196 protein-coding genes, 5 pseudogenes and 2 riboswitches (2 of these 203 running past the window's edge) are annotated in these 230,153 nt (G+C 71.8%); of the genes and pseudogenes, 89 read left to right on the top strand and 112 right to left on the bottom strand.

Translation table 11 applies throughout. The annotated features are described in order from the left end of the window. From KV381_RS04450 to KV381_RS04425, 6 genes are all read left to right on the top strand, one after another. Positions 1–510, top strand: partial view of a DUF881 domain-containing protein gene (locus KV381_RS04450; RefSeq protein WP_218784663.1) — the 3' portion only. The gene continues 303 nt to the left of window position 1, outside the view; the window shows 510 of its 813 coding nt (coding positions 304–813); its start codon lies beyond the left edge, outside the window; it ends in the stop codon at positions 508–510. A 190-nt stretch (positions 511–700) separates the two neighbouring features. Next, positions 701–1,480 (top strand): FHA domain-containing protein, encoded by a 780-nt coding sequence (locus KV381_RS04445; RefSeq protein ID WP_078611144.1) that lies wholly within the window; start codon positions 701–703, stop codon positions 1,478–1,480. A gap of 41 nt (positions 1,481–1,521) precedes the next feature. Further along, a complete protein-coding gene (locus KV381_RS04440) occupies positions 1,522–2,265 on the top strand; it encodes a MerR family transcriptional regulator (protein WP_030081118.1) in 744 nt (247 codons plus the stop codon). Positions 2,266–2,318: 53 nt separating this feature from the next. Next, positions 2,319–2,792 carry a bifunctional nuclease family protein gene (locus tag KV381_RS04435; RefSeq protein ID WP_006123076.1) on the top strand — a complete coding sequence of 158 codons (474 nt, stop codon included), beginning with the start codon at positions 2,319–2,321 and terminating at the stop codon, positions 2,790–2,792. Between the two features lie 168 nt (positions 2,793–2,960). Beyond that, positions 2,961–3,587, top strand: a complete 627-nt coding sequence (locus tag KV381_RS04430; protein ID WP_030081121.1) for a MerR family transcriptional regulator — start codon at positions 2,961–2,963, stop codon at positions 3,585–3,587. A 107-nt stretch (positions 3,588–3,694) separates the two neighbouring features. Further along, positions 3,695–5,161: a DNA polymerase IV gene (locus KV381_RS04425; protein WP_030081122.1), complete on the top strand. Its 1,467-nt coding sequence runs from the start codon at positions 3,695–3,697 to the stop codon at positions 5,159–5,161. On the opposite strand, the gene KV381_RS04420 is transcribed toward KV381_RS04425, so the two are convergent. After that, entirely contained in the window at positions 5,074–5,454 is a 381-nt protein-coding gene (locus tag KV381_RS04420) for a PRC-barrel domain-containing protein (RefSeq protein ID WP_086778760.1), read from the bottom strand. The genes KV381_RS04425 and KV381_RS04420 overlap by 88 nt on opposite strands. A gap of 132 nt (positions 5,455–5,586) precedes the next feature. Then, positions 5,587–5,684, top strand: a riboswitch (glycine riboswitch). 193 nt (positions 5,685–5,877) lie between these two features. Between KV381_RS04420 and gcvP the strand changes: the two genes are divergently transcribed. Next, positions 5,878–8,763 carry an aminomethyl-transferring glycine dehydrogenase gene (gcvP, locus tag KV381_RS04415; protein ID WP_086778756.1) on the top strand — a complete coding sequence of 962 codons (2,886 nt, stop codon included), beginning with the start codon at positions 5,878–5,880 and terminating at the stop codon, positions 8,761–8,763. A 118-nt stretch (positions 8,764–8,881) separates the two neighbouring features. On the opposite strand, the gene KV381_RS04410 is transcribed toward gcvP, so the two are convergent. Both KV381_RS04410 and KV381_RS04405 read right to left on the bottom strand, forming a co-directional pair. Further along, positions 8,882–9,088, bottom strand: a complete 207-nt coding sequence (locus KV381_RS04410) for a DUF5999 family protein (protein ID WP_007452228.1) — start codon at positions 9,086–9,088, stop codon at positions 8,882–8,884. Positions 9,089–9,407: 319 nt separating this feature from the next. Further along, complete coding sequence (locus KV381_RS04405) at positions 9,408–9,992, bottom strand: hypothetical protein (protein ID WP_030081127.1); 585 nt, start codon at positions 9,990–9,992, stop codon at positions 9,408–9,410. Positions 9,993–10,484: 492 nt separating this feature from the next. Between KV381_RS04405 and KV381_RS04400 the strand changes: the two genes are divergently transcribed. Continuing rightward, the gene (locus KV381_RS04400) at positions 10,485–11,990 is read left to right on the top strand and encodes a glutamate--cysteine ligase (RefSeq protein ID WP_030081129.1); all 1,506 of its coding nucleotides are present in this window, start codon (positions 10,485–10,487) and stop codon (positions 11,988–11,990) included. Positions 11,991–12,034: 44 nt separating this feature from the next. Here KV381_RS04400 and KV381_RS04395 read toward each other — a convergent pair whose 3' ends face one another. After that, positions 12,035–13,825, bottom strand: coding sequence for a substrate-binding and VWA domain-containing protein (locus tag KV381_RS04395; RefSeq protein ID WP_218784661.1), 1,791 nt, complete (start codon positions 13,823–13,825; stop codon positions 12,035–12,037). Positions 13,826–14,009: 184 nt separating this feature from the next. On the opposite strand from KV381_RS04395, the gene KV381_RS04390 reads away from it, so the two are divergent. Further along, the gene (locus KV381_RS04390; protein ID WP_030081133.1) at positions 14,010–14,789 is read left to right on the top strand and encodes a CPBP family intramembrane glutamic endopeptidase; all 780 of its coding nucleotides are present in this window, start codon (positions 14,010–14,012) and stop codon (positions 14,787–14,789) included. Positions 14,790–14,855: 66 nt separating this feature from the next. Here KV381_RS04390 and KV381_RS04385 read toward each other — a convergent pair whose 3' ends face one another. From KV381_RS04385 to KV381_RS04375, 3 genes and pseudogenes are all read right to left on the bottom strand, one after another. Further along, the gene (locus KV381_RS04385) at positions 14,856–15,677 is read right to left on the bottom strand and encodes a PhzF family phenazine biosynthesis protein (protein ID WP_030081135.1); all 822 of its coding nucleotides are present in this window, start codon (positions 15,675–15,677) and stop codon (positions 14,856–14,858) included. Positions 15,678–15,775: 98 nt separating this feature from the next. Next, positions 15,776–17,062, bottom strand: coding sequence for an MFS transporter (locus tag KV381_RS04380; protein ID WP_218784659.1), 1,287 nt, complete (start codon positions 17,060–17,062; stop codon positions 15,776–15,778). Positions 17,063–17,272: 210 nt separating this feature from the next. Further along, a pseudogene (locus KV381_RS04375) lies at positions 17,273–17,972 on the bottom strand (IS5 family transposase). Positions 17,973–18,009: 37 nt separating this feature from the next. Between KV381_RS04375 and KV381_RS04370 the strand changes: the two are divergent. Beyond that, positions 18,010–18,639 carry a class I SAM-dependent methyltransferase gene (locus tag KV381_RS04370; RefSeq protein WP_218784657.1) on the top strand — a complete coding sequence of 210 codons (630 nt, stop codon included), beginning with the start codon at positions 18,010–18,012 and terminating at the stop codon, positions 18,637–18,639. 36 nt (positions 18,640–18,675) lie between these two features. Here the strand turns inward: KV381_RS04370 and KV381_RS04365 are convergent, their stop codons facing one another. Further along, positions 18,676–19,071, bottom strand: coding sequence for a RidA family protein (locus KV381_RS04365; protein WP_030623788.1), 396 nt, complete (start codon positions 19,069–19,071; stop codon positions 18,676–18,678). A 143-nt stretch (positions 19,072–19,214) separates the two neighbouring features. On the opposite strand from KV381_RS04365, the gene KV381_RS04360 reads away from it, so the two are divergent. Continuing rightward, positions 19,215–20,213: a YafY family protein gene (locus tag KV381_RS04360; protein WP_030623790.1), complete on the top strand. Its 999-nt coding sequence runs from the start codon at positions 19,215–19,217 to the stop codon at positions 20,211–20,213. Positions 20,214–20,291: 78 nt separating this feature from the next. Here the strand turns inward: KV381_RS04360 and KV381_RS04355 are convergent, their stop codons facing one another. Next, positions 20,292–20,957, bottom strand: a complete 666-nt coding sequence (locus KV381_RS04355; protein ID WP_030623792.1) for a hypothetical protein — start codon at positions 20,955–20,957, stop codon at positions 20,292–20,294. Between the two features lie 207 nt (positions 20,958–21,164). Here KV381_RS04355 and KV381_RS04350 point away from each other — a divergent pair, with 207 nt between their 5' ends. Next, the gene (locus KV381_RS04350; RefSeq protein ID WP_078845890.1) at positions 21,165–21,773 is read left to right on the top strand and encodes a PadR family transcriptional regulator; all 609 of its coding nucleotides are present in this window, start codon (positions 21,165–21,167) and stop codon (positions 21,771–21,773) included. A 109-nt stretch (positions 21,774–21,882) separates the two neighbouring features. Here KV381_RS04350 and KV381_RS04345 read toward each other — a convergent pair whose 3' ends face one another. Continuing rightward, on the bottom strand, positions 21,883–22,314 hold the full coding sequence (locus KV381_RS04345; RefSeq protein ID WP_098025372.1) for an SRPBCC family protein: 432 nt from the start codon (positions 22,312–22,314) through the stop codon (positions 21,883–21,885). Between the two features lie 79 nt (positions 22,315–22,393). After that, positions 22,394–22,588, bottom strand: coding sequence for a hypothetical protein (locus KV381_RS04340; RefSeq protein ID WP_030081153.1), 195 nt, complete (start codon positions 22,586–22,588; stop codon positions 22,394–22,396). 256 nt (positions 22,589–22,844) lie between these two features. On the opposite strand from KV381_RS04340, the gene KV381_RS04335 reads away from it, so the two are divergent. The 3 genes from KV381_RS04335 (at position 22,845) to KV381_RS04325 (ending at position 25,681) form a co-directional block, all read left to right on the top strand. After that, positions 22,845–23,387, top strand: coding sequence for a peptidase (locus tag KV381_RS04335; protein ID WP_193464156.1), 543 nt, complete (start codon positions 22,845–22,847; stop codon positions 23,385–23,387). 139 nt (positions 23,388–23,526) lie between these two features. Then, a complete protein-coding gene (locus KV381_RS04330) occupies positions 23,527–24,558 on the top strand; it encodes a DMT family transporter (protein WP_030081156.1) in 1,032 nt (343 codons plus the stop codon). A 157-nt stretch (positions 24,559–24,715) separates the two neighbouring features. Then, the gene (locus tag KV381_RS04325) at positions 24,716–25,681 is read left to right on the top strand and encodes a DMT family transporter (RefSeq protein ID WP_218784655.1); all 966 of its coding nucleotides are present in this window, start codon (positions 24,716–24,718) and stop codon (positions 25,679–25,681) included. A gap of 49 nt (positions 25,682–25,730) precedes the next feature. Here the strand turns inward: KV381_RS04325 and KV381_RS04320 are convergent, their stop codons facing one another. Beyond that, positions 25,731–26,426, bottom strand: a complete 696-nt coding sequence (locus tag KV381_RS04320; protein WP_193464154.1) for a pyridoxamine 5'-phosphate oxidase family protein — start codon at positions 26,424–26,426, stop codon at positions 25,731–25,733. A 35-nt stretch (positions 26,427–26,461) separates the two neighbouring features. Here KV381_RS04320 and KV381_RS04315 point away from each other — a divergent pair, with 35 nt between their 5' ends. Beyond that, positions 26,462–27,793: an aminotransferase class I/II-fold pyridoxal phosphate-dependent enzyme gene (locus KV381_RS04315; protein ID WP_218784652.1), complete on the top strand. Its 1,332-nt coding sequence runs from the start codon at positions 26,462–26,464 to the stop codon at positions 27,791–27,793. Here KV381_RS04315 and KV381_RS04310 read toward each other — a convergent pair. After that, on the bottom strand, positions 27,780–28,808 hold the full coding sequence (locus KV381_RS04310) for a DMT family transporter (RefSeq protein WP_218784650.1): 1,029 nt from the start codon (positions 28,806–28,808) through the stop codon (positions 27,780–27,782). The two genes, KV381_RS04315 and KV381_RS04310, sit on opposite strands and share 14 nt — an antisense overlap. Before the next feature lie 74 nt (positions 28,809–28,882). On the opposite strand from KV381_RS04310, the gene KV381_RS04305 reads away from it, so the two are divergent. Beyond that, positions 28,883–29,800 carry a LysR family transcriptional regulator gene (locus tag KV381_RS04305; protein WP_218784648.1) on the top strand — a complete coding sequence of 306 codons (918 nt, stop codon included), beginning with the start codon at positions 28,883–28,885 and terminating at the stop codon, positions 29,798–29,800. Here KV381_RS04305 and KV381_RS04300 read toward each other — a convergent pair. Beyond that, a complete protein-coding gene (locus KV381_RS04300) occupies positions 29,793–30,263 on the bottom strand; it encodes a pyridoxamine 5'-phosphate oxidase family protein (protein WP_218784647.1) in 471 nt (156 codons plus the stop codon). The genes KV381_RS04305 and KV381_RS04300 overlap by 8 nt on opposite strands. Before the next feature lie 142 nt (positions 30,264–30,405). On the opposite strand from KV381_RS04300, the gene KV381_RS04295 reads away from it, so the two are divergent. Beyond that, a complete protein-coding gene (locus tag KV381_RS04295) occupies positions 30,406–31,071 on the top strand; it encodes a cysteine hydrolase (protein WP_030081170.1) in 666 nt (221 codons plus the stop codon). Positions 31,072–31,080: 9 nt separating this feature from the next. Here KV381_RS04295 and KV381_RS04290 read toward each other — a convergent pair whose 3' ends face one another. The 3 genes from KV381_RS04290 to KV381_RS04280 all read right to left on the bottom strand — a co-directional run bounded on the left by KV381_RS04290 (position 31,081) and on the right by KV381_RS04280 (position 33,533). Next, the gene (locus KV381_RS04290) at positions 31,081–31,533 is read right to left on the bottom strand and encodes a Rieske (2Fe-2S) protein (protein ID WP_086778759.1); all 453 of its coding nucleotides are present in this window, start codon (positions 31,531–31,533) and stop codon (positions 31,081–31,083) included. A gap of 123 nt (positions 31,534–31,656) precedes the next feature. Continuing rightward, entirely contained in the window at positions 31,657–32,370 is a 714-nt protein-coding gene (locus KV381_RS04285) for a C39 family peptidase (protein ID WP_030623825.1), read from the bottom strand. Between the two features lie 140 nt (positions 32,371–32,510). Then, positions 32,511–33,533, bottom strand: coding sequence for a winged helix-turn-helix domain-containing protein (locus KV381_RS04280; RefSeq protein WP_030081177.1), 1,023 nt, complete (start codon positions 33,531–33,533; stop codon positions 32,511–32,513). Positions 33,534–33,711: 178 nt separating this feature from the next. Between KV381_RS04280 and KV381_RS04275 the strand changes: the two genes are divergently transcribed. From KV381_RS04275 to KV381_RS04245, 7 genes are all read left to right on the top strand, one after another. Next, a complete protein-coding gene (locus KV381_RS04275; protein WP_030081179.1) occupies positions 33,712–34,590 on the top strand; it encodes a HipA family kinase in 879 nt (292 codons plus the stop codon). Continuing rightward, positions 34,587–34,970, top strand: coding sequence for a DUF3037 domain-containing protein (locus tag KV381_RS04270; RefSeq protein WP_030081181.1), 384 nt, complete (start codon positions 34,587–34,589; stop codon positions 34,968–34,970). The genes KV381_RS04275 and KV381_RS04270 overlap by 4 nt, the downstream gene beginning before the upstream one ends. A gap of 219 nt (positions 34,971–35,189) precedes the next feature. Further along, on the top strand, positions 35,190–35,951 hold the full coding sequence (fabG, locus tag KV381_RS04265) for a 3-oxoacyl-ACP reductase FabG (protein ID WP_006122981.1): 762 nt from the start codon (positions 35,190–35,192) through the stop codon (positions 35,949–35,951). Positions 35,952–35,971: 20 nt separating this feature from the next. Then, positions 35,972–36,727: an SDR family oxidoreductase gene (locus tag KV381_RS04260; protein WP_030081184.1), complete on the top strand. Its 756-nt coding sequence runs from the start codon at positions 35,972–35,974 to the stop codon at positions 36,725–36,727. 118 nt (positions 36,728–36,845) lie between these two features. Beyond that, positions 36,846–38,426: an ABC transporter substrate-binding protein gene (locus tag KV381_RS04255; RefSeq protein WP_030081186.1), complete on the top strand. Its 1,581-nt coding sequence runs from the start codon at positions 36,846–36,848 to the stop codon at positions 38,424–38,426. Positions 38,427–38,511: 85 nt separating this feature from the next. Continuing rightward, positions 38,512–39,201 (top strand): uracil-DNA glycosylase, encoded by a 690-nt coding sequence (locus KV381_RS04250; protein ID WP_030081188.1) that lies wholly within the window; start codon positions 38,512–38,514, stop codon positions 39,199–39,201. Between the two features lie 100 nt (positions 39,202–39,301). Next, positions 39,302–39,859 carry a hypothetical protein gene (locus KV381_RS04245; protein WP_218784645.1) on the top strand — a complete coding sequence of 186 codons (558 nt, stop codon included), beginning with the start codon at positions 39,302–39,304 and terminating at the stop codon, positions 39,857–39,859. Positions 39,860–39,917: 58 nt separating this feature from the next. On the opposite strand, the gene KV381_RS04240 is transcribed toward KV381_RS04245, so the two are convergent. Continuing rightward, a complete protein-coding gene (locus tag KV381_RS04240) occupies positions 39,918–40,379 on the bottom strand; it encodes a hypothetical protein (protein ID WP_218784644.1) in 462 nt (153 codons plus the stop codon). 358 nt (positions 40,380–40,737) lie between these two features. On the opposite strand from KV381_RS04240, the gene KV381_RS04235 reads away from it, so the two are divergent. Next, positions 40,738–41,643 carry a Gfo/Idh/MocA family protein gene (locus KV381_RS04235; RefSeq protein WP_030081194.1) on the top strand — a complete coding sequence of 302 codons (906 nt, stop codon included), beginning with the start codon at positions 40,738–40,740 and terminating at the stop codon, positions 41,641–41,643. Here the strand turns inward: KV381_RS04235 and lnt are convergent. The 4 genes from lnt to KV381_RS04215 form a co-directional block, all read right to left on the bottom strand. After that, complete coding sequence (gene lnt / locus KV381_RS04230) at positions 41,567–43,339, bottom strand: apolipoprotein N-acyltransferase (protein ID WP_218784642.1); 1,773 nt, start codon at positions 43,337–43,339, stop codon at positions 41,567–41,569. The two genes, KV381_RS04235 and lnt, sit on opposite strands and share 77 nt — an antisense overlap. A 241-nt stretch (positions 43,340–43,580) precedes the next feature. Then, on the bottom strand, positions 43,581–44,093 hold the full coding sequence (locus KV381_RS04225; RefSeq protein ID WP_086780003.1) for a nuclear transport factor 2 family protein: 513 nt from the start codon (positions 44,091–44,093) through the stop codon (positions 43,581–43,583). 95 nt (positions 44,094–44,188) lie between these two features. Further along, positions 44,189–45,058, bottom strand: coding sequence for a universal stress protein (locus tag KV381_RS04220; protein ID WP_030623840.1), 870 nt, complete (start codon positions 45,056–45,058; stop codon positions 44,189–44,191). 125 nt (positions 45,059–45,183) lie between these two features. Continuing rightward, entirely contained in the window at positions 45,184–46,206 is a 1,023-nt protein-coding gene (locus KV381_RS04215) for a ferric reductase-like transmembrane domain-containing protein (RefSeq protein ID WP_030081202.1), read from the bottom strand. Between the two features lie 247 nt (positions 46,207–46,453). On the opposite strand from KV381_RS04215, the gene KV381_RS04210 reads away from it, so the two are divergent. Then, positions 46,454–47,128: a hypothetical protein gene (locus KV381_RS04210; RefSeq protein ID WP_218784638.1), complete on the top strand. Its 675-nt coding sequence runs from the start codon at positions 46,454–46,456 to the stop codon at positions 47,126–47,128. A 403-nt stretch (positions 47,129–47,531) separates the two neighbouring features. After that, positions 47,532–48,143 carry a sigma-70 family RNA polymerase sigma factor gene (locus KV381_RS04205; protein ID WP_218784636.1) on the top strand — a complete coding sequence of 204 codons (612 nt, stop codon included), beginning with the start codon at positions 47,532–47,534 and terminating at the stop codon, positions 48,141–48,143. On the opposite strand, the gene KV381_RS04200 is transcribed toward KV381_RS04205, so the two are convergent. Genes KV381_RS04200 through KV381_RS04185 form a run of 4 tightly spaced genes read right to left on the bottom strand, consistent with a single transcriptional unit; the run spans position 48,140 to position 52,551 of the window. Then, on the bottom strand, positions 48,140–49,414 hold the full coding sequence (locus tag KV381_RS04200; RefSeq protein ID WP_218784634.1) for an MFS transporter: 1,275 nt from the start codon (positions 49,412–49,414) through the stop codon (positions 48,140–48,142). The genes KV381_RS04205 and KV381_RS04200 overlap by 4 nt on opposite strands. Before the next feature lie 10 nt (positions 49,415–49,424). Next, complete coding sequence (locus KV381_RS04195) at positions 49,425–50,648, bottom strand: ATP-grasp domain-containing protein (RefSeq protein ID WP_218784633.1); 1,224 nt, start codon at positions 50,646–50,648, stop codon at positions 49,425–49,427. Beyond that, a complete protein-coding gene (locus KV381_RS04190; RefSeq protein WP_218784631.1) occupies positions 50,645–51,814 on the bottom strand; it encodes a pyridoxal-phosphate dependent enzyme in 1,170 nt (389 codons plus the stop codon). Before KV381_RS04190 ends, KV381_RS04195 begins: the two co-directional genes overlap by 4 nt. After that, positions 51,811–52,551: a class I SAM-dependent methyltransferase gene (locus tag KV381_RS04185; protein WP_218784629.1), complete on the bottom strand. Its 741-nt coding sequence runs from the start codon at positions 52,549–52,551 to the stop codon at positions 51,811–51,813. Before KV381_RS04185 ends, KV381_RS04190 begins: the two co-directional genes overlap by 4 nt. 432 nt (positions 52,552–52,983) lie before the next feature. On the opposite strand from KV381_RS04185, the gene KV381_RS04180 reads away from it, so the two are divergent. Both KV381_RS04180 and KV381_RS04175 read left to right on the top strand, forming a co-directional pair. After that, positions 52,984–57,348, top strand: a complete 4,365-nt coding sequence (locus KV381_RS04180; RefSeq protein ID WP_218784627.1) for a bifunctional nitrate reductase/sulfite reductase flavoprotein subunit alpha — start codon at positions 52,984–52,986, stop codon at positions 57,346–57,348. A gap of 24 nt (positions 57,349–57,372) precedes the next feature. Continuing rightward, positions 57,373–57,939: an AAA family ATPase gene (locus KV381_RS04175; RefSeq protein WP_218784625.1), complete on the top strand. Its 567-nt coding sequence runs from the start codon at positions 57,373–57,375 to the stop codon at positions 57,937–57,939. Positions 57,940–58,057: 118 nt separating this feature from the next. On the opposite strand, the gene KV381_RS04170 is transcribed toward KV381_RS04175, so the two are convergent. Together KV381_RS04170 and KV381_RS04165 are read right to left on the bottom strand one after the other, a co-directional pair. Further along, positions 58,058–58,930: an undecaprenyl-diphosphate phosphatase gene (locus KV381_RS04170; RefSeq protein WP_098025387.1), complete on the bottom strand. Its 873-nt coding sequence runs from the start codon at positions 58,928–58,930 to the stop codon at positions 58,058–58,060. A gap of 170 nt (positions 58,931–59,100) precedes the next feature. Next, positions 59,101–59,820 (bottom strand): TVP38/TMEM64 family protein, encoded by a 720-nt coding sequence (locus KV381_RS04165; protein ID WP_030081220.1) that lies wholly within the window; start codon positions 59,818–59,820, stop codon positions 59,101–59,103. 49 nt (positions 59,821–59,869) lie between these two features. Here KV381_RS04165 and KV381_RS04160 point away from each other — a divergent pair, with 49 nt between their 5' ends. The 3 genes from KV381_RS04160 (at position 59,870) to KV381_RS04150 (ending at position 62,979) form a co-directional block, all read left to right on the top strand. After that, on the top strand, positions 59,870–60,583 hold the full coding sequence (locus KV381_RS04160) for a DNA alkylation repair protein (RefSeq protein WP_218784623.1): 714 nt from the start codon (positions 59,870–59,872) through the stop codon (positions 60,581–60,583). Between the two features lie 304 nt (positions 60,584–60,887). Then, complete coding sequence (gene tuf / locus KV381_RS04155; protein WP_086779256.1) at positions 60,888–62,063, top strand: elongation factor Tu; 1,176 nt, start codon at positions 60,888–60,890, stop codon at positions 62,061–62,063. 70 nt (positions 62,064–62,133) lie between these two features. Next, positions 62,134–62,979 (top strand): spermidine synthase, encoded by an 846-nt coding sequence (locus KV381_RS04150; RefSeq protein ID WP_218784621.1) that lies wholly within the window; start codon positions 62,134–62,136, stop codon positions 62,977–62,979. Positions 62,980–63,034: 55 nt separating this feature from the next. On the opposite strand, the gene KV381_RS04145 is transcribed toward KV381_RS04150, so the two are convergent. After that, positions 63,035–64,132 carry a hypothetical protein gene (locus KV381_RS04145; protein WP_086779258.1) on the bottom strand — a complete coding sequence of 366 codons (1,098 nt, stop codon included), beginning with the start codon at positions 64,130–64,132 and terminating at the stop codon, positions 63,035–63,037. Positions 64,133–64,253: 121 nt separating this feature from the next. Between KV381_RS04145 and KV381_RS04140 the strand changes: the two genes are divergently transcribed. Continuing rightward, positions 64,254–64,691, top strand: coding sequence for a DUF4442 domain-containing protein (locus KV381_RS04140; RefSeq protein ID WP_030081225.1), 438 nt, complete (start codon positions 64,254–64,256; stop codon positions 64,689–64,691). 128 nt (positions 64,692–64,819) lie between these two features. Here KV381_RS04140 and KV381_RS04135 read toward each other — a convergent pair whose 3' ends face one another. Beyond that, positions 64,820–65,350 (bottom strand): gamma carbonic anhydrase family protein, encoded by a 531-nt coding sequence (locus KV381_RS04135; RefSeq protein ID WP_007453770.1) that lies wholly within the window; start codon positions 65,348–65,350, stop codon positions 64,820–64,822. 133 nt (positions 65,351–65,483) lie between these two features. On the opposite strand from KV381_RS04135, the gene KV381_RS04130 reads away from it, so the two are divergent. The 3 genes from KV381_RS04130 (at position 65,484) to KV381_RS04120 (ending at position 67,615) form a co-directional block, all read left to right on the top strand. Beyond that, positions 65,484–66,233 carry an acyltransferase gene (locus KV381_RS04130; protein ID WP_030081229.1) on the top strand — a complete coding sequence of 250 codons (750 nt, stop codon included), beginning with the start codon at positions 65,484–65,486 and terminating at the stop codon, positions 66,231–66,233. Between the two features lie 210 nt (positions 66,234–66,443). Further along, positions 66,444–67,016 carry a helix-turn-helix domain-containing protein gene (locus KV381_RS04125; RefSeq protein ID WP_218784619.1) on the top strand — a complete coding sequence of 191 codons (573 nt, stop codon included), beginning with the start codon at positions 66,444–66,446 and terminating at the stop codon, positions 67,014–67,016. Positions 67,017–67,060: 44 nt separating this feature from the next. Further along, positions 67,061–67,615, top strand: a complete 555-nt coding sequence (locus KV381_RS04120; RefSeq protein WP_030623876.1) for a YbaK/EbsC family protein — start codon at positions 67,061–67,063, stop codon at positions 67,613–67,615. Positions 67,616–67,636: 21 nt separating this feature from the next. On the opposite strand, the gene KV381_RS04115 is transcribed toward KV381_RS04120, so the two are convergent. Together KV381_RS04115 and KV381_RS04110 are read right to left on the bottom strand one after the other, a co-directional pair. Beyond that, positions 67,637–68,500 carry an aminoglycoside N(3)-acetyltransferase gene (locus KV381_RS04115; protein ID WP_218784617.1) on the bottom strand — a complete coding sequence of 288 codons (864 nt, stop codon included), beginning with the start codon at positions 68,498–68,500 and terminating at the stop codon, positions 67,637–67,639. Between the two features lie 93 nt (positions 68,501–68,593). Further along, a complete protein-coding gene (locus KV381_RS04110; protein ID WP_218784615.1) occupies positions 68,594–69,046 on the bottom strand; it encodes a CoA-binding protein in 453 nt (150 codons plus the stop codon). Between the two features lie 91 nt (positions 69,047–69,137). Here KV381_RS04110 and KV381_RS04105 point away from each other — a divergent pair, with 91 nt between their 5' ends. The 3 genes from KV381_RS04105 to KV381_RS04095 all read left to right on the top strand — a co-directional run bounded on the left by KV381_RS04105 (position 69,138) and on the right by KV381_RS04095 (position 74,185). Next, positions 69,138–69,770, top strand: a complete 633-nt coding sequence (locus KV381_RS04105) for a YigZ family protein (protein ID WP_103538325.1) — start codon at positions 69,138–69,140, stop codon at positions 69,768–69,770. A 192-nt stretch (positions 69,771–69,962) separates the two neighbouring features. Continuing rightward, positions 69,963–71,132 carry an exonuclease SbcCD subunit D gene (locus tag KV381_RS04100; RefSeq protein ID WP_030623884.1) on the top strand — a complete coding sequence of 390 codons (1,170 nt, stop codon included), beginning with the start codon at positions 69,963–69,965 and terminating at the stop codon, positions 71,130–71,132. Further along, on the top strand, positions 71,129–74,185 hold the full coding sequence (locus tag KV381_RS04095) for an AAA family ATPase (RefSeq protein WP_218784613.1): 3,057 nt from the start codon (positions 71,129–71,131) through the stop codon (positions 74,183–74,185). Before KV381_RS04100 ends, KV381_RS04095 begins: the two co-directional genes overlap by 4 nt. Before the next feature lie 23 nt (positions 74,186–74,208). Here KV381_RS04095 and KV381_RS04090 read toward each other — a convergent pair whose 3' ends face one another. Continuing rightward, positions 74,209–74,655: an Lrp/AsnC family transcriptional regulator gene (locus KV381_RS04090; protein ID WP_103536383.1), complete on the bottom strand. Its 447-nt coding sequence runs from the start codon at positions 74,653–74,655 to the stop codon at positions 74,209–74,211. Positions 74,656–74,742: 87 nt separating this feature from the next. On the opposite strand from KV381_RS04090, the gene KV381_RS04085 reads away from it, so the two are divergent. Continuing rightward, complete coding sequence (locus KV381_RS04085; RefSeq protein WP_030081246.1) at positions 74,743–75,237, top strand: rhodanese-like domain-containing protein; 495 nt, start codon at positions 74,743–74,745, stop codon at positions 75,235–75,237. A gap of 20 nt (positions 75,238–75,257) precedes the next feature. Here the strand turns inward: KV381_RS04085 and KV381_RS04080 are convergent, their stop codons facing one another. The 3 genes from KV381_RS04080 to KV381_RS04070 form a co-directional block, all read right to left on the bottom strand. After that, complete coding sequence (locus tag KV381_RS04080; protein ID WP_218784612.1) at positions 75,258–76,139, bottom strand: ATP-grasp domain-containing protein; 882 nt, start codon at positions 76,137–76,139, stop codon at positions 75,258–75,260. Between the two features lie 71 nt (positions 76,140–76,210). Next, positions 76,211–77,899 carry a DUF885 domain-containing protein gene (locus KV381_RS04075; protein ID WP_218784609.1) on the bottom strand — a complete coding sequence of 563 codons (1,689 nt, stop codon included), beginning with the start codon at positions 77,897–77,899 and terminating at the stop codon, positions 76,211–76,213. Positions 77,900–77,968: 69 nt separating this feature from the next. Further along, a complete protein-coding gene (locus tag KV381_RS04070; RefSeq protein WP_030081252.1) occupies positions 77,969–78,448 on the bottom strand; it encodes an Lrp/AsnC family transcriptional regulator in 480 nt (159 codons plus the stop codon). A gap of 59 nt (positions 78,449–78,507) precedes the next feature. On the opposite strand from KV381_RS04070, the gene KV381_RS04065 reads away from it, so the two are divergent. Next, complete coding sequence (locus tag KV381_RS04065) at positions 78,508–79,722, top strand: PLP-dependent aspartate aminotransferase family protein (protein WP_103536384.1); 1,215 nt, start codon at positions 78,508–78,510, stop codon at positions 79,720–79,722. On the opposite strand, the gene KV381_RS04060 is transcribed toward KV381_RS04065, so the two are convergent. The 5 genes from KV381_RS04060 to KV381_RS04040 form a co-directional block, all read right to left on the bottom strand. Continuing rightward, the gene (locus KV381_RS04060) at positions 79,655–81,061 is read right to left on the bottom strand and encodes a GNAT family N-acetyltransferase (RefSeq protein ID WP_218787174.1); all 1,407 of its coding nucleotides are present in this window, start codon (positions 81,059–81,061) and stop codon (positions 79,655–79,657) included. The two genes, KV381_RS04065 and KV381_RS04060, sit on opposite strands and share 68 nt — an antisense overlap. 101 nt (positions 81,062–81,162) lie before the next feature. Then, on the bottom strand, positions 81,163–84,063 hold the full coding sequence (locus tag KV381_RS04055) for a DUF6493 family protein (protein WP_256995015.1): 2,901 nt from the start codon (positions 84,061–84,063) through the stop codon (positions 81,163–81,165). After that, entirely contained in the window at positions 84,060–85,442 is a 1,383-nt protein-coding gene (locus KV381_RS04050) for an SWIM zinc finger family protein (RefSeq protein ID WP_030081259.1), read from the bottom strand. Before KV381_RS04050 ends, KV381_RS04055 begins: the two co-directional genes overlap by 4 nt. 70 nt (positions 85,443–85,512) lie before the next feature. Next, positions 85,513–87,111 carry an alkaline phosphatase gene (locus KV381_RS04045; RefSeq protein ID WP_193464132.1) on the bottom strand — a complete coding sequence of 533 codons (1,599 nt, stop codon included), beginning with the start codon at positions 87,109–87,111 and terminating at the stop codon, positions 85,513–85,515. Positions 87,112–87,275: 164 nt separating this feature from the next. Beyond that, positions 87,276–88,772 (bottom strand): PLP-dependent aminotransferase family protein, encoded by a 1,497-nt coding sequence (locus KV381_RS04040; RefSeq protein ID WP_373460979.1) that lies wholly within the window; start codon positions 88,770–88,772, stop codon positions 87,276–87,278. A 47-nt stretch (positions 88,773–88,819) separates the two neighbouring features. On the opposite strand from KV381_RS04040, the pseudogene KV381_RS04035 reads away from it, so the two are divergent. Further along, positions 88,820–89,662: pseudogene (locus KV381_RS04035) on the top strand (DMT family transporter); the annotation flags it as partial. A gap of 93 nt (positions 89,663–89,755) precedes the next feature. Here KV381_RS04035 and KV381_RS04030 read toward each other — a convergent pair. After that, positions 89,756–90,586, bottom strand: coding sequence for an alpha/beta fold hydrolase (locus KV381_RS04030; RefSeq protein ID WP_103537263.1), 831 nt, complete (start codon positions 90,584–90,586; stop codon positions 89,756–89,758). 119 nt (positions 90,587–90,705) lie between these two features. On the opposite strand from KV381_RS04030, the gene sigJ reads away from it, so the two are divergent. Continuing rightward, entirely contained in the window at positions 90,706–91,590 is an 885-nt protein-coding gene (gene sigJ / locus KV381_RS04025; protein ID WP_030623907.1) for an RNA polymerase sigma factor SigJ, read from the top strand. A 277-nt stretch (positions 91,591–91,867) separates the two neighbouring features. Then, positions 91,868–92,638 carry a GntR family transcriptional regulator gene (locus tag KV381_RS04020; RefSeq protein WP_030623909.1) on the top strand — a complete coding sequence of 257 codons (771 nt, stop codon included), beginning with the start codon at positions 91,868–91,870 and terminating at the stop codon, positions 92,636–92,638. Between the two features lie 109 nt (positions 92,639–92,747). On the opposite strand, the gene KV381_RS04015 is transcribed toward KV381_RS04020, so the two are convergent. From KV381_RS04015 to KV381_RS04005, 3 genes are all read right to left on the bottom strand, one after another. After that, positions 92,748–93,905: an ROK family transcriptional regulator gene (locus KV381_RS04015; RefSeq protein ID WP_030081270.1), complete on the bottom strand. Its 1,158-nt coding sequence runs from the start codon at positions 93,903–93,905 to the stop codon at positions 92,748–92,750. Positions 93,906–94,005: 100 nt separating this feature from the next. Then, positions 94,006–94,656 (bottom strand): response regulator transcription factor, encoded by a 651-nt coding sequence (locus tag KV381_RS04010; protein ID WP_030623912.1) that lies wholly within the window; start codon positions 94,654–94,656, stop codon positions 94,006–94,008. Continuing rightward, positions 94,628–95,821: a sensor histidine kinase gene (locus tag KV381_RS04005; RefSeq protein WP_218784606.1), complete on the bottom strand. Its 1,194-nt coding sequence runs from the start codon at positions 95,819–95,821 to the stop codon at positions 94,628–94,630. Before KV381_RS04005 ends, KV381_RS04010 begins: the two co-directional genes overlap by 29 nt. Positions 95,822–95,929: 108 nt before the next feature. On the opposite strand from KV381_RS04005, the gene KV381_RS04000 reads away from it, so the two are divergent. Both KV381_RS04000 and KV381_RS03995 read left to right on the top strand, forming a co-directional pair. Then, positions 95,930–96,862: an ABC transporter ATP-binding protein gene (locus KV381_RS04000; protein WP_218784598.1), complete on the top strand. Its 933-nt coding sequence runs from the start codon at positions 95,930–95,932 to the stop codon at positions 96,860–96,862. A 2-nt stretch (positions 96,863–96,864) separates the two neighbouring features. Then, positions 96,865–97,602 (top strand): ABC transporter permease, encoded by a 738-nt coding sequence (locus KV381_RS03995; RefSeq protein ID WP_218784596.1) that lies wholly within the window; start codon positions 96,865–96,867, stop codon positions 97,600–97,602. A gap of 35 nt (positions 97,603–97,637) precedes the next feature. Here KV381_RS03995 and mug read toward each other — a convergent pair whose 3' ends face one another. From mug to KV381_RS03965, 6 genes are all read right to left on the bottom strand, one after another. Further along, positions 97,638–98,225: a G/U mismatch-specific DNA glycosylase gene (mug, locus tag KV381_RS03990; RefSeq protein WP_218784594.1), complete on the bottom strand. Its 588-nt coding sequence runs from the start codon at positions 98,223–98,225 to the stop codon at positions 97,638–97,640. A 19-nt stretch (positions 98,226–98,244) separates the two neighbouring features. Next, on the bottom strand, positions 98,245–99,687 hold the full coding sequence (gene purB / locus KV381_RS03985) for an adenylosuccinate lyase (RefSeq protein ID WP_218784592.1): 1,443 nt from the start codon (positions 99,685–99,687) through the stop codon (positions 98,245–98,247). Between the two features lie 179 nt (positions 99,688–99,866). Next, entirely contained in the window at positions 99,867–100,736 is an 870-nt protein-coding gene (locus KV381_RS03980; RefSeq protein WP_218784584.1) for an SGNH/GDSL hydrolase family protein, read from the bottom strand. An 87-nt stretch (positions 100,737–100,823) separates the two neighbouring features. Further along, on the bottom strand, positions 100,824–101,843 hold the full coding sequence (locus KV381_RS03975; RefSeq protein WP_030081288.1) for a hemolysin family protein: 1,020 nt from the start codon (positions 101,841–101,843) through the stop codon (positions 100,824–100,826). Further along, positions 101,840–103,180: a hemolysin family protein gene (locus KV381_RS03970; RefSeq protein ID WP_218784582.1), complete on the bottom strand. Its 1,341-nt coding sequence runs from the start codon at positions 103,178–103,180 to the stop codon at positions 101,840–101,842. The genes KV381_RS03975 and KV381_RS03970 overlap by 4 nt, the downstream gene beginning before the upstream one ends. 140 nt (positions 103,181–103,320) lie before the next feature. Beyond that, on the bottom strand, positions 103,321–103,755 hold the full coding sequence (locus KV381_RS03965; protein ID WP_030623931.1) for a GNAT family N-acetyltransferase: 435 nt from the start codon (positions 103,753–103,755) through the stop codon (positions 103,321–103,323). A 94-nt stretch (positions 103,756–103,849) separates the two neighbouring features. On the opposite strand from KV381_RS03965, the gene KV381_RS03960 reads away from it, so the two are divergent. Both KV381_RS03960 and KV381_RS03955 read left to right on the top strand, forming a co-directional pair. After that, a complete protein-coding gene (locus KV381_RS03960) occupies positions 103,850–104,077 on the top strand; it encodes a hypothetical protein (protein WP_030081293.1) in 228 nt (75 codons plus the stop codon). Continuing rightward, entirely contained in the window at positions 104,074–104,445 is a 372-nt protein-coding gene (locus KV381_RS03955; protein WP_018957883.1) for a hypothetical protein, read from the top strand. Before KV381_RS03960 ends, KV381_RS03955 begins: the two co-directional genes overlap by 4 nt. A gap of 25 nt (positions 104,446–104,470) precedes the next feature. Here KV381_RS03955 and KV381_RS03950 read toward each other — a convergent pair whose 3' ends face one another. From KV381_RS03950 to bioB, 4 genes are all read right to left on the bottom strand, one after another. After that, positions 104,471–105,148, bottom strand: a complete 678-nt coding sequence (locus KV381_RS03950) for a class I SAM-dependent methyltransferase (RefSeq protein WP_218784580.1) — start codon at positions 105,146–105,148, stop codon at positions 104,471–104,473. Positions 105,149–105,272: 124 nt separating this feature from the next. Then, the gene (bioD, locus tag KV381_RS03945; RefSeq protein ID WP_218784579.1) at positions 105,273–105,965 is read right to left on the bottom strand and encodes a dethiobiotin synthase; all 693 of its coding nucleotides are present in this window, start codon (positions 105,963–105,965) and stop codon (positions 105,273–105,275) included. Between the two features lie 6 nt (positions 105,966–105,971). Beyond that, positions 105,972–107,318, bottom strand: a complete 1,347-nt coding sequence (locus tag KV381_RS03940; protein WP_218784577.1) for an adenosylmethionine--8-amino-7-oxononanoate transaminase — start codon at positions 107,316–107,318, stop codon at positions 105,972–105,974. Beyond that, the gene (bioB, locus tag KV381_RS03935) at positions 107,311–108,609 is read right to left on the bottom strand and encodes a biotin synthase BioB (protein WP_218784575.1); all 1,299 of its coding nucleotides are present in this window, start codon (positions 108,607–108,609) and stop codon (positions 107,311–107,313) included. Before bioB ends, KV381_RS03940 begins: the two co-directional genes overlap by 8 nt. 148 nt (positions 108,610–108,757) lie before the next feature. Between bioB and KV381_RS03930 the strand changes: the two genes are divergently transcribed. Beyond that, positions 108,758–109,918, top strand: coding sequence for an 8-amino-7-oxononanoate synthase (locus KV381_RS03930; protein WP_218784573.1), 1,161 nt, complete (start codon positions 108,758–108,760; stop codon positions 109,916–109,918). Here the strand turns inward: KV381_RS03930 and KV381_RS03925 are convergent. Both KV381_RS03925 and KV381_RS03920 read right to left on the bottom strand, forming a co-directional pair. Next, positions 109,911–110,183, bottom strand: a complete 273-nt coding sequence (locus KV381_RS03925) for a DUF397 domain-containing protein (RefSeq protein WP_030623939.1) — start codon at positions 110,181–110,183, stop codon at positions 109,911–109,913. The genes KV381_RS03930 and KV381_RS03925 overlap by 8 nt on opposite strands. 13 nt (positions 110,184–110,196) lie before the next feature. Further along, entirely contained in the window at positions 110,197–111,063 is an 867-nt protein-coding gene (locus KV381_RS03920) for a helix-turn-helix transcriptional regulator (RefSeq protein ID WP_218784571.1), read from the bottom strand. Between the two features lie 236 nt (positions 111,064–111,299). Between KV381_RS03920 and KV381_RS03915 the strand changes: the two genes are divergently transcribed. After that, positions 111,300–111,731, top strand: coding sequence for an ATP-binding protein (locus KV381_RS03915; RefSeq protein ID WP_030081304.1), 432 nt, complete (start codon positions 111,300–111,302; stop codon positions 111,729–111,731). 59 nt (positions 111,732–111,790) lie between these two features. Here the strand turns inward: KV381_RS03915 and KV381_RS03910 are convergent, their stop codons facing one another. Continuing rightward, positions 111,791–112,732, bottom strand: coding sequence for a LysR family transcriptional regulator (locus KV381_RS03910; protein ID WP_030623946.1), 942 nt, complete (start codon positions 112,730–112,732; stop codon positions 111,791–111,793). Between the two features lie 74 nt (positions 112,733–112,806). On the opposite strand from KV381_RS03910, the gene KV381_RS03905 reads away from it, so the two are divergent. Then, on the top strand, positions 112,807–113,454 hold the full coding sequence (locus tag KV381_RS03905; protein ID WP_218784569.1) for a LysE family translocator: 648 nt from the start codon (positions 112,807–112,809) through the stop codon (positions 113,452–113,454). 60 nt (positions 113,455–113,514) lie between these two features. Here KV381_RS03905 and KV381_RS03900 read toward each other — a convergent pair whose 3' ends face one another. The 3 genes from KV381_RS03900 to KV381_RS03890 form a co-directional block, all read right to left on the bottom strand. Beyond that, complete coding sequence (locus KV381_RS03900; RefSeq protein ID WP_030081314.1) at positions 113,515–113,985, bottom strand: C40 family peptidase; 471 nt, start codon at positions 113,983–113,985, stop codon at positions 113,515–113,517. 3 nt (positions 113,986–113,988) lie between these two features. Further along, positions 113,989–114,175: riboswitch (cyclic di-AMP (ydaO/yuaA leader) on the bottom strand. A gap of 368 nt (positions 114,176–114,543) precedes the next feature. After that, positions 114,544–114,849, bottom strand: coding sequence for a hypothetical protein (locus KV381_RS03895; RefSeq protein ID WP_030081316.1), 306 nt, complete (start codon positions 114,847–114,849; stop codon positions 114,544–114,546). 37 nt (positions 114,850–114,886) lie between these two features. Then, complete coding sequence (locus KV381_RS03890) at positions 114,887–115,492, bottom strand: ATP-dependent Clp protease proteolytic subunit (RefSeq protein WP_030623952.1); 606 nt, start codon at positions 115,490–115,492, stop codon at positions 114,887–114,889. A gap of 104 nt (positions 115,493–115,596) precedes the next feature. Here KV381_RS03890 and KV381_RS03885 point away from each other — a divergent pair, with 104 nt between their 5' ends. Then, positions 115,597–115,881, top strand: coding sequence for a type II toxin-antitoxin system Phd/YefM family antitoxin (locus tag KV381_RS03885; protein ID WP_218784567.1), 285 nt, complete (start codon positions 115,597–115,599; stop codon positions 115,879–115,881). 87 nt (positions 115,882–115,968) lie between these two features. Here the strand turns inward: KV381_RS03885 and KV381_RS03880 are convergent, their stop codons facing one another. After that, complete coding sequence (locus KV381_RS03880; protein ID WP_218784565.1) at positions 115,969–116,958, bottom strand: ABC transporter permease; 990 nt, start codon at positions 116,956–116,958, stop codon at positions 115,969–115,971. A gap of 128 nt (positions 116,959–117,086) precedes the next feature. Between KV381_RS03880 and KV381_RS03875 the strand changes: the two genes are divergently transcribed. The 8 genes from KV381_RS03875 (at position 117,087) to KV381_RS03840 (ending at position 124,105) form a co-directional block, all read left to right on the top strand. Beyond that, on the top strand, positions 117,087–117,707 hold the full coding sequence (locus KV381_RS03875; RefSeq protein ID WP_193464128.1) for a TetR/AcrR family transcriptional regulator: 621 nt from the start codon (positions 117,087–117,089) through the stop codon (positions 117,705–117,707). Between the two features lie 137 nt (positions 117,708–117,844). Further along, positions 117,845–118,147: an urease subunit gamma gene (locus tag KV381_RS03870; protein ID WP_030081323.1), complete on the top strand. Its 303-nt coding sequence runs from the start codon at positions 117,845–117,847 to the stop codon at positions 118,145–118,147. A 13-nt stretch (positions 118,148–118,160) separates the two neighbouring features. Next, complete coding sequence (locus KV381_RS03865; RefSeq protein ID WP_030081324.1) at positions 118,161–118,472, top strand: urease subunit beta; 312 nt, start codon at positions 118,161–118,163, stop codon at positions 118,470–118,472. Next, complete coding sequence (locus KV381_RS03860) at positions 118,465–120,186, top strand: urease subunit alpha (RefSeq protein WP_218784563.1); 1,722 nt, start codon at positions 118,465–118,467, stop codon at positions 120,184–120,186. Before KV381_RS03865 ends, KV381_RS03860 begins: the two co-directional genes overlap by 8 nt. Before the next feature lie 15 nt (positions 120,187–120,201). Further along, positions 120,202–120,864: an urease accessory protein UreF gene (locus KV381_RS03855; protein WP_218784561.1), complete on the top strand. Its 663-nt coding sequence runs from the start codon at positions 120,202–120,204 to the stop codon at positions 120,862–120,864. A 32-nt stretch (positions 120,865–120,896) separates the two neighbouring features. After that, a complete protein-coding gene (ureG, locus tag KV381_RS03850) occupies positions 120,897–121,574 on the top strand; it encodes an urease accessory protein UreG (protein ID WP_218784552.1) in 678 nt (225 codons plus the stop codon). Further along, positions 121,571–122,368 carry an urease accessory protein UreD gene (locus KV381_RS03845; RefSeq protein WP_218784549.1) on the top strand — a complete coding sequence of 266 codons (798 nt, stop codon included), beginning with the start codon at positions 121,571–121,573 and terminating at the stop codon, positions 122,366–122,368. The genes ureG and KV381_RS03845 overlap by 4 nt, the downstream gene beginning before the upstream one ends. 135 nt (positions 122,369–122,503) lie before the next feature. Continuing rightward, positions 122,504–124,105 (top strand): alpha/beta hydrolase, encoded by a 1,602-nt coding sequence (locus KV381_RS03840; RefSeq protein ID WP_218784546.1) that lies wholly within the window; start codon positions 122,504–122,506, stop codon positions 124,103–124,105. Between the two features lie 31 nt (positions 124,106–124,136). On the opposite strand, the gene KV381_RS03835 is transcribed toward KV381_RS03840, so the two are convergent. The 7 genes from KV381_RS03835 to KV381_RS03805 form a co-directional block, all read right to left on the bottom strand. Then, positions 124,137–125,168 carry an NAD(P)-dependent oxidoreductase gene (locus KV381_RS03835; RefSeq protein ID WP_218787172.1) on the bottom strand — a complete coding sequence of 344 codons (1,032 nt, stop codon included), beginning with the start codon at positions 125,166–125,168 and terminating at the stop codon, positions 124,137–124,139. Between the two features lie 85 nt (positions 125,169–125,253). After that, on the bottom strand, positions 125,254–125,970 hold the full coding sequence (locus KV381_RS03830) for a 1-acyl-sn-glycerol-3-phosphate acyltransferase (RefSeq protein ID WP_030081338.1): 717 nt from the start codon (positions 125,968–125,970) through the stop codon (positions 125,254–125,256). A gap of 174 nt (positions 125,971–126,144) precedes the next feature. Next, positions 126,145–126,303: a hypothetical protein gene (locus tag KV381_RS03825; protein WP_032785887.1), complete on the bottom strand. Its 159-nt coding sequence runs from the start codon at positions 126,301–126,303 to the stop codon at positions 126,145–126,147. A gap of 66 nt (positions 126,304–126,369) precedes the next feature. Beyond that, positions 126,370–127,320 (bottom strand): cytochrome c oxidase assembly protein, encoded by a 951-nt coding sequence (locus KV381_RS03820; RefSeq protein ID WP_030081340.1) that lies wholly within the window; start codon positions 127,318–127,320, stop codon positions 126,370–126,372. A gap of 111 nt (positions 127,321–127,431) precedes the next feature. Continuing rightward, on the bottom strand, positions 127,432–128,457 hold the full coding sequence (locus tag KV381_RS03815; RefSeq protein WP_030081342.1) for a 6-phosphofructokinase: 1,026 nt from the start codon (positions 128,455–128,457) through the stop codon (positions 127,432–127,434). A gap of 174 nt (positions 128,458–128,631) precedes the next feature. Continuing rightward, positions 128,632–129,360, bottom strand: coding sequence for a type 1 glutamine amidotransferase (locus tag KV381_RS03810; RefSeq protein WP_030081344.1), 729 nt, complete (start codon positions 129,358–129,360; stop codon positions 128,632–128,634). 34 nt (positions 129,361–129,394) lie between these two features. Continuing rightward, the gene (locus KV381_RS03805) at positions 129,395–130,633 is read right to left on the bottom strand and encodes a MurT ligase domain-containing protein (protein WP_030081346.1); all 1,239 of its coding nucleotides are present in this window, start codon (positions 130,631–130,633) and stop codon (positions 129,395–129,397) included. Between the two features lie 114 nt (positions 130,634–130,747). Here KV381_RS03805 and def point away from each other — a divergent pair, with 114 nt between their 5' ends. Then, on the top strand, positions 130,748–131,293 hold the full coding sequence (def, locus tag KV381_RS03800) for a peptide deformylase (protein WP_030081347.1): 546 nt from the start codon (positions 130,748–130,750) through the stop codon (positions 131,291–131,293). Positions 131,294–131,353: 60 nt separating this feature from the next. Here the strand turns inward: def and KV381_RS03795 are convergent, their stop codons facing one another. Next, positions 131,354–132,010: a TetR family transcriptional regulator gene (locus tag KV381_RS03795; protein ID WP_218784544.1), complete on the bottom strand. Its 657-nt coding sequence runs from the start codon at positions 132,008–132,010 to the stop codon at positions 131,354–131,356. 185 nt (positions 132,011–132,195) lie between these two features. On the opposite strand from KV381_RS03795, the gene KV381_RS03790 reads away from it, so the two are divergent. Beyond that, entirely contained in the window at positions 132,196–133,422 is a 1,227-nt protein-coding gene (locus KV381_RS03790) for an acyl-CoA dehydrogenase family protein (protein ID WP_030081349.1), read from the top strand. A 57-nt stretch (positions 133,423–133,479) separates the two neighbouring features. Here KV381_RS03790 and KV381_RS03785 read toward each other — a convergent pair whose 3' ends face one another. The 3 genes from KV381_RS03785 to KV381_RS03775 all read right to left on the bottom strand — a co-directional run bounded on the left by KV381_RS03785 (position 133,480) and on the right by KV381_RS03775 (position 136,695). After that, on the bottom strand, positions 133,480–134,781 hold the full coding sequence (locus KV381_RS03785; RefSeq protein WP_218784541.1) for an extracellular solute-binding protein: 1,302 nt from the start codon (positions 134,779–134,781) through the stop codon (positions 133,480–133,482). Between the two features lie 61 nt (positions 134,782–134,842). Then, positions 134,843–135,769 (bottom strand): carbohydrate ABC transporter permease, encoded by a 927-nt coding sequence (locus KV381_RS03780; protein ID WP_030081355.1) that lies wholly within the window; start codon positions 135,767–135,769, stop codon positions 134,843–134,845. Then, entirely contained in the window at positions 135,769–136,695 is a 927-nt protein-coding gene (locus tag KV381_RS03775) for a carbohydrate ABC transporter permease (protein WP_030081357.1), read from the bottom strand. Before KV381_RS03775 ends, KV381_RS03780 begins: the two co-directional genes overlap by 1 nt. Before the next feature lie 344 nt (positions 136,696–137,039). On the opposite strand from KV381_RS03775, the gene KV381_RS03770 reads away from it, so the two are divergent. Continuing rightward, positions 137,040–139,337 (top strand): FAD-dependent oxidoreductase, encoded by a 2,298-nt coding sequence (locus KV381_RS03770; RefSeq protein WP_218784538.1) that lies wholly within the window; start codon positions 137,040–137,042, stop codon positions 139,335–139,337. 73 nt (positions 139,338–139,410) lie between these two features. Here KV381_RS03770 and KV381_RS03765 read toward each other — a convergent pair whose 3' ends face one another. The 8 genes from KV381_RS03765 to KV381_RS03730 form a co-directional block, all read right to left on the bottom strand. After that, entirely contained in the window at positions 139,411–140,199 is a 789-nt protein-coding gene (locus tag KV381_RS03765; protein ID WP_030623984.1) for an IclR family transcriptional regulator, read from the bottom strand. 60 nt (positions 140,200–140,259) lie between these two features. Continuing rightward, on the bottom strand, positions 140,260–141,294 hold the full coding sequence (locus tag KV381_RS03760) for an acetylxylan esterase (RefSeq protein ID WP_218784535.1): 1,035 nt from the start codon (positions 141,292–141,294) through the stop codon (positions 140,260–140,262). A 50-nt stretch (positions 141,295–141,344) separates the two neighbouring features. Then, positions 141,345–142,643: a BNR-4 repeat-containing protein gene (locus tag KV381_RS03755; RefSeq protein ID WP_167396282.1), complete on the bottom strand. Its 1,299-nt coding sequence runs from the start codon at positions 142,641–142,643 to the stop codon at positions 141,345–141,347. A gap of 204 nt (positions 142,644–142,847) precedes the next feature. Next, positions 142,848–143,336, bottom strand: coding sequence for a glutathione peroxidase (locus tag KV381_RS03750; protein WP_030081367.1), 489 nt, complete (start codon positions 143,334–143,336; stop codon positions 142,848–142,850). A gap of 50 nt (positions 143,337–143,386) precedes the next feature. Then, the gene (locus KV381_RS03745; RefSeq protein ID WP_030081369.1) at positions 143,387–143,911 is read right to left on the bottom strand and encodes a GNAT family N-acetyltransferase; all 525 of its coding nucleotides are present in this window, start codon (positions 143,909–143,911) and stop codon (positions 143,387–143,389) included. 60 nt (positions 143,912–143,971) lie between these two features. Further along, positions 143,972–145,309: a chloride channel protein gene (locus KV381_RS03740; RefSeq protein WP_030081378.1), complete on the bottom strand. Its 1,338-nt coding sequence runs from the start codon at positions 145,307–145,309 to the stop codon at positions 143,972–143,974. A 127-nt stretch (positions 145,310–145,436) separates the two neighbouring features. Next, the gene (locus tag KV381_RS03735; protein WP_218784532.1) at positions 145,437–146,906 is read right to left on the bottom strand and encodes a DUF2252 domain-containing protein; all 1,470 of its coding nucleotides are present in this window, start codon (positions 146,904–146,906) and stop codon (positions 145,437–145,439) included. Positions 146,907–146,950: 44 nt separating this feature from the next. After that, positions 146,951–147,916 (bottom strand): DUF389 domain-containing protein, encoded by a 966-nt coding sequence (locus tag KV381_RS03730; RefSeq protein WP_030081382.1) that lies wholly within the window; start codon positions 147,914–147,916, stop codon positions 146,951–146,953. Positions 147,917–148,090: 174 nt separating this feature from the next. Between KV381_RS03730 and KV381_RS03725 the strand changes: the two genes are divergently transcribed. Then, on the top strand, positions 148,091–148,339 hold the full coding sequence (locus KV381_RS03725) for a DUF6011 domain-containing protein (protein ID WP_030081384.1): 249 nt from the start codon (positions 148,091–148,093) through the stop codon (positions 148,337–148,339). A gap of 12 nt (positions 148,340–148,351) precedes the next feature. Here the strand turns inward: KV381_RS03725 and KV381_RS03720 are convergent, their stop codons facing one another. Together KV381_RS03720 and KV381_RS03715 are read right to left on the bottom strand one after the other, a co-directional pair. Further along, the gene (locus KV381_RS03720; protein ID WP_218784529.1) at positions 148,352–149,173 is read right to left on the bottom strand and encodes an acyl-CoA thioesterase II; all 822 of its coding nucleotides are present in this window, start codon (positions 149,171–149,173) and stop codon (positions 148,352–148,354) included. Positions 149,174–149,207: 34 nt separating this feature from the next. After that, entirely contained in the window at positions 149,208–151,721 is a 2,514-nt protein-coding gene (locus tag KV381_RS03715; protein WP_030081386.1) for an RNA helicase, read from the bottom strand. Positions 151,722–151,858: 137 nt separating this feature from the next. On the opposite strand from KV381_RS03715, the gene KV381_RS03710 reads away from it, so the two are divergent. Then, on the top strand, positions 151,859–152,650 hold the full coding sequence (locus tag KV381_RS03710; RefSeq protein ID WP_030081387.1) for a metal-dependent hydrolase: 792 nt from the start codon (positions 151,859–151,861) through the stop codon (positions 152,648–152,650). A gap of 116 nt (positions 152,651–152,766) precedes the next feature. Beyond that, positions 152,767–154,302, top strand: coding sequence for an ATP-dependent DNA ligase (locus KV381_RS03705; protein ID WP_218784527.1), 1,536 nt, complete (start codon positions 152,767–152,769; stop codon positions 154,300–154,302). Between the two features lie 48 nt (positions 154,303–154,350). Here KV381_RS03705 and KV381_RS03700 read toward each other — a convergent pair whose 3' ends face one another. Together KV381_RS03700 and KV381_RS03695 are read right to left on the bottom strand one after the other, a co-directional pair. Further along, positions 154,351–155,712: an NAD(P)/FAD-dependent oxidoreductase gene (locus KV381_RS03700; protein ID WP_218784525.1), complete on the bottom strand. Its 1,362-nt coding sequence runs from the start codon at positions 155,710–155,712 to the stop codon at positions 154,351–154,353. A 125-nt stretch (positions 155,713–155,837) separates the two neighbouring features. Then, positions 155,838–156,890, bottom strand: coding sequence for a phosphotransferase (locus KV381_RS03695; RefSeq protein ID WP_218784523.1), 1,053 nt, complete (start codon positions 156,888–156,890; stop codon positions 155,838–155,840). 127 nt (positions 156,891–157,017) lie between these two features. On the opposite strand from KV381_RS03695, the gene KV381_RS03690 reads away from it, so the two are divergent. Then, positions 157,018–158,583 carry a fused MFS/spermidine synthase gene (locus KV381_RS03690; RefSeq protein WP_218784520.1) on the top strand — a complete coding sequence of 522 codons (1,566 nt, stop codon included), beginning with the start codon at positions 157,018–157,020 and terminating at the stop codon, positions 158,581–158,583. Between the two features lie 57 nt (positions 158,584–158,640). Here the strand turns inward: KV381_RS03690 and KV381_RS03685 are convergent, their stop codons facing one another. The 5 genes and pseudogenes from KV381_RS03685 to KV381_RS03665 form a co-directional block, all read right to left on the bottom strand. Next, positions 158,641–160,422, bottom strand: coding sequence for an ABC transporter ATP-binding protein (locus KV381_RS03685; protein ID WP_098026238.1), 1,782 nt, complete (start codon positions 160,420–160,422; stop codon positions 158,641–158,643). Then, positions 160,419–162,176 (bottom strand): annotated as a pseudogene (locus KV381_RS03680) (ABC transporter transmembrane domain-containing protein). Before KV381_RS03680 ends, KV381_RS03685 begins: the two are co-directional and overlap by 4 nt. A 157-nt stretch (positions 162,177–162,333) precedes the next feature. Further along, positions 162,334–163,809 carry a Gfo/Idh/MocA family protein gene (locus KV381_RS03675; protein ID WP_218784518.1) on the bottom strand — a complete coding sequence of 492 codons (1,476 nt, stop codon included), beginning with the start codon at positions 163,807–163,809 and terminating at the stop codon, positions 162,334–162,336. Between the two features lie 262 nt (positions 163,810–164,071). Next, entirely contained in the window at positions 164,072–167,023 is a 2,952-nt protein-coding gene (locus KV381_RS03670) for an FAD-binding and (Fe-S)-binding domain-containing protein (RefSeq protein ID WP_218784514.1), read from the bottom strand. Between the two features lie 33 nt (positions 167,024–167,056). After that, positions 167,057–167,560 carry a MarR family winged helix-turn-helix transcriptional regulator gene (locus KV381_RS03665; protein WP_179889539.1) on the bottom strand — a complete coding sequence of 168 codons (504 nt, stop codon included), beginning with the start codon at positions 167,558–167,560 and terminating at the stop codon, positions 167,057–167,059. Positions 167,561–167,673: 113 nt separating this feature from the next. Between KV381_RS03665 and KV381_RS03660 the strand changes: the two genes are divergently transcribed. The 3 genes from KV381_RS03660 to mltG all read left to right on the top strand — a co-directional run bounded on the left by KV381_RS03660 (position 167,674) and on the right by mltG (position 171,507). Beyond that, on the top strand, positions 167,674–169,491 hold the full coding sequence (locus KV381_RS03660; protein WP_218784511.1) for an ABC transporter ATP-binding protein: 1,818 nt from the start codon (positions 167,674–167,676) through the stop codon (positions 169,489–169,491). A gap of 129 nt (positions 169,492–169,620) precedes the next feature. After that, positions 169,621–170,232 carry a hypothetical protein gene (locus tag KV381_RS03655; protein ID WP_030624020.1) on the top strand — a complete coding sequence of 204 codons (612 nt, stop codon included), beginning with the start codon at positions 169,621–169,623 and terminating at the stop codon, positions 170,230–170,232. A gap of 411 nt (positions 170,233–170,643) precedes the next feature. Then, on the top strand, positions 170,644–171,507 hold the full coding sequence (mltG, locus tag KV381_RS03650) for an endolytic transglycosylase MltG (protein WP_218784508.1): 864 nt from the start codon (positions 170,644–170,646) through the stop codon (positions 171,505–171,507). 85 nt (positions 171,508–171,592) lie between these two features. Here mltG and KV381_RS03645 read toward each other — a convergent pair whose 3' ends face one another. The 6 genes from KV381_RS03645 to KV381_RS37020 form a co-directional block, all read right to left on the bottom strand. Next, positions 171,593–172,723 carry an NAD(P)-binding domain-containing protein gene (locus KV381_RS03645; RefSeq protein WP_032790368.1) on the bottom strand — a complete coding sequence of 377 codons (1,131 nt, stop codon included), beginning with the start codon at positions 172,721–172,723 and terminating at the stop codon, positions 171,593–171,595. A 107-nt stretch (positions 172,724–172,830) separates the two neighbouring features. Next, positions 172,831–174,039, bottom strand: coding sequence for an LLM class flavin-dependent oxidoreductase (locus tag KV381_RS03640; protein ID WP_030081413.1), 1,209 nt, complete (start codon positions 174,037–174,039; stop codon positions 172,831–172,833). Continuing rightward, positions 174,036–175,064: an ABC transporter substrate-binding protein gene (locus tag KV381_RS03635; RefSeq protein WP_086777366.1), complete on the bottom strand. Its 1,029-nt coding sequence runs from the start codon at positions 175,062–175,064 to the stop codon at positions 174,036–174,038. The genes KV381_RS03640 and KV381_RS03635 overlap by 4 nt, the downstream gene beginning before the upstream one ends. After that, positions 175,061–176,071, bottom strand: a complete 1,011-nt coding sequence (locus tag KV381_RS03630; RefSeq protein ID WP_086777367.1) for an ABC transporter ATP-binding protein — start codon at positions 176,069–176,071, stop codon at positions 175,061–175,063. Before KV381_RS03630 ends, KV381_RS03635 begins: the two co-directional genes overlap by 4 nt. Then, on the bottom strand, positions 176,044–176,934 hold the full coding sequence (locus KV381_RS03625; protein WP_208635384.1) for an ABC transporter permease: 891 nt from the start codon (positions 176,932–176,934) through the stop codon (positions 176,044–176,046). Before KV381_RS03625 ends, KV381_RS03630 begins: the two co-directional genes overlap by 28 nt. A 266-nt stretch (positions 176,935–177,200) precedes the next feature. Then, a complete protein-coding gene (locus KV381_RS37020) occupies positions 177,201–177,284 on the bottom strand; it encodes a putative leader peptide (RefSeq protein ID WP_311307964.1) in 84 nt (27 codons plus the stop codon). A gap of 92 nt (positions 177,285–177,376) precedes the next feature. Between KV381_RS37020 and KV381_RS03620 the strand changes: the two genes are divergently transcribed. The 4 genes and pseudogenes from KV381_RS03620 to KV381_RS37015 all read left to right on the top strand — a co-directional run. Further along, positions 177,377–177,799, top strand: coding sequence for a secondary thiamine-phosphate synthase enzyme YjbQ (locus KV381_RS03620; protein WP_218784506.1), 423 nt, complete (start codon positions 177,377–177,379; stop codon positions 177,797–177,799). A 1,047-nt stretch (positions 177,800–178,846) separates the two neighbouring features. Next, positions 178,847–182,098 (top strand): GH92 family glycosyl hydrolase, encoded by a 3,252-nt coding sequence (locus KV381_RS03615; RefSeq protein WP_256995013.1) that lies wholly within the window; start codon positions 178,847–178,849, stop codon positions 182,096–182,098. Positions 182,099–182,874: 776 nt separating this feature from the next. Beyond that, positions 182,875–184,560: a cellulase family glycosylhydrolase gene (locus tag KV381_RS03610; RefSeq protein ID WP_030624337.1), complete on the top strand. Its 1,686-nt coding sequence runs from the start codon at positions 182,875–182,877 to the stop codon at positions 184,558–184,560. A gap of 334 nt (positions 184,561–184,894) precedes the next feature. After that, positions 184,895–185,068 (top strand): annotated as a pseudogene (locus tag KV381_RS37015) (IS481 family transposase); the annotation flags it as partial. Between the two features lie 213 nt (positions 185,069–185,281). On the opposite strand, the gene KV381_RS03600 reads toward KV381_RS37015, so the two are convergent. Further along, a complete protein-coding gene (locus tag KV381_RS03600) occupies positions 185,282–185,905 on the bottom strand; it encodes a DUF1349 domain-containing protein (protein WP_218784488.1) in 624 nt (207 codons plus the stop codon). Between the two features lie 486 nt (positions 185,906–186,391). Beyond that, positions 186,392–188,347: a family 43 glycosylhydrolase gene (locus tag KV381_RS03595; protein ID WP_107057962.1), complete on the bottom strand. Its 1,956-nt coding sequence runs from the start codon at positions 188,345–188,347 to the stop codon at positions 186,392–186,394. Between the two features lie 578 nt (positions 188,348–188,925). On the opposite strand from KV381_RS03595, the gene KV381_RS03590 reads away from it, so the two are divergent. Continuing rightward, positions 188,926–189,933, top strand: coding sequence for a LacI family DNA-binding transcriptional regulator (locus tag KV381_RS03590; protein WP_030624352.1), 1,008 nt, complete (start codon positions 188,926–188,928; stop codon positions 189,931–189,933). A gap of 36 nt (positions 189,934–189,969) precedes the next feature. Here the strand turns inward: KV381_RS03590 and KV381_RS03585 are convergent, their stop codons facing one another. The 6 genes from KV381_RS03585 to KV381_RS03560 all read right to left on the bottom strand — a co-directional run bounded on the left by KV381_RS03585 (position 189,970) and on the right by KV381_RS03560 (position 200,124). Beyond that, positions 189,970–192,189, bottom strand: a complete 2,220-nt coding sequence (locus KV381_RS03585) for a glycoside hydrolase N-terminal domain-containing protein (protein WP_030624355.1) — start codon at positions 192,187–192,189, stop codon at positions 189,970–189,972. Further along, entirely contained in the window at positions 192,186–194,162 is a 1,977-nt protein-coding gene (locus KV381_RS03580) for a beta-galactosidase (RefSeq protein WP_030624357.1), read from the bottom strand. The genes KV381_RS03585 and KV381_RS03580 overlap by 4 nt, the downstream gene beginning before the upstream one ends. 28 nt (positions 194,163–194,190) lie before the next feature. Continuing rightward, the gene (locus KV381_RS03575) at positions 194,191–196,428 is read right to left on the bottom strand and encodes a sialidase family protein (RefSeq protein ID WP_030624361.1); all 2,238 of its coding nucleotides are present in this window, start codon (positions 196,426–196,428) and stop codon (positions 194,191–194,193) included. 54 nt (positions 196,429–196,482) lie between these two features. Then, the gene (locus KV381_RS03570) at positions 196,483–197,406 is read right to left on the bottom strand and encodes a carbohydrate ABC transporter permease (RefSeq protein WP_030624363.1); all 924 of its coding nucleotides are present in this window, start codon (positions 197,404–197,406) and stop codon (positions 196,483–196,485) included. A gap of 17 nt (positions 197,407–197,423) precedes the next feature. Then, on the bottom strand, positions 197,424–198,302 hold the full coding sequence (locus KV381_RS03565) for an ABC transporter permease (RefSeq protein ID WP_373461197.1): 879 nt from the start codon (positions 198,300–198,302) through the stop codon (positions 197,424–197,426). Between the two features lie 148 nt (positions 198,303–198,450). Next, positions 198,451–200,124 carry an extracellular solute-binding protein gene (locus tag KV381_RS03560; protein WP_030624369.1) on the bottom strand — a complete coding sequence of 558 codons (1,674 nt, stop codon included), beginning with the start codon at positions 200,122–200,124 and terminating at the stop codon, positions 198,451–198,453. Between the two features lie 411 nt (positions 200,125–200,535). On the opposite strand from KV381_RS03560, the gene KV381_RS03555 reads away from it, so the two are divergent. From KV381_RS03555 to KV381_RS36325, 3 genes and pseudogenes are all read left to right on the top strand, one after another. After that, entirely contained in the window at positions 200,536–203,469 is a 2,934-nt protein-coding gene (locus KV381_RS03555; RefSeq protein ID WP_030624371.1) for a glycoside hydrolase family 3 C-terminal domain-containing protein, read from the top strand. Next, positions 203,466–205,733 carry an alpha-xylosidase gene (yicI, locus tag KV381_RS03550; protein WP_030624373.1) on the top strand — a complete coding sequence of 756 codons (2,268 nt, stop codon included), beginning with the start codon at positions 203,466–203,468 and terminating at the stop codon, positions 205,731–205,733. The genes KV381_RS03555 and yicI overlap by 4 nt, the downstream gene beginning before the upstream one ends. Before the next feature lie 1,873 nt (positions 205,734–207,606). Beyond that, a pseudogene (locus KV381_RS36325) lies at positions 207,607–207,881 on the top strand (ISAzo13 family transposase); the annotation flags it as partial. A gap of 324 nt (positions 207,882–208,205) precedes the next feature. Here the strand turns inward: KV381_RS36325 and KV381_RS03540 are convergent. Continuing rightward, positions 208,206–209,768: a type I restriction-modification system subunit M gene (locus tag KV381_RS03540; RefSeq protein ID WP_256995012.1), complete on the bottom strand. Its 1,563-nt coding sequence runs from the start codon at positions 209,766–209,768 to the stop codon at positions 208,206–208,208. 165 nt (positions 209,769–209,933) lie between these two features. On the opposite strand from KV381_RS03540, the gene KV381_RS03535 reads away from it, so the two are divergent. From KV381_RS03535 to KV381_RS03520, 4 genes are read left to right on the top strand one after another with little or no spacing between them, the layout of a single operon-like run. Beyond that, the gene (locus KV381_RS03535) at positions 209,934–210,245 is read left to right on the top strand and encodes a trypco2 family protein (protein ID WP_098024169.1); all 312 of its coding nucleotides are present in this window, start codon (positions 209,934–209,936) and stop codon (positions 210,243–210,245) included. Position 210,246: 1 nt separating this feature from the next. Further along, the gene (locus KV381_RS03530; protein WP_218784484.1) at positions 210,247–212,409 is read left to right on the top strand and encodes a serine protease; all 2,163 of its coding nucleotides are present in this window, start codon (positions 210,247–210,249) and stop codon (positions 212,407–212,409) included. Further along, a complete protein-coding gene (locus tag KV381_RS03525) occupies positions 212,406–213,410 on the top strand; it encodes a MoxR family ATPase (protein WP_218784481.1) in 1,005 nt (334 codons plus the stop codon). The genes KV381_RS03530 and KV381_RS03525 overlap by 4 nt, the downstream gene beginning before the upstream one ends. A 4-nt stretch (positions 213,411–213,414) precedes the next feature. After that, entirely contained in the window at positions 213,415–216,831 is a 3,417-nt protein-coding gene (locus KV381_RS03520; protein ID WP_218784479.1) for a protein kinase family protein, read from the top strand. Positions 216,832–218,091: 1,260 nt separating this feature from the next. On the opposite strand, the gene KV381_RS03515 is transcribed toward KV381_RS03520, so the two are convergent. From KV381_RS03515 to KV381_RS03485, 7 genes are all read right to left on the bottom strand, one after another. Beyond that, positions 218,092–219,219: an IS630 family transposase gene (locus KV381_RS03515; RefSeq protein WP_256995011.1), complete on the bottom strand. Its 1,128-nt coding sequence runs from the start codon at positions 219,217–219,219 to the stop codon at positions 218,092–218,094. Between the two features lie 86 nt (positions 219,220–219,305). After that, a complete protein-coding gene (locus KV381_RS03510) occupies positions 219,306–219,947 on the bottom strand; it encodes a gamma carbonic anhydrase family protein (RefSeq protein ID WP_218784477.1) in 642 nt (213 codons plus the stop codon). A 595-nt stretch (positions 219,948–220,542) separates the two neighbouring features. Beyond that, the gene (locus tag KV381_RS03505) at positions 220,543–221,454 is read right to left on the bottom strand and encodes a transposase (RefSeq protein ID WP_256995010.1); all 912 of its coding nucleotides are present in this window, start codon (positions 221,452–221,454) and stop codon (positions 220,543–220,545) included. A 149-nt stretch (positions 221,455–221,603) separates the two neighbouring features. Further along, positions 221,604–222,371 (bottom strand): transposase, encoded by a 768-nt coding sequence (locus tag KV381_RS03500; RefSeq protein ID WP_218784470.1) that lies wholly within the window; start codon positions 222,369–222,371, stop codon positions 221,604–221,606. A gap of 33 nt (positions 222,372–222,404) precedes the next feature. Next, entirely contained in the window at positions 222,405–222,824 is a 420-nt protein-coding gene (locus tag KV381_RS03495) for a DUF5959 family protein (RefSeq protein ID WP_249627515.1), read from the bottom strand. A gap of 535 nt (positions 222,825–223,359) precedes the next feature. Beyond that, a complete protein-coding gene (locus tag KV381_RS03490; RefSeq protein ID WP_030624374.1) occupies positions 223,360–223,947 on the bottom strand; it encodes a sigma-70 family RNA polymerase sigma factor in 588 nt (195 codons plus the stop codon). 141 nt (positions 223,948–224,088) lie between these two features. Next, positions 224,089–224,832, bottom strand: coding sequence for a hypothetical protein (locus KV381_RS03485; RefSeq protein WP_306438142.1), 744 nt, complete (start codon positions 224,830–224,832; stop codon positions 224,089–224,091). Positions 224,833–225,179: 347 nt separating this feature from the next. On the opposite strand from KV381_RS03485, the gene KV381_RS03480 reads away from it, so the two are divergent. The 6 genes from KV381_RS03480 to KV381_RS03455 all read left to right on the top strand — a co-directional run. Beyond that, positions 225,180–225,389, top strand: a complete 210-nt coding sequence (locus KV381_RS03480) for a hypothetical protein (RefSeq protein WP_030081427.1) — start codon at positions 225,180–225,182, stop codon at positions 225,387–225,389. Between the two features lie 268 nt (positions 225,390–225,657). Next, positions 225,658–225,882, top strand: coding sequence for a hypothetical protein (locus KV381_RS03475; RefSeq protein WP_218784463.1), 225 nt, complete (start codon positions 225,658–225,660; stop codon positions 225,880–225,882). Then, complete coding sequence (locus KV381_RS03470; protein ID WP_218784460.1) at positions 225,882–228,170, top strand: cation-translocating P-type ATPase; 2,289 nt, start codon at positions 225,882–225,884, stop codon at positions 228,168–228,170. The genes KV381_RS03475 and KV381_RS03470 overlap by 1 nt, the downstream gene beginning before the upstream one ends. Before the next feature lie 70 nt (positions 228,171–228,240). Beyond that, positions 228,241–228,759, top strand: coding sequence for a copper chaperone PCu(A)C (locus KV381_RS03465; RefSeq protein WP_098024184.1), 519 nt, complete (start codon positions 228,241–228,243; stop codon positions 228,757–228,759). Positions 228,760–228,914: 155 nt separating this feature from the next. Then, a complete protein-coding gene (locus KV381_RS03460; protein ID WP_218784457.1) occupies positions 228,915–229,664 on the top strand; it encodes an aspartyl/asparaginyl beta-hydroxylase domain-containing protein in 750 nt (249 codons plus the stop codon). 220 nt (positions 229,665–229,884) lie between these two features. Continuing rightward, positions 229,885–230,153: the beginning of an MFS transporter gene (locus tag KV381_RS03455; protein ID WP_032790370.1), read on the top strand. Its footprint extends 1,135 nt past the window's final position; 269 of the gene's 1,404 nt are visible here — the first part of the coding sequence; its start codon is at positions 229,885–229,887; its stop codon lies beyond the right edge, outside the window.

The following is a 230,153-nucleotide window of genomic DNA, read 5'->3' as shown; positions in this document are numbered from 1 at the left end:
GACGAGAAGCAGCGCCTGGACGATCAGCGCGCGGAACTGGAGAACAGTTCCGACCAGGCGGAGGAGGCCCGGAAGCAGACGCTGGAGAAGGAACGGCAGCTCGGCATTCTCGCGGGCACCGTGGCGGCCAAGGGCCCCGGCATCACGTTGACGATCACCGATCCCTCCGGGGCGGTCGCCCCCGACATGCTGCTCGACGCCATTCAGGAACTGCGGGCGGCGGGCGCCGAGGCGATCGAGGTCAACGGGGTGCGGGTGGTGGCCGGCACCTACTTCTCCGGTGAGGCGGGTGATGTCCGGGTGGACGGGAAGAAGATCGAAGCACCGTACGAGTTCACGGTGATCGGCAAGCCGCAGGATCTGGAGCCCGCCCTCAACATCCCCGGCGGTGTGGTCCAGACGCTGGAGAAGGAGCAGGCCACGGTGCTGGTGGAGCGGTCCGACGACATCGTCGTCGATGCCTTGCGACCGGCGCAGCGGCCTGACTACGCTCGGTCGTCGTCCCCGTGAGCCGGGCGAGCGTGAGGGCCGGTGGAGCGGGTCGGACGGTTGCGGGGGGTCGGCGCACCGGATTGGTGGTGCGTGGTGGAAACTGTCGGGTGGATACGGACGTTGTGAAGATGTCCGGGTCGGCAGGTGTGTTCATTCAGGGTTCGTCCTGCCCCACGGGCGGGTCTATGTCGGTCAAGGGGAATCGCCCGTGAAGTTGTTTGCGAAGTTGTTCGGGAAGAGTGCACGCGAGGACAGCAACAGTGCTGCCCGCCACCGCGCGCCGCGCCACGGTCAGGGCGAGGAGCAGGAGGCGGAGCGTCCGCTCTTCCGCGACGAGGTGTCCGGCGCCCCGGGTGGTGACGGCGTGTCGTCTGTTGACCCTGCCGGTGCCGGACGCATAGGTTTCGGCGAACCATCAGCCTCGAGTGCGGGTGGAGGGTTCACCCCGGAGGGCTCGTCGATGCCGGTCTGTACGAGGTGCGGTCACCGCAACGCGGAGGCCAGCAGGTTCTGTTCCAACTGCGGCGCGCCGCTGCGGGGCGGCGTTCCCGAGCGCCCCTCGGAGACGACGTCCACGATCTCCATCTCCGGTCTCGAGGCGTACGAGGCGGAGGCCACGGGCCAGACGGCTCTGCCCTCGCTCTCGCCGGAGGCCCAGGCCGCAGTCGACGCGCTGCCCGGAGGTTCGGCCCTGCTGGTCGTGCGGCGCGGCCCGAATTCCGGCAGCCGCTTCCTGCTCGACAGCGACCTGACCACGGCCGGCCGTCACCCGCAGAGCGACATCTTTCTCGATGACGTGACCGTGTCGCGGCGTCATGTGGAGTTCCGCAGGAGCCCGGACGGTAGCTTCACCGTGGGCGATGTCGGCAGCCTCAACGGCACCTACGTCAACCGTGAGCGCATCGATTCGGTCCAGCTGTCCAACGGCGACGAAGTCCAGATCGGAAAGTACCGCCTGGTCTTCTATGCGAGCCCGCGGGGCGTGTGACCAGCCCCGGAATCCGTCCGGGGGGACCCCCAGGAAGGCCCATGCTGCGAACACCGACAGGCGGTGCCGGCCACGGCACCGCCACCGCGGAAGCGCGCCCGATGAGCATCGGAACGGTGCTCATCCAGCTGCGCGACGAGTTTCCCGAAGTCACCATCTCCAAGATCCGGTTCCTGGAGGCCGAGGGGCTCATCGAGCCGCAGCGCACGCCTTCCGGATACCGGAAGTTCGCTCCGCGTGATGTGGAGCGGCTGGCGCAGGTGCTCCGCATGCAGCGGGACCACTACCTGCCGCTGAAGGTCATCCGCGAGCACCTGGACGCACTGGCCCGGGGCGAGCAGCCCGTCCTGCCCACGCCCGGCGACCGGCGGGATCTCGCCGACGGGGTGTGGGAGGGCGGTCCCGGCGCGGCGACCGCCGCCCGGATCGGGCGGGCCGAGCTGCTGGCCGCGGCCGAGGTCGACGAGGACCGGCTGGCCGAATGGGAGTCCTACGGGCTCATCGTCCCGGCTCCCGAGGGCGGCTACGACGCCGAGATGGTGACCGTCGCCAAGCTGGTGGCGGATCTGGGGCGTTTCGGTCTGGAACCGCGGCATCTTCGCGCCATGCGGGCCTCCGCAGACCGGGAGGCGGGGCTGGTGGAGCAGCTGGTCGCACCCCTGCGCCGGCACCGTAATCCGCAGACCAGAGCCCATGCCGAGGCCACCGCGAACGAGCTCGCCGAGCTGTCCGTACGGCTGCACGCGGCACTCGTGCAGAGCGCTCTGCGCAGCCGTCTGCACTGAGCTCGGCGGAGCCCGACTACCCAAACATGGCGAGCACGTCCTAGGGTTGCTGTGTGAACGAGCTCGACGTTGTCGGTGTCCGGGTGGAAATGCCCTCCAACCAACCGATCGTTCTCCTGCGTGAAGTGGGAGGCGACCGGTACCTCCCCATTTGGATCGGTCCTGGGGAGGCGACCGCGATCGCCTTCGCCCAGCAGGGCATGGCTCCGGCCAGGCCGCTGACCCATGACCTGTTCAAGGATGTGCTCGAGGCCGTGGGCCAGGAGCTCACCGAGGTCCGGATCACGGACCTCCGCGAAGGGGTCTTCTACGCGGAGCTCGTCTTCGCCAGCGGAGTCGAGGTGAGCGCCCGGCCCTCCGACGCCATAGCGCTCGCCCTGCGGACCGGCACGCCGATCTACGGCAGTGACGGCGTGCTGGACGATGCGGGCATCGCGATCCCCGACGAGCAGGAGGACGAGGTGGAGAAGTTCCGCGAATTCCTCGACCAGATCTCTCCGGAGGACTTCGGTACGAACAGTCAGTGACCGTCCCGCGGGGGTGCCGTCAGCGCATCCGACAAGCCTTTCCCGGAAACGAGACACGGGAAACCACCCTCAGGGTGATTATCACTCGGCGTGCCGAGTGTGGCGATCGTTGACGCACCCCGAGTGACTGCCTACCTTCGAGTGGGCAGGTCAAGGACGGAGGTCGGCGTGAGAAGCAGCGGCGACGGTACGGCGGCGGGTGGGCCGTATCCGCAGCACGGCAGTGGAGCCGACCACGCCATCAGGCAGCCGGTTCAACCGGCAGCGGTGGCAGCGGGCGGCGTGGCAGCGGCGAGCGATGCCGACGACATCGGCTATCGCGGACCTACGGCGTGCGCGGCGGCGGGGATCACCTACCGCCAGCTGGACTACTGGGCGCGTACGGGGCTGGTCGAGCCCAGTGTGCGCCCGGCCTACGGGTCGGGGACCCAGCGTCTCTACAGTTTCCGGGACGTGGTCCTCCTCAAGATCGTCAAGCGGTTCCTGGACACCGGGGTCGCTCTGCAGAACATCCGCACCACGGTCCAGCATCTACGGGCCCGTGGTTTCCAGGACCTCGAACGCATGACGCTGATGAGCGACGGGGCCACGGTCTACGAGTGCTCCTCGCCCGACGAGGTCGTCAGCCTGCTCCAGGGCGGGCAGGGGGTCTTCGGGATCGCGGTCGGCGTCGTCTGGCGGGATGTGGAGGCGGCGCTCTCGCAGCTGCACGGCGAGCGGGTCGACACCGGCGAGACGCTCGTCGGCCACAACCCCGCGGACGAGCTGGCGCGGCGGCGCAACCGCGCCGGCTGAGCACCGGTCGACGATCGGGACGACGAACAGCACGCAACGGGACGGTCCGGCGCTCGCAGGAGCGGCGGACCGTCCCGTTGTCAGTGCCGTAGGGCAGCATCGACAGTGTGAGACCCGCGCCCACCATCCTCCACCTGGACATGGACGCCTTCTACGCGTCGGCGGAGCAGGCGGCCAAGCCGAGCCTGCGCGGCAAGGCGGTCGTGGTGGGCGGCCTCGGCCCGCGCGGGGTGGTCGCCACCGCTTCGTACGAGGCGCGGCGCCTGGGCGTGCACTCGGCGATGCCCACCGCGCAGGCCCGGCGGCTGGCACCGAACGCGGCCTACCTGGTGCCCCGCTTCTCGCTGTACCGGAGCGTGAGCGACCAGGTGATGGAGCTGCTGGGGCGGCTGTCGCCCCTGGTGGAGCCGCTCAGCCTGGACGAGGCCTTCGTGGACCTGGAGGCCGGTGGCACGGCTGACGACACGGCGTCGGCCCGGGCGACGGGCGAGGGGCTGCGGGCGGCCATCCGGGCGGTGACCGGGCTCAGCGGATCGGTCGGACTGGCCGGTTCCAAGATGCTCGCCAAGATCGCCTCCGAGGAGGCCAAGCCCGACGGACTGCTCGTCATCGAACCGGGCACCGAACGCGAGCTGCTCGCCCCGATGTCCGTCCGCATCCTGCCGGGGGTCGGCCCGGCCACCGGGGACCATCTCAGACGCGCGGGCATGACCACCGTCCACGACCTGGCCGAGGCGGGCGAGGCGGAGCTCGTACGGCTGGTCGGCAAGGCTCATGGCCACGGGCTCCACCGGATGGCGCTGGGGCTCGACGACCGGCCGGTGGTCGCCGAGCGGGACGCCAAGTCCGTATCGGTGGAGGACACCTTCGACGTGGACCTGCACGACCGGGTGAGGGTGCGCGCCGAGGTGGAGCGGCTGGCCGTCCGGTGCGTGGAAAGGCTCCGCGCCGCCGACCGCTCGGGCCGCACGGTGGTGCTGAAGGTCCGCCGCTACGACTTCTCCACGCTGACCCGCTCCGAGACCCTCAGAGGCCCCACGGACGACCCCACGGTGGTCCGTGAGGCGGCGGGGCGGCTGCTGGAGTCGGTCGACACCACGGGAGGCGTACGGCTGCTCGGGGTCGGCGTCACGGGGCTCGCCGACTACACCCAGGAGGACCTGTTCGCCCAGGCCGCCGACGCCCGGGAGCTGGCGCAGCGGGCCGAGGAGCACGGGGCTGCGGCCGGGGAGGGCGGCGAGGAGGAAGCCGCCCCGGAGCCCGGGGCGGACAGCGCCGAACAGCTCGCCGCGCGGCGCTGGCCCGCCGGACACGATGTGCGCCACGAGGAGCACGGGCACGGCTGGGTGCAGGGCAGCGGGATCGGCCGGGTCACCGTCCGGTTCGAGGAACCATGGAGCGCCCCCGGCCGGGTCCTCACGTTCCGCGTCGACGATCCGCGGCTGCGGCCCGCCGACCCGCTGCCGCTCGTCCGCGAGCCGGCCGACTACTCCTCCTGGCCGGCCAGCCTGCCGAAGTCCCGGTCGGACGCCGGATCCGCCGCGTCCTCCGGGGGCGGGGAGTCCAGCCCGTAATGCCGGTAGAGCTGCAGTTCCTGCTCGGGCGAGAGGTGCCGTCCGACGCCGAAGTCCGGCGCGCCCTTGATCAACGCGCGGTCGAACGGGACGCGCAGCGCGTCGTCGACGAACTCGCTCGGTTCCAGCGGGACGAAGGCGTCCCTGCTGAACAGGCCGGTACGGACGGCCGCCCACTCGGGCACGCCCGTCGCGTCGTCGAGATAGACCTCATCCACCGTTCCGATCTTGGCGCCCTTGCGATCGAATGCCTTGCGGCCGATCAGGCGGCGCGGATCGATATCGGTCTCCACGGTGCCTCCCACTGGTCGCAACTGCTCAGGGTGGACCCTGTCGCTCCACCAGGACCACACAAGTGCAGATCCGTGGTGTCGGCCACTCGAGAGCTCCGGCGCGGAGCCCGCTGGTAGGCTGGCAGTGGCTGCTGACCCCGTGCGGGAGAGTCCTCCGGTGCAGAATCCGGAGGCGCCGAAGGAGCAAATCCTCCCCGGAATCTCTCAGGCCCCCGTACCGCACGGTTGAGGTCACTCTGGAAAGCAGGGCGGTTCCGTGCGGGCGCAGGCCCGGGTGGATTCGACCCTCACCGACGGTGAAAGCCGGCGCGCCTGCGGGCGGGCCGGTGAAGCTCTCAGGTTGAGATGACAGAGGGGGAGGCCGTTCGGGCACCCACGCCGTGGTGCCCCTCGCAGGTCGTGACAGACCAGGAGGCCTCCACCATGACCCCCCGTCGCACTCCACTCTCCCAGCTGGAGCAGGGTATTCCGTTCGAGCAGCGCCACATAGGGCCCGACGCCGGGGCCCAGGCGAAGATGCTCGCCCAGGTCGGCTACGGCTCCCTCGACGAGCTCACCGCCGCCGCGGTGCCCGACGTGATCAAGAGCGCGGAGGCCCTGAACCTTCCGTCGGCGCGCACCGAGGCGGAGGTGCTGGCCGAGCTGCGCTCGCTGGCCGACCGCAACCAGGTGCTGGCCCCGATGATCGGCCTCGGCTACTACGGCACCTTCACGCCGCCCGTCATCCTGCGCAACGTCATGGAGAACCCCGCGTGGTACACGGCCTACACGCCGTACCAGCCGGAGATCTCCCAGGGCCGGCTCGAAGCCCTCCTGAACTTCCAGACGATGGTCGCCGAGCTGACCGGGCTGCCCACCTCCGGCGCCTCCCTGCTCGACGAGGGCACCGCGGCCGCCGAGGCCATGGCCCTGTCCCGGCGCGTCGGCAAGGTCAAGAAGGGCGTCTTCCTGGTCGACGCCGACACCCTGCCCCAGACCGTCGCGGTCATCGAGACCCGCGCCGAGCCCACCGGCGTCGAGGTCGTCGTCGCCGACCTGAGCGACGGCATCCCCGCCGAGATCGCCGAGCGCGGCGTCTTCGGCGTCCTGCTCCAGTACCCGGGCGCCTCCGGGGCCGTGCGCGCCATCGAGCCCGTCATCGAGCAGGCCCACGAGCTCGGCGCGATCGTCACCGTCGCCGCCGACCTGCTGGCCCTCACGCTGCTCACCTCGCCCGGCGCGCTCGGCGCCGACATCGCGGTCGGCACCACCCAGCGCTTCGGCGTGCCCATGGGCTTCGGCGGCCCGCACGCCGGCTTCATGGCGGTCCGTGAGAAGTTCGCCCGCTCCCTGCCGGGCCGCCTCGTCGGCGTCTCCGTCGACGCCGACGGCAACAAGGCCTACCGTCTGGCCCTCCAGACCCGCGAGCAGCACATCCGCCGCGAGAAGGCCACCAGCAACATCTGCACCGCGCAGGTACTGCTCGCCGTCATGGCCGGGATGTACGCGGTCTACCACGGCCCCGAGGGGCTGCGGACGATCGCCCGGCGCACCCACCGCCTCGCCGCGATCCTGGCCGACGGTCTGCGCACCGCCGGCGCCGAGGTCGTGCACGGCGCGTTCTTCGACACCCTGACCGTGCGCGTCCCCGGCAAGGCCGCCGGCATCGTCGCGGACGCCCGGGAGCGCGGGGTCAACCTCCGCCTCGTCGACGCCGACCACGTCTCCGTCGCCTGCGACGAGACCACCACCCGTGCGCAGATCTCCGCCGTCTGGGCCGCCTTCGGCGCCGAGGGCGACATCGAGGCGCTGGACGCCACGGTCGCCGACGCGCTGCCGGAGGCGCTGCTGCGCTCCGACGACATCCTGACCCACCCGGTCTTCCACCAGCACCGCTCCGAGACCGCGATGCTGCGCTACCTGCGCAAGCTCGCCGACCGCGACTACGCGCTGGACCGCGGCATGATCCCGCTCGGCTCCTGCACCATGAAGCTGAACGCGACCGCCGAGATGGAGTCGATCACCTGGCCCGAGTTCGGCGCGCTGCACCCCTTCGCCCCGGCCGAGCAGGCGCAGGGCTTCCTCACCCTCATCCGTGAGCTGGAGGAGCGCCTGGCCGAGGTCACCGGGTACGACGCGGTCTCCATCCAGCCCAACGCCGGTTCCCAGGGCGAGTTCGCGGGTCTGCTGGCCGTCCGCGCGTACCACCGGGCCAACGGCGACGAGCAGCGCACCGTCTGTCTCATCCCGTCCTCCGCGCACGGCACCAACGCCGCGAGCGCCGTCATGGCGGGCATGAAGGTCGTCGTGGTGAAGACCGCCGACGACGGCGAGGTCGACATCGCGGACCTGCGCGCCAAGATCGAGCAGCACCGCGACGAGCTGGCCGTGCTCATGATCACCTACCCGTCCACGCACGGGGTGTTCGAGGAGCACGTCGCCGACATCTGCGGCGAGGTGCACGACGCGGGCGGCCAGGTCTACGTCGACGGCGCCAACCTCAACGCGCTGGTCGGGCTCGCCAAGCCCGGCAAGTTCGGCGGCGACGTCTCGCACCTGAACCTGCACAAGACCTTCTGCATCCCGCACGGCGGCGGCGGCCCGGGCGTCGGCCCGGTCGGCGTCCGCGCGCACCTCGCCCCGTACCTGCCCAACCACCCCCTCCAGCCCGCCGCGGGCCCGGAGACCGGTGTGGGCCCGATCTCGGCCGCCCCGTGGGGCTCGGCGGGCATTCTGCCGATCTCCTGGGCGTACGTCCGTCTGATGGGCGGCGAGGGCCTCAAGCGGGCCACGCAGGTCGCCGTGCTGGCCGCGAACTACATCGCCAAGCGGCTGGAGCCGCACTTCCCGATCCTGTACAACGGCCCGGCCGGACTGGTCGCGCACGAGTGCATCGTGGACCTGCGCCCGATCTCCAAGGCGACCGGCGTCTCCATCGACGATGTGGCCAAGCGCCTGATCGACTACGGCTTCCACTCGCCGACGATGTCGTTCCCGGTGGCCGGCACGCTGATGATCGAGCCGACGGAGAGCGAGGACCTCGCGGAGCTCGACCGGTTCTGCGACACCATGATCGCGATCCGCGCCGAGATCGAGAAGGTCGCCTCGGGGGAGTGGAGCAAGGACGACAACCCGCTGGCCAACGCCCCGCACACGGCGGCCGCGCTCGGCGGCGACTGGGAGCACGGTTACAGCCGCGAGGAGGCCGTCTTCCCGGCCGGCGTGTCCGCCGCCGACAAGTACTGGCCGCCGGTGCGCCGGATCGACGGTGCCTTCGGCGACCGGAACCTGGTCTGCTCCTGCCCGCCGCTGGACGAGTACGACAACTGAATCAGCCTGTCGTAGGGCGTGCGCCGGGAGCGGCGCGCGCCGGACATGCGTCGGGGCCGGTGCGGAGATCTCTCCGGGCCGGCCCCTTTTTTCGTACGAGCGTTCCGTACGGCCGTTCTCAGGCGGCCTTCACCACGCGGCCGGCTGCCAGCGGCCGGTGCGGGGCGATGATCTGCCCGTCGGGCAGCAGTTCGCCGGTGTCCTCGAAGAGCAGGACGCCGTTGCACAGGAGGCTCCACCCCTGTTCGGGATGGTGGGCCGTCAGGCGGGCGGCCTCCCGGTCGGGTGAATCGGCGGTGGGGCAGGGTGGCTGGTGCTGGCACATGGATGGGTTCTTTCGCTGCGTCGAGTCGAGTGTCCTGCGGCTGGATGAGTCGTTCATGGCCGCCCCCGTATCAGTCGGTCCGGTCCCAGTGTTGCCCTACGGGGAAGAATCCGCAGGGATTTCGCTGCAGCACCCGTACTCCTCCCATGACGCATCACCCGCGCGGACGGTTCACCGCAACTGCACTGTCCCTTTGGGTGGTTCGGGGTGGTCGGATGGGGCTAGTCCGAGTGGGCAGCACACCGCCCCCGCAGTGATCCCCCCCGCCGGTGTGCGGGCGGGGGATCGCTGCGGGGGCGGTGTACCGGGACGACGTCGGTCAGGCCGTGCTGAGGAGCGGCCCGGGGGCCACGCGCAGCGAGATGACGGGCAGCAGATCGGCGACCCGGTGCGGCCGGTGGGCGGCGATGCCCGGCGGGGCCGGCGCCAGGGGCACCAGGACGTCCGTCGGCGCGAGCTCCCCGCCGGCGGGATCGGCCTCGGTGTCGCCGTGCAGCCAGAGGGTGAGCATGTACAGCTCCGGGATGGACAGCAGCCGCGCCTGGCAGGCGGGGGCCGACGCCTCGGCCTGCCGGACGGCCAGCTCGGTCGAGGCGAGGTAGGGCCCCTCGAAGAAGTGCGAGAACGTCCAGCCGTCGGGGGTGAGCACCGTGTCCGCCGCGGCGACCGCGCGGCCCTCGCTCCGGATCAGGAAACGCCAGGCCGCGAGGCGTGTCAGCGGTGCCGTCCTGGCGGGAGTGATCCGGTCCAGCACATGGACGGGAAGCGGTAGTTCGGGGCTCAGCGGTCCCTGGACGGACCGCAGGGCGGACGTTTTGGCCTCGCGGACCGCGGTGGGAGAACCGAGGGCCGCGAGAACGCTGCGCAGGGCGGGCGCGGGAGCCGAGGGAACATGCAGCGGCATAGTGGGTCGCCTCTCACTTCGGAGACACGGTGGAGCTTGGGCGGGTGCAGACGGCGCTGTCGGCATGCGGGAACGCGGGCCGGAGACGGCCGGTGACGGGCGAGTCGTATCGATTCTCTGCCTCGTTGAGCGGAGTTTATATGACGCATGTTCACACAGTGTTTCCGCTAGCAGCCGCTGATATGTCGCACAAGGCGTCATCCGGCCTTCGAATCACGGTATTCCTGGTGATTTGAGCCCGTGGTGTCGACGCCCACCTGGCGTCCTTCCGGCGGTGCGGTCGGCCGAAACTCGTCGGTGTTTCCGCCACGCATGCTCCGGCCGAAAATGCCGGGAGTCGTATGCCGCGGGAATGTGCCCCCGGTCTCCTTCCACCAGACTATCGGGTATCGGAGGCCCGTGGGGGCGTTACGGATCACTCCCGCTGGGCATTATCGATCGTGATGCGAGCGGCCTGGGCCGCGGGCCGCCCACTGGAGGAGGGACCCCTAGATGGGGGAGAAGGTCGTGGCGGAAGCCGTTGACCTGTCCGATCGACAGGCCTACCGCACCAAGCTCAACCAGTGCCTGGAGGCTCTGGGCAGACTCCTGGCGGAGCGGCGGTTCGACCGTCCGCGGAACCTGATGGGGCTGGAGATAGAGCTGAATCTCGCGGGATCCGACGGGTTGCCCCGGATGATGAATCAGCAAGTGCTCCAGCGCATCGCGAGCCGGGATTTCCAGACCGAACTGGGGATGTTCAATCTCGAAGTGAATATCGTCCCGCACCGCCTCGGCGGCCGGGTATTCGATCAGCTCTCGGAGGAGTTGCGGACCGGTCTCGCCTATGCCCACCGCAAGGCGGGGGAGGTGGACGCGGGGATCGTGATGATCGGAATCCTGCCCACCCTGGGCGAGCACGACGTGGTGTCCGCGAATCTCTCGGACGTGGACCGCTACACCCTGCTCAACGATCAAATGGCGGCCGCCCGGGGGGAGGATTTCGCCCTGGATATCGAAGGCGTCGAGCGATTGGTCTGCACCTCGCCCTCGATCGCCCCGGAATCGGCCTGCACCTCGGTCCAGCTGCACCTCCAGGTGACGCCCGCCCGGTTCGCCGACGTGTGGAACGCGGCCCAGGCGATCACCGGCGTCCAGATCGCGCTGGGCGCCAACGCCCCCTTCCTCTTCGGCAAGGAGCTGTGGCGGGAGTCCCGGCCGCCGCTGTTCCAGCAGGCCACCGACGTACGGCCGCCGGAGCTGGCGAACCAGGGCGTGCGCCCCAGGACCTGGTTCGGCGAGCAGTGGATCGGCTCCGCCCACGAGCTCTTCGAGGAGAACCTGCGCTACTTCCCGCCGTTGCTGCCGATCTGCGACGACGAGGACCCGCTGAAGGTGCTGGACGAGGGCGGGGTGCCCGAGCTGGCCGAGCTGGTGCTGCACAACGGCACCGTCTACCGCTGGAACCGCCCGGTGTACGGGATCGCCGACGGCGTCCCGCATCTGCGGGTGGAGAACCGGGTGCTGCCCGCCGGGCCGACGGTCACCGATGTGATCGCCAACGCCGCGTTCTACTACGGGCTCGTACGGGCGCTCGCCGAGGAGTCCCGGCCGGTGTGGAGCAGGCTGCCGTTCGAGGCCGCCGAGGAGAACTTCACCGAGGCCTGCCGGCACGGCATCGAGGCCGAGCTGCTCTGGCCCCGGCCGGGCCGCTCCGGCGGGCTGGCCAGGATCCCCGCCGTACAGCTGGTGCTGGAGGAGCTGCTGCCGCTGGCCGCCGCGGGGCTGGACGCCTGGCACATCGAGCCCGCGGACCGGGACCGCTATCTCGGGGTGATCGAGGAGCGCTGCAAACGGCGCGTCAACGGGGCCTCCTGGCAGGTGGCCACATACCGCCGGGCCCTGGACGCCGGGCTCGGACGGGACGCGGCGCTCGCGGCGACCACCCGCCGCTATGCGGAGCTGATGCACGCGGGGGAGCCGGTGCACACCTGGCCGGTGGGCTTCCCGGCGCCCTGACGCGGGGCGCGCCGGACGCGCCGCGCGGGGGCCTGCCGGGTCGGTCACTCCTGCGTGGCGCGTCCGTTCTGCCCCGCCGCCATGATGGCCTGGAGGATCACCGCCTGGATCTCCGCCGGGTCGCTCACCTCGTAGCCGTCGCCGCCGGTGACCCGCGCGATCTCGGCGACCTCGTCGCGGTCGGCGTCCGGGCCCACCGCGATGGCGATGACCGGGACGGGCCGCTCCGGATCGACCAGTTCCTTCAGCTCGGCGATGAGCCCGGTCCGCGAGATGCCGTTCTCGTCCTGGTTGGAGCCGTCGGTGAGGATCACCAGGGCGTTGAACTTGCCCTTCCGATACGTCGACCGGGCCTCCTTGTACGAGGCCAGCGTCGTGTCGTACAGCCCGGTCGCACCGCCCGGCACCGGCTGCAGGGCCGCGAAGGCGGCCGTGAGCTTCTCCCGGTGGGTCCCGCCGCCCTTCACCGGGTCGCCGAGCCGCTTCGTGGGCATGAGCCGCCGGTAGTCCTTGTCGCCGTCCAGCGTGGTGGCGAACTCCCACAGCCCGATCTCGTCGTTCGGCGTGAACTGGCCCAGCGCCTGGATCAGCGACTGCTTCGTGACGTCCATCCTGGACTGGCCCCGGCCCGGTACGAGCGTCGCCATGGAGCCGGAGGCGTCGACCACCGTGGTCAGCCGGGCGCTCTGCACGGTGATGGTCCACATCCCCAGCGTCTCCTGGAGCACCTTCGCCGAAGGCGCCTCGGCGGCCTGTTCGGCGTACGGCTGGGGCTTCCGGCCGCCCGCCGCGACGACGAGGGAGTCCTTCGCGGTCCCGTCGCCGGCCCGGAACCCGTGCTCGGCGAACGTGGCCCGCGCCTCCCGGTCGCCCAGCAGATTCATGAAGCGCAGGGCCGCGCGCGACTCGGCGGTGCTCAGCCGTACCTCGTTCACCAGCGTGTACGGGTAGTCCAGCAGCGGCGTGCCGTCCTCGGGGTAGAAGAGGTCCAGCTTGCCCCCGCCGGTCGCCTCCGCGTTGTGCGTGAAGGCCGACTGCTCGGAGATCAGGACCGCCTGGTTGCGCTTCGGGTTGCCCTCCTCGGCCCCTGACGTGCTGCGCGCCAGGGTCTCCAGCACCTGCGTGTCGCCGTCCGACATCCGCTCGGCGAGCACCTTCGCGGTCTGGGCGACCCGGGTGTCGCTGTCCCCGCCCTGCCGCGCGGACGAGGCGCCGATGCTGGTGAGCGCCAGCAGCCCGGTGGCGCTGCGCGCCGGGTCCGCCGCGCCGAGGCGCACCCGGTCGGAACCGAGTGCCGCCGCGACCAACTCGGCCCAGGAGTACGTCTTTTCGGGCCAGCCCAGCGTCCGTGAGGCGGACGGCACCATGGCCAGGGCCACCGGCGACGAGGCCACCGAATCGGACGGGGAGACGGGAATGCCCTCGCCCAGCCCCTTGGCCCGCTCCAGCCACAGGTCGGAGTCGGGCAGCCAGACCTGGAAGTCGGGTTCCACGCCCCCGGCGAGCGCCTCGGCGACCTTGTGCGAATCGCGGGCCAGCACTTCCACCGCGAGGCAGTGGCCGTCGGCCCTGACCTCGTCCGCGCGGACCTGCTGGGCCACGGAGCGCACGGCGGGGGCGATGTCGGGGGAGGCGACCACGGACAGCCGGACGGTGGAGTCCTCGCAGGACCCGGAGAACGACAACAGGCCGCCCTTGACCGCCACCGCCCCTCCCGCCGCCACGGCGAGCACGAGCACAGTGGCGATCGCGACCGTGCGACGCCGGCGCCGGGGGCTCTGGTGGTCCCGGCGTCCTTCCGCCGCGCGGTCGTCGGGCAAGCTATGACGTCCCATGTCGGTGGTGCCCCTCCTTGAGGATGAAACAAGGAAAGGGGGACCGCGCCATCAGCGATGGCGGTCGTCCCCCGGCCTGTCGCGCATGATCTTCGTACGTGCATTCGAGACACTAGCGGGACGGTTGGCGGGATGAGACGCGATTGCAGAACAAAAGGCAGGTGTGCAGGTGGAGGCCGGGCGCGTGGCTGATTCTTTTCCTCAAGAGGCCGTGTCACGAAGGATCTTGCGGTCCGAGGTGGTGCTGGTCCTGGCGCTCTCGCTGGGCGCCAGCGCACTCTCCTCCCTCATCAGTTTCGTCGGATCCCTGACGAAACCGGGAGGACTGAAGGACCAGGCGGCGAAGCTCAACGGCTCGTACGCTCCGGACCGCCCATGGCTTGATCTGTCCTGGCAAATGTTCGGCATCGCAACGGCTCTGGTGCCGGTCGCGCTGGTCGCGCATCTGCTGATCCGGGAGGGAACGGGTCTGCGGGCCATCGGATTCGACCGGGCCAGGCCCTGGTTCGACCTTGGGCGCGGAACCCTGGTCGCGGCCGGCATCGGCAGCGCCGGACTGGCCTTCTACCTCGCGGCCCACGCCACCGGATTCAGCCTGACGGTCGTCCCCGAGTCCCTGCCCGAGGTCTGGTGGAAGTACCCCGTACTGATCCTCTCGGCGATCCAGAACTCCGTCGTGGAGGAGGTCATCGTCGTCGGATATCTGCTGCGCAGACTCGGGCAGTTGGGCTGGACCCCGATGGCGGCCCTGGTGGCCAGCTCCGTGCTGCGCGGTTCGTACCACCTGTACCAGGGGATCGGCGGTTTCATCGGCAACGTGGTGATGGGCGTCGTCTTCGTCCTGCTCTACCGGCGCTGGGGCCGGGTGGGCCCGCTGGTCGTCGCGCACGCGCTCCTGGACATCGGGGCGTTCGTCGGATACGCGCTGCTCGCGGGCCGGGTCGGCTGGCTGCCCACGCTCTGAGCGCGGTGCGGTGCGGTGTGGTGAGGGGGTGCGCCGGAGCCCGGCGCACCCCGGTGGGGCCGTCGCTCAGAGCGCGGTGAGCAGTTCGCCGTCGATCACCGTGACCGCGCTGCCGGTCAGCAGGGTGCGCTCGCCGCGCAGCGCGGTGCGGACCAGGCCCGAGCGGGCGGAGGCCTGGAGTCCGGTGAGCTCGTCGCGGCCGAGGCGGGCCGACCAGAAGGGGGCCAGCGCGGTGTGGGCGCTGCCGGTGACCGGGTCCTCGTCGATGCCGACGCCCGGGAAGAAGCCGCGCGAGACGTAGTCGTAGCCCCGGGCGGGGTCCTCGGCCTCGGCGGTGGCGATGACGCCGCGCCGGGAGTGGGCCACCAGCGCGGCGAAGTCCGGGGCGAGCGCCCGTACGGTCGCCTCGTCGCGGAGCTCCACGAGCAGGTCGCCGACGTACTCGCCGGTGTCGTGCACCGAGACGGGGTCGGCCCCGAGGGCGTCGGCGAGACCGTACGGCACCGGCTCCTCGGCCAGCGGGGAGGTGGGGAAGTCGAGGGTCAGGGAGCCGTCCGGGTGGGCGGTCGCGGTCAGGATCCCGCAGCGCGCGGCGAACCGTACCGGGCCCGTGGCCCGGCCCGTGGTGTGCAGGACATGGGCGGTGGCGAGCGTCGCGTGCCCGCACATGTCCACCTCGGCGGCCGGGGTGAACCAGCGCAGCGCCCAGTCGGCCGTGCCGCCCGGCGGCAGCGGGTGGGCGAAGGCCGTCTCGGAGAGGTTGACCTCGGCGGCGATCTCCTGGAGGCGTTCGGCGGCCGGGAACGCGCCGCTCTCCAGCAGCAGCACGCCGGCGGGGTTTCCGGAGAAGGGGCGGTCGGTGAACGCGTCGACGATGCGAATCCTCATGAGACGACCGTAGGGCGGCGGCGTGGAGCCCGGCCAAGGCCAATTCGGGGTGTCTGGCCCCTGCCCGCCCCGGTCGGCGCGCGGCCTGGTGGCGCAGGTCATGGCGTGAGCCTCCGTCCCAGGCGTACGAGCGGAGAGGCGGCCATGACGGCCGGGGACAGCATCATGCCCGCGGCCGCCATCAGGAGACCGGCGCGCAGCCCCCACTCCTGCGCGAGGAAGCCGCCGAGCAGAGAGCCGAGCGGGGTGAGGCCCATGCCGACGAAGGTGATCGTCGCGGCCGCGCGCCCCTGCATCCCGTCCGGCGTGACGGCCTGCCGTACCGACATGACCGTGACGTTCACCAACTGGCTGAAGGCCCCGAACACGACGTTGACCGCAAGGAGCGCGAGGACCGTCGCGGTCGAGGAGCCGTGCAGGGCCGGTACGCACAGCAGCGCGCCGTTGCCGAGCACCGCCGCCGACACGAGCACCGCACCGTGGCCGAACCGCCCCGGCAGCCGTGCGGCCAGGACCGAGCCCAGGAGCGCACCCGGCCCGGTCGCCGCGAGGGCCAGGCCGACGGTGGCGCCCGGCAGATGCAGTGCGCGCGGGAGGAAGAGGAGATAGACGGTCATCGTGGCCGCGAGGGAGAACTGGAAGGCGGCCGAGGCGAGGCACACGGCCCGCAGCCAGGGGTTCGCGGCGACGAAGCGGAGGCCCTCGTGGATCCGGTGGCGGACCCGAGGGGCGCGCTCCGTCTGCTCTCCGCACACCGGAGGCACTGATTCGGGCCGGCGGATCTGCCGCAGGGACAGGAACGACACCGCGAAGAACAGCGCGCCGGAGGCGGCGGCGAACGGTGCCGACAGCAGGGACACCAGCGCACCACCGAGTGCGGGACCACCGATCTGCGCGGCGGACCTGCTGCCTTCCAGCGCGCTGTTGCCCCGCACGAGCTGATCGCGCCGCACCATCCGTACGAGGGAGGCCTGGTAGGCCACGTCGAAGAGCACGGACAGGGCCCCGACGGCGAACGCCACCACGAACAGCGTGGGCAGGCCGAGCAGTCCCAGGAGCCCGGCCGCGGCTGCCGCGCCCAGCGCCACGGCACGGCCGGCGTCGGTGAGCACCATCACGGTGCGGGCCCGCCACCGGTCCACCCACGCACCCGCGAGGAGCGAGAGCAGCAGGACCGGCGCCTGCCCCACGGCGCGGAGCACGCCCAGCCGGCCCGCGCCGGCGTCGAGCGTCAGGACGGCGAAGAGCGGCAGCACGACGAGTGTGGTGTGTTCGCCGAGCTGGGAGGCCGTCTGGCCCACCCAGAGCCTGCGGAAGTCGGCGTCCCGCCACAGCGAAGGGGTGGGTGAGGGGGAAGGGGAAGGAGAGGAAGCAGGGGACTGCACGGAAGCCTCTGGGGTCGCCGGAAACGAGAACCACCGCCCGGCGCGCGAAGCACGCCGGGCATCGGGCGGAAAAGGGCTCGCTGTGCCGCGACTTCAGAGGCAGCACGCGATGACGGGCCGGACTCGGCCTACGACGTCAACGCGCGCTCGGACGACCGGGCAATGTCTCTCCGCCTTCCCCGCTCCGTGGCTCACTCGTCGCCCCGAACGCTAGCGCCTGTCTGACAAATGATCACCCGTGGACTCGCGGAGCCGGAGGATCAAGGAAGCCAGGGCAACTCCGGCACGGTAGCGGTCGCCGAGCTTGTCGAACCGGGTCGCGATCGCGCGGAACTGCTTGAGGCGGGCGAAGCATCGTTCGACGACGTTGCCGGTCGCGGTAGGTGACCTTGTCGAAGGCCGGCGGCCGGCCGCCGAGGGCTCCGCGTCGGCGGCGGTTCGCCGCCTGGTCGCGGCGCTCGGGGATTGTGGCAGCGATGCCCCGGCGCCTCAGCAGATGACGGATGGCCCTGCTGGAATACGCCTTGTCACCCAGCACACGATCCGGTGTCGTGCGCGGGCGGCCCGTGCCGAGGCGCGGGGTGCGGATGCCGTCGAGGACCTGGCCGAACGCCGTAGCGTCGTTGACGGGCGTGAGCACAATCGACAGGGGCAGGCCCCCGGCCATCGACGGCGAGATGGACTTTGGTGGTCAGTCCGCCTCCCAGCGGGCGAACCGCTCGTAGATGGTCTGCCACGGCCCGAACCGGTCGGGAAGATCCCGTCAAGGAGCCCCGGTCCGCAGCCGCCACAGCCCCCCGTTGACCACCTGCCGGTGATCACGCCACGGACAGCCCCGTCCGTCCACCTGAGGCAAAAGGGGCTCTATCCGCCTCCATGCCGTATCCGTCAACTCACCTCGACCTGCCACAAGATCAATTATCAGACCGGCCTATAGAGTCCTGCCCGTGGCGAATCATCAGGACGAGACCAGGACGGCCTACGACGGTGTCGTCGAGCTGTACGCATCGCTGTTCGCGAACCGGCTGGAGACACAGCCTTTCTCCCGGGCCATGATCGGTACCTTCGCCGAACTGGTGCGCGCGACGGGCAACCCGCGGGCAGCGGACGTCGGGTGCGGGCCCGGACATCTGACAGCCATGCTGCACGAACTCGGCCTGGACGCCTTCGGACTCGACCTCGCCCCCGGCATGGTCGACCACGCCCGACAGGCGCATCCGGCGCTGCGCTTCCAAGAGGCGCGGATGGAATCCCTGCCGGTCGAGGACGCCGCGCTCGGCGGCGTACTGGCCCACTACTCAATGATCCACACCCCTCCGGGAGAACTACCGGAGCTGCTCGCCGAGCAGGCACGCGTCCTGGCGCCGGATGGCCTGCTCCTGGTCTCCTTCTTCGGGACCGACGGACAGGAACCGGTCCGTTTCGACCACAAGGTGGCGCCCGCCTACAGCTGGCCGGTGGATCGCCTCGCCGGACTGCTGGGCGATGCTGGGCTCGACCCCTTCGCCCGGCTACTCCACGATCCGGCCTCTGATCGGGGCTTCCTCGACGCCCATCTACTGGCCCGCCGTTCGTAGCACTGCCCAGTCCCCAGCCGATCGGCGCAGGTCGCGTCACGCGACGGCGGTGCCCTCCAGCTCCACCAGCCGGCCGGGGACCGCGAGTCGCGTCACCCCGAGCAGCGTGCTGGCCGGCGCCACCCCGGCCGCGGCCAACCGCCCCGCCAGCACGCCGTAGTGCTGGAACAGCACATCGACGTCGGTCGTGTAGACGTTGAGCCGCACGAGGTTCGCGAGCGACATGCCGGCCTCGCCGAGCACGGCCTCCAGATTGTCGATGCTCAGCGCCAACTGCGCCGCCATGTCGCCGTCGTGCAGGGGCTTGCCGTCGTCGCTCATCGCGGTCTGCCCCGAGACGTACAGGGTCCGGGTCTGCCCGGAGACGACCTCGCCCTGGTTGAATCCCAGGTCCACCGACCAGGTCACCGGGTTGACGGCTGTTCGTTCCACGGCCACTTCAGCTCCATTCGGTTCATTCGATGCGGGGCGTACGGACGTTCACCGGCCCGGCGGTCGCGGGCTTCGACGTCGTGCTGGGGAGCCTGCCAACCAATGACGACACCCTTGGTCAGGTATTTCGTTACGGTTCCCGCATGCGCGCCGACCGATTGGTCTCCCTGGTACTGCTGTTGCGTCAGCGCGGCCGGCTGACCGCGGACACGCTGGCCCGCGAGCTGGAGGTGTCCACCCGTACCGTGCTGCGCGACATCGAGGCGCTGTCGGCGGCAGGCGTTCCGGTCTACGCCCAACGCGGCCGGCACGGCGGGTTCGCGTTGCTGCCCGGTTTCCGGACCGAGCTGACCGGGCTGAACCACGACGAGGCCCTCGCCCTGCTGGCCGCCGGACCGGGGCGCGGGGAGCAGGTGTTCGGCCTCGGGGCGGCACTGGCCTCGGCGATGCGGAAGGTCGTCGACGCGCTGCCCGAAAGCCATCAGGCCACCGCGAGCGACGGGGCCCGGCGGTTTCTCGTCGACCCGGAGACCGATCTGCTCTCGCGCCGGACCGTCGCCGACGAGGTGCCCGGCGCCACCATGGTCGAGGTCCGCCGGGCCGTGCTCGCCGGACACAAGCTGCGCATCCGTTACGCGGCCACGGGGCAGCTGCCGCAGTGGCGCACGGTGGACCCGATCGGCCTCGTCACCGTACGGGACCGGGGCTATCTGCTGGCCACGAGATCCGGCGAGGACCGCACCTACCGGCTGTCGCGGGTACTGGCCGCCGAGGAGCTGCCCGAACCGGCACAGCGGCCGGACCGGGTGGATCTGGACCGGATCTGGCGGGAACGTGCCGCGCGGTTCCTCTCCGACGACCACATCGCCGTGCTGGTACGGGTGAACCCGGTGCGGCGGGAGGAACTGCTCGGCATCGTGCTGGCCGTCCGCGCGGAAGCCCCCGACGCGGACGGCCGGCCGAGGCTGGAGGTCACCTTCCAGGACGCACGGCACGCCGAATGGGCCCTGTGGCAGCTCGGCACGGACGCGGAAGCCCTGGCCCCGCAGTCATTGCGCAACGCCCTGCGGGACCGGGCCGCCACGGTCGCCGCCCGCTACGGACAGGCGTCCCGGGAGCCCTTCCGGCCGGGCGGACCCTGATGCTCCGCCGGGTCGGTCCTGCCCGCCGGTCCGTGGCTGCGGACCTGGACCGGTGGCCGATGGACGGTGTCCTGCGTCCTACGCCCGTTCCGTGGTGGGCGGCGCCTGCGGCAGGCCGGGCGGAGGCACGTCGAGAACACGGGCGAGGGCGGCCAGCAGAGGAGCGGAGTGGCCGGGCAGGTGCTCGGAGACCCAGTCGGCCGCCACCGCGAGGAACCCGGTCAGGTCGCGCTCGGCCTCGGCGAGCAGACGGCGGAGCTCGGTGACCGGCAGGTCGATCACCGGACTGTCGGTCCGGTCGGTGTCGACGGTCAGGCGGACGGTGTCGCCGAGGCGTTCGGCCAGCGACGACAGAGGCTCGTGGCCGTACCCGATTCCGCCCCCGCAGTCGGCGAGCACGTACCAGGCGCGCCAGTCCTCCAGTCCGTCGCAGCAGCCGGGCGAGAAGACGACGTCCGTGGCGGTGTCCGTGACCTGAAGACCGCCCGCGGCGTAGAGGTGGTCGAGGGTCAGCAGTCCGTGCAGGAAGCCGCTGACAGGTTCGGTCGGCCGGGGCGGCCGTTCGTCGTCATCCGTCGGGTCGACGTCATTGCACGCGGCGATGCGCATGAGGGCTGTCCCCACCTCGGCGGGCGAGAGGCCGCCGCCGAGCGGCAGGAAGCCGAACCGTTCGGTCTCCACGACGGGCCAGAGGTCGAAGCCGTCAGGGGTGTTCATCTCCAGAACGGGCCGCATCACGATCATCCGGCGAAGTATTCCCACCCCCGGAAGCGAAGGGAAGCGAAGGGAGCCGAGGGCTACCGCCGCCTGCCCACGTAACGCCTCCGCCGCCGGTCACGGCCCGGAGTTCCGGCGCACGTCATCCACCGAGACGCGGGGGTCTTGTCATCCGATAGTTTCCGATATATCGTTGACGCATCGCGACAGATCAACGATGGAAGGAGCGTAGCGATGCGTTCACACGGACATGGTTATGAGCACGGGCCGGGGCACTACGGGCCCGGTCATCACGGTCGAGGCGAGGGTGACGGCCGTCGGGCCGCTTTCGGGCCGTTCGGGCCGCCGTTCGGTGGCGGGCCCTTCGGTGGCGGACGCGGCCGGGGTGGCGGTGGCCGGGGGCGGGCGCGGCGCGGTGACGTGCGGGCGTCGATCCTGGCTCTGCTGAAGGACCGCCCGATGCACGGTTACGAGATGATCCAGGAGATCGGCGAGCGCAGCGGCGGGGCCTGGCGGCCCAGTCCCGGCTCCGTCTATCCGACGCTCCAGCTGCTGGAGGACGAGGGTCTGATCGTCAGTGCCAGCGAGGGCGGCAAGAAGCTGTTCACGCTCACCGACTCCGGACGGAGCGAGGCCGAGACCGGCCCCGAGGCTCCGTGGGAGGAGGCCGGGCGCGGCGTCGACTGGGAAGGCGTCAACGAGATCCGGCAGGCCGGATTCGGTCTGATGGAGGCGTTCGGGCAGGTCTGGAAGACCGGCTCGGCCGATCAGCGGCAGAAGGCGCTGACGGTCATCAACGACGCGCGCAAGAAGCTCTATCTGATTCTCGCCGACGAGCACTGAGCCGTACCGGAAGCCGGCTGCGCGCCCGAGGCGGGCGGGTGGAAGGTGTGCGAGGCCCCGCGGGACGGATTCCGCGGGGCCTTTCGCGTACCCGTGCGGCCGGGCGTGGTCAGGGTGCGACCAGCCCGCCGAGCTTGCGCAGCGACTCCTGGAGCGCCGCCGTCGCGGAGTCCTTGAGCTTGCCGCCCATCAGGGAGACCGCCGCTCCGGTGAACTCCCCGTCGATGCGCATCGTCGTGGCGTCGCCCTCGGGTGTCAGGGAGTACCGCATGGCCAGGTTGACCCCCATCGGGCCCTTGCCCCGGGTCGCCAGCAGGCGGCCCTGCTCCAGTTCGTCGACCGTCCAGGTCACCTCGGCCGGGAAGCCCATGAGCTTCATGTTCTCCTCGTAGGTGGCCGCGAGCTCCAGTTCGGCCGGGCCGCCCCCGGGGAAGCTGGTGTGGGTGGCGTTCCACTCCCCGTACGACGAGAAGTCCGTCAGGCGGTCCCAGACCTTCTCGGCGGGCGCCTCGATGCGTGCCTCGGCGCTGACTTCAGCCATGCGACCACCCCTGGTTCGTCCGGTTTCGGTGTCGCGGAACGTAGTGGCAGTCGCGCCAACATTCAATACTGATGAACCGTCAGATCTGCTGCGGCTGCCGGTTCCGCCAGATCTCCGCGGCGTCGAAGCGGTCCGACGCGCGGGGGTGGGGGCCTTCGTCGTGGCAGTGGAAGGCAGTCCAGAAGAGATCGGCGGGCAGGGCGTCGTCGGGTGCGTACACGCGGTAGACGTACTGCAGCCCGTCCTGGGCGAGCAGGGCGACCATCCAGAACACCCGTTCCTCCCCTCCCGTCCCCGTTCTCCGCGCCGCGTGCGCTGTCGCGTGAGGGACGTGTGCGCGGGGGGCGGCGGTTGCCACGGGGGGCGTGCCGTGCAAGGCGGCGCGCGCCCCCGGGCCGACATGGTTGTGCCTCTCGGCACGATCTCATCCGCAAGGATGACGGACCGTTCCGGTGTCCCCAACTTCGGTGGGATGTCCAATGGGTCGCTCCGGGGATGTCTTCCGGCCGTGGGACTGATGGGGTAGAGGTGTGCAAAACCGGACGCCGCGGATGCCTGAACAGCCCGCACCGAACCACGCCGAACTCGATGCCCGCTTCACCGTGGAACTGGCATCGGTGCTGACGGGTGCGCGCAGGCGTGCGCTGCGCGACGGGGACCGGCAGATTGACACCGCCCACCTGCTCCACTCGCTGATCGAGACGGACCCCGAGGTGCGCGAGGCCTTCGACGGCGGTCCGCAGTTGGCCAGGGTGCTCGGCTATCTCGTCCAGCGCAGCATCGGTTACGGGCTCCGCTGGCAGGGCTCCGTCGAGGACTCCGGCGCCGTTCCACTGGTGCGCGACCCGGCCGCCGACGGCTGGTCGCCCTCGGCCCTCGCCGCGATGGAGGGCGCGCTGGACCGTGCGGCGACACGCGGGGAAGCGCGCGCCGCCGGCCTCGATCTGCTCGCCGCGCTGACGGCCGACGCCGAGTGCCGGGCGGTGGAGGTGCTCGCCCGCGGGGGCGTGGACGCGCGGTGGCTGGCGGACCGGGTGGCCGCGCTGTCGGCGGAGGCGTCGCGCCAGGGGTGAGCCGTCGGCGCGTGGTGCGACGGTGCGTTCCCTCCCGTGGGAGCCGTGTGCGAGGTCCTTTCCGCGGTCGCGGAACGGATGCCGTCTCGACAGGTGTCACGGGGATGACGGTGCTGTCGACTGCTGCCATGATGTGCCGATGCACGCGTCTTCGGGGTTTCAGGGCAGAAGCGCCGGGCTGGGCCTCGCCCTGCTCTCGGCCTTTGCGTTCGGTGGTTCGGGAGTGGCGGCCAAGCCGCTGATCGAGGCGGGTCTCGACCCGTTGCACGTGGTCTGGCTGCGGGTCGCGGGCGCCGCCGTCATCATGCTCCCGGTCGCCTGGCGCCACCGGAACCTCGTACGGGAACGCCCCGCGCTGCTCGCCGGGTTCGGCCTGTTCGCGGTGGCCGGTGTCCAGGCCTTCTACTTCGCCTCGATCTCCCGTATCCCGGTCGGTGTGGCGCTCCTGGTGGAGTATCTGGCACCCGCGCTGGTCCTCGGCTGGGTCCGCTTCGTGCAGCGCAGGCCCGTCACCCGGGCCGCCGCGGTCGGGGTGGTGCTGGCGGTCGGCGGCCTCGCGTGCGTCGTCGAGGTCTGGGCCGGGCTCAGCTTCGACCTCCTCGGGCTGCTGCTGGCCCTCGGTGCGGCCTGCTGCCAGGTCGGCTACTTCGTCCTCTCCGACCACGGCGGGCAGGGCGGCCGCGACGGCGAGGGCGAGCGGGCCGAGCCTCCGCATCCCGTCGGCGTCATCGCGTACGGACTGATTGTCGGCGCGGCCGTCCTGACCGTCGTCGCCCGCCCCTGGGGCATGGACTGGTCGCTGCTCGGCGGCAGCGCGGGCATGAACGGCGACGAGGTCCCCGCCTGGCTGCTGCTCGGCTGGATCGTGCTGCTCGCCACCGTGCTCGCGTACATCACCGGGGTCGTCTCGGTCCGGCTGCTCTCGCCCCAGGTGGCCGGGGTCGTCGCCTGCCTCGAAGCGGTCATCGCGACCGGTCTGGCCTGGGTGCTCCTGGGCGAACACCTCTCCGCGCCGCAGCTCATCGGCGGGTTCGTCGTCCTGACCGGGGCGTTCATCGCCCAGTCCGCCGCGCCGAAGCCCCCGTCGGGCCCGGTCGCCGCAGGGGCCGGCACCGGCGTGGCGGCCGGGGACGTCGAGGGCGAGTTGTCCAGCGGCCGGGCCCGGCATTAGTGTGCCCACCATGCATCTGACTGTGCTGCCGCCGCCTGCCGCCTAGCGCGCGGCCACTTCTGACGAAGACCGAGCCCGGGCAGTCCCCGGGCGGTTCGTCGCTGCCCGCGTGCGGAGCCGAGCGACCCACCACCCTGTCCTCCTCGGGAGAAGTCATATGCACACCCCTGTTGCTTCCGCGCTGCCCGTCGGGCGCGGCCTGCTCTATCTCGTCGTCGCCGGAGTCGCCTGGGGCACCGCCGGCGCGGCCGCCTCGCTGATCTTCCGGGTCAGCGATCTCGGCCCGCTCGCCCTGTCCTTCTGGCGCTGCGCGGGCGGCCTCCTGCTGCTCGCCGGGGCGCTCGCGCTGCGTCCCCGCCGCGCACCCCGGAAGCCCGAGCCCCGGCGTCGGCGGCTGCTCCGCATCCTCGGTACCGGCATCGGTCTCACCGTCTTCCAGAGCGCGTACTTCGCGGCGGTCGAGGCCACCGGTCTCGCCGTCGGCACCGTCGTCACGCTCGGCGCCGGGCCCGTACTGATCGCCGTCGGGGCACGTCTGCTGCTGGGCGAACGCCTCGGCGGCGGCGGACTGGCCGCCGTGACCGGCGCGCTGACCGGGCTCGTCGTGCTGGTCCTGGGCGGCGAGGGCGGCGACGTCGTGCCGGCCGGGGTGCTGCTGGCGCTGCTGTCCGCCGCCGGATACGCGGCGATCACGCTGCTCACCCGGTGGCTCGGGCGGGACGGCGACGGCGGCGACGCGCTGACCACCAGCGCCTGGGCGTTCGGCACCGGAGCGGTGGGCCTGCTGCCCATGGCGCTGGCCGAAGGGCTGGTGCCGCACACCGCGGAGACCGGGCAGGTGCTGTGGCTGCTGGTCTACGTGGCGGCGGTCCCCACGGCGCTCGCCTACGCGCTGTACTTCGCCGGGGCGGCCGCCGTCCGGTCGGCCACCGTCTCCGTGATCATGCTCCTGGAGCCGGTGAGCGCGGCGGTCATCGCGGTGACCGTCCTGCGGGAGCGGCTGACGACGGCCACGGTTCTCGGCACGCTGCTGCTGCTGACCGCCGTGGCCGGACTGGCCCTCGCGGAGGCGCGCGGTGCGGCGGCCGCCCGCCGGAAGGAGGCCGTGGGCGTCGCGGTGTGACGGCGCCCGGCCCGTCGGGTCGCGGCAGCCACGGCTGCCGCGACCCCGGTCAGAGCGCGGCCAGATAGTCCGGTACGCCGATGGCCGGATCCAGGTCGTCCGCGGGGACCGGCGCCGCGTACCCCCGGGTGAGCGGCACGATGCCGGTCCAGTGGGGCAGGGCGCTGTCCTCGGGCTCGTCGTTGGGCCCGCCGGTGCGGACCTTGGCGGACACCTCGTTCAGGTCCAGCCGGATCACCGCCGTCGCGGCCAGCTCCTTGGCGTCGGCCGGCCGGGAGTCGCGGGAGCGGCCGGGCACGACCTGGTCCACGATCGCGTCCAGGGCGCGCCTGCGCTCCTCGGGGTCGGTCACCGTCACGGCCGTGCCGTGCACCACCACCGAGCGGTAGTTCATCGAGTGGTGGAAGGCGGACCTGGCCAGCACGAGGGCGTCGACATGGGTGACCGTCAGGCAGACCGGCAGCCCGGGGTCCGCGCTCCTGGCCGAGCGCAGGGGGCGCGAGCCCGTCGAGCCGTGGACGTACAGCCGCTCTCCTATCCGGCCGAAGAGGGTCGGCAGGACGACCGGGGCGCCGTCGCGCACGAAGCCCAGGTGGCAGAGGTAGGCCTCGTCGAGGATCGAGTGGACCAGCTCGCGGTCGTAGGAGGCGCGTTCCCTGGACCGGGTGGGCACGGTGCGGTCGGTGGGAAGGTAGGGGGCGGCGACGCCGGAGCCCGTGGCGTCGGGCGTTGCGGTGTGCTGCATTGCGTACTCCATTGCACTAGTGCATAATGTTGTTTGTGCTAGGAGAGTATCGGATCAGTGGGCGGCGCGCATCGGAGATTGCCGCCAGCGTCGAGCGCGGGGTCGGCTCCGGAGACCTTCCGCCGGGCCATGTGCTGCCCCCCATGCGGGAGTTGGCGGCGCGCCTGGAGGTCAATCCCAATACGGTGGCGGCCGCCTACCGGACGCTGCGCGAGCGCGGGGTGATCGAGACGGCGGGCCGCCGGGGGAGCCGGGTGCGTCCTGCCCCGGCCAGCACGTCGCGCGGATCGCTGCGGATCGAGGCGCCTCCGGGCGTCCGGGACCTCGGCGAGGGCAACCCCGATCCGGAGCTGCTGCCCGGCCTGGGCCCGGCGCTCGCCGCGGCCGCCGCCGCCGACGCGGAGAGCCACGGTCTGTACGGGCAGGCCCCGGTGGTCGCGGAGTTCGCCGCGTACGCCCGCGCCGCGATGGACGCCGACGGGGTTCCCGCCGGGCCCCTCGCCGTGACCTCCGGCGCCCTGGACGCGATCGAGCGGGTCCTCGCGGCGCACCTCAGGCCGGGCGACGCGGTGGCGGTGGAGGACCCCGGCTGGGGCAGCGTGCTCGACCTCGTACCGGCGCTCGGGCTGCGCGCCGTACCGGTCGGCGTGGACGACTCAGGTCCGCTGCCCGCCGATGTGGAGCGGGCGCTGCGGGCCGGGGCGCGGGCCCTCGTCGTCACCGACCGGGCGCAGAACCCGACCGGCGCGTCGCTGGACGCGCCGCGCGCCCGGGAACTGCGCGCGGTCCTCGCCCGCCACCCGGACGTGCTGCTGATCGAGGACGACCACGGGCACGCCATCGTCGACCTGCCGCTGCACCCGCTGGCCGGGGCGACCGCCCACTGGGCGTTCATCCGCTCGGCGGCCAAGGCGTACGGCCCGGACCTGCGGGTCGCCACGCTCACGGGGGACGCCGTCACGGTGGACCGGGTGGCGGGGCGGCAGCGGCTCGGGCCCGGCTGGGTCAGCCGGCTGCTCCAGCGCGCCGTGCTCCATCTGTGGACCTCGGGCGCCGTCGACACCCGTACGGTCGCGCGGTCCTACGGCGCCCGCCGGGACGCGCTCATCCAGGCGCTGGCCGAGCGCGGCGTGCCGGCCCGGGGGCGTAGCGGGATGAACGTGTGGGTGCCCGTGAGCGATGAGACGGGGGCGGTCGCCCGGCTGCTCCACGCGGGCTGGGCGGCGGCCCCGGGCGCGCGCTTCCGGCTGGACACGCCCCCCGGGGTGCGGCTCACCGTCTCCCCGCTGGCCGCGGCGGACATCGGCCCCCTGGCGGACGCGGTGGCCGCCGCCGCGGGGCCGGCGCGACCGGTCAACTACGGCTGAGACGTGGGGCGTCCGCGCCCGGCGGACCCACGGGCTCCTTCGGTACGGCGGTGGTGGCCGGGCGGGCGCGGCTCTGGGTGAGGGCCGCCCCGACCAGGACGATCAGCGCCCCGACCGGGGTGTTCCAGCTCAGCCGTTCGCCCAGCAGCGCGACGCCCGCCGCCGTCGCGATCACCGGAATGAAGTACGTGACCATCTGGGCCGTCGTCGGACCGACCTCCTGGACCAGGCCGTACTGGAGCAGCACCGCCAGGCCCGTGCCCAGAGCGCCCAGAGCGAGGACGCTGAGCGTCGGGAGTAGCGGGAAGGAGGTGGACGCCGAGGTGAACAGCGGTGTCACCACGGCCAGTTGCACCGTACCGAGGAAGAGCTGGCTGCCCGTCAGCGCCAGCGTCGACGAGCCGGTGCCGGCCAGCGTGCGGCGGACGTAGATCCAGCCGACCGGGTAGCAGAACGAGGCCAGCAGCGCCATGCCCGTGCCCGGCAGGTCCAGGCCGGAGAAGCCCTGCCAGGCGCCCAGCACCGTGAGGACGCCGAGGAAGCCGAGACCGAGACCGGCCACCCGGCGGCGGGTCGGGCGGTCCTCCGACAGCGCGACCACCGAGAGCGCCATGCCCCACAGCGGTGAGGTCGCGTTGCAGATGCCGGCCAGCGTCGAGGGGATCGTCAGCTCGGCGTAGGAGAAGAGCGAGAACGGCAGCGCGTTCAGAAGGAACGCCGCGACGGTGAGGTGCCCCCAGGTCCGGGCCGAACGCGGCAGCCGTTCCCGGCGCATCGCCATGGCCGCGACCAGCACCGCCGTACCGGCGAGCAGCCGGCCGAAGGTGACCTGGAACGGGGCGTAGCCCTCGGTCCCGACCTTGATCAGCAGAAAGCTGAACCCCCAGATGAGCGAGAGCGCCGCGAACCGGATCCGCCAGTCGAGAGCGGGGCGCCGGGCCGGTGGTGCGGACGGAACGGGCGGAGGAAGTGCTGACGCCGGGGCCGTGGCCCTCGGCTCGCAGGGAGCGCTCATGGTGTTCAGCCTGACGAAGATGACCTCGTAGGACAAGCGAGAGTTTCTGTGTGTGTTCGCGTAGCATCGCTTAGATGTTGAACCTGGAGCGGCTGCGCACGCTGGACGCCCTCGCCCGGCACGGCTCGGTGAGCGGGGCGGCCGACGGACTGCACGTCACGACGTCGGCGGTCTCGCAGCAGATGGCCAAGCTGGAGCGCGAGGTCGGGCAGCGGCTGCTCGCCAGGAACGGCCGGGGCGTCCGCCTCACCGACGCGGGCCGGCTGCTCGCGGACCATGCCGCACGGATCCTGTCGCAGGTGGAGCTGGCCCAGTCCGACATCGAGGCGCAGCGCGGCGAGGTCGTCGGTGAGGTACGGATCTGCGCCTTCCCGACCGCGGCGCGCGGGCTGTTCCCCGCGACGCTCACCTCCCTGCGCGCCGACCACCCCGACCTCACCGTCCGTACGCGGGAGTTGGAGCCCGAGCAGGGGCTGCGCGCGGTGCTGCGCGGGGACGTCGACCTGGCCGTCGTGCTCGACTGGAGCAACAAGCGGCTGCCCGTGCCCGGCGGCCTGTCCAAGGCCGAACTCCTCGACGACGCACCGGACATCGCCATGCCGGCCGGGCATCCGCTGGCCGACCGCGACGAGGTGGAACTGGAGGACTTCGCGGCCGACCCGTGGGTGTCCTGGCCCGAGGGCGAATTCTGTTACGAGTGGCTGATGTTCACCCTGCGCTCGCGGGGCATCGAGCCGCGCATCGCCCATCTGGCCGGTGAGCACCATACGCAACTCGCGCTGATCGCTGCCGGGTTCGGCGTCTGTGTGGCGCCCCGGCTGGGGCGCGGCCCGGTTCCCGACGGGGTGCGCCTGGTGCCGGTGCGGCAGACCGTGCGACGGCACGTCCATGTGGTCTGGCGCACCGACGCGGACCGCCGCCCGTCGGTCCGCGCGGCGGTGGACGCGCTGCGGGCGGCGGGCGCGGGCGTGGCGGCCGCCGGGGTCAGGTGAGACCGGCGAGCTTGCGGAAGTCCCAGGAGGTGATCGTCTCCGGGGTGAGCCGCAGCCAGGCATGCCGTCCGTCGTGGGGCATCTCCGTGATGCCGAAGTACTTCACCGGGAACAGCCGCTCCGGCTCCACGAGTTCGGGGCAGGGCTCGCCCGTGCGAGGAGCCTCGCCGATGAACTCCGCCCGGCCGGTGAGCTCCACGCCGCGCAGCTCCTCGTACCCCTCGCCGTCGTCCACGACCACGGCGATCCTGGTGTCCTTGCGGAGCTGGGACCAGCGACGGCTGCGGGTGATGGAGTACAGCCAGAGCGAGCCGCCGTCCCAGACGAACCACAGCGCGCCGATGTGCGGAGCGCCGTCGGAGCCGAGCGTGGCCACCCGGCAGGTGCGCTGTTCGTCGAGGTAGGCGTCGCGCTCCTCGGGTGTCATCATGATCCGGCGGCCTCGTCGCTGGGTGTCGGTCATGTGCCGCCCTCTCCTGGAATCCCGCCCGAATCTGACTAGGTGTCAGAAATCATGGACGCTCTTCCTTCATGACGCAATGGCCGCTACTCTCGCGCGCCCGGTCCCGTCCACGGAACCCGCCCCGGGAAAGGGAGGAGCCCCCGTGCCGTCGAGGGAATCACAGGAGCGGCTCACCGCGCTGCTCGACCCCGCCACCACCGTCCTGTTGACCGTCGAGTGCCAGCAGGGGGTGGTGGGGCCGGACAGCGCCCTGCCCGAACTCGCCGCCGCCGCACGCTCGTCGGGCGCCCTGGCCCAGGTCGCCCGGCTCGTCGCCGCCGCCCACGAGAGCGGCGTCCAGGTGATGCACGCGATCGCCGAGAGCCGTCCCGACGGGCGCGGCGGCAACCGCAACGCCCGGCTCTTCCGTGCCGCCGCCCGGCTGCCCGTCCAGCAGCACTCCGGCACCACCGCCGTCCGGGTCGCACCGCCCATCGAGGTGGCCGACGAGGATCTCGTCGTCCGCCGGCTGCACGGCCTCTCGCCCCTGGCCGGCACCGACGTCGACCCGCTGCTGCGCAACCTCGGCTGCCGCACCCTCGTCATCACCGGCGTATCGGCCAACATCGCCATCCCCAACGCCGTCTTCGACGCGGTCAACCTCGGCTACACGGCCGTCGTCCCGGCCGACGCCATCGCGGGGGTGCCCGCCGAGTACACCCCCGCCATGGTCCGTAACACCCTCGCCCTGGTCGCCACCGTCACCGCCACCGACGCCGTCCTCGGCAGCTGGAAGCGACCGCGCGGGCAGAGGAGGGCGGCGGTCTGAGAACCGGTCCTACGCCAGCCTGATCGCGTCGCCCTCGACGGTGATCTCGCGGGCGGGCAACGGCTGGGTGGCGGGCCCGCCGGTCGGGCTGCCCGTGGCGGCGTCGAAGGTGGAGTTGTGGCAGGGGCAGGTGATCGTGCCGGCCGAGACGTCCTTGACCGCGCAGCCCTGATGGGTGCACGTGGACGAGAACGCCTTGAACTCGCCCGGCCGCGGCTGGGTGACCACGACCTTCTGCGCGGCGAAGACCACCCCGCCGCCCTCCGGAATGTCGGAGGCCGCGGCGAGCACCTCGCCGCCTTTGCCCTCGCCGCCGCTCCCGGGCTGCTCGACCGCGTCCGAGCCTCCCGGATCGTCCGATCCGCCGCACGCGGTGAGGGCGGCCGCCGCTCCGGCCGCCCCCACGGCCACCACCACCGTGCGGCGTCCGAGGAGGCTCCGGCGCTCCTGCGTTGCGCTCATCGCGGTATTCCCTTCGTCGGTGTCCGGGTGGGCCCGGGGGGTGTCCCGGGCCTCGTCCTCGATGACTTCGATCAGGGGTACGTGTCGCGCCGCGCATCTGTTCACGCAGGAGGTGACAGCCGGTCAGGCGGAGTAGCCCTTCGGCGGTACGAGAGAGGCGAGTTGGTCGAAGGAGATCCAGTAGATCTGGTTGCCTCCGAAGGACGCCGGGTCCGCGATGAGAACGGTGCGGTCGACCGCGTCGTAGCCGAAGACGGTGAAGTAGTGGTAGATCGTCTGGTCCGGCGGGTAGCCGGGCGGCTGGTTGCCCGGCGGGGCGACGATGTTGGCGACCAGCGGGTAGTCGCGGTCGATGTCGAACACGATGTCGTGCCACAGGAGGTCCCGCTGCGCCTGGGTGGGCGGGTCGTCCGGCATCTCCTTGGTCTCGTACCAGCCGCCGCCGAGACGCGCGTTGAGCACGCCAGTGACCTGGCCGATGTGATCGGTGCCCGCCTCGGTCGTACCGAGCTGCGCGGCCAGTTCGCCCTGGCTCGGCGCGGCGGTCCGGGCGGAGAGCGCGATGCGCGTCGCGGCGGGACCGCACCAGTAGCCGGTCTCCTGGACCTGGTAGTCGATCTCCAGCCAGCGTGCGTCGCTCGTGCGCCCGGCGGCGACCCGGAGCCGGGCCCCCGGCTCGTCGTAGCCGGAGACGAGGGCCGTGCCGGCCGTCGAGTCATGGGTCCGTACGTCCACGACCGGGACGGCGGGGGCGGGCGACGCCTGGGCGGTGCCGGGGAGAAGAAGTGCTCCGAGGAAGAGCGTTGCGACCGTGCCGGTGACAAGTCTCGCGCGCATGAGGGCTCCTGTGGGGAGGGTGCCGTACGGAAACGCCGGCGCGGGAACGGCGGTGGGGGCCGCCCGGCCGGGTGCGGTGCGATGGAAGCAGCCAGCGTGGCGGCCCGCCCGGGACGGGCACAAGCGGTGTAAGCCCAGGCTTACGGGCGCGGTTGGCCGCCCGGCCCGCGCCCGGCGCGCCGGTCCTCCGCGGCCAGCAGCGCACGCCCCTCGGCGGTGGCGACGTGAAAGGCGCGGCCGGCCGTGCGAACGGTGGTGGTCAGCCCCGCCGCGCGCAGCACGTTCATGTGCTGGCTGACGGCCGGGTGGGTCACCTGGAGCAGCCGGGCCGCCTCCACGGTGGAGCAGCCGGTACGGGTGGCCCGGAGCAGGTCCGCACGGGTCTGCCCGAGGAGACGGCCGAGCGGACCGCGCTCCGTCGCCGGACCCGTCGCCCCGGGGCCCCCGGCCCAGTCGGCCGTGTGGTGGATCGGATGGACCAGGACGGGCGGCAGTTCACCGTCCGCGAGGGTGGTCGGGGTGGGCCAGCAGAAGAACGACGCCTGGAGCACGAGTCCACGGCCGTCCAGCCACAGGTCCTGCTCGACCGGGTAGGCGACCTCCAGTACGGGCGGCTGCCAGCGGACACCGGGCCCGAGTCCGGTCAGCAGGGCCTCGGTGCCCCCGTCCATCAGGTGCCGCATCCGCAGCGCCCGGTCGGCCTCCAGGTCCGCGCGGACCTGCCGCCAGTGCGGCAGGAGCGCCTGCGCCTGATAGGCGTGGAGCGCGTCGCCCAGCCGTGCGAGCGCGTCCGTGTCGCCCTCGGCCAGGGCGGCGGCCCAGCCGGGCAGCGGCGTCGATCCGGCCAGCCGGGTCAGCTCCGCGCGCAGCCTCGGCCGCGGCGTTCCGAGCAGGGTGTCGACGGCGGCCCGGAGCGTGGTGCGCTCCCCGGAGGTGGGGGTGAGGAAGTCGGGGGAGTAGCCGTACGGCGGCAGCAGCGGGGAGAGCAGCCGGCGGCTCTCCGGGAGCCGGGGCCGCACCCAGCGCCGCCAGTCGCCGAAGACCCGTGCCCCGTCGGTCCGTTGCAGGGTCTGCACGCTGTTGCTGATCTCCCACAGGAGATCCGGCCCCGGGGCCACCTTGACCCGCGTCAAGTCCTCGGGGGTGAAGTGGATCCGCAGCATGGACGCTCCATCGGACGGCGAACAGGCCAATACCCGCGGCCGCGACGGGATATTCCGGTCCCATGGGTGCTGGTCGTCTCCTGCGGACCGCCGCCCGCCCGTGGTCACTGTCGGTTACTATGCTCACTTCATGCCGGAAGCAAGGCTGAAGAGCTGCAGAGATGGGTGGCCCGGTAACGTGCTGAAAGAGGTCACTGCGACCCGCTATGTCACGCCTCTGCGTGAGGGCGGCTCGCTCCCCGGCATCGTCGAGGCGGACGATCTGGGCACGTACGTCATGAAGTTCACCGGGGCGGGGCAGGGCCGCAAGACGCTCGTCGCCGAGATCATCTGCGGGGAACTCGGCCGCCGACTGGGACTGCGGGTGCCCGAGCTGGTGACCATCGAGCTCGACCCCGTCATCGGTCTGGCCGAGCCCGACGAGGAGGTGCAGGAGCTGCTCCGCGCGAGCGGCGGACTCAACCTCGGGATGGACTACCTGCCGGGCTCGCTCGGGTTCGACCCGCTGGCCTACGAGGTCGGGGCGGCCGAGGCCGGGCGGATCGTCTGGTTCGACGCGCTGATCAACAACGTGGACCGCTCCTGGCGCAACCCCAACCTGCTCGTCTGGCACGGCGACCTCTGGCTCATCGACCACGGCGCGACCATGATCTGGCACCACAACTGGCCGGGCGCCGAGGCCTCCGCCGCCAAGCCGTACAACGCCTCGGACCATGTGCTGGCCTCCTTCGGGCCGGACATCGCCTCCGCCGCCGCCGAGCTCGCCCCGCTGGTCACCGAGGAACTGCTCACCGAGGTGACCGCCGACGTGCCGGACGTCTGGCTGGCCGATGAGCCCGGCTTCGCCTCCGCCGACGAGGTGCGCCGCGCCTACATCGCCCCGCTGCTCGCGCGGGCCGCCGGCATCCACGAGCGGATCACGCTGGACGCGCCGACCGCGACCCGGCCCTCCCAGGCCCCCGGCTGGCTCACCGAGCGGCTGCCGCCCCGGCCGAAACCGGTCGACGGCGACCGCGCGGCGGCGGCCGCCCGTACCGGCGAGGAGGGCGGCCGATGACGCGGCGCGACGTCTTCGAGTACGCGCTCCTGCGCGTCGTGCCCCGGGTCGAGCGGGGCGAGTGCTTCAACGCGGGGGTGCTGGTCTACTGCCGGGCGCACTCGTTCGTCGCCGCCCGTACGCACCTCGACGAGGCGAAGCTGAAGGCACTGGACCCGGACGCCGACGTCGTCGGGGTGCGGGCCGCCCTGCGCGCCGTCGAAGGGGTCTGCGGCGGCGGCCGGGGCGCCGGTCAGGCGGCGGACGACGACGCCGGGCGGCGGTTCCGCTGGCTGATCGCCCCGCGCTCCACGGTCGTCCAGCCCGGCGCCGTGCACAGCGGGCTGACCACCGACCCGGCCGGCGAGGTGGAACGGCTGCTCGACCTGCTCGTGCGCTGAGACACGCCCCGGCGGGACCGGCACGGCACCACGGCGGATGCTCCCGCCCGGTGTGACGTGCGGCCCGCCGGGGCGTGCGCCGTTGACACCGGGTGCCAGGGCTTCTAGCGTCTCGTCTGCTGAAGGTACTAAGCGGTTGCTCAGCGATCGGGGGCCTTGCTGTCAGGGAAACGCCCCGACGCACGCTGAGCCGCTATCCAAGGGCGAGGAGAACCAAGCATGTCCACCACCGAGCAGCGCGTCGCCATCGTGACGGGAGCGGCACGGGGCATCGGCGCCGCCACCGCCGTACGCCTCGCGGCCGAGGGCCGCGCCGTCGCCGTACTCGATCTCGACGAGGCGGCCTGCAAGGACACGGTCGAGAAGATCACCGCCGCCGGGGGCACCGCGCTCGCCGTCGGCTGCGACGTGTCGGACGCCGGCCAGGTGGAAGCCGCCGTCGCGCGGGTCGCCGCCGAGCTGGGTGCGCCGACGATCCTGGTGAACAACGCGGGCGTGCTCCGCGACAACCTGCTGTTCAAGATGAGCGAGTCCGACTGGGACATCGTGATGAACGTGCACCTCAAGGGCGCGTTCCTGATGGCGAAGGCCGTCCAGGCCCACATGGTCGAGGCCAAGTTCGGCCGGATCGTCTCGCTCTCCTCCTCCTCGGCCCTCGGCAACCGGGGCCAGGCCAACTACTCCGCGGTCAAGGCGGGCCTCCAGGGCCTCACCAAGACGCTCGCCAAGGAGCTCGGCAAGTTCGGCGTCACGGCCAACGCCGTCGCGCCCGGCTTCATCGTCACCGAGATGACCGCGCAGACCGCCGAGCGCGTCGGCATGGGCTTCGAGGAGTTCCAGGCGGCGGCCGCCACCCAGATCCCCGTCCAGCGCGTCGGCCGTCCCGAGGACGTCGCGAACGCCATCGCCTTCTTCGCGGGCGACGACGCGGGCTTCGTCTCCGGCCAGGTCATGTACGTGGCCGGCGGACCCCTCAACTGATCCGAAGGGCAGCGGACATCATGACGGTGCAGGACAGCGGAAAGGTCGCCCTCGTCACGGGCGCCAGCCGGGGCATCGGCTACGGGATCGCCGAGGCGCTCATCGCCCGCGGCGACCGGGTGGCCATCACCGGGCGGGGCGAGGACGCCCTGAAGGAGGCCGTGGAGCGGCTCGGCGCCGACCGGGTCATCGCGATCCCCGGCAAGGCGCACGACGAGGCCCACCAGGCCGCGGCGGTCGAGCGCACGATGGAGGCGTTCGGCCGGGTCGACTACCTGGTCAACAACGCCGGGACGAATCCGGTCTTCGGCCCGATGGCCGAGCTCGACCTCAATGTGGCCCGCAAGGTCTACGAGACCAATGTGATCTCGGCGCTCGGCTTCGCCCAGCAGACCTGGAAGGCCTGGCAGAAGGAGAACGGCGGGGCGATCGTCAACATCGCCTCCGTCGCCGGCGTCGCCCCCTCGCCGTTCATCGGCGCGTACGGGATGTCCAAGGCGGCCATGATCAACCTGACCGCCCAGCTGGCGCACGAGTTCGCCCCGGTCGTCCGGGTCAACGCGATCGCCCCGGCCGTGGTCAAGACGAGGTTCGCCGAGGCGCTCTACGAGGGCCGCGAAGCGGAGGCGGCCGCCGCCTACCCGCTGGGCCGGCTCGGAGTGCCCGAGGACATCGGAGGCGCGGCGGCCTTCCTGACCTCCGCGCAGTCCGACTGGATCACCGGGCAGACCCTCGTGGTCGACGGAGGAATCTTCCTCAACGCGGGTGTGGGCTGAGAGCGGCCTGAGCCGGTTTGGCCCTGATTGAGTCAAGTGCCCCGTCGGGTCAGCGGATTGACCTGGCGGGGCGCTGCGGTATGGTCTGCCGACCCATGGCTGATCGAGGAGCGTGCACGTGTTCTACCGGGCCAGTCTGCAGGCTGCTGCAGCCCTAGCTTCCCTTTCTCTGCTGGCCGGCTGCGGTCTCCTTTCCGACAGCGGATCGGAAATCGACCAGAAGATAACCGTCGGGACGACCAGCTCCCCGTCCACGCTCGATCCGGCGGCGGCCTGGGACGGTTCCTGGGAATTGATGCGGAACGTTTACCAGACCCTGGTGAGCTTCCCCACCGGCAGCACGAGCCCGGAGCCGGACGCGGCGGAGGAATGCAAGTTCACCGACGCCACGAGCATGGCGTACCGGTGCACGCTCAAGAAGAACCTCAAGTTCTCCAACGGCGAGAAGATCGACGCCGAGGCCGTGAAGTACTCCATCGACCGCATCGTGGACATTCACTTCAAGGGCGGCCCGGCCGGCATGCTCGGCTCGCTGGACCGGATCGAGACCAAGGGCGACGACACGGTCGTCTTCCACCTGAACAAGTCCGACGCCACGTTCCCGTTCATCCTGGCCACGCCCGCCATGTCGCTCGTCGCCCCCGGCGACTACCGCCAGGACAAGATCCGCGACGACGGCAAGGTCACCGGCTCCGGACCGTACCTCCTGGAGTCCTACGAGGGCGGGAAGACCGCCGAGCTGAAGAAGAACCCGGACTACAAGGGGTTCGCCAACCGGAGGAACGACGCGGTCACCATCCGCTACTTCGAGAAGTCCGCCGACATGGTGAGCGCGCTCAAGGCGAAGGACATCGACGCCACCTACCGGGGTCTGACCGCCGAGGAGGTCGTCAGCCTGGAGGACAACAAGGACGACAACGAGGGCCTCCAGATCGTCGAGAGCACGGGCGCGGACATCCGCTTCCTGGTCTTCAACCCCAAGGACCCGGCCGCCGCGAACCCCGCCGTCCGCAAGGCCATCGCCCATGTCGTGGACCGCGACGCACTGGTCGAGAAGGTCTACCGGGGCACCGCCGAGCCCCTCTACTCCATGATCCCCAAGGGTATCGCCGGACACACCACGAGCTTCTTCGACACCTTCGGCGACCCGGACGTGAAGAAGGCGAAGGAGATCCTCACCGGGGCCGGCATCACCGAGCCCGTGAAGATGAACTTCTGGTTCACCACGGACCGCTACGGCTCCGCCACCGAGCCCGAGTTCGAGGAGCTCAAGCGGCAGCTGGAGGCCTCCGGACTCTTCAAGATCAAGCTTGAGGGCAAGCCCTGGAAGGACTTCCAGGAAGACTTCAACAAGGGCGAGTACCCGGTCTTCGGCCGCGGCTGGTTCCCGGACTTCCCGGACCCCGACAACTTCATCGCTCCGTTCGTGGGCAAGGAGCCGGTCACCGGCACCCCCTACATCAACAAGGAGATCACCCAGCAGCTGATCCCCGCCTCGCGACAGGAGAGCGACCGGGGCGCGGTCAGCAAGCAGTTCGAGCGGGCCCAGGAGATCCTCGTCGAAGACGTCCGGCTGCTGCCGCTGTGGCAGGGCAAGCTGTACGTCGCCGCGGGCGAGGACATCGGCGGCGGCGAGCGTGCGCTCGACCCGCAGACCGTCATGCAGTTGTGGGAGCTGTACCGCAAGGCCAGCTGGTAGGAGCCGTACGGAAGGGCTGCCGGGGCCCGTTGTCAGTGGCGCCCGGTAGGTTCTGGGATCAAGAACCTGTTGCTCACCGGAGGTTGTGGACGTGACCGATATCGACCTGCTGCCCGAGTCCTGGCGCGGCGTCCTCGGCGAAGAACTGCAGAAGCCGTACGTCAAGGAGCTCGCGGACTTCGTCGAGGAGGAGCGGGCCAAGGGCCCGGTCCATCCGCCGCGCGAGCAGGTCTTCGCCGCCCTGGACGCTACGCCGTACGACAAGGTGAAGGTCCTGATCCTCGGCCAGGACCCGTATCACGGCGAGGGGCAGGGGCACGGGCTCTGCTTCTCCGTGCGGCCCGGCGTCAGGACACCGCCGTCGCTGCGCAACATCTACAAGGAGATGCAGCAGGAGCTCGGCCTGCCGATCCCGGACAACGGCTATCTGATGCCCTGGGCCGAGCAGGGCGTCCTCCTGCTCAACGCCGTGCTCACCGTGCGCGGCGGCGAGGCCAACTCCCACAAGAACAAGGGCTGGGAGAAGATCACCGACGCCGTGATCCGCGCCGTCGCCGACCGGCCCGACCCGGCGGTCTTCGTACTCTGGGGCAACTACGCGCAGAAGAAGCTGCCCCTGATCGACGAGGAGCGCCATGTGGTGGTGAAGGGCGCGCACCCCTCGCCGCTGTCGGCCAAGAAGTTCTTCGGCTCCCGCCCGTTCACGCAGATCAACGAGGCCGTGGCCGCCCAGGGGCACCAGCCGATCGACTGGCGGATTCCCGACCTCGGCTGACGGACAGCCCGGGGGGCCCGTGTCTGACCGGTTATGCGGAAGCCCGGCGTTAGCGTCGGACGGAGGGCCATCGGGCTGGACGGGCGACGAGGAGACCGCAGTGGTGGAGCAGCAGGAGGCGTCGGGCGACGCCGTCATGACCAGGATCGGCCAGGCGATCATGCTGCTCCACGGAGGTGACCGGGAGGAGGCCCGCAACCGCTTCGGCGCGCTCTGGTCGGAGCTCGGAGCGGACGGCGACGCCCTGCACCGCTGCACCCTGGCGCACTACATGGCCGACACCCAGGACGACCCCGGCGACGAGCTGGCCTGGGACCTGCGGGCGCTGACGGCCGCCGAGGGGCTGAGAGCCGCCGAGGCCGGAGGTGCGGGTACGGGCACGGCCGAGGGGGCGGGGGCCTCCGATGTTCCCGGCGGTGCTGAAGGGGCGGACGGCGGGCCGGTGGCAGAACACCCGGACATCCCGGCCGTCCGGGCGTTCTACCCCTCGCTGCACCTCAACCTCGCGGCGGACTACCTCAAGCTCCAGCGCCCCGAATCGGCCCGCATCCATCTCCAGCGGGCCCGCGCCGCGGCCGAGTCGCTCGCGGACGACGGATACGGCGGCGGGGTCCGCGCCGCCATCGACCGCCTGGAGCTCCGCATGCGGGAGCAGTGACCTCACGGGCCGGTGGGGGGCCGGGCCCGTGAGGTCGGAGCCCGTGGAGTCAGGAGCGTCAGCGGCCGTACGTCTCCGAGCAGATGCGGGCCTCCGGACTGCCCGCGGGCCAGCCGCCGTAACCCCGGCCGAGCGCGCAGACGTCCCCGCCGGCGCCGGGGACGCGTGGCAGGGCGGGCACGGTGACGGACGGGACGCCCGGGGGCCGGTGAGGTGTCCGGGCCGGCGGCGGGTCCGCGCGTTTTCGTGGCGGGGCGGTTCCCGCGGGCCCGGTGCGCCGGGGTGCGGCGGCCGGGGGCGCGGGGGAGGGCGGCCGGGCGGTCGGCGGGCCCGGATCCGGTACGACCTCCAGCGCCTCGCGGGCGGGCGGCTGCACGATCTGCGGGGCCACGTCCTGGACCGGTGCGGCGACCTCCGGATACGGGGGAGGAGCGGGCCCCGGCTCCACCGAGACGCAGCCGGAGACGGTCGTGACCGCTAACCCGACCAGGAGTTTCGCGGTGATTCTGGTTCTCTGCACCCGGCCAACTCTGCGGTGCGGCCCGGCGTCCGGCGGCCCGGTGGGCGCGGAATGGCCCGCACGAGTGACCCGGTCAGCGGCGCGCACCGCACCGGGCACCCGACCGCGCTGAATCAGGTACCGGTGCCGGGTGTCGGTGCTGTTACTTGCCGGTGGCCCCGTCGACGCTCTCGCGGGCCGCCGCGATCTCCGCCCGCCAGACGGCCGAAGAAGGCATGGCGGCCAACCTCGCCCGTGGATCATGTCCCTGGCCAGGTGTTTTACCGGTGGAACCGCGGATCGGGCCGACGGCGACGGGCGACGTATGCTGCCGAGGTGCGAACAGCCGCGCACCGCGGCACGGCGACAGGGAGACCTCGTGAAGATCGGTTGCATCGGGCTCGGCGACATCGCGCAGAAGGCGTACCTGCCGGTGCTCACCGCCGTACCGGGGGTCGAACCGCATCTGCAGACCCGCACCCCCGCCACGCTCCACACGGTCGGCGACGCCCATCGCATCCCGGACGGGAACCGTCACACGACCCTCGACTCCCTCATCGCCGAAGGGCTGGACGCGGCCTTCGTGCACGCTCCGACCGCCGTGCACCCGCAGATCGTGGAGCGCCTCCTCGAAGCAGGCGTCGCCACTTATGTCGACAAGCCGATCGCCTACGAGTACGCCGAGTCCGAACGGCTGGTGAGCCTCGCCGAGGAGCGCGGCGTCAGCCTCGCCGTCGGCTTCAACCGCCGCTTCGCCCCGGGCTACTCGCAGTGCGCGGAGCACCCGCGCGAGCTGATCCTCATGCAGAAGAACCGGGTCGGCCTGCCCGAGGACCCCCGTTCCATGATCCTCGACGACTTCATCCACGTCGTCGACACCCTGCGCTTCCTGGCCCCGGGCACCGTCGACCGCACCACCGTGCGGGCCCGGATCGTGGACGGCCTGATGCACCACGTGGTCCTCCAGCTGTCCGGCGACGGATTCACCGCGATCGGCATGATGAACCGGCTGAACGGGTCGACCGAGGAGATCCTCGAAGTCTCCGGCCAGGACTCCAAGCGCCAGGTCCTCAACCTCGCGGACGTCATCGACCACAAGGGCCAGCCCAGCGTGCGGCGGCGCGGAGACTGGGTCCCGGTGGCGCGGCAGCGTGGCATCGAGGGCTGTGTGCACGCCTTCCTCGACGCCGTACGCCGGGGCGAGACGCTCAGTGCCCGGGACGCCCTGGCGACCCATGAGCTGTGCGAGCGGGTGGTCCGGGAGGCTCTGGAGCAGGCCTCCTGAGCGCCCGCAGCCCCTCCACGGCGCACAGCGCGGCCAGCGCCGCGAGGGCCCCGTACACCGGCCAGTCGCCGAGCCGGCCGTAGAGCGTCTCGCCGCGTGCCAGCGGCAGGTCGAACACCTCGGCCGCGCTCGCGTCCGTGCCGAGCGGGCGGCCCACCCGCTCGCCCCGGGGCCCGTACGCGGCACTGATCCCGGTGAGCGTCGCGTGGACCATCGGACGGCCGTTCTCGGCGGCCCGCAGCGCGCCCAGCGACGCGTGCTGGGCCGGGGCCCAGCTGTCCTGGAACGTCGAGGTGGCGGACTGGGCGACGAGCACCTGAGCACCGTCGCGCACCAGCCTGCGGCTCATGTCGGGGAACGCCGACTCGAAGCAGACCAACGGACCCACCCGCAGCCCCCGGTCCCCGTCCGGCAGGGTCATCACCACCTGGCGGTCGCCGCGCAGCCGGTCCTCGCCCGCGGCCTTGCCCACGGAGGTCGCCCAGCCCAGCAGGGAGCGGGCCGGGACGTACTCGCCGAACGGGACCAGGCGCATCTTGTCGTAGCGGTCCCCGGTCGGCCCGTCAGGACCCACCAGCACCGCCGACTTGAAGATCCCCGACCGCCCCGAGCCGTCCGTCTGCCGGGCGTCCACATTGACCAGCAGATCCGCGCCGACCCGGCGGGACAGCTCCGCCAGCCGCCGCGCGGTCTCCGGGCTCTGCCACGCACCCGCCCCGATGCTGCTCTCGCCCCACACCACCAGGTCCACGCCCCGCCCCTCCAGCGAACGGGTCAGCTCCTCGCCCCGGTCGAGCCGGCGCGCGACGCTCCCCGGCCCCTCCACGACGCCCGGCTGCACGACGGCGATCCTGACCGTGCCGTCGCCCGTGGGCCGGGGCGCCCAGGCCCACATCACCGTGACGGACAGGGCGCACACCACCAGCAGCACCCCGGCGGTCGTACGGGCGGCGGGAGCGGTGATCAGCAGGGCCACGCCGGTGTTCACCGCCAGCAGCAGCAGACTCACCAGCCACACCCCGCCCACCGAGGCGACCCGCAGGGCGGGCGCGACCTCCCACTGACTCGCGCCGAGCAGCCCCCAGGGCCCGCCGAGCCCCTCCCAGGACCGCACCAGCTCGATCATCAGCCACCCGGAGGGCACGACGACCACGGCGGCCACGGCGCGCGGAGCGGAAGGCGAACCGCCGAGCAGCCGGGACACCAGCAGCCCCCAGGGCGCCCAGAGCAGCCCGAGCAGGGCGGCCAGCAGCACGATGAACACGTGGAGGCTCGGCATCAGCCAGTGGTGCACGGCGATGACGAACCCGATGCCGCCGATCCACCCGTCCAGCGCCGCCCGGCGGGGCGAGCGCGCCGTACGGATCAGCAACAGCCAGGGGACCAGCGCCCCGTAGGCGAACCACCAGAGGCCGGGCGCGGGAAAGACGAGCGCGGGCAGCGCCCCGGCGAGCAGCGCCACCGCTGCTCGCGCCCAAGGGGACGCGAGCGGTCCTGGACCGGCGGGGCCCCGGCCACCGGCGGCCGGCCCGTCACCGGAGGCGCTGTCGCCGGTGAGGCTGTCGCCCGTGGTGCTGTCGCCCGTGGTGCTGCCCTCGGATGGCCCCTGCCCGGGGGTGTTGTGCCCGGGTGCGCCGCGGCCGGATGCGTCGGCCGCGTTCCTGCCGACCGGGAGACGCCCGCCCCGGATGCGCATGCCGTGCCCTCCTCGGTCGTGCGTGGGCGGGCGGCAGCCGTCACCGCGTCACCCCTGGATACCGGCCCGGACACCCGATCCGGACATCCGATCCGGACACCCGTCTGGATACCCAGTGTGGCGGAGGTGATCCCCGCCGGACACAGGACGCGGCCGAGCGGGCGCACGGCCGCGCCGCCCGGCCGCCCGCCGGGCGGCGACGGGCGGGGGCGGCCGAGGGGCGGCCGGGGGACGGCAGGCCTTACGCGCCCGGTGCCCGGCGCCACTTCTCGTGGACGGTGACCGTACGGATCAGCCAGCCCGGTTCGGCGCGGTGCAGCTCGAAGGTGTAGCGGCCGCCGGTCACGAAATCGGGCGTGGCGCTCCCGGGCCGCCCGGAGTCCGCCCCGCCCGGCGGGTCCGCGTCCGGGCCGCTCGCCGCCTTCCGGTCCAGGCACATCGGATTGAGGTAGTCGGCCCGCACCTCGGCCCGGTCGCCCGTGTAGCCGCCCAGATCCTCCAGCTCGATCCGGCGGTTGACGATCAGGTGCTGGCGTACGGGGAAGAGCCGCATCGTCTCCGCCAGCCACCGGGCGATCTCGTCGGCCGGGCCCTCCACGCCGCCCGCGCCCCGGTAGTCCGCGCGGCCGTCCGGGGTGAACAGGGCGCCGTAGTCCGACCAGGCCCCGTCGTCGACGGCCACCGCGTACCCGGTGATCACCGCATCGATGGCAAGCCGGTCCAGCACGGTCGCGAGCGCCACACGCTGAGTCATTGGTCAAGTCTCGGTCAAGCCGCCCGCCAGGCCAAGAGGCCTGCGCCGACGGGGCGCGGGCGCGGTTCGGCGCGGCAGGGCGCGGGTGGAAGGGCTCAGCAGGGCACGACGGCGACCGGTCCCAGCGCGTGTGTGACCGTCGTCTGCGCCACCGGGGACAGCCCGAGCCCGAGCGACTCGCCGCCCTTGCGACGCCCGATCACCGTCAGGGCCGCCGTCGCCGACGCGGTCACCAGGGTGCGCGAGGCGGAACCGTTGACCGGCTCGCGGACGATCTCGACCTGCGGGTACTTCTCGTGCCAGCCCGAGGTCAGCTCGGCCAGGGTCCGGGCCGCCGAGCCCGCCGCCTCCGCCCGGTCCAGGACGGGTCCGCCCGCGAGCATGGAGGAGAACATCGTCCAGCCGTGCACGATCCGCAGCCGGGCGCCGGGCCGGGAGGCCGCGGTGGCGAAGGCGAACTCCAGGACCGCCTCGCTGCTCTCGTCGGCGGCCACCCCCGCCACGATGTCGGTGAACGCCCCCGCGTCCCCGGCCCGGTCCTCGTCACCCTCCGGGCGGTCCTCCTGCACGACGACGACGGGACAGCTTGCCATCGACGCGGTGGCGAGGCTGTTGGAACCGATCATCAGCGAGCGGAAGCCGCCGAGCCCGCGCGATCCGACCACGATCATCGACGCGTCCCGGGACAGCGAGACCAGGGCCGCCGACGGGAAGTCCAGCGGGGCAAGCGTCGAGGGCCGCAGCTCCGGAGCGATGAGCGCACTCCGGCGTACGCAGTCGGCGAGGAGCGTCTCCGCCTCGCGCCGCCCGGTCTCCTCGTCGACCTGCCGGGTGAGCGGGCGGACGTGGACGATCAGGAGAGGAAGCCCGCGCCGTACGGCTTCGCGGGTGGCCCAGTCGAGCGCCTGCCGGCTGTGCGTGGATCCGTCGACGGCGGCGATCACGGGAAGATCGTTGGTGGTCATGTCTCCGAGCGTACGTCGCCGGGCGGACGGCCTCGCGGCGTGGTGGTCCGCCGCCGCCTCCCGGCCGTGCCGGTCGCGTTGTCCGCCGTGTCAGCCCTGTCAGCGGTGCTGGTCGTGTCGTCGTATCAGTCGTGGTTGTGGGTGGAGGAGGTGTCCTCCGGGGGCGCGCTGCGTCCGCCGTCGCTGCCGCTCGCCACGACGGCGACCAGGGCGGCCAGGACCGCCACCACCGCGAGCCTGCCGCCCAGCCGCAGGGCCCAGCCGGTGCGGGCCCCGGCGGTCGCTCCGGGCCGGGTGGACAGCTTCTCGGAACGGCGGGCGGGCCGCATCAGCCGCAGGAGCAGCAGCGCGGCGATCGGGAGCTGGAGCAGCCAGACGCTGGTGCGGAACCAGCCGTCGTACCAGACATTGGTCCCGTACAGCAGGGTGTGCCAGACGCTGAGGACGTAGACGACGATCACGCAGCGGTGCAGGACCCGCCAGGTCTTGGGGCCGATGCGATGGCGTACGTAGAAGAGCAGGCCGAGCGGGATCGCGAGATACAGGGCCGCCTGGCCGATGGGCATGGCGATCCGACCGGTGCCCGAGTCGTAGCCGCCGGGGACGAAGGCCTCCACGAAGGCGGTGGCCACCGCGGAGTTCCAGGACGCCGTGTCGTGCCGGACCAGTTCGGCCCCGAACAGCAGGGCGTGGGCCACGATCAGGGAGATGGTGTTGAGGCTGGTGGTGCGGTGCAGCCGTTCCAGCCGGGGGCCCGACAGCGGCAGCCGGCCCGGCCGGGGCCCGGACAGCAGCAGCCCGAGGATGACGGTCCCCCACGCCCAGAGCAGGGCGGACCAGCCGAACGCCTGGCTGAGGAAGTACATCCAGAAGCCGCCCGCGTCGGCCATGAACGGCATCACGGTGACGGTGGAGGAGGTCTTGTTGCGGATGCGTAGGTAGAGCAGGACGAAGATCGCCGCGGTGATGAGGAGCGCCACCAGACCGTCGGGCCACGAGGCCCGCAGGTCGGAGCGGAGCGTCGGGCGTTTCGGCTCGCCCGCCGAGCGGGGTGCGGGCACCCGGCCGTCGTCGTCGGGTGCGGCCGCGCCGACGGTGGGAGCCTCGGTGGCCGCTTCCGGATCGGGGGTGGGGGGCTGGTTCGTCATGCGGCCTCTTCGGTGCGGGCATCGGGCGGGGGCATCGGCTGGCGGGGGCGGATGCGGCGGCCCCGGGCCACGAGGCGTACGCAGACGCGTTGTTGGAGCAGTCGGGCGTGAGGGCGGGAAAGTTCCCGACCCTTTGGTGTGACATGGATCACACCAAGGGGTCGGTGGGCAAACGAGGCGAACTCCCGTTGTTTCGGCATCTGGTGCTCTTCTCTCCGGGGCGGGTGCGGCTGGCACGATGGCTGCCATGGGAGCCGGAACCGCACTCCGACTCGGACGCACCGCGCTGTTCGCGCTGGTGTGTGTCGCCGTGTCCGGACTCGGTCACGCGCTGATGTCCGGCGCGCCCCTGCCCCTGTTCGTCCAGGCCGTCGCCCTGCTGCCGGTGTGCGCGGCGGGCTGGTGGCTCGCCGCGCGGGAGCGGAGCGCTCCGGTGACCGTCGCGGCCCATGTCCTGGGCCAGTTGGGGTTGCACGCCTTCTTCGCCGACGCGGGATCCTGGCTGCCGTCCGGCCCCGGCGCGCACCATGCGGGCGCGGGGCATCACGCGTCCGGCGCGATGAACCACTCCGCACACGAGGTCCCGATCGGCGGTGCGTCGGACCTGATGGGGCTTCTGGCGGCCTTCGACGGCACGGTGTTCACCCTCGGCATGGCAGCGGCCCACGCGATGGCCGGGATGGTCTGCGGCTGGTGGCTCTGGCGCGGCGAGGTCGCCCTCGCCCGGCTGGGCCGCTGCCTGGCGCTGTTCGTCCGGGCCCCGCTGCGGACGGCCTGGCGCCTGTGGTCCGCGGCGCCGCCCGCCCCGACGCCGCCCGCCGGACGACGCCCCCGCCGCCGGCCCGGCCGCCGCCCCCAGGGCCTGCCGGCCCCGCACGCCCTCTCCCGGCGCGGGCCACCGCTCTCCCTCCGCCTCCGCTGACCTCCATCCGTCCTCCGGCCTCTGTGCGCCGGAGGCGGTACGGGTGTGCGCCCGCGCACACCCGTGACAGGCATGCCGGTTCTCCGGGCCACCCCCAGTGGCGCCCGGGACCGGTCACCGGAGTCGGGCGACCGCTGCCGCGGCTCCGCAAGGACGCGAAGGACTGCTTGTGACACTTCCTGCCCCCACACTGCCGGTCACCGCGCCACCGGTACCGGCGCCACCGGCATCCGCTCGACCGGCCGCGCTACGTGCACCCGCACGCCCCGCCGCGCCTCCGGCCACCCCGGCGCCGGCCACTGTCGCCGTACGCCCGCCCACCGCCTCCGCACCACCGGCCGCCGCACCATTGGCCTCCGCGCCGTCCGTCCGGGCGCCCGTCACCAGGCCGCCGGTCCTGCGCGTGTCCGTCACCCGCCCGCCCGGCCCCCGGGTCCCGGCCGCCCGGCAGAACGACGGCCAGATCACCGACTGGGCGCTGGCCGCGGGCGGCGGGGACCGGGAGGCCGCCGACCGCTTCGTCCGGGCGACCTACGAGGACGTCCGCAGGTTCGTCGCCTACCTCAGCTCCGACGCCCCGGGCGCCGACGACCTGGCTCAGGAGACCTATCTCCGGGCGATGAGCGGGCTGGCCCGGTTCGCGGGCCGCTCCTGTGCCCGGACCTGGCTGATGTCGATCGCGCGGCGCGTCGTCATCGACCGGCACCGCGCGGCCGCCGTACGCCCCCGGACCGCCGACACCGCGGACTGGCAGACCGCCGCGGAACGCGCCCAGCCCCGCCATCTGCCCGGATTCGAGGAGTCCGCCGCGGTGCTGGACGCCCTGCGGCGGCTGGACCCGGCGCGCCGCCAGGCCTTCGTCCTCACCCAACTGCTGGGCGCGTCCTACGAGGAGGCGGCGGCCGCCGCCGGCTGCCCGATCGGCACGGTGCGCTCCCGGGTGGCGCGCGCACGCCGCGATCTCGCCGGGCAGTGGCGCGCGGAACCCGCCGAACCCGCTTCCGACGCCGTCTAGTCGGCCCCCGCCCGGGATCCTTCGGGGTCCCGGGCGGTACGGCGTCGGCCCTCCGCCCCCGGCCAGCGGCGGAGCAGGAACACGGGCCGATGGCGGAGCAGGAGCACCGGCAGCAGCAGGCACTGGAGGCAGACCGCCGCCCAGAACCCCCGCGCCGAGCCCGCTGCCTCCGCCGCCCCGTACAGCTGACCGCCCACCACCCCGCTGGCGAACGCGCCGATGCCCGCCGCCAGCCGCTGCCGCCCGAACACGCTCGCCGGGGCGGCGGCCGAACGGGCCAGCGCCTCCAGGTCGTTCTTGAGGAAGAGCACGATCTCGCCGAGACACAGCAGCGCCCCGCCCACCGCGATGCCCACGTGCCCTCCGGCGCCGATCGCCGCCATGCCCACCGCCATCGCACCGAAGCCCCACCGCAGCGCGGCCGGGTAGCCCATCGCGGCGACCCGTTCCGCCAGCAACGGCTGGGCGACGACGAGGAGGGCCGCGTACCCCGTCAGGACGGCCCCGTAGAAGGCCGCGGACGTCCGGGGGACCGCGTACAGCGCCAGGTAGTGCTGGAAGAACATGAACGCGTACACGCTCAGCACGGTCACCACGAACGGCGAAGGCCCCGGGCGCGGTGCGTCGGGAACCCGGTCCGGGGCGGCGGCCCGCGTTTCCCCGCCCCGGTCCGCCGCCGCGCGCGGCAGCAGCGCGTGCCCGGCCCCGACGAGCGCGAACAGCACGGTGACGCAGGAGAACAGCACCCCGGGGGAGCCCATGACGAGCGGCGCGGCGGCGGGCGGGCCCAGCGCCATTCCCGCGTTGAACGCCGAACCGCTCGCCGACAGCAGCCGGGGCCGGGCGGCCTCGGACGCCCCGTCCACCAGGTACGCCTTGTTCGCCGGGAGATACAGCGCCGCGCCCGCCGACACCAGCAGCAGCGCCCCGACGGCCAGGACCGGACTGGTCAGCCCGGGGACGAACGCGGCGAAGCCCGCCGTACGCAGCGCCAACGCCAGCAGCATCGCGCGCCGCAGCCCGATCCGCCCGGTCACCGGCCCGGCGACCACACCTCCGGCGAACTGGATCAGCGAGGCGACGGCCAGCACGAATCCGACCGTGCCGAGCCCGAGGCCGAGCCGCTGGTGCAGCAGCACCGACATGTAGGGCAGCACGGCGAAGCTGCCCAGCGTGATCAGGAACGAGCCCGCCAGCAGGAACCGCTGGGGACCGGAGAACGGCTGCCGTACACGGGCCCCGGGGGACGTCCTCGCGTGCGGCGGCCTCACCGCCCCGGGCTCACGGCGCCGCGGCCACGACCGGGCGGACCCGGACGGCCGCGCTCCACGCCCGGTGCTGGGCCAGCTCCGCCGTCGGCGCCTCGGCCAGCACCATGCCCGTACAGCCCCGCTGGTCGCCGACGTGGACCACGCTCTCGCCGGGTTCGCGGACCGGGAACCACTCCACCGCCCCGGGGAACGCCCCGAGTTCGTCGAGGCCGTGCCAGCCCTTCAGCACCCCGGGCCGTTCCGCGTACACCAGGACGAAGCCGTACGCGGGTCCTCCGGCGTCGAGCGGTGCGTCCAGCAGGACCGGGCGGCGGCCGAGCGCCTCGTCCGTCATGGCCGTGTACACATTGGTCCGCAGCGTCCGGCACAGCACCTCGCCGACCAGCGCGCCACCGATCCGGCGGTTGATCTCCACCAGTTCCGGGCCCTCGGCCGTCAGGATGAACTCCACATGGGCGAAGCCCCGTTCGTGCCCGGCCGCCGCCAGGACCCGGCCCACCCACGCCTCGATCCCGGCCCGCTCCTCCTCCGGCAGCGCCACCGGAAAGGCCGCCGCCTCCTCCCGTACCACCGCCGTCCGGGACGTCTGGCGGCTCAGCACCCCGAGCAGCCGGGTCGACCCGTCCCAGCTGAGGGTCTCCGCGCTGTACAGCGGACCGTCCAGGAACGCCTCGGCGAACAGCGCGCCGGTCAGGCTCTGCTGCCCGGCCTCCGCCAGCGCCCGGTGCAGGGCCTCCTCGTCGTGCACGATCCACACATGGCGGGAGGAGGTGCCCGCCGAGTCCTTCAGGACCGCGGGCAGCCCCACTGCCCGCAGCACCTCCCCGGCGCCTTCGGGACCCGGCGGGACGGCTACGGCCGTGCTTCGGCTCAGCCCGTGCGCGTGCAGCGTCTCCCGGACCCGGCGCTTGTCGCGCAGCAGCCGTACGGACTCCGGATCCGGCCCCGGCAGCCCGAGTCCGGCGGCCAGTTCGGCGGCCGGCAGGCTCCAGGTGTCCGTCGTGTTGATCAGCCCGGCCAGGTCCGGCACGGCGGCCAGCGCCCGGCGGACGGCCTCCTGGTCCCACGTGTCGACGTCCACGACGTCCAGCGCGTCCGGCGGCAGCACCGCCAACTCGTGCCGGTAGACCGAACGGTCACCGGTCAGCAGGCACAGCCGGTGGCCCGCCCGCGCGGCGGCCTCCGCCATCCGCCCGAGGCCGAAGGACAGGGACTCCAGTGCGGCGATCGTCATGGCAGCAGCTCCACGGTCGTTACGGGGGAGGGGACTTCGCCCTCGACGGTTCCGGCGGGCTCGGTGGATCCGGCGCCCTCGGTGGTCCTGGCGGCCTCCGGAGCGGCGCGCCCCGCCCACTCCATCACCGACCACGGCGGCCGCAGTTCGGCCGTCGACGCGATGGTCCGGGGCCGCAGACCGGCCGGGTCCAGGGCCTCCGCGTGCCGGGCGAACACCCGCTCCGCGTACCGGTGTCCGGTGTCGGCGCCCAGCACCAGATGCAGCCGCCCGGGCTCACGGGCCGCCTCCCAGGACGCCGTCAGATGCGCCGCTCCGGTGGACAGGCCCGCGAACACCGCGTGTTCCCGGAGCAGTCCGACCGCCCCGGCCATCGCATGGCGGAAGTCCAGCCAGTGCACGGTGTCGTACAGCTCGTGGCGGACGTTCCCGAACGGGATCGAGCTGCCGATGCCCGCGATGATCGCCTCCGGGTCCTCGAACCGCTCGCTCCCGAAGGTCACACTGCCGAACGGCTGGATGCCCACCAGCCGCACCGACCGCCCCGACTCCCGCAGTGCGCGGGCCAGTCCACCGGTCGAGGCGCCCGTACCGACCGCGCCGACCACGGTCAGCGGTCCTTCCGGCAGCGTCTCGGTCAGCAGCTCCGCGAACTCCCGGTAGCCCTCGTGGTGGACCCCGTCGTGGTACTGCCGCATCCAGTGGAAGTCCGGCCGGTCGGCCAGCAGCCGGCGCACGTGGCGCACCCGGAGCTCCTGGTCCAGCCGCAGGCTCTGCGAGGGCGGCATCGCGTCGACCGTCGCGCCGAGGATCTCCAACTGGGCCCGCATGGTGGCGTCCACGGTGGTGGAGGCGACGATGTGGCAGCGCAGTCCGTAACGGTGGCAGGCCATGGTGAGCGCCAGCGCGTAGATCCCGCTGGAGCTGTCGACCAGGGTCTGCCCGGGGACCACCCGGCCCCGGCGCAGCAGCGAACGGACCGCGCCGAGCGCCGCGTACACCTTCATCGTCTCGAAGCGGGCGAGGACGACGTCGTCGGTCAGCCGGATCAGGTCCGGGGTCTTCACCGCGTCGGTGATGTGCTCGTGGACGGTCGCGGCGGCGGGACGCGGCGGGCGGGCGCTGTGCCCGGCGGTACGCGGACGGGCGTCCGCACCGGCCCTCACGTGCGCCGCCCGCGCACGATGAGCCGGTCCGAGCGCTGGTCGTAGCCGGACCCGTCGAACCCGCCGAAGCACTCCACATCGGTGAAGCCCGCGCTCTCGAAGAGGGCGTGCAGCTCGGCCGCCGAGTAGAGCCAGGAGGTGATGGACGCGGTCCGCGCCGAGGTGCCGCGCACCAGCGTCCAGTCCGTGCGCAGCCGCCGCCAGCTGTCGAGGACGGTGTCGCGCTGGACGACGTACGCCCCGTCCGGCAGGTCGACCGCCTTCGGCCGCCCGATCCAGCCCGCCAGCACCTCCTTGCCCATCACGTCGACCAGGAGCTGCCCGCCCGGCGCGAGGCTCTCGTACGCGTTGCGCAGCACCTGAAGGTTGTCCTCGGCCTCGTCGAAGTAGCCGAACGAGGTGAAGACGTTCAGCACCACGTCGAAGGCGCCCGGCTCCCGGTACGTGAGCATGTCGGCGCGCTCCAGCCGGACGGCGGCGCCCGCCGCCTCGCAGGCGGCACGGGCGCTCGCCAGCATGGAGGGCGACAGATCGACCCCGGTCACCTCGTACCCGCGACCGGCCAGCGGCACCACGAAGAGGCCGGGCCCGCAGCACAGGTCCAGGACTCTGGTGCCCGGTGGGAAGTCCAGCAGCGGGGAGGAGGCGACCAGGGCGGCGGCGGACTCGGCCCGGGCCGGCGGGAACATCGTCGGGGCGAAATCGGACCAGAGCGCGTCGTCCTCGTACCAGTGCATGCCTCGCGGCCTCCTCCCGGGCCCGGAGGCCCCGTGGGTGTGCTGCTGCCGTCGCCCCGGCAGCCGTGCCGGGTCACCGGCCACCGCTGCCGTCACCGGGCGGGCCTCCCGCACCCGGCGTCTCTCCAGTAGTCGGTGGCCCCGGCGGGGAAGTTCCCGGACGACCACGGGCGGTCCGAGCGAAAGTCGCACCGGCGGTCGCGGGCATGATCACGAGGCCGCCTCCGGGAGGTCTCACGGGCGGTCGCCGGCGCGATCACGGCCCGCCATCCGGGCAAGCCTCACCGGCGGACTCCGGCCGCTGTGCAGGCGACGTAACCGGTGTTGTTCGCCCGGTGTCATCCCTGGGTAACGGGCCTTTCCTAGATTCGGGAGCGACCGCCGCCCGCCCCGCGTCCCTCCGGGAACGCCCGCCCCCGAAGGGCCCCGCACATGACCGTGCCGACCCCGCCGCCGGACGCTCCCGCCACCGACCGGGTGCGCACGGTCTGCTCGTACTGCGGTGTCGGCTGCGGGATCGTCCTCGACATCGCCACCGGCCCCGACGGCCGCCGCACCGTCGTGAAGGCCTCGGGCGACAAGGAACACCCGTCGAACGCCGGCCGGCTCTGCACCAAGGGCGCCACCGGCGCCGACCTCCTCGCCGCCCCCGGCCGGCTGACCACCGCCCTGGCCCGCCCCGACCGCAGCGAGCAGCCCGCCCCGCTCGCCCGGGACGCCGCCGTCGCGGAGACCGCGCGCCGGCTGCGGTCCGTGCTGGACGCCCACGGCCCGGACGCGGTGGCCCTCTACGTCTCCGGCCAGATGAGCCTGGAGGCGCAGTACCTCGCCAACAAGCTGGCCAAGGGCTTCATCGGGACCAACACCATCGAGTCCAACTCCCGGCTCTGCATGGCGAGCGCGGGCAGCGGCTACAAACTGTCCCTCGGCGCGGACGGGCCGCCCGGCTCGTACGAGGACTTCGCGCACGCCGACGTCTTCCTCGTCACCGGCGCCAACATGGCCGACTGCCACCCGATCCTCTTCCTGCGGATGATGGAGCGCGTCAAGGCGGGCGCGAAGCTGATCGTCGTCGACCCCCGGCGCAACGCCACCGCCGCCAAGGCCGACCTGTACCTCCGGATCCGGCCCGGCACCGACCTGGCCCTCCTCAACGGGCTGCTGCACCTCCTCGTCGAGAACGGCCACACGGACCCCGCGTTCATCGCCGAGCACACCGAGGGCTGGGAGGAGATGCCCGCCTTCCTCCGGGACTATCCGCCCGCCGCGGTCGCGGAGATCACCGGTATCCCGGAGGCCGACATCCGGCAGGCGGCCCGCTGGATCGGCGAGGCGGGCGACTGGATGAGCTGCTGGACGATGGGCCTCAACCAGTCCACCCACGGCACCTGGAACACCAACGCGATCGTCAACCTGCACCTGGCGACCGGGGCGATCTGCCGTCCCGGCAGCGGCCCGTTCTCGCTCACCGGCCAGCCCAACGCCATGGGCGGCCGTGAGATGGGCTACATGGGCCCGGGACTGCCCGGTCAGCGATCGGTCCTCGTCGCCGAGGACCGCGCCTTCACCGAGGAACTGTGGGGCATCGAGCCCGGCACGCTGCGCCCGGACGGCTCGGGCAGCGGCACCGTCGACATGTTCCGGCGCATGGCCGAGGGGGAGATCAAGGCCTGCTGGATCATCTGCACCAACCCGGTCGCCTCGGTCGCCAACCGCCGGACCGTCATCGAGGGCCTGGAAGCCGCCGAATTCGTCGTCACCCAGGACGTGTTCGCCGACACCGAGACCAACGCGTACGCCGACATCGTCCTGCCCGCCGCGCTCTGGGCCGAGTCCGAGGGCGTGATGATCAACTCGGAGCGCACGCTCACCCTCTCCCGCCGCGCCACCGACCCGCCGGGCGAGGCCTGGCCGGACTGGCGGATCATCGCGGCGGTGGCCTGCGCCATGGGGTACGAGGACGCCTTCGGTTACACGAGCGCCGAGGAGATCTTCGCGGAGATCACCCGGGCCCGGAACCCCCGCACCGGCTACGACCTGCGCGGCGTGACGTACGAGCGGCTGCGCGAAACGCCGGTCCAGTGGCCGAGCGCGGACGTCGGAGGACCGGCCCGCAACCCCGTGCGCTACCTCAACGACGGCGTCAGCCAGGAGCTGACCGTACGACCCGACGGAACGGTCCCGAGGCTCGCCTTCCCGCTTCCCGACGGCCGGGCCGTCTTCCACGCGCGCCCGCACCTGCCGCCGGCGGAGAGGCCCGACGAGGACTTCCCGTTCGTCCTCAACACCGGCCGTCTCCAGCACCAGTGGCACACCCTGACCAAGACCGCGAAGATCACCAAGCTGAACCGGCTGGACCCCGGCCCGTTCGTGGAGGTCCACCCGGACGACGCGGCGGCCCTGGGCATCGGCGAGCGCGACGGCGTCGAGGTCGCCTCGCGGCGCGGCCGTGCGGTGCTCCCGGCGCGGATCACGGACCGGGTCCGGGCGGGGGAGTGCTTCGCTCCGTTCCACTGGAACGACCTGTTCGGCGAGTACCTCGGCGTGAACGCCGTGACCAACGACGCGGTCGACCCGATCTCGTTCCAGCCGGAGTTCAAGGTGTGCGCGGTCCAGCTGGCGAAGGTCGCCGCACCGACGGTGCGCGGCGACTCCGCCGGAACGGGGCAGCCCGCACTCATGGACGGTGCCGGGGCCACCGGCGTACCCGGTCGTGCGGACACCCCGGGCCTCACGAGCATCCCGAGCCTCACGGGGACGTCAGATCTGCCCGGCCCCTCAGGCCTCGCGAGCACCTCAAGCCTCATCGCCACCTCGGAAGTCACCGACTCCTCAGGTCTGGCCGACGCCCTGGGGCTCGCCGACACCACCCCGCCCGTCCTCAGCGACGCGGAACGCCGCTATCTGGCCGGCTTCCTGGCGGGCCTCGGCGCCCGCCCCGACGGCACCCCGGTGCTTCCGGCCGGAGCCCCGTTCGCCCCGGACCACGCGCTGTGGGTCAACGGAATGCTGGCCGGCGCCTACTCCCGGCTTCCGGAGTCCTCGGGGCCCGGGACCGCGCCCGCACCGGCGGAGAGCACCCCGGCGGTACAGGGCGGCCGCCCGGTCGTCGTGCTGTGGGCCTCGCAGACCGGCAACGCCGAGGAGGTCGCGGCGACGGCCGCCCGTACGCTGGCGGACGAGGGGTACCGCACCACGCTCCTCGGTATGGACGACGGAACCCCGGACGCGCTGCCGAGCCGGGCCGACCTCCTCGTCGTCACCAGCACCTTCGGCGACGGCGACGCCCCCGACAACGGCTCCGGCTTCTGGGAGTCGCTGAACGCCCCCGCGACCCCGCGCCTGGAGGGCATCCGCTACGCCGTCCTCGCGCTCGGCGACTCCTCGTACGACGACTTCTGCGGCCACGGCCGCCGTCTGGACGAACGCTTCGGCGAACTCGGCGCGGAGCGGCTGGTCCCGCGCACCGACTGCGAACCGGAGTACGAACAGCCCTTCGGCCAGTGGCTCAAGGAGGTCCGGGCGGCACTGGAGACGACGGCACAGCCGGACTCCACACAGCCCGGGACAGCGACAGCAGCAACCGCGGCCACACCGCCGGCGACATCAACGGGCACAGCGCCCGCGGCGGTGACGGGCGCACCGGGCGAGCAGGCCGCCGCGCCCGCCCGCTCTTCGAGGGCCGCGCCCGTCACCGCCCTCCTCACCGGGAACCGCCTCCTCAGCCTGCCCGGCGCGACGAAGGAGGTCCGCGCCTTCACGATCGACACGCGGCAGGCCGACACGCCCCTGACGTACACGGCCGGCGACGCCCTCGGCGTACAGCCCCTCAACTCCCCGGATCTGGTGGCCGAATGGCTGGCCGTCACCGGACTCGACCCCGCCGTCGAGGTGGACGTGCCCGGGCACGGACCGGTCCCTCTCGACGAAGCCCTCCACCGCCACTTCGACATCGCCCGCATCACCCCGGACCTGCTGCGTCTGGTCGCCGACCACACGGGCGACCGGTCCCTGAAGAAGCTGCTGCGCCCCGACAACAAGGGCGAGAGGGACCGGTGGGCGTGGGGGCGGCAGGCCGTCGACGTCCTGGCCGAGCACCCGGTACGGGCCACGGCCGAGGCCTGGGCGGAGGTGCTGGGTCCGCTCCGGCCCCGCCTGTACTCCATCGCCTCCAGCCCGCTCGTGGACCCGCACCGGATGCGGCTGACCGTCTCCGTGATCCGTTACGAGGGCCACCGCGGCCGGATCCGCAAGGGCGTCGCCTCGACCTTCCTCGCCGACGCCGAACCGGACAGCCCCGTCCCGGTGTTCGTCCAGCGCAACGACCGCTTCCGCCCGCCCGCCGACCCGGCCACGCCGATGATCATGGTGGGGCCCGGTACCGGAGTCGCCCCGTTCCTGGGCTTCCTGGAGGAACGCAGGGCGCTCGGACACTCCGGCTCCAACTGGCTGTTCTTCGGCGAGCAGCACCGCGCCACGGACTTCTACTACCGCGAGGAACTCGACGCGATGAGCCGCTCGGGCACCCTCACCCGGCTCGACACCGCCTTCTCCCGCGACCAGCGCGCCAAGGTCTACGTCCAGGACCGGATGCGCGAACACGGAGCCCAGCTCTGGTCCTGGCTCCGGGACGGCGCCCACCTCTACGTCTGCGGCGACGCCTCCCGTATGGCCAAGGACGTCGACCGGGCCCTGCGCGACATCGCCGTCGCCCACGGCGGCCTCGACCCCGACGCCGCGACCGCCCAGGTGAAACAACTAACCTCGGACCGCAGATACGTACGGGACGTGTACTGACGGACTGATCGAGGGAGTACGGGGATGGCCTGGGCGGAAGTACCGGTGGACACCGGATCACCGGCGGCGGGCGCGGTCCTGCTGATCGGCATCCCCGGCAGCGGCAAGAGCACGGTGGCCGCGGCCCTCGCGGCCCGGTTCGCCGCCTCCGCCCACATCGAGGTGGACGCCCTCCAGGAACTCATCGTCTCCGGCGGCCGCTGGCCCTCGCCCGAGCGGGACGAGGAGGCGGACCGGCAGATCTTCCTCCGGGCCCGCAACGCCTGCCTGCTGGCGGACAGTTTCGTCGCCGCGGGCTTCCTCCCGGTCATCGACGACGTCGTCGTACGCCGAGCCCACCTCGACTTCTACCGCGCCACGCTCACCGGCGGACCGCTGCACTGCGTCGTCCTGGCCCCGGGCGCGGCAAAGGCGCGGGAACGCAACCTCGCCCGGGACAAGACGCTGACGACGGACTGGTCCCCGCTGGACGCGGCGATGCGCACCGAACTGGCCGACGAGAAGATCTGGATCGACAACGCGGAGCTGACGGTGGCCGAAACGGTCGAGGCAGTCCTTTCCGCCACCGGTCTGACGCCCCGGCAGCCCTGACGCACCGGGCGTTGTCAGACCCCCGCCGTACCGTGAGGACATCTATCCGCGCTGCTGGCTGCTGCGCTACTGGATCGCCCCGCCCGGCTGCTCCCGGGCGGGGCGTACACCGGTCGGATCAGCCCGCCGAGTCGCCCGCGTGCGGGCTCAGCGCGCCGGACCAGATCAGCGCGAAGATGACGATGCCGAGCAGGATGCGGTAGATCACGAACGGCATGAAGCTCTTGGTGGTGATGAACTTCATGAACCAGGCGATGACGGCGTATCCGACGAAGAAGGCGACCAGCGTGGCGAAGATCGTCGGGCCCCAGGACACATGGCCCTCGCCCACGTCCTTGAGTTCGTAGGCGCCCGACGCGAGCACCGCGGGGATCGCCAGCAGGAACGAGTAGCGCGCCGCCGACTCGCGGGTGTAGCCCATCAGCAGGCCGCCGCTGATCGTCGCGCCCGAGCGGGAGACGCCGGGGACCAGCGCCATCGCCTGGCAGAAGCCGTAGATCAGACCGTCCCTGACGCCCAGGTCCTTGAGCGTCTTGCGTTCCTTCACCACCCGGTGCTTGCCGCCCGTCTCGTCGCGCGCGGCCAGCCGGTCCGCGATGCCCAGCACGATGCCCATGACGATCAGCGTCGTCGCGATCAGCCGCAGGTCGCGGAACGGGCCCTCGATCTGGTCCTTGAGCGTGAGGCCCAGCACGCCGATGGGGATCGAGCCGACGATGACCAGCCAGCCCATCTGGGCGTCGTGGTCGCCGCGCATCGTACGGTCCGTCAGGGAGCGGAACCAGGCGGACAGGATGCGTGCGATGTCCTTGCGGAAGTAGATGAGCACCGCCGCCTCGGTGCCGATCTGGGTGATCGCGGTGAACGCCGCCCCTGGGTCGTGCCAGCCGGCGAACGCGGCCGTCAGCCGCAGATGGGCGCTGGAGGAGATCGGCAGGAACTCGGTCAGTCCCTGAACAAGTCCCAGGACGAATGATTCGAACCAGCTCATGGGGCTTAGGCCATCCCGGAGGTGATCGTGCATCGGCCACGAGCGGCTGGGCCCGTCGGCTGCGTGCAAAGTGCGGAGTGCGGTCAAGGACATCGAGGTCGCGGGCAGCGTATCTCCTGAAGGTGAACGTCAGGATGACCGCATCCGTCTTCCACGTGCCGCGGTGACGCTCAGTCCCGGGGAGCGCTTCTGCCCAGCCGGTGGCGCTTGCGCCAGGCGACCAGCGCTCCGCCGAGACCCGACAGCACGATGAAGCCCATGGCGGCCAGGAACGCCGGCGAGGTCGGCGAAGCGGCCTCGCTGCCGGCTATCACGTACGCCGCCGTGTTCGGGATCGACCCGAGCCCGGTCGCCAGGAGGAACGGCGGGGCGCCCATCCGGGAGGTCGCCGCACAGTAGTTGGCGGCGGCGAACGGGATCCCGGGGAAGAGCCGCAGCGCCAGGACGGACCGGAAGCCGTGCCGGCTCAGCACCCCGTCCGCGGCGGTGAGCAGCTTTCCGCGCAGCAGCGTCCGCAGCGCGTCCTGGCCCAGCACCCGGCCCAGCATGAACGACACGCCCGCGCCCAGCACCGTGCCGGCCAGCGCCGCCGCGAGACCCGTCTGCGCGCCGAACAGCGCACCGGCGGCGATGTTGAGCAGCGGGCGCGGCACGAACGCCACCGTCAGCGCCCCGTACGCGAGCCCGAAGAGCACCGCGGCCGCGCCCCCGGTCAGCTGGGGCGGCCAGCCCGACGCCAGCAGCCGCTGTGGTTCGAACAGCAGCATCGTCGACGCGGCCCCGAGCAGGACCACCACGAGCAGCGAGAACCGTGACCACGGCGACAGCAGCGCCCGGGAGAGACGCGGAGCCGAACCGGCGGGCCGGGCGGCGGGGGCGGGGTCGAACATTCGGGGAGAGTAACCGAAAACGCCATGTGATCGCCGTAATGTGCGTCGCGTGAACCCCGCCGCCGACGCCCCCGTCCCGCCGGACAGCGCCCTCGCCGACACCGTCCTGGAGCGCCTCGTCGCCGCCTACGCCCCGGCCGCCGACCCCGTACGGGCCGAAGGCTCCGCCGCGTACATGAAGCAGGTCGCGCCCTTCCTCGGGATCCCGACGCCCGAGCGCCGGGCCCTGTCACGGACCGTGCTGGCGGGCGTCGGGCGGCCGGACGAGCGGGACTGCACGGCGATCGCGCTGCGCTGCTGGCGGCTGCCGGAGCGGGAGTACCAGTACTTCGCCGCCGACTACCTGCGCCGGTACGCGGGCCGCTGCGGCTCCAGCTTCCTGCCCGTCCTGCACCACCTCGTCACCACCGTCCCCTGGTGGGACACGGTCGACGTGCTCGCCGCGCATGTCGCGGGGCCCCTGGTCACCGCCGACCCGGCGCTCGCCCGGGCCATGGACCGGTGGATCGACGACCCCAGCCTCTGGGCCGCCAGGACCGCCCTCCTCCACCAACTGCGCTACAGGGAAGCCACCGACACCGACCGGCTCTTCGGCTACTGCCTGCGCCGCGCGGACCACCCCGACTTCTTCATCCGCAAGGCGATCGGCTGGGCGCTGCGGGAGTACGCCAAGACCGATCCCGCCGCCGTACGCGACTTCGTCGACAGCGCGCGGACCCGGCTGTCGCCGCTCTCGGTGCGCGAGGCGCTCAAGAACCTCTGAGGGCCCCGGGAAAACCATTCGACGCGACCGCCTCGCCCGGCCATGATCAGGGGCATGTTCCGGTACGCCTTCCTCGCAGCGCGGTCCGCAGTCGCGGACGCGCCGAAGGCTGCCGTGAACGACGCGGCCCTCGCGGCCGCCTTCTCCGCGGAAGCAGCAGCGTGCACCGCTGCCGCAGCGCCCATCGGCGGCGCCCGAAGCTGACCCTCCCCCGACAGTCCGGCGGACCCCGCAAGGGGAGGGTCGGCGGGGCCCTGGGGTCTTCAATCCTTTCTCAGCTTCGAGTTCTCCGAAGGAACGAGCCATGTCCAAGACGGCTTACGTGCGCACCAAGCCGCACCTCAACATCGGCACCATGGGCCACGTCGACCACGGCAAGACCACCCTCACCGCCGCCATCACCAAGGTCCTCAGCGAGCGCGGCGGCAGCTCCACCTCCTACGTGTCCTTCGACCGGATCGACCGGGCCCCCGAGGAGGCCCAGCGCGGCATCACCATCAACATCGCGCACGTCGAGTACGAGACCGACACCCGCCACTACGCCCACGTCGACATGCCCGGACACGCCGACTACATCAAGAACATGGTCACGGGAGCGGCGCAGCTCGACGGGGCGATCCTCGTCGTCTCCGCGCTCGACGGGATCATGCCGCAGACCGCCGAGCACGTCCTGCTGGCCCGTCAAGTGGGCGTCGACCACATCGTCGTCGCCCTCAACAAGGCCGACGCGGGCGACCCCGAGCTGACCGACCTGGTCGAGCTGGAGGTCCGCGAGCTGCTCTCCGCGCACGGGTACGGCGGCGACACCGTCCCCGTGGTCCGGGTCTCCGGGCTCAAGGCGCTGGAGGGCGACCCGCGGTGGACGGCGGCGATCGAAGGGCTGCTGGACGCCGTCGACACGTACGTACCGATGCCGGTGCGCTACACCGACGCGCCGTTCCTGCTGTCCGTCGAGAACGTCCTGACCATCACCGGCCGGGGCACCGTCGTCACCGGCGCGGTCGAGCGCGGCACCGTCCGCGTCGGCGACCGGGTCCAGGTGCTGGGCGCGGACGTCGAGACGGTCGTCACCGGCCTGGAGACCTTCGGCAAGCCGATGGAGTCCGCCGAGGCCGGGGACAACGTGGCGCTGCTGCTGCGCGGGGTGGAGCGCGACCGGGTCCGCCGCGGCCATGTCGTGGCCGCGCCGGGCAGCGTCACGCCCAGCCGCCGGTTCACCGCGCAGGTGTACGTGCTGTCGACGAAGGAGGGCGGCCGGTCGACCCCGGTCGCCACCGGCTACCGGCCGCAGTTCTACATCCGTACGGCGGACGTCGTCGGCGATGTCGACCTCGGCGAGGCGGCCGTCGCGCGCCCCGGCGACACGGTCACGATGACCGTGGAGCTGGGCCGTGACGTACCGCTGGAGTCCGGCCTCGGCTTCGCGATCCGCGAGGGCGGTCGCACGGTCGGCGCGGGTACGGTCACCGAGCTGCTCTGAGCTCCACCGCGGCCCGTCACCCCTCGTCCGGGGTGGCGGGCCGCACCGCGGGGCAGGCGACAATGGAGAGGTGAACGAGCCGATACCCGTCATCCGCGAGGTCGACTGCGGCACCGCCCGGCTGCTGCCCGACGTGGACCGCGACCGGGCCTGGCTGCTCACGGTCGACGACGCGCCCCAGTCCTACGTCGACCTCGACGACCCGTCCTACCTGGAGTTCGAGTACGTACGCAGGCTCGCCCACGTCGTGGACGGCGCGGCGGAGCCGGGCGCGCCCCTGGACGTCCTGCACCTCGGCGGCGGGGCGCTGACCCTGCCCCGCTATGTGGCGGTGACCCGCCCCGGCTCACGGCAGGACGTCGTGGAGGCGGACCGCGCACTGCTGCGGCTGGTCCGGGAACATCTGCCGCTGCCCGACGAAAGCGGTGTCGCCCTGCACGCGGCCGACGCCCGGCAACGGCTGGAGGCGACGGCCCCCGCCTCCGTCGATCTGCTGATCGCGGACGTCTTCGGCGGCTCGCGGGTTCCGGCGCACCTGACCTCCGTCGAGTACGCGCGGGCTGCCGGCCGGGCGCTGCGCGAGGATGGCGTCTACGCGGCCAACCTGGCCGACAGCGCGCCCTTCGCCTTCCTCCGCTCCCAGCTGGCGAACTTCGCCGCGGTCTTCCCGGAACTCGCGCTGATCGGGGAACCGGCGGTGCTGCGCGGGCGGCGCTTCGGCAACGTCGTGCTCCTCGCCTCGCACGCGCCGATCGACGTGGACCCGCTCGTCCGCGGCTGCGCCGCCGACGCGTTTCCGGCCCGGGTCACCCACGGCGCGGCGCTGACCCGCTTCCTCGGCGGGGCCCGCCCGGTGGTGGACGCGGACGCGGTCGCCTCGCCCGAACCGCCCGACGGGGCCTTCAGCGTCGGCTGAGGGCCCCGTCGGGCGGTTGGGGCGAGGCGGCCGGGGGAACGTGACGCGGGGCGGATCAGCCCGTGGGATCACCCGCGAGGCGGACCGTGCTCAGGATCTTCTGGATGGTCGTGTCCGGAAGCTCGTCCTTGACGCCGGCGGCGGCGTAGAGGACCCAGGTCGAGAAGTCGCCCTTGGAGTTCTTGAAGGAGAAGGCGATCGACTTGCCGTCGCTGTCGCACTTGTCCTTGTTGGCCAGCTCCAGGGCGGTGGCCTGCACGACGCTGCCGGAGAGGCCCGACTCGGTGGTGAAGGGCTTGGCCTTGCCGATCTTGACCTTGGACTTCGGGTCGAGCTGGGCGTAGGCGGCCCACACCCAGTTGGCGGCCTCGTTCGTCGCGGCCTCGTCGGTGTTCTTGGCGCCCTGGGCGCCCTTCGTCCCGACGCCGGCGAGCCCGGTGTCCTCCTCGCTGCCGTCGCCGTCGGAGTCGTCGACGCACCACTTGCTCTTGTAGTAGGCGGGCGCGGAGAAGCCGGCGACCGGCGGGCCGTCGGGCTTCTTGGCGTCCTCGAACCCGGAGAACATTCCCGAGCTCGCGACCTCCCAGTCACCGGGAACGTCGAACTGCGTGCCCCACTTGGGGTTGGTGACGACCTTCCAGCCCGGAATGACCGGCTTGGGGTCGCTTTCGGAGCCACGCGGGTTCTCCGCGGGCGGCGCGGAGCCGGTGGCCGATTCGCTGGGCTTGGCGCTCGGCGACGCGGACTTCTTGCCTTCGGCGACGTTCTTGCCGTCGTCGTCGTCCTTGCCGAGCACGAGGAAACCGGTGACGCCCGCCGCGATCACGACCGCGGTCGCCGCGACGATCGCCACGATCGTCGTCTTCTTCTTGTCGTCGCCGGGCTTCGGCGCGCCGGGCGGACTCGTGACGGCGTACTGCGGCACGGTCGGCTGCTGGTAGGGATTGGGCTGCTGATAGCCCGGCTGCCCGCCGGTCGGCGGGCCCTGCGGGTACCCGTAGCCCGGCTCGGTGGGCTGCCCCGGCTGGCCCTGCGGCGGATATCCCGGTTGCTGATAGGGATTCGGCTGCTGGTACCCCGGCTGCTGGTACGGGTTCTGATTCTGGTCCTGCGGGTTCTGCTCGCCCCCGGGCGGCTGCGTTCCTGGCCACATGGCCAGTAACCATAGATGGGCCGTGCGCCCACTTCTACGGCCGCCCTGTCCCAGAGCCGTCACAAGGGGATGGCCAAACGGTTCTACTGGTGAGTAACCTTCGGGTATGAGCGCTGAACAGATGACCGTGGGCGAGATGCTCGTCGCGACGGTTCCGATGGCCCGGACCCTCAACCTCGAATTCCTGGAGACCACCCCGGAGCGCGCCGTCGTCCGGCTGCCCGACCAGGCGGATTACCACAATCACGTCGGCGGACCCCACGCCGGAGCGATGTTCACGCTCGCCGAGTCCGCCAGCGGCGCGATCGTTATCGCCGCCTTCGGCGACCAGATGTCGCGCGCCGTGCCGCTCGCCGTGAAGGCCGAGATCGGCTACAAGAAGCTCGCCATGGGCGAGGTCACGGCGACCGCGACCCTCGGCCGCCCCATCGCCGACGTCGTCGCCGAGCTGGACGCCGGACAGCGGCCGGAATTCCCCGTCGCCATCGAGATCCAGCGCGCCGACGGTGCGGTCACCGGCGAGATGACCGTTGTGTGGACCCTGCGCCCCAACGGCTGACCCCCGCCGTGCGCGGGCGCCATCGCCGTGAGGCAAGCGCCACTGCCGTACGCAAGTGAAGCGGGCCGCGGCCCCTCCCCGCTCGGGGACGGTCTGCGGCCCGCTTCGCTGCCTGCCGGGTGCGGCCGTCAGCCGCCGTGCGCCTCGCGGTGGGCCTTCGCCAGCTCCACGTAACCGGCCGCGTTGAAGCGGATGCCCTCCAACTCCTCGGCGGTCAGCGGCCGCTTCACCTTCGCGGGCACCCCGGCGACGAGCGAGCCCGGCGGCACCCGCATCCCCTGCGGTACGAGGGCCTGTGCGGCGACCAGCGAACCCGCGCCGATGTGCGCGCCGTTGAGCACCGTGGCGCCCATGCCCACCAGTACGTCGTCCTCGATCACGCAGCCGTGCAGCACCGCGTTGTGGCCGACCGAGACCCGCGCGCCCACGGTGAGCGGGAAGCCGGGGTCGGTGTGGACGCTGCAGTTGTCCTGGATGTTGCTGTCGGGGCCGAGCGTGATGGGACCGCAGTCGGCCCGCAGCACGGCCTGGTACCAGACGCTGGAGCCCGGGGCGAGCGTCACCTCGCCGATGACCACGGAGGTCGGGGCCACGAACGCGTCCACGTCGATGTCCGGCTCCTTGCCGCCCATGCCCGTGATCAACGCCTGCTCCGCCATCGCCTGCTCCTTCGTGCCGGTGTGGTCCTCCGCCCCACGGTAGGCGACGGCTCCCGGCGCCCACCGCGCAGTGGGGTGAACATCACAGGTCACCGCGCGGATCGCCCACCGCGCCGCCGACTACCGTGAGCGCGTGCCGAAGAACCGAAACACGTTCTCCTTCCTCGCCCGCTGGCCGCGCCGCGCCGCCTCCCGCGCGGTCCACCACGGCTGGACCTGGGCACAGCGGGCGGGCGCGGTGACCGCCGAGCACCCCGGGCGGCTGCGGTTCGGCGCGATCGGCGAGGGCACCCGCCTCGCCTTCCCGCAGGGGACCGTGTTCGGGGAGCCGTGGATCGAGCTCGGCGCGCACTGCATCATCGGCGAGCAGGTCACGCTCACCGCCGGGATGATGCCGGACCTGGACCTGGGGCCCGAGCCCATCCTCACCCTGGGCGACGGCGTGGTGCTGGGGCGCGGCAGCCATGTGATCGCGGACACGACGGTGAGCATCGGCTCCGACACGTACTGCGGCCCGTACGTCTACATCACCTCCACGAACCACAGCTACGACGACCCGCACGAGCCCGTGGGCAAGCAGTGGCCCCGGATGGAACCGGTGGCGATCGGCCCCGGCTGCTGGATCGGCACCGGCGCGGTGATCCTCCCCGGGGCCCGGCTCGGCCGGAACGTGGTGGTCGCGGCGGGCGCGGTCGTCCGGGGCGAGGTCGCCGACCACGCGGTGGTCGCCGGGGCCCCCGCCCGGGTCGTGCGCAGCTGGGACCCGGAGAAGGGCTGGCAGCCGCCGCTGCGTACGCCCGCGCCCGTGCCGATCCCCGAGGGCGTCACGCCCGAGCAGCTGCTGGCCCTCGCCGATATGGACGAGGCGCGCGAGACCTCGTAGCGCGGTGGTGGCGGTGCGAGCACCGGCGGTACGACCACCGGCCGGACGCGGCGGCGGTCACCGTACGGCGGTACAACCGGATGGACGCGGCGGTGCACCGTACGGCAGTGCAATATTCTTGACCACGGCATCCGCCGTACGCGACCCGGTCACCGCACCGGCCGCCCGCGCCGGCCACCCGCACTCCGCCATCCACCGCAGGGACGGTACGTGTCCGACCTCGACCAGCTCACCCAGTCGCTGGCCCGCAACCTCAAGCGCTGGCGCGGGGAGCGCGGCTTCACCCTCGACGCCCTCGCGGCCCGCGCCGGAGTGAGCCGGGGGATGATCATCCAGATCGAGCAGGCGCGCACCAACCCGAGCGTCGGCACCACGGTCAAACTGGCCGACGCGCTCGGCGTCAGCATCACCACCCTCCTCGACCACGAGCAGGGCACCCAGGTCCGGCTGGTCCCGGAGAGCCAGGCCGTCCGCATGTGGTCCACCGACGCGGGCAGCTCCACCACCCTGCTCGTCGGCACCGAGGCGCGGGGCCCGCTGGAACTGTGGACCTGTCGGCTGATGCCCGGCGAGGGCAGCACCTCCGACCCGCACCCCGAGGGCACCGTCGAACTCCTCCATGTCACCGAGGGCGAACTGACCCTCCTCGTCGACGGCCGCACCCACCTCGTCCCCTCCACCACCTCCGCCACCTTCGAGGCGCATGTGCCGCACGGCTACCGCAACGAGGGCGACGAACCCGCCGTGTTCACCATGGCCGTCGCCATCCCGCCCGTCCGCTGAGACGCCCGGCCGCCCTCACGCCGGCCGCTGTTAGCGTGAGCGCCATGCGCGCACCCATCGGCACCTTCGAGGACGCCGCTCCCGCTGCGGAACGGCTCGACCTGCTCCCCGACCCGGTCGTCGCGGCCCTGACCGCGGGCTGGGGCGAGTTCACCGCCGGGCAGGTCGTCCACGTCGACAGCGACCCGGCCGTCGCCGACACCGCGGTCTTCGTCGAGCACTACGGCGCGGACCTGCTGGACACCTCGGCCAACTGTGTCGTGGTGGCGGGCAAGCGCGGCCAGGACGTCACGCTCGCCGCCTGCGTGGTGCTCTCCCGCACCCGGGTCGACGTCAACGGCGCGGTCCGCAAGCACCTCGGCGCCCGCAAGGCCTCCTTCGCGTCGATGGACACGGCGGTCGGCGAGAGCGGCATGGAGTACGGCGGCATCACCCCGATCGGCCTGCCCGCCGCCTGGCCCCTCCTGCTGGACCCGGCCGTGGTGGACGAGGAATGGGTCCTGATCGGCAGCGGCCGCCGACGCGGCAAGCTCATCGTCCCCGGCAAGGCGCTCGCCGCTCTCCCGGGCGCCGTCGTGGTCGAGGGTCTCGGCGTCTGAGCTCCGCCGCCCCGGGCGGCCTCAGCGCACCGCCGCCGCCCGGTTCTCCGTGAGCCAGGCCGTGGCGAAATCGACGGCCGGGCGCAGCCGGACGAGCCGGCAGGCCGCCGCACCCACACGTCCGATCCGTACGTCACCCTCTGCGGCGGACTCCTCGAACGCCGCGCCCAGGGCGGCGAAGTCCCCGTCGTCCAGGGCGACATCCTCGTACTCCCACCACCGCCGGACCCCTCGCGCCGTCACCACACAGCGGTAGCTCCGGCGCGGCGGGCGGTCCATCCGGTACTCGCCCAGGTGGAACGCCGTACACGTGGCGTAGCCGGTGCCGAGCAGCAGGATCCGGGCATCCGCCTCGTACAGCCGGGCCAGCGGCGAGTCCTCCCCGAGATGGCAGTCGGCCCGGTGCCCGGCGAGCAACGGCCCGGCCCCGGGGCCGAGCGCGGCGAACGAGGTCTGCGGATGCGCGCTGCGCCCGGCCCCCGCCGCCGTCCGTACGGTCTCCGCCAGCGCGCCCATCGACGGGGCCGGGGTCACCGCCGGGTCGTACGGCTCCATCGCGGCGCGCACGGCGTCGACCGACACGGCGTCCAGGCCCCGCACCCGGGCGCGGTAGTGCGGGGAGGTGTCGGAGTTCTCCGGGGTGAAGGCGGGCACCACCACCGTCCCCTCCGGCCCGACGGCCCGTCGCAGCGCGCCCAGCACGGCCCGGGCCCCGCCCTCCGAGCCCTCCACCGGCCCCAGTGACCGCATCGAGGCGTGCACCAGGAGCACATCGGCGGGCCGTACGCCGAGCGCGGTCAGAGCGGCCGTCGCCCGGTCCTCGTCGAGCGCATCGGGTGCGTCCGGTGCGTCCGGTGCGTCAGTCCGGTCGTGTACGCCGCTCATGCCGCTCACACCGTTCACGTCGTCGTTCCGTCGTTCACGTCGTTCACGGCGGGGATTCTTCCCGTCCCGGGGCGTCTCCCACACCCGGACCGCTCAGGCGCGCCCGCCCAGCTGCGGGATCTCGATGGCGGGGCACCGGTCCATCACCATGTCCAGCCCCGCCGCGCGCGTCCGTTCGTACGCGTCCGGGTCCACCACGCCGAGCTGGAACCACACCGCCTTCGCCCCCACCGCCACCGCCTCGTCCGCGACCCCGCCCGCCAGCTCGCTGTTGACGAACACGTCCACCACGTCGACCGGGAAGGGGATGTCCGCGAGCGAGGCGTACCCCTGCTCCCCGTGGACCGTCTCGGCCTTCGGGTGCACCGGCACCACCCGCTTGCCGAACCGCTGAAGGACCTCCGCCACCCCGTAGGCCGCCCGGGAACGGTTGCCGGACAGGCCCACCACCGCCCAGGTGTGGCCCGAGTCCCGAAGGATCCGCCTGATCGTCGCGGCGTCCGCGTAGGTGTGGCCGCCGTCCGTGTACGTCTCGTCTGCGCTCATGCCGGGACAACCGGCGCTCCCCGCCTCGCCATTCCCGCGCTCCCGATTCCCGCCGGAACGGGCCGGCCCGGGCGGGACATAGGGTGGACGGATGCAGGAGCAGTACCGGACCGTCGCCCGCGCGGGTGTGCACGAGAGCGAGATCAACCGATCGCGTTTCCTCTGCTCCCTCGCCCCCGCCGCCACCGAACAGGAGGCGCAGGACTTCATCGCCCGCGTCCGCAAGGAGCACCCGACCGCCACCCACAACTGCTTCGCGTACGTGATCGGCGCCGACGCCTCCGTGCAGAAGGCGAGCGACGACGGCGAACCCGGCGGCACCGCGGGCGTCCCAATGCTTCAGATGCTCACGCGACGCGAGGTGCGGTACGCCGTGGCGGTCGTCACCCGCTACTACGGCGGGGTCAAGCTCGGGGCGGGCGGGCTGATCCGGGCGTACGGGGGAGTGGTCGGCGAAGCTCTCGACGCGCTCGGCACCATCACCCGGCAGCGCTTCCGGCTCGCCACGGTCCACGTCGACCACCAGCGGGCCGGAAAGCTGGAGAACGACCTGCGGGCCACCGGTCGGGATGTCCGCGAGGTGCGGTACGCCGAGGCCGTCACCATCGAGATCGGGCTGCCGGACGCCGACGTCGAGGCGTTCACCGCCTGGCTGGCCGACGCGACCGCGGGGACCGCGACGCTGGAGCTGGGCGGCGAGGCGTACGGGGACGCGACCGCGTGAACCGCGCGTGAACCGCGTGAACCTCGTGAGGTGAGGGCAATCCCACGGGGGCCAAAAACATGATCGATGCGGGTTCGGCGGCCCGGCGGCGTTAGCGTGGTCCGTGCCGACAGCGGGATCACGGGCCGCCGGTGCGCGGCCCACGGGGTGGAGGACGACGACGATGCAGGCCGGAACCGGCGGAGTGATGGCGTGAGGATCCTGCACACCTCGGACTGGCACCTGGGCCGGTCCTTCCACCGCGTCTCTCTTCTGGAGGCCCAGGCCGCCTACCTCGACCACCTCGTGGCGACCGTCCGGGAACGCGAGGTGGACGTCGTCCTCGTCGCGGGCGACGTCTACGACCGGGCGGTCCCGCCGCTCACCGCCGTCGAGCTGTTCGACCGCGCGCTGCACCGGCTCGCCGAGGCCGGCGTCCCGACCGTGATGATCTCCGGCAACCACGACTCGGCCCGCCGGCTCGGCGTCGGCGCCGGGCTCCTCGACCGGGCCGGGATCCATCTGCGCACCGACCCCGAGGGCTGCGCCACCCCCGTCGTGCTCGCCGACGCCCACGGCGACGTGGCGTTCTACGGGCTGCCCTATCTGGAGCCCGCGCTGGTCAAGGACGTCCTCCGGGCCGCCAAGGCCGGCCACGAGGCGGTCCTCGCCGCCGCCATGGACCGGGTCCGCGCCGACCTCGCCACCCGCCCCGCCGGAACCCGCTCCGTCGTCCTCGCGCACGCCTTCGTGGCGGGCGGCGAGCCCAGCGACAGCGAACGCGACATCACCGTCGGCGGGGTCGCCGCCGTCCCCGCCGGGGTCTTCGACGGCGTCGACTACGCGGCCCTCGGCCATCTCCACGGCTCCCAGCGGGTCACCGACCGCGTCCGCTACTCCGGCTCGCCGCTCGCCTACTCCTTCTCCGAGGCCGACCACCGCAAGACCATGTGGCTCATCGACCTCGACGCCGACGGGGACATCGCCGCCGAGGAACGGATCGACTGCCCCGTGGAGCGGCCCCTCGCCCGGCTCCGCGGCCGGCTCGACACCCTCCTGGAGGACCCCGCCCTGGACCGCCACGAGCACGCCTGGGTCGAGGCCACCCTCACCGACCCGGTGCGCCCCGCCGAACCCATGGCCCGCCTCGCCCGGCGCTTCCCGCACACCCTCAGCCTCGTCTTCGACCCCGAGCGGCCGCCCGACGACCCGGGGGCGTCCTACGCCCAGCGGCTCAAGGGCCGCGACGACCACCAGATCGCCGAGGACTTCGTCGCCCATGTGCGCGGCGGCAGCGGCCCGAGCGACCTCGAACGCACCGTGCTGCGCGCCGCGTTCGACGACGTACGGGTGGACGAGACCGTGCGCGAGGTGTCCCGGTGAGACTGCACCGCCTGAGCATCACCGCCTTCGGCCCGTTCGGCGCCACCCAGGAGGTCGACTTCGACGCCCTCTCCTCCGCCGGGCTCTTCCTGCTCCACGGACCCACCGGCGCGGGCAAGACCTCCGTCCTGGACGCCGTCTGCTTCGCCCTGTACGGAGCCGTCCCCGGCGCCCGTCAGAGCCCCGGGGCCTCGCTGCGCAGCGACCACGCCCCGGCCGACCTGCCCACCGAGGTCCAGCTGGAGCTGACCGTCGGCGGCCGACGCCTCGAAGTCACCCGCAGCCCCGCCCAGCCCCGCCCCAAGAAGCGCGGCGACGGCTTCACCGTGGAGAAGGCCCAGAGCCGGCTGCGCGGTTACGACCCCGAGCGCGGCTGGCAGGCCCTGAGCAAGTCGCACCAGGAGATCGGGGAGGAGCTGACCCAGCTCATCGGCATGAGCCGGGACCAGTTCTGCCAGGTCGTGCTGTTGCCGCAGGGCGACTTCGCCCGCTTCCTGCGCGCGGACGCCGAGGCCCGCGGCAAGCTCCTCGGCCGGCTCTTCGACACCCGCCGCTTCGCCGCCGTCGAGGACCGCCTCGCCGAACTGCGCCGGGGCGCTGAGGCCAAGGTCACCGCCGCCGACGAGCGGATCCTCGCCCTCGCCCAGCGCACCGCGCAGGCGGCCGGACCCGTCGGGGCCGAGGCCACGCCGATCGTCGCCCGGCCCGGCGAACCGGGTCTCGCCGAAGCGGTGCTGGAGTGGGCGGCGATCGCCCGGTCCACGGCCCGCGAACGGCTCGACATCGCCCACGCGGTGGTCACCGCAGCCGAGGGCCGACAGCGCACCGCCCGCCACGCCCTGGACGCCGAACGCGAACGGGACCGCCTTCAGCGGCGGTACGAGGAGACCCGGCGACGCTCGGCGGCGCTGGAGGAGCGGCGCCCCGAACACGACCGTTGCCAGGAGCGGTTGGAGCGCGCCCGCACGGCGGACCGGGTCGCCCCCGCACTGGACCTGCGCGAGGAGGCGGAGCGCGCCCACCGGCGGGCGGCCGACGACCTCGACCGGGCCAGGGCGCAGCTGCCGCCCGACCTGGCCGACGCGGGACCCGATCAGCTCTCCGAGCTGGAGCGCCGGTTCCGGCAGGAGCTGGGCGGGCTGGAGTCGGCCCGCCGGGCCGAGGCGCGCAGCGCGGAGATCGACGAGGAGCGGGACCGTCTGGAGCGCGAGTCCCGCGCCGACGACGCGACCGTCCGGGACGCGGACGCCTGGCTGGCGGGCTGGGACACCGTCCACGCCGGGCTCCGCGAACGCATCGCGACGGCCCAGGAGGCCGCGACCCGCGCCGAACAGCTCGCCGGACTCCTCGCCCCGGCCCGCCGCCGACTGGACGCCGCCTGCCGTCGCGAGGCGCTGGCGGCCGAGGCCGAAACCGCCCGGGAGGCCCTGGCCGGGGCCCGCGAACGCGCCCTGGGCGCCCACGAGACCTGGCTCGGGCTGCGGGAGCGGCGGCTGCGGGACATCGCGGCGGAGCTGGCCGCCGGCCTCGTCGAGGGCGCGCCCTGCACGGTCTGCGGCTCCGCCGAGCACCCGGCCCCCGCCACCGAGGGCGACGGTCATGTCGACCGGGCCACCGAGGAGGCCGCCCTCACCGCCCACCGGCGCGCCGAGGAGGCCCGTACCCGCGCGGAGCAGGCCCTCGGACTCGTCCGCGAACGCCACGCGGCGGCCGCCGCCGAGGCACGGGACGCGGAGCCTTCGTCAGCCGCAGCCGCAGCCGCAGCCGACGCCGGGACCGAGCCGGATCCCGGCCCGTCCGTCGGTGAACTCCGCGACCTCGTCGAGCGGTTGACCACCGAGCACGCCGGGGCGCACCGCCTCGCCGCCGGGACGCACGCCGCGCGCGAGGCCCTCGATGCCGCCGAGCGCGAACACCTCAAGCGCCTCGAACTCCGGCAGGAGGCCGAACGCCGGGCCGCCGCCCGCACCTCCCGGCGGGAGGCGCTCGACCGTGAGCAGGCCGTGCTGCGCGACGAACTCGCCGCGGTCCGGGGCGAGTCCGGGTCCGTCGCCGCGTACGCGGAACGTCTCACCCGCCGGGTGGCGCTGCTCGCGGACGCCGCCGAGGCCGTACGCGCCGAACAGGAGGCGGACCGGCGGCGCAAGGAAGCCGACGGCCGGCTGTCCGACGCGGCGTTCCGGGCCGGCTTCGACACCCCGGAAGCCGCCGCGGCCACCCTCCTCGACGCCTCGGCCCAGCGCGAGCTTCAGCACCGTATCGACGCCTGGCAGGCCGAGGCCGCCGCCGTCGCCGAACGCCGTGGTGAACGCGACGCCCGCGAGGCAGCCGAGCAGGATCCTGCCCAACCGGCCGCCGCACAGCGCGGGTTCGAGGCGGCGGAGCGGCTGCTGCGCGCGGCGTCCTCCGCGCGCGCCGCCGCCGAGGAACGCTGCGCGGAGCTGAGCCGGCTCTCCCGGGAGGCCGCCGACGAGGTGCGACGGCTGGGCCCGGTGCGCCAGGAGTACGAGCGGATCGCCCGGCTCGCGGGTCTGGCGGCGGGCACCTCCGCCGACAACGAACGCAAGATGCGCCTGGAGGCGTACGTCCTGGCCGCGCGCCTCGAACAGGTGGCCGCCGCCGCCACGGCACGGCTGCTGCAGATGTCCTCCGGCCGCTACACCCTGGTCCACTCCGACGCCCGCACCGGCGGCCGCCGGGCCGGGCTCGGGCTGCATGTGGTCGACGCCTGGACCGGCAGCGAACGGGACACCGCGACGCTGTCCGGCGGCGAGACGTTCTTCGCCTCGCTGGCCCTCGCGCTGGGCCTCGCCGACGTGGTGACCGAGGAGGCCGGCGGCGTACGTCTGGACACCCTCTTCATCGACGAGGGGTTCGGCAGCCTGGACGACCAGACGCTGGACGAGGTGCTCGACGTGCTGGACTCGCTGCGCGAGCGGGACCGCAGCGTCGGCATCGTCAGCCATGTCGCCGACCTGCGCCGCCGGATCCCGGTCCGCCTGGAAGTGGTGAAGGAGCGGCAGGGCTCGTCGGTGCGGCACCGCCTCGCGTGAACGGAGCCCGCCGCGCGGGCGGTTCAGCGGCCGATCGCGCGGCGGGGGAGCGGTGAGGAGTACACGACGCTGGTGGTGACGGAGCCCAGTGCGCCGATCCGGCCCGTGGTCTCCTCCAGATGCCTCATCGAACGGGCCGTGACCTTGAGGACGAAGCAGTCGTCGCCGGTGACGTGGTGGGCCTCGATGATCTCCGGCGTGGTCTCCAGGAGATCGTGGAAGGGTTTGTAGTTCCCGTTCGGGTAGCGCAGACGGACCAGGGCGAGGATGGGCAGCCCGAGCCGCTCGGCGTCCACCACCGCCGCGTACCCGCTGATCACGCCCAGCTCCTCCAGCCGCCGCACCCGCTCCGTCACGGCGCTCGGGGACATGGCGACGGCGCGCGCGAGCTCGGCGAAGGTGGCGCGGCCGTCGCGCTGGAGGACATCGAGGATGCGCCAGTCGGTGGCGTCCGGGGAATAGTCGGTCACCCTTCGAGAGAACAGGGAAAGCCCCGGTGAATCAAGCGGAGTGCCGGGGAATCTCACTTCTCGGGCCCGGTCCGCGGTCATAGATTCATGGTCATGACCTCGCACACCACGGCCCCGGCCGACCACCCCGTCCTGCGCGTCGCGCCCGCCTCTCCCGCTGCCGCCGCGGCCTATTTCGGCGCCTCGCTCGCCTTCCACGCGGACGTCTCCGACGTCGCCTCCGCGCTCGCCGCCGACGGCGACCCCGGGTTCGTCGTCCTGGACAGCCGTTCCACCGCGTCCTGGGACCAGGGGCACATTCCCGGGGCGGTCCACCTGCCCACCGCGCTGATCCCCGAGCAGGCGGGCGCCCTGCTGGACCCGGCCGTCCCGGTGGTCACGTACTGCTGGGGTCCCGGCTGCAACGGGGCGACCCGCGCGGCCCTGGCCCTCGCCCAACTGGGCTACCGGGTCAAGGAGATGCTCGGCGGATTCGAGTACTGGGCGCGCGAAGGGTTCGCCTACGAGACCGGGGAGGGCGGTGAGCGGCGCGGCGTCGACCCGCTCACCGCACCGGTCGACGCTGCCGACTGCGGCTGCTGAGGCGGCGGGGCCGGCAGAGGTCAGCGCGCTCCGGCCGCGGCGAGCGCGGCGAACAGCACTCCGGCCTCCGCCCCGGCGGGCAGGCCGCTGACCTGGCCGTCGCCGACCTCCACCACCCGCCACACCCCGTCCTCACGCAACGCCAGGTCGGTGGTCACCCAGCGCAGCCCGAGACGGCCCACCGCCTCCCGCACGGAGGGGAGTTCGGGGACGGGGTGCCGGTCGGGGGTGTCCGGGTGGGCGGTGGTGAGCACCGCCTCCCCGTCCACCCACCACACCCGCGCCTCGCCGCCCGCGACGAACGGCTCGAACGCCCGCAACACCACGCCGCCCGCGAGGAAGGTGTCCTGCAGCTCCACGAACCGGCCCACCACGGCCGCCAGTCGCTCCCGGTCCGCCAGCTCCGGCACGTAACAGGCCTCGTGCCACTCGTGTTTGCGGGACTTCACGAAGTCCTTCACGATGCCGGGCCCCGGCCCCAGCGGAGCCGCGAGCCCGGCCAGCTCCTCGGCGGCGGGCGGCGAAGCCCCCGGAACCACCGCCCGCCAGACGCTGTGCGGTGTCAGCCCTTCGAACTCCTCGTACCAGCCGGGGAGTTCATGCGCCCGCCGGTAGCCAACGGCGTCGGTGAGCAGGGAGCAGCCCCGCGCACCGAGCGCCGTCTCCAGCTCCGCGTACCGGCCGGAAGGGATCATCCAGCCGCGGTACCAGTACGGCCCGGAGTCCCGCGCGACCCGGGCCACCGCCCCGGCCGCGTCGCCCGCGAGGAGCGCGTCATGATCGAGCAGGGCGATCCGGCCACCGGCCGCTCGTGCCGCCGCGAGGTCATCGGCGAACTGCGGATCGGGCCGCGACGCCCTCAACGGGTCGGCGCAGAACAGGAATCCGCCGCGCTCGGTCATGACAGGCTGCCTTCCTTCACTTCCGTGTCTTCTGTCGACGGGGACTTCGGACCGTGCTACCACCGGCCCGGTCAGAGCCGTGACAGCTCGTCCACCAGATCGTCCAGGCCCAGCGACCCCTGCGAGAGCGCCGCCATGTGCCAGGCCTTGAGATCGAACGCGTCGCCGTGCGCGGCGCGCGCGTTCTCGCGGCCGAGCAGCCAGGCGCGCTCGCCGAGCTTGTAGCCGATGGCCTGGCCGGGCATCGACAGATAGCGGGTCAGCTCGCTCTCCACGAAGTCGGCGGGGCGGCCGCTGTGGTTGCCGAAGAACTCCTGGGCCAGATCGGGGGTCCAGCGCTCGCCCGGGTGGAAGGGGGAGTCCGCCGGGATCTCCAGCTCCAGGTGCATGCCGATGTCGACGATCACCCGGCAGGCGCGCATCATCTGGGCGTCCAGATAGCCGAGCCGCCGCTCCGGGTCGGGCAGGAAGCCCAGCTCGTCCATCAGCCGCTCCGCGTACAGCGCCCAGCCCTCGGCGTTCGCGCTGACCATGCCGACCGAGGCCTGGTAGCGGGAGAGGGTGTCGGCGACGTGCGTCCACTGCGCGAGCTGCAGATGATGGCCGGGAACGCCCTCGTGGTACCAGGTGGAGACCAGGTCGTACACCGGGAAGCGGGTCTCGCCCATAGTGGGCAGCCAGGTGCGCCCGGGTCGGGAGAAGTCCTCGGAGGGGCTGGTGTAGTACGGCGCGGCGGCCCCGCCGGGCGGGGCGATCCGGGACTCCACCTTCCGTACCCGCTCCGCGAGGTCGAAGTGCGTGCCGTCCAGCGCCTCGATCGCCTCGTCCATCAGGCCCTGGAGCCAGTCGCGGACCTCGTCCACCCCTTCGATGTGCTTGCCGTGCACGTCGAGGTGGGCGAGCGCCTCCCAGGGACCGGCCCCGGGCAGCACCTTCTCGGCCTCGGTCTTCATCTCGGCGAGCAGCCGGTGGTACTCCGACCAGCCGTACGCGTACGCCTCGTCGAGATCCAGGTCGGTGCCGTTGTACAGCCGCGACCAGCGGGCGTACCGCTCCCGGCCGACCGGGTCCGGGGCGCCCTCGATCGCCGGGGCGTACACGTCACGCATCCAGTCCCGCAGCGCGAGCACCGAGGCCGTCGCCTGCCCGGCGGCCTCGTCCAGCTCCGCCCGCAGGGACGCGGGGCCCGGTGCGACGAACTCGGCGAAGAACCCCTCGCCCTCGCCTTCCCCGCCCCACTCCGTGAGCTGCCCGACGAAGGTGGCGGTCGCGCGCGGGCCGCCGTACAGCTTGCGCTCCAGACCGAGCGCGAGCGAGGCGCGGTACCCCTCGTACGCGGCGGGCACCGCGCGCAGGCGCTCCACGACCGCCGCCCAGTCCTCGTCCGTCGCGGTCGGCGTGAGGGTGAATACCTCGGTGATGCTGTGGGCGGGCGACGACAGGTTGGAGACGGCCCGCAGGCCCTCCTCCGCCTCGTGCACGGCGAGTTCCGCCGTCAGGCGTTCCCGCAGGAGCCGTCCGCAGCGCCGCTCGGCATCGCTGTCCGCACCGGGCAGTTGCTCGGCGGCGTCCAGCTTCCGCAGCGTCGCGCGGAGGAGGCCGGCGGACGCCTCCTGGCCGGCCGGTGAGAAGTCGGGCAGTCGGCGCGAGCTTTCGGGCACACCCAGATAGGTGCCCGTGATGGGGTCGAGTTCGATGAGTGCGTCGACGTAGGCGTCGGCGACCTGACGGGGCAGCGCGCTGCTCGAAGTGTCTGACATGCGGACATCCTCGTACGGCGGCGGCCCTTCCGTCATCACCGGGGCCGCCCGGTGTCCGAACCCGGCCGGTCAGTTCGCGGCGGGCGGAAGCAGCGGACCGCACTCCCACTGCTGGAAGATCAGCCGGGTGTCCACCCGGGCCACCTCCCGGCGCGAGGTGAACTCGTCCAGGACCAGCCGCTGCAGATCCGCCGCGTCGGCCACCGCGACCTGCACCAGATAGTCGTCGGGGCCGGTGAGATGGAACAGCGCCCGCGACTCCGGCAACGACCTGATCCGGTCGACGAACGGCCCGATGAGCTCCCGGCGGTGCGGCCGGACCTGCACCAGCAGCAGCGCCTGGAGCCCCCGGCCGAGCTTCGCCGGATCGAGGCGCAGCTGATCCCCGAGGATCACCCCGGAACGGCGCAGCCTGGCCACCCGGTCCAGACACGTCGAAGCGGCCACACCGACCTCGGCCGCGAGCTCGCGGTACGTGGTCCGCGCATCGTTCTGCAACAGCCGCAGAATCTGCAGATCCACCGGATCGAGAGCGACAGAATCAGCCATACGGCGAACGTAGCACGGGGTTCTGTCGCTACGAACCGGTAACTGTTCAGAGTGACGGCATGGACAACGAAGTCTCGATGACGCCCCCTGCTCCCACCCCGTCCAGGGCCCTCGCCACCGAAGCCGTGCACGCCGGACGCGACGACCTCGCCTCCCTCGGCGTGCACGCCCCGCCGATCGATCTGTCCACCACCTACCCCTCCTACGACTCGCGCGCCGAGGCGATGCGGATCGACGACTTCGCCACCACCGGGGCCCGCCCCGACGGGCCGCCCGTCTACGCCCGGCTGGACAACCCGACCACGGGCCGTTTCGAAACGGCGCTCGCCCGGCTGGAGGGCGCCGAGAGCGCGGTCGCCTTCGCCAGCGGGATGGCCGCGCTCACCGCGGTCCTGCTCGCCCGCGCGAGCCAGGGGCTGCGCCATGTCGTCGCCGTCCGCCCGCTCTACGGCTGCAGCGACCATCTGCTCGGCGCCGGGCTGCTGGGCACCGAGGTGACCTGGACCGACCCGGCGGGCATCGCCGACGCCATCCGCCCGGACACCGGGCTCGTGATGATCGAGACACCGGCCAACCCGACGCTGGCCGAGATCGACATCCGGGCCGTCGCCCACGCCTGCGGATCCGTGCCGCTGCTGGTCGACAACACCTTCGCCACCCCCGTCCTGCAGCGCCCGGTCGAACACGGCGCGCGGATCGTCCTGCACAGCGCCACCAAGTACCTCGGCGGCCACGGGGACGTCATGGGCGGCGTCGTCGCCTGCGACGAGGAGTTCGCCGCGACGCTGCGCCAGGTGCGGTTCGCCACCGGTGGGGTGCTGCACCCGCTGGCCGGCTATCTGCTGCTGCGTGGCCTGTCCACGCTTCCGGTACGCGTACGGGCGGCCTCGACGAGCGCCGCCGAACTGGTCCGCAGGCTCACCGCCGACCCGCGGATCGCCCGGGTGCACTACCCGCGGATCGGCGGCGCGATGGTCTCCTTCGAGGTGTACGGGGACCCGCACCGGGTGATCTCCGGGGTGCGGCTCATCACGCCCGCGGTCAGCCTCGGCAGCGTGGACTCGCTGATCCAGCATCCGGCCTCCATCAGCCACCGCATCGTGGACGAGGGAGACCGGCGGGCGTCCGGCGTCGGCGACCGGCTGCTGCGGATGTCGGTCGGTCTGGAGGACGTCGAGGACCTGTGGGCGGATCTGTGCCAGGCCCTCAGCGACGGGCCTGTTCCGCCGGCGCGGAAGGCCGAGCAGCCCCTTCGGTCGTCAGCCGGGCGGTGATGACGAGGGTGCCCTCCTCGATCTGGTAGTCGAGGGGCAGCTCCAGCGCCCGCATCGCCGCCACCATGCCGGTGTTGTGGGACTGGGTCACGGCGTACACGCTGTCGCAGCCCGCCTCCACGGCGAGGGCCACCAGCCGGCCGAGCAGCTCGGAGCCGATGCCCCGGCGCTGCCAGTCGTCCTCGACGAGGAGCGCGACCTCGGTCTCGTCGCCGTCCCACAGGAGGTGGCCCAGCGCCACCAGCTTGCCGGACGCCGTCTGCACCGCCAGGGTGCGGCCGAAGCGGGGGCTCAGCAGATGGTCGAGGTAGCGGTCCGCGTCCTTGACGGGACCGTGGTAGCGCAGGCCCAGGGTGCGCTGCGAGCAGCGGTCGTGCATGGCGCGGGCGGCGGCGAGATCGCCGCGGTCCGCGCGGCGCACGGTGATCTCGTTGCCCTCGGGCAGGGTGAGGACGTCCTCGCTGCGCGGTACGCGCGGACCGAGCCGGGCGTCCAGCTCGACCAGTGCCCGGGCACGGGCGAACTCGGTCGGCGTGAACGGCAGATAGGGCCGCTCGACGACGATCGCCCCGCCGGACGGGTCCCGCAGCCGCATCACCGTCTCCTCCAGCACGCCCTCGACCGGGGCGCTCTGACCGGTCGCCCGGCCGGTGACGGAGACGGCGGGCAGCGAGTGGATGGTGCACCGGCCGAGCAACTGGCGCAGGGCGAGCGGCAGCTCGGCCGCGTCGAGCGCCGTCCTGGTGGCCAGCGAGAGCACCCGGGTCGGGGTGTCGACCAGATCGTGGGCGTCCGCCCGCTCGATCCAGGTGGACGCGCCACCGGCGGCCGCGATCTCCCGGGACAGCTCCTGCGCCGGGAGCGAGACCGGGGCCCGCAGCAGGAACTCGTCGACCGTGCCCTGCGCGAGCGGGTGGGTCTGCAGGGTGAGGATGTCCACCCGCAGCCCGGAGAGGGCCACGCACAGCGCGGCCAGACTGCCCGGGGCGTCGCGCACCGTCGTCCGCATCCGCCACAGCACGGTCTCCTCGGCCCCGGCCTCCTCGGCCCCGGTGAGCTCGCCCGTACCGCTGCTCCCGGCCTCGCCCGCCGCCCCGACGGCCCCGCCCTCCTCGTCGGACGGGGGAGCGTGACTGTGCCGTCGCGCCCACCAGGTGTGGAACGCCGCGGTGGCCACCAGCGCCACCGCCGACGCCATGAGCAGATAGGGCCCGTCCGGCTGGTGTCCGATCAGGTTGGCGATCGCGTCGGCCACGGCCACGGCGGTGAACAGGGCGGCCAGTTCGATCAGGTCCCGCCGCCAGTGGTGCGGACGGCGGGCGCTCTTCGCAGAGGTCACATCAGTCATATCCTCACTGTGAACGAACGGTGTTGCCTGATCACGAACGCCTTGTGACTGATGGGTTAAGTGTGGATCTGGTCGCTATCGTCGTCTTTCGGTCAGATTCCGAGACCGGCCATTCCTTGATCCTTCCGCCCCGCATCGGAGGCCTGCGAACCGAGGGCTTGCGGTCCGACAGCTTCAGGCCCGACGGCTTCAGGTCCGACAGCTTCAGGTCCGACGGCCATCGGACCGGGGACATCCGGGGTGGTGGCCTCTGGCGTGGACTCCTCCGCCCCGGCGGGGAACGCGGCGAGCAGGCGGGCGGCCTGGCGGACCGTCTGCGAGGAGCCCTTGCGCCCCGCCGTCGCCGCGAGCCCCGCGATCGGCGGGATCCCGTCCGTACCGCAGCGCTCGGCGCACCCGGCCGCCACCGACAGCAGGTCGCCGAGCCCCCGGGGCGTCTTCTCGTACGCCAGGAGACCGGGCAGCATCGCCGCCAGCACGGTCAGCACCGTCCGGTACGCACCGGTGGCCGCCGCCGTGCCGAGCGCGTCGGCCGTACGGTTCACCTTCACCAGGTCGCGGTCGACCAGGATCGCCAGCTCCCGCCCGAGCGACGCACCGTCCAGCCGGCCTCGCGCGGCCAGCACGAGCAGGGCGTCCACCGCCGCCGTCCGGTCCTCCGGATGCCGGGCTCCGAGTCCGTAGGCCAGCGCGAGATGCATCGCTCCACCCGCCTCGCCCGCACTCTCGGCCAGCGCCGGCAGGAACCCCACGGCTCCCCGCTGCCCCTGGTCGGCGGCGAACAGCAGGTCCGGCAGCAGCCAGGCGGCCAGCGTCTCCGGATCCTCCGGCAGGGTGGCCGTCCAGTGCGAGGACCGCTCGGGCCCCCAGTGGTAGCACTCCCGGGCGTGCGGGAGCTGCGCCCGGCCCAGCCAGTGGAACGCTTCCGGGAACTCACGCTGGATCACCAGCCGTTCCCGGGTCGCCAGCAGCACCTGACGGGCCCCGGTCGTCGTCCGCTGCCACCAATTGCCCGCCGACGGACGGGAGACGGCGGTCGCCGGATGCCGCAGCACCGGGGCCACCGGCTCGTCGGCACGGATCCAGGCGGCCAGCCGGTCGCCCTCGCCGGTGCCCAGTGCTTCGGCCGCAGCCGCCGCGGCCGCGCCCTCGGGGCCGCTGTTCCGGCGGACCCGCAGCAGGGCCTGGGCGAAGTCGGCGGGGCCCGGACAGGCGCCGAGCTCCTGGTAGGCCCGCAGTCGCTCGACGAGCTCGGCCGCCTCGATCGCCCCGGTGTGCCAGGTCGGCGTGGCCACCAGGAACGGCGCCCGCCCGGCCGCTATCGCCTCCACCGCCTCCCACACCCGGTCGAGCAGCACCCCGTTCAACGCGGCGTGGGCACAGGCGTCCGCACCCTTCACGGTGGTCTTCGCCCGCCATGCGACCCGGTCCCGCTCGGACACCAGGCCCAGCAGCGAGGCCGCCACCACGGACAGCCCGTGCGAGGTCGAGATGTACCGGGGATCGATCATGTACGGAGACAGGCCGTGCTCGACGAAGTGCACACCGGCCAGCGCCTCCCGCAAGGCCCCCGTCAGCTCCTCCCGGTCCGTCCGGGCCAGCCGGACGAGGCCGTCGAGCGCCCGCTCGAAGCCGGTGATCCCGTCCGAGGTGTCCATGACGGCCGACGACGGGATCCAGTGCTCCGACGCATGCGCCTTCACCCGGGCGGCCACCTCCTCGACGAGTTCGGCCACGGTCTCCGGAGCGGGCTCCAGAGGCCGCAGCACCGGCGCGGGCGGCAGGAACTCCTCGTATGCCCCGGCCGCCGCCTCCACCACGAGATCACCGAACAGGGCGGCGACCGACTCCCGGTGCAGCGGGCCCAACTGCCCGGCGGCGGAGGCCAGCTGCTCCCGCACCTCCGGGTCCTCGGCCCCGGGCAGATACCGCGCGACCAGCTTCAGGGCCCGCTCCTGGACATCGATGGCCTCGTGGCCGAACGCCTCGGCGACCGCCGGAAGAAGCTCGCCCGCCGTCGAGGCGTCCCGGCGCAGCGCTTTGCCCAGCAGCGTCAGCTGGGCCCGCACCAGCTTCTTCTCCTGGCGGAAGAGCACCGCGCCCGACACGTCCGCCAGCTCCCGGGTGGACAGCACGCCCCGCGCGTCGAGCCGTACGAGCACCTGCTGGGCGTGCGAGGCGACCGGCGCGATCCCGTCCGCCGCCATCGCCGTCCAGTCCCGCAGATGCCGGTCCTCCTCTTCCTCCGTCGTGCCCAGGCGCAGCAGAACGGCCAGGAAGAACCGCTGATCGACGGACTTCCCGCCGCGCATCAGCCGGGTCACGCACCGCTCCACCAGATGCGCCCGGTCCAGCACCCCGTCGTCGGCCAGTGCGCACAGCGCCCCGGGCCAGTGGTCCTGCGAGTCCGGCGCGTCGTGGAAGTCGACCTGCGGCGGCAGCTCCGGCATCTCGAACAACCGGGACGCCAGCACGGCGGTGTGCGGGTCGTCCCGCAGGATGTCGGTCAGCGGACGGCGGGTCCGGCCGCGCCAACGGGCCGCGCCGACCAGCTCCGCCCAGCCCACCACCAGGTTGTCCGTGACGGGGAGCGGGACTCCGGCGATCCGTGTCAGCTCGCCGACGAAGGTGTACTCCGCGTCGGAGAGGGCCGCGCGCCCCGCGAACCGGTGGGCGAGATCGCCGAGCCACTCCGGATCGCGGTCCTTGAGCGAAGCGAGGATCAACGGATACGGAGAACGGGTCCAGCCGCGCAGATCCCGGCCCCCGATCCAGGCGGCGCACCCCGCCGCACCGGTGTGACAGCCCGCGCCGGCCACCAGAAGAGCCTTGCGGATCCTGTCCCGTCGCTGCCAGTCCCAGCCCCGCGCCTCCTTGCGCAGCTCCTTCAACTCGGCGAGCGCGGCCCGGCGTCCGGGCCGGTCCAGAGCGAGCACCAGCGGAGGCACCTCGTGGTGGCGCCCCGCCCGTACGGCGGTGAGCAGCTCGTTCATCGCACGCCTCCCGCGACCGTCGCACCCCGGCGGACCATGCGCACGGCGAGCGCGTGTTTGCAGGGCCCCCGACGCCCCCGGTAGTCCGCCCACCACTGACAGGTGCAGGTGAACGCCGAACCGCTCTCGCGCACCTGGTAGCGACGGTCCCCGGAAGCGACCGTCGCCCGCGAACCGTCGAGCGACACCGCACCCTCACCGGCCAGCCTGCGGGCGGCCACCAGACGCGGATTGTGCCGCTCCGCCCGGTCCGCGTCGTACGGCAGCTCCCGGTGGAAGTACGCCGCGTCCGCCAGGTCGTAGCCGACGCGGCCCGCCGTACCGAGCCGGGTCAGCGCGGCCCGCACCCGCTCCACGCTCAGCCCCGCCTGCTCGGCCAGCGAGGCCGGTTCGATCCGGGGCTCCCAGGCGAGCAGCACGGACACCAGCTCGGCATCGGCCGCCGCGTCATCCGTGGCCAGCGCCTCCAGCACGCCGCCCTCGCCCGAGAACCCGCGCGCGGAGTCCGGGGAGAGCGTCAACGTGAGCCGCATCCCCGGCAGCACCACCTCCCAGGCGCTCGCCGCCGCCGCACCGTCGGCCACCGGCCCGTACACCCGCAGGGCCGTCGCGTCGCGCAGCACCCGCTGCAACGCCACCAGCCGCTCCGGGCCCGGCAGACACACCGAGCCCGGGACCGGCCGGGTCGTCGGGCGCAGGGACCCGCCCGAGGCCACCACCCACCGGGCCCCTCGGGCGGCCGCACGGCCCGAGGGCGAGGAGCGGGGCAGCGACCGCAGGAACGCCACCGCCTGGGCCGCCGTCAGCTCGGCCCGCAGATCGAACCTCGCCGAGGCGACCTGAGCCTCCGCGAAACCGCGCAGCCACCGGTCGGGCAACGGCACCTTCTTCTCCACCACCGGACCGTCGAGCGTGGTCACCGCCATCTCCTCGGGCCCCACCCGCAGATGCAGCGGATCGTCCGCCGTGATCCGCGAAAGCGCCTCCCGCAGCGGAGCGTTCACGTCCACATTCGTCGTTCCGTGGCCGGTCTCCTGCCCGTCCAGCCCTTCCCGGAGCACATCGAGACGGGCGTACACCCCGCAGCAGCCGGAGAACGACTCGAAGCGCAACCGGTCGCCGTTCCCCGTCACCACCGGATCCAGCGAGGCGGGCAGCGTGCGCTGGTAGTAGCGGGCGGCAGCCACGTCCGCCACCGCCAGCAGCCCGCGTGCCGCTATGCGCGGAGCGGAGAGGAAGCCCGCGAAGAACCGCGGGTGCGCCTCCGCTCCGCGCGGGGTGAGCCCTCCTGCGGTCTCCAGACCGAGGGAGGGCCCCACCTGCGAGGACTCCAGGGACGACGGGCGTGCGTAGGCCAGGGCCTGAACGGATCGGGTCATGAAAAAAAGCGTAGGACCCACCACTGACAACGGCCCTCGGAACAGCTGTCCGCCGCCCGGAGGCAGCCGTTCACTGCCCGACGCGACCGGGCCGGAGCACCTTGGTGAACAACACCGAACCGCCCTCCGCCCGCAGACGCACCGTCAGCTCCGCACTGTCGCCGTCGATCTCCACCTCGCCGAAATACTGCGGGCTCTCCATCGGCGAGACATTGGCCCGCTCGGGGGCCCGCACGAAGACCCGGTCCGGGCCGAAGGTGCCGTCCAGCGCGTTGGCCGGGAAGCCGCCCGCCGCCAGCGGGCCCGACACGAACTCCCAGAACGGGGCGAAGTCCTTGAACGCCGCCCGCTCCGGCGCGTAGTGCTGGGCCGAGGTGTAGTGCACATCGGCCGTCAGCCACACCGTGCCGGTGATCCCGCGGTGCTTGACGAACCGCAGCAGTTCGGCGATCTGGAGCTCGCGCCCGAGCGGCGCTCCGGGATCGCCCTGCGCCACCGCCTCGAAGTCCGTCGCACCGTCCGGGACCACGAGGCCGAGCGGCATGTCGGCGGCGATCACCTTCCACTCCGCGCGGGACGCGGCGAGCGAGCGCTTCAGCCACCGCAACTGCTCCGCGCCCAGGATCCCCGTCGTGTCGTCGGGCTGCCGGCCCGGCGAGTTGGCGTTGCGGTACGACCGCATGTCGAGCACGAACACGTCCAGCAGCGGCCCGTGGTGGACGACCCGGTACATGCGGGAACGGCGCCCGGGAGCGGACGAGGGGGCGAGCGGTACGTACTCGTGGAAGGCTCGCGCGGAGCGTGCCGCCAGGATGTCCACGTTCTTCTCGGTGTAGCGCGCGTCGTCGAGGATCTGACCGGGATACCAGTTGTTGCGCACCTCGTGGTCGTCCCACTGCACGACGGAGGGCACCTGCGCGTTGAAACGGCGGAAGTTGCGGTCGAGCAGGTTGTAACGGAAGTTGCCCCGGTACTCGTCCAGCGTCTCGGCGACCTTCGCCTTCTCCTCGGTCATGACATTGCGCCAGATCCGGCCGTCCGGCAGCGTCACGCTCGGCTCCAGCGGACCGTCCGCGTAGATGCTGTCACCGCTGCACAGGAAGAAGTCCGGGTCCAGCCGGCGCATCTCCTCGTACACCCGGTAGCCGCCGATGTCCGGGTTGATGCCCCAGCCCTGGCCCGCGATATCGCCCGACCACAGGAACCGCACCCCGGCCCGGCGCCGGGCCGGAGCGGTACGGAACGTCCCGTACACCGGCTTGCCGGTACGGCGCGGATCCCCCGGATCGGCGAGCGTCACGCGGTAGTGGACCTGTTCGCCCGCGGGCAGGCCGTACAGCGGTGTGGTGCCGGTGAAGTCCGTTCCGGGGCCGATCGACGGCCCGTACCACCTGCGGACCCGCCGGAACGACTCGGTCGCCGAGGTCTCCACCAGCATCCGGGCCGGCCGGTCCGAGCGCACCCACAGGAGCGCCGACGAGGCGGTGACGCTGCCGACCTGCACACCCCAGGACGCTTCGGGCCGCCCCGCCAGACGCAGCGCGGGCGCCGCCGAGGCGACGGCGGGCGACAGGGCTACCGCCGCCGGGGCGATCAGCGAGCCGCGGAGGAGGGCACGGCGGCCGGGCGAGGCCGTGTGCGGACGGTGCGGACGGTGGGGCTCGGGCATCGAAGCGCCTCCGGTGAGGTGGGCGGGCGGTGCGCCGCTCGCGAGGGTACGTGGACCGGCGCCGGTCTGAAGCCCATGCCTAGTGCCCTGCGGAGACCGGGGCCCCAACCCCGGGTGAACGGCGCCCGTCGGCCGGAACCGCGGGGCCGGCCGGGACCGTACGGTCAGCCGGGGGAGGCCCCGCCGGAACGCCACGCCTCCGCCAGTGCGGCGACCCCTCGGGCGATGTCGCCGGGCGCGAGATGGGCGTAACCGAGGACGAGCGGCACGGTGCCGTCCTCGGAACCGGCCGTTCCGCAGTCACGCAGCGGGCGCAGCGCGATGCCCGCCCCGGCCGCCCGCTCCAGGAGGACGTCCTCGGGGCCGTACCGCGCGGGCAGCCGGGCGATGATGTGCAGCCCTGCCGCGATGCCGCTGACCGCCGTGCCCGGGAAGTGCGCGTCGAGCGCGGCCACCATCGCGTCCCGGCGTTCCCGGTAGGCCCGTTGGCAGCGCCGCAACTGCCGGTCGTAGCCGCCGCGCACGATGAAGTCCGCCAGCACGGCCTGGTCGATCACCGGGTTGCCCAGATCCATGGTCCGCTTGCGGGCGACGATCCGCTCGGTGAGCGCGGCGGGGGCGATCAGCCAGCCGAGCCGCAGACCGGGAGCCAGCGACTTGCTCACGGACCCGGTGTACACGACCCGTTCGGGGTCCAGCCCCTGAAGGGCCCCCACCGGCGCCCGGTCGTACCGGAAATCTCCGTCGTAGTCGTCCTCCATGATCACGGCGTCCGTGTCCCGGGCCCACCCGAGCAGCTCACCGCGACGCTGGGCGGAGTATCCGATTCCGGTGGGGAACTGGTGCGCGGGCGTGGTCACCACCGCGCGTACGCCGGAGCGCTTCAGGGGCGCGAGGGCCAGGCCGTCGTCGTCGAGGGGCAGCGGGACCGTACGCAGACCGGTCGCCGCGAACAGCGACGTGTGCTCCGGGCTGCCAGGATTCTCCACCCCGACCGAGATGACGCCCTCGTCCCGGAGGACGAAACCGAGCAGCGTCGTCGCCTGGGCGACCCCCGAACAGACCACCAGACGCTCCGGATCGGCGACCACGCCCCGACGCCGGGTGAGCAGCCCGGCCAGCGCCTCGCGCAGCTCCGGCAGCCCGCGCGGGTCGGGGTACCCCAGCGCGCCGTGCGGCAGCCGCCCGAACACCGTCCGCTGGGCGGCACTCCACGCACCGCGCGGGAAGAGCGACAGATCGGGGGTGCCGGGCCGGAAGTCCACCCGCGTGCCCGGCGCGCGCGGCGCACGGTCGCGTGCGGGACGCACCGCCGCGCGTACGCCCTCGCTCACCCAGGTGCCCGCACCCCGCCCGCTGCGCAGATAGCCCTCCGCGGTCAGCTGCTCGTACGCCTCGGTGACCAGTCCGCGCGACACCCCCAGGTCGGCCGCGAGTTCACGGCTGGAGGGCAGCCTCGTGCCGGCCGCGAGGCGGCCGGAGCGAACCGCCTCCCGCAGCGCGGACCGGAGCGCGCGCCCCCGCCCGCGCGCCGGAGCGGCAGCGGCGGGCAGCAGCAACTCCCAAGCAGGGGAGAGGGATCCGGTGCCATCACCTCCTGTGCCGCCGCCGTCCGCCGCGCGCGTGGGCCGCCGGTCCGGATTGGTCCCCGAAGACGTCATGGAAGTGGACCTTAAACCGGTCCCACGCCGACCCTAGCGTCGGGCCCATGAACGCAACCTCTCTGCGCGGGGCCCTCCTCGCGGCCCTCGCGTGTGTGCTGGTGGGGGCATCCTTCACGGCCAACAGCGTCCTCGGCGACTATCCGTTCGCGGGTGGCCAGGCACTCCGATACGGTCTCGCCGCGCTCCTGCTCGTCCCGATCCTGCGCCGCGATTCCGACTCCGCGACGGCCCGGCTCCGGCGTCTCACCCGCCGCCAGTGGGGGCGGATCGCGCTGCTCGCCGCAGTGGGCATGGTCGGGTTCAACCTGGCGGTCCTGGCGGCCGAACAGTCGGCGGAACCAGCTGTTCCGGGCGTCTTCGTGGGCTGCGCGCCGATCGTGGTCGGCGTACTCGTTCCGCTGCTGGACGGTCGTCGGCCGTCCCGCGTCACGCTGTACGCGGCCGGGCTCGTCGCCGTCGGGGCGTTCACCGTGCAGGGCTGGGGGCGCACCGACCTGGCGGGGGCGCTGTTCTCGGTGGGTGCGCTGGCGGGCGAGGTCGGCTTCGCGGTCCTCGCCGTCGCGGTACTGCGGCCGCTCGGCCCGAAACTGCTCTCCGCGACGGTCTGCGCCGTCGCCGCCGTCGAAGCGGCGCTGCTCGGTCTGCTGTTGGACGGCGGCTCGTTCCTGCGGGTCCCGACGGGTGGCGAGACGGCGGCCCTGTTGTGGCAGGCCGCCGTCGTCACCGTGATCGGATTCGTCTGCTGGTACAGCGGGATGCAGCGCATCGGAGCCGAACGCGCCACGCTCTTCTCCGGTCTGATCCCGGTCTCCGCCGCCCTGACCGCACCGCTGGTCGGGGCCGGGACGTACGGCCTCGCCCAGGGCGCGGGAAGCCTCCTGGTCGGCGCCGGTGTGGCGTACGGCTCGGGCGTCATCGGCCGGCGCGGGGGCGCCGGAGCGCGCCTCCCCGGTGGCGCGCCGGCGCACCGGCAGGACGGCTCAGTGGCTGGTGTCCAGGATGACGCGGGCCACGAGCGCCGGGTCGTCGTTCATCGGGACGTGCCCGCAGCCGGGCAGCCGCACGAGCCGGGCGTCGGGGATCACCCGCTTGGCGCGGATGCCCTGCCGGCGCAGCAGGATCCGGTCGCGGGTGCCCCAGGCGACCGTGACGGGTATGCCCTTGACGTCCTCGCCGAAGGAGGCGTCCCGGCCGGCCTCCAGCGTCTGGTGAAAGCCGGTCGCCCCGCGCAGGGCGAGCGTCTCGGCGACGACGGCCTCCGGTGAACGCCTGCCGGGCCGGGCGTAGATGGTGCTGGTGAGTGCCGTCCGGCCGGCCGCGCTGCGCGACAGACGCTCTATCAGCGGCACCGGCAGGGCCAGCGCGCTCCGGCGCATCGTCCGCAGGGTGCCGAAGGCGTAGCGCCGTTCCGCCTCGGTCCAGAAGCCCGCGGGGGACAGCGCGGTCACCGACCGCGCCAGCCCGGCGCGGCCCAGTTCCAGCGCGTGCATGCCGCCCAGGGAGTTCCCGGCGACATGAGGGCGGTCCAGGCCGAGTTCGGCGCAGAAGGCCTCGTACACCGGGCCGACGGTCCCGAGATCGTACGGAACTCCGTCCGGCAGCGCGGGCGAGGTGCCGAAGCCGGGCAGGTCCACGGCGATCACCTCGCGTTCGGCGGCCAGGATCCGGGCCACCGGGTCCCAGGCCCGCAGATGGTGCCCGATGCCGTGCAGGAGCAGCAACGGTGCGCCCGAGCCGGTCCGTTCGTACGCGACCGAGACCGGACGGGGGCCGTCGGCCGTTGCGACGGTGAAGGAGACCGTGGTGGTCATGCTGCTCCCTGGAGTGGGTAGACATCTCGTCAACAACAATTACCGCCGGGTAGCTTGGAGTTCAAGGGGCCGGGCGATTCCCGCTGGACAGCGGTTGGCCGGTGGGCTGGGATGGAGCGATGACCGCCGACGCCGCGACCGAGCTCTTCGAAGAACACCGGCCCGTTCTCACCGGTGTCGCCTATCGCATGCTCGGCCGCATCGCCGACGCCGAGGACGTGGTCCAGGAGGCGTGGCTGAGGTGGTCGGCGGCGGCCCGCGAGGACATCCGGGAGCCGCGCGCCTTCCTGGTGCGGATCACCACCCGGCTGGCCATCGACCGGCTCCGGCACCTGCAGTCGCGCCGGGAGACGTATCCGGGGACCTGGTTGCCGGAGCCGGTGGTCACGGACTTCGGCCCGGCCCTGCCCGACACCGCGGAACGCGCCGTACTCGCCGACTCCGTCTCGCTCGCCGTGCTGGTGGTCCTCGAATCGCTCTCGCCGCTGGAGCGCGCGGTGTTCGTGCTCCGGGAGGCCTTCGGATTCCCGTACGCCGAGATCGCCACCGCCCTGGACCGCACCGAGGCTGCCGTACGGCAGCTCGCCGGCCGGGCCAGGCGGCATGTGGAGGAGCGCAAGCCGCGCTACGACGTGGACCCCGCCGAGCGGCGCGACCTCACCGAACGCTTCCTGGCCGCCGCCTCCGGGGGTGGTATCGAGCAGCTGCTCGCGCTGCTGGCCCCGGATGTCCGGCTCGTCAGCGACAGCGGAGGCAAGGCGAAGGCGCCGCGGCGGATCATCGAGACCGCCGACAAGGTCGGCCGCTTCCTCTTCGCGGTGGCGGGCGACCTCGGCCCGGACGGGGAAATCCGCATCGTGGAGATCAACGGTGGACCCGCCGCCGTCTACTTCGTCGGCGGGAAGCCCGACACCGTCTTTCAGATCGAAGTCAGCCAAGGTGTCATTCAATGCGCCTATATCATTCGTAATCCGGACAAGCTCTCCGGACTGTCCGCCGCATAGTCACAAGCACCACCGGCCGCCTCGGCCCCGCAGGACCACTCCGGTCCTGGTCAGAGCCCCGCCATCCGTTGCGATGGCGGGGCTCTGCGCTGCGCGCGCCTCACGGCAGCACGAACGTCGTGTGAACGCTCTGCGCCAGAGTCCCGTTTCGTTCCGTTACGGAATAAGTATTGGTCTTGACCAAGGGGGTATGCCGTCCTAGGGTCTCCACTTAAGACAGGAACCTTTAATAAATAACGTCGCGGAAAATAGACGCTGGGCGATTGCGGAGGACAGGGTGGGGACCACGCAGCTGGAATCGGTTCAGGAGCCGAAGTACTGGCACCTCAAGACCGTGCTCAGTGAGGCACTCGACTCGGACTTTGCGGTGGGGGAGATCCTGCCCAACGAGCGGGACCTCGCGGCGCGGTTCGGTGTCGCGCGAGCCACGCTCCGGCAGGCTCTGGAGCAGCTCGAACTCGAAGGCAGACTGCAGCGCCGCCGCGGAGTCGGGACCACCGTCGCCCCGCCGCGCGTGGGAATCGCCGTCTCCACCGCCCAGCACGAGTGGACGGGCGGCGTCAGCGGCGAGGCCTGGCAGCCGGTCGACAGCACCATGGACAAGGCCCCGGCGGCGGTGGCCGTCATGCTCGGGACGGACCCCGCCGAACCGGTCCACGTGGTGCGGCGCATCCGTGACACCCAGGGGCAGGCGGTCGCGGCGGAGCTCCTCTACATCCCCGCCTCCTCGGTGCCCGATCTCTCCGCCATCGAGGCCCCGTCCGGCTCCGTCCGGGCCCGCAGCGTGTTGCGTGAACTGCACCGGCTCGGCCTGCAGGGCCAGGACCGCTCCGTGGAGCTCGGCTCCGCACGGGCGGACGACGCCAAGGAACTGGACCGGCTCCCCGGCGCCCCGGTCCTCGTCGTCACCACCCGCTACTTCACCGCGGACGGCACGGCGGCCGTGTCCGTCGCCACCTACCGTGCGGACACCTGCCGGCTCACCTTCGGGGACTCCGGCGCGCTGGAGATCAGCCACGATGAACAGCCGGAGCGTCAGGCCTCCTGACACCACCGGTCCGCCGGTCCCACGCCCGCCGTTCTTGAGGACTCCGGCCCTCGGAAGCGGCGGGTACGTGCTTTCCCGGGGCTCTCCCCGTGGGGCGACCGGCGGGCGGTCAGCGGCGGGCGGTCACAGCCCCTTCGACGGCGAACAACTGTTCCTCGACGTGGTCCAGGGCGAGCCGCAGCGCCCCGGTCGCGACGGCGGCCTCTCCGAGCAGCGACAACGTCACCCGGGGCGGACGCAGACAGTAGCGGGCCAGCTCCCGGCGGAGGGGTTCCAGCACTCCGTCAAGCCCGGCGGCCCAGCCGCCGACCACGACCAGCTCCGGGTCGAGCGCCAGCACCAGCGCCGCCACATCGTGCACCAGCCGCTGAAGGAACCGCTCGACCGCCGCCTGGGCCCCCGCATCGCCCTCCCGGGCCTTGGCGAACACCGCGGCCACCGCGGGCTCGTCCAGCGGGTCCAGCGGCGTGTCCGTCGTCGACAGCAGATGCTCCGGGGTCACATCCCTGCCCAGCAGGTGCAGAGCGCCGATCTCCCCGGCGGCCCCGCCGAACCCCCGGTGCAGACGCCCGCCGATCAAGGAACCCGCTCCGGGGCTCAGCCCCGCCAGCACGAAGACCACATCGTCGGACTCGGTGGCCGCGCCCTTCCAGTGCTCGGCCACCGCGGCGGCGTTGGCGTCGTTCTCGACGAGCACCGGGCAGCGGAACGAACGGCGAAGCCGCTCCCCGAGCGCGAGCCCGGTCCAGTCCGGCAACGCCGTACCCAGCCGCACCGTCCCGTCGGCCTCCACGATTCCGGGGCTGCCCACGCCGACCGCACGCAGACTGCTCCGGGCCACCCCGGTGCGCCGCAGCACATCCGCGATGACGGCCCGGACCTGGTCGAGCCGGTCATCGGCGCAGGCGGTCTCCGACACCGCGCGGGAGCCGGCCCCGACGATCCGGCCGTCGAGCCCCGAGATGAGCGCGGACACCCGGTGCGGGCCGATCTCCACCCCGAGAAGGTGACCCGCCTCGGCCCGGAAACGGAACCTGCGGGCAGGGCGCCCCTGGCGTCGCGCCTCACTCTCGTCGGGCACGGCCTCGACCACGAGCCCCGCTTCGAACAGCCCCTCGACGACCCCTTCGACCGTCGGCCGGGACAGCCCGGTGATCCGGGTCAGGTCCGTCAGCGTCGGCGCACCGGCCCCCCTGAGCGCGTGCAGCACTACCGCGGAATTGATCCGTCGCAACAGGGACGGGTCCCCACCGGTCAGCCGGCCCACGGTATGTCCTCCCAGCTCGTGCGCATGTCTGCCGGATCGTACTCGCTGGCCGGGACCCCTGCGACCAGCGACGAAAGCCGGTACCGAGCCGCAACCTGGGTCACCCCGGAGCGACGAATCCGGACTCGTAGGCGGCGATGACCGCCTGCGTGCGGTCCCGCGCGCCCAACTTCGCCAGGACCGAGCTGACATGGGTCTTCACCGTCTGGATCCCGACGACGAGGTCGGCCGCGATCTCCGCGTTCGACAGCCCTCGGGCCATCAGCCGGAGCACCGCCGCCTCCCGGTCGGTGAGTGCCGCCCGATCGAGGGCGGCCCGCGCCTTGTCCGTCCCGTACTCGGCGGCAAGCTGCCGGACCGCCGCCGGAAACAGCAGCGATTCCCCCTCGGCCACCAGCCGCACGGCGTGCACGATCTCCGCCGGCCTGGCGCGCTTGAGCAGAAAGCCGTCCGCCCCCGCCCTCAACGCCTCGTACACGTACTCGTCGTTCTCGAACGTCGTCACCACGAGGATCTTCGGAGGGTCCGGCACCGTACGCAGCACCAGCCGGGTCGCCTCGATGCCGTCCATCAGCGGCATCCGCACATCCATCGCCACCACGTCGGGCCGCAACCGGTTCACCAGGGGGATCACCGCGGCGCCGTCCGCCGCCTCACCCACCACCTCGATGTCGGGCTGGGCCTCCAGCACGGCACGCAGACCGGCGCGCACCAAGGGCTCGTCATCGACCAGAAGAACGGTGAAGGGCATCCGACCAGCGTATGCCGTCCAGGGGGAGGCTCACGCGCACCCGCCACTCACCCTCCCGCGACTCCGTCCGCGCTTTCCCGCCCAGCAACGCGGCCCGCTCCCGCACACCGCGCAGTCCACTGCCGCTACCCGGCAGGCCGGCCGCCCCGGACAGGGGGTTGACCACCTCCAGCTCCAGCCGCTCGTCGGCCACCGTGATGCTCACCCGGACGGGAACCGGTCCCGCGTGACGGAGCACATTGGTCAGGCTCTCCTGAAGAATCCGGTACCCCTCCCGGGACACCGGCGCCGGGACCAGGCCGAGATCCCCGGACACCCGCGCATCCACCGTCGCCCCGGAACTCCTCGCGGAGTCCAGAAGCCGCTCGGCCTCTTTCAGCGTCGGCCGCCGGCTCACGGGTGTGCCGGATTCACGCAGCACCCGCAGCACCCGCTCCAGGTCCTCCAGCGCATCGCGGCCCGTCTCCTCGATCGCGGCCAGTGCCCGCTCCGTGAACGCCGGGTCGTTCGCCGCCCGCGCCGCACCGGCCTGCACCACCGCCACCGTCAGCGCATGGCCGATGGAATCGTGCAGCTCCCGAGCCATGCGATTGCGCTCCAGCAACTGCTCGGTCAGCTCCTCCAGCACACTCAGCCGGTCCGTCGGCGAGGGACCCAGCAGCCACCGGGCGGCGGCCGTACTGAGCCGGCCCCCGAGCACCACCAGAACGAGCAGCGGAACGATCGGCAGCGGTGCGAGCAGCACGTTCCACCAGTGCGGGCTCAACCCTTCGACCAACCCGCCCGGAGGCCTGCCCGTCGCCGACAGGACGAGCTCGATCGAGGCCACGGGCAACCACAGGGCCAGGATCGCGGCGGCCGATATCAGGAGCCGCACCTCCAGCCAGAGCACGGTCCGCCACCGCTCGGCCCAACTGGCCGAGGACGCCACCGCGATGGAAGCGTCGGGCTGCCCGCGCTCGGACGGAGTCAGCAGCAACTGGGCCTGCAGGCCCTCCTCGAGACGCATCGCAGGTATGAGGCCCACCGGCACCGCGAAGAGCAGGGGCATCCAGAACTCGTCGGAGATGAAGAACCACACGCTGGCAGCGGCGGCCGGAATGAACATGTGCAACCAGCGGCTGTAAGTGACCGCGCTGGTCAGCGGGGTGAGGATGCGGTGCATGTCCTCATCGTCCCAGCGGGCCGAGCGGACCGGCTCCCCCATGAGAGGGAGACGAACCCCGCCGGCGGGGGAAGCGGCACACCCACCGCACCGGCCAGGCTCGAAGACATGACCAGCATCGACGTCCACGAACTCACCAAGGAGTACGGAACCACCCGTGCGGTGGACCGCCTCAGCTTCCGCGTGCGACCGGGCAGGGTCACCGGATTCCTCGGACCCAACGGCGCCGGCAAGTCCACGACCATGCGTCTCGTTCTCGGCCTGGACCGGCCGACCGGCGGCTCCGCCACCATCGGCGGGCGACCCTACGCGCAGCTCCCCGAACCGCTGCGCACTGTCGGCGCCCTGCTCGACGCCCAGGCCGCGCACGGCTCACGCACCGCGCGCAGTCACCTGTCGGCACTCGCCGTGAGCAACGGCATACCCATGTCGCGGGTGGCGTCCGTGCTGGAAGAGACCGGACTCGGCGACGTGAGCACCCGGCGCATCAAGTCCTTCTCCCTCGGCATGCGCCAGCGCCTCGGGATCGCGGCCGCCCTGCTCGGCGACCCGCAGGTGGTCATGCTTGACGAGCCGTCGAACGGGCTGGACCCCGAAGGCATCATCTGGATCCGCGAACTCATGAAGCGACTCGCCCGCGAGGGCCGCACGGTGCTGGTCTCCAGCCACCTCATGAACGAGACCGCCTCCTTCGCCGACCACCTGGTGGTGCTCGGCCGAGGCCGCCTGCTCGCCGACATGCCGATGAAGGAGTTCCTCGACTCCCGCAGCCGCCCCCGTGTACGCCTGCGCACGACCGAACCCGGCAGGCTCCGCTCGGCGCTGAACGCCAGGGGGCTGACCGGGATACGGGCCGAGGACGACCGCTGGACGATCGACGGCGTCGCAGCGGAGGAGATCGGAGCGATCGCCGCCGACGAGGGCATTCCCCTGCTCGAACTGGGCGATGAACGCGCCACGTTGGAACAGGCCTACCTCGATCTCACGGCCGGCGACACCCCCTTCGCCGCATCGACCATCCGCGACCGCACGGAGGCGTGAACATGACCCTGACGGCAGTACTCCACTCCGAGTGGATCAAGATCAGGTCGATACGGTCGACCTATGGCTCTCTGATGGCCGTCTTCGCCATCACCCTCATCGTCACCGTGCTCGTCCTCGGGACCGTCGGCCAGGAGCAGGCGGAGCGGGCCGGATCCGACGCGGTCCTCAACGCCTTCTTCGCACTGAACTTCGGGCAGATCGCGGCCATCGCGTTCGGAGCGACCGCGGTCTCCTCGGAGTTCCTCAACGGAGCCCTGCGCATATCGCTCGCCGCGGTTCCCCGCCGCTCCCTCTTCTACGCGGCGAAGATGGCGGCGATCGGTGGGGCGGCGCTCGTCATCGGGCTGGTGACCAGCTTCGCGGCGTTCCTGGTCGGTCAACTCTTCCTGGAGGAGCACGCGATCGGCCTGGGGCACCCCGGTGCGCTGCGCGCCGCCGTCGGAGGAGGGATCTATCTCGCGCTGATGGCGCTGCTCGCGGCAGGTCTCGCGGCACTCATGCGCAGCGCGGTCGCGGTGCTCGGTCTGCTCATACCGCTCCTTCTGATCGTCCCCTTCGTGTTCGTGGACGTCGCCACCGCGGTGGTGCGCTATCTGCCCGACCGCGCCGGACAGGCGGTGCTGCACCAGAATCCGGGAGACAGCCTGGGGCCATGGACCGGCCTGGCGGTGGCAGCAGCGTGGGCGGCGGCAGCGCTCCTGGCGGGCTGGTGGGCGATCCGCAACCGGGATGCGTGAGGCCCCAACCGAAAGGGGGCGGCGGCGGGCTCGGCTCAGTCGGTCAGCGCCGGGCCGGCAGCCGGTCGGCCGGTCGGACAGGAGGGGCGGGTGAGCACGGCGTCCCGGAGGCGAGCGTACTCCTCGGCCATGCTCTGGACCGTCCAGTGGGCGTTGAGGCCGCTGGGGTTGGGGAGTGCCCACACGTGGGCGCCGCCGACCGTGCGGTCCTGGGGGCCGATGCGAGCCCGGGGCTCACCGAAGGCCGTGCGGTAGGCGGTGATGCCGACCACCGCGAGCCACTGCGGGGTGAGCCGTTCGACCTTCGCCGTCAGAGCGGCCCCGCCCGCCCGGAACTCGTCCGCGCCGAGCTCGTCCGCCCGGGCCGTGGCCCGCGCCACCACATTGGTGATGCCGAGCCCGAGGCCGAGCAACTCGCTCTGCTCCGAAGGACGCAGCTGCCGGGGCGTGAAACCCGACCGGTGCAGGACCGGCCAGAACCGGTTTCCCGGGTGGGCGAAATGGTGGCCCGTCGCCGCGGTCATCAGGCTCGGGTTGATGCCGCAGAAGAGTACGCGCAGACCGCCCGCGGCCACATCGGGGACGATGCGGTCACGGGCGGCGCTCAGCTCCTCGGGGGTCATACGGTGAGGGCGGTGCCGGTCAGAGGATCGAGCCGGGGGCGTAGTTCGCCGCCTCGGGGTGCTGCTTGGTGATCTCCTCGATCCGGGCGACGAGGGACGAGACCTGGTCGCCGGCGGCACCCGTGAACGAGAGCTTGTCGGCCATCAGCTCGTCCAACTGCGCGCGGTCCAGCGGGATCCGCTCGTCCGCGGCGAGCTTGTCGAGCAGCTCGTTGCGCTCGGCACCCTGCTCCCGCATCGCGAGGGCGGAGGCGACCGCGTTCTCCTTGATCGCCTCGTGCGCCACCTCGCGGCCCACCCCGGCCCGGACGGCACCCATCAGGACCTTGGTGGTGGCCAGGAACGGAAGGTAGCGGTCCAGCTCGCGCGCCACGACGGCGGGGAACGCGCCGAACTCGTCCAGCACCGTCAGGAAGGTCTCCAGGAGGCCGTCGAATGCGAAGAACGCGTCCGGGAGCGCCACCCGGCGGACCACGGAACAGGACACGTCGCCCTCGTTCCACTGGTCACCCGCCAGCTCACCCGTCATCGAGGCGTAGCCGCGCAGGATCACCATCAGACCGTTGACCCGCTCGCAGGAGCGCGTGTTCATCTTGTGCGGCATCGCGGACGAGCCGACCTGGCCGGGCTTGAAGCCCTCGGTCACCAGCTCGTGGCCGGCCATCAGCCGGATGGTCTTCGCCACCGAGGAGGGCGCCGCGGCGAGCTGTACCAGGGCGGTGACCACGTCGTAGTCGAGCGATCGGGGGTAGACCTGACCGACAGAGGTGAACGCCTCGGCGAAGCCGAGGTGCCCGGCGATGCGCTGCTCCAGGTCGGCGAGCTTGTCCGCGTCGCCGCCGAGCAGGTCCAGCATGTCCTGCGCCGTGCCGACCGGGCCCTTGATCCCGCGCAGCGGGTAGCGGGAGAGGAGGTCCTCCAGGCGGCCGTAGGCGACCAGCAGCTCGTCGGCCGCGGTCGCGAAGCGCTTGCCCAGCGTCGTCGCCTGCGCGGCGACGTTGTGGGAGCGGCCGGCGATGACGAGTTCGCGGTACTCCGCCGCGAGCTTGCCGAGCCGGGCCAGTACGGCCACGGTGCGGTTGCGCATCAGCTCCAGCGAAAGGCGGATCTGAAGCTGCTCGACGTTCTCCGTCAGGTCCCGGGAGGTCATGCCCTTGTGGACCTGCTCATGACCGGCGAGGGCGTTGAACTCCTCGATCCTGGCCTTCACGTCGTGCCGGGTGATCTTCTCGCGCTCGGCGATCGAGGCCAGGTCCACCTGGTCCAGCACGCGCTCGTAGTCGGCCAGCGCCGCATCGGGCACCTCGATCCCGAGGTCCTTCTGAGCGCGCAGCACCGCCAGCCACAGCTGACGCTCCAGCTTCACCTTCTGCTCGGGGGACCAGAGGACGGCCAGCTCCGCCGAGGCGTAGCGGCCGGCCAGGACATTGGGGATGCGAGGCTTCGCAGACACAGCAGTCACGTAAACAGATTCTACTGGCGGTTTGTGCAGGCCAGCGACGCGCCCTGCTTTGTGGCTTGCTACGAAGGCGCGGAGGGACAGTCGAGTGACAGGGGAGGAACAGGGGAGGAGACAGAGAAGTGGAGGGATGGAAGGCAGGGTGTGGCCGGGCGGGCCGGGCCGGGCCCGGTGGTCTCGGGTCAGTCGGCTTCAGGGGTGATCAGTGTGGCGTCGGGGGAGGCGGCGCGGTGCCATTCCGTCACCGGGCCGGGGGTCTCGGCGTTCCTGGGCGTGATCCAGAAGGCCCTGCCCGTCGCGGCGTCGAAGTGGGCGCCCGAGCGGCCGTCGCCGGAGGAGCGGCCGGTGAGCCGTCGCCCGATCCACGGGGCGAGGTGGCGGCGGGCGAAGCGGATGTCCTCGGTGCGCCGGGACGCCCAGCGCGGGGGTGCGGTGGCGGGGACCGGCGTCCACCAGTCCTGCTCGGCCGGAAGCCCCAGGGCCTGCCAGACCGCCTCGGCGACGCGCCGGTGACCTTCGGCGGTGAGGTGCAGCCGGTCCACGTCCCACATCCGGGGGTCGCTGAGCGACGGTGCGCTGTAGAGATCGACCACCGTCGCCCCGTGCCGGGCGGCCAGGTCGTCGATCAGGGTGAACAGCTCCTCCATGCGGGGCCGGAAGCGTTCCAGCACCGGTCCGTTGCGGGCGGGGCTGCGCATCAGGACGAGCTGCTCGCAGGACGGGGCCAGACGTTCCACGGCCTCTTCCAGCCGCCCCTTGACCAGGCCCATGTCGCACTTCGGGCGCAGCGTGTCGTTGAGCCCGCCGACGAGCGTCACCACATCGGCCCGGAGCGCGACCGCCGCCTCCACCTGCTCGTCGACGATCTGGCCGATGAGCTTCCCGCGTACGGCGAGATTGGCGTACCGGAAGCCGGGGGACCGGGAGGCCAGCCGGGAGGCGAGGACATCGGCCCAGCCCCGGTAGCTGCCGTCGGAGAGCAGGTCCGACATGCCCTCGGTGAACGAGTCGCCGACCGCGACAAGACTGGTGTAGGAGGCATTGAGTTCCATGGCCCGACAATCCTACCGGTCGGTACGCCGGTGGACCAGCGGGGTTGTGGACCAGCGGATCGGCCGGGCAGAAGGCCGGCCGCCGGTTCAGCGGGACTGCGGGCGTCCGACGAGTTCGCGCAGGACGTCCTCCATCGTGACCATGCCGGCCAGTCGGCCGTCCTCGTCGAGGACGGCCGCCAGGTGGGTCCTACTGCGTCGCAGGGCGGTGAGCACGTCGTCCAGCGGGGTTGCCGCCCGGACGCGCGCGATCGGCCGCATCGCCGTCACCGGGAAGGGCACGTCGCGGGGCGTCGCGTCCAGGGCGTCCTTCACATGGAGATAGCCGAGGATGCGCTGCTCGCTGTCCATCACCGGGAAGCGGGAGAACCCCGACTCGGACGAGAGGCGCTCCAGCTCCTCCGGAGTGGTGCCGACCCGGGCGTACAGCACCCGGTCGACCGGCATCACCACATCCCGTACCGGCCGACGGCCCAGCTCCAGAGCGTGGTGGAGCCGTTGCGCCGAACGGTCGTCGACCAGCCCGGCGTCCCCGGCGTCCTGCACCATCCGGGCCAGTTCGTCGTCCGAGAACGTCGCGGAGACCTCGTCCTTCGTCTCCACCCGCAACAGCTTCAGCAGGGTGTTGGCGAACGCGTTGATCGTGAAGATCACCGGACGCAGGCCACGGGCCATCGCGACCAGCGGCGGGCCCAGCAGCAGGGCGCTCCGCGCCGGTTCGGCCAGCGCGATGTTCTTCGGGACCATCTCACCCAGGAGCATGTGCAGATAGGTCGCCACCGCCAGCGCGATGACGAACGACAGCGGGTGGACCAGTCCGTGCGGCACCCCCACCGCGTCGAAGACCGGCTCCAGCAGATGCGCGATGGCCGGTTCGGCGACGATGCCCAGCACCAGGGTGCAGAGCGTGATGCCGAGCTGGGCGGCGGCGAGCAGCGCGGAGACGTGTTCCAGCCCCCAGATGACACTGCGGGCCCGCCGGTTCCCGGCCTCGGCCTCCGGTTCGATCTGGCTGCGGCGTACGGAGATCAGGGCGAATTCGGCGCCCACGAAGAAGGCGTTGGCCACGAGGGTCAGCAGGCCGATGAAGAGCTGCAGAACGATCATCGCGCGCCCTCCGTCCGGTCGTCATCGGAGCCGGGCAGCGGGGCGTGCAGCAGGGCCCGCGCGGCCCGCCGGCCCGCGGCGTCCACCACGTCGATCCGCCATCCGGCCAGCTCGACGCCGTCGCCCACCGTCGGGATCCGTCCGAGCTCGGCGGCGATCAGCCCCGCGAGCGTTTCGTAGGGCCCGTCCGGTACCCGTAGGCCGATCCTGCGGAGCTGGTCGGTGCGCGCCGCCCCGTCGGCCGACCACAGGGTCCGCCCGTCGGCGTCCTCACCGGCCGCGGCGAGGTCGGGCGTCTCGTGCGGATCGTGCTCGTCCCGGACCTCGCCGACGACTTCCTCCACGATGTCCTCCAGCGTCGCGACCCCGGCCGTCCCGCCGTACTCGTCGATAACCACGGCCATCGCGAGCCGTCCGGACAGCCGGTCCAGCAGCTTGTCCACGGTGAGCGTCTCCGGTACGAGAAGGGGCTCGCGCAGCAGTTCCGAGACCCGGGTGCGGGGCCGCCGGTCGGCGGGGATCGCCAGCACGTCCTTGATGTGGGCCACGCCGACCACGGTGTCCAGGCTGCCCCGGTAGACGGGGAAGCGGGAGAGACCGGTCGCCCGCGTGGCGTTGGCGACGTCCTCGGCCGTCGCGTGCAGGTCCAGCGCGGTCACCTGGACCCGCGGGGTCATCACGTTCTCCGCGGTCAGCTCCGAGAGGTTCAGGGTGCGGACGAAGAGTTCGGCCGTGTCCGCCTCCAGCGCCCCGGCCTTCGCGGAGTGCCGGGCCAGCGCCACCAGCTCCTGCGGGCTGCGGGCGGAGGCCAGCTCCTCGGTCGGTTCCAGCCCGAACCGGCGCAGGATCCGGTTGGCCGTGTTGTTGAGGTGGCTGATGAAGGGCCGGAACACCGCGGTGAACGCACGCTGCGGAGTGGCCACCGCCTTGGCCACGGCCAGTGGCGAGGAGATCGCCCAGTTCTTCGGAACCAGTTCGCCGACCACCATGAGGACCACCGTCGACAGCGCCGTACCGATGACGAGCGCCAGGGTGGACGCGGCGGCGGGAGGCAGCCCCGCCGCCGCGACGGGGCTCCGGATCAGCTTGGCGATGGACGGTTCGGAGAGCATGCCGATCACCAGGTTGGTGACGGTGATGCCGAGCTGGGCGCCCGAGAGCTGGAAGGTGAGGCTGCGGACCGCCTTCAGCGCGCTCGCGGCACCCCGGTCGCCCCGCTCGACGGCCCGTTCCAGCTCACCGCGCTCCACGGTGGTCAGCGAGAACTCCGCCGCGACGAACGCGCCGCAGGCGACGCAGAGCAGCAGGGCGACGAGCAGCAGAAGTACTTCGGTCATCGGTTCACCTCCGTCCCATGATCGGGCAGGGACGGAAAGACCGCGCGGTGTCGGCGGAAACGGCTACCAAGCATCCTGGGCGTCTGCCCGGCCGCGCGCCGTCCTACCACCGTCTGCGCATCTGCCCGTCTGCCCGTCCGTCAGTCCGTCAGATGCTTCACCCAGCGGCTCCACTGCGGCTCGGGCGCGTAGCCCGCCGCGCGCCAGGCGTGCTGGGCCGAGGTGTTGCGGTCGAGCACCATGGCGTCGGCGCGCCGTCCGCCCAGTGCGGTGAACCGTTCCTCGGCCGCCGCGAGAAGGGCGCCGCCCACGCCCCGGCGCCGCTGGTCCGGATGGACCGCGAGCCGGTAGAGATGGCAGCGCCAGCCGTCGAATCCCACGATGACGGTGCCCACCAGCACCCCCTCCCGTTCCGCGAGGAGCAATGCTTCGGGGTCCCGTTCCACCAGGCGTGCGACGCCGTCCCCGTCGTCGCTGATGCTGGTGCCCTCGGCGGCCACCTTCCAGAAGGCGAGGACCTCGTCCAGGTCGGCCGGGGTCGCGGACCGTATCGAAAGATCGTTCATGACGGCCATCCCACCACCCGTCGCTCGGGGCGTCGATCGCGTTTCGCCGTGCGGACACCCCCTCCTCTTGCCGGTGCTAGCGCGGCCGCGCTAGCGTGATGGTGTGCCCAAGACCCAGTTGAACGTTCGAGTGGACGAGGCCACCGCCGAGGCCGCGCGACAGCGCGCGCTGCAGAGGGGGATGAGCGTGAACCGCTACATAGAAGAACTGGTCCAGCGGGACGCGGGCGAGGTCGGACACACCTTCGTCGAGGCCGCGGCCGACTTTATGAAGCAGTACGAGTCGGTGTTCGCCGAGGAGTTCGGCCCGGAGCGCGAAGGTACCCGTTGAATCTGCGGATCGACCTCTCCTGGCTGCTGATGGTCGCCGAGCACAAGACGCCCGGAGACCCGCAGGTCGTCGACTGGGGTGCGCTGGTCGCCGCCGTCGCACGGCATGACGCGGAGATCTTCGGCAGCGCCGTCTACAGCGACCCGCACGCGCGGGCGGCCGCCCTGTTGCAGCTGCTGTTGCATGTGCCCGCACTCGAACACTCCAACGCGATGTTCGCCTCGGCCGTCGCCTACGGCTATCTCGTCGCCTCCGGGCTCAAGGTCATCACCTCGCCCGAGCAGGTCCGCGATCTGGCGCTGCTGGTGAAGCAGGGCAAGGCGGACGTCCGGGCCATCGCCGACGAGCTGCGGCAGTGGAGTGTGTGAGACCGGGCCGCACCACCGGGCGGACTCAGTCCTCCGCGAACGGCTTGCGGGCCACGCCCAGGACACAGGGCGACGAAGGCATCTGGAGGCCCGACTCCGGAATGCGCAGCCTGCGGTACGTGCCCATCTCGAAGCCCGCCGCCGCGATCGCCGCCAGCGGATCCCGGGCGGTGTGACAGCCGCCGAAGAGCAGCGGCCACACGGTCCGGTCGGCCGCCCGCTGCGCCGTGGCCAGCGCCCGGCTCGGAGCCAGCCCGTGCTCGAAGAACCGCAGTTCACCACCCGGGCGCAGGACGCGCCTGATCTCGGCGAGCGCCCGGGGCAGGTCCCGTACGGTGCACAGGACCAGGGACGCCACCGCCCCGTCGAAGGCCTCGCTCTTGACCGGCAGCGCCTCCGCGGCCCCCGGCACCACGTCCACCGGCACCTCGGCACGCAGCCCGGAGCGGACGGCGAGCCGGCGCAGCGAGCGCTCCGGCTCCAGCGCCACGACCTCCGAGACGGCGCCGGGGTAGTGCGCGAAGTTCAGCCCGTTCCCGGCGCCGACCTCGATGACCCGGCCTGAGAGCCCCGCCAGCAGCTCCTCGCGGTACGCGGCGATGCCGCCCTTCAGGTCGGCGGTCACGCTCACCCGGGCGTAGAAGCGGGCGAAGACCGGGTGGTGCACGGCGTCCCGGGGAAGCTTCCTGCTGCGCAGCTGCATGACGGACCTCCGTCGAGGAGTGGACGTGACGCTCAAGGAGTGGACGTGACGCTCCTCCACGATTCTCCCCCGGATCGCCCCGGCGGGAATCCCCGAGGACCGCCCGCCGCCACCGCGCGCCCCGTCAGCGCGCGGCCCAGGTCCCGCCGAGCTCCGGAGCCAGCCAACCCGGCGCGCCTTCGGCGAAGTCGGCGCCCGCCAGCGAACCCGCTCCGGCCGGTACCGCGCCCAGCAGCGGGGCTCCGGCCGCCACCGGCAGATCCTCGATGTTGCAGCGGGCCGCGAGGTCCGGCTCCGCGGGCATGCTGCCGATCACGACGCCCCGGCAGCTCAGCCCCCGGTTCCGCAGCGCCTCGGCGGTCAGCGTGGTGGCGTTCAGCGTGCCCAGACCCGCGGGGGCCACCACCAGCACCGGCGCGGACAGCAGCCGGGCCGCGTCCGCGAGCGTGCCGCCCTCGTCGTCGAACCGTACGAGGAGCCCGCCCGCACCCTCCACCAGCACCAGGTCGTGCTCGGTGGCCAGCTTCTCCGCAGCCTCGGCCACCTCGAACGGCCGTACGGGCACGAGTCCCGCCCGCCGGGCGGCCGTGGCCGGGGCCAACGGCTCGGGGAACCGCGCCAGTTCGACAGCGGTGACATGACCGCCCGCCAGCCGCGCCACCTCGGCCGCGTCCCCCGGCTCCCCGGGCGCGAGCCCGGTCTGCGCGGGCTTGAGCACCGCGACCCGGCGTCCCCGCGCGGCGGCCGCCACCGCGGCGGTCACCACGGTCTTGCCGATCTCCGTGCCCGTACCGGACACCACCAGAATCGTCGGCATATCGGCTCAGCCCTCCTGTGCCGCGGCGCACACGGCCCGGCAGATCCGTGCCACGTCCTCGTCGCCCGTGACGTACGGCGGCATCGTGTAGACGAGGTCGCGGAACGGTCGCAGCCACACGCCCTCGCGCACGGCCGCGCGGGTCGCCGCCGCCATGTCCACCTCGTGGTCGAGCTGGACGACCCCGATCGCGCCCAGGACGCGCACGTCCGTCACCCCGGCGATGCCGGAGGCGGCGGCGAGCCCGGAGCGCAGGCCCGCGCCGATCCGTGCCACCTCGCCCTCCCAGTCCTGCCCGAGCAGCAGGTCCACGGAGGCCGAGGCCACCGACGCGGCCAGCGGATTGCCCATGAACGTCGGGCCGTGCGCCAGCACCGGCACCTCGCCGCTGGAGATGCCCTCGGCCACCCGGGTGGTGCACAGCGTCGCCGCCAGCGTGAGATACCCGCCGGTCAGCGCCTTTCCGAGGCACATGACATCCGGTGAGATCCCGGCGTGCCCGGCGGCGAACAGCGTGCCCGTACGCCCGAAACCGGTCGCGATCTCGTCGAGGACGAGCAGGACGTCGTGCTCGTCGCAGGCCTCGCGCAGCACCCGCAGATAGGCGGGGGAGTGGAACCGCATGCCGCCGGCCCCCTGCACCACCGGCTCCACGATGACCGCCGCGAGCTCGTCGGCGTGCGCGGCGATCAGCTCCCTCAGATGCGCGACGTAGGCGGGGTCCGGCTCGGCGTCGAAGCCGTCCGGCGGGGCGTCGGCGAAGACCTGCCGGGGCAGGGCGCCCGACCACAGCTGGTGCATCCCGCCCTCCGGGTCGCACACGGACATCGGCTGCCAGGTGTCCCCGTGGTAGCCCCCGCGCCAGGTCAGCAGCCGCCGCTTGGCCGGACGCCCGGCCGAACGCCAGAACTGCAGGCACATCTTGACCGCGACCTCCACGGAGACGGACCCCGAGTCGGCGAGGAAGACGTGCCTCAGCGGCTCGGGGGTGATCTCCACCAGCCGGGTCGCCAGCCGGACGGCGGGCTCATGGGTGAGCCCGCCGAACATCACATGGCTCATCCGGTCCAGCTGGCCGCGTGCGGCCTCGTTGAGGACCGGGTGGTTGTAACCGTGCACCGCCGACCACCAGGAGGACATGCCGTCCACCAACTCGCTTCGGCCCTCGACGGGTTCGGCGAGCCGGAGCCGTACGCCCGAGGCCGACTCCACGATCAGCGGCTCCTGCCGGCCGGGCATCGGACCGTACGGGTGCCAGACGTGCGCGCGGTCCAGCGCCCGCAGTTCGTCGGGCGTGTACGGCTTCGGCGCGGCGGGCCCCGGGGCGGATCCGGCGGCGTACGGCTCAGGCATTGGGCGCGAGATCCGTTCCCGCACCGCGACGGCGCACCGCCACCAGATCCGTACGCGCCACGCCGCCCGCGTCCGTACGCGCGACCGGGACGTTCTCCCCGGTGGTGTCGGCCCCGGCCTTGGTGTTCGCGACGGCCGCCGGCTCCTGCTCCCCGTGGCCACCGCACGGTCCGCAGCCCCCGCCGCCACCGTGCGAACCGCAGCCACCGGCTCCGGAGGCCTCGTGCGATCCGCAGCCGGATCCCGCCGAGGCGTCCTGCGTACCGCAACCGCCGGCCAGGGCGTCGGCCCGGTGGCGCGGCAGCGTCGTCGTGCCAGCGCCCTCCACCTCGAAACCGGCGTCCGCGATCATGTCCAGGTCGGTCTGGCCGGCCTGGCCCTCGCTCGTCAGGTAGTCACCCAGGAAGATGGAGTTGACCAGGTGGAGCGCCAGCGGCTGCATCGAGCGCAGATGCACCTCACGGCCGCCCGCGAGCCGCACCTCGACGTCGGGGCAGACGAAGCGGACCATCGCCAGGATGCGCAGGCAGCGCTGCGGGGTGAGGTTCCACTCCTTGGCGAGCGGCGTGCCCTCGAACGGGATCAGGAAGTTCACCGGCACCGAGTCCGGGTCCAGGTCCCGCAGCGCGAACACGACGTCGACCAGGTCCTTGTCGCTCTCGCCCATCCCGGCGATCAGCCCGGAACACGCCGAGAGCCCGGCCGCCTGGGCCTGCTGCACGGTCTCCACCCGGTCCGCGTACGTGTGGGTGGTGGTGATCGCCCCGTACGTCTCCTCGGACGTGTTGAGGTTGTGGTTGTACGCGTCGGCGCCCGCCGAACGCAGCCGGTCGGCCTGTCCGTCGGTGAGGAGACCGAGGCAGGCGCAGACCTCGATGCCCTCGTTCTCCTCCTTGATCGCCTCGATGGTCTTCGAGACCCGGTCGACGTCCCGGTCCGTCGGTCCGCGCCCGCTCGCCACCAAACAGACCCGCTTGGCGCCGCCCGCCACCCCGGCGGCGGCGGCCTTGGACGCCTCGTCCGGCTTCAGCCAGGTGTACTTGAGGATCCCGGCCTTCGAACCGAGCCGCTGCGAGCAGTAGGAGCAGTCCTCGGGGCAGAGCCCCGACTTCAGGTTGACCAGATAGTTGAGCTTGACGCGCCGCCCGAACCACTGACGGCGCACCTTCCCGGCGGCGGTCACCACGTCGAGCAGCTCGTCGTCGGAGGTCGCCAGAACGGCGAGCGCTTCTTCGCGGGTCGGCAGTTCGCGCCGCAGCCCCTTGTCCACCAGCGTGTTCAGCAGGTCCATGGAAGATGATCCTTGCTTACCGCACCGCCTCCAGCCAAGGAGGAACCAGACAGGAGACCCCGGCGAGGGTGTGTGTATTGCCACACCCTGACCTGCTGCGCACCCGGCTAGGGTCTGTTGGCTGCCTACAAAGAGAGGGACCCGCCGCATGTCCTTCGCCCCGTTCGACTGGATCGACGCCGAGGCCCGCAGGCGGGCCGACGCAGGACTCGTACGCACGCTGCGTCCGCGCGACGCCGAGCCGGAGCTGCTGGACCTCGCGAGCAACGACTACCTGGGCCTCACCCGGCACCCGGAGGTCACCGCCGCCGCGGCCGCCGCCGCCCACCGCTGGGGAGCGGGCGCCACCGGATCCCGGCTGGTCACCGGCTCCACCGCCCTGCACGCCGAACTCGAACGGGAGCTGGCCGCGTTCTGCGGCTTCGAGGCGGCCCTCGTGTTCTCCTCCGGGTACGCGGCCAACCTGGCCGCGTTGACCGCGCTGTCCGGGCGCGGCTCCCTCATCGTCTCCGACGCGGGCAACCACGCCTCGATCGTGGACGGCTGCCGGCTCTCCCGCGCCGAGACCGCCGTCGTCCCCCATGCCGACCCGGACGCGGTCGCCAAGGCGCTCGGTGCGCACGACGGGCGGGCCCTCGCCGTCACCGACTCGGTCTTCTCCGTCGACGGCGACGCCGCCCCGCTTCCCGCACTGGCCGAGGTCTGCCGCTCCGCGAACGCCGCGCTGCTGGTCGACGACGCCCATGGCCTCGGCGTCCTGGGCGACGGCGGCCGCGGAGCGCTCGCGGCGGCCGGACTGGCGGGCGGCGAGGGGACCGTGGCGACCCTCACCCTGTCCAAGTCCCTGGGCAGCCAGGGCGGAGCGGTCCTGGGGCCCGCCCGGGTCATCGGGCACCTCGTCAACACGGCCCGTACGTTCATCTTCGACACCGGACTCGCCCCGGCGGCGGCCGGCGGCGCGCTCGGCGCCCTCGGAGTGCTGCGCCGGGAGCCCGGGCGGGCGGCCCGCGCCCGTGCGGTCGCCGCCTCGCTGTACGGAAAGCTCACCGCCGCAGGGCTGACCGCGGTCCGGCCCGACGCGGCCGTCGTCTCCGTCCGCGCGCCCTCGGCGGACGCGGCGGTGCGCTGGGCGGCCGACTGCCGTGCGGCCGGGATGGCGGTCGGCTGCTTCCGCCCGCCGTCGGTTCCGGACGGCGTCTCCCGGCTGCGGCTGACCGCGCGCGCCGACCTGACCGAGGAGCAGATCACGGCCGCGGTGGCCACGATCGTCGCCACCGCCCCCCGGCAGGCGGACGCGGACCTCAGCTGACCTGCCGTGGACCGGTTCCGTCCGGCCCGGATCCGTCCGGGGCGAGTCCGGTCACGAACGTGGTCCAGGCCGCCGCCGAGAAACGCAGCGGCGGCCGGTCCACGTCCTTCGAATCCCGTACGGCGAGGAGTGCGCTGCCGAGCCGCGCGGTCTCCACGCAGTTGTTCATCCCGGTCGAGCGGCTGCTGCGCCGCCACTGCGCGGCGGACGGGTTCACGGATGACGACGGCGGCGGTGCGACGGGCGGTGCGAGTCGGTCCGACATGGCGGCGGCCCCCTTAGCTGCGTCTGAAGCTGCGTCTGATCTCGGTGATGAGGTCCTGCGAGCGCTCGGGCGACAACGCGTGAGCCTGCAAAGTGCGGAAGGCCGAGCTGTACGCCTCCAGGTCTTCTCTTCGCTCCAGATAGAGGCTACTCGTCAAGTGGTCAAGAACGACCACATCCAGATCAGAAATGTTCGGAAAGGAGAAGATAACGAAAGGGCCGGTGAGCCCGATGTATCCGCCGACCGAGAACGGCAGCAACTGGAGCTGAACATGAGGCAGTTGGGAAACCTGGAACAGATGGTGCAACTGATCCCGCATCACCTCGGGGCCGCCCACCTCACGATGGAGCACCGCCTCGTCCAGCACGGCGGTGAAGCGCAGCGGCGGGCTCGCGCGCAGCACCCGCTGGCGGGTCAGCCGGACCTCGACCAGCGAGTCGAGCCGGCCGTCCGGTAACCCGTCCAGCGAGGCGCGGGTCACGGCCCGGGCGTATCCGGCGGTCTGAAGCAGTCCCGGCACCACCGAGGTCTCCAGCGTCCGGACCGTACTGGCCTGCGACTCCAGGCTGATGAAGTCGCGGTACTGCGGCGGGATCAGCCCCCGGTAGGCGTGCCACCAGCCCGAACCTCCGCCGCCCGCCGAGCCCGCGAGGACTTCGAGCAGTGAGCGCAACTGGGTGTCGCGCACCGCGTAGACGTCCAGCAGCCGCGACACGTCGGCGGGCGTCACTCCGCTCGCGCCCGTCTCGATACGGCTCACCTTCGACTGGTGCCAGCCGAGCAGCCGCGCCGCGTCCCGGCTGGTCAGCCCGGACGCGTGGCGCAGGCTCCGCAACTCCTCGCCGAGCTTGCGCCGCCGGACGACGGGGCCGTGCAGCATGCCGGTCTCCTCTTCTGCTGTCGGGGAGGGCCGGCCCGTCGCCGGAGCGGCCCGCAGAGGGGCCAGTGTGCCGTCCGTCCACGCCGTGCGGGTCCTGAATTCACCGCTTCGAGCGACAGATATATGCATATCTTGGCCGAACGCCGTTACAGGGAGCTGCATCAATGGCAGTCTGGCGCGAAGCACAATCCTGGCCGACCGCCGGTCGGCCGGGGCGGGAAAGGGACGGCGTCGCCATGGCAGACCATCAGGAAGCAACCGTCACTCTGCCGAGCGATCCGGCCTCGGTCTCCTCGGCCCGCAGATATGTCGCCAGGACCCTGGCCGAATGGGGTCTGCCCGACGACACCGAGTTCGCCGACACCATCCGGCTGATCGTCTCGGAGCTGACCACCAACGCCGTTCAGCACACGTTCGGCCAGTCGCCCACCTTCACCGTGGATCTGCGCCTCGAACGCGACGAGGAGCTGTACGTCGGCGTCACGGACAGTCACCCCCGTTGGCCCCAGCGGCTGCCCGCCGCCGTACGGCAGGACAACGGCCGCGGCATGGTCATCATCCGGACGCTGGCCAAGGAGCGCGGCGGGCGGCTCCAGGTCACCCCGACCGCCGAGGGCGGCAAGACGGTCTGGATCGCACTCCCGTGGGTCGTCCCGGTCCAGGGCTGACCCCGGAACGGCCCGGGACCGGCCCCGCCGGCCGATGGCGGGGCCCGGCCCCGGGCTGTTCAGCCCTGCGGGGGCCGGTTCGCCGCCGGGCCCGTGCTTCCCCGGCCGAATCCGCTGCGCAGCAGCGCGAGCAGCGTCGCGGCCGCGGCGGTCGACCGCTCGCCCCGGTGCACGACCGAGATGGTCCGGCGGAACGAGGCCGGCTCCAGCCGCCGCACCGACAGCGGGGCCGCCGCCATCGAGGCGACCATCTCCGGCACCACCGCCACCCCGAGCCCCGCGCTGACCAGCGCGCACACCAGCGCGTATCCGGGCGACTCGCAGACCACCGCGGGCGTCGCCCCGGCCTCGGCGAGCGCGTTCTCCACGCCGCGCCGGGGCGGATGGGTGGGCGCGCTGCTGATCAGCGGCCGCCCGGCCAGTTCGGTGACCGGCAGCCGGCCGGTGCCCTCGGCGAGCCGGTGGCCCACCGAGGTGACCAGCACGAGCTCCTCGACCAGCAGGGGTTCGACGAGGACGCCGACCGGCGCGGGACCCGTCGTCGCCGGTTCGTAGGCGTGCGTCAGGGCGAGGTCCACCTCGCCCGCGACCAGCGCGGCGATCCCGCCGGGCGGTTCGTAGTCGGCGACGGCCAGCTCGACCTCCGGATGAGCCCGCCGGAACGCGCTCAGGACCGGCGGCAGCAGATGGATCCCGGCCGTCGTGAACGTGCCCACCCGCAGTCTGCCGCCCGAGAGGCCGGCCAGCCGCGCCAGCTCGTGCCGCGCCTGGTCCAGCTCGTCCAGGACCCGCCGGGCCCGGCCCGCCAGCAGCTCACCCGCCGCCGTCAGCCGCGCCCCGCGATGGTGGCGCACCAGCAGCGCCGCCCCGGCCTCCCGCTCCAGCTTGGCGAGCTGCTGGGAGAGCGCGGGCGCGGTGTAGCCCAGGCGGGCGGCGGCCCGGGTGATCGAACCGGCCTCCGCCACCGCCACGAGTGCCGCGAGCCGTGTCGGGTCGTACATGAAAGCGTTCCTTTAGGCAGACCCAGAAGATTGCAAGTACACGCTAAAGGCTCCGCAGGTCCAAGGTGGACCTCATGGACGCACAACTGATCGCCTTCACGGGGGTCGCCGCCGGGATGGTCGCGCTGCCCGGCGCCGACTTCACCGTCGTCGTACGCAACGCCCTGGCCTCGCGCACCGCCGGCCTGGCCACCGCGCTGGGCGTCGCCGGAGGTCTGCTGGTGCACACCGCGCTCGCGGTCGCCGGACTCGCCGCGGTGCTCGTGACGATGCCGGTGCTCTTCCGCACCGTCCAGCTGCTCGGCGGCGCGTACGTGCTCTACCTCGGGATCAGCGCGCTGTACGCGATCCGGCGTCGCCGCCCGGGGAGCGGCGACGCGGCGCCCGAGGACGCGCCGGGGCGGCCCGTGCCCCGGGAGTTCGGGCGCGCGCTGCGCCAGGGGTTCCTGACCAACGCGCTCAACCCGAAGGCCCCGGTCCTCTTCCTCAGCCTGCTGCCGCAGTTCGTGCCCCACGGCCGGCCGCCGCTGCCCAGGACCCTGCTGCTCGCGGCCCTCGTGGTGGTGCTGGCGCTGATCTGGTTCCCGGCCGTCGCCCTGCTCGTGGACCGGCTGGGCCGGTGGCTGCGCCGCCCGCGTACCGCCCGCGCCATCGAGGGCGGCAGCGGTGTGGCGCTCACCGGTCTGGGGCTCGCGCTGGTCACCGGCCCGCTGGTGCGCTGAGACCGGACGCCCTGTCCGCGAGGAGGGGCGCCCGCACGGAAAGAGCGTCCGGCCGGTGGGTCAGCGGACCCGTCCGTACCAGACGCTCTTGGACCAGATTTTCGCCAGTCGCACCACGTCCCCCGATTTGGGGGAGTGCCAGATCTTCCCGGCCCCGGCGTAGATGCCCACGTGGTAGACGCTGCGCCCCGAATGGAAGAAGACGAGGTCGCCGCGTTTCCGCTGCGACTTGGGGATATGGCGGGTCTTGTTGTACTGCTGCTGTGCCGTGCGGGGGAGCTTCTTCCCGGCCTTCTTGAACGAATACAGCGTCAGCCCCGAACAGTCGAAGCGACTGGGGCCGGATGCTCCGTACTTGTAGGGAGCCCCCTTCTTCGACGCGGCCACCTTCAGGGCCTTCGTCGAGTGGGTGGCGGCCTCGGCGTCGCTCACCAGGCCGGGCGCCAGCATCGTGGACGTCACGGCCAGAGTGAGTACCGAGGCCGTGCCGACCCGGGCGAACAGAGACGGGACATGAACCTGCGCAGACATGCGCAACCCTTCGTCAGCCGCCTGTGAAGGATGACCTGTCGGGTTCGGGCTGGCGAAGTTGCCCGGCCGCTTGACGCGGCTTCACCCCGAGGGCTTCCCGGTCTCCCGGGCGGCCCGTTGTGCTCGGGTCCTCCACTCCTGCCGATCCACTTCTGTCGACCAGTCATCCGGGCGGCGGCAGGACTCGGCGTCCGCCCGGACCGCCCCGCCGCGGTGGCGGGGGCTTGTCGTCTCAGGGATCTTGACGCACCCGGTGCCGGATTTCCGAGCTGAAACGACGGTTTGTGAGTCTCCTCACCACTGATCCATTCAGGTGGACAGGTCGGATTCGCGCTCGTCCGCGAGCCGGGCGCACACCCTCGTACCAGCGACGAAACGGCACATTTCGAGTACGGGCCGCGCGCCGGACGCAAGTTGGGCCGTCGCTCGCGCGGGTGATCGCCTACGCCGAACGAGCGAGGGAAATTGATCGCGCGATCGGGCGTGTCGTGCGGCGGGTCGACCGGTCCGCTCCCGTAAGGCGCTCCCGGTGCGCCGGGCGGTTCGGTTCACCTCGGTTCAGGTCGCCGGCGGCGGCATCGCGACCCGGCCCGCCCTGCGCTCCCCGTCCAGGACGCGCAGGGCCCGCGCCAGGGTGGCGGCGTGGATCCGCGACTCGCCGCGCTCGTGCATCAGGGCCAGGGCGTCGCGCAGGGCGGCCGCCCGGGAGGCCAGGGCCTGGGCGGCCCGCAGCGCGCTGTAGGTGTCGCCGCCGTGGGCCGGGTTGATCCGGCCCACCTGGTCGAGCACGGCCAGATAGCAGTCGACGAACTCGCCCTCGGCGCGCGTCAGCGCGGGCAGGGGCGGGAACTCGGGTGGTTCCATCAACGGTTCACCTCGCGTCGTACGCCGGCCGGGAGTGTCAGCGGTTCTCCACGACGTGGTCGACCAGCCCGTAGGCGAGGGCGGCCTTCGCGTCGAGGATGGTGTCGCGCTCGATGTCGGCGGTGATGCGCTCCGCGGTCTGCTCCGTGTGCCGGACCAGCATGGCCGCGAACATCTCGCGGGTGCGCACCAGTTCGCGCGCGTGGATCTCCAGGTCGGACGGCTGGCCCCGCATCGGCTCCTCCAGTGCGGGCTGCTGAATGACTACCCGCGCCCCGGGCAGCGCATGTCGCCGCCCCTTCGCCCCGGCCGCCAGCAGGGCCGCCGCGTACGAACCGGCCTGCCCCAGGCAGAAGGTCTCCACCTCGCAGGTCAGGAACCGCATCGTGTCGTAGACCGCCGCCATCGCCTGGAACGAGCCGCCGGGGGAGTTGATGTAGAGCGACAGGGGCCGGTCCGGATCGGCGTGCTCCAGATACATGAGCTGGGCGATGAGGTCGCCCGCCGCCGTGTCGTCGATCGGGGTCCCGAGGAAGACGATCCGCTCGGACAGCAGCTTGGAGTACGGGTCCAGCGTCCGGGTTCCGGTCGCGGTGCGCTCGGTGAACTCGGGCAGTACGTAGCGGGCGGCGGGGCGGATCATGGCGTGCCTCTCTCCTGGAACTGACCATCCGTCTGTCCGTCCGTCAGCCCGTCCGGCTGTGCGTAAAAAATGTACAGGACGTACAGAAGGTTATGATGGGGACTATGGCCTACGAGATTCCGGTGACGCAAGCACGGGCGGAGCTAGCCGAACTGATCAACCGCGTCGTCTACGGCGGTGAACGCGTGGTGGTGACGCGGCACGGCAAACCGCTCATCGCGCTGGTATCCGCCGCTGACCTGCAACGACTTGAAGCGGACGAGGCGGCTGCCGAGGAGCAGGTGATCAGTTCGGTCTCCTCGATCGGCTCCGCGCCCTCCGCTCAGGGCGAACGGCGCGGGTTCGGCATCGCCGCCGAGCACCGCCCCCACGACGGCCGCGACACCTGACGCCCGACCGCCCCGCGACAGCACGGAGCCGGGCACCCTCCCGCGGGAGGGGTGCCCGGCTCCGTCCGTACGAACGTGGGCCCGTGCTCAGCCGGTCAGGGCCGGCTCCCGGGCGGGCCCGGTGGGCGTCGGCGCGGCGGGCTTCGGCGTCCGCCGGGCGAGCAGTACCGCCGCCAGGCCGAACAGCGACCACAGTGAGAGCGTCAGCGCCGCGCCGCCCGCCGCACTGCCGTCGAAGAACGCGACCGAGCGCAGCAGCGAACCGCCCGCGCCCGGCGGAAGCCACTGGCCGATCGCGCCGACGGGCTCGGGCAGCAGCTGCGGCGCGCTGGTGACGCCGGAGAAGGAGTTGCCCAGCAGAACCATCAGCAGTGCGCCGATGCCGATGCCGCGCGGCCCGAACAGGGCGGCGAGCCCCGCCACCGCCGAACCGATGGCCAGCACGGTGAGCGCGAGCACGCCCGCCTCCGTCCACCAGTCGCCCGTGATCACGCCGAGCCAGCTGTGCGCCACGGCCGTGGCGGCGAGGCCCACCAGTGCGGCCGACCCGACGAGGGTCAGTGCGGCCCGCACCCCGCGCAGCCCCATCAGCGTGACGACGGCTCCGGCCGCCATGCCCGCCAGGGCCAGCGGCAGGACGCTCGCGCCGAGCGCGCTGCCCCGGGGGTCGCCGGGCGGCGCGGCGACCACATCGGTGACCTGGACCCGCGTGCCCTCCGGAACGGACGTGGTCACGGCCTCGCGCAGCAGCTGGGAGACGACCGGGCTCGCCGCCGACGCGGTGAGCAGGTGCGGACCCTGCGGGGTGGCGACGACGGCTCCGTATACGACCCGGTCCTCGATCGCGGCGCGGGCGGCGGCCTCGTCGTCGAAGCGGTGCACCTCGAAGGCGCCGTCGCGCTGCTGGAACCGCTGCTCCAGCTGCTGGGCGGCCGGCGCCGCGCCCGCCACCCCGACCGGGAGGTCGCGCGGCGCGATCCGGGCGGCGGGCCAGGCGAAGGCCCAGAGGGCGAGCGTCACCATCAGCGGGATCAGCAGGACTACCGCCACCGCGCAGCGGTTGGGTGCGGTGGGCATGAGGGGCCTCGATTCGTGCGGCTCAGCGGAGGGTTTTGAGAGAAGGATCGTTCGTTTTACGGTCTGGTCCCACTGTCCGGACGTCGCGTTCGATTGTCAAGAAGGAATGTTCGTTTTAGATTGAGGTCATGGCACGCGTATCCCAGGAACACCTCGACGCCCGCCGTCGCCAGATCCTCGGCGGCGCGGCGCGCTGCTTCGCCCGCAACGGCTTCCACGGCACGTCCATGCAGGACGTCCTCAAGGAGGCGGGCCTCTCCGCCGGAGCGGTCTACCGCTACTTCCCGGGCAAGGAGGACATCATCGCGGCCATCACCGAGGAGACCTTCGCCGTCATCCGCGGCGCCTTCGAGGAAGCGGCCCGCACGGCGCCGCCGCCCACTCCGGACGCGCTGCTCGGCAAGGTGCTGGGCGGAGTGCTCGCGGGGCAGGTGCACGGACTGGAGCGCCGGATCTTCGCCGCGCTCGTCGTCCAGCTCTGGTCGGAGACGCTGCGCGACGAACGGCTCGCCGCACTGCTCGACGAGGGGTACGCCACCATGCGCGTCGCCTGGGCGAAACTCGTCGACGCCTACCGCTCCGCCGGGATCCTGGAGAGCGACGTGCCCGCCGACCATGTGGCGCGAACGATGATCGCGACGGCGCAGGGCTTCATCGTGCAGGAGGCGCTCTTCGGGGACGTACGCCCGGAAGTGCTGGCGAACGGGTTGCGCGGACTCATGTCCATGAACCCGCAAAAGATCAGTTAACGCAACGGAAAAACTTCCGCCCTAACGTGCAATGCATGGTCGCGAGACCGTCATCCCCGTTCAACGGATTGTTGAACGGGGATAAGGTCCCGCTGCGTCCGGAGCCGGAGCCGGACGGAAGACGATGAGGTGGAAGCGTGCAACTGACCCCGCACGAGCAGGAACGTCTGCTCATCCATGTGGCCGCCGACGTGGCCGAGAAGCGCCGGGCACGCGGGCTGAAGCTCAATCACCCCGAGGCCGTCGCCCTGATCACCGCCCATCTCCTGGAAGGCGCCCGGGACGGCCGCACCGTCGCCGAACTCATGGCGTCCGGCCGCAAACTGCTCACCCGTGACGAGGTCATGGACGGCATCCCCGAGATGCTCCACGACGTCCAGGTCGAGGCCACCTTCCCCGACGGCACGAAGCTCGTCACCGTCCACGACCCGATCGTCTGACGGGGGAGCGCCGATGATTCCCGGAGAGATCCTGTACGGCGACGGGGACATCCCCCTCAACGAGGGGCGGGCGGTCACCCGCCTCACCGTCCTCAACGCCGCCGACCGCCCCGTCCAGGTCGGCTCCCACTACCACTTCGCCGAGGCCAACCCCGGACTGCGCTTCGACCGCGCCGCCGCCCACGGTCTGCGGCTGAACATCGCGGCCGGCACGGCGGTCCGCTTCGAACCCGGCATCCCCGCCGACGTCGAACTCGTCCCCCTCGCCGGCCGCCGCGTCGTCCCCGGCCTGCGCGGCGAAACCGGAGGTTCCCTCGATGCCTGACCTCAAGCGAGCGGTGTACGCCGACCTGTTCGGGCCCACCACCGGCGACCGGATCCGGCTCGCCGACACCGATCTGCTCGTCGAGATCGAGGAGGACCGCTCCGGCGGCCCCGGACACGCGGGCGACGAGGCGGTGTTCGGCGGCGGCAAGGTGATCCGGGAGTCGATGGGCCAGGCCCGCACCACCCGGGCCGAAGGCGCGCCCGACACCGTCATCACCGGGGCCGTCGTCATCGACCACTGGGGCATCGTCAAGGCCGACATCGGCATCCGGGACGGCCGGATCACCGGCATCGGCAAGGCCGGCAACCCGGACACCATGGACGGCGTCCACCCCGACCTGGTGATCGGCCCCGAGACCGAGATCATCGCGGGCAACGGGAAGCTGCTCACCGCCGGAGCGGTCGACGCCCACGTCCACTTCATCTCGCCCACCCTCGTCGACCAGGCGCTCTCCAGCGGCATCACCACCCTCGTCGGCGGCGGCACCGGCCCCGCCGAGGGCACCAAGGCCACCACCATCACCCCCGGACCCTGGCACCTCGCCCGGATGTTCGAGGCGCTGGAGACCTTCCCGGTCAACATCGGGCTGCTCGGCAAGGGCAACACGATGTCGCAGGACGCCATGCACTCCCAACTGCGCGGCGGCGCACTGGGATTCAAGATCCACGAGGACTGGGGCGCCACGCCCGCCGTCATCGACGCCTGCCTCACCGTCTGCGAGCGGACCGGCGCGCAGCTCGCCATCCACACGGACACCCTCAACGAGGCCGGATTCGTCGCCGACACCCTCGCCGCCATCGCCGGCCGGACGATCCACGCGTACCACACCGAAGGAGCGGGCGGCGGGCACGCGCCCGACATCATCAGCGTGGTCTCCGAGCCGTACGTCCTGCCCAGCTCGACCAACCCCACCCGGCCGCACACCGTCAACACCATCGAGGAACACCTCGACATGCTGATGGTCTGCCACCACCTGAACCCCGCCGTCCCCGAGGACCTGGCCTTCGCGGAGTCCCGGATCCGGCCCTCCACCATCGCGGCCGAGGACATCCTGCACGACCTCGGCGCGATCTCGATCATCTCCTCCGACTCCCAGGCCATGGGCCGCATCGGCGAGGTGATCCTGCGGACCTGGCAGACCGCCCATGTGATGAAGAAGCGGCGCGGAGCCCTGCTCGGCGACGGCCGGGCCGACAACCACCGGGTCCGTCGCTATGTCGCCAAATACACCATCAACCCGGCCGTCGCCCAGGGCATGGGCGGCGAGATCGGCTCCGTGGAGACCGGCAAGCTCGCCGACCTCGTCCTCTGGGACCCGGCGTTCTTCGGCGTCAAACCGCAGACCGTCATCAAGGGCGGTCAGATCGCGTACGCGCAGATGGGCGACGCCAACGCCTCCATCCCGACGCCCCAGCCGGTGATGCCCCGGCCGATGTTCGGCGCCCTGGGGCGGGCGGCGGCCCACAGCTCGTTCAACTTCGTCTCCGCCGCCGCGATCGAGGACGGACTGCCCGAACGGCTCGCCCTGGACAAGCGGTTCACGCCGATCACCAGCACCCGTGGGGTCACCAAGGCGGACATGCGGGAGAACGACGCGGTGCCGCGCGTCCACGTCGACCCCGACAGCTTCGCCGTCACCATCGACGGCGATCCGGTCGAGCCCGCTCCGGCGGCGGAACTGCCCATGGCCCAGCGCTACTTCCTCTTCTGAGAGCCGGTCGCAGCCATGTCACGCGCAGCCCTCCTCGTCCTCGCCGACGGCCGGTTCCCCGCCGGCGGCCACGCCCACTCGGGCGGCGCCGAACCGGCCGTCGCCGAAGGCCGCGTCCGGGACGCCGACTCCCTCGCCGCCTTCTGCCGGGGCCGGCTGCACACCGCGGGCCTCACCGCCGCCGCCCTCGCTGCGGCGGCGGCCTACGGCCTCGACCCGCTCGCCCTGGACGAGGCCGCCGACGCCCGTACGCCCGCGCCGGCCCTGCGGGCCACCGCCCGGAAGCTGGGCCGGCAGATGATGCGGGCCGCCCGCGCCACCTGGCCGAGCCCCGAACTGGACGCGCTCGCCCGGGCCCGGCCGCGCGGCGCCCACCAGCCCGTCGTCCTCGGGCTCACCGCACGGGCGGCCGGCCTGGGCCCCGTGGACGCCGCGCACTGTGTCGCGTACGAGACCGTCAGCGGCCCCGCCACCGCGGTCGTCCGCCTCCTCTCCCTCGACCCCTTCCACGCCACCGCCGTCCTGGCCCGGCTCGCCCCCGAGCTGGACCGGGTGGCCGAACAGGCCGCCGAGGCAGCCCGGCAGGGCATCGACGCCCTGCCCGCCGCCTCCGCACCGCTCCTCGACATCACCGCCGAGGCGCACGCCGCCTGGCCGGTCCGCCTCTTCGCCTCGTAAGACCTTCCGCCCGACCACCCCAGGGAGCCCCCATGCACCTCGGCCACACCCACGAAGGCCCCGCCGCCGTCAGCGCCGACGCCACCCGCCCCGACGGCACCCGGCGCGCCCTGCGCATCGGCCTCGGCGGACCCGTCGGCTCCGGCAAGACGGCCACCGTCGCCGCCCTCTGCCGCGAACTGCGCGACCGGATCTCCATCGCCGTCGTCACCAACGACATCTACACCCGCGAGGACGCCGACTTCCTCCTGAACAACGCCGTCCTGCCGCCCGAGCGGATCCAGGCCGTCGAGACCGGCGCCTGCCCGCACACCGCGATCCGCGACGACATCTCCGCCAACCTCGAAGCGGTCGAGGACCTGGAGGACGCGGTCGGCCCGCTCGACCTGATCCTCGTCGAGTCCGGTGGCGACAACCTCACCGCCACCTTCTCCAAGGGCCTGGTCGACGCGCAGATCTTCGTCATCGACGTCGCGGGCGGCGACGACATCCCGCGCAAGGGCGGCCCCGGCGTCACCACCGCCGACCTCCTCGTCGTCAACAAGACCGACCTCGCCCCCTACGTCGGCTCCGACCTGGAGCGGATGGCCCTGGACGCCAAGAAGCAGCGCGGTGAACTCCCCGTCGCCTTCACCTCGCTGACCTCGGCCGAGGGCGTCGGACCGGTCGCCGACTGGGTGCGCGCACAGCTCGCCGCCTGGACCGCGTGAGCGTCCGCTCAAGGGCCCGGCTGCGCGCCGAGCCCGACGGCCGCGGCGGCACCGCGCTGCCCGTCCTGGAGAGCGACGGCCCGCTCGCCCTGCGCCGCACCCGCTCCCCACGGGCCGCGTACGCCCGGGTCACCGTCGTCGGCGCGATGAGCGCCCCGCTCAACGGCGACCGCCTCGCCATCGAGGCCGAGGTAGCCGACGGCGCGCGCCTCACCGTCGACGCGGCGGCGGCCACCGTCGCCCTCCCGGGCCCCCGGACGGACGCCGAGCCGTCCACGTACACCGTGGACCTGACCGTGGGGGAGAGGGCGGTCCTGCACTGGCTGCCCGAACAGCTCGTCTCCGCCCACGGCAGCGACCTGCACCAGACCACCCGGGTCCGGCTCGCCCCCACCGCACGCCTCCTGCTGCGCGAGGAGCAGATCCTCGGCCGGCACGGCGAGCCCACCGGCGCGCTCACCACCCGGCTCACCGTCCACCGCGCGGGCCGCCCGCTCCTGGACCAGCAACTGGCCTACGGGCCCGGCGCCCCCGGAGGCTGGGACGGCCCCGCCGTCCTCGGCGGCCACCGGGCCGTCGGCCAACTCCTCCTCGCCGACCCGGCCTTCGAGGACGCCCCGCTCCCCGCCCGCCTCCTCGGACCCACCGCCGCCCTCACCCCGCTCGCCGGACCCGCCGTCCTGGTGACCGCGGTGGCCGCCGACGCCCGCCTGCTGCGCGGAATCCTGGACGGGGCGACGCGCGAACTGCTGGACGGGCTCAAGAACCGCTTCGAGGAAGGCTTCGACGACTGAGTCCGCTCAGCGAACTTCCTTCACCGGTTATGGGTTCGGTAAAGAAACAGGTGTACGACCTGGCCCCGGGCGCCCCACAGACGAAAGGATCCCCGCGACGTACCGATGACCACGCCGCCCTCGGCGGCGGATCGGATGAAGGGGGAGATTCACGTGAGACGTACAACGGTGCTCGGCTCGGCCGGGGCTCTCGTCGCGGGCACGCTCATAGCGGGGGCGATGGCCGCGCCCGCCGCGAACGCCGGCGGCCGCCACCACGGCCGGGGCGACGCGGAGGCGCGCGGGGTCGCCCTCGCGGCACAGCGGGCGGCGGAGACCGGGATCGACTGGAAGGACTGCCCGGAGGACTGGGGCCTGACCGCCCCCATCCAGTGCGGCCGGGTGACGGTGCCGCTCGACTACGCGAAGCCGAACGGCAAGAAGATCAAGATCGCCGTCGACCGGCATGTCAGCACCGGCACGAAGCGCGAGCGGCAGGGCGCCCTGCTCTACAATCCGGGCGGCCCCGGCGGCTCCGGACTGCGCTTCCCGACCCGGGTCACCACCAAGAACCCGCTCTGGACGAAGACCGCGAAGGCGTACGACTTCGTCGGCTTCGACCCGCGCGGCGTCGGCCGCTCGGCCCCGATCTCCTGCGTGGACCCGCAGGAGTTCGTCAAGGTCCCCAAGGCCGACCCGGTCCCCGACAGCGAGGCCGACAAGCGCGCCCAGCGCAAGCTGGCCCGTGAGTACGCCGAGGGGTGCGGCGAGCGCAGCGGTGCGATGCTGCCGCACATGACGACGCCCAACTCGGCACGCGACCTGGACGTCATCCGGGCCGCGCTCGGGGAGAAGAAGCTCAACTTCATCGGCGTCTCCTACGGCACTTACCTGGGCGCCGTCTACGGCACGCTCTTCCCGACCCACGTACGGCGCATGGTCGTCGACAGCGTGGTCGGCCCCTCGCGGAAGAACATCTGGTACCGGGCGAACCTGAACCAGAACATCGCCTTCCAGGCACGCTGGGACGACTGGAAGGCGTGGGTCGCGAAGCACGACTCCGTCTACGGCATCGGCGACACCCCGCAGAAGGTCGAGAAGGCCTGGCTGGAGCTGCGGGCCGCCGCCAAGAAGGAGCCCATCGGGGGCGTTCTCGGCCCCGCCGAGCTCATCGGCTTCTTCCAGAGCGCGCCGTACTACGACTCCGCCTGGGCCCCCACCGCCCAGACCTGGAGCGCCTACCGGGCCGGTGACACCCAGGCCCTGATCGACGCCGCGGCCCCCGACATGAGCGACCTCGCGGGCAACGCCGCCGCCGAGAACGGCAACGCGGTCTACAACGCCGTCGAGTGCGCCGACGCCCGGTGGCCCACCGACTGGCGCACCTGGGACCGGGACAACACCCGGCTGCACCGGAAGTATCCGTTCATGACGTGGGCCAACGCCTGGATGAACCTGCCCTGCGCCACCTGGCCGGCCAAGCAGCGGACCCCGCTGGACGTGAGGACCCGCAAGGGCCTGCCACCCGTCCTGATCGTGCAGTCCACCCGCGACGCCGCCACCCCGTACGCGGGTGCGGTCGAGCTGCACAAGCGGTTCAAGGGATCCCGGCTCATCACCGAGAAGGATGCCGGCTCCCACGGCGTCACCGGACTGGTCAACCCCTGCGTCAACGACCGGGTGGACACCTACCTGCTCACCGGGAAGACCGGCCGGCACGATGTGACGTGCACCCCGCACGCCACACCGAAGCCGTAAGGACGCCCCGGAGGCGTACGACCGGGACCGTTCAGCGGCGGCCCCGGTCGTACGCCGCCAGCCAGGCGTCCTCCGCCGCGTAGTCGAAGAGGCCCTCGCCGTAGTTCTTGAGCATCTTCGGGAACGCCTCCCGCCAGTCGCGCCCCGCCAGCTCCCCGGCGAGCCACTCGACCGTCTCCGGCAGCGATTCCGCATACCCCGTGACGGGCCGATACCCGAGCTGCTCTCCGGCGGCCGTCATGTCGTAGACCACCGGGTGCGCGCCGCTCCACGGGGTCTCGCCCACCTGCCCCTCGGGCGCCGGGCCGTCGATCAGTACCGTCTCCGTCTCCCGCCCGAGCACCGCGTCGATCGCCGACGCGATCTCCGCGACCGTGGGCGCCTCCGGGTCCGCCGCGTTCAGCACCCGCGATCCCGGCTTCCGGGCGGCCAGCCGGATCAGCTCCGCCGCGTTGGACACGTGCACCGGGTGGAAGCGGCACTCCCCGCCGTACGCCAGGACCCGGCGCCGCCGGCCGTCCAGCAGCCGCTTCACGAAATACAGCTCGCGCGGTGTGCGGCAGTACGGGCCGTGGACCGCGCCCGCGCGCAGCAGCGTCACCGGCAGCGCCTCGCCCGCCGCCGGCAACTCCCGCTCCAGCTGGACCTTCCGCGTCCCGTACGTGGCGTCCCCGGGCGCCACCGTGGCCTGGCTCTCCGGCAGCGGCACGGGGTAGCGCGGGAAGCCGTCCGGCTCGGCCTGGGTGTCGAAGCTGCGGCCCCGCTCGTCCTCGTACACCGCGCCGCTGGAGATCACCACGGCCGAGCCGATCCGACCGGCCAGCCCCGTCAACTGCCGGGCGTGCGCGCCGTCGAACGCCACCATGTCGACCAGCACGTCACAGCCGTCGCCCAGCGCCTTCGCCAGCGCCCCCTCCTCGTCCCGGTCGAGCGCCACCGCCCGGACCCCGGCATCCCACCCCTCGTCCCGGCCGCCGCCGCGCGAGGCCGCCGTGACCTCCCAGCCGTCGGCGGCCAGCGCGCGGACCGCGGCCCGCCCGATCTGTCCCGTCGCTCCCAGCACCCATGCGTGTCCGTTGCTCATGGAAGCGACGCTAGGGGAGCGGACCCGGCCGGACGAGGGTGCTCTGCCGGTGGCGTATTCGCGCTCAGCGTCGCAGCTTCGGGAACTTCCTCGGCGGCGCGGCCTCCTGCTCGGCCGCCTTCACCTTCGCCGCGTACTCGTCCACGTACTCCTGGCCGGAGAGCCCGAGGATCGCGTACATGATCTCGTCCGTCACCGCCCGGATCGCGGCCTTCTGGTTCTCCATGCCCGCGTAGCGGGAGAAGTCCAGCGGTTCGCCGAAGCGGATCGCGACCCGCTTGATCTTCGGCACGACCTGGCCGGGCGGCTGGATCTCGAAGGTGCCGACCATGGCACACGGGATCACCGGCACCTGCGCGGTGATCGCCATCACCGCGACCCCGACCTTGCCCTTGTAGAGCCGCCCGTCGTGCGAGCGGGTGCCCTCCGGATAGATCCCCAGCAGCTCGCCCTTGCCGAGGACGCCGAGCCCCTCGCGGATGGCCGCCTGCCCGGCGTCCTTGCCGGACCGGTCCACCGGGATCTGGCCCGCGCTGCGGAAGAAGGCGGCCGTGAGCCTGCCCTTGATCCCCGGGCCGGTGAAGTACTCCGCCTTCGCCAGGAAGGTGATCCGGCGCTTGATGATGGCCGGCATCAGGAAGTGGTCGGAGAAGGAGAGGTGGTTGCCCGCGACGATCGCCGCGCCGCCCGTGGGAATGTTCTCCAGGCCCTCGATACGGGGCCGGAACAGCAGCCGCAGCACGGGCCCCAGCACGACATACTTCAGGACGTAATAAAACACCTTGCGGGTGCACCTCGCTCTGCCGGGCCGACTCAGGACTCGTCCTACCAGGACATGATCGTGCCGGAGCCCCACCGTGTGGGGCCCCGGCGCCACCGTGCGACCGTAGCGAACCGGTCTCCCGGCTCGTACCCGCCTCCGGGCCCGTCAGGCGTGGTCACCCGCCGTGACGTTTCAGGTGTCCTGGGTGGCCAGCATGCCGAGGGTGCACAGGCCCAGCACCACCCAGCCGAACCAGAGCCAGCCGCTGCTTCCCAGCGCCACGGTGTACGCGGTCACCGCGACCAGCGCCCCGACGGTCATGTATCCCATGGTTTTCGTCGATCCGGACATGCGCGCACGCTCCTCGTCGGCCGCGCGGCCGTTGTCCCCATGGTCACCCCGTACGCGCCCTCCGCGCTACTGTCCGCGCGCCTGCAAAGACGCGAGATAGGCGTTGTACGCCGCCAGCTCCTTGTCACCGTCGCGGTCCGCGGCCCGGTCCGAGCGCCGGGCGGCACGCTGTTCGGAGTTGTACCACTGGTAGACCAGCGCGATCAGCACCAGCACCGAGGGGATCTCGCTGAACGCCCAGGCGATGCCGCCCGCCCAGTTCTGGTCGCTCAGGGCGTCGATGCCGAGCGAGGCGGGCGGATTCTCGTACGTCTTCACCATCGGCGTCGACGCCATCATCAGCGCGATCCCGAAGAACGCGTGGAACGGCATCCCGGCGAACAGCTCCAGCATCCGCATCAGATAACCGGGCCGGTGCGGACCCGGGTCCACGCCCATGATCGGCCAGAAGAAGACCAGGCCGACCGCGAGGAAGTGCACCATCATCCCGATGTGGCCGGGCTTCGAGCCCATCAGGAAGTCGAAGATCGGCGTGAAGTACAGCGCGTACAGGCTCGCGATGAACAGCGGAATCGTGAACACCGGATGCGTGATGATCTTCATGTAGCGGCTGTGCAGCAGCTTCAGCAGCAGCTCACGCGGCCCGGTCCGCCCCCGGCCGGCCGGCGGCAGCGCGCGCAGCGCCAGCGTCACCGGGGCGCCCAGCAGCAGCAGGATCGGCGACAGCATGCTGATCACCATGTGCTGCACCATGTGCACGCTGAACATGACCATGCCGTAGTCGTTGAGCTTGGTGCACATCACCAGCGCGATGCTCAGCACGCCCACCGTGAAGAACACGATCCGGTTCACCGGCCAGCCGTCCCCGCGCCGACGCAGCCGCACCACGCCGTACCCGTACAGGGCGAGCGCCAGGACGCAGCCGGTCAGGAAGAACGGGTCGGCGGAGAGCTCCAGCCCCCGCCCCAGCGTGAACGGCGGCAGATCCATGTTCATGCCGTGCCCGCTGTGATCCATCTCTTCACTCCCGATGGGGACACGTCCCCGTTTCGTGCCGGTTGTCCGGTACAGCGTAGAACTGCCCCCGGCCGCACCTGCGGCCGGGGGCAGTTCTGGACGGCGCGTCTCCTAGAGCACGCACTCCGCCTCGGCGTACCGCTCGGCCGGGACCGTCTTCAGCGTCTCGACCGCTTCCGCCAGCGGGACCATCACGATGTCGGTGCCGCGCAGCGCGGTCAGCATCCCGAACTCGCCCCGGTGCGCCGCCTCCACCGCGTGCCAGCCGAACCGGGTCGCCAGGACCCGGTCGTACGCGGTCGGCGTACCGCCGCGCTGGACATGGCCGAGGATGACCGGGCGGGCCTCCTTGCCGAGCCGCTGCTCCAGCTCGCCGGAGAGCTGCGTGGCCACCCCGGCGAACCGCTCGTGGCCGTAGATGTCCTTGACGCCCTGCTCGAACTGCATGGAGCCCGCGCGCGGCTTGGCGCCCTCGGCGACCACCACGATGGCGAACTTCTTGCCCGCCGAGAAGCGCTTGCCGACCAGCTCGGTCAGCTCGTCGATGTCGAAGGGGCGCTCGGGCACCACGATCGCGTGGGCGCCGGCGGCCATCCCGGAGTGCAGGGCGATCCAGCCGGTGTGCCGGCCCATGACCTCGACGATCAGCACCCGCTGGTGCGACTCGGCGGTCGTCTTCAGCCGGTCCAGCGCCTCGGTGGCGACGCCGACGGCGGTGTCGAAACCGAAGGTGACGTCGGTGGAGGCGATGTCGTTGTCGATGGTCTTGGGAACGCCGACGATCGGGAGACCGGCCTCGGAGAGGAGGTTCGCGGCCTTGAGGGTGCCCTCGCCGCCGATCGGGATGATGGCGTCCAGGCCGAGGTCCGCGACATGGCCGCGGGCCCGCTCCACACCGTCGCGCAGATGCGCGGGCTGGACGCGGGAGGAGCCGAGGATCGTGCCGCCGCGGGCCAGGATGCCGCCGACCGCGTCAAGGTCGAGCTTGCGGTAGTCGCACTCCAGCAGGCCCTTCCAGCCGTCGTGGAAACCGATGACCTCGTCGCCGTGGTCCACCACCGCGCGGTGCACGACGGAACGGATGACGGCGTTGAGGCCGGGGCAGTCGCCGCCGGAGGTGAGTACGCCAATGCGCATGGCCCGAAAACCTTTGCAACGTGGGTCGACGACCGGACCACGTCGTCCGGTTGGATCCCCGCCACCCTACCGGCGCAGGGTGGCGGGACCGAACCGGCCGTCCGACTGCTGGACTCCGCTCAGGCGAGCGGAAAACACCTCAGGCGGACACCGCTCAGGCGAGCGGAAAGTGCCTCAGGCGGGCTGGGTCGCCGAGGTGATCCGCTCGGCGCGCAGCGCCTCGTACCAGCGGTCGTCGGTGGGCGGCAGCGCGTTCACGTCGAGGGCCAGCTTGAGCAGCAGATCGGCGATCTGCGGGTTGCGGGCCATCACCGGACCGTGCATGTACGTCCCGAAGACCGTGTCGTTGTACGCGCCCTCCGTGCCGTCCCCGGTGCCGTTGCCCCGGCCGAGCTGGACCCGCGCGAACGGCCGTGCTGTCGGGCCGAGATGGGTGACGCCCTGGTGGTTCTCGAACCCGGTCAGCGGCGGCAGCGCCAGCTGCGGGTCGATGTCCGCCAGTACGTCGCCGACGCACCGCGCGCCCTCGCCCCGGGTGGAGACCACGTCGAGCAGACCGAGACCCTGCTCGCGCTCGCCGAGGTCGTTGACGAACTCGTGCCCGAGGATCTGGTAGCCCGCGCAGACCGAGAAGATGATCGCGCCGTTGGACGCGGCGCGGCTCAGCCCGCCGTCGCGGCGCAGCCGCTCCGCCGCGAGGCGCTGCGGCCGGTCCTCGCCGCCGCCGATCAGATAGATGTCGCCGGACGTCGGCACCGGCTGGTCGCTGCGCACGTCGACGCGCTGCACGTCCAGACCGCGCTGCCGGGCCCGCCGCTCCACGACCAGGGCGTTGCCCTGGTCGCCGTAGGTGCTGAGCAGGTCGGGGTAGACCCAGACCAGACGCAGACCGTTGTTGCTCATGCTTCGTCCTCTCCGGAGGTGGCCGGGGCCGGGGTCAGTTGCCGACACGACGGCGCAGGTCCTGGAAGGCGGTGTAGTTGGCGATGACCTCGATACGGCCGGGCGGGGCGTACTGCACGGCCTCGTCGAGCGTCTCGCAGACCCGGAAGTCGAGACCGGCCACTTCGAGGCGGACCGCGAGGTCCAGCTTCCGGTCGCCGAGCACGAAGATCGGGTGGCCCGCCAGCTGGGTGTAGTCCACGTCCCACAGCCAGGAGGTGTCCGTGCCGTCCGCGCCGCGCGCGTTCACCGAGAGGATCACCGGCGTCGGCGGCGGGTCGATCAGCGAGAACGTCTCCAGCCAGCCGGCCGGGTTCTTCGCGAGCAGCAGGCGCAGCTCACGGTTCTGGAAGGTGACGACGTCGTACCGTCCGGCCACCGCCTGCACCTGGTACATCCGCTCCAGCGCGACCTGCGGCGGCACCCCGAAGACGGCGGCCACGGCGGCCGAGCTGGCGGCGTTCGCCTTGTTCGCGCGGCCCGGCAGCTGGAGGTGGATCGGCCAGGCCGAACCGTGCGGGTCCAGGACGTAGTCGCCGTTGAGCGCCCAGCTCGGGGCGGGCCGGCGGAAGCCGCACTGCCCGCAGAACCAGTCGTCGCCCGGGCGCTGCATCACACCGCCGCAGGACGGGCAGGACCAGGCGTCGTCCTTCCACGCCTGGCCGGCCGCCACCCACACCACATTGGCCGAGGAGGAGGCCGCCCAGACGACCAGCGGGTCGTCGGCGTTGGCGATGATCACGGCCTTCGAGCCGGAGAGGCCCTCGCGCCAGTGCTCGGCCATCATCCGGGTCTCCGCCGCGCGGTCCAGCTGGTCGCGGGAGAGGTTGAGCAGCGCGATGGCCTTGGGCGTGGTGTCCCGGGCCACCCCCGCCAGATACTTCTCGTCGACCTCGATCACACCGAACTTCGCGTCCGAGCCGCCGGCCAGCGCCGAGGTGATGCCCGCGGGCATGTTCGCGCCGAGCGCGTTCGACACGACGGGCCCGGCGGCCCGCAGCGCCTCGGCGATCAGCCGGGTGGTGGTCGTCTTGCCGTTCGTCGCCGACACGAGGATCACGTCCAGGTGCTGCGCCAGTCGCCCCAGCAGGTCGGGGTCGAGTTTGAGCGCCACCCGGCCGCCGATCACCGATCCGCTGCCCCGCCCCGCGGCGCGTGACACCGCCGCCGCGGCCTTGCCCGCCGTCACGGCCAGTTTGGCCCGCGGCGACAACGGCTCCGTGTTGCCTGCCATCGTCCTAGATCCTCCTTGCATCGGTCCGCGCCCAGCCTATCGATGTCCGGCGCTGCGACGGCACCGCGGCACCACGCGAACTCACCGGCCCCGGCGGAACGTACGCTTGCCGCCATGCGAAACCGCCCGATCCCCGGCAGTTCCGGACTCGTCCGTGAGATGAGTCTGCTCGGCGACCCGTTGCTCCACCGTGCCTGCGAGGACGTCACGGACTTCGGCCCGTCGCTCGCGAGGCTGGTCGAGGACATGTTCGCCACGATGTACGCCGCACAGGGTGTCGGGCTCGCCGCCAACCAGATCGGCGTCCCGCTCAAGGTGTTCGTCTACGACTGCCCGGACGACGACGATGTCCGCCATCTGGGACACGTGGTCAATCCCGAGCTGGTCGAGGCGGACGGACTCACCGTACGCGGACCGGAGGGCTGTCTGTCACTTCCCGGTCTGGAAGCGGGCACGGAACGCTTCGACCACGCGGTCGTCGAGGGGCTGACGATGACCGGTGAGCCGGTCCGGATCGCCGGGACGGGATGGTTCGCCCGGTGCCTCCAGCACGAGTGCGACCACCTGGAGGGCCGGGTCTACACCGACCGGCTGACCGGGCTGCGGCGTACCCGGGCGCTGCGGGCGGCGCGCCGGGCGTCCTGGGCGCGCAAGGACTGAGAGCCCGCTCGGAACAGCCGGTCGGAACAGCCGGTCGGAACAGCCGGTCGGAACGGCCGGTCAGAACCCGGGGCCGCCCTGGAGGTCGCCCACCTCCGCGAGCCTGCCCCACAGCAGATCGGCGAGGCTGCTCACCAGCCGTTCGCGGGAGCAGGGCCGGTCGGCGAGCCACCAGTCGCCCGCCGCGTGCATCATGCCGACGATCCCGTGGCCCCAGATGCGAGCCATCTGCTCGCTGTCCGGGCCCAGGTCGACCCGCTCGACGATCACCTGGCCCAGCTCCTCGCCGAGGCGGCGCAGCAGCGGGGCGGAGTGCCGGCCGACGTCGAAGCCCTGCTCGGGGGAGGGGGCGGCGTCGGCTCCGTCGGCGGGGTGCATCAGGAAGCGGTAGACCTGCGGGCGGGCCTCGATCGCGGCGAGATAGGTGTCGAGCGTGGACTCCACCCGCTTGCGGCGGTCGGCGGGCGCGTCCAGGGCGGCCCGCAGGGCGCTGAGCAGTGCGTCGGTGTGGCGCTTGGCGAGGGCGCGGTAGAGGCCGCCCTTGTCGCCGAAGTGGCGGTAGAGGATGGGTTTGGTGATTCCGGCCTCGGCGGCGATGGCGTTCATCGAGGCCTGCGGTCCGTCCCTGAGCACCACCCGGTCCGCCGCTTCCAGCAACTCGCGGCGACGGCGCTCGGCCGCGGTCCGCTGTCGCTCGGCGCTTCGTGCGGTCTCCATGTCGTCTCTCCCACCCCTGGCCGCGCGATGCCGTCGCACCGCTCTTGCACGCCCGCGCAACGTAACACTCCGCGGGGCGGGTGCTTGATCGGCTCCGAGGCGGTTGACAGTGCCTACTTGCCAGTAACAGACTGTGGTTACCGCAAGTAACGCACGGATTCTCGCCGCAGTGCCTGGAGGGGAACATGGCCGAGTTCACGCTTGAGCTCAACGACGACCAGAAGCAGGTCAAGGAGTGGCTCCACGGCTTCGCGGCGGATGTCATCCGCCCCGCCGCCGCGGAGTGGGACGAGCGTGAGGAGACGCCCTGGCCCGTCATCCAGGAAGCGGCCAAGGTCGGCATCTACTCGCTCGACTTCTACGCCCAGCAGTTCTTCGACCCTACGGGGCTCGGCATCCCCATGGCCATGGAAGAGCTCTTCTGGGGCGACGCGGGCATCGCCCTGTCGATCGTCGGTACGGGCCTGGCGGCCGTCGGCGTCCTCGCCAACGGCACCGAGGAGCAGATCGGCACCTGGATCCCGCAGATGTACGGCGACGCCGACGACGTGAAGGTCGCCGCCTTCTGCTCCTCCGAGCCCGACGCCGGATCGGACGTCGCCTCGATGCGCACCCGGGCCGTCTACGACGAGGCCAAGGACGAGTGGGTCCTCAACGGCACCAAGACCTGGGCGACCAACGGCGGCATAGCCAACGTCCACGTCGTCGTCGCCGTCGTCGACCCCGACATCGGCTCCAAGGGCCACGCCTCCTTCATCGTGCCGCCGAACACCCCCGGCCTCTCCCAGGGCCAGAAGTTCAAGAAGCACGGCATCCGCGCCTCGCACACCGCCGAGGTGGTCCTGGAGGACGTCCGCGTCCCCGGCCACTGCCTGCTCGGCGGCAAGGAGAAGCTCGACGAGCGCCTCGCCCGCGCCCGGGAGCGCGCGAAGGCCGGCGGCGAGCGGGTCAAGAACGCGGCCATGGCCACCTTCGAGGCCTCCCGCCCGGCCGTCGGCGCGATGGCCGTCGGCACCGCCCGCGCCGCCTACGAGGTCGCCCTCGACTACGCGAAGACCCGCAGCCAGTTCGGCCGCCCGATCATCGACAACCAGGGCATCGCCTTCCAGCTCGCCGACATGCGCACCCGCATCGACGCGGCCCGGCTGCTGGTCTGGCGCGCCTCCTGGATGGCCACCACCGGCAAGCCGTTCACCTCCGCCGAGGGCTCCATGTCGAAGCTCTACGCGAGCGAGACCGCCCGGGACGTCACCGCGCAGGCCATCCAGATCCTCGGCGGCAACGGCTTCACCCGCGAGTACCCGGTCGAGCGCATGCACCGCGACGCGGCCATCTACACCATCTTCGAGGGCACCAGCGAGATCCAGCGCCTGGTGATCGCCCGCACGCTCTCGGGCATGCCGATCCGCTAGACCCGGTACGTACAGGGCTGAGCCGCCGCTCCCGCCAGGGGGAGCGGCGGCCCGGGCTCAGCGCTTGATGAGCGCGGTCACCTCCTCGCGGGCCTCCTTCATCGCGTCCTTCGGCTTCTCCCTGCCGACGAGGACGGCCTGCACGTGCTTGGCGACGGCCTCGTCGATCTGCGTGCTCTGGGCGAACTGCCAGAAGGGGCTGCCGGTCGCGGTCCGAGTGATCTTCTCGGTCCACTCCGTGGTGAAGGTGTCCTTGGCGACCTCCGGCGCGGCCAGCCCCGCGGTGGTGGACGGAGGCAGCGCGCGGGCCGCGAAGTACTCGGAGGTGGTGGTCCGGTCGGTCGTCGTGTGCAGCGCGAACTCGGTCGCCGCGTCCTGGCCCTTGCCCTTCACGATCGCGATCACCCCGCCCCACAGCAGTGCCTGCGGGGTGTCTCCGGCCTTGAGCACCGGACGTTCCACCGGCTGCATGGCGGCGGCCAGCGTCTTGTCCTTGGACTGGGCCGACGTCACGCCCTTGCCGATGATCGCGTCGTCGTAGAAGGCGGCCTTGCCCTGGCCGAACAGGGCCCGTGCGTCGAAGCGGTCCACGTCGGCGGCGATCAGCTTCGCGTCGTGCAGCTTCTTGTACCAGGCGACCGCGTCGACCGAGGCGTCGTCGCCGATCGTCACCTTCCCGCCCTCGCACAGCGTGCAGCCGAAGGTCTGCATCCACGGGAAGATGTCCTTGAGCTGCGCGACCTTGGTGGCGGCGGCGTACGGCACGACACCGCCGCCGAGCCCCTTCAGCTCCCGCAGCGCGTCCTCGAACTCCTCGACGGTGACCGGGTGCTTCTCGATCCCGGCCTTCTTCAGCAGCTTGGAGTTGGCGATCACCCCGATCGACCCGATGTTCCACGGCAGTCCGTACTGCGTGCCGTCGTAGACGCCGCTCTTCAGCGCCACGTCCGTGTAGCCGCCCCCGGCGGCCGCCGGACCGACGTCGGCCAGTCTGCCCATCTGCGCGATCGCCGCGAGCCAGGCGATGTCGAGGTGCACCGCGCCCGTGGTCTCCCCGCCGCCCAGCTTGAGCGTGAGCTGGCTGAGGTATTCGTTGTACGGATAGGAGACCGCGCGGATGCTCGACTTCTCGGCCTTCTCCCACGCCTTGATGATCTTCTCGATCGAGGGCTTGGCGGCCTCTTCGTTGAGCGACCAGGAGGTGAAGTCGAAGTTCTTGGACTTCGGGTCGCCGCCGCCTGCGGGGGTGCCGGCGCCGGACGGCGCACAGGCGCCGAGCACACCGGCGCTCGCTACGCCGAGCGCGCCGATGCCGAACATGCGCAGCGCGCCGCGCCGGCTGATGCCAGAGGTGGTCATGGTCTCTCCATGGGGCAGTGGACGGGAGGGGAAGCGGATGGGGCGGAACGGTCCCGCCGGTTCAGCTCTTGACCGAACCGGCGGTCATGCCGCCGACGAGGTAGCGCTGAAGGAACATGAAGGCGACGATCACCGGGACCGACACCACGAGCGAGGCCGCCATCAGCTGGGGCCAGGCCGTCTGGAACTCGCCGATGTAGGTGGAGACGAGCCCGGGGGGCAGCGTCTGCTTCTCCTTGTCGGCCAGGGTCAGCGCGAAGATGAAGTCGTTCCAGCCGCGTACGAAGGCGAAGAGCCCGGCGGCGATCATGCCCGGAGCGGCCAGCGGCGCCACGATCGAGTGCAGCGTCCGCCACCGGGACGCGCCGTCGATGCTGGCGGCCTCCAGCAGGGCGTCCGGCACCGTGTCGAAGATCCCCTTCAGCATCCAGACGCACAACGGCATCGTGAACGTGGTGAAGGAGAGGACCAGCGCCGTGTACGTGTTGAGCATGCCGAAGCTGGAGAAGACGGCGTACAGCGTCACCAGCAGAAGGGCCTGGGGGAACATCTGGGAGGCCAGCACCATGTGCATCAGCGACTTCCGCCCCCGGTAGCGGAACTTGGAGAACGAGTAGCCCATGTACGTGGCGACGACCACGCTCAGCACGGCGGTGATCGAGGCCACGATCAGCGAGTTGACCATGTAGGAGATCAGCTGGTCGTTCTCGGCCAGGGCCGTGAAGTTGCCGAGGGTGAGATCGGTGGGGATCAGCTTCGGCGGGAACTGGAAGGTCGCATCGGGGGTGCTCAGCGCGGTGGCGAGCAGCCAGTAGACCGGCAGCAGTCCGAAGGCGCCGATGACGACGACCGCGCTCCACGCGGCGACGCGCGAGCGCAGCAGGTCCTTGCGGACACGGCGCCGGGGTGCGGGGCCGGGCCGCGCGGCGGGCGGTCGCGGCCGGTCGGTCACGGGCGGCGGGGTGGGGGTGGTGGACGTGGTGCTCATCAGGCGTCGCCCTTCCGCTCGGTGATCCTGAGGTAGACGACGACGAGGAGGAGCAGGAGCACCATCCACAGTCCGCCGAGCGCGGTGGCCCGGCCGATGTCGAAACCGCTGAACGCGGTCTGGTAGACGGCGGTCGCGAACGTCTCCGTGGTGCCGGCGGGGCCGCCGCCGGTGAGCACGTAGATGGTGTCGAAGTGCTGGAAGTTCCAGATGAACTCCAGCAGGAGCACGATCGAGGCGACCCCCCGGACCTGCGGCCAGGTGACGGCGAAGAACCGCCGGATCGCGCCCGCCCCGTCCATCGAGGCCGCTTCGTGCAGTTCCTTGGGCACGGTCTGCAGACCGGCCAGGAGCATCACCATCATCCAGGGGAAGCTGGCCCAGGTCTTGGTGACGATGACGGCGAGCATCGCGGTGCCGGGCCGGCCGAGCCAGGCCACCGACTCCTCGATGATCCCGGCCTGGACGAGGACGCCGTTGAGCACGCCGTAGTTCGCGTTGAAGATCCACATCCAGAGGAAGGAGACCACCACGCCCGGGATCACCCAGGGGAACAGGAACACCCCGCGCAGGAATCCGCTGCCCCTGATGCCGGTGTTGAGGGCGAGCGCGAGGGCGAAGCCGACGGCGAAGGGGGCGAGCGTCGCGCCGACGGTGAAGACCAGCGTCTGTTCGAGAATGGTGAACAGGTCGCCGTTCAGCCAGTACGCGAAGTTGTCCAGGCCGACGAACTCCCGGCCCGGCAGGCGCAGGTCCTGCCGGAAGAAGCCGGTGAACAGGGCGGACAGCAGCGGATAGAAGATGATCGCCGCGAAGAGGGCGATTCCCGGAGCGGTGAGCAGCAGGGCGAACGCACCGTCGGACAGTCGCGCCCCTGTCCGCCTGCGGGGCGGAGGAGCCTTCTGGGGAGGTGCGGCCGTACTCATGGGTCTGTCCTCTCGAACGGTGGCGGGAGCGCCGGGGCCCTGTGCGTGAACGCCGTCCCAGCTTCACTGAACACAAGTTGCAACATGCGGGATCGTTCTCCATATAGTGCGACGGAGTCAACCCTTTGGGGCGATTGGTCACCGGTTCCGTGTGGCCCCGGTGAACAGCTCTGATCTGTGGTGAGCGCGCCCTTCGGTGCGCGACGGCCCGGTCGGCGGCCGCAACCGGAACTTACAGCCAATCCCACTGACTGAACAGTGGTTGCACAATATGGATGTGATGTACGTTCGAGTTCTCCGCCATGGCGGGGAGTACCCGAGCTTCACACCAAGGAGGCCGCATCGTGCGGGAAGAAGAGGGCCACTACGACATCGCCGTGATCGGCGGTGGACTGGCCGGAACCTGCGCGGCCATCGCCGCGGCCCGGCTCGGCCGGCGCGTCGCCCTGGTCAACAACCGGCCCGTACTCGGCGGCAACGCCAGCAGCGAGATCCGCGTCTGGGTCTGCGGCGCCACCGCACACGGCGTGCACCGCTGGGCCCGCGAGACGGGGATCATGGGCGAGCTGTACACGGAGAACCAGTACCGCAACCCCGAGGGCAACCCGTACTACTGGGACCAGGTCGTCCTCGACGCCGTCCGTGCCGAACCGAACATCGACCTCTTCCTCAACACCGATGTGCGCGAGGTCGAGGCGAGCGGCCCCGACGACCGCCGTGAGGTGCACTCCTGCACCGGCTGGATGATGGGCTCGGAGCGCCGCATCACCTTCCGCGCGCGCCAGTTCCTCGACTGCACCGGAGACGGTCTGCTCGGCCATCTCGCCGGCGCCCGTTACCGCACGGGCCGTGAGGGGCGGCCGGAGTTCGACGAGCCCTGGGCGCCGCCGGAGGCGGACGACGCGCTCCTCGGCTCGACGATCCTCTTCCACACCAAGGATCTGGGCCGGCCGGTGAAGTTCGTGCCGCCCGCCCACGCCAAGGACCTCTCGGACACGCCCATCCTGCGCAACCGCGTCCTGCGCACCGGGGACAACGGCTGCGACTACTGGTGGATCGAGTGGGGCGGCGAACTCGACACCGTCCACGACAACGAGCGCATCCGCGATGAACTCCAGTCCGTGATCATGGGGATCTGGGACCACATCAAGAACTCCGGCCGGTTCCCGGACGCGGCCGACCTCACCCTGGAGTGGGTCGGCAGCCTCCCCGGCAAGCGGGAGTACCGGCGCTTCCTCGGCGACCACGTCCTCACCCAGCAGGACATCCTCCAGCAGCGCCGGTTCGAGGACCGGGTGGCCTTCGGCGGCTGGTCCGTCGACCTCCACCCCGTCCAGGGCATGTACGCCGACGAGCCCGGCGCACGCCAGCGGTACGCGGACGGCATCTTCCACATCCCGCTGCGCTCCCTGTACTCGGCGAACGTGACGAACCTGCACTTCGCCGGGCGCAACATCTCCGCCACCCACATCGCCTTCGGGGCCACCCGCGTCATGGCCACCTGCGCGACGCTCGGCGAGGCCGCGGGCACCGCCGCGGCCCTGTGCGTCGCCGAGGGCCTCACCCCGAGGCAACTGGCCACCGAACGCCCGGACCTGGTGCACCGCACGCTGCTGCGCCAGGACGCCTCCGTGATCGGCCTCGCCGACGAGGACCCCGACAACCTGGCGCTCACCGCCCGGGTCAGCGCCTCCTCCAGCCTGACCCGGCTGGCCGCCGAGCCGACGGCGGCCGCACCCGGAACCCCGTACCCCCTCACCCGTGACCTCGCCCTCCTGCTGCCCGTCGACCCCGCCCTGGACACGGTCGACCTCCTCGTCCACGGAGCCCCGGACGGCACGTCCCGGGAACTCACCGTGGAGCTGTGGGGGACCGGCCGCGCCGAGAACGCCGTCCCGGCCGACCACCTCCTCACCACCGCGGTCGCGGTCCCGCCCGGCGGCCCCCACTGGGTCACGGTCCGCCTCGACCACCGTCCCGAGACCTCCGGCAACGCGATCCTCCTCGTCCGGGCCTGCGCCGACACGGCCCTGACCCTGCTGCCCGAGCGCACCGACGGAGTCCTCGCGCTGCGCCGGAAGGCCGAGGGGGACGCCGCCGTCGACCACGACATCCCGGAGGAGGACGGGCAGCCTGTGCTGGAATGGCAGGCCCGCGGCCTGCGCCGGCAGACCTTCGCCTTCCGGGCCGCACCCGACACCGCCGCGTTCGGCCCCGCCCGGGCCGTGGGCGGGTACCAACGCCCCTACGGCGGACCGCACATGTGGTCCTCCGGGCCGGCCGGCGAAGCGGAGTGGCTCCGTCTCGACTGGGACGCCGAGCAGGACGTCACCGAGGTCCGCCTGGTGTTCGACGACGACGTGGACGAGTACCTCAACAACCTGCACCGCCACCGCACCCCGTACGAGGTCATGCCGGAGCTGGTACGGGACTACCGCCTTCAGGCGTGCGACGCCGCCGGCGACTGGCACACGCTGCTCACGGTGACGGAGAACCGGCGCCGCCACCGGGTGCACCCGGTGCGGACCGCGGACGGCGGCCCCGTACGCACCGCCGCGCTGCGGCTCGTGGTCGACGCGACGCACGGGGCACGGCACGCGCACGTGGTCGCCTTCAAGGCGTACGGCGACCGCACGGACTGACCGGCGCGGTCCGCGGGACGACGAAGGGCCGGTGGGAACCGAGCGGTTCCCACCGGCCCTTCGCCATGGCCGCTCAGAGCGCGCCGAGCGCCTGACTGATGGCGTCGGCGGCCTCGATGACCTCGCGCACCAGGGCGAGGCGCTCCTCCTCGGCGTCGGCGCGCTCGCCGAGCAGCGAGGTCGGACCCCACAGCGAGATGGCCGCGACGATGTCGCCCGAGGCGTCGCGGACGGGTGCGGCCAGCGACGCGCGGCCGAGCGCCCGCTCCTCCGCCTCGACGGCGTAACCGGTGCGCCGCACGGTGTCGATCTCCTCGTCGAGGAGGTCGTGGCTGGTGGTCGTGTACTCGGTGTGCGCCGGGAGAGGATCCCCGAGCAGCTTGCGGCGCTCCTTGGGGGCGAGAGCGGTGAGCAGGCACTTGCCGATGCTCGTGGCGTGCAGCGGGGCGGTGTGTCCGCCCTGGGTGTACGACTTGGGGGCGCGAGCGCCCTCGAAGTTGCACAGGAACATCAGCTCGCCGTCCCGGCGCACGGCCACATTGGCCCCCAGGCCGGTGCGGGTGGCGAGGTCCTGGAGCACCATCCGCGCGGCCCGGTGCACGGGATGGCGGTTGGTGGCGGTGGCGGCCAGCGGGAGGATGCCGAGGCTGAGCCGGTAGAGGTTGCTGACCGGATCGCGTTCGACCATGTCGAGGCGTTCCAGGGTGGACAGCAGGCGTGAGGTGGTCGACGAGCCCAGCCCGGTGAGCTCGGCGACGTCGGAGACGCGTAGCTCGGGCCGGCCGGAGTCGAGTGCGCGCAGTACGGAGACCGCTCGTTCGACGCTCTGGTTCGTTCCGGCGTCAGTAGCCCGGCTAGCCATGGCCCTCCCTCTTTCTGCAAATCTATTGCACTATCTGCATCAGCTTAGCGTGTGCGCCGGTCACCCGTACGCCGAATCAGCCCGAGTGCGGTGCCCGGGGGCGGCTTCGGACAGGAAGCGTCGCTGAGACTCCTCCAGGGCCGCCGTCTCGTCCGGTTCCCCCGGGTGGTCGAAATGGCCCGCCCGGAGCACGAAGAGCTCGCGCGGCCCCGCCAGCGCCCCGTACACGGCGAACTGCCCGGGCGGAGGGACCGACGGATCGAACAGGGCGGCGCCCACGTGCACGGGGATGCGGATGTGCCGTGCCGCCGTCGCCGCGTCGAAGTACGCGAGGACGTCCAGCACCGACGGGTCGTCCGCGAGCCGCCCGCGCACCGACTCCCCGCTGCCCGTGCACGGCAGGGTCGCACGGAGCGGATGGTTGCCGAAGGTCGGCACGGTGAGCCCGGCGGCCCCGAAACGGTCGTCCCAGGGAAGCGCCAGCGCCCCGATGCCGCCGCCGAAACTCGTACCGAGAAAGGTCAGTGCCCCCGCGGTCTCCGGCACCAGCCGTCGCAGCGCGGTGGCCGCGCACCAGACGTCCGCCACGCACCCGCCGATGAGATAGGAGTCCCGGGACTCGATGCCGTGCAGGACGTGCCCCGCCGAGACCGACGGGACTCCGGGCAGCAGGCTCCGCGTTCCGAGCCCGCGCAGGCAGGGCCAGATGGTCGCGGTCCCCGGCGGGCACTGCCAGGGGTCCGGGGCCGCCCGGCCCCCGTATCCGTGGGCCGCCACACAGCCGCGCGTGACGGGCCCCTCGGCGGGGACGGTCAGCCAGCCGCCGATCCGGACCCCGTCGGTGGACGTGTAGGAGACGTCGGCCACCCGCACGTCGGCCAGGGTGGCCCAGGGCCCCTCGATCCGGGGCGCCGGGTCGACGGAGAACGCCCGGGCGTAGCGGTCCCGCCAGAAGTCGGCGAAGTCGTCGGGCGCCGACGGGGCTTCCACGGCCAGCAGGCGCGGCAGGTCGTAGCCGTGGGTGGGGTCGAAGGGGAAGTCGTGGGGGAGGGGGCCGGGGGCGCTGTCCTGCGGCGCGGGCGGGTGGGGGGACACGTTCTCTCCTCGCGGGGTGGTGAGACGGGCGGCCTGCTGCGGTGTCTTCCTCAGCGGCGCGCGTAGTGCAGGCGGCGGTTCTTGGTGTCCGGGAGGTAGAGGATGTCGTTCCCGTCGCTGTCGCGGCGTACGGCGAGCCGGTCGGCGCTCACTCCGGGGACGGCGGAGACGGAGGTCCAGGTGCCGTTCTTCTCCGTGGCGGCGAAGACGCGCTCGGTCCCGGAACTCTTCACGTAGTAGACGCGCTTGGCGTCGGTCTCGTCCCAGGTGATGCCGAGCGCCGCGCTGGTCTGCCCCTCCGTGTAGACGCTCTGGCGCAGCCAGCCGCCGGCGCTCGGATACGCGTAGAAGACATGGAAGTTCGCCCCGCTCGCGGCGGAGCGGTAGCGGTAGGCCACCTTGGGCGTGGAGCCGTCCAGGGTGAGTTTGGCGCTCTGGACGGCTGCCGCGGTGTATCCGGTGTTGTCCGAACTCCACTCCTCGCCGCTGGTGAAGTCCTGGATGACGTCGGCGGTGTCCGGGGTGGTCGGCACGGTGAGGGCGGCGCCGGAACTGTCCGTGAAACGGCCGGAGTCCGGGTCGAGGCGGAGGTAGGAGAGCTTGTGGCGGAAGGCGGACGACGGCGCCTTGGACCACTCGTAGAGGAGGTGGACGTTCCCGGCGGCGTCCACCGCCAGATCGTCCGGGTAGACGGACCGGTACTGCGCCGACGCGAAGGTCGCGACGACGCTCCACTCGGCGGCCGCGTTGTCCCAGCGGTAGAGCTTGCCGGGGCGGCGGTCGCTGCCGTTGCCGATGCGGGCGGCGAGATAGAGGTCGCCGTTGGGCGCGGTGGTCAGGACCGGATAGGTGATGCCCTGGCCCTGGTCGGGCATGTCGGAGGAGTGATCGGTGACGGGGCCGGTCGTCGCGTCGGTACGGAAGTAGCGCCAGGTGTCGCCGTGCATCGAGGTGAACACATGCAGCCGTCCGCTGCCGTCCCGGGCTACGGAGGGCTGGTTGTGCCCGTTGTCGTCGGTGAACTCCGCCTGCTGCCCGTCCTTCGTGAGCAGCGGCAGACGGCTCCACACCCCGTCGGGGTCGCGGCGTGCGATGGCCGGGCGATGCGTGGCCGCGGTGGAGCCGGGTTCGTTGAACGCGAAGTAGGTGTACTGGCCCCGGCCCTTGTAGGTGGCCGCGGGAGTCCACCACGCCGCCTGGTTGGACTCGTCCATGGTGTACGGGACCTGCTCGACGGAAGCGGTGGGAGCGGCGGCTGCGCCGGCCGGTGAGGCGGCCGGGAGGAGGGCGAGGACGGCCGTCAGGACGGCGGCCGGGGCCAGGAACGCGCGGGACGGGGCACGGCGCACGGTGACTCCTTTGTCGGTTGCGGGCGGATCCAGCAGGGGCGCTGGAGGGGCGACCGCCGGGAATTTACCGTAGATCCCATCAGGTGAATAGAGATTGCACAGTCTGCATGTCATGTGCGTCATCGGAGGGTGTAGCGATCCGCCCGACACAAGGGCCCAAAAAAAGGGGCGGTCCGGGACGTGAGTCCCGGACCGCGCGCGTACTCAGCCCGGCAGCTGTGCCTCGATCGCCGCCACGACCTCCGTGGACTCCGGCTCCGAACGCGGCCGGATCCGGGCCACCGGCTCACCGGCCGGCGAGATCACGAACTTCTCGAAGTTCCACTGGACGTCCCCGGCCTCCCCGTCCGCGTCGGCCAGCTGAGTCAGCTCCGCGTACAGCGGATGCCGGTCCGCACCGTTGACGTCGATCTTCTCCAGCAGCGGGAAGGTGACCCCGTACGTCGTCGAGCAGAAGGTCTGGATCTCCTCCGCACTGCCCGGCTCCTGCCCGGCGAACTGGTTGCACGGAACGCCGAGCACGGTCAGGCCCCGGTCCCCGTAGGTCTGCTGCAGCCGCTCCAGGCCCTCGTACTGCGGGGTGAGCCCGCACTTGGAGGCCACGTTCACCAACAGGACGGTCCGGCCGCTGTACGCGCCCAGCGTGGTCGGCTCGCCCGTGAGGGTGCGCAGCGGAATGTCGTGCAGCGTCATGAAGCTCTCCCTGATCATTGCGTGGTGGTGCACATTGTGCCGCCCGCCGCTCACGGAGCGGCGAGCTCCTTGTAGTAGAAGGTCGTCGGCTTGAGGATGCCCGCCGGATCCGCCGCGTATCCCGGCACGCTCCCGACCTTCGTCCACCCCGCCCCGCAGTAGACCTGCTCGGCCAGGCTGCCGCTCTCGGTGTCCAGGATCAGCAGCGTGATGCCCTCGGTCGCCGCGTACGCCTCGACGGCGGCCAGCAGCGCCCCGCCGAGCCCCTGGCCACGGGCGGACGGCCGGACCATCAGCTTGGCGACCTCCGCGCGGTGCCGGGCGTTCGGCAGCGGAGCCCGGACCAGGGCGATCGTCCCGGAGACCTGCCCGCCCTCCCGGGCGATCCAGATGCCGATGCTCCCCGCCTCCACGGCGGCCGCCCGCTCCCGCCACCAGATGGCGGCCGCCTCCCGGTCCAGCGGGGCCAGAAAGCCCACCGAGGACCCCTCGTCGACGGTCTCGGCCAGGAGACCGGCCAGGTCGTCGGCGTACGTGACCAGCTCGGGGGCGGACACATGGACGATCTCGGTCATGGGAGGTCCTTTCACGATGCGGAAGCACAGGCAGGCGCCGGGAGGAAAGCCACAGGAAGATCACACCGCTTCCGGCCCCGCCCTGTCCACCGGCGCGGGCGTCAGCCGGAGCGTGACCACGTACGCCGCCACCACCGCCACGATCACCAGCGGCATCACCGTGAGCCCCTCCTTGCCCAGCAGGAGCGTCGCCAGGAGCACCGAGGTCATCGGCAGCCGCAGCATCGCCACACACATGGCCCCGACGCCCATCGCGAACCCGGCCGTGAGATCCAGCCCCGGCAGATGGGACAGCGCGATACCGCCGACCGCGCCCACGAACATCGCCGGAAAGACCGGGCCGCCCCGGAAACAGCTCAACGAGGCGCAGTAGGCCAGCGACTTGCAGACGATGAGCAGCACCAGCGCGCCCACCGAGTACGCGGCGCTCCCGCTCAGGAGATGGCCCAGCTCGTGTTCGCCCGAGTACAGCACCTCGGACGCGTCCTTGCCCGAGATCTCCGCGTACACCAGCGCGAGCCCGCCCACGACCAGCCCCAGCACCGCCGTGGCCACCACCGTCCGCCGCTCCACGCGTTCCTGCAGCGCCAGCGACAGCCGCCGGATGCCCGCACCGGCGAAGGCCGCCGCCACACCGAGCACCAGCGCCCACCCGAAGCCGGCGACGCCCGGGGCCGCCGCCGACGGAACCTCGCCCAAGGTCAGGGAGTAGGTGCCGAGCCCCGTCCAGGAACCCAGCCCCGTGAAGATCAGCGCCCCGATCCCCGCGGAGAGCAGCCCGGGCACCAGGACCACGCCCAGCATCGGCCCGGCCAGCCCCGCCACCTCCATCAGCAGGAACGCGCCCAGCAGCGGCGACCCCAGCAGGGCGCTCACCGCGGCGAAACTCCCCGAGGCCCCGACCAGCGCCCGCGCCTCCGGCGCCAGGTCCGGCTTGACGCGGCCCGCCGCCCAGACGGCCAGCCCGCCGCCCAGCGCGATCAGGGGCGCCTCCGGCCCCAGTACGGCGCCCGCGCCCAGCGAGAGCAGCGCCGCGAGCGCGATTCCGGGCAGATCCACCGCGGCCGGCGCTCCGGTGGACACCAGCCCCTCCGCCGGCCGGTGCCCGCCCCCGCCCGGCAGCCGGCGGACGGTGAGCCCGACCAGGAGACCGGCGATCCCGAGCAGCGGCACGGGCCACCACGACGGCGTCGCCTCGAAGCCCAGCGCCCTCGGCAGCTCCGTGTACGTCAGCGACTGGAGCTCCGACACCAGCGCCAGGAAGCCGAACGCGATCGCCGAGACGGGCACCCCGAGGAGCGCCGCCATCAGCAGCAGCCCCGCGTACCTCCGCGTACGGACCGGCGCGTACGGGTCCTCGGGCGCGGCGACGGGTGGGCCCGGAGGTGTGGCCGGCATGATCTCGACTCCTCGGCGTGACGACCCCCGGGAAGGGGACGCGTCCCCACGGGTTCACGTCGGGATACCACGCGGCGGCGGGCCGGGCGTCGCCCCGTCGCCGGGACACGCCCACCGGCGCGGAAGGTCAGCCGCCCGGCCCCGGAAGACCGTTCGCCCCGTCGCCCGCGCGCCCCGCCGAGCCGGCCGCCGGCAGCCGCCCGGCGGCCACCGCGTTCACCAGCGCCCGGTGATCGAGCTCGTTGCGGTCCGCGTACGACTCCGCGAACGTGGCGAGCGCCCGGTCGAAGACGTCTCCGCTCCCCAGATAGCCCGCGATGGCGATCCGGTCGCCCGACCTGGCATGGGCGCGGGCCAGCGTGGCGCCGCACACCTCGCCGAACGCCCGCATCCCCTTCGGCACCATCGACTCCGGCTCCGCGATGCCCTTCCAGTCGCGCAACTGGCGCACATAGAAGTCCCGGCTCTCGCCGTCGATGCCATCGGCCCGCTCCCAGCCGAGGAAGATGTCGCTGGAAGCCTGCATCAGCCGCTGGCCCGCGACGACCCGCTCGCCCTGGTTCGCGTACCGGCTCGCGCCGGCGTACTCGGCCAGCACCGAGGGCCCGGCCTCCTTGGCCTGGAGGAACAGCGGATCCCCGCCGTCCCTGCCGAGCAGCAGGATGATCCAGCACCGGGTGCCGACACTGCCCACACCGACGACCTTCCGGGCCACGTCCACCAGCGTGAAGTCCTCCAGCAGACTGCGCCGGTCGGACACCAGACTCCGGGCGTAGCCCGCCACCAGACCGGCGAACCGCCGGTGGATCTCCGCGCGCCCCACCCCGGGCAGCAGATCGGTGAGGGGCACGACCATCGGCGGGTCCGGGGTGATCCGGAGCCGCCCGCCGACCACCTCGGCGAGCTTGCCGAAGGCCTGCCGGCTGTCCTTGGTACGGGCCCTGCCCAGCGCCCGGTCGACATTCCTGCGCCCCCGGCCGCCCAGCTGCTCCGCGGCCACCGAACGCAGCCGCTCGGCGTCGGTCCGCGCGTACCACACCTCCAGATTGCGCATCCCGGCGAACGCGGCCATCGCCTGTCGGTACGAGCCGACCGCCGCCCGGACGATCCCGGCCCGCTCCCGGTCCGTGAAGCCGTTCGCCCGCCCCGCGATGACGAGGCTGGCCGCCAGCCGTTTGACGTCCCACTCCCAGGGGCCCGGCAGCGTCTCGTCGAAGTCGTTGATGTCGAAGAGCAGATTCCGCTCGGGCGAGGCCAGCAGCCGGAAGTTCAGCAGGTGGGCGTCGCCGCACAGCTGCGCCCGGATCCCCGAGTCGGGGCTGCCCGCCAGGTCGGCGGCCATCAGGGCGGCCGCGCCCCGGTAGAAGCGGAATGGGGACTCGGTCATCCGGGCGTAGCGGATCGGGACCAGTTCGGGCACCCGGTCGGCGGACTGTGCTTCGAGGACGGCCAGCGGGTCGGGGCGGTGCGGCGACGGCGTGAACTCCGCATGGCCCGACCGCGGCGCGACCCGGCGCGCGGCCTTGCCCAGCGCCGCCCGTTCGGCCGGTGTCGCATGCGGTGCGGCGCGCAGCGGTGCGGCGGCTTCCCGGTCCATGAGGTGCCCCTTCCGGAGTGCGTCGGGCGTCTTCGGGCAGTGCGTCAGACCTCTTCGGCGAGCCGGCGCTCACGGTCGCGCCGCAGGCCGACCCGCCGCCAGATCGCCCGCTGGGCCTTGAGCGTGGCGGTGCCCACCACGATCAGCACCAGGATGTTCACCACGAGCTGGACGGCCGAGCCCCGTACGTCGGACCAGCTGGTGAACGCGGTGGAGACGGCGATGTCCGCGGCGGCCGGGATCGTCGTCACGGAGATGAACACCCCGAGCAGGGCGCTCGTCCTGGCCTCGGTGAGCGACACGATCCCGACGATCCCGGCCAGGGTGGCGACGGCCACCGAGAAGAAGTTCGGTGTGTTGATGAGATTGGAGACGGGCCGCAGCCCCCGCTCGAAGGCCTCCGACTCCAGCCCGAAACCGCGGATGAGGAGGGCGAAGAGGAAGGTGACCACGATGGTGAGGAGAAAACCGGCGCCCAGGGCGGCCAGCCCGCCGCGCACCATGGCCCGCCGGCCCCGGTCGATCCCCAGCGCCACGCTGACGATGGCGCCGTACTCCGGCCCGACGACCATCGCGCCCACGATAAGGATCTGCGAGTTGGTGACGATGCCGACCGAACCGATCAGACCGGCGATCACCAGATAGAGGTAGAAGCTCGGCGGATACCGCCCCCCGGACCGGATGCGTGCCTCGACCTGCTCCCAGACCGGCGCCCGGCTCAGCGGCCCCAGCTCGCGCTGCCCGCCTTCGGTGGCCGCGCCGGAGAACGCCATGTCGACCGGTTCGATGACGAGGGAGCCCCGCTGGTCGAGGTGGACGGCGCGCAGACGGTGCAGGACCTCGTTGGCCGCCCCCGTCAGCACGTCGCAGGCGATGGAGTCGCCGTCGGGGTTGCGGGCCGCGTCGCGCTGGACGATGAGATTGAGGACGCAGGGGTCGCCCGAGAGCCGGCCGACGACCTCGTCGGTCAGGTCCGGCGGGCTCACCGCGCGGATGTGGATCATGTCCATCCCGGCACCTCCGCGGCTCCCGGCCCCGTCGCCCGGAGCCGTGCCCCGCCGGTGGCCCGGGGCTCACTCCAGTAACGCGGCCCCGGCCCCGTTCGGCAAACCGGACGCCCGGCGCCGAACCCGGCGGAACGGACGCGGGCCGCCGCCACGCAGCCGTACTGGGAGGATCAAGGGGTGGACACTCCCGAAACCTTCCCCGAACCGCTGCCCGGGGCCGACGGAACCGCCCCCCGGGACACGGCGGCCGAGCAGCCCCGGGGCCGCCGCCTCGTCCGCTGCCGGCTCTGCGGCCGCCCCCTCACCGGGACCGACTCGCGCCGGGCCGGCCTCGGGCCGTCCTGCGACGCCAAGCTGCACCCCGCGCCGCCGGACATCCGCACCCGCCGCCACGAGGTCGACCAGGACCCGCTGCCCGGCACCTGAGCCGGAACGCCGCTACGGCTCCAGCCGCCGGAACAGCCCCTCCTGCACCACCGACACCAGCAGCTGCCCCGAACGGTCGTAGATCCGCCCCCGCGCCAGCCCCCGGCCACCCGTCGCGATCGGTGACTCCTGGTCGTACAGGAACCACTCGTCCGCCCGGAACGGCCGGTGGAACCACATGGCATGGTCCAGCGACGCCATGTCGAAGCCGCGCGGCCCCCACAGCGGCTCCACCGGGATACGGACCGCGTCCAGCAGCGTCATGTCGCTCGCGTACGTCAGCGCGCAGGTGTGCACCAGCGGGTCGTCGCCCAGCGGCCCCACCGCCCGCATCCACACCGCGCTCCGCGGATCGGCGTCCTCGACCTCGTCCTTCGTCCAGCGCAGCCGGTCGACGTAACGGATGTCGAAGGGCTGCCGCCGGGCCATCCGCTCCAGCGCCTCCGGCAGCGCGCCCAGATGCTCGCGCACCTCCTCGGCGACCGTCGGCAGCTCCTCCGGGTCCGGGACGATCCGGGCCGGCGGCAGCTGGTGCTCGAAACCCGCCTCCTCGGGGCGGTGGAAGGACGCCGTCAGATTGAAGATCGTCCGGCCCTCCTGCACGGCCGTCACCCGCCGGGTGGTGAAGGACCGCCCGTCCCGCACCCGCTCCACCTGATAGACGATCGGCACCCCGGGCCGCCCCGGCCGCAGGAAATAGGCGTGCAGCGAGTGCACCGGCCGCTCCCCGTCGGTCGTCCGGCCCGCCGCCACCACCTGCCCGCGACGCCTGCGGCCGCGGAAGATGTTGACCTCTGCCCGCAGATCGACCAGACGCTCGGCCGGATTCGTCATGCCGTACCTCTCCCGTTACGCGTCAGGGTCCGGTTCACAGCTGGCCGACCTCGGTGACCCGGACGACCGCCCGGCCCTCCTCGTCGGACGCGGCGAGATCCACCTCGGCCTTGATGCCCCAGTCGTGATCGCCCGCCGGGTCGGCGAACGCCTGCCAGACCCGCCACAGCCCGTGCGCCGGGTCCTCCTCGATCTTCAGCAGCTTCGGACCGCGCGCGTCCGGACCGGTCCCGATCTCCTCGTGCGCGTCCCAGTACGCGTCCAGCGCCTCGCCCCACGCGTCCTCGTCCCACCCGGCCTCGCCGTCCAGCTCGCCCAGCGCGCCGGCCCGGTCCAGCGCGGCCAGCTCCACCCGGCGGAACATCGCGTTGCGCACCAGCACCCGGAAGGCGCGGGGGTTGGCCGTGACCGGCTTGACCTCGTCCGCCTTCTCCTGGGCCTGCTCGGCGGTCTCCACCTCGGGGTTGGCCAGCTGCTCCCACTCGTCCAGCAGACTGGAGTCCACCTGACGCACCATCTCGCCGAGCCAGGAGATCAGGTCCTGGAGATCCTCCGACTTCACGTCGTCCGGGATCGTGTGCTCCAGCGCCTTGTACGCGCTCGCCAGATACCGCAGCACGATGCCCTCGGTCCGGGCCAGCTCGTAGTGCGAGGTGAACTCCGTGAACGTCATGGCGCGCTCGTACATGTCCCGGATCACCGACTTCGGCGACACCGGGTGGTCGTTCACCCACGGGTGGCTCGTGCGGTACACGTCGTAGGCGTGCCACAGCAGCTCGCTCAGCGGCTTCGGGTACGTGACCTCCTGCAGCCGCTCCATCCGCTCCTCGTACTCGACCCCGTCCGCCTTCATCTGCCCCACGGCCTCGCCGCGCGCCTTGTTCTGCTGGGCGGCCAGGATCTGCCGGGGATCGTCCAGCGTCGACTCGACGACCGAGACCATGTCCAGCGCGTACGAAGGCGATTCGGCGTCCAGCAGGTCGAACGCGGCCAGCGCGAACGTGGACAGCGGCTGGTTCAGCGCGAAGTCCTGCTGGAGATCGACCGTCAGCCGCACGATCCGCCCCTCGGCGTCCGGCGTCTCCAGCTGCTCCACCACACCGCCGTCCAGCAGCGAACGGTAGATCGCGATGGCCCGCCGGATGTGCCGCAACTGCGCCCGGCGCGGCTCGTGGTTGTCCTCCAGCAGATGCCGCATCGCCTCGAAGGCGTTGCCCGGGCGGGCGATGACCGCGAGCAGCATCGTGTGCGTCACCCGGAAACGGGAGTTCAACGGCTCCGGCTCGGACTGGATCAGCTTGTCGAAGGTGGTCTCCGACCAGGCGACGAAGCCCTCCGGGGCCTTCTTGCGGACGACCTTGCGCTTCTTCTTCGGGTCGTCGCCCGCCTTCTTGACGGCCTTCTCGTTCTCGATGACGTGTTCGGGGGCCTGCGCCACGACGAAGCCCGCCGTGTCGAAGCCGGCCCGCCCGGCGCGGCCCGCGATCTGGTGGAACTCCCGCGCGCGCAGGGTCCGCACCCGGGTGCCGTCGTACTTGGTGAGCGCCGTGAACAGCACCGTACGGATGGGGACGTTGACGCCGACGCCGAGCGTGTCCGTCCCGCAGATCACCTTCAGCAGACCCGCCTGGGCCAGCTTCTCCACCAGACGGCGGTACTTGGGCAGCATGCCCGCGTGGTGCACGCCGATGCCGTGGCGTACGTAACGGGAGAGGTTCTGGCCGAACTTGGTGGTGAAGCGGAAGCTGCCGATCAGATCGGCGATCCTCTCCTTCTCCTCCTTCGTGCACATGTTGATGCTCATCAGCGACTGCGCCCGCTCGACCGCCGCCGCCTGCGTGAAGTGCACGATGTAGACCGGCGACTGCCGGGTGTCCAGCAGCTCGGTCAGCGTCTCGGTGATCGGCGTGAAGCGGTACTCGTAGCTCAGCGGCACCGGACGGGTCGCGGAACGCACCACCGAGGTGGGGCGGCCGGTGCGCCGGGTCAGGTCCTTCTCGAACATCGAGACGTCGCCGAGCGTCGCCGACATCAGCACGAACTGCGCCTGCGGCAGCTCCAGCAGCGGAATCTGCCAGGCCCAGCCGCGGTCCGGCTCGGCGTAGAAGTGGAACTCGTCCATCACGACCTGGCCGATGTCGGCGTACTTGCCGTCGCGCAGCGCGATGGAGGCCAGCACCTCGGCCGTACAGCAGATCACCGGGGCGTCCGCGTTGACCGAGGCGTCGCCGGTGAGCATGCCGACGTTCTCGGTGCCGAAGAGCTTGCACAGGTCGAAGAACTTCTCCGACACCAGCGCCTTGATCGGCGCCGTGTAGAAGGTGACCTTGTCCTGGGCCAGCGCGGTGAAGTGCGCGGCCGCCGCCACCAGGCTCTTCCCGGAGCCGGTCGGGGTGGACAGGATCACGTTCGCCCCGGAGACCACCTCGATCAGCGCCTCCTCCTGAGCCGGATAAAGCGTGATGCCCTGGCTCTCGGTCCATGAGGAGAAGGCCTCGAAGAGGGCGTCCGGGTCGGCGGTCTGGGGAAGCTGGTCGATGAGGGTCACGCCCCCATCTTGCCTGTCTTCCGCCCGGATGAGGGAACCGGCGGACGGCACGAAGATCACGGACGGTACGCTGCGCACTCAACCAGCCCACGCCGTACCGGTGATGGGCGCACGAACCACTGGGGGCGGGACAGACCATGATGGGACCGGCACACTCTCTGTCAGGGGCGGCGGCCTGGCTGGGGGTGGGCGCGGCGGCCACCGCCGCGGGCCACACGATGCCCTGGCCCGTCCTCGTCGTCGGGGCGCTGATCTGCGCGGGCGCCGCGCTCGCCCCTGACCTCGACCACAAGTCCGCGACCATCTCGCGCGCCTTCGGCCCGGTCTCCAAAGCCCTCTGCGAGATCGTCGACAAACTCTCCTACGCCGTCTACAAGGCCACCAGGAGCGCCGGCGACCCCCGCAGGACCGGTGGGCACCGCACCCTCACCCACACCTGGCTGTGGGCCGTCCTCATCGGCGGCGGCTGTTCCGTGGCCGCGATCACCGGCGGCCGCTGGGCCGTCCTCGTGATCCTCTTCGTCCACCTCGTGCTCGCCGTCGAGGGCCTGCTCTGGCGGGCCGCCCGCGTCTCCAGCGACGTCCTGGTGTGGCTGCTCGGCGCGACCAGCGCCTGGATCCTGGCCGGCGTTCTCGACAAGCCCGGCCACGGGGCCGACTGGCTGTTCGACGCCCCCGGCCAGGAGTACCTCTGGCTCGGCCTGCCCATCGTGCTGGGCGCCCTCGTCCACGACATCGGCGACGCGCTGACCGTCTCGGGCTGCCCGATCCTGTGGCCCATCCCGATCGGCCGCAAGCGCTGGTACCCGATCGGCCCGCCGAAGGCCATGCGCTTCCGGGCCGGCAGCTGGGTCGAGATGAAGGTGCTGATGCCCGCCTTCATGGTCCTCGGGGGAGTGGGCGGGGCCGCCGCCCTCAACTACATATGACGCCCTCGCCCGGCCGGTCGGCACGACGTATGACGCCTCGCCCGGCCGGTCGGCGTCCGGTGCGTCCGGTGCTTCTCCGGCGGGCGGCGCGCCCCGCCCCGTAGCACCATGGGCGCATGCTGCTCGCCGAGCTCGCCCAGGTGTCGCTGGAGGTCGCCGCCACCTCCGCCCGGTCCCGGAAGGTGGCCCTCCTCGCCGGCCTGTTCCGGGACGCCGGACCCGAGGACGTTCCCGTCGTCATCCCGTACCTCGCCGGACGGCTGCCCCAGGGCCGCATCGGCGTGGGATGGCGGACCCTTGGGGACCCTGTCGAACCGGCCCCGGAGCCCACGCTCACCGTCACCGGCGTCGACGCCGAGCTGACCGCGCTGGCCGCCACCTCCGGCCCCGGCTCCCAGGCCCGGCGCAAGGAGCGGCTGCGCGCCCTGTTCGCGGCCGCCACCGCCGACGAGCAGCGCTTCCTGCGGGCCCTGCTCACCGGCGAGGTACGCCAGGGGGCCCTGGACGCCGTCGCCGCCGACGCCCTGGCCCGCGCCGCCGAAGCACCGCCCGCCGACGTCCGGCGCGCCGTGATGCTCGCCGGATCGCTCCAGCAGGTCGCCGGGGTGCTCCTCGCGGACGGCCCCGACGCGCTCGCCGCCTTCCGCCTCACCGTCGGGCGGCCCGTCCAGCCGATGCTCGCGCACACGGCCGGCTCGGTCGGGGACGCGCTGGACAAGCTGGGCCCGTGCGCCGTGGAGGAGAAGCTCGACGGGATCCGGGTACAGGTCCACCGCGACGGCGACCGGATCCGCGCCTACACCCGGACCCTCGACGACATCACCGACCGGCTGCCCGAGCTCACCGCCGCCGTCGCCGCCCTCCCGGCCGGCCGCTTCATCCTGGACGGCGAGGTGATCGCGCTGGGAGAGGACGGCAGGCCCCGGCCCTTCCAGGAGACCGCCTCCCGGGTGGGCTCACGGCGGGACGTGGCCGGAGCGGCGGCGCACGTGCCCGTCGTGCCGGTCTTCTTCGACGCGCTCCTCGTCGACGACGAGGACCTGCTCGACCTGCCCTACGCCGACCGTCACACGGCCCTGGCCCGGCTCCTCCCGGAGAACCTGCGGGTCGGCCGCGCCCTCGTCGCCGACCCGGACGACCCCGGCACCCGCGCGGCCGCCGACGCCTTCCTCGCCGACACCCTGGAACGCGGCCACGAGGGCGTCGTCGTCAAGGACCTGGCCGCCGCCTACAGCGCGGGCCGCCGGGGCGCGTCCTGGCTGAAGGTGAAGCCGGTGCACACCCTGGACCTGGTGGTGCTGGCCGTCGAGCGGGGCAGCGGCCGGCGCACCGGCAAGCTCTCCAACCTGCACCTGGGCGCCCGGCGGCCCGACGGTACGTTCGCGATGCTCGGCAAGACCTTCAAGGGGCTCACGGACGCCCTGCTGGAGTGGCAGACCGAGAAGCTGGGCGAGCTGGCCACCGACGACGACGGCCATGTCGTCACCGTACGCCCGGAACTCGTCGTGGAGATCGCCTACGACGGACTCCAGCGCTCCACCCGCTACCCGGCGGGCGTCACCCTGCGATTCGCCCGCGTCCTGCGCTACCGGGAGGACAAGACCGCCCAGGAGGCGGACACCGTGGAGACGGTCCTGTCCCGGCAGCGCTGAGCGCGCCCCCGTCCTTCGAAGGGCGCGCTCACCGCGGTGTCCGGCCGGTCAGTGCTTGATGACCGTCGACGCCGTGTGCTCCTTGATCTGCTCGGGCGTCAGATAGACGTCCGTGTACTCGAAGTCCCGCAGCGTCGCCGGCTTGCGGGACTGGAACCCGGTCCGTACGAAGTCGTCGCCGGCGACCGCGTTCAGCATCCAGTTCGTCATGACGCGGGTCTTGGCGACGTTCGTCCGCAGCGCCGACCAGTGGTAGCCGCGCGCCACCGCCTGCGCGGGCAGCCCGTGCAGCTCGATGCCCAGCGGCTTGGACACCGCGTCCTTGCCGCCGAGGTCCACGACGAGCCCCAGGTCCTTGTGCACATAGTCCTTGAGCGGCTGACGGCGCAGCGAGGCGATCAGATTGTCGGCGAGCACCCGGCCCTGACGCATCGCGTGCTGCGCGGTGGGCGGGCAGACCGCCCCGTCGCCCTTCGCCAGGTCGGGCACCGCTGCCGCGTCGCCGAGCGAGAACACCCCGTCCTCGCCCGGCAGCGTCAGCTGCGGCGTCACCGCGAGCCGGCCGCGCACCGTCTCCGCGCCGAGGGTGGCGATCAGCGGGCTGGCCGCCACTCCGGCGGTCCAGATCAGGGTCCGGCAGGGCAGCACCCGGCCATCGGTGAACGTGACCTCCTCCGGCCCCGCCTTGGCGATCGACACCCCGAGCGACACCTCGATGTTCCGCTTCCGGAGCACCTCCAGGGCGGCCTGCCCCAGCTTGTCGCCCAGCTCCGGCATCAGCTTCGGAGCGATGTCGATCAGATGCCACTTGATCAGCCGGGCGTCCAGCCGCGGATAGTGCTTCACCGCGTTGGTGGTCAGCCGCTGGAGGCAGGCCGCCGTCTCGGTGCCCGCGTAACCGCCGCCGACCACCACGAACTGGAGCCGCGAGGCCCGCTCGGCCTCGTCGTGACTGGCGTCCGCCAGATCCAGCTGGGCGATCACGTGATCCCGGACGTACGCCGCCTCGGCCAGCGTCTTCATGCCCCGGGCGTGGTCCAGCAGCCCGGGGATGTCGAAGGTCCGGGTGACGCTGCCCGCCGCCAGCACGATGTAGTCGTACGGCTCGTTCACGATCTCGTCCGTGATCTTCCGGATCACACAGACCTTCGCCCGGGTGTCCACGCCGATCGCCCCGCCCGGCACGATCCTGGTCCGGTGACGGCGGCTGCGGCGCAGCGACACCGCGACGGACTGGGGGGTGAGAACCCCGGAGGCCACCTGGGGGAGCAGCGGCAGATACAGCTGGTACGAGAACGGTGTGACGAGCGTGATCTGGGCCTCGCCCGGAGCGAGCCTGCGCTCCAGGCGGCGTACGCACTCGACGCCTGCGAAGCCGGCGCCGACGACGAGAATCCTGGGTGGTGCCACGGTCTGCGTCCCTTCTCGGGCTTGCGTGGTTCTGCGCTCGCCTGCCCCGTTTACCGGGTGATTCACCCCTCATCCTCACCGGACGTCCCGCCATCCGCCTCCTGGCAGAGGTGAACGGGGGCCGCTCACAGCGGCGGGGCGACCGACAGCTCCCGCAGCCAGTGAGCGGCCTCGGCGTCCCCGGGTGCGGCCGCCGCACCCGGCGGTACAGGGAACATCCGCCCCCACGAGGCGGCCCGGCCGAGCGCCGCCAGCCGCCAGGCCAGGCTCACCGCACGGCGCAGCCCGGCCGCCGTGACGCCCCCGCCGGTCCACGGCTCCAGATAGGCGTCCCGCAGCCGGGGCAGCACCTCCGGGCCGAACCGCTCGCGGGCGGCCCGGGCGGGCACCAGCAGACTGTGGAAGGGATGCCCGACCAGCGCGTCGCCCCAGTCGAAGAAGGCGAACCGGCCCGGCGCGGGCTCGAAGAGCTGGCTCTCGTGCAGATCGGCGTGGTCCAGCGAATCCGCCACCCCCGACGCCGCCAGCTCCTCGCACCAGTCCGTCACCCGGGGCCGCAGGGCCGCCAGTGCCACCCGGTCCTCCGGGGTCAGCGCGGAGTTCTCCGCGACCAGCCGGTCGAACAGCGCCGGCAGATCGCGCGGCCGGGCCGCCGGCACCCCGAGCGCCACGATCTCGTCCGTGTACGGAACCAGCGCCCACTGCATCGCGGCGTACTGACGCAGCGGCTCCTCCCAGTACCGGGGGTCAGGATCGACGGGCTGTCCTTCGAGCAGCTCCCACAGCACCGGACCACCGTCCGGGACGAGTGTCCAGCCGCGTTCCGCCTCGACGGCGAGCGGCGTCAGCACCTGGGCGGGAACCCAGCGGGCCAGGGCATCGGCGAGCCCGGCCTCGAAGGCCGCGGCGGGCGGAACGGCCTTGAACCACACCGGCGCACGGTCCGCGACGGCCAGCCGCACCAGCACCGACCAGGGGCGCAGGCGCACCTGCCGGGGGCCGGACTCCACGAGGCCGTGGGCGGCGAGACCCCCGGCCACCCAGTCGAGCACCTCGGCCCGCCAGACCGGGTCCTCCCACGGCGACACGGCATCCGGAAAGCGTCCACGGTCCACGGTCGTGATCTTCTCGTCGCTGCGCACCGGCTCATTGGAGCACCGGCTCCGGCGAGAACGCATCAGGATTTCTCGCCCGCACCGGCCCTTCGGAAGCACCCTCCGCGAGGCGCGGGAACGGGTGCTCGCGCCCTCTTCGCCCTTCGGTACCACGGGAGTTCGGCCGCCGCCCGCATGCGAGGATGCTGCGGTGACCACAACGCCCTCCTCGCCCGTGGCCGACGACCCCCGGAAAGCCGAAGACGATCCGCCCCGCGACCGGGGCCTGGGCCCCCGGACCGCGGCGGTGCTCGTGTTCGGCTCGTCGGCCGCGGTCCTGGTGGTCGAGATCGTCGCCCTGCGGCTGCTGGCCCCGTACCTCGGTCTCACGCTGGAGACCAGCACGATGGTGATCGGCATCGCCCTCACCGCCATCGCGCTGGGCTCCTGGCTGGGCGGGCGCATCGCGGACCAGGTCGATCCGCACCGGCTCATCGGCCCGGCGCTCGGGGTGTCGGGCGTCGTCGTCGCGCTCACCCCGCTCCTGCTCCGCACCACCGCAGAGTGGTCGCCCGCACTGCTTCTGCTGGTCGCGTCGGCGACCCTCCTGGTGCCCGGCGCACTGCTCTCCGCGGTGACCCCGTTCGTGACGAAGCTCCGGCTCACCAGCCTCGCCGAGACCGGCACGGTCGTCGGACGGCTCTCGGGCGTGGGCACCTTCGGAGCCATCGTCGGCACCGTCCTCACCGGATTCGTCCTGGTCTCCCGACTGCCCGTCAGCACCATCCTGATCGGCCTCGGAACGCTGCTGGTGCTCGGTGCCGCCGTCGTCGGACGGCGGGCCCGGCGTTGGCGGCGCACCACGGCCGTGGCCCTCGCCACCGTAATCGCGGGCTCCCTCGCCACCGCGTTCGCCCCCGGCGGCTGTGACGCGGAGACCCGCTACCACTGCGCCCGGGTCGTCGCGGACCCCGACCGGAACAGCGGCCGCACGCTCGTCCTGGACGGCCTGAACCACTCCTACGTCGACGTCGAGGACCCGGCACATCTGAAGTTCGCCTACGTCCGCGCCCTCGCCTCCGTGGTCGACACCGCCTTCCCCGAGGGCGAGCCGCTGACCGCCCACCACATCGGGGGCGGCGGCCTCACCTTCCCCCGCTACCTCGCGGCCGCACGCCCCGGCACCCGGAGCCTCGTCTCGGAGATCGACGGCGGAGTCGTACGCATCGACCACGAGCGGTTCGGCCTCGGCCCTTCGGCCACGACCGGGATCGACGTGCGGGTGGAGGACGGGCGGCTGGGGCTGCGGAGACTGGCGGCGGGCAGCCGCGACCTGATCGTCGGCGACGCCTTCGGAGGCGTCAGCGTGCCGTGGCACCTCACGACGGCACAGGCGCTGGGCGACGTACGCCGGGCGCTCGACGAGGACGGACTGTACGTCGCCAACCTCATCGACCACGGCGCACTGGCCTTCGCCCGCGCCGAGGTCGCCACCCTCGCCTCGGTCTTCCCGCATGTCGCGCTGATGGGAAAGCCGGCGGACATCGGACTGGACCCGACGGCTTCGACGATCGGCGGCAATCTGGTGGTGGTCGCCTCCGGCCGGCCGGTCGACGCCGCCGCGGTCCAGGAGGCCCTGGACGCCAGGGACGTCGGCTGGCGGATCACCACCGGCGACGCCCTCGCCGCCTGGACCGGGAACGCCCGGGTGCTCACGGACGACTACGCGCCCGTCGACCAGCTCCTCCAGCCCAACCGCACCCGGACGGCCCGGTGAACCCCGGGCCGTCCGGATCACTCACCCGTGTCGGGTCACTCGCCGGTGTCGGGCCGCTCACCCGTGCCAGGACCGCCACAGGGAGGCGTACGCGCCGTCCGCCGCGACCAGTTCGTCATGGCTGCCCAGCTCGCTGATCCGGCCGTCCTCCACCACCGCGATCACATCCGCGTCGTGCGCGGTGTGCAGCCGGTGCGCGATGGCCACCACCGTGCGGCCCTCCAGTACCCGGGCCAGTGAACGCTCCAGATGACGGGCGGCCCGCGGGTCCAGCAGCGAGGTCGCCTCGTCCAGCACCAGCGTGTGCGGATCGGCCAGCACGAGCCGGGCCAGCGCGATCTGCTGGGCCTGCGCCGGGGTCAGCGCGAACCCGCCCGAACCGACCTCGGTGTCCAGCCCCTTGTCCAGGCCCTTCGCCCAGCCGTCCGCGTCGACCGCCGCCAGCGACGCCCACAGCTCGGCGTCCTTCGCCCCGTCGCGGGCCAGCAGCAGATTGTCCCGGAGCGAGCCGACGAAGACATGGTGCTCCTGGTTGACCAGGGCCACATGCTCACGGACCCGCTCCGCCGTCATCCGCGACAGCTCGGCCCCGCCGAGCGTCACCTCACCGGTGCGCGGCGCGTAGATCCCCGCCAGCAGGCGGCCCAGCGTCGACTTGCCCGCGCCGGAGGGGCCGACCAGGGCGAGCCGGGTGCCCGGAGCCACGTCGAGCGACACCCGATGCAGCACGTCGACGCCCTCCCGGTAGCCGAAACGGACCTCGTCCGCCCGTACGTCGCGCCCGTCCGGGCCCACCCCGGCGTCACCCGCGTCCGGCTCGATCTCCCGGACGCCGACCAGCCGGGCCAGCGACACCTGGGCCACCTGGAGCTCGTCGTACCAGCGCAGGATCAGACCGATCGGGTCGACCATCATCTGGGCCAGCAGCGCCCCCGTCGTCAGCTGCCCGACCGTGATCCAGCCCTCCAGCACGAACCAGCCGCCGAGCAGCAGGACCGCGCCGAGGATCGTCACGTACGTCGCGTTGATGACGGGGAACAGCACCGAACGCAGGAACAGCGTGTACCGCTCCCACGCCGTCCACTCCTTGATCCGCCGGTCCGACAGCGCCACCCGGCGGTCGCCGAGGCGGTGCGCCTCCACGGTCCGCCCGGCGTCCACGGTCTCCGCGAGCATCGCGGCGACGGCGGCGTAACCGGCGGCCTCCGAGCGGTACGCCGAGGGGGCCCGGCGGAAGTACCAGCGGCAGCCCACGATCAGCACCGGCAGCGCGACCAGCACGGCCAGCGCCAGCGGGGGCGCGGTCACCGTCATCGCGCCGAGCAGCAGCCCGGCCCACACGACGCCGATCGCCAGCTGCGGCACGGCCTCGCGCATCGCGTTCGCCAGCCGGTCGATGTCCGTGGTGATCCGGGACAGCAGATCGCCCGTCCCGGCCCGCTCCAGGACGCCCGGCGGCAGCCCGACGGACCGTACGAGGAAGTCCTCACGCAGGTCCGCGAGCATCTCCTCGCCCAGCATCGCCCCGCGCAGCCGCATGGAGCGGGTGAACAGGACCTGGACGACCAGCGCGACGGCGAAGATCGCGGCGGTGCGCTCCAGATGCAGCTCCGCGACGCCGTTCGACAGGTCCTCGACCAGTCCGCCCAGCAGATACGGTCCGGTGATCGAGGCGATCACCGCCACCGCGTTGACCGTGATCAGGACGGCGAACGCCCTGCGGTGCCGGCGCAGCAGACTCCGTACGTAACTCCGCACGGTCGTCGGCGTGCCCACGGGCAGCGTCGTCGCCGACTCCGGTGCCGCGGGGTCGTACGCCGGGGGTGCGACGCCGATCATGCCCTCTCCTCGATTTCCTGGATGCTCTTCGCGGCGGGTACGGACGCGATGCCCGTCACGGCGTCCGGTGCGGACGCCGCCGCTTCGTCGTCGGTCTCCCGGGTGACGACCGCCCGGTAGCGCGGTTCGGTGCGCAGCAGTTCGCGGTGGACGCCCACGGCGACGACGGTGCCCTCGTGGACGAGGACCACCCGGTCGGCGGCGTCGAGCAGCAGCGGCGACGAGGCGAACGCCACCGTCGTACGCCCCTCGCGCAGCTTCGCGATCCCGGCGGCGACCCGCGCCTCGGTGTGCGAGTCGACCGCCGAGGTCGGCTCGTCCAGCACCAGCGCCTCCGGGTCGGTGACCAGCGACCGGGCCAGCGCCAGGCGTTGGCGCTGACCGCCGGACAGGGACCGGCCGCGCTCGGTGATCCGGGTCCGCATCGGGTCCCCGTCGTCGTCGGGGGAGGCTTGCGCCAGGGCGCTCAGCACATCACCGCACTGGGCCGCCTCCAACGCCGCCTCCGCCGTGACCAGACCGGAGGACGGCACGTCCAGCAGCTCCTGGAGAGTGCCGGACAGCAGCACCGGGTCCTTGTCCTGGACCAGCACCGCCGCCCGTGCGGTGTCCAGCGGGACCTCGTCCAGGGCGACCGCGCCGAGCAGCACGGACGGAGCCGCCTCGTCGCCGTCCTCGCCGGTCTCCGCGTGCCCGCCGAGCCGTTCGGCCAGCCGGCCCGCCTCGTCCGGGTCGCCGCAGACGACGGCGGTGAACTGCCCGCGCGGGGCCATCAGACCGGTCGCCGCGGTCGCACAGCACGTGGGCGGACGCCGCTACGCCATCGCGATCTCCTCGAAGTGACGCAAGGGGAACAGCATCAGCGTGGCCGCGCTGTAGACGGTGACCAGCTGGCCGACGTCGATGCGGCCGTCGCGGGCCAGCGTCGCGCCGTACCAGACCAGCGAGATCAGCAGGATGCCCGGCAGCAGCACCTGCACCGCCGAGATCAGCGCCCACATCCGGGCGCTGCGCACGGCCGCCCTGCGGACCTCCTGCGAGGCGCGGCGGTAGCGGCCGAGGAACAGCTCCTCGCCGCCGATGCCGCGCAGCACGCGCAGTCCGGCGACCGTGTCCGAGGCCAGCTCGGTCGCCTTGCCCGCCTTCTCGCGCTGCTCGTCGGCGCGCCGGGTGGCGCGCGGCAGCAACGGAAGCACGGCCAGCGCGAGCACCGGCATGGCGAGCGCCACCATCAGCCCGAGGGAGGGGAGGTAGAAGGCCAGGCCCACACAGATGACCACGAGGGCGGTGGCGGCGGCCGCGAAGCGGGAGAGCGCCTCGACGAACCAGCCGATCTTCTCCACGTCGCCGGTCGACACGGCGACGACCTCACCGGCCGCGACTCGCCGCGTCAGCGCCGAGCCCAGCTCGGCGGTCTTGCGGGCGAGCAGCTGCTGGACCCGGGCGGCGGCGCTGATCCAGTTGGTCACGGCCGTCCGGTGGAGCATGGTGTCGCCGACGGCGATCACGACGCCGAGCGCCAGGATGAGGCCACCGGCCAGCGCGAGCCGCCCGCCGGAGCGGTCGATGACGGCCTGGACGGCGAGCCCCACGGTGACCGGGAGACCGGCGATGCCGAGCTGGTGCAGCAGCCCCCAGGAGAGGGACTTCAGCTGCCCGGCGAGCTGATTGCGCCCGAGCCAGTAGAGGAATCGAGGGCCTGAACGGACATCGGGGTCGCCGGGATCCGAATACGGAAGGTCGCGAATCTGCATGACGTCCCAGGGCTCGTGAAACGGAGATCCGGGTGGACCTCGAAGAACGGGGTGACGTGCAAGGCTCCCTGTTCGTCCCGTTCCGGGGCAACCGGTTTTACGGTGTGCCACCGCCCTGCGGGGTCCCGCGCCGGATCGGCCCGGGACCCCGGGAACGTCACTCCGCGGGCTTCTCGGAGTCCACGCCGGACCGGGCCTTCCTCCACTCGCCCCGGGTGAAGTCCGGGATCGGCAGCGGCGCGCCCTTGGCCTTGATGGAGAGATGGCTCAGCGGTACGGGGGCGGTCCAGGTGGCCGCGTCGTACACGTCGAAGTCGGGGACCAGACCGAGCCGCATGCACTGCATCAGCCGGAAGACCATCATGTAGTCCATGCCGCCGTGCCCGCCCGGCGGGTTCGCGTGCTCCTTCCACAGCCAGTGGTCCCACTCGGCGTACTTCGAGAAGTCCGCCCACTGGTCGTCCGTGTGGTCGGGCTCCAGATAGATCCGCTCCGGGTAGTCCTCGAACACGCCCCGCGTACCGCCGAGGCTGTTGATCCGGGAGTACGGGTGCGGGGTCGACACATCGTGCTCCAGCCGGATCACCCGGCCCTTGGCCGTCTGCACGAGGCTGATCGTCCGGTCGGCCCCGATGTACGACTCCTTCCAGCTGGGGTCGCCGGGCGGCATGTGCTCCTTGCGGTACGCGGCGAGCCCCAGGGCGGGCGTGCCGATGCTCGTGATGCTGACGGCCCGGTCGCCCCGGTTGACGTCCATGTAGTTGGCGACCGGCCCGAACCCGTGGTTGGGGTAGAGGTCACCGCGCAGCCGGGTGTGCCACAGCCGCCGCCACGGGCCCTCGTAGTAGTCGGGGTCGAACATCAGCCCGCGCAGATCGTGGTTGTAGGCCCCCGCCCCGTGCAGCAGATCACCGAAGAGACCGGCGTGCGCCATGCGCAGCACCCGCATCTCGTTCTTGCCGTAACAACAGTTCTCCAGCTGCATGCAGTGCCGCCGGGTCCGCTCGGAGAGGTCCACCAGTTGCCAGAGCTCCTCCAGCCGCATGGCGATCGGACACTCCACGCCGACGTGCTTCCCGTTCAGCATCGCCGCCTTCGCCATCGGGAAGTGCAGCTCCCAGGGCGTCGCCACATAGACGAAGTCGAGGTCGCCGCGCTTGCAGAGGTTCTCGTAGTCGTCCTCGCCCTTGGCGTAGACGGTCGGGGCGGGCTGACCGGCGGCCGTCACCTTCGCTGCCGCCTTCTCGGCCTTGTCCCGGACCGGGTCGCAGACCGCCTTCACCTGGACGCCCGGGACGGCGAGGAAGAGGTCGATCATGCTGCCGCCCCGGTTGCCGAGGCCCACGATGCCGACCCGGACCGTGGAACGGCCCTCGAAGCGGACGCCCGCCATGGTGCGGCCCTGCCGGGCGGGGGCCGCGGCGACCGCCTCCGCGGTGGAGACGGCGGTCGGCTCGGCCGCCGACGCGGTGCCCCCGCCCAGTGCGCCGATGCCGAGTCCGGCCCCCGCCACGCCCGCCGTGGTCCACAGCACGGAACGGCGACTGGGATCCTGCCGGTCCGGCTCGTCGGCCGCGCCGCTGTGCGGGGGTATGTCCTGCGGTTCCGGTGCGGGCCGGGCGTCGTCGTTCATCGAGCCTCCAGGTGGGGTTGGGGGTTCAGACGGTGCGCGAGCGCGACCGGTCCCCCGTACGGATACGGGCGCGGGGACCGGGTCTCGGTAAGGACCCTGGAGGGTGAGGCTGATGGTGCGCAAGGGAAGTATTTGGACTCTCGTCCTCAAACCTTGGACTTTCTTCACGGCACGCCTAAGCCCCAACTGGTGCAACCAATTGGGGCCTCGAAACGCTCAGTTGTGCAGGCCGGCGGGGGTGTCCGCGCCGGCCGTCACCGGCTCACCCGACGGTCGGCCGGGTGGCGTGCTCCAGCTCGATCAGCGCCGAGCGGTAGGGGTGCCCGGTGGCGCGTTCCATGCCGATCTCGCACATCCGGTTCGCCGACAGATGGGCGTCGTAGGGGCGGCGGCCGACCTCGGCCGCCTCCTTGGCCGTCGCCGAGTCGGTCAACTCCTTGTGGAGCATGCCCCGGTCGCCGGCGAACGCGCAGCACCCCGCGTCGTCCGGCACCACCACCTCCTCCGCACAGGCCTCGGCCAGCGCCCGCAACCGGTCGACGTCACCGAGGTGTTCCATCGAACAGGTCGGATGCAGGACCGCCGAGCCGACCGTCCGGAACACCGTCAGACGCGGCAGCAGCTCCTCGGCAGCCCACACCAGCGAGTCCACGACGGTCAGTTCGCGGTGCAGGGCGCGATTGTCCTCGCTGAGGTAGGGCACCACCTCCTCGGCGATGCCGAGCGTGCAGGAGGACGCGTCCACGACCAGCGGCAGCGTCCCGCCCGCCGTCCAGCCCCAGGCGGCCTCCACGATGCGGTTCGCCATGATCCTGTTGCCCGCGTCGTACCCCTTGGAATGCCAGATCGTCGCGCAGCACGTCCCCGCGACGTCCTCGGGGATCCACACGGGCCTCCCGGCCCGCCCGGACACGGCGACGACCGCCTCGGCCAGGGAGAGGCCCGGCGTCTCCTTCCGCTCCGGCCCGGCGAAGATGCGGTTGACGCAGGCCGGGTAGTAGACCGCGCTCGCCCCGACCCTCGTGGTGGGCGGCAGCCGCCGGGCCGCCGCACCGGGGAGCTGCGGCAGCCACTCCGGTACGAGATCGGGGCGCACAGCCCTGCGCGCGAGCCGCGTCACGGCCTGGAGCGGGCCGTCGCCCACCCGCTCGCCGACCGTGTCGGCCGCGGCCACGGCGAGCCGCGCCGACGCCTCCACCACCCGGAAGTTCTTCGCGGTGAGCGCCGCGATCCGCTCCTCGCGCGGGGTGTGCCTGCGGTGCCGGAAGCCCTTCATCATCGCCCCGGTGTCGATGCCGACCGGACAGGCGAGCTTGCAGGTGGAGTCCCCGGCACAGGTGTCCACGGCGTCGTATCCATAGGCGTCCAGGAGCCCGGCCTCCACCGGTGAGCCGTCGGCCTGGCGCATCATCTCCCGGCGCAGCACGATCCGCTGGCGCGGAGTGGTCGTCAGATCCTCGCTGGGACAGGTCGGTTCGCAGAAGCCGCACTCGATGCACGGGTCGGCGACCGCCTCCACCTTCGGAATGGTCTTCAGACCCCGCAGATGGGCCCGCGGATCCCGGTCCAGCACGATGCGCGGAGCGAGCACCCCGGCGGGGTCGATGACCTGCTTCGTCCGCCACATCAGCGCGGTGGCGCGCGGCCCCCACTCCCGCTCCAGGAACGGCGCGATATTGCGTCCGGTGGCGTGCTCCGCCTTGAGCGACCCGTCGAAACGGTCCACCACCAGCGCGCAGAACTCCTGCATGAACGCGTCGTACCGCTCGACGTCGGACGGCTTCGCCGCGTCGAACGCGAGCAGGAAGTGCAGATTGCCGTGGGCGGCGTGACCGGCCACGGCGGCGTCGAAACCATGGCGCGCCTGGAGCTCCAGCAGCGCCTCGCAGGCATCCGCCAGCCGGACGGGCGGCACCGCGAAGTCCTCCGTGATCAGGGTGGTGCCCGAGGGCCGGGACCCGCCGACCGCCGTGACGAACGCCTTGCGGGCCTTCCAGTACCCGGCGATCGTCGCGGCGTCCCGGGTGAACGCGTTGGTCACCGACGCGGCCGGGGCGACCAGGTCGAGACCGGCGACGACGGCGTCGGCCGCCCGTTCGAACGCCTCCTGGCCGGCCTCGTCGGCCGCCCGGAACTCCACCAGCAGCGCGGTCGTCTCCCGGGGCAGCGCCGCCCAGTCCGCCGGAACGCCCGGCACGCTGACGGAGGCGCGCAGGGTGTTGCCGTCCATCAGCTCCACCGCGATGGCCCCCGCCTCGTTGAACCCGGGCACGGCGGCCGCGGCGGCGGTGAGGGAGGGGAAGAACAACAGGGCGCTGGAGACCCGCCGGTCCAGCGGCAGCGTGTCGAAGACGACCTCCGAGATGAAGCCGAAGGTGCCCTCGGAGCCCACCATCAGCCCCCGCAGGATCTCCACCGGGGTCGCCCCGTCGAGGAAGGCGTCCAGGCGATAACCGTTGGTGTTCTTGATCGTGTACTTGGCGCGGATCCTGGCGGTCAGCTCCTCGTCCGCCTCGATCTCGGCCTTCAGCTCCAGCAGCCCGGCGCACAGCTCCGGCTCGGCGCGGGCCAGCTCCTCGTCCGCGGCGGGGTCGGCGGTGTCGACGACGGTGCCGCTCGGCAGTACGAAGGTGAGCGAGGCGAGCGTCCGGTAGGAGTTGCGGGTGGTGCCCGCCGTCATGCCCGAGGCGTTGTTGGCGACGACCCCGCCGACGGTGCAGGCGATGGCGCTGGCCGGGTCGGGGCCCAGCAGCCTGCCGTACCGGGCGAGGGTGGCGTTGGCCCGCATGACCGTCGTCCCCGGCCCGATCCGGGCCCGCGCCCCGTCGTCCAGCACCTCGACCCCGGTCCAGTGACGGCGTACGTCGACGAGGATGTCCTCGCCCTGCGCCTGGCCGTTGAGGCTGGTGCCGGCGGCCCGGAAGACCACGTCACGGCCCTTGCCGTGGGCGTACGACAGGATCGCGGAGACGTCGTCGAGATCCTCGGGGACCAGCACGACCCGGGGGAGGAAGCGGTAGGGGCTGGCGTCGGAGGCGTACCGCACGAGGTCGGAGATCTTCCAGAGCACCTTGTCCGCGCCGAGCAGGGCCGTCAGCTCGCCGCGCAGCGGTTCCGGGGTGCCCCCGGAACTGCCGTCGGTGACCCGGTCGGGGGCGGGTTCCCGGGCCGTTCCGGGGCGCAGGGCATCCGGGTCGGGCTCCAGCAGCGGCATCTCGGCCATCCTCTCGGCGGCTCGGCGCGGTGCTCAGCAGTGGCGTTCCGGCATGCCGTCGACCAGGGCGGACAGCAGCCCGCCGAGCACCTCGCGCTGATCGGCGGTCAATGGAGCCAGGATCTCCTCTGCGGCCGCCCGGCGCGCGCTGCGCAGGGACCGCAGCGTGGCGCGCCCCTCGTCCGTGATCTCGACGCGGACCACCCGGCGGCTGTCGGGATCCGGGGCGCGGCGCACCCGGCCGCTCGCCTCCAGCGCGTCGACCAGCGTCGTCACGGCGCGCGGAACGACGTCCAGACGCCGGGCGAGATCCGCCATCCGGGGGGCCGCGTCGTAGCTCGCGACCGTCCGCAGCAGCCGGAACTGGGCCGGAGTGATGTCGATCGGCTCCAGCTGGCGGCTCTGGATGCGGTGCAGCCGACGGGTCAGCCGCAGCAGCTGCTCGGCGAGTATGCCGTCGGCGTCGGATGAGCCGGAGCTGTATGAGCCGGGCGGACCGGGGGAGCCGAGCGGACCGGAGGAATCTGGGGCGTCCATACGGGAACAATATCAGGACCTTGTTCATTGTGAGTACAGGTAACAATGAGCTAGGCTCTCACTCTGCGGGGCCGGGACCGCCCGGCCTCGCCTCACGCCCGACGAAGGAGCCCATGAAACCCGACGAACCCACGTGGACGCCCCCGCCCGATGCCCGCACCGACGCCGACCGGCCGCCCGCCGAGGTGCGCCGCATCCTCCGCCTCTTCCGCCCCTACCGCGGCCGCCTGGCCGTCGTCGGCCTGCTGGTCGGCGCATCCTCCCTGGTCGGGGTCGCCTCCCCGTTCCTGCTGCGCGAGATTCTCGACACCGCCATCCCGCAGGGCCGCACCGGCCTGCTGACCCTGCTGGCCCTCGGCATGATCCTCACCGCCGTGATGACCAGCGTCTTCGGCGTGCTCCAGACATTGATCTCGACCACCGTCGGCCAGCGCGTCATGCACGACCTGCGCACCGCCGTGTACACCCAGCTCCAGCGGATGCCGCTCGCCTTCTTCACCCGCACCCGCACGGGCGAGGTGCAGTCCCGCATCGCCAACGACATCGGCGGCATGCAGGCGACGGTCACCTCCACCGCGACCTCGCTGGTCTCCAACCTCACGGCCGTCATCGCCACCGTGGTCGCCATGCTCGCCCTCGACTGGCGGCTCACCGTCGTCTCGCTGCTCCTGCTGCCGGTCTTCGTCGCGATCAGCCGTCGCGTCGGCCGCGAGCGCAAGAGGATCACCACCCAGCGCCAGAAGCAGATGGCCGCGATGGCCGCCACGGTCACCGAGTCCCTCTCGGTCAGCGGCATCCTCCTCGGCCGCACGATGGGCCGATCCGACTCCCTCACCCAGGGCTTCGCCGAGGAGTCCGAGCGCCTGGTCGACCTCGAAGTGCGCTCCAACATGGCCGGCCGCTGGCGGATGTCCACGATCGGCATCGTGATGGCCGCCATGCCCGCCGTCATCTACTGGGCGGCCGGAATCACCCTCCAGTCCGGTGCCACCGCCGTCTCCCTCGGCACGCTGGTCGCCTTCGTCACGCTCCAACAGGGGCTGTTCCGCCCCGCGGTCAGCCTGCTCTCCACCGGTGTGCAGATGCAGACCTCCCTCGCCCTCTTCCAGCGCATCTTCGAGTATCTCGACCTCACGGTGGACATCACCGAACCGGAGAAGCCGGTCCGCCTGGAGAAGATCCGCGGCGAGATCGCCTTCGAGAACGTCGACTTCAGCTACGACGAGAAGAACGGCCCGACGCTCACCGGCATCGATGTGACCGTCCCCGCGGGCAACAGCCTCGCGGTCGTCGGATCCACCGGTTCCGGCAAGTCCACCCTCAGCTATCTCGTGCCCCGGCTGTACGACGTCACCGGCGGCCGGGTCACGCTCGACGGGGTCGACGTCCGCGACCTGGACTTCGACACCCTCGCCCGAGCGGTCGGCGTCGTCTCCCAGGAGACCTACCTCTTCCACGCCTCGGTCGCCGACAATCTGCGCTTCGCCAAGCCGGACGCCACCGACGAGGAGATCGAGGCCGCGGCCCGCGCCGCGCAGATCCACGACCACATCGCCACCCTGCCCGACGGCTACGACACCCTCGTCGGCGAGCGCGGCTACCGCTTCTCGGGCGGCGAGAAGCAGCGCCTCGCCATCGCCCGCACGATCCTGCGCGACCCGCCGGTGCTGATCCTCGACGAGGCGACCAGCGCGCTCGACACCCGTACGGAACAGGCCGTGCAGGAAGCGATCGACGCCCTCTCCGCCGGACGGACCACGCTCACCATCGCGCACCGCCTCTCCACCGTCCGCGACGCGGACCAGATCGTCGTCCTGGAGGACGGCCGCGCCGCCGAACGCGGTACGCACGAGGAGTTGCTCGACCGCGACGGCCGCTACGCCGCGTTGATCCGCCGCGACTCCCACCAGGTCCCGGTGCCCTCCTCCTGACGGGGCGAGGAGGGGCCGGCCTCCGACGGCACCGGCCCCTGATGCCACCGGCCCCTGATGCCACCGGCCCCTGATGCCACCGGCCCCTGATGTCACCGGCGCGGCGCGCGTACGGCATGATCGCCGCGCATGAGAGCTCTCCTCGGGGTGGAACTCCCCGGCTACCGGACCGTCGACACCGACACCTGGCTGAACGACCACGGCGATGTGCTGTCGCTGCACTTCTTCGACCTGCCGCCGGATCTGCCGGCCGCCCTGGACGACGGCCCGGCCCTGCGCCACGGCCTGACCCACTTCACCGCACGAGCGGGCGGCGGACTCATCGAGGCATCGGTGAAGCGGCTGGGCGAGCTGCCCGCCCTGCGGCAGATACTCAAGCTGCCGCTGCCGGGACAGCCCAGCGGCCAGGCGTTCATCGGCAGCTACACCGTGCCGCGCGCCGGGTGCAGCACCGTGGTGAAGATCCAGGCGGCGGAGCGGGGCATGACGGGCATGCGGGAAGCCGTGGTGATGGCGAAGCTCGGCCCCGACCAGTACTTCCGGCAGCACCCCTACGCCCCCGAAGTCCGGGGCGGGCTGCCCTTCCACGCGGCGGACCACGTCCAGTGGGATGCCGAGTTCCCGGACCACCCACTCACCCGGGTCCGCCGGACGCTCGACGCGCTCGCCGAGGCGGTGACGGTCGTACCCGAGTTCACCGCGCTGCCGCCGTTCACCGGACCGGCCGCGACGAGCGGCTGAGCCGCCCGGCCCCGTACGCGACACATGACGTCAACGCAGCGGCGCCGCCGCTCCCGTGGGACGGGGAGCGACGGCGCCGGGTGGAGCAATGGTCAGACGAGCCAACCCACGAAGTGGACGACGCCGGCAAGCAGGTTGGTCAGGAAGTTCATCTGGTCGTTCTCCTTGTACGTGGTGCATCTGTGGGACTGCGCAGTAGCGGTCTGCAGCCCGTTGACTGCGCTCTGCAATCATCACGCCCCGGACGGGTGAAGAGCAACGAATCCCCTGACGATCACGCGTTCCAGCGAACACCCGAACACCCGATCCCTTGTTCGTGCGGTACGGCGTTCGTGTCGCGTTCGTCCCGCCGGAGCCGACGCCGTGGCAGGGCTACCGGCCGTGGCCCGCACCCCGGGTTAACGTGCCCGCATGGTGAACGAGTCCCCGGACGCCCGACCCCGCCGCAGACTCCGCCCGACCCGACGGGGGAAGGCCGTCCTGGTCGTCGGCGCACTGCTCGTCGTGTCGGCCGCCGTCCTGATCCCGCTGGCCCTGACCGGATCGGACGAGGGCGGGCGGGAGAAGGAACGCCCGCAGCGGAAGACCCTGATGATCCCCGAGGGCCGCCGCGCCTCGCAGGTGTACGAGGCCGTCGACAAGGCGCTCGACCTGAAGCCCGGCAGTACCGAGAAGGCCGCCTCCACGGTGGACCTGGAGCTGCCCGACCAGGCCGCCGGAAACCCCGAGGGTTACCTCTTCCCGGCCACGTATCCGGTCGACGCCGGGACCGAGCCCGCCGGGCTGCTGCGCTACATGGCCGACACCGCCCGCAAGCACTTCGGCGCGGACCACGTCACGGCGGGCGCGCAGCGCAACAACGTCTCCGTCTACGACACGATCACCATCGCCAGCATCGTCCAGGCCGAGGCCGACACCGCCTCCGACATGGGCAAGGTGGCCCGGGTCGTCTACAACCGGCTGCTCAAGGACATGCCGCTGCAGATGGACTCCACCATCAACTACGCCCTCAAGCGCTCCACCCTGGACACGACGACCTCCGACACCCAGCTGGACAGCCCGTACAACAGCTACCGGATCAAGGGTCTGCCGCCGACGCCCATCGGCAACCCGGGGGAGGAGGCGCTGCGCGCGGCCGTCAGCCCGACGCCCGGGCCCTGGCTGTACTTCGTCACGGTCGGCCCGGGCGACACCCGGTTCACCGACGACTACGACGAGCAGCAGAGGAACGTCGAGGAGTTCAACCGCGGCCGAGGCTCCGCCACCACGAGCTGACCGCGTCCGCCGACGGAGTACGGCGGAGAAAGACCAAGGAAGCAGAAGGAAGGGCGGAGGAGGGGCGGAGGAAGGGCGGAGGGGATCAGGCCCCCGGGACCGGTGCGGCGACGGCCGCCCCGGTTTCCTCGTCCGCCCGCCCGCCACCGGTCCCCTTCAGCAGCCGCAGGACCGACCGGACCGCCGCGCGGCCCGCCCGGTTGGCGCCGATCGTGCTGGCGGACGGCCCGTACCCGACGAGATGGACGCGCCCGTCGCGGACGGCCCTGGTGTTCTCGGCCCGGATGCCGCCACCCGGCTCACGCAGCTTCAGCGGTGCCAGATGGTCCACGGCGGGCCGGAATCCGGTCGCCCAGAGGATCACATCGGCCTCGACGGTACGACCGTCGTCCCAGGCCACGCCGGTCGGCGTGATCCGGTCGAACATCGGCAGCCGGTCCAGCACGCCCGCGGCCCGGGCCCGCCGCACGGCATCGTTCAGCGGCAGTCCGGTCACGCTGACCACGCTCTTCGGCGGCAGCCCCTTGCGTACCCGCTCCTCCACCATCGCCACGGCTGCCCGCCCCCACTCCTCGGTGAACGGACCTTCGCGGAAGACCGGTTCGCTGCGGGTCACCCAGAAGGTGTCGGCCGCGTACTCGGCGATCTCCATCAGATGCTGCGTACCGGAGGCGCCGCCCCCGACCACGAGGACGCGCTGCCCCGCGAACTCCTCGGGCCCCGGGTAGTTCGCCGTGTGCAGCTGCCGCCCCCGGAACGTCTCCTGGCCCGGGTAGCGCGGCCAGAACGGCCGGTCCCAGGTGCCGGTCGCGTTGATCAGGGCCCGCGTCGCGTACATCCCCTCGGACGTCTCCACCAGCAGCCGCCCGCCGCTTCCCTCCCGTACGGCGCTCACCTCCACGGGCCGGTGGACCCGCAGGTCGAAGCGCTCCTCGTACGCGGCGAAGTACGCACCGATCACCTCCGACGAGGGCCGGTCCGGGTCGGCGCCGGTCAGCTCCATGCCCGGCAGCGCGTGCATCCCGTGGACCTTGCCGTACGTCAACGAGGGCCAGCGGAACTGCCATGCGCCGCCCGGCCGGGGCGCGTGGTCCAGCACGACGAAGTCGTCGTCCGGCTTCAGCCCGACGCGGCGCAGGTGGTGGGCGGCGGACAGCCCCGCCTGACCCGCGCCGATCACGACCACGTCCAGCTCGCGCACCCCAGAAATGTTCACGCTTCTACTAACTGTTCGGGGCTCCGGGATCTTCCCGTACGGAGGAAGGCCTCGGAGCCCCGATGCGGTTCACCGCCGGCGGCAGGCCCCAGCGGTGGGCCGGGAGGTCAGCGGCCCCCGGCGAGCAGCAGGGGCGCCCCGCCCGGAGCCGGGACGGTCCGGCTCTCGGAGCCGGGGCCACCCAGCAGCGGCGACGCGGGCACGGTCGACAGCAGCCCGCGCCGGGCCAGCTCGGGTGTGACGCCCTCGCCGAACCAGTACGCCTCCTCCAGGTGCGGATAGCCGGAGAGCACGAAGTGCTCCACGCCCAGCGCGTGATACTCCTCGATCCGGTCGGCGACCTCCGCATGGCTGCCCACCAGCGCGGTACCGGCTCCGCCGCGCACCAGGCCGACCCCCGCCCAGAGGTTCGGCGCGATCTCCAGCTTGTCCCGCGAGCCACCGTGCAGCGCCAGCATCCGCTGCTGCCCGACCGACTCGCTCTTCCCCAGCGCCTGCTGCGCCGCCGCGATCGTCTCCGGATCGAGGTCGCCCAGCAGCCGGTCGGCGGTGGCCCACGCCTCGGCCGAGGAGTCCCGCGAAATGGTGTGCAGCCGGATACCGAACCGGACCGTGCGACCCTGCTCCTCCGCGAGACCGCGAATCCAGTCGATCTTCTCCTTCACCGCGGCGGGCGGCTCGCCCCAGGTCAGATAGACATCGGCGTGGGCGGCGGCGACCGGCCCGGCGGCCGCCGACGACCCGCCGAAGAAGATCTCCGGCAGCGGGTCCGGCGGCAGCGCGGTCAGCCCGCCCTCCACCTGGTAGTGCTCACCGTCGAAGTCGTACGGCTGTCCGCTCCAGGCGCCCCGTACCACGGACAGGAACTCCGCGGTCCGCGCATAGCGCCGGTCGTGGTCCAAGTGGTCCCCGAAACGCCGCTGTTCGGTCGAGTCGCCGCCGGTCACCACATTGAGCAGCAGCCGCCCCCGGGTGATCCGCTGATAGGTGGCGGCCATCTGCGCGGCCAGCACGGGCGAGATGACCCCGGGCCGGAACGCCACCAGGAACTTCAGCCGCTCGGTGTGCTGGGCGAGCGCCACCGTGGTCAGCCAGGCGTCCTCGCACCAGGTGCCGGTCGGCGTCAGCACGGCCTCGAATCCCAACTGCTCGGCCGCTTTGGCGATCTGGGCCAGATACTCGATGTCCGGGGCGCGCACGCCGCTCACCGGGGTGATCCGGTCGCGCTTGATGCCGCCGTCGGTGTACGCGTGCCGGTCGACGAGCGTCCGGCCGTCGCCTCCGGTGGGCAGGAACCAGTGCAGATGGACGTTCACGAGGAGGCCTTTCCGTACGAGCGCGGTGCGGTGGAGGAAGCGGGGAGGTCGCGGTTGAAGCGGGTGTCGACGTAGTCCTCGAAGTCGAACTTCCGGGGAATCAGCTTCAGTTCGGCGAAGGTGTCGGCGATGTCCTGTTCGGAGGCGATGGCCGCGGCGTCGATCGCGATCGGGACGCGGGTGCCGTAGGTGAGCTTCACGGCGTCCAGTGCCACCTCGTAGGGGAGCCCGGTCTCCTTCGCCCAGACCTTCGCCCACTCCTCCGGGTGCTCGAAGACCCACTTCTGGGCCCGCTCCAGCCGGACGAGCAGATCGCCGATGGCCTGCGACTTCTTCTGGTCCTTGAGCGACACGGGCGAAGCGACCTGGAACCCGAGGCCGTTGACGACCCCTTCGCCGGTCGTGAGCACCCGGGCGTCCGCCGTGCGCAGGACCTGCGAGGTGTACGGGTCCCAGATCGCCCAGGCGTCGACCTTGCCCCGGCTGAACGCGGCGAGCGCGTCGGCGGGCTGGAGGTAGTTCAGCTTCACGTCCCCGATGCCCAGCCCGGCCTTCTTGAGCGAGGCGACCAGCTGGAAGTGGGCCGAACTGCCCTGCGCCACGGCGATGGACCTGCCCTTGAGCTGGGCCGGCTTCGTGAGCGGCGAGTCCTCGGGCACGACGATGGCCTCACCGGCCGACGAGCCGTGGGCGGCGCCGACGACGGCGATGTTGGAGTCGGCCCCGGCGGCGAAGACGGGCGGCGTGTTGCCCACGCCCCCGATGTCCACCGCCCCGGCGCTGACGGCCTCCAGCATGGGCGGCCCCGAGGTGAAGGTGGACCACTTGATGCGGTAGTCGAGATCGTCGAGCTCACCGGAGGCCCGCAGGATCGCCTCGTAACCGCCCTTCTGGTCACCGACGTTGAGCGTCAGGCTGCCCTTCCCGTCCGTGCTGCCGCCCGAGTTGGCGGACGAGGCGCCGCCGCACGCGGAGAGGAGCAGGGCGAGGGGCAGGAGCAGGGCGGGCAGGATGCGGCGCTTCATGAGACGTCTCCGTGGCGGGGGTGTGCGGGCGATGCGGCGGGGTTCTTCGTGACGGCAGGGCCGTTCTGGCGGGGCGGCGCGGCGACATCGGACGGGGGCCCGTCGGCGGCGGAGGTATCCGGCTCGCGGTGACCAGGGATACGCGACTCCCCGCGAGCGAGGCGCTCACCTGCCGGGCCGTCCTGGACCTCGGGGAAGCCCTCACCCTCCGGGCCGTCCTCGCCCTCCGGGTCGCCCTGGCCCTCGACGCCGAGTTCGGCCAGCAGTCGGGAGCGCAGTTCGGCGAACCCGGGGGAGCCGACCCCGCGCGGCCGGTCCAGCGCGACGGGCGTGTCGTACGCGATCCGGCCCTCCCGCATCACCAACGCCCGGTCGGCCAGCAGCAGGGCCTCGTCCACGTCATGGGTGACGAGCAGCACCGCGCAGCCGCGCCGCTGCCAGAGTTCGGCGACGAGCTGCTGGGCCTTGATCCGGGTCAGCGCGTCCAGTGCGCCGAAGGGCTCGTCGAGCAGCAGCAGATCGGGCTCGCGCACGAGGGCCCTGGCCAGCGAGGCACGTTGGGCCTCGCCGCCGGACAGCGTCTTGGGCCACGCCCCGGCCCGCTCCGCAAGGCCGACCTCCGCCAACGCCTGCTCGGCGACGGCGCGTTCGGGCTTGCCCGGCAGCCCGAGCAGCACATTGCGCCAGACCCGCTTCCAGGGCATCAGCCGTGGGGCCTGGAACGCGACCGCGCGCCGGCGGGGCACCAGCACGGTGCCCGAGATCTCGCGGTCGAGCCCGGCCAGCACCCGCAGCAAGGTCGACTTGCCGCAGCCGCTGCGCCCGAGCAGTGCGGTGAACTCGCCTGCCCTCAGGGTGAGATCGAGGTCGTCGATGACCGCGCGACCGTCGAAGGCGCGGGTGAGCCCTTCGACCCGTACGGCCGCCTCCGGTGCATCGCCCGAAGCCGTGGCCCCGGGGCCGGGGTCAAGAATGTCTTTCACTGGCCGGTGAAGGTCGGTCGCCATTGCAGCAGCAGCCTTTCGAGGGTCCGGACGATGATGTCGGCGGTGAGGCCGAGGAAGGCGTAGACGACGAGACAGACGACGATCACGTCGGTCCGGAAGAACTCGCGGGCCTGGTTCATCAGGAACCCGATCCCGGCGTCGGCGTTGATCGACTCACCGAAGACGAGAGCGAGCCAGGCCGTGGCCAGCGAGTAGCGCAGACCGGTCATGGCCCCGGGCAGCGCCCCCGGCAGCACCACATGGCGTACCAGGCCCCACCGCCCGAGCCCCAACGACTCACCGGCCTCGATGAGTTGGGCGTCGACACCGCGGATGCCCGCGTACACGTTGAGGTACAGATGGAAGGCCACCCCGAGCGCGATGAGCGCCACCTTCGGCGCCTCGCCGATCCCGAGCCAGATGATGAACAGCGGGATCAGCCCCACCCAGGGCACGGTGCGCAACATCTGCACGGTCGCGTCGACCAGGTCTTCCCCGAGCCGGGAAAGCCCCGAGGCGAGCGCGAGCGCCGTCCCGACGACCCCGCCGAGCAGCAGCCCCACGACGACCCGCTGGAGCGAGACCCCCATCGCGGCGGGCAGCGTCCCGTCGGCCACCAGGTCGGCCCCGGCGCGGGCGATGGTCCCGGGCGAGGCGAGCACATCGGGATGCAGCACCCCGGTGGCGCTGAACACCTGCCACAACACGAGCAACAGCGACGGCCCCACCGCCCGCCGCGCCCACCGCGGAGCGGCCCGCAGCCACGACCGGCGCACGGACGCCGGAACGACCGCCTCCAGCTCGGGCGGGGTACGCGTCGGCGCGGAGGCCTTCTCCGGAGCGAGGTGCGCTGCGGGTGGGGGTGGCGCATGGCTGACGGTCATGGGGGCTCCACGGAAGGCCGCACGGATGCGGGGCGGGCGAGGGATCGCGGGCATGCCGAGGCACCCCCGTACCGCATGCGTCATGACCGACCGGAGGCGGGCGGGGAGACGGAAAGCGGGTAGGGCGGAGCGCTCAGCGGACAACGCCCGGCACGGCGCCGGGCGCGACTACAACAGGACGAGCGACGGAGTACCGCAGACACCGGGGCAGCCGTGCGGCCGGAAACGGTCCGGGAGTCGCTGGAGGCGGGGTCGCCGAAAGAACGTCAGCAGCCGCGACAACACGCGGCGGATGCCACTCGCAGCAGGTCGATGTGACCGCGCGAAGTGAGCAGAGCTGATCGGAACATGGCGCTGAACGTAGTCATCCGGTCAGGACACGGTCAATGGTGTCTCGGAGCGTGGACGTGGCATCTCACACCTGTGGGGCGAAGATGGAGGCATGTCCGATTCCTTCACCACCACGGTCCTGAACATCACCACGGGTACGGCCGAGAGCGTCACGGACCTGACACGCGCCTGCGAGGAGTTCCTCACCCGCACCGCGCCCGGCCGCGACGGCCTCCTCAACGTCTTCGTCCCGCACGCCACGGCCGGCATCGCCGTACTGGAGACCGGCGCGGGCAGCGACGACGACCTGCTGGCCTCCCTCCACCACCTGCTCCCCGCCGACGACCGCTGGCAACACCGCCACGGCAGCCCCGGCCACGGCCGCGACCACGTACTCCCCGCCCTGGTCCCGCCCCACGCCACCCTGCCGGTGATCGGCGGCCGACTGGAACTGGGCACCTGGCAGTCGGTCTGCCTGGTCGATACAAATCGCGACAATGCAAACCGGCAGGTCCGTCTGTCGTTCCTCGGGTAGAGCTGCGTCTTCCGTCACTGTAGGAGCGATGTCCGGCCGCTCCAAGTGAGAGGGGCCCAGCTCCGGGCAGGGCTGGATGAGCAGTGCTGCGCGGCGATGTGCGCTTGGGGAGGATGTCATCCGCGAGGAACTCGGCATCATCCGCATCGAACGCGTGCTGACCGACACTGCCAGGGCCTGACCTTTGTCAGTCCGTTGCTGGCAGTGGGCTGACGTCCGCCACCGGGGCGCCCGGGGATTCCGTCCCTGGGGGCTCCGGAACGCTTGACCTGTAGTGCATTTCAAAATGCAGACTCCCCATCGAGCCCGGACTACCGGGCCGAAGAGGAGGACAACCATGAAATACCGCACCATAGGCACCGACCCTGCCCACCGGCGTGAGGAGCGTGCTCGTGCTCGGCGTGATGCCCGCGAAGCGTTGAAGAAGGTGTTACTCCACCGAATGGTGACTTGGACACGCGACTCGAATCGTGAGTATCTCCTGACGGAGATCGCCCTGTGCGGGCAGTGCCGCACCCGGCTGTACGGCGCACCTGATCAGACGGACCTGGCAGCGGCAGCTGCTCAACCCCACTCCGATTTCCCTCGACTTGGCTCGGATGCGCGTTCAGCAGCCGGTGGAGCCGGATCTCGGGTGTCACGTGATTGTTCCGCTCGCCAGTGGCTACCGATTGGCGCTCCGGGCCTGGGGATTCCATCACACCCTGTACCTCGACGTGCCCGACGAGGCCTCGGCCCAGGCCGGGCGCGGTTCCTCTCCGGCCGCGAGGGTCGAGCCCATCTCCGTGTGCCGTTGGGTGGCGCATCTGCCCCGCAGGCCGCGCGCCAGGGCAGGCAGGTCGCTTGTCGACGCCCCATCTGGAGAATCGATGCAGCGCGTCAGAATTTGCCCCCGCTCACCCAGTGACATCCGGGGCGGCTGGGGATTATGGTGCGAACGAACAGCGTGACAACGTTGTCAGTTGAGCAGGACTCGAAGGGAAATTCCCCATGCGGTTTGCTTTCAGGCCGTTCCGTCCCCGTGCTTCCGGTATAGCAGCCGGTCTGATGGCCGCCGTACTCGTGAGTGGTGGAGTGGTCGGCATCGCGGAGCCCGCCGCCGCCGCGGGCGCGGAACCGATCGATCTGGTCAATCCGTTCGTCGGAACCCAGAACTTCGGCAACACCTTCCCCGGGGCGAGCGCGCCGTTCGGCATGGTCCAGGTCAGTCCGGACACCGGCGGCCAGGGCGGCTACGACTACAAGCAGGACTCGATCTACGGATTCAGCCAGACGCACCTGTCCGGCGTCGGCTGCGGCGTCATGGGCGAGCTGCCCATCATGCCGACCACGGGTGCGGTGGACTCCGTGGACCCGAACACCTACCGCTCCCCGTACAGCCACGACGACGAGCAGGCCAGTCCCGGTTACTACCGGGTGGGGCTGAAGAAGTACGACGTCGACGCGGAACTCACCGCCACCGAGCGCACCGGGTGGCAGCGCTACACCTTCCCCTCCACCGGTTCGGCCAACGTCCTGTTCAACACGGGCAAGGCCAACCAGTCCGTGCTGGACTCCGAGGTGCACGTCGTCGGTGACCGCACCATCGAGGGCCGGGTGCACGCCGGGGGCTTCTGTGCCGGACACGACGAGCACACGGTGTATTTCAGCGCCACCTTCGACCGGCCCTTCAAGGCCTACGGCACGTGGGACGGCGCAGACCCCGAGCCCGGTACCCGCGACGCGGAGGGAAGCGGCCAGAACGGCGCCTGGGTGACCTTCGACGCGACCACCGACCGGGACGCCGTCCTGAAAGTGGGGCTGTCCTACACCGGTGTGGAGGGCGCCCGTAAGAACCTGGCCGCGGAGACCAAGGGGTCCTTCGACTTCGACGCCACGCGGGCGGCGTTGCGGAACACCTGGAAGAAGCAGCTGGATTCCATCCGGGTCGGCGGAGGCGCGGCGGACCGGCAGAAGGCCTTCTACACAGCGCTCTACCACAGCCAGTTGCACCCGAACCTCGCCGGTGACGTCGACGGCATGTACCAGGGGTTCGACAACAAGACGCACACGGCAAAGGACTACACGCCGTATCAGAACTTCTCGCTCTGGGACACCTACCGGCCGCAGAACCAGCTTCTGCAGATGCTGGAGCCGAAGGTCGCCCGGGACGTCGCGCTGTCGGTCGTCGCGGCCGGCCGGGACGGCGGCTGGCTGCCCCGCTGGGCGCTCGCCAACAGCGAGACCAACATCATGACCGGTGACCCGGTCACTCCCTTCCTCGTAGAGGCCTGGTCAAAGGGTCTGCTCGCCGGACACGAGGCAGAGACCTACGCGTTGCTGAAGAAGAACGCGACCAGCACCCCGCCCGCCGACTCGCCGTACAACGGACGCTCGGGATCCGACCACTACACCGAGCGCGGCTACATCCCGTCAGGTCTCGAGCTCGGCAAGGACTGCGCGGACAAGGGCGGCGACAACGACTGCAAGCACCCGGCGTCGGCGACGATGGAGTACTCCGCCGCCGATGCGTCGCTTGCGCTGATGGCCGACCGGCTCGGACACAAGTCGGACGCCAAGATGTTCGCCGCGCGCGGCCAGTGGTACCGGAACCTGTGGGACTCCTCGATCCAGCAGTTCCGGCCGCGGACGGCCGACGGCACCTGGCTCACGCCCTACGACCCGGTCGAGGCGGCGCACCAGTTCCATGAGGGCGGCGCGTACCAGTACCAGTGGCTGGTACCGCAGGACCCGGCCGGCCTCGTCAGCCTGATGGGCGGCCGGAGCGCCACCGAGAAGCGGCTCGACTCCTTCTTCGTCCACGACAAGCTGCTCACCGACCCGGCGGGCACCGCCCGGAATGACTGGATCTCGCAGCCGTACGACTACTACGGCAAGCCGACGTACAACCCGAACAACGAGCCGGACCTGCACGCCCCGTACATGTACAACTGGGTCGGCGCCCCGGCGAAGACCGCGACCGTGGTGCGTGCGGCGATGACGCTGTTCACCAACGGGCCGGACGGGATGACGGGCAACGACGACCTGGGCACCATGTCGGCCTGGTACGTCTTCTCCTCCCTCGGCCTCTACCCGACGATGAGCGGCGGCGACTTCCTGGCCGTGTCCAGCCCGCAGTTCGAATCGGCGACCGTCCGGATCGGCAGCTATCCCAAGGCGTCCGGCACCAAGGGCCAGGGCGGCACGCTGACGATCGAAGCGCCCGGAGCGAGCGACACGAAGCGGTACGTGCAGAGCGTGGCCCTCAACGGCCGGGACGTACCCCAGACCTGGCTGAGCTGGAACAAGCTCGCGCACGGCGGAACCCTTGCCCACCGGCTCGGGACCTCCCCCTCCTCCTGGGGCACTGGCAAGGGCGCCCAGCCGCCTTCCGTCAACCAGGCGTCCCCCGACAGCCGCAAGCACGTCGACGCGTCGCTGCGTCCCGCCTCGGCGGTCGTCCCCACGAGTGATGCCGCACAGACCGCGAAGTTCACGCTGGACGTCCTCGGGCAGGCTCCTGGCAAGCTGAACGTCTCGGTCACGGCGAAGGTGCCCAGCGGCTGGAAGGCCACGACGGCACAGCGTTCACCACTGGTGATCGATTCCGATCACCTCCCGGTCCAGAAGAAGGTGTCGCTCGACATCACCGTGCCCCCGGGCGTCGCGGCCGGGTCCTACCCGGTGGAGATGAAGGTCGCGGGCCGAGGGACGAACTCGGTCACCCGCAAGGCCACCGTCACGGTGGGAGCCGCCACGACCTGCGCGAGTGAGGCGAACGGGCAGTGCGCAGTGGACCTGGGCCCAGACCTCGGCCACGATGGCACGGCCACGGTGGCGAACTCCGACGAGGGCGACTTCGACGGGCATGGCTGGAGCTATGACGGCGACCTGCTGCCCAAGGCGGGGCCGGTCACCTGGGACGGGGTGACGTACGACGCGCCGGACCCCACCGGCACGGCGAACAACTTCCTCGAAACAGGCGGGCAGGCCCTCCTGCTGCCCGCCGGACAGCACAGTGCGCTGCGGCTGGTCGGCTCGGCGCACAACGGTCCTGTGACCACCACTCTGACCGTGTACTACACGGACGGCAGCAGCACGGAGGCACCGGTGACGTTCGGCGACTGGGCGGGCTCCGCACCGAACGGCAGCACGGTCGTCCTCGACATGCCGCACCGCATCAAGAGGGGCAGCGGGGTCGACGGGCCGTCCATTCGGCTCTTCGGTACGGCCGCCGAGCTCGATGGGGGCAAGACGGTCCGTTCGGTCTCGCTGCCGGACGACTCCCGCGTCGAGATCTACGCTATGACGCTCGTTTAGAGAGGGACGGCGGATCGCCGAAACCCGGTCGGCGGTGCGCCGTTCCGGATCGGCGCACGCCTCTCATCAGGGCCCCGGCGCGAAAGTGCCGGGGCCCTTCGCGTACTCACCCGCCCCGGCATCCGGCCCACCGCCCAATGGGCGTCGACGCCTGCTGCGGGGCGGCCACGGCTGCCGTGCCGTCGGCATCTCCGGGTACGACGCCGGTCACGGGCACCGTGACGACCTTCCGGCCCTTCTCACCATGACAGGAGCCGCCCGGGTGTAGGCGGTGAGCGGCCCACGGCAGTACCGGCACGGCCGGTCGAGCGCGGTGGGCTGCCTGTCACGGCCGAGGGCCCGCTCGACGCGCTCGCGGCGGGTGGTCGCGGAGAACGAGCGGCAGGCGGCCGACGGCGGAGGCGTCCTCGGGGTGCCTGGGCCGGCGGGTGTACTGCGACCACGGCATCCGTCGCACGGTATCCGTTGCGATCACCCAATCTCAGTCGCTGGCTTCTACGTCTCGGTGTCGATGAGGGAGACGCGCGCGGGGTCCCAGTCCGGTCTCGGGGTCGCTTTCGCAGTCCCACAGCAGAACGGGGGAAGTCTTGCTGCCGACTCGTCCTCGCAGTCGACGCCGACGACGCCGACGGCCCGGAGGGTTCCGACGGTGCTCTGGCCTGTATGCCGAAGGATGCGCAATGTCTTGACGTGCTCCTGGCGAGCTGGCTTCATGGGAGCGCTCCCACGTCCCCGCCGAGCTTTGCGTCACCCGGCACCTACTTCCTGGAGTCGCAGTGAGATCAGCAACGAGTACGGCACGTCACAGGCAGAGCCCCTTGAACGTCCTGGCGAAAAGTCTGGCCACCCTGCTCGGCGTCGTTCTGCTTGGCGCGCTTGGCCCCGCCGCTGCGCAGGCCCGGCCCGCCGGGGCGGAAGCCACAGCCACGGGCCTGCACGTCAGTAACGGCCGCCTGCTGGAGGCCAACGGTAGCGACTTCGTCATGCGCGGTGTCAACCACGCACACACCTGGTACCCCGGCGAGACGCAGTCGCTGGCCGACGTCAAGGCCCTGGGAGCCAACACCGTTCGCGTCGTCCTCTCCGACGGACACCGTTGGACGAGGAACGGCCCCGACGAAGTGGCGGGCATCGTCGACGACTGCAAGACCAACCGGCTGATCTGCGTCCTGGAGGTGCACGACACCACCGGGTACGGCGAGGACACCGCGGCGGGCACCCTCGACCACGCCGCCGACTACTGGATCAGTCTCAAGGACGTTCTCGCGGGCGAAGAGGACTACGTCATCGTCAATATCGGCAACGAGCCCTGGGGCAACACCGACCCCGCCGGCTGGACAGCGCCGACGACCGCCGCCGTCCAGAAGCTGCGTGGCGCGGGGTTCGCCCACACGATCATGGTGGACGCGCCCAATTGGGGGCAGGACTGGCAGGGTGTCATGCGCGCCGGCGCCCAAGCCGTGTACGACGCCGACACCACGGGCAACCTGGTCTTCTCGATCCACATGTACAGCGTCTACAGCACGCCTCAGGCGATCACCGACTATCTGCAAGCCTTCGTCGACGCCGGGCTGCCCCTTGTCATAGGTGAGTTCGGTGGACCCGCCGACCAGTGGGGGGACCCTGACGAGGACACCATGATGGCCACCGCCGAGGCACTCGACCTCGGCTACCTGGCGTGGTCCTGGAGCGGCAACACCGACCCGATCCTCGACTTGGCCATCGACTTCGATCCGAGCCGCCTGAGCTCCTGGGGCGAGCGCATTTTCCACGGAGCCGACGGCATCGCCCAGACCTCCCGGGAGGCCACTGTCTTCGGCGGTGGCGGAAGCCCCGGCGACACGGAGGCCCCGACGGCCCCCGGTGCTCCGATCGCCTCCATGGTGACGGCGACCTCGGCCATACTCACCTGGCCCGCAGCGTCGGACAACGTTGCCGTCGCCGGTTACGACGTCGTCAGGGTGAGCGGCAGCGTCGAGGTCATGGCCGTCTCGTCCGCGACCACCAGTGCCACTGTGACGGGCCTTACCGCGGACACCGCGTACCTGTTCGCGGTGTACGCCCGTGACGCGGCCGGCAATCGCTCGGTCCGTTCCGCCACGGTGAACGTCACCACGGACAAGGGCGGGCCCACGCCGGGAGTGAGCTGCTCCGTCGGCTACCGGGTGGTCGGCGAATGGCCCGGCGGGTTCCGGGGTGAGATCGCCATCCGAAACACCGGCACCACCGCCATCGACGGCTGGAACCTCGCCTTCGCCTTCGCCAACGGCCAGACGCTCTCCAACGTGTGGGGCGGGACCGCCACTCAAAGCGGTTCGACGGTCAGCGTCGCTCCCGCCGGATACACGGCGGTCATCACAGCGAACGGCTCCATCGTGCTCGGCTTCACCGGCACCAGGAGCACCACCAATACAGCGCCAACGGCCTTCACCCTCAGCGGCAACGCCTGCACGACGGCCTGACAACGGCCGTCTCGCCGGCCGGCGGGGGATCCCGTCCCCTGCCGGCCGGGTGCGGCCGAGGGGGCAGAGCGTCCGCGCCGTTGTCGCCGACCCCGCCGATCTGGCGGTCGTCGGTGCACCCGTCGTCGAGGGCGACGGGGGAGAGCGGCGGCGCCGGGCACCCGACCCACCGGTCCGGGGCGAGCTGTTCGTCCGGGTAGAGGGTGTGCACGCGGGAGTTTCTGCGATGACGTCGCTGCTCGTGGGGCAGCGGCCGGTCTCCAGCCGCCGGTAGTGGTGCTCACTGATGTCGAGCCGTCCCGCCCATCACCGTCGGGGTGACGAGGCCGTCGCCGACCGCCGCATCCTGGTCCGGCACGGCCTGCCGCCACTGGTCGCCGTGGATCGGGCCACCGGCGAGCCCGTCCGCCGCTACGAACGCGCTCGCCCGGGCGAGCCGGTCCACATCGACGTCAAGAAACTGGGCCGCGTCCCCGACGGCGGCGTTCACGAAGTCCCGGGCCGGGCGGCCGACGGCCCGAACGAGGACGCGGCGTCGGCAGGGTGACGAGCTGGCCTGCGGTGACGAACAGGCGAACCACGGGCGGCGCGTTTCTCCGGGGCCGTGGTCGACGAACCCAACTCCCAGGCTGTTTCGCGGACTTCGGAACGTGCGGCGCGGACCGCGGTCAGCGTGCTCTCACCCGAGGAAGCGTCGGCGCTTCGCGGTGGTCATCGTCCGTCAGCTGCCGTTTCGGGTGTCACTGAGCAGCACATGGCTGATTTCGATGTCACTGAAGACGGCATCGCAGCGTTCGCCGAATGGTGCCTGGCTGAGGAAACCGACGTACGTCGGCTTTTCTGCCGGAACCGGGAGGTTGAAGAGCCGGACGAAATTCCAACGCTTACCGTCAGGCGAGGAATGGAAGGCCCAGGCGTTGTCGCCGAGGAAGGCGAGCCGCAGGTAGATGCCGGCGTCGGCCACGAGGTGGGAGTTCACATCATCCGAGTACGTGTTGGTCACGACGCTGACGACCATGGCCTCGCCGTCGGGGGAGTACTCAAAACAGAGCTTCGCCCAGTGGTCCTCGTCCGACCAGATTGACAGGGCGCCGGCATCGAAGGTGGTGCGATCTCCACAGATGGACACCTTGGCCGAAAGCAGGAAAGGGGCGGACGGGGCCAGGAACGCCAGGCTCGCCGCATTATGCTGCTGATCCCCACCGGTCGCGCTGTTGGTCCAATCGGCCTCTCCCGCGCTCCGCACGGTGAGCGTCTGGGTGGACTGTTCGACCGTCGCTCGGCCCTCAAGGGGGACCCAGGACAGGGTTGGCAGCGCATCAATTACCAGATAAGGACTCGGCATGGTTTTGTCGCGTTTCCTTGTTTGTGTAGTGGGTGCGGGATTGCAGGACCGACAGTGCAGGCGAAGGTGACAACCGGTCAGGGGGCGACTATGGGCCGTCCTTGTAAGTGATTTTGTGTGCGTACGATCGTACGCACGTAAGGGTAGGGCGGGCGTGCGGTTGAATTCAAGACTCAAGCAGAACGTGACCTGGGTAAACGTCGTGCCGCAGCCGTGACCCGGGGGAGCGACCCCCGTCTCCGTCCGGCGTAGGCCTGACTCCGAGGGGAACCGGCCCGCGTTCGGGGAGATCGGCGCGCTGATAGACGCCGACGGCGAGGTCGATGCCGATCTGGTGGCGGCCCGCGGGTTCCTCACGGCACGACCGGCGGATGGGCCGAACCTCGGACGGCGTGTCCGGCCGGACCGTCCCACCCGGTCACCGCTCGCCCGGTCACCGGTCACCAGGTCACGGGTCAACGGTCATCAGGCTGCCCAGTCACCCGGTCACCAGGGCCTGAAGGTTGCGTCCGGCCGATCCGCAGCGCTGACGCGCTCGCTGTACAGCAGCGCGCCCCGGTGCCGCAGGTAACTGCCGGGTGCGCTGTAGGACTCGAACGAGGCCAGGGTCCGGTCGGAAAGTCCGGGTATGCGTCGCCATGTGGCGTCCTCGCGGAAGTCGGCGTCATCCGTGCGCGTGTCGATCCACACCTCTTTGTCCCGCTGCCGCAGGAAGGTTCCGGGGAAGTTGACCGACTCGAGTGACGCGGCCGACGGGTCCGCCAGACCGGGTACGACCTTCCACTGCATGTCGGCGTGCGGCGTGACATCGGGGTCGACCCGGCCGCGGCTCCACGCGTGTCGGATGAACTGGTTGGGGGCGTCGGACGCCTCGAAGCTGAACACGTTGGAGCGGATCGAGACGTTGTCGAAGCGGGCGGACGGCTTGGCCGGTGCTGCCGCTGCGCCGGCCTTCGGCGGCAACGGGGTGGTGTGCAGGCCGTTGGCCCCGGAAGCGAAGGCCGAGTCCGTCGTGCTGATCTTCGGCTCGGCCATGTCGTCGACGTAGACCTTGAGGGACGGCCCTACGGCCTCGATCCTCACCCGGTGGGTCTTGCCGACCGTGCCCGCCAGTCGGGCCGTCGCCAACGGTGTCCGTTCGTCGCCCGTCGCCTTGCCGAGGACCAGGCCCTCGGCGGTGAGGTCGGCGTAGTAGCCGTGGAAGTGCTCGGTGCCTGTGCCCGGTCGCGAGACACGGAAGGCGAGCCCCGATGCGCTCCGGCTGGGCCGCAGCGTCACGTCGGCCTCGTAGATCAGGTCCGAGAAGTTGGTGTCCTGGAGCGCGAGGCCGCCGGAGGAGGACAGGGCGGAGTACGCTCCGCGCTCGGGAGTCCAACCGGCGCCACCGTACGTGCGCCAGCCGACCGCGTTGCCGTCGTCGAAGTTGTCCTTGACCTTCATGGTGACCGGCCGGATCGTGCCGTCCTCGTTGAAGTGGATCCGGTCGTAGGCCAGGGCCCGGTGATTGCCGTCGGTCTCGCTCAGCGGGCGGCGGTGGTAGACGATGTACCAGATGTCGGTGCCCGGCACGTTGACGACCGAGTTGTGCCCGGAGCCGCGGGCGACGGCCGAGTCCTGGGCGAGCACCTTGTCGATCTTCTTGAACGGGCCGGTGGGAGAGTCCGACATGGCGTAGGACACCGAGTAGTCGGGGCCGGTCCAGCCGCCCTCGGACCACATCATGTAGTACGAGCCCCCGCGCTTGAACATGAAGGAGCCCTCGACGTAGTTCTCCGGGGTGATCTCCTTGTAGATCGATCCGTCGGGGAAGGTGTCGAGGCTGGTCATGTCCGGGTTGAGCTTGACGACGTTCGCGTGGCCCCATCCGCCGTAATACATGTACGCCTGACCGTCGTCGTCGATGAAGACGTCCTGGTCGATCGGCTGGGCGCCGTTGTGGAACCGGGAGATCAGCGGGCCGCCGATGGCGTCCTTGTACGGGCCCTCCGGGCGATCGGCGACGGCGACGCCGATCCCGCCGTGCTCGGAGTCGTTCTGGATGTCGTTGGCCGCGAAGTAGAGGTAGTACTTGCCGTCGCGGAAGACCGGAGCGGGGGCCCAGAGCGCGTACTTGGCCCAGGAGACGTCGGCGATGTCCAGCACCTTGGAGTGCTTGGTCCACGTCACCATGTCCGTCGAGGAGAACGCGTCCATGAAGGTCTGTTCGGCGTATCTGCGGGACGTGGTGGGGAAGATCCAGAAACGGTTGTCGTAGACCGCGACATCCGGGTCGGCGTACCAACCCTCGACCAGGGGGTTCCCTGCCTCGGCCGTGCTCTGGACCGGTACGTCGAGCGCCCGGGCGGCCGCCGGGCCGTCGGCTCCCGCGGGGGATGGGGCGACGCCCGCCAGCAAGGTGGCGGCCAGGGCGATGAGGGAGAGCTTGCGGATGGTGCGCACCATGATGGCGAGGCCTCTCGTGTAGGAGACAACGTTGTCGGGCGAAGGTGCGTGGCGAGGTGGGGCACGTGCGTACGGGAGGGACGTTCGTTCTGCCGTCGGAGCGGTGCGGGGCGTGGGAGCCCAACGCGGTTCCAGGGGCGGGCCGTTGTACGACGTTGGAAATCCTGTGACGTGGAGCATAAGAACATGGGTGCTGCCCTCTGTCCACCCCGTCCCCACCACAACCGGCGTTCAGCGGGGGAGCCGCCGGGGATGCGGTACGGAGGTCGTGCTGAAAGGATCTCCGCCCAGTGGGGCGCAGGACACCGTCACCGCCTACAGCAACGCCTCCGGCACAGGAGTCCGCCGACTGGTCGGCAGGCTGAACACCTTCGCCGTCCTGAATCGCGGTGTGCGGCAGGGATCCGATGGGCGACGCGGTCGAAGCGCTTCGACTCTCCCTCTGGACACCGGTTGTGGGCGAGTCTAGGCTCCACGGTGTCTGTGCATGTCAGAGCGCGAAGGAGAGCACAGCAAGGCGCTGTCGAAGCGCTTCATCCGCTCTCCTATGCGGTCGCCATCTGTAGGGGAGAAGCCGAATGGTCACGCTTGCCGAGGTCGCCCAGCACGCCGGAGTGTCCGCGAGCACGGTGAGCTACGTCCTCAGCGGCAAGCGGTCGATCTCCGCCTCCACCCGGGAACGGGTCGAGCACAGTATCCAGCAGCTGGGCTACCACCCCAACGCCGGTGCCCGTGCCCTCGCCAGCAGCAGGTCCAACATCATCGCGCTGATGGTGCCCCTGCGTACGGACATGTACGTGCCCGTGATGATGGAGATCGCCATCGCCGTCGCCACCAGTGCCCGTACGCACGGCTACGACGTCCTCCTGCTCACCGGCGAGGAGGGGCCGGCGACCGTCCGGCGGATCGCGGGGAGTTCTCTGGCCGACGCGATGATCCTGATGGACGTCGAACTGCACGACGAGCGGCTGCCGCTGCTCCGGGATTCGGGCCGGACCGCCGTCCTGATCGGCCTGCCGGCCGACACCAGCGGGCTGACCTGTGTCGACCTCGACTTCGAGGCGACCGGTGCGCTCTGCGTGGACCATCTCGCCGGACTCGGACACCGCGAGGTGGCGGTGATCGGCGAGGCGGCCGCCGTCTATGAGCGGCACACCGGCTTCGCCGAACGGACCGTGGACGGCGTACGGGCGAAGGCGCAGGAGGCCGGGATGCGGATTCTGCACCGCCCCTGCGAGGGTGGGTACGCCGCGATGGCCGGCACCTTGGGCCGCATCTTCGACGAGCGGCCCGGAACGACCGGATTCATCGTACAGAACGAGGCCGCGATCGAGCCTCTGCTCAATCTGCTCCAGCAGCAGGGTCGAGCGGTGCCGGAGGACGTGTCCGTCGTGGCCGTCTGCCCCGAGCAGGTGGCCACGCAGGCCTCGGTGCGGCTCACCTCCGTGGCCATCCCGGCACAGGAGATGGGGCGCCGCGCAGTGGAACAGGTGGTCGCGAAGCTCGTCGGCCGAGGTACCGACGAGGTGGAACTGCTGGAGCCCGTTCTCACGGTGCGTGCGAGCTCGGGACCGGCTCCGGCCTGAGTGCCGATGGGCACACTCACTCGTTCGGGCGGAGCGCTACCGCGGCCCCAGGGTGAGGACGCGGTCCACGCCGGCCGCCAGCTCCAGCGGAGCCGGGGGGATTCCGGCGGAGGTCCCGGTGAGGGCGAGTCCGTCACCCGTACGCAGGTCGACCCGGGCGTCACGGGTGGGGCGCAGCACGGCGGTGGCACCGTCCTTTGACCACCGCAGGTCGAGGTGTGCGCCGAACCGCGTCCGTACGCCGAGGAGTTCACCGGCCGGGTACTCCACCGGGACCGCCGGCAGCAGCACCAGGCGGCCGGGCGACGACTGGACGAGCGACTCGATCACGGCGGCCGGCAGGCTGTGTGCCGCGTCCGCGTTGTAGACGTTCCGGGACGGGTAGTGCGCGCTCATCAGCGAGTCGTGGAAGAAGTCGCCGCCCAGCACCGCGTCCAGCGCCGCCGACACCCTGGAGGGGTCCCTCAGCCGGGCGGCGATCAGGGCGTGGTGCAGATGCCCGTGGGCGGAGTCGTTCTCCGAGCCGCGCAGCTCCAGGGCGCGATGTGCGGCCGTGGCCAGCTCCGGGGTGTCGTACGGGTTGATCGCGTCGAGCGGCCACACCGGGTAGAGGTGGCTCAGGTGGCGGTGGTCGTACGTCTCCCGCAGGCCCGGCCACGCCCACTCGGCGAGCGCCCCGTCCTCGTTCACGAGGTACGCCGGGAGCCGGGCCGCGAGTGACCGCCACAGTCCGGCGGACGGATGCCCGGGGGCGTGCCCGGCGGCTGTCGTCAGGGCGTGGTGGGCCGCGGCGATGTCCATCGTCGCGTTCACCGTCCCCCAGCTCGCGTTGGCCGGCCGGTTCTCGGGGGAGTACGAGGGCACGACCGCGAGGTTTCCGTCCGGGTCCTCACGGCTGAGGAAGTCCTCGTAGAACAGCGCCGCTTCGACGAGCGCGCCGGTCAGAGCGGAGTCCGGGGCGCCCGTCGTGACCTCGGCGTGTTCCAGCAGGGGCTGCAGGAGCCAGTCGGCTCCCGCCGTCCACAGATGCAGCGGATAGGCGCGCTGGAAGTGCCGTGTGTGGCCCGACGCGCCGTCCGTGTGGGACGGCGCGACGATGCCCCGCGCCCCGAAGAGCGCCCGGGCGTTGTCCTGCCAGTCGGACAACTGCCCGTGCACGAGGGACGCGTGGGCCTCGGTGACCTCCGGGAGTGCGGCTGCCGCGGCGGAGGCTACCTGGAGGTTGAGGTTGGCGTTCGTGGTGAAGGCCCCGGACCAGGCCGTGTCCCAGTCGCCGGTCCACAGACCGGTCAGCCGGGGCGGGAGCGCCCCCGAGGAGGACAGCAGGTGGTAGCGGCCCGCCGCGAAGAGCCGCTCCAGGAGCGCGGGGGACGTCGGCGTGCGCAGCAGTTCGCTGCCGGACAGCTCCCGCTCCGGCGCGGCGTCCCGCAGCGTGAGGGAGGCGCGCCCGTACGCGGTCCGGTGCGGCGGCCGGTGCCGCTCCAGCAGCGTGGCGTAGCCCTCGCGGGGCAGAGCGGCCCACAGCTCCCCGAGGTCGGGGCGGTCGGCCCCCCTGACGACCCGGGTCGTCAGGGTGAGGCTCCGCGCCCCCTCGATCCGGATGCCCTCGCCGGCCACCGAGACACGGCCGCCGTCCACCCGCGCCACGGTGACTCCCGTGTACCCGAGCCCGCTGCCCGGATAGCCCACCCTCAGAGCCAGGTGCGCACCGTCCGGGGTCAGGACCGCGGAGCGGCCGACCGCCAGCCGCGCGGGGGCGCCGGGCAGGGAGTGGTCCAGGACGATGTCCGCGGTCAGTCCGAGGTCCGTGATGTGCTGCACGATCACGTCGTCGGCCCGTGACACGAAGACGCTGCTGTTCCAGGCCTCGTACGACGCGGTCACCTCGCCCGACGTGAAGTCGACCTCGCGCCGGTATCCGGCGACGGCCTCGTGCGGCCCCCGTCCGCGGCGCACGCTCGTCCGGAACGCCGGGTGGAAGGGCTGCACCCACACCAGCGGGCGGCCGGCCCCGAAGTCCTCCGCGGCCGTCGTGTCCCCGGACAGGAGCGCGTCCTGGAGACGGTGGAGCCGGTCGGCGAGCTCCGGCGGGCGCAGGTCCTCGCTGCCGTTGGGCCGCACCAGGGAGTGGTGGTTGACGATCACCCGGTCGTCGGCCGGGTCTCCGTACACCATCGCCCCGTGACGGCCGTTTCCGCTGAGGAACGCGTCCTCCCAGCGGGTGGCCGGACGGGGTTCCCACGTGCCGTCGATCATGCCGGGACGTCTCTGAGCACGGCTACGTCGTAGCGGTCCAGCTCCACACCGCCATCGGCCTCGGCCCCCGTGAGCAGGTCGAGGTGCCGGCCCGGCAGTTGAACCACGGCCGGTGCCCGGCCGTGGTTCAGCAGGAAGAGCAGCTCGCCGCGCCGCACCGCCTCGACCTCGGTGGGCAGCCCCTCCAGCACGGGGCGTACGCCGGCCTCGGCCGCCGCCCGGCCGAGCAGGTCCCGCAGGGAGTCGGGCTCGGGCAGCGTCGAGACGTACCACGCGCCGCCCTTGCGGAGCACCGCGGGAAGGCCGTCCAGCTCGCCCTCCCGGTAGGCGGCCACCGTCTCCGCGCTGCCGTCGGGTTCCAGCTCCTCCGACCACAGGGTGCCCCGGAAACCGTCACACGCGACCGTCGCGCCCGCGTCCAGCGGCCACCACTCGTGCACCGTACGGATACCGAACAGTTCGCGCAGTCTGCCGTCCATGCCACCCGGCCTGATCCGGTCGTCGACGTCCGCGACTCCGGTGAAGAACCCGCACACGAGGGTGCCGCCATCTCGCACATACGCGACGAGGCTGTCGATCGCCGTGTCACCGAGGAGCTGGAGCTGAGGCACGAGCACCATCCGGTACGCGCGCAGGTCCGACTCGGGGCGGGCGAAATCCATGCCGATGCCGCTGTCCCACAGCCCCCGGTGCCAGGCCTGTTGCAGCTCCGGGTACGACACGAGGGAGGACGGCCGGCCCTCCTGGGTGCTCGACCACCAGGCGTCCCAGTCGTGCAGAACGGCGACCTCGGCCGAGACCCGGGTGCCGCTCACCTCGGCGCCGATCAAAGCGAGTTCGGCCCCGATGCGCTTGATCTCCCCGAACGTGCGGCCGCTCTCACCGGCGTGGCTCAGCATCCCGGAGTGGAACTTCTCCGCCCCCTGCCGGGACTGCCGCCATTGGAAGTAGCAGAGCGCGTCCGCACCCCTCGCCACCGACTGGAGCGACCAGAGCCGGTTGAGGCCGGCCGGCTTGGGATGGTTGACACCGCGCCAGTTCACCGACCCGGCCGCCTGTTCCATCACCATCCACGGCCCGCCGGCCTGTGAGCGGGTCATGTCGGCGAGCATCGCGTTGTACTGTCCGGCGCGCGGGTCGGCCGGGTCCGGGTAGACGTCGACGGAGACGATGTCCTCCTGCTCGGCCCAGGCCCAGGCGTCCTGGCCCGACCACAGCGGCATGAAGTTGGTCGTCACCGGGATGTGCGGGGTGTGCCGGGCGACGATGTCCCGCTCGGCGGTGTAGCACTCCAGCAGAGCGTCGGAGGTGAAGCGTTTGAAGTCCAGCTCCTGGGCCGGATTGCGCAGGTACTGTGCCTTGCGCGGCGGCAGGATCTCCGCCCAGGTGTCGTAGCGCTGGCTCCAGAACGCCGTGCCCCAGGCCTCGTTCAACGTCTCCAGGGTGGTGTACCGGGAGGCCAGCCAGCGTTGGAAGTGTGTGCCGGTCTCGTCGCACCAGCAGTGCGTGCAGTACTCGTTGTTGATGTGCCACACGGCCAGCGCGGGGTGACCGGCGTACCGTGCGGCGAGGTCCTCCGTGAGGGCCGTCGCGTAGCGCCGGTACACCGGTGAGCTCGGGCAGAAGTGCTGCCGGGAGCCGTAGTTGACGACGGCCCCGTCCTCGGTGCGCGGCAGCGTCTCCGGGTGCAGGGCCCCCATCCACGGTGGCGGTGAGGAGGTCGGGGTGGCGAGGACGACGCCGATGCCGCCTGCGTGCAGGAGGTCCAGCAGCCGGTCCAGCCAGCCGAACTCCCGTACACCAGGGCGGGGTTCGATGGTCGCCCAGGAGAAGACGCCGACGGTGACGGAGTTGACTCCGGCCTCCTTCATCAGCCGGACGTCGTCGGCCCACACCTCCTCGGGCCACTGCTCGGGGTTGTAGTCGCCTCCGAAGAGGATGCGGCCACGGGTGGCGTCGTGCAGGGACGGCATGGACGTCTCGTTCCTCTGCGGGAAGTCGTTACTGGGGGTCTGCGTACTGGATGCCGCGGCCGTTGGTGCCCAGATAAACACGGCCGTGGACGCGGGGGTCGCCGGTGATGACCTCTCCGGTCCACCCCCACTGGTGGGCGTCGTCGTTGATGCGGACCCAGGTCGCGCCCGCGTCGTCCGAGCGGAGCACGGCCACGCCGTCGTACGTCGCCGTGACCCGCCCGGTCTGGAAGACCGCCGGGTAGGCCGCCCGTCCCTTCCTCGGGGCGGCCTTGCCGAAGCCGAGGGCGTACGAGGCCTGGCAGCCGGCCACCGGCGTGAACGTGCGGCCGCCGTCCATCGAGCGCAGGAGGCCGTTGTCCTTGGCGGAGAGCCACAGATCTCCGGAGCGCCCGGGGGCCGCGGCCATCCGGAACTGGGCGTCCCCCGAAGGGAGTCCGCTCGCGCCCTCGGTGAAGGTCGCACCCTTGTCCGTGGAGAGGAAGACCGCCCCCGTTTCCGTGTCGTACACGGAGAAGCGCCTCGGATCGAGCGGGTCGGCGACCGGTGTGCCGCCCTTGGGGAACGTGGGCACCTCAGCCCAGGTGGCTCCGCTGTCCGTGGAGCGGTGTGCGGCGTACTTGGTGCCGTCCCAGTGGATGAACGACCACAACAGCGTCGCCCCGTCGGCGGAGACCGCCACCGGGCCGGGAGCCGAAGGCGCGATCGACGGCTGGGCCGCGAACGGCTGCCAACTCGCCCCGCCGTCGTGGGAGTACGCTCCGGCCGAGTCGGATCCCGATGGCCAGCCCGTCCGCACGACGTACGACGGCTTCAGCGTGGCCAGGGCCAGGCCGGTCGCCGTGCCGAAGACCGGGTTCGACGCCATGCCGCGCGAAGGGGACACGGTCAGTCGGTCATGACGCATGACCCCGATGTCACCCAGGCCGCTGAGGAGCTGGGCTCCCGAGGGCGGTGCGATCAGCTGCCGCACCGAGGACTCCTCCAGTCCCCGGATCTCGGGGGCCCAGTGGATCAGGTCGCGTGTCCCGTAGATCGTGGCGCCGGTGCCGTGGACGATGTGCCGCGAGTCGTACGGGTCGACGGCCAGGGCCTGGATCCACCAGCCGAACTTGGGTTCCCCGCCCCACTTCAGATACGGCGTCTCCGAGACGTCCAGCACCGCCGTGTCCTTGAGGGAGGTCCAGCTCACCCCGCCGTCCGTGGAACGGAACAGGGTGTCCACGGGGCCCCAGCGGTTGTTCGTGGAGACCACGACGGTGCCGGGGCGTGATGCGTCCACGGCCACTCCGCCGTACCCGAACGCGTCGCCGCCGCCCGGGGCCACCGGAGTCACGTCTCTCCAGGCTCCGGTCACCGTGTCGAGGCGGTGCACCGAGCCGTCGGCCTGGTTGTTCGGGCCCGGCCCGTCCGCGTAACTCACGTACAGCGCACGGCTGCCCGCGTCGTACGCCGCGCGGACCGGCACCTTCGTCGCCGTTCCGGCGGACGGCTGCCCGGGTACGGCCTCCCAGCCGCCGGAGGCGTCCGTGCGGTGGAGCACCGTGCCGCCGTCCCCCCAGCCCGCGTACACCGTCCGTCCGACCGCCACCAGCAGCGTGACGCCCTGGCCGCCCGCCGACGGCGTGGCCGGGAAGGAGCTGTCGGCGGCCCAGGTGGCTCCCCGGTCCGTGGAGCGCAGCAGCCCGTCGTGGCGCGTCCCGAGCCACAGCGTGTCGCTGTCACGCGGATCGACGAGGAGCCGCTCGCCGCAGCCCCGGCCGTCCTCGTTGGCCCCGAGGCGCACCGTGAGATCGGCGCGTGACCACGTCGCTCCGCGGTCCTCGGACCTGAGCACCGCACCAGGGGAGGCGTACGCCTGTGTGTAGGTCCCGAGGGCCAGGTACAGCCGGTCGGGGTGGGCAGGGTCGACGGCCATCGCCTCGACGCCCATCAGGTTCCAGTCGTCCCAGCCGATGTGGTCGGTGAGCGCCGTCCACCGGGACCCGCGGTCGTCCCAGCGGTAGGCGCCGCCGATGTCCGTGCGGGCGTAGGCGAGACCCCGCACGGCCGGATGGAACAGGATGCCCGTCACGAAGCCCGTCCCGCCGATCGCCGCGGTGCGCCAGCGGTGCGGCTGGGTCTTCGCGGGATGCCGGGCGGCCGAGGCCGTGCCCGCGGCCGGCAGCACGGTGGCCGAGGCCGCGACCACCACCGCACCGGCCAGGACGGTCCGGCGCCGGGGACGCGGGGCGGGTTCTGGCTGCGGGACTGATGAGACGCGCATGACGAAGACCCTCCGGTGGAAATTGACGGGTGAGTGCGGTGCGGGAGGCGTTGATCAGCCCTTGACGGCGCCGGTGAGCATGCCTTCCTTGAAGTGCTTCTGCACGAACGGTGAGAGGACCGCGACCGGGATCAGCGCCAGCACCATGACCGCCATCTGGATGGCGAGCAGTGACAGGTGGCCGGTGTTGATGACCTGCGTCAGACCGGTGGGCCGCTCCTGTTTCAGGACCAGCTGGTTCATCACGTTCTGGAGCGGCATCATCTCCGGGTCGCTGATGTAGATGGACGCGTTGAACCAGGCGCTCCAGTAGCCGACCGCGTAGAAGAGCGTGATCACCGCGATGACCGCGCGGGACAGGGGCATGATGATCTGCCACAGGATGCGGAAGTCGCCCGCCCCGTCGATGCGGGCGCTCTCGACGAGCTCCTGGGCCGTGCTCATGAAGAAGGCACGCAGGACCAGGATGTTGAAGACGTTCAGCGCGCTCGGGAGGATCAGGGCCAGGTAGGAGTCGGTGAGGCCGAGTCCCTGGACCACCAGGTAGGTGGGGATCAGGCCCGCTCCGAAGAACATCGTGGCGAGCATGAACAGCAGCAGCGGACGGTGGAGCACCGACCCCGGCCGGGACAGACCGTAGGCGCACATGATCGACACGGCCATGCTGAAGAGCGTCCCGACCACGGTCACGCAGATGCTGACCACCGCGGCCCGGGTGACCTGGCCGCCGCCGAGGAGCTCCTGGTAGGCGACGAACGTGATGCCGCGAGGGATCACCACCAGCCCGCCCGCGTCGGTGATGGTCCGCACCGAGGACAGACTGGTGACGATCACGACCCAGAGCGGGAAGAGCACGGCCAGACAGGCCAGGACGAGGACCACGCCCTTGGAGGCGAGCCCCGCCCTCGTCGGCTCCTCCTCCCACACCGGCCGCAGCCGGCCACGCGTACCGGGCTTGATCCCGGCCACGCCGGTCATTCGGTAGAGCAGGCCGCTCACTTCTTGTACACCCCCTGCTCACCCATGAGATGGGCGACCTTGTTGGCACCGAGGACCAGCAGCAGACCGAAGACTCCCTTCACGATCCCGACGGCCGCCGCATAGCTGAAGCCGCCGTACTGGATGCCCACGTTCCACACGTAGGTGTCGAGGACCTCGGAGGCGCCCGGGCCGACGGCCGTGCGCTGGAGCAGGATCTGCTCGAAGCCCACGGTGAGCGCGTTGCCCACCTGGAGGACCAGCAGGAGGGCCACGACCGGGCGCAGGGCGGGCAGTGTGACGTGCCACATCCGGCGCCAGCGGTTCGCACCGTCCATCGCGCTGGCCTCGTAGAGTTCCGGGCTGACCGAGGCCAGCGCGGCGAGGAAGACGATGACGCCCCAGCCGGCGTCCTTCCAGATCATCTCGAAGGTGATCAGGAACTTGAACAGACCGGGGTTCGTCATGAGGTCGAAGCCCTCATGGCCCCTCTCCCGCAGCGTCTGCGCGATGAGTCCCGCGCCTCCGAACATCTGCTGGAAGACCGTGATGACCAGGACCCAGGAGAAGAAGTGCGGCAGATAGAGGATCGCCTGCGCCACAGCCCGGACCCTGGGCCGCACGAAGCTGTTGATGAACAGCGCGAGCAGGATCGGCACCGGGAAGAACAGCGTCAGCTGCAACAGGAAGATCGTCAGCGTGTTGCCCAGCGCCGACCAGAACAGCCGGTCGTTCACCATCTGCTGGAACCACTCGAAGCCGACCCAGGGGCTCTGCAGGATCGCCTGGAAGGCGTTGTCCGCGATGTACGGGTCGTAGTCCTGGAAGGCGACGACGTTGCCTGCCAGCGGGATGTAGGCGAAGACCAGCAGCAGCAGCATCGCCGGCAGGGTCATCAGCAGCAGCGTCCGGTCACGCCGCAACCGGTGCCGCAGGGGTACCTTCGCGGTCACCCGTACGTCTTCGGGGGCCGCCCCGTCCTTCTCGGCGGGCGGCGACGCAGGGGACCCCTGCGCGCGCCGGTCATCTGTGCTCAGTGACATGTCAGGAGGCCGACTCACCGGTCTCGTCGAGCAGCTTCTTGTACCAGTCCCGCAGCTTGTCGCCACCCCTGGTCTTCCAGTCCGAGACCTGCTGCTGCATGTCGCCGACCTTCTTGCGGCCGCGCACGATGTCCTTCTCGATGGCCTCGAACTGCGCGTTGAGCTCGGTGTACCGGGTGGGCTCCTGGATCTGCATCCCGTGGAACAGCGGCTTCTTCAGGTGCGCGCCCTGGCGCTGCTGCCACTCGATGACACCCTTGGCGACGTCCGGGTAGTCCGGGTAGGCGCGGTACGGCTTGGAGGTGGCGATGTACTCGTAGGTGGCGAAGACCTCGTTGTTGCCCTGCTCGTTCTTGACGAGGACGCCGTCCTCGAGGCTGTGGTGGGTGCCCTCCAGACCGTATGCCCGCAGGCGCTGTTCCTTGCTCCCGTACGGCGCGGCGGTGAAGTTCGCCAGGGCGAGGAGGTCCTCGACGACCTTCCTGTCGGCCTTCTTGCTGACGAAGCACCAGATGTTGGAGGGAGGGGCCTCGTAGATGACGAGCTCACCGCCGTCGTGGGCGAAGAAGTCCATCGCCCCCATCCGGAAGTCCGGCTTGTCCAGCCGCTGTACGGCGGTCGCGGCGTACCAGTCGGAGATGTCCGCGTTGTACATCATGACGTTGCCCGAGGAGAAGGTGGTGCGCATGTCGCCCGTCTCCGCCTTGGCGTCCGGGTGCACGAAGCCGGCCGAGTACAGCGAGCGTGACCACTCCAGCGCCTCCAGGTACTCCTGGGTCTCGTAGCGGTTCACCAGCTTGCCGTCGACCAGTTGCCAGTAGTAGGGCTTCTCCGGCAGCACCCCGAAGAAGACGAACGCCGACCACGTCATGTCGCTGCACGCCCACACCTTGCTCCTGGGCGCGTTGATCTCCTTGCAGAGGTCGTAGAACTCCTTCGTGGTGGTCGGGACCTCGTAACCCTTCTCCTCGAAGATGTCGGCGCGGTAGAAGGGGGTGATGTTGGGCGTGGCCTCGGCGGGCATGGGGATCCCGCGCAGTTGGCCGGCGAAGATGCCGCGCTGCCAGGCGCCGGTGGGAATGGCCGCCAGGTTGGGGTACGCCTTGACCTTGTCGCCCGACAGGTAGGGGCCCAGGTCGGCGAACTTGTTGGCGATGGCGCTCGGGATCTTGCCTCCGAGCTCCCAGCCCGGGACGACGACGGCGTCCGGGATGGAGCTGGAGGCGAGCACCGCGCCGAGCTTCTGCCCGTAGACGTTGCCGTCCTGGTTCTGCCACTTGACCTTGACGCCGGCCGCCGTGTCCATGGCTGTCCAGTAGGCGTTGCCCTCGCCGGGCGAGGTGCCCCAGAGCGGCGCCATGACGCTGATCTCGCTGCCCTTGCCCAGCTTCTGGGGCACCGACACCGCCAGCTCGGCGGCGGGGAGCGCCGTGGTGAAACCGTCGGCGGAGCCGTATCTGCTGGGGATGTCAGGGGTGACGGCCTTCGAGGGCACATAGGCAGGAAGGATGTCCTTCAGCTTCTGCCCCGTGGTGGTGCCCTCGTTCTTCGCGCCACCGGCACCGCCGCCGCAGGCGGCGAGGAGCGGCATGCCGCCGCCCACGGCTGCCGCGACAACCACGGAGGAGGCGAGGAATCGTCTCCGGCTGGGAGCGGAGGGGGAGTTCGGCGTCATTGCGTCAACCCTTCGTGGTGCAACAGGACGGCCGGCGGCGGCGACTGCCGCTCGGCCCTGTCACTGAGGTAGGGGCGTTACCGGCCGAGCCGGCCGGAACTGAACCGGCTGAGCTGAAGCGGTCGACGGGCTGCTCGTCGAAGCGCTTCGATGTTGCAGCGAGGTTAAGTGAAGGGTGTCGGCCGCACAAGAGTTCGTTTCGATATTCCTCCGACCTGTCTCCGAACCGCTTCCCGGCTTGATGGCGCACCGATCTGCGCGGAAGAGCCTGTTCGAGGCGGTCGCGCCCTTGACAGTCGCGGGGTCGTCCGATGAGCATCGAAGCGCTTCGAACGATCATCTCCGCGCGCTGAGCGATGACTCGGCGCCCGCAGACCGGAATACCTCCCACCTCTTCAAGGGGACCCGCACGTGACGGACCATCCGCTTCCCTTCCGCGACCCGCAGCTGCCCTTCTCCCGGCGCACCGACGACCTGCTCGGACGGCTCACGCTCGACGAGCGGATCGCGATGCTGCACCAGTTCGCCCCGGCGGTGGAGCGTCTGGGGGTCGGCCCGTTCCGTACCGGACAGGAGGCCCTCCACGGGGTCGCCTGGATGGGGCCCGCCACCGTCTTCCCGCAGGCCGTCGGCCTCGGCGCCACCTGGAACGACGACCTGGTCCGCCGGGTCGGGGAGGCCGTCGGCAACGAGGTGCGGGCCAAACGCGCCCAGGACGACCGCGTCGGGCTCAACGTCTGGGCGCCGACCGTGAATCTGCTCCGCCACCCGCTGTGGGGCCGCGGCGAGGAGGGGTACTCCGAGGACCCGTTTCTCACCTCCGCCATCGCCGTCGCGTACACCCGGGGACTGCGCGGGGACCATCCCCGCTTCTGGCGCACCGCCCCCGTGCTCAAACACTGGCTCGCGCACAACAACGAGACCGAACGCGACACCGCGTCCTCCTCGGTCCGCCCGCGCGTCCTGCACGAGTACGACCTGCGGGCCTTCCGTGACGCGGTGCGGGCGGGTGCTGTGGCCGGCGTCATGCCCGCCTACAACCTGGTCAACGGCCGCCCGAACCACGTCTCGCCGCTCCTGGGGCAGCACCTGCGCCGCTGGACCGACCAGCCGCTGGTCGTCTGCTCGGACGCGGGCGCCCCTTCGAACCTGGTCGACTCCGAGCACTACTTCGACACCCACGAGGAGGCCACCGCGGCCGCCCTGAAGGCGGGTGTCGACAGCTTCACCGACCACGGCACGGATTCCACCGTCATGTCGCGACGCATCCGCGACGCGCTCGCGAAGGGGCTCATCGACGAGAGCGACATCGACACGGCGGTCCGCCGTCTGCTCGCCATGCGCTTCGCGCTCGGGGAGTTCGACCCAGAGCTCGACCCGTACGCGCAGGTCGACGCCCTGGACACCGAGGAGCACCGGGCTCTCGCCCTGGAAGCCGCCGAGCAGGCCGTCGTCCTGCTCAAGAACGACGGCCTGCTGCCCGTGGAGCCGAAGCAGGGCCGGACCGTCGCGGTCGTCGGACTGCTCGCGGACGCCTGCAAGCTCGACTGGTACAGCGGCACGCTCATGCACCGCTCGACGCCGCTCGACGGAATCCGCGCACGGTACGGCGCCGAGAACGTCCTCTTCGCGGAGGGCGCGGACCGGGTCAGGCTGAAGAGCCCCGACGGCTGGCTCCATGTACCCGCCGCCGACGGGGCGACGGAAGGTGAGGCGCGCGGCGCGGAAGGCGCCCTCGACCCGGCCCTCCTCGCCGGCCGCACCGACCTGCCCCCGCTGACCTGCGGTGACGAGGCGACCGAGCTGGCCCTCGTCGACTGGGGCGACGGCGCCCTGACCCTGCGTACCGACGAGGGGCTGTACCTGTCCGTCGCCGACGACGGGTACGTCAGGGCGTCCGCGGACGAGCCGGGCGGCTGGGTCGTCCAGGAGACGTTCCGCCTGGAAGCGGTGGAGGGAATCGACGACGGGCACCGCCTTCTGCACCTCGGGACCGGTGGGTACGTGTCGGTCGCCGCCGACGGCGCGAAGGTCGCCGAGGCGGGCGAGAGGGTCTCCCGGGACGACGCCACGGTCTTCGAACGGGAGACCGTCGAGCACGGCGCCGACGCGGTGGCCCGCGTCGCCGCGGCCGCCGACACCGTCGTCGTCGTGGCGGGCAACGACCCCCACATCAACGGCCGTGAGACCGAGGACCGCACGACCCTCGCTCTCCCCGCCCAGCAGGACCGGCTGTGGCGCGCCGCGCACGCCGCCAACCCTCGTACGGTCCTCGTCCTGACCTCCGCCTACCCCTACGCGGTCGGCGACGCGGCGGACGGACTGCCGGCCCTGCTCTGGACGGCGCACGGGGGGCAGGCCGCGGGCACCGCGCTCGCCCGCGTCCTCGCCGGCGACGTGTCCCCGGCGGGCCGGCTCCCGCAGACCTGGTACGCGAGCGACGACGATCTGCCCGGCCTGCTCGACTACGACGTCATCGGCTCCCGCCAGACGTACCTCTACTTCGACGGCACGCCCCTCTTCCCGTTCGGCCACGGCCTCGGTTACGCCGACATCACGTACTCGGCCCTGCGCACGGAGGTGGACGGCGAGCGGCTGCGCGTGTCACTGACCGTCACCAACGACGGCGGGCCCGCAGCCGACGAGGTGGTGCAGCTCTACGTCCGCGCGGCCGGACCAGCCAAGACGGCCGAACCCGTCCGCGAGGGTCCGGGTCGCCGGCTCCCCGATCCCCGGGACCTGCCGCAGCGCAAGCTGGTCGCCCACCGTCGGGTGCACCTTGCGCCCGGTACGGCGGCGCGCATCCAGTTCGAGGTGCTCGTGGAGGAGTTGGGGCACTGGAGTGTGGCGCACGGCCGGTGGACCGTCGAGCCGGGCGCCTACGAGGTCCTCGCGGGAGCGTCGAGCGCCGACATCCGGCTCATCGCGACAGCGGTCGTCGACGGAAAGGCGCAGGGCCCCCGCCCGGTGGCGACGCACGGTCTGGAGGCCGTCGACTACGACCGACAGAAGGACACGGAGATCCTCGACCGTACGAAGACGGAGGGTGACGTCGTGGCGCCCGCCTCCGCCGACCAGGAGGGGAGCCTCGTCTACCGGGCGTGCGACTTCGGTGAGGGGGTCTCCGGACTGAGGTTCCTGGCCTCGGGGGAGGGGCGCATCACCGTGAGTGTGGGCGGCCACAGCTTGGCGCTCCCGTTCCCGGACACCGGCGGACCGTACGCGTACCGCACTCTCGAGGCCGCGCTGGACCTCCGCGGGGTGCACGAGATGGGTATCGGCCTCAGGGGCGCCATGCGTCTCGCCCGCGTGGACGTCTCTCCCGCCAAGAAGGAGACCGCATGAAGTTCACCGACGGCTTCTGGCTCATGCGCGAGGGCGTCCGAGCCTCGCACGCGACCGAGATCCGTGATCTGCGCGTCGACGACGACCGGTTCACCGCGTACGCCGCGGTGAAGCGTGTCGCGGCGCGCGGCGACACGCTCAACACCCCGCTGATCACCGTCGACTGCTTCTCCCCGGCCGAGGGTGTCATCGGCGTCCGCACCACACATCACGCGGGCAGGGCCCGGCGGGGGCCGGACTTCACGATCCTGCCGGAGGACACCACGGCGCCCGCGGCCCGCACCCGTCGGGACGGTACGGCGACGGAACTCACCAGCGGGCCACTGACGTTGCGGATGGATGGTGACGGCCCCTGGGGCATCACCTTCCTCGATGCCGACGGCCGGCGCCTCACCGGGGTGGACCCGAAGGGCACGGCGTTCGCGACCGCGCCCGACGGCACGCACCACATGATCGCCCAACTGGGCCTGGACGTCGGTGAGTACGTCTACGGACTCGGTGAGCGCTTCACCCCGTTCGTCAAGAACGGGCAGACCGTGGACATCTGGCAGGCCGACGGAGGCACCAGCAGCGAACTGGCCTACAAGAACATTCCGTTCTATCTGTCCTCGCGCGGCTACGGCGTCTTCGTCAACCACCCCGGCAAGGTCTCCTTCGAGGTCGGTTCGGAGTCGGTCGGGCAGGTGCAGTTCAGCGTCGAGGACCAGTCGCTGGAGTACTACATCGTCGCCGGCCCGACGCCGAAGGACGTCCTGTCCCGTTACACGGCCCTGACCGGCAGACCCGCGCTGCCGCCGGCCTGGTCCTTCGGCCTGTGGCTGACCACGTCCTTCTGCACGTCCTACGACGAGGAGACCGTCACCTCCTTCGTCGACGGCATGGCCGAGCGCGGGATCCCGCTCAGCGTCTTCCACTTCGACTGTTTCTGGATGCGCGAGTACCAGTGGTCGGACTTCCTGTGGGACCCGGAGGTCTTCCCCGACCCCGAGGCGATGCTGGCCCGCCTCAAGGAGCGGGGCCTGCGCATCAGCATGTGGATCAACCCCTACATCGCGCAGAAGTCGGCCCTGTTCGCGGAGGGCGCCGAACACGGTTACCTGGTGCGGCGCGCCAACGGCGACGTCTGGCAGTGGGACCTGTGGCAACCGGGGATGGCGCTCGTCGACTTCACCAACCCGGCCGCCCGCGCCTGGTACGACGACAAGCTGCGTCTCCTGCTCGACCAGGGTGTCGACTGCTTCAAGACGGACTTCGGCGAGCGCATCCCCACGGACGTCGTCTGGCACGACGGCTCCGACCCGGAGCGGATGCACAACTACTACGCGCAGATCTACAACCGCACCGTCTTCGAACTTCTGGAGAAGGAGCGCGGAGCGGGGGAGGCAGTGCTCTTCGCCCGGTCGGCGACGGCGGGCGGTCAGCAGTTCCCGGTGCACTGGGGCGGTGACTGCTTCGCCTCCTTCACCGCCATGGCCGAGTCCCTGCGCGGCGGCCTGTCGCTGAGCCTGTCCGGCTTCGGTTTCTGGAGCCACGACATCGGCGGCTTCGAGGGCACCCCCGACCCGGCGGTCTTCAAGCGCTGGCTGGCCTTCGGCCTGCTGTCCTCGCACAGCCGGCTCCATGGCAACGTCTCCTACCGGGTGCCGTGGGAGTTCGGCGAGGAAGCCGTCGACGTGGCACGGAAGTTCACCCTGCTCAAGCACCGGCTCATGCCCTATCTTTACGGAGTGGCCGCCGAGGCGCACCGTACGGGCATCCCGATGATGCGGCCCATGCTGGCGGAGTTCCCCGGTGACCCCGCCTCCCGCACCCTGGACCGGCAGTACATGCTCGGCCCGGACCTGCTGGTCGCGCCGGTCTTCACCGAGGACGGCGAGGTCGAGTACTACGTCCCCGAGGGAACCTGGACCTCACTGCTGACCGGCGAACGCGTCACCGGCCCCGCCTGGCGGCACGAGACGCACGGCTTCGACAGCCTGCCGCTGCTGGTCAGGGACGGAGCCGTACTGCCGTGGGGCGCCGACGACCAGCGCCCGGACGGGGACTGGCTGGACGACCTCACCCTGCGGGTCTTCGGCACCGGTACGGACGAGGGCACGGTCACCGTGCCGGACCTGACGGGCGTCCCGGCGGCGGAGTTCCATGTCCTGCGGGACGGGACGGGGGTCCGCGTCACGGCGGAGGGGACCGACCGGGTCTTCCGGGTGACCGTCGACGGATCCGGTGCGGAGGGGAAGGGGTCCGGGACGGTCGTCGTCGCCTGAGCTCCGCCCACCACTACGGCGGCCCGCTGGGCCCCGCCAGGGGCGCCCGGCGGGCCGCTCGTTCCATGGGCCGGGAACGCCGCGTTGCCGGGAACGCCCGCCTTGCTCACGTGTGCGCGTTCTCCACCGTGTGATGGCGTGATCCAGACCTTCACCCGTTTCACGAACCCAGCACGCGTGTCACCAACGACCCGGGACACCGCATCCAGGGCGCCGCGGCCGCCCATCAGCGTCAAGTTCTGTTCCCTTCGGGCGACGAGGAAGCCACGACCGGCGGCGGAACCCGAAGCCGAGGGAAGCGACCGTTGAAGCCGGTGCCCTCACCGCGGGCGGAGTCGTTCCGTCGAACAGCTGCCGCCCCACCCCGTGCGCCCGCGCCCGTGCTTCTTCGCGCCAGGGACGTGCGCCGTGGTGTCAGCCCTTGACGGGCACCATGGGGTAGCGGGAGGCGTTGCACGATCGACTTCACCGAGAGCTGCAACTTCTTCACCGAGAGTTGCAACTGCACGTCCCTGCTCACCTCGGTCACGAGCGGCACCGGTGCGTACACGGCCTCCACCACCGCCACTTGTGGGTTGACGCTCGACGGCCCCTACAGTTACACCGAGACCTACACGTGGAACACCGGCCAGAGCAGCACGGTGACGTACACGACCGGCGAGACCGTTCGGGCCTTCAACGGCACCACCACGGTCACCTCCATCGGAACCGTCACCGTCGGCCTCGGGGCCGGCTGCGTAGTCCGCGGTGGCGGGAAGGCGGGACTCGCGGACGCGAGTGTCCGCATGCGTGAGCAGGCCCGAGATCCCGGACGACTCGACGGCCGTGACGCGAAAGCGTCCGCGTCGGAGCGCGCTGCGAGGCGATCGCCGGGACGTCGAGGAGCAGGGTGGACGCCCATCGCGGGGAGCGAGCGGAAACCGGCATCTGATCAGGCTCCTGATCGCCAGGGTTGATGCGCGCTCAATGCCGTGCGCGGCTGTCGGAACGGCCTCATGGTCACCACCGGATGCGCGGCGGTGTAGCCGTGCACCGTGGAACGGCAGCCGGCGGGGAGCGTGACAGGGGTGGGTCCGATCAGGGGCGCGTCCGACGCCAGGTCCTTCGCCGCATGGCTTCGCACGGGCCTGGAGCCCTGCCGCCCGCTGCCTGCATCGTTGCGTGCTGCGCGTCTTCTCGCCCGCGCCACTGACGCAAACGGAGTGGCGGTACGTCGTCACCTCAGTGACGTACGTCCGCCGTGCAAGCTGATCGAAGGCGAAACCATCACAGTCGAAGCCGCCGAGGCGGAGAGGGCACGTCCTCGCTCTGCTCGCGCCATGGGCCGGCAAACTCGCCGATCTCGAACGCGATGTCCGCACCGGCGCTTCCCGGGGGTCAGAGGCGGATCGCCTGTCAGTGGATCCGGCACGCGGAGGGCGGTCCACCGACCCTCGGGCCGGTTTCCCGCCTTGCCGGCGGAGTCACCCGGCAACCCGGTCCCGGCTCACCCCCGTTCGCTGTTCCGACCGACGCTGCTACCGACTCTGGGCTATCCCGCGTATGCGTGAGCGGGACGGCGCGATGTCGTACATCAGAGAGCCACGCGAGCCTCATTCGGAGGTGCCGCGATGCCTTTGCGATGGGTGCGCCTTCTGTGGGATCCGGTTGGGCCTGCGCGGCCGGCCGTACGCGTCAACCTCGAATGGTGAAAGGCGCCGCCGTTGTCACCGAACCGCGCCGCACATGTTGGTTCCTGCGTAGCGCTTGGGGGCCCGGCAGCGGATCAGGGCTTGGAACACAAAGGTGGCGTGACCGGTCGAGCTATCCTCGGGGTTGCCTTAACGGAGGTTGGTGGAGTCGAGGGTCAGCAACTTAGACAACTTCGGGCGCTGCCGACGGCGGCGGCTCCAACGGCTACCGCATCCGCGGCTGGAAGACCCAACTCGCCGAATCTTCTGTCGAGACCGGGCTTGAACCACAGTGTGTCACCTTCCGCCCGGCACCTCGAAGTGGAACAAGATCAAGCACCGGCTGCTCTCCCACATCACCTTGAACTGGCAATGCATGCCCCTGCCCAGTTACGAAGTCATGTCCGAGGCCATCGCCGTGACCACCAGTCGCACCGGCCGGACGGTCCAGGCCGAACTCGTCAACGGTGAGTACCCCGCGATAGCTGGGTGTCCGATGCCATCGCCCCGTTCGAAGTCGTATCGTCGCCAACTGTTGAACACCGGCTACACATGACGTCTATGTCGGCGACCGCCCAGATGCCGCCGCTGGGGTCGTTTCCAGCGCGGCGGTCGCGGCGCACTGTATCGGCTGCTCAGCCAGTGGCGGGACTGCCTACATCGCCATTTGCCGTCGCGCTCGAAGGTGGTTGGGTTGACACATCCCGTGAGCGTCGCAGTCGGGGCCGCGATGGGGTGGTCGAGCATGATGAATGCGGTGAGGCTCTGCGGTGCGCGCCGCGCACGACTGTTCCGGGTGTGGTCAGTCGAACAGTGTGTCCAGGTTCCTAGCCAACCTCTTAAGCTCGCCTCGGCGGTCATCCTGGAGCGCGGTGTTGGCCGAAGGGGGGGCCACGTACCGAGACGGTGTCAGTACGTACTCATGATCCCGCACGGTCTCCAGGCCCACGGAGACACAGAAGCCGGGCTCGTCGCGGTAGGCCGCCCGCGTTGCCTGGGCCGATGGCGTGCCGCGCCAGGCGTGGTAGGTGCCAACGATGCGCCCGAGATCGGTTTCGGTGAGGACGCGTTCTGTCCGGCCGACGAGCGCGCCCGTCTCGCGGGCGTCGATGAACAGGATCTCGCCCCGCCGGTCCGCCAGCGCCCGTGCACTCTGTCGGCCCTTGTCTTTGGTCAGAATCCAGAGGCACGCCGGGATTCGCGTCGTATGGAAAAGTTGTCGGGGAAGCGCGACCACACAGGCCACAATGTCGTCCTCCAGCATCGCTTGGCGGATTCTTCCCCCGCTCTTCGAGTACAGGGAGCCGTTGGCCAGGACGACGCCCGCCGTCCCATGGGGTCTCAGTTTGGCCAGAGCGTGTTGTAGCCAGGCATAGTTGGCGTCAGCGAGCGACGGCACACCGTACCGCCATCTCGGGTCGGCATCGTTCCGTGCCCAGTCCGCCATGTTGAATGGCGGGACGCTCATGACGAAGTCGGCTTCCAGATCAGGGTGCCGGTCGTCGGCGAGGGTGTCGCCCCAGCGGGATCCCAGATCGCCCTCGACGCCGTGCACGGCGAGGTTCATCCTGGCGAACCGCCAAGTCCGCTGGTTGACCTCCTGGCCATAGACCTTGAGGTCGCCCGTGTGAGTCACTCCGCGCCGGGTCTCGACGAACCGGGCTGCCTCCACGAACGTGCCGCCCACGCCGCACGCCGGGTCGTACAACCGGCCCTCGAACGGCTCCAGAAGCTCCACGATCAGCCTGTTCACCGACCGCGGTGTGTGGAACTCGCCGCCGCGCCGCGCCTCTGCGCGCGCGAAGTTGTCGAGGAAGTACCCGTACACCTCGGCGAGCATGTCTGCCGGCGGCCTGCCCTCGGTCCCGGCGAACTGCGCCTCGTCCAGCACCTGGACGAGCCCTGCCAGACTCCTCGTGTCGACGCCGCTGTGGAAGATCCGAGGTAGAGCCTCCTCCAGGAGCGCGTTCTCCCGCATGATCGCGGCCATAGCGCCGTCGAGGACCGCGACGAGGTGCCTGCTCCCCAGGTGGGAGGTAATCCAGCTCCAGCGGGCCGTCTCCGGAACCCACAGGACTCGGGCGCTCACGTACGCGTCGGGGTCCTCGAGGAAGACATCGAATCGGTCCTCGGAGACGTCGTCCGCCGCGAGCTCTCGGGTCAACTCCGCACGGCGCCGGTCGAACGCGTCGGAGACGTAGCGCAGGAAGAAGATCCCCAGGACCAACTCCCGGTACTCGGCGGCGTCGACAGACCCTCGCAGCTTGTCGACGGCCTTCCAGAGCAGTGCCTGGAGCTTGCCGACATCGTCCGGAGTGTCGAGCGGCCCCGCTTCTCCGTCGGGCATTTTGCCTGTCGGCTCCACAGAAATGGACCCCTCCCTCTGACCGTCGTCGGCCCCATGGCCGCGGTCCCCGACAGTCCGGCGGCCTGCCGATCCGATTCTCCACGATCCGGCTTGGAGGTGTCTTGGGGTCGCTGTAACGTAGCCGCGACGACTGAGTGTGGACCCGGGGGCGGGGGAGACGAGATGGCGACGATTAGGTTGGCCGAGGCCATCGACGACTTGAGGCAGGAGCTGTACCAGGCGCAAGACCTCGGGAAGGGACAGCAGTTCGCCTTTACCGTCGAGGAAGCAGAACTCGAGCTCCTGCTCGAGCTGCGCGACAGCGGCAAGGCCGACGGCCGCGTCACTTTCGGCGTGGCCACCGTCGGAGCGGGCGGCGAGCATTCGGCCGTCCGGACTCACCGGCTGACGCTGAAGCTGTCGATCCGGGATCGCGCTAACGGCGGTACCAACCCCGAGATCAACGACGACGAATCCAGGTCTTGGGACGAGTGACGTGGATCCGCGCAGACTGGCGCTGATCCGCGGCGGCACCACCGATACAAACCACAGCGTCGGCAGCGGCTATCTGATCGCCCCACGGGTAGTGCTCACCGCGCGCCACGTCCTCGTGAACCGGGCTACCGGAGAGCCCTGGCCCGAGATCCGGGTCAGTGTGGGACACCCCTGCGGCAGCGAAGCACCGCTTTTCAGGGCGGAGTTGCTCTGGCACCATCCGGAGGGGCTGGACATCGCGCTCGTGCGCGTCGAGCGGGCAGCTGACGTCGAAGGCTCGGTCCGCTGGGGCCGGCCCGTGGGCGGGGCACCGCTGCGCTACGAAGGGCTCGGCTTCCCTCGAGCCACCGCGGGCAGTACCCGCGACCCCGAGCACCTGCGCGGCGTCCTGCCGCCCCTCTCCGGCTCCGGGCAGTACTACATCCTTGACCAGGGGCCCGCCCCAGCCCTGGGAGTCGACGGCGAGAAGGCCTGGGGAGGAGCGTCCGGAACCGCCGTCTTCTGCGACGGTCACCTCGTCGGGGTCGTCGTCCGCGACGACCGACCCTTCGAGAACCGGCGTCTGCGCGCGATCCCTGCCCGCGCCTTCGCCGAGCACAGCGGCTTCGCTGCCCACCTCGCTGGAAGCCCCGGAGGCCCGCCTGACCTGATCGACATCGGCGCGACGCCTCCGAAGGCCGGATCCGCCGACGAACGCCCCCTTGCCGAACGCGAACTGGCCTCCTTGCTCCGGCCCCTGTTCGCCGACCCGGTCACCCGCTGGACCCACGCACGAGAACTCGCGTGTGAACTCGGCTACGAGACCGCTCGGTACGAGCCCACCGTCTCGGATCTGGCTGTCCTTCTCGCGGCGCACCCTCGCGCGCTCGCCACGCTCAGCGGCAGCCTCGCCGCCTCCACCGCGGATGAACGAGCGCGTATCAGCCTCACCGACCTTCTCATCCGGACGAGCATCCTCGACGGAGTGTCCCTGCTGTCCACGCACGAGTACGAGAGACTGCTCGACCTGCTGCGTGGCGTCTGCAAGGAACACCCCACACTGCTGCCCCGAGCCGCCCGCGAGGCCTTGCGGTACGCCGTCCTGCCCGAGAGCCTCACCCACCCAACCGTCTCGGACCAAGACCTCGACGGCCTCGTTGAGGAACTCGAGGCACTCTCGGACAGCGAGAACGTCCCCGAGGGAACCCCACCGGTACCAGCGCTCCTTCGCCTCGTCGAGTACGTGGCGGCCGCATCCGCCCACGAGGTCGCGGTCAAACTTCGCTCCTGGTCCGAGGAGACGGCTCAGCGACTCGGCATCCACCCCGTCGCCCTGCGCGAGCGGCGCGTGGATGCCTCCGGCTGGGCACGCAGGCGGACATCGGCGACATCGCGAGTGGTGATGGAGCTGAGGAGGGACGACTCCACGTGCGAGGAGTTGTACCTCTGCCGGATCCTCCTGGTCGGCAAAGACGGCTCGCGCACCATGCTGCACGACGCTAGGACAATGCCCAAGCCCCCTACGGAAGCCGCCCGCTGCCTGCGGGACGCGGTTGCCGCCACCGCCGCGGAACCCGGGCAGGAGGACCACGTGCCGTGGGTGACGATCGTCGTCGGCCGCTCGCAACTCCACCTCGCCGTCGACGAATGGCAGCCGGACGTGGCCGACGACATCATGCCCGGACAGCCCCTCGGAGCGGAGTACCGCGTCACCCTGAGCTGCCCCACCATGACCGACTACCGGCCCCAGCGTGCCCAGGACCAGCGACGCCGCTGGCAGCGCGGACCCGCGCAGGCCCTCATCACAGACCCGGACTGTCGCAACAGCAGCCAACTGCTGCACCTCCTGCAGAACGGACACCGAGACACCGCACAGGTTGTGCTCAACGGCCCAGCCCAGGAACGAGAGAACTGGTTGCAAATCTGCCTCGCCATGGGAGTCCCAGTCGTCCTCTGGGACCGCGCCGCTGCCTCGTACGAGGACAGGGAGCGGCTAAACGAACTCCGCCCGGCCGGCCCGCCCGACGAACTCCCCGATCGCGTCCGGACCTTGAGGAGCCATTCGTTCGCCTATCCCGGCGAGCGGACGGCCCGCCCCTCCCTCATCTGGGAACAGGACGGCCAGTACCCCACGCCCGAGTCACTGCACCTCAGGGACCCACGGAAAGGAACCCACGCGTCATGACGACCCCGGAGCCCGCAGCCGACGCGAACCCCCAGACCCGGCCCGATGACGCCGACTGGCGACTCTTCAGCGGTGACGGCATTCCGAGGCAGACCCCTTTCCCCCCGGCACCGCCGTGGCGGCGGTTCAACCAGGAGCAGCCGACCGAAGGACACACCACCGCCTCCTCCCGGCCCTACCTCATCGGCCCCGAAGAGGCCGATATCGTGAACGCCGCTCTTCATCTGCGCCGACCACTCCTGGTGACCGGACACCCTGGCACCGGTAAGTCCTCCCTGGCCCACGCCATCGCCAACGAACTGACACTCGGACAAGTCCTGCAGTGGCCCGTCAACAGCCGCTCCATCCTGCGGGACGCCCTGTACGAGTACGACGCCATCGGCCGACTCCGCGAGGCCAACCTGCGCCGCGACGCCGACGGCGAGGAACTCGACATCGGCCACTACGTCCGGCTCGGCCCCCTGGGCAACGCCCTCGTCCCCCGGGAAGAACGCCCCCGGGTGCTACTCGTCGACGAACTGGACAAGGGCGACATCGACCTGCCCAACGACCTTCTCACGGTCCTCGAGGAGGGCTGGTTCGTGATCCCGGAGCTCGCCCGCCTCCCGGCGGACCACGCGCCGGTGTACGTCCAGACCGACGACCCCGACCGTCCCGCCGCCGTCACGCGCGGCCGGATCCGGTGCCAGGAGTTCCCCGTCGTGATCATCACCAGCAACGGCGAACGCGAATTCCCGGCCGCCTTCCTCCGGCGCTGCGTCCGACTCGAGCTCCGCGAGCCCAACGAGGAACGCCTCCGGGACATCGTCTCCGCCCACTTCGGCACAGACGCCCTCGACGGCATCGACGACCTGCTGCGTGAGTTCCTGGACCGCCGCTCCTCCGGAGAACTCGCCACCGACCAGTTGCTCAACGCCGTCTTCCTCCGCAAGGGCGGCGTCGGCCTCGACGCCGACTCTCTCTTCGAGGCCGTCCTGCACCGGCTCGGCGGAGCCGTGTGAGGCCGTGATCACGCGTGTGACGCAGACCCTCGCCGAGAGCGGAGTCGCCCTATCCCAGGAGGAACTCCTCGACGCCCTCTGGCTAGCCGGGAGGCTGCCCCGGGGGGCCGGGCCCCTGGCCCGGCTCGCCGCACCCGAGGCCCCACGAGGGCCGACCGATGCCCCTTCGCCGGCCGCGCCCGGCCCCGACGGCGTCGAGATTTCCCACGAGCTGCCGACGGCCGGACAGCCCGATCCGGATTCCGCGCACCCGGTCCTGGCGACGGCGGAGCCGGTGCCGGAGGCGGAGACCGACACGCCGAAGGTCCCGGTGCTCCCCGTCCGCGCCCCCGACGGCCGCGCCGTCGGCGCTGGCGAACTCGGGCTCGGGAAGGCGCTCCGCCCCATCCGGCAGCGCTTCCCCGACCATCGGAACCACGAACTCGACATAGCGCGCACGGTGACCGCACTGGCCGACACCGGCATGCCCGAGATCGTCACCCATCCGGCCAGGAGCCGCTGGCTCTCCCTCGCCCTCGTCGTCGACGACGGTGTCTCCATGGTCCTCTGGCAGCGTCTCGCCGCAGAGCTCCGCACGCTCATGGAACGCGCCGGTGCCTTTCGCGACGTGCACGTCCATGGACTTGACTCACGCGGCAGCACACCACGCCTCCGTACCAGCCCGTACGCCGCCACCGGGCGGCTCCGGGCACCCGAGACCGTGAGCGACCCGACGGGAAACACCCTCGTGCTCGTCGTCAGCGACGGAGTGGGCGAGGCGTGGCGGGATGGCAGCATGCGGCGGGTGATGGAGCTCTGGACGCGGTGCGGTCCCACCGCGATCGTCCAGACACTGCCCACACGGCTCTGGGACGGTTCCGGCATCGCCGCGCGGCCCTGGCAGGTCACCACCCGCCGTCGCGGTGGGCCCAGCCGTGCCTGGCACATCACGGACCCGGTGCTCCCACCTGATCTCGTCAGCTTCGACTCCGTACCTGTACCGGTCCTCGAACCAACCCCTGTGGCCATCGGCGACTGGGCGCGAATTATTGCCTCACCCAGCGGCACTGCCGTCCTGCCCCTGTGGAGCACCAACCGATCCCGGGCGGACCGGCCCGTCGCAGGGGCCTCCCCGGGTGACGACGCCGAGGTCGTTCTGCGATTCAGGGCCGCCGCCTCACCTGAGGCTTACCGGCTCGCGGCCCATCTCGCCGCCGTCTCGCCGGTCACGCCGCCTGTCATGCGCCTGACGCAGGCTGCACTTGGGCCTCCCACTGACCCGGGCCACATCACGGAGGTGTTCCTGGGCGGCTTGATGCACCAGCTCGCGACCGACGACCCTGACAGCCCACCCCACCACCGGCGGTACGACTTCTCCAGCGACGCCCGCCGCGTTCTCCTCGCCGCTGTGTCCCCGAAGGACCTGCTCCGCGTCACCGGTGCGGTCACCGAGCACATCGAGGCCGCCGTCGGCCGCTCCCCGGTTTTCCCGGCCTGGGTCGGCCACCCGGATGGCTCCGCCGTGGTCGGGGACGCCGGACGCTCCTTCGGCTGGCTGCGGGAGGAGCTGCTGAGGCGGCTGGGCATCGAGCCGGGAGTTGTCGGTACCGGGCCGGGCACGGCGGGGGCCGGGCCAACCCCCGCCACCCTTCCCGGTACGGAGTCCGGCCTCTTCGGTACGGAGGCCGAGCCACTACTGCCCCGACCCGACGAGCTGCCGTCGGGCTGGGAGCCGCTCCTTACGGACGACCCGGGCCGGTTCGGCCGGTTCCGGCCGTATGCCCGTAGCGCCCGGGGCTGGTTCCACGTGGTGATGTACCTGGCTCTGGATGAGGACGGCACCACCGTCACGGTTCGCGCGCCCGCACCGGAGTACGGCGGGGGCATGGAAGCGGGCGGGGATCTCGTACGGACGGAGGCCGAGTGCCTGCTCCGCATGGGCGGGACGTACGCGCCCGAGCTGCTCGACGTACGGACGTCCCCCGCCCACGTACAGCCATGGATCGCGGCGGCTTTTGTGCACCGGGGCGCCGAAAATCCGTCCTCAGGTCCGGCGCCCAACCTGCGCGCGTTTCTCGAGGAGTGCGGGGGATCAGTCCCGGAAGAGGCCTTTCTGCGGATCGGCCAGGACCTGGCTCGCGCGGTTGATCGCGCCCATGGTCTCGGACTCGTCCACGGAGGGCTCGCGCCGAGGGCCGTCCTGGTGACCAACCGTGATGTCCGGCTGGTCGGTTGGATGGCGGCGAGTATCGACGGAGCCGACAGCGATCACAGTGCCGGCTTCCCGCGCAGCGACGCCTATGTAGGGCCGGACGAGGGCGGCTCCTCGCCTACCCCGGAGAGTGATGTGGCCGCTGTCGGTGCCCTGCTCCTGTCCCTCCTCACGGGAGGGTGGTCCGACCCTAGGACCTCCGAGGGACGGCGAACCGTGGCGGCTTCGCGGATCGCCCCGGAGCTCGTCGATACCCTCTGGAGGTGCCTGGAGAAGGAACCGAACCGCAGGCCCTCCGCCGCCACGCTAGCGGCGGCTTTCACCCGGGCGTCCGCTCGTCAGGCCGTGCCCGGAGCGGGCGAGGACGCGGTGCGGCCGGTGGCGGAGCTGGAGGGAGCGGCCTATTCCGTTGCCGCCGACAACGTCCGGCGCTACCGCGCGCTCGCGCGGCAGGAGCCGAACGCGCACGCCTTCCATCTCGCGCGCAGCCTCCGGATCCTGTCGAACCGGCTGGCCGACGACGGGCGTCTCGACGAGGCGCTCATGACCGTAGACGAGGCTGTGCAGCTCTTCCGGCAACAGTACGAGCGAAGCCCCGAAGTCGTCGCACCCGACCTCGCCGAGACCCTCGGAAACCAATCCGTCCGGCTGAGCGCGGTCGGCCGGGCCGCGGAAGCCCTCATAGTCGGCTACGAGGCGGTGTCGCTGTACCGGCCGCTCGCGCAGCGGGAACCGGAGGCCTACGGCCCCGGTCTTGCCGCCCTCACGAACAACCTGTCCAACCGCCTGGCCGATGTGGACCGCCCGCGCGAGGCCCTCGACGCGATCGAGGAGGCCGTCCGGATCAACCGAGAGCTGGCCGACCTGCACGCCGGGGCCCATGAAACGGTCCTGGCCAGGAGCCTGACCAACCTGGGCAACCGGCTGGGCGGCCTCGGCCGACGACGGGAGGGGCTACGGGCCGCTGAGGAGGCTGTGTTGCTCTACCGCAGCCTGGCCGCGCACCGGTCCGCCGACGTCGGAGCGGACCTCGCTACCAGCCTGAACAACCTCGCCGTACGGCTGGCCGACGTGGGGCGCCGCCAAGAGGCTTTTGACGCCCTTGAGGAGGCTGCGGAGGCCGGACGGAGGTTTGCCGACGGGCGGTCGGAGGCATTCCGCGAGGCCAACCGGCAAGGAGGAAGGATCAGATCGTGGATCCTTGAGACACCGGTTGGCAGACAGCGGTGACCCGGTTGGTGACGTACCGCAGGTGCCGCTCCTCCCGTGGTCCACGGAGGCCGTGACACCTTCCGGGCGCGCTTCGCCTGGCCTCGGGGATGGGGCCGGCACCTTCGACGGCTACCACCTCCTGCTGTGCGCCCCGGCCCCCGGAGTTCGTTGCCTGCGCCGAGTGGATCGAAAAGATTCCCCTGCTTACTGAGCCAGCGAGCGAAGGTGTGCTGGCAGGCATCCGCACACACCAGAGGCGGTTGGCCCTGCCGGCTGTCCTGCACAGGCAGGCGCTGGACACGAAGCCCCCGCCAGGTGGTGCAGGGGATTGAGCTGCTAGTGCCCCATCAGGCAACGTTTGCCCTGTTGCGACATGACGCGCCGTTGGAACGCAGGCTTGGGCGGCGAGGTGTTGCTCATTGCCGTGGACCAGGCAGATCAGTCGGCCCTGAAGTACGGCTGCGTGAGGACGTGTCAGGCTGGATACTGTCTGGTCAGGGAAACGGTGGCGTCTGAGCACGGTGGAGGGGGAGTGTGTGGACCATCGGAGGGCTGCACCACACGGCGAACAGTCTTGGACATACCTGGACGAGCACCTATGGCATACGTGCGAAATTCTCGCGGATCTAGTGAGTGGCAGGTTAGAGAGGCGCCCGCACCTCGCTACTTGTGCGCGACTTGCTCCGAATGAGCGCGTCCTGGCGGTGGGGCCAGCTCAGAGGCTGACTTGGCGCGCCCTGGGAAGCGGAAGCTACCAGCACGCGAATGTGGTTGCCGTTGGCCGTCCGTCGTTTGTTATCGGCAGCATGCTCGGGTCTGCTCTTGGAAATGCCTCACGCCGCCGTGCGGCAGCCGCTGCTGCGCAGCCTCGCTGGGTCCTGGACGGGAGTGGGGAACTCACGGTTACTGATCAAGGCGCCTACTTCAGCCATCCGCATGCCCCTGCTTCCATCTGCTGGACCGGCGTGACGGACAGCATCGATCTGGCCGGGCCTGAAGATTTTCAGATCGCTCTCCGCACCGACCATGGAGGCCACCGCACTCTGCGGTTTCATACTCCGTGGGCCTCTCTCCTCTTCGTCCTGGCCGCGCGAGCAAGTTTCAGGGCTCATCCCCGACTGCTCCACCGTGGCTGGCTTCCGGCTGATTTCGAGAGCCGGTGTGCTCGCGTGGGCCGGCCCTGTCCACCCGTACCACCGCTCGTACCGAAATCCCTCGCCCGGTGAGGCTGCGTCGGCCAGGTCCTAGACCTGGAGGGATCCCGAAGCTAGTGCCGCATCAGGCAACGTTCGCCCTGTCAACCACTTCACGTAGCCGTTCGTCGGCGGCGTGCTTGTTCCGCCAGATGATGTAGCGGCGGATCATGCTGCCCTGCTCCTTGTGGCTGGCATGGTCCGTGCCGTCCAGCGCGAAGTAGCGCAGGGCGGTGAACTGGGCCTCGACGCGGTTGAGCCAGGAGCTGTTGGTCGGCGTGTAGGCGACCTCGACGTTGTTGGCTGCGGCCCAGTCGCCGACCCGGGAGTCCTTCTTCGTGGTCAGGTGCGGGGAGAAGTTGTCGAGCACGATCGCGATCCGGACCTCGGGCGGGTGGAGGCCGCGCAGGTAGCGGCAGAACTCCAGGAACCTCGTGCGGTGCTTTCTCGGCTTGATGTGGCCGTAGAGCTGGTCCTTGCCCAGGTCGTAGGCGGCGAACAGGTGCCTGACCCCGTGCGGGCGGGTGTAGGTCGCCCGACGGCGGGGCCTTGGCTCCCGGTCGGGGTCCTTGTGCTTCCCGCCGCGCTCGGTCCACTGACGGCCCGGGTGCGGCTGGAGGCTGAGCGGGCCGAACTCGTCAAGGCAGAATACGACTTCGGGCTCGCCTTCCTCGGGTATGACCTCGCCGTCGGCGATGGCGTAGAGGTGCTCGACACGGGCCTTCTTGGCGGCATAGTCGGGGTCACGGGAGGTCTTCCAGGTGTTTATGCGTTGAAACGAGACGCCCTCCTCGCGGAGCAGGACCCGAAGGCCCTCGTGGCTGATGTCGTCGACCACCCCCTCGGCGACCAGGAAGTCGGCCAGCTTGGCCAGGCTCCAGGTCGAGAAGGGAAGGCCGTGCTCGGCCGGCTTGGACTTGGCGATCTTATTGATCTCCCGGCGTTCTGGGAGGGTGAACGTCTTGGGTCGGCCGCCCTTGTACTTCGGGTAGAGGGAGTCGTCGGCGTTGAAGTTGTGGATCACGTCGCGGACCCGGTCTGCGCTGGTGAACGTCACCTCGGCGATCTTCGCCACGGGCATGCCCTGCGCGGACAGCAGCACCATCTGGGCCCGCCGCCAGGTCACCACCGACCCGGTGCCCCTGCGGATGATCCGCAGCAGCCGCCGACCCTCGTCGTCATCGATCTCGCGGATACGTATTCGTTCGGCCACCAGCACAGCGTGCCGGACGCGCGCCGCCGGAGTGGAATCCGGACGGCGCGTCACCTCAGCACAGCACAAGGGTCGCTGATGCGGCGCTAGCCGAGATTCAGAACCTCATCGTCCGCGTGCGTGCCGAACTCGGCGACGCGCACCTCCGCGATCTGCTCGTACCGGCTGATCCGGTCGGTCCACTCCGCGTCGACACCGAACGCCACCTGCGCGAAGCCCACCCGGCCGACGGCCTCGGCCAAGCCCGGATCACCAGGGGCCAGCAGCCGCACCGGCGCGTCAAGCGCCACGGTGTGCGGCGGCACGAAGTACTCGTCCGGCACAACGGTGCGTGCATGGACGAGCGCGCCGACAGCGACAACCGAGCCAGCCCCCAACCGTGCGCACTGCAGAACCGTCGCCGTGGTCGCCACATAGACGCACCTGCCGACCTCGCAGCCCAGCAGAGTGGCATGCGGCCCCACGAAGACGTGGTCGCCGACAAGCACCGGCTGATCGCCGGCGACCGCAGACCCGCGCAGCACCGCGTTCTCGCAGATCACCGCCGCCTCCCCGACCTCGATCCGAGACCCCTCGGCATCGAGCACCGCACCGTACATCACCCGCGCCCGTGGCCCCACGCGGACATCACCGACCAGCGTGGCCGTCGGGGCGACGTAGGCGGTGGGATGGACCTGCGGTTCATGCCCGCGATGCCGGATACGGATTCCCTGCGCTTCAGCGTTCATGAGCGGATTCTCGCCCGACCGACCGCGAGCATGCTGGCGGATTTCAGGCATCACGTTCACCGAGACCTGTGTCATCCGCGATCTCAGGCACTACAGGGCGAACGTTGGCTGATGCGGCACTAGCCATGGCCGACTCTTGCATGCACCTACTGGTGCCCCCCCGTAATCGGGATAGCCTGGGGTTTCCTTAACGGAGTTTGGTGGACACCAATAAGGACAATCCCAACCGGCAGGTCCGTCTGTCGTTCCTCGGGTAGAGCTGCCTGTGCCGCCACTGGATGAGTGATGTCCGGCCGCACCAGCGGTTGGACCGCAGCAATTCTGCTTGACGTTACTCGAAACCGATAGCCCCTATTTGCTCGAATGACGGCTCCCCTTGAATGACGGGAACGCCGAGTTCCTCACGCAGCGCAGCCCAAAGAAAATCGGCAAAGGTCATCTCGAAAAAGAACCATGCCCCCATTTCCACCGCGACCTGTCACTGCCTTCTGTTCTCGTCAGGGGGGACGAGAAAGATGTGGTTGCCGGAAATCGACCTAACAAGCTCGTGCACGGTAGGCGGTGAGACGTCGAGGCTGTCGGCGGGGCTCGATGTTCACCTCTGCCGTGTCGACGTCAGGTCCGCGGTCTGCTGATGGGGCAGCAGGCCGGCGACGGCTTGGACGGTGTCGCTCATGTGCTCGCGGCGGCCGAGGTGGCGGGCCAGGGCACGCCAATTCTTCAGATGCGCGATGCCGTGCTCGACCCGGATCCGCCTTGAGGAGTGTGCCTTGCGCTGGCGTTCGTACATCTCCTCGTACCAGTCCGGGGCGTTTTTCTTGAACTTGCGGTGCGGTGGTGTCACCACCCGGCCGCCGGTCTGCGCGCCAAGGCCCTGGTAGCCAGCATCGGCGAGAATCTCAACCGCGGGCCCGTCGGCCAAGAGCTTGACCAGCCCTAATTGGCGGGCGTGAGTGATGTCCGCGCAGCTTGCGGGTCGTGCTGGGCTGCACCACAGCACGCGGCCTTCGGCGTCCGTGACCACCATGGACTTGACGGCGTTCTGCTTGTTCTTGCCGGAGATGAACTTGTCCCGGTCCTTGCGTCCGGCGGCGGGCCGACGGACCCGGATCTCGGTGCCGTCGATGATGCCGGTCGTCCCGCTCGCGCCGAGGTGGTCGACGACGTCGGCCAGAGTTCGCAGCCGCACGTCGGGGCTGACCGTGCAGCCTCGCTCGGCGAGCAGGGGCCGCACCTCGCCGACGGCCCGGGTGATAGTGGAGCGGTCTACGCCGAACCAGCAGGCCAGCACGTCGTGGGTGACCCCGTGATGAAGATGGACGAGCGTGGCCAGCAGCCGATCGACAAACACCAGCCGGTGCTTTGCGCCGGCGCCCACGGCCCGCTTCCGTGGCCGGGAGGTGAGCCGGGCCTGGTGACGCTCTCGCCACAACGGGCCGATCTCCTCGACGAGTTCAGCAATCACTCCCACAGCCAGGCCCGTGATCCGCCGATTGCTGATGATCACCGCACGCGTTGAGTTCCCCACCACAAGACCATGATCGAGGATGAGGAGCTCGACGTCTCACCGCCTACCGTGCACGAGCTCGTAAGGGCTGTCCCGTAAATGATCTCTGATTGGTGTTGACGTGGGCGGTGACGAGTCCGCCCGCTTGCCTATCCAGCGAGGTTGAGGTTGTGGAGGCGGGCGATTCCGAGCATGGCGTGGTGGACGCCATCGCCTCTGAGGCGGCAGTCGCGGAGGATCTTCCAGGTCTTCATGCGGGCGAAGACGTGCTCGACGCGGGCGCGGACCTGTTTGTGGGACTTGTTGTGGGCCTGTTTCCAGTCGGGTAGTTGTTCGCCTTTGCGGCGGCGGTGGGGCATCACGAGTCCGGTGCCCGGATAGCCGCCGTCGGCGATCGTCAGGGGCTTGCCGACGGCGGCCTTCGCGCCGGACTCCTCCCACGCCTTGCAGTCGTTGCGGTTGCAGGGCAGGGGCCGGCCGACCAGCACGATGAGCCGGGTGTCGGCGTCGATGACGACCTGGTGGTTGGTGGAGTAGCGGTAGTTCTTGGACTGCTCGGCGATGCTGTGGTCGCGGGTGGGGACCAGGGTGCCGTCCACGATGAGCACGGTGCCTTTGCGGAACCGCTTGCGGGGCTGCAGCGCGAGCGACGGGCCGAGGTGGTCGATGATGCGGTCGGCCGCGGACTTCGAGATGCCGAAGAGCGGGGCGAGCTGGCGCAGTGTCAGGTTCGTGCGCCAGTACGCTGCCACCAGCAGCACCCGGTCTTCCAGCGGAAGGGACCACGGGCGGCCCTTGCGGACCGGATCCGCACCCTCGCGGCGCAGTGCAGTCACCAACTTGCCGAAGACACGGGGGCTCAGCCCTGTGAACGGGACTATCCAGGACGATTCCGACGCCGTGATCACACCAGACACCCCAAGATCATCTCATTGCGTCAGATCATCAGGTCATCTCTTCCCGATCGCCTTGCGTACGTGCTCAAGCCGCAGCCGGTTGTCCTCCAGCCACCCGGCCTGCACGTCCACGGGAATCTGCACTGCGATCTGCGTCGACGGCGAGTCGTGCACAGTCACCTCCAACGGATCCTCGGGGATCACAGAGAGCCACGCACTACGGCCGCCGGGCGGCCACTCGGCTCCCTCATCCGCCTCAAGGGCATCGAGACAACGACCCCACTCATCCAGGTCCGCGTCCGAAATGTGCAGTCCGACAGTGCCGTTGACGAAGTCACTCTCCACCGCGATCTCGGCCGCGTAGTACCTCTCTTCCCCTGCCACCATCGGTGCGTCGCACGCGACCCGGAGGGTCACGCTCTGCACGGGGTCAGCGAACCGGAAGAGCTCCAAGGCGTTTGCATCATCGATCACGACCACCTCATAGACGAGTGAGCGGACAAGCTGCTCCGATCCTCTCGCACCCTGGTTCACAACGATGCCGGCCCCCTTGCACACGGCCGCTCAGAGATACGGGGCAGCCCTTAGCAACCACAAAGTATCCCCCCTCTTCTGGGTGTATGGGGTGCCGACGTGAATGGGGATCGCTTTGTGTCAGCGCTCCGTATGAAGAGGATGCCTGATCCCATAGTGATGCGAGGCGCAGGCCATGATCCCCGCTCTCGGCTCGTGGGTGAAAGAGGTATGTCGGGCTCGGGCGCCGGTCGAGTCGGTGCGGGTTTGGCATGTGGCCCGCGATGGGGGTTACGACGAGGGCGTGGGGCGGGCGGGTGGCAACCGCAACGACGTGACCCAGCTCCTGCCGACAGATCGGTTCATTGCGAGGGCCGATGTCGGCCCGTGAGGCCGATCTGGCTACGTCCAGCCGGACGCGTCCGGCCGGCAGCCCCCGCTCGGCCCGCGGTAGCGGGCGGGCCGAGCGGCAGGCGACGTGACGAGCGCTGTGCGATCAGCGGGACAGCGCGGGCTCCGTCCGGTCGTCGAGCATCGCGCAGAGCGTCGTGCGGGCCCGGGACACCCTGGATCTGATGGTTCCCACGGGGCACGCGGTGGTCCGGGCCGCGTCGTCGTACGGCATGTCCAGGAGTTGGGTGAGGACGAACGCCTGGCGGCGGTCGTCGGGCAGTGCGTCGACGAGCGCCATCAGGGCGATGCCTTCGTCGAAGCCGGGCAGGTCCCGCGGTTGGCTGCACTCCGCGACGAATTGCCAGTCCGGAGTGTCGGCCAGGCGTGGCCGGGAGGCGGCACGCCGCAGGTTGTCGACGACCGTCCGGCGGGCGATGGTCAGCAGCCAGGCGCGGGCCGAGCCGCGGCCCTGGAAGAGGTGGACGGTCGACACGGCGCGCAGGAACGTCTCCTGGACCAGGTCGTCGGCCACCTGCGCGTCGTCCGCCAGAACAGAGACGTAACGGCGTACGTCGTGGTGGAGGGCTCGGAAGACGTGCCCGAAGGCGTCGGCGTCGCCTGCTGCGGCGCCGAGAGCCCAGGTGGTGACGTCGTCCTCCGTCGCCCCGGTGTGTTTTTGGGCAGGAAGCATCGAACTGCGGTTCCTTCCGGGTGCCCGGACCGGGCACGGCCCACGGGTGTGCCCGGTCCGGAGAGCTGGGAAACGCGCCCGTGCGGTACACGCACGGGCGCACGTCGGCGGCGGCAGAGCGCGGCCGACGTGAGCCGGCTGTCAGTGGACAGCGGGTTCCCTGGGCGGCCCCCGGGTGACGAGCGCGTGGACGAGCAGACGCGAACGCGGGCGCGTGACGGAACGGTCGACGGCGGAGGCGGGCGGCGCGGAGGGCAGCGGCCGAAACGCGGCGAGCAGGAAGAGGGGGAGACGGAACCGGTCTGCCAGGGCGCGGAAGATCTGGAAGGCCGCGCGCTCGCCGTGGGCCAGCCAGAGGCCGCACAGCAGCGCCGCCACCACGTGCGCGGCGAGCATGCCCCAGGACGCGGTGGCGGTCATCGCCGCCATGTCATGGGCGGGCCGCGCCGCGTGTGCCCCGGCCGTGTGCGCTCCATGGGCGGTGTGACCGAGCGCCGCTATGGCGGAGGAACCCCCCTCCAGGCTGGGCAGCGGCATGCTGTCCGTCAGCCCGGCCCGAGCGGCCACGTCGTAGGCGCGAGCCGCCGCCGCGGTGTCGCTGTGCGGGCCGCACAGCAGGGCGTCCGCCCACCTGACGGCGAGCGTGGACCGGCCCCCGGCCTCCTCCACGGCCGTCTGCTGCGCGGTCTGGGCGAGGGTGAGCGCCGCGTGCAGGGCCGCCTGTACGGCGACGGTGAGCGCGACGACGGTGGTCCGGCCCCGTTCCCTTCCGGCGACGAGCCAGGCCAGTGCGCCGACGCCGGTCAGGCACAGCCCCAGCGGCCACCAGGGCAGCGGCGCGTCCGACATGAGGGCGTGACCGAGGGCAGCCAGCGATACGCACACGACCGCGAAGAGAGCGGACCGTGTGGCGCGAAACCGCCAACCCACCGACATGCCTCCCGATCCTGGCACTGCCCCGCGAACACCTCCGGACCGGGTCCCTCTTGGCGCGTTCCGTACTCTGTTCCGCCGCCCCGGCAGCGGATCCGCCGACATCTCAATGGTCGTACGGCACCGCCTTCCAGTTCCCTTTCCCCCGGACGTTTCGGGTGCATCGGGTGCGCGCGGCCGAACCGCCGTGCTTCCACGTCCGGGGCCGACGGAGCGTGCCGCCCGGGGGCAGTGGGCATCACCTCGGTACTCGGGCTCCCGGCTCCGCCCGGGATCCGACGGACATGGAGGAGAGCGCGATGACCGGATCACCCGAACCCCTGGCCACCTTCTGCGGGAACTGCAACTGCGGCTGTCCCGAGCTGTTCGTGGACGAGACCGCTCCGCCCGAACGCCGGATCGTGATCACCGACGACTTCGGGCAGCGGGTGCAGATGAGCGCGGACCAGTTCGGCTCCCTGATCGAGGAGGCCAAGGCCGGCCGCCTCGACGCAGCCGTCAGCGCATGACGGCCACGCGGGTCCGGGGAGTGGGGCTTCCCGGACCCGCGTGCACCCCTCGGCGCCTGACGGCGCGTGCGAGTGCCGCCCCGTGACCGGTAGTCCGGTCGCCACAGGGTCGTGCGAAGGTCCGGGACCGCTCCCGCCCTCCCTCGTACGGGTGTCGTGACGCCGGTCACCCATGTGCTCGGGAACTCCCGCCGTCTCCTCGTCGACTTCTGGACCGCTACGAGCCGTCGCACATTCGGCTCGCGTCCGGAACACCGAGGAGCACGCAGTGGAGCAGAAAGCAGGCCCCAGGGCCGGAGCGACGACCGCCCGGATTCTCCCGCCACCCGCGTTGTGGGCGTTCCTGCTCCTGCTCGGCGCGGTGTTCGCGGGAGCGCACGCGGTGGGTCAGGCCGTGGGGCCGGCCGCACCCGGCATGCACGGCCCCGGCATCACCGGTGACGCGCCGTCGCGGGACGGGAACATGCCGATGGAGCACGGGGGCGGACACTGATGGCGGCCGAAGCGACGCCCACCGTCGTCGTCACCGACATCGCCGTCGCGGGGATGACCTGTGCGGCCTGCGTCCGGCGGGTCGAACGCAGGCTGGGCAAGCTGGAGGGCGTCACGGCGGAGGTGAACCTCGCCACCGGTCGGGCCCGCGTCAGCCACCCCTCGGAGGTGACGCCCGAAGAGCTGACCTCCGCGGTCGACGCTGCCGGGTACACCGCCCATGTGGTGGCGCCGGAGCCCGAACACCCCGCCCGGGCCGGGAAGGAACCCGACGAGGAGGAGGCGCGGCGGGAACGCGAACGGCTGCTGGTCACCACGTTGCTGTCGGTCCCCGTTCTCGTCCTGTCGATGGTGCCGGCACTGCAGTTCGACAACTGGCAGTGGCTGTGTTTTGTGCTCACCGCTCCCGTCGCGACCGCGAGCGCATGGCCCTTCCACCGCCGTGCCCTGAGCGGACTGCGGCACTCGACGGCGACCATGGACACCCTGGTCTCGCTCGGCGTGCTCGCGTCGTTCGGCTGGTCGGCGTACGCGCTGTTCCTGGGCGGCGCCGGTATGCCCGACATGAGGATGCCCTTCAGCCTGGTCCCCTCGGCATCCGACCGCATGGCGCACGTCTACCTCGAAGCGGCGGTGGGCGTCCCGCTGTTCGTCCTGCTGGGCCGGTTCCTGGAGGGCCGGGCCCGGCGCGGGACCGGGGCGGCCCTGCGGTCGCTCGCCCGTCTCGCCGCGAAGGAGGTCACGGTACGCCGCGGAGGGGCGGACGCACTCCTGCCGATCGAGCGGCTGCGGATCGGCGACACGTTCGTGGTACGCCCGGGGGAGCGGGTCGCCACCGACGGCGAGGTGACCGAGGGCAGCTCGGCCGCCGACCTGTCCCTGGTCACCGGTGAGTCCGAACCCGTGGAGGTGGGTCCGGGATCTCCGGTGACCGGTGGTGCCGTGAACATGGGAGGTCTTCTGCTGGTGCGGGCGACCGCCGTCGGGGCGGACACCCAACTGGCCCGTATCACCCGGCTGGTCACCGAAGCCCAGGCGGGCAAGGCGCGTGCACAGCGGCTGGCCGACACCGTCGCGGGCGTCTTCGTCCCCGTCGTCCTCGCCCTCGCGGCCACGACGCTCGGCTTCTGGCTCGGCGCGGACGCCGACCCGCAGGCCGCGATCACCGCCGCCGTCGCGGTGCTCGTCGTCGCCTGCCCGTGCGCGCTGGGGCTCGCGACTCCGACGGCGCTGATGGCGGCCACCGGCCGGGGCGCCCGGCTGGGCGTCCTCGTCAGTGGGCCGCAGGCGCTGGAAGGGCTTCAGCACATCGACACCGTGGTGCTCGACAAGACCGGGACCCTGACGTCCGGTCACATGAGCGTCGGCCGGGTCACCGTCGCGCCGGACGGTCCGGACGCCGACGCGGTCATGCGGCTGGCGGGCGCGGTCGAGCAGGGCTCGGAGCACCCCCTGGGCCGGGCGATCACGGCCGGTGCCCGCCGCGCCGCCGGAGACGACGGTCTGCCGGCCGTGACCGGGTTCCGGGCCACCGCCGGTATCGGGGTGCGCGGAACGGTGGAGGGGCGCGAGGTGGAGGTGCTGACACCGGACGGCGTCGAACTGCCCGCCGCCCTGCGCGTCGCGCGGGAACGGGCCGACGACGTCGCCCGTACGGCGGTGCTGGTACGGGTCGACGGAGTCCCCGCCGCCGTCGTGGAGGTCGCCGATCTCGTACGGCCCGGCAGCTACCGCGCCGTCGACCGGTTGCGCAGGCTCGGCGTCCGCCCCGTGCTGGCCACCGGCGACCGGGCCCCCGTCGCGCGGGCGGTCGCCGAGGATCTCGGCATCGCGGAGGTCCACGCCCGCTGCACCCCCGAGGACAAGGCCGAACTGGTGCGCCGGCTGCGGGCCGAGGGGCGGCGGGTCGCCGTCGTCGGGGACGGCGTCAACGACGCCGCGGCGCTCGCCGGAGCCGACCTGGGCATCGCCATGGGCACCGGGACCGACGCGGCCATCGGCGCCGCCGACGTGACGCTCGTACGCAGCGACATCGAGGCGCTCGCCGACGCGGTCCGGCTGGCCCGCCACACCCTCGGCACCATCCGCACCAACCTGGTGTGGGCCTTCGGCTACAACGCCGTGACCATGCCCCTGGCGATGGTCGGCCTGCTCAACCCCATGGTCGCCGCCTTCGCCATGTCCCTCAGCTCCGTCCTCGTCGTGGCCAACAGCCTGCGACTGCGCACCTGGCAGCCCGCACCGGCCCGCAAGCCGCGTCCCCGTGCCGCAGCGTGGAGCACGGCGTGACTCCCGTCGCTCCCGCCCCCACCGTTCCGGCACAGCTCATATCCCTCTCCCCCCGAGGAAGCGCGCGTTCATGAGGAATCCTTCAGCCGCCGGCCTGCTGCGCCGGGCACGGGAAGCGACAGGCACCGGTGCGGTCGTGACCCTGGCCTCGGTGGCCGCCATCGGCGGCCTGTCCGCCTGGACCACCGCCGGATACGCGGGCAGCCCCGCGAAGATCGACGTACGCGAAGCCCGGGTCCTGTTGCCGGTGATCCCCGGGCAGAACACCAACGCCTACTTCCGCATCGTCAACTCCGGCGGAGCCCCGGACCATCTCCGCTCGGTCACCTTCTCCGCCTCTTCGGCCACCGAGCTGACCGTGCACCGCATGAACGCGACGAACGGCGCCTACCGCGAGCGGTCCGGGAGCGTGGAGATTCCGGCCGAGGGGGAGGTGGAGATGTCCCCGCACGGCCCGGCCGTCACCCTCCGCTCCGACGCCTCATGGCGTCCCGGGGACCGTGTCACCTTCACTCTCGACTTCCAACGGTCCGGGGCCGTCACCGTGGAAGCCGATGTCCGGCCGGTCACACGGGGATCCACGCCGTGAAGCACGACCCTTCTTTCTCGTCCGCGACGGGAACTCGACCGGACCGCCGTTCGACTTTTAACGCGAAGCGGCCGTCAACCCTCGACAAGGCCGCTGCCGCGAAGGGTGCGACGCCTGGACCACGCCTTCGCGGCACGGGCGGAAAGGAAGGGATCATGCAGTCGACGGACGAACGGTTCGCCGCGATACGTGAGGAGTTCGGCCCCGATGCGCTGGCTCGGGTGGAGGAGATGACGGCACCGGGAGGAATTCCGAGGCATCCCCTTCAAGCGGGCGCCAAGTGGATTCTGCCGGGGATATCCCAGCAGCCCTGGCACGATCCGCGCGGCGATCCGGCCATCGCCACGCTCGTGGACGCGCTGGAGAACGCGCACGGCGCGATCCGGTCCGAGCACGAGTGGGCCTGGCGCACCCGGCGCACCGCGTTCTCCGACTACGAGCACTACCTCACCCGTCAGGACGACTGGCAGTCCCTCTACCTCTACCAGGACGGCGAACTCAATGCGGAGTCGGCCGAGTTGGCCCCCACCGCCTTCCGTGTCATCCGAGATGCCGCCGTCGCCGACGGTCTCATCTGCCCGCTCCTGGAAAGCCACTTCTCCACCCTGCTGCCGGGCTCCCGCATCGCCCCGCACAGCGACCTGTGGAACTTCAGCATCAACCTCCACTTCGCCGTCGACATCCCGGACGGCTGCGACATCACCGTCGCCGGTGAGACGCGCACCTGGGAGGAGGGCCGCTGCCTGCTCTTCGACTATTCCTTCGAGCACCACGCGGAGAACCGCGGTGACCGCCCCCGGACCTGTCTCCTCATCGACCTCTGGCACCCCGAGACGACCGAGCCCGAACGCCGGGCGCTGACCGTCCTGGTGACGGAGGTACGGAAACTGCTCGCCGACATGTGACCCCGTCGCGTCCCCGGCCCGCCCGTCCACCGGCGCCCGACGGGACGCTCCGCCGCCCAGCCCAGCCCAGCCCAGTCCAGCCCAGCACCGTCCAACCCAGCACCGCTCCGCGCCGCGTCCGACCGCCGGGGCGATGTCCGGCATGCCCGCACACACGGCCCCGGCCCGCACACACGGCCCCAGCCCGTACGCCCGGCCCCACCCTCAGAAAGGCACGATCATGTCCGCGACCGCCGCCGAGCCGACGGCAGGACGCCGGCGCCTCGGCCTCCCCGTGGTCGTCCTGGCGCTCGCCCAGCTCGTCATATCCCTCGACCACAGCATCGTCCACGTGGCCCTGCCCGAGATCGGCGCGGGACTCGGCTTCCTGGACCACGACCTCCAGTGGGTGGTCAGCGCCTACGTCGTCACCACGGGCGGATTCCTCCTGCTCGGCGGGCGCGCGGCCGACCTCCTGGGCCGCCGCCGTATGTTCGTCCTCGCCACGGC

Source organism: Streptomyces sp. WY228 (assembly GCF_019287315.1).
GTDB classification, from domain to species: Bacteria; Actinomycetota; Actinomycetes; order Streptomycetales; family Streptomycetaceae; genus Streptomyces; species Streptomyces caviscabies.
The sequence above is the reverse complement of the archived record's forward strand: the minus strand, read 5'-3'. Positions and strand labels throughout refer to the sequence as shown.

What these genes read in the sequence shown, in the direction of transcription:
- KV381_RS03625 (WP_208635384.1), bottom strand. Translation starts at nt 176,934, where the DNA reads ATGACCGTCAGCCATGCGCCACCCCCACCCGCAGCGCACCTCGCTCCG.
- fabG (WP_006122981.1), top strand. Translation starts at nt 35,190, where the DNA reads ATGTCCACCACCGAGCAGCGCGTCGCCATCGTGACGGGAGCGGCACGG.
- lnt (WP_218784642.1), bottom strand. Translation starts at nt 43,339, where the DNA reads ATGCGCATCCGGGGCGGGCGTCTCCCGGTCGGCAGGAACGCGGCCGAC.
- KV381_RS04215 (WP_030081202.1), bottom strand. Translation starts at nt 46,206, where the DNA reads ATGACGAACCAGCCCCCCACCCCCGATCCGGAAGCGGCCACCGAGGCT.
- KV381_RS03565 (WP_373461197.1), bottom strand. Translation starts at nt 198,302, where the DNA reads ATGACCCTGCCGGCGATGCTGCTGCTGCTGGTCTTCGCCTACATCCCG.
- KV381_RS03905 (WP_218784569.1), top strand. Translation starts at nt 112,807, where the DNA reads ATGGACGCACAACTGATCGCCTTCACGGGGGTCGCCGCCGGGATGGTC.
- KV381_RS03720 (WP_218784529.1), bottom strand. Translation starts at nt 149,173, where the DNA reads ATGACGAATCCGGCCGAGCGTCTGGTCGATCTGCGGGCAGAGGTCAAC.
- gcvP (WP_086778756.1), top strand. Translation starts at nt 5,878, where the DNA reads ATGACCCCCCGTCGCACTCCACTCTCCCAGCTGGAGCAGGGTATTCCG.
- KV381_RS04175 (WP_218784625.1), top strand. Translation starts at nt 57,373, where the DNA reads ATGGCCTGGGCGGAAGTACCGGTGGACACCGGATCACCGGCGGCGGGC.
- KV381_RS04305 (WP_218784648.1), top strand. Translation starts at nt 28,883, where the DNA reads ATGTTGAACCTGGAGCGGCTGCGCACGCTGGACGCCCTCGCCCGGCAC.
- KV381_RS03735 (WP_218784532.1), bottom strand. Translation starts at nt 146,906, where the DNA reads ATGGACCGGGAAGCCGCCGCACCGCTGCGCGCCGCACCGCATGCGACA.
- KV381_RS03670 (WP_218784514.1), bottom strand. Translation starts at nt 167,023, where the DNA reads ATGCCGCTGCTGGAGCCCGACCCGGATGCCCTGCGCCCCGGAACGGCC.
- KV381_RS04075 (WP_218784609.1), bottom strand. Translation starts at nt 77,899, where the DNA reads ATGTCAGACACTTCGAGCAGCGCGCTGCCCCGTCAGGTCGCCGACGCC.
- KV381_RS04260 (WP_030081184.1), top strand. Translation starts at nt 35,972, where the DNA reads ATGACGGTGCAGGACAGCGGAAAGGTCGCCCTCGTCACGGGCGCCAGC.
- KV381_RS04290 (WP_086778759.1), bottom strand. Translation starts at nt 31,533, where the DNA reads ATGAGCGCAACGCAGGAGCGCCGGAGCCTCCTCGGACGCCGCACGGTG.
- KV381_RS04220 (WP_030623840.1), bottom strand. Translation starts at nt 45,058, where the DNA reads ATGACCACCAACGATCTTCCCGTGATCGCCGCCGTCGACGGATCCACG.
- KV381_RS03965 (WP_030623931.1), bottom strand. Translation starts at nt 103,755, where the DNA reads ATGGCCGTCATGAACGATCTTTCGATACGGTCCGCGACCCCGGCCGAC.
- KV381_RS04395 (WP_218784661.1), bottom strand. Translation starts at nt 13,825, where the DNA reads ATGGGACGTCATAGCTTGCCCGACGACCGCGCGGCGGAAGGACGCCGG.
- KV381_RS03620 (WP_218784506.1), top strand. Translation starts at nt 177,377, where the DNA reads ATGTCCGATTCCTTCACCACCACGGTCCTGAACATCACCACGGGTACG.
- KV381_RS03560 (WP_030624369.1), bottom strand. Translation starts at nt 200,124, where the DNA reads ATGACGCCGAACTCCCCCTCCGCTCCCAGCCGGAGACGATTCCTCGCC.
- bioD (WP_218784579.1), bottom strand. Translation starts at nt 105,965, where the DNA reads ATGCCGACGATTCTGGTGGTGTCCGGTACGGGCACGGAGATCGGCAAG.
- KV381_RS04405 (WP_030081127.1), bottom strand. Translation starts at nt 9,992, where the DNA reads ATGCCGCTGCATGTTCCCTCGGCTCCCGCGCCCGCCCTGCGCAGCGTT.
- KV381_RS03490 (WP_030624374.1), bottom strand. Translation starts at nt 223,947, where the DNA reads ATGCTTCCTGCCCAAAAACACACCGGGGCGACGGAGGACGACGTCACC.
- KV381_RS03875 (WP_193464128.1), top strand. Translation starts at nt 117,087, where the DNA reads ATGGCACGCGTATCCCAGGAACACCTCGACGCCCGCCGTCGCCAGATC.
- KV381_RS03675 (WP_218784518.1), bottom strand. Translation starts at nt 163,809, where the DNA reads ATGAACGACGACGCCCGGCCCGCACCGGAACCGCAGGACATACCCCCG.
- KV381_RS03590 (WP_030624352.1), top strand. Translation starts at nt 188,926, where the DNA reads ATGGTCACGCTTGCCGAGGTCGCCCAGCACGCCGGAGTGTCCGCGAGC.
- mug (WP_218784594.1), bottom strand. Translation starts at nt 98,225, where the DNA reads ATGACCCCCGAGGAGCTGAGCGCCGCCCGTGACCGCATCGTCCCCGAT.
- KV381_RS03460 (WP_218784457.1), top strand. Translation starts at nt 228,915, where the DNA reads ATGCAGTCGACGGACGAACGGTTCGCCGCGATACGTGAGGAGTTCGGC.
- KV381_RS03785 (WP_218784541.1), bottom strand. Translation starts at nt 134,781, where the DNA reads ATGACCACCTCTGGCATCAGCCGGCGCGGCGCGCTGCGCATGTTCGGC.
- KV381_RS04005 (WP_218784606.1), bottom strand. Translation starts at nt 95,821, where the DNA reads ATGCACCGCATCCTCACCCCGCTGACCAGCGCGGTCACTTACAGCCGC.
- KV381_RS03655 (WP_030624020.1), top strand. Translation starts at nt 169,621, where the DNA reads ATGAGAGCTCTCCTCGGGGTGGAACTCCCCGGCTACCGGACCGTCGAC.
- KV381_RS04280 (WP_030081177.1), bottom strand. Translation starts at nt 33,533, where the DNA reads ATGCTGCGGATCCACTTCACCCCCGAGGACTTGACGCGGGTCAAGGTG.
- KV381_RS03510 (WP_218784477.1), bottom strand. Translation starts at nt 219,947, where the DNA reads ATGAACGCTGAAGCGCAGGGAATCCGTATCCGGCATCGCGGGCATGAA.
- def (WP_030081347.1), top strand. Translation starts at nt 130,748, where the DNA reads ATGCGAAACCGCCCGATCCCCGGCAGTTCCGGACTCGTCCGTGAGATG.
- KV381_RS03840 (WP_218784546.1), top strand. Translation starts at nt 122,504, where the DNA reads ATGAAGGGGGAGATTCACGTGAGACGTACAACGGTGCTCGGCTCGGCC.
- KV381_RS03745 (WP_030081369.1), bottom strand. Translation starts at nt 143,911, where the DNA reads ATGACCGAGATCGTCCATGTGTCCGCCCCCGAGCTGGTCACGTACGCC.
- ureG (WP_218784552.1), top strand. Translation starts at nt 120,897, where the DNA reads ATGCACCTCGGCCACACCCACGAAGGCCCCGCCGCCGTCAGCGCCGAC.
- KV381_RS03615 (WP_256995013.1), top strand. Translation starts at nt 178,847, where the DNA reads ATGGCCGCCGTACTCGTGAGTGGTGGAGTGGTCGGCATCGCGGAGCCC.
- KV381_RS04330 (WP_030081156.1), top strand. Translation starts at nt 23,527, where the DNA reads ATGCACGCGTCTTCGGGGTTTCAGGGCAGAAGCGCCGGGCTGGGCCTC.
- KV381_RS03865 (WP_030081324.1), top strand. Translation starts at nt 118,161, where the DNA reads ATGATTCCCGGAGAGATCCTGTACGGCGACGGGGACATCCCCCTCAAC.
- KV381_RS04325 (WP_218784655.1), top strand. Translation starts at nt 24,716, where the DNA reads ATGCACACCCCTGTTGCTTCCGCGCTGCCCGTCGGGCGCGGCCTGCTC.
- KV381_RS03685 (WP_098026238.1), bottom strand. Translation starts at nt 160,422, where the DNA reads ATGATCGGCGTCGCACCCCCGGCGTACGACCCCGCGGCACCGGAGTCG.
- KV381_RS04355 (WP_030623792.1), bottom strand. Translation starts at nt 20,957, where the DNA reads ATGATCGTGATGCGGCCCGTTCTGGAGATGAACACCCCTGACGGCTTC.
- KV381_RS03925 (WP_030623939.1), bottom strand. Translation starts at nt 110,183, where the DNA reads ATGTCGGACCGACTCGCACCGCCCGTCGCACCGCCGCCGTCGTCATCC.
- KV381_RS03780 (WP_030081355.1), bottom strand. Translation starts at nt 135,769, where the DNA reads ATGAGCACCACGTCCACCACCCCCACCCCGCCGCCCGTGACCGACCGG.
- KV381_RS03470 (WP_218784460.1), top strand. Translation starts at nt 225,882, where the DNA reads ATGGCGGCCGAAGCGACGCCCACCGTCGTCGTCACCGACATCGCCGTC.
- KV381_RS04105 (WP_103538325.1), top strand. Translation starts at nt 69,138, where the DNA reads ATGCAGGAGCAGTACCGGACCGTCGCCCGCGCGGGTGTGCACGAGAGC.
- KV381_RS04110 (WP_218784615.1), bottom strand. Translation starts at nt 69,046, where the DNA reads ATGAGCGCAGACGAGACGTACACGGACGGCGGCCACACCTACGCGGAC.
- KV381_RS03950 (WP_218784580.1), bottom strand. Translation starts at nt 105,148, where the DNA reads ATGCAGCTGCGCAGCAGGAAGCTTCCCCGGGACGCCGTGCACCACCCG.
- KV381_RS04140 (WP_030081225.1), top strand. Translation starts at nt 64,254, where the DNA reads ATGACCGTGGGCGAGATGCTCGTCGCGACGGTTCCGATGGCCCGGACC.
- sigJ (WP_030623907.1), top strand. Translation starts at nt 90,706, where the DNA reads ATGACCGCCGACGCCGCGACCGAGCTCTTCGAAGAACACCGGCCCGTT.
- KV381_RS37020 (WP_311307964.1), bottom strand. Translation starts at nt 177,284, where the DNA reads ATGTTCCGATCAGCTCTGCTCACTTCGCGCGGTCACATCGACCTGCTG.
- KV381_RS03805 (WP_030081346.1), bottom strand. Translation starts at nt 130,633, where the DNA reads ATGGCAGGCAACACGGAGCCGTTGTCGCCGCGGGCCAAACTGGCCGTG.
- KV381_RS03885 (WP_218784567.1), top strand. Translation starts at nt 115,597, where the DNA reads ATGGCCTACGAGATTCCGGTGACGCAAGCACGGGCGGAGCTAGCCGAA.
- bioB (WP_218784575.1), bottom strand. Translation starts at nt 108,609, where the DNA reads ATGGACCTGCTGAACACGCTGGTGGACAAGGGGCTGCGGCGCGAACTG.
- KV381_RS04120 (WP_030623876.1), top strand. Translation starts at nt 67,061, where the DNA reads ATGCGCGCACCCATCGGCACCTTCGAGGACGCCGCTCCCGCTGCGGAA.
- KV381_RS03810 (WP_030081344.1), bottom strand. Translation starts at nt 129,360, where the DNA reads ATGAGCAACAACGGTCTGCGTCTGGTCTGGGTCTACCCCGACCTGCTC.
- KV381_RS04410 (WP_007452228.1), bottom strand. Translation starts at nt 9,088, where the DNA reads ATGTGCCAGCACCAGCCACCCTGCCCCACCGCCGATTCACCCGACCGG.
- KV381_RS03480 (WP_030081427.1), top strand. Translation starts at nt 225,180, where the DNA reads ATGACCGGATCACCCGAACCCCTGGCCACCTTCTGCGGGAACTGCAAC.
- KV381_RS04225 (WP_086780003.1), bottom strand. Translation starts at nt 44,093, where the DNA reads ATGACTCAGCGTGTGGCGCTCGCGACCGTGCTGGACCGGCTTGCCATC.
- KV381_RS04350 (WP_078845890.1), top strand. Translation starts at nt 21,165, where the DNA reads ATGCGTTCACACGGACATGGTTATGAGCACGGGCCGGGGCACTACGGG.
- KV381_RS04085 (WP_030081246.1), top strand. Translation starts at nt 74,743, where the DNA reads ATGGTCATGACCTCGCACACCACGGCCCCGGCCGACCACCCCGTCCTG.
- KV381_RS03915 (WP_030081304.1), top strand. Translation starts at nt 111,300, where the DNA reads ATGGCAGACCATCAGGAAGCAACCGTCACTCTGCCGAGCGATCCGGCC.
- KV381_RS03585 (WP_030624355.1), bottom strand. Translation starts at nt 192,189, where the DNA reads ATGATCGACGGCACGTGGGAACCCCGTCCGGCCACCCGCTGGGAGGAC.
- KV381_RS03930 (WP_218784573.1), top strand. Translation starts at nt 108,758, where the DNA reads ATGTCCTTCGCCCCGTTCGACTGGATCGACGCCGAGGCCCGCAGGCGG.
- KV381_RS03940 (WP_218784577.1), bottom strand. Translation starts at nt 107,318, where the DNA reads ATGCCTGAGCCGTACGCCGCCGGATCCGCCCCGGGGCCCGCCGCGCCG.
- KV381_RS03570 (WP_030624363.1), bottom strand. Translation starts at nt 197,406, where the DNA reads ATGACCGGCGTGGCCGGGATCAAGCCCGGTACGCGTGGCCGGCTGCGG.
- KV381_RS03980 (WP_218784584.1), bottom strand. Translation starts at nt 100,736, where the DNA reads ATGGAACTCAATGCCTCCTACACCAGTCTTGTCGCGGTCGGCGACTCG.
- KV381_RS03695 (WP_218784523.1), bottom strand. Translation starts at nt 156,890, where the DNA reads ATGCGTTCTCGCCGGAGCCGGTGCTCCAATGAGCCGGTGCGCAGCGAC.
- KV381_RS03900 (WP_030081314.1), bottom strand. Translation starts at nt 113,985, where the DNA reads ATGTCTGCGCAGGTTCATGTCCCGTCTCTGTTCGCCCGGGTCGGCACG.
- KV381_RS03465 (WP_098024184.1), top strand. Translation starts at nt 228,241, where the DNA reads ATGAGGAATCCTTCAGCCGCCGGCCTGCTGCGCCGGGCACGGGAAGCG.
- KV381_RS04115 (WP_218784617.1), bottom strand. Translation starts at nt 68,500, where the DNA reads ATGAGCGGCGTACACGACCGGACTGACGCACCGGACGCACCGGACGCA.
- tuf (WP_086779256.1), top strand. Translation starts at nt 60,888, where the DNA reads ATGTCCAAGACGGCTTACGTGCGCACCAAGCCGCACCTCAACATCGGC.
- KV381_RS04440 (WP_030081118.1), top strand. Translation starts at nt 1,522, where the DNA reads ATGCTGCGAACACCGACAGGCGGTGCCGGCCACGGCACCGCCACCGCG.
- KV381_RS04285 (WP_030623825.1), bottom strand. Translation starts at nt 32,370, where the DNA reads ATGCGCGCGAGACTTGTCACCGGCACGGTCGCAACGCTCTTCCTCGGA.
- KV381_RS03600 (WP_218784488.1), bottom strand. Translation starts at nt 185,905, where the DNA reads ATGCCGAGTCCTTATCTGGTAATTGATGCGCTGCCAACCCTGTCCTGG.
- KV381_RS04030 (WP_103537263.1), bottom strand. Translation starts at nt 90,586, where the DNA reads ATGACCACCACGGTCTCCTTCACCGTCGCAACGGCCGACGGCCCCCGT.
- KV381_RS04210 (WP_218784638.1), top strand. Translation starts at nt 46,454, where the DNA reads ATGGGAGCCGGAACCGCACTCCGACTCGGACGCACCGCGCTGTTCGCG.
- KV381_RS03750 (WP_030081367.1), bottom strand. Translation starts at nt 143,336, where the DNA reads ATGACGCTGCACGACATTCCGCTGCGCACCCTCACGGGCGAGCCGACC.
- KV381_RS04270 (WP_030081181.1), top strand. Translation starts at nt 34,587, where the DNA reads ATGACGCGGCGCGACGTCTTCGAGTACGCGCTCCTGCGCGTCGTGCCC.
- mltG (WP_218784508.1), top strand. Translation starts at nt 170,644, where the DNA reads ATGGTGAACGAGTCCCCGGACGCCCGACCCCGCCGCAGACTCCGCCCG.
- KV381_RS03710 (WP_030081387.1), top strand. Translation starts at nt 151,859, where the DNA reads ATGATGGGACCGGCACACTCTCTGTCAGGGGCGGCGGCCTGGCTGGGG.
- KV381_RS03535 (WP_098024169.1), top strand. Translation starts at nt 209,934, where the DNA reads ATGGCGACGATTAGGTTGGCCGAGGCCATCGACGACTTGAGGCAGGAG.
- KV381_RS03665 (WP_179889539.1), bottom strand. Translation starts at nt 167,560, where the DNA reads ATGGACGCCCCAGATTCCTCCGGTCCGCTCGGCTCCCCCGGTCCGCCC.
- KV381_RS03815 (WP_030081342.1), bottom strand. Translation starts at nt 128,457, where the DNA reads ATGCGCATTGGCGTACTCACCTCCGGCGGCGACTGCCCCGGCCTCAAC.
- KV381_RS03970 (WP_218784582.1), bottom strand. Translation starts at nt 103,180, where the DNA reads ATGACCGAAGTACTTCTGCTGCTCGTCGCCCTGCTGCTCTGCGTCGCC.
- KV381_RS03635 (WP_086777366.1), bottom strand. Translation starts at nt 175,064, where the DNA reads ATGAAGCGCCGCATCCTGCCCGCCCTGCTCCTGCCCCTCGCCCTGCTC.
- KV381_RS03630 (WP_086777367.1), bottom strand. Translation starts at nt 176,071, where the DNA reads ATGGCGACCGACCTTCACCGGCCAGTGAAAGACATTCTTGACCCCGGC.
- KV381_RS03920 (WP_218784571.1), bottom strand. Translation starts at nt 111,063, where the DNA reads ATGCTGCACGGCCCCGTCGTCCGGCGGCGCAAGCTCGGCGAGGAGTTG.
- KV381_RS03580 (WP_030624357.1), bottom strand. Translation starts at nt 194,162, where the DNA reads ATGCCGTCCCTGCACGACGCCACCCGTGGCCGCATCCTCTTCGGAGGC.
- KV381_RS03795 (WP_218784544.1), bottom strand. Translation starts at nt 132,010, where the DNA reads ATGGAGACCGCACGAAGCGCCGAGCGACAGCGGACCGCGGCCGAGCGC.
- KV381_RS04195 (WP_218784633.1), bottom strand. Translation starts at nt 50,648, where the DNA reads ATGACGATCGCCGCACTGGAGTCCCTGTCCTTCGGCCTCGGGCGGATG.
- KV381_RS04145 (WP_086779258.1), bottom strand. Translation starts at nt 64,132, where the DNA reads ATGTGGCCAGGAACGCAGCCGCCCGGGGGCGAGCAGAACCCGCAGGAC.
- KV381_RS03660 (WP_218784511.1), top strand. Translation starts at nt 167,674, where the DNA reads ATGAAACCCGACGAACCCACGTGGACGCCCCCGCCCGATGCCCGCACC.
- KV381_RS03995 (WP_218784596.1), top strand. Translation starts at nt 96,865, where the DNA reads ATGACCCTGACGGCAGTACTCCACTCCGAGTGGATCAAGATCAGGTCG.
- KV381_RS04040 (WP_373460979.1), bottom strand. Translation starts at nt 88,772, where the DNA reads ATGACGTCTTCGGGGACCAATCCGGACCGGCGGCCCACGCGCGCGGCG.
- KV381_RS04360 (WP_030623790.1), top strand. Translation starts at nt 19,215, where the DNA reads ATGCGCGCCGACCGATTGGTCTCCCTGGTACTGCTGTTGCGTCAGCGC.
- KV381_RS04045 (WP_193464132.1), bottom strand. Translation starts at nt 87,111, where the DNA reads ATGCCCGAGCCCCACCGTCCGCACCGTCCGCACACGGCCTCGCCCGGC.
- KV381_RS04065 (WP_103536384.1), top strand. Translation starts at nt 78,508, where the DNA reads ATGGACAACGAAGTCTCGATGACGCCCCCTGCTCCCACCCCGTCCAGG.
- KV381_RS03765 (WP_030623984.1), bottom strand. Translation starts at nt 140,199, where the DNA reads ATGGCTAGCCGGGCTACTGACGCCGGAACGAACCAGAGCGTCGAACGA.
- KV381_RS03860 (WP_218784563.1), top strand. Translation starts at nt 118,465, where the DNA reads ATGCCTGACCTCAAGCGAGCGGTGTACGCCGACCTGTTCGGGCCCACC.
- KV381_RS04165 (WP_030081220.1), bottom strand. Translation starts at nt 59,820, where the DNA reads ATGTTCGACCCCGCCCCCGCCGCCCGGCCCGCCGGTTCGGCTCCGCGT.
- KV381_RS04180 (WP_218784627.1), top strand. Translation starts at nt 52,984, where the DNA reads ATGACCGTGCCGACCCCGCCGCCGGACGCTCCCGCCACCGACCGGGTG.
- KV381_RS03595 (WP_107057962.1), bottom strand. Translation starts at nt 188,347, where the DNA reads ATGGTGCGCACCATCCGCAAGCTCTCCCTCATCGCCCTGGCCGCCACC.
- KV381_RS03880 (WP_218784565.1), bottom strand. Translation starts at nt 116,958, where the DNA reads ATGCCCACCGCACCCAACCGCTGCGCGGTGGCGGTAGTCCTGCTGATC.
- KV381_RS04050 (WP_030081259.1), bottom strand. Translation starts at nt 85,442, where the DNA reads ATGACCCGATCCGTTCAGGCCCTGGCCTACGCACGCCCGTCGTCCCTG.
- KV381_RS04300 (WP_218784647.1), bottom strand. Translation starts at nt 30,263, where the DNA reads ATGACCGACACCCAGCGACGAGGCCGCCGGATCATGATGACACCCGAG.
- KV381_RS03705 (WP_218784527.1), top strand. Translation starts at nt 152,767, where the DNA reads ATGCTGCTCGCCGAGCTCGCCCAGGTGTCGCTGGAGGTCGCCGCCACC.
- KV381_RS03895 (WP_030081316.1), bottom strand. Translation starts at nt 114,849, where the DNA reads ATGGAACCACCCGAGTTCCCGCCCCTGCCCGCGCTGACGCGCGCCGAG.
- KV381_RS03890 (WP_030623952.1), bottom strand. Translation starts at nt 115,492, where the DNA reads ATGATCCGCCCCGCCGCCCGCTACGTACTGCCCGAGTTCACCGAGCGC.
- KV381_RS04320 (WP_193464154.1), bottom strand. Translation starts at nt 26,426, where the DNA reads ATGCAGCACACCGCAACGCCCGACGCCACGGGCTCCGGCGTCGCCGCC.
- KV381_RS03730 (WP_030081382.1), bottom strand. Translation starts at nt 147,916, where the DNA reads ATGGACATGATCCACATCCGCGCGGTGAGCCCGCCGGACCTGACCGAC.
- KV381_RS04400 (WP_030081129.1), top strand. Translation starts at nt 10,485, where the DNA reads ATGGGGGAGAAGGTCGTGGCGGAAGCCGTTGACCTGTCCGATCGACAG.
- KV381_RS03575 (WP_030624361.1), bottom strand. Translation starts at nt 196,428, where the DNA reads ATGCGCGTCTCATCAGTCCCGCAGCCAGAACCCGCCCCGCGTCCCCGG.
- KV381_RS04070 (WP_030081252.1), bottom strand. Translation starts at nt 78,448, where the DNA reads ATGGCTGATTCTGTCGCTCTCGATCCGGTGGATCTGCAGATTCTGCGG.
- KV381_RS03975 (WP_030081288.1), bottom strand. Translation starts at nt 101,843, where the DNA reads ATGATCGTTCTGCAGCTCTTCATCGGCCTGCTGACCCTCGTGGCCAAC.
- KV381_RS04345 (WP_098025372.1), bottom strand. Translation starts at nt 22,314, where the DNA reads ATGGCTGAAGTCAGCGCCGAGGCACGCATCGAGGCGCCCGCCGAGAAG.
- KV381_RS04385 (WP_030081135.1), bottom strand. Translation starts at nt 15,677, where the DNA reads ATGAGGATTCGCATCGTCGACGCGTTCACCGACCGCCCCTTCTCCGGA.
- KV381_RS04000 (WP_218784598.1), top strand. Translation starts at nt 95,930, where the DNA reads ATGACCAGCATCGACGTCCACGAACTCACCAAGGAGTACGGAACCACC.
- yicI (WP_030624373.1), top strand. Translation starts at nt 203,466, where the DNA reads ATGAAGTTCACCGACGGCTTCTGGCTCATGCGCGAGGGCGTCCGAGCC.
- KV381_RS03825 (WP_032785887.1), bottom strand. Translation starts at nt 126,303, where the DNA reads ATGTCCGGATCGACGAAAACCATGGGATACATGACCGTCGGGGCGCTG.
- KV381_RS04055 (WP_256995015.1), bottom strand. Translation starts at nt 84,063, where the DNA reads ATGAACGAGCTGCTCACCGCCGTACGGGCGGGGCGCCACCACGAGGTG.
- KV381_RS04310 (WP_218784650.1), bottom strand. Translation starts at nt 28,808, where the DNA reads ATGAGCGCTCCCTGCGAGCCGAGGGCCACGGCCCCGGCGTCAGCACTT.
- KV381_RS03820 (WP_030081340.1), bottom strand. Translation starts at nt 127,320, where the DNA reads ATGGATCACAGCGGGCACGGCATGAACATGGATCTGCCGCCGTTCACG.
- KV381_RS04080 (WP_218784612.1), bottom strand. Translation starts at nt 76,139, where the DNA reads ATGACCGAGCGCGGCGGATTCCTGTTCTGCGCCGACCCGTTGAGGGCG.
- KV381_RS03525 (WP_218784481.1), top strand. Translation starts at nt 212,406, where the DNA reads ATGACGACCCCGGAGCCCGCAGCCGACGCGAACCCCCAGACCCGGCCC.
- KV381_RS04010 (WP_030623912.1), bottom strand. Translation starts at nt 94,656, where the DNA reads ATGCCCTTCACCGTTCTTCTGGTCGATGACGAGCCCTTGGTGCGCGCC.
- KV381_RS04185 (WP_218784629.1), bottom strand. Translation starts at nt 52,551, where the DNA reads ATGCACTGGTACGAGGACGACGCGCTCTGGTCCGATTTCGCCCCGACG.
- KV381_RS04135 (WP_007453770.1), bottom strand. Translation starts at nt 65,350, where the DNA reads ATGGCGGAGCAGGCGTTGATCACGGGCATGGGCGGCAAGGAGCCGGAC.
- KV381_RS03790 (WP_030081349.1), top strand. Translation starts at nt 132,196, where the DNA reads ATGGCCGAGTTCACGCTTGAGCTCAACGACGACCAGAAGCAGGTCAAG.
- KV381_RS04170 (WP_098025387.1), bottom strand. Translation starts at nt 58,930, where the DNA reads ATGAGCTGGTTCGAATCATTCGTCCTGGGACTTGTTCAGGGACTGACC.
- KV381_RS03740 (WP_030081378.1), bottom strand. Translation starts at nt 145,309, where the DNA reads ATGCCGGCCACACCTCCGGGCCCACCCGTCGCCGCGCCCGAGGACCCG.
- KV381_RS03775 (WP_030081357.1), bottom strand. Translation starts at nt 136,695, where the DNA reads ATGAGTACGGCCGCACCTCCCCAGAAGGCTCCTCCGCCCCGCAGGCGG.
- KV381_RS03855 (WP_218784561.1), top strand. Translation starts at nt 120,202, where the DNA reads ATGTCACGCGCAGCCCTCCTCGTCCTCGCCGACGGCCGGTTCCCCGCC.
- KV381_RS03910 (WP_030623946.1), bottom strand. Translation starts at nt 112,732, where the DNA reads ATGTACGACCCGACACGGCTCGCGGCACTCGTGGCGGTGGCGGAGGCC.